This is a genomic window from Arthrobacter sp. R4-81 (genome assembly GCF_054792365.1).
Genome location: NZ_CP096445.1, coordinates 2290583 through 2520415 on the forward strand (window position 1 = coordinate 2290583; position 229833 = coordinate 2520415).

A 229833-nucleotide genomic window follows, 5' to 3' on the forward strand; every position below is an offset into this window, starting at 1 on the left:
ACAGTGGGTTGCGCGTGTCCGCCCTTTCTCTTGGCACCATGTCCTGGGCGCGTGAAACCGATGAGCAGGACGCCTCTGAGCTGCTCCGGACTTTCGTTGATGCCGGCGGGACGCTGATCGATACCGCGGCCTCCTACTCAGAGGGCCAGGCAGAGGCGGTCCTTGGCGGCTTGCTGGGAGACGTCGTCGCCCGCTCCGAAGTGGTCATCTCCACCAAAGCGGGACTTTCGACGGCGGATGACCGGCGCCGGGTGGACACCTCCCGAAGCGGAATGCTGTCGGGGCTTGACGCCAGCCTTGCACGTCTGGGCACCGACTATGTCGATGTGTGGTTTGCGCACGCCTGGGACCCCAATGTCCCGCTCCAGGAAACACTCTCGGCCATGGAGTTCGCCGTGAGCAGCGGCCGCGCAAGGTATGCGGGCGTGTCGAACTTTAACGGCTGGCAAACGGCCAAGGCGGCAGCTGTTGCGGGTTTCCCTCTGGTCGCCAACCAGTCAGAGTATTCCCTCCTGCAACGCCGGCCTGAGGACGAGCTCCTTCCCGCCATTGAGGACGCAGGCCTGGGTCTTCTGGCCTGGGCGCCCCTCGGCCGTGGCGTCCTGAGCGGGAAATACCGCGGCCACATCCCCTCAGATTCCCGTGCAGCCCAAAAAAGGCTTGCCGGCTATGTGGAACGGTATCTTGAGCCGGAGTCATCGAGGATAGTCGAAGCTGTTGCCATGGCGGCAAGGGGCCTCGGCAGGACTCCCGTCGACGTTTCCCTGAGCTGGCTGATTGCCCAGAATGGAGTGGCAAGTGCGGTGGTAGGTGCGCGCACTCCTGTCCAGCTGAAGGAGATCCTGGCATCCCAGCTGGCTCCCCTGCCGCCAGAGATCGCCCGCGCCCTGGAAGATGTTTCTCTCGCGTCCTGACAGTTAGCTGCCGGACGTTGTTAGCTGCCGATCTCCGCGCAGTTAGCTGTCGGACTCCACAATCTCAAGATCGTCGTCGTCCACGTCTTCTTCGAGGTCATCCTCATCGTCCTCGACCTCATCGATAACTTCCAGAGGCGTCACTTCTCCGTACGCTTCATACAGGGAATCGTCGTAGACTTCGAAAGCATCAGCGACAGCAAAAAAAGCAGCCTCAACCGTGGGGTCACCCTCACCCCGCCGTGCCGAGGCTGCGATCAGGTGTTCTTCCAAAGCAGTGGTCAAAGACTGAAGCGCGACACGCGGATCGATGCTCATGACTTCACGTTAGCCGGAAAAAGACGAAAATGGAGAGCAATGAAGGAACATTTTCTGCGCAGCTCCGTCGAACGCGAGCGGGACTATGTGAGGCAGTACGAGTACCTCGTACTGACGATTGGTCCTGAGGATTCGCTGCCTGAGGCCCGGCGGAGACTTGTTGAACATTCCGAGTACGGCAAGTGGGAATTAGAGCGCAGCCGCCTCTATGTGGGCGGCGGAAGACGGTTCTGGCTGCGACGCCGGGTGACCCAGGTGCAGCGAACGGTTTAGCAGGACGGGTGATCCTTTGCTGCCCGAGAGCGAATCAGAAACTCTCCAGAGGTCCCAGCCATGCGTTCGCCACTGTGTTGTGAGCCGACTCGTCGTCGGACGGATGGAACATCCCGGCCAGCACATCCCGGTAGAGCCTCTCCAGTTCGCTTCCCTTGAAATAGCTTGAGCCGCCTGAGACCCTGATGGCCACGTCCACGACTTCCCGGGCGGTTTCGGTGGCGTTCACTTTGAGGGACACGAGTTTGGGAAACCATTGGCTTCCGTAGTCCACCTTCTCATCCACGTCGTGCGCAATCAGCTGCAATTGCGGGTAGAGGCGTTCCAAGGCCATTGCCGCCGCTGACACCTTCCAGCGAATATCGGGATCCTGCGAGTAGAGACGGCCATCATTCTTCAATGATGTCCGGCGCTTAACTGCCTGCACTCCGAGTGCCAAAGCGCGTTCCCCGATGCCGGTGTAGACGGCTGCGAGTAACGTTTCGAAGCAGGCGAAGATGGCGAAAATCAGAGGGTCCGCATTGGGGCCAACCGGTAGCTTCCGGAAGATCCGTTCAGACGGTACGTAGACACCTTCCAGGATGGTGGTGCAGGACTGGCTGGCCCTCATGCCGAGCGTGTTCCAGTCATCCAGGATCCTGTATCCGGGAGTGTCACGATGGATGAAGCCGTGAACCAGTTCGCCCTCTCCATCACGGGCTCCACTGTCTTTGCCGAAGATGCCGAGCCGTGTCCAGACAGGGGACAGACTTGTGAAGATTTTTCGGCCGGTGAAGCTGTATCCTCCCGCGGGCTGCGGAAGGGCTTCGGTGATGGAGTCGAACAGGACTGCATCATTACCTGCCTCTGAATTGCCGAAAGCGTACAGCTCCCCCTCCCCCGCCTCGCGGAGAACAAAATCCAGGGAATTGTCACCTCTTGCTGCCAGGACGTAAGCCACTCCGGTCCAGACGAGATGCATGTTGATTGCCAAGGCTGTAGCAGGAGCCGCCGTTGCGAGCCTGCGCTGCAGCTGGGCTGCCGCTTCCAGCCCAAGGCCCAGGCCGCCGTCGGACACGGGCACGAAAATCTTCAGGTAGCCGGCGTCGCGCAACTCGTCCAGGTCTTCGTAGAAGAACGAATTGTCCCGGTCGTAGCCGGCGGCGCGGCTCCGGATCCGTTCGAGCAGCCTGTCCGGCAGGATCTCATCGATCATCACGGTTCTACCTTCGGTGACTGGAGCTTCAGCATGCGTAAGGGTCAGTAAGTGGTCAGCAGTCGGTCGAGGACCCTGGTACCGAACTTCAGCGAGTCGGCGGGAACACGTTCGTCCACTCCATGGAACATTCCCGTGAAATCCAGGTCAGCTGGCAGTTGGAGTGGCGCGAAGCCATAGCCGGCAATCCCCAACCTGCTGAGGGCCTTGTTGTCTGTCCCTCCGGAAAGTGTGTACGGAAGGACCTTCGCACCGGGATCTTCTGCGTGGAGGGAGTCGATCATCGAGTCCACCAGGTTTCCGGCGAACGGCACTTCCAGTGATACGTCCTGGTGAACGTAACTGACGTCCACTCCGCTGCCGGCAAGGTCACGGACGATCTCCAGGACCTGGTCTTCCTGCCCGGGAAGGGTCCGGCAGTCCACCAGGGCTTCCGCGGACTCGGGGATGACGTTGTGCTTGTAGCCGCCCTTGAGTAGCGTCGGGTTGCTTGTGTTCTGGAGGGTGGCTCCCACGAAGCGCGCCAATGTTCCCAGTTCCTTGAGGAGGCGCTCGGGGTCGTCGGCATCAAACTCGACGCCGGTGAGTTCGGTCACACCGTCGAGGAACTGCCGGGTGGTGGGGGTCAGCTCAATCGGCCACTGGTACTCGCCGATGCGCGAGACAGCGCTGGCCAGCCGCGTGATGGCGTTGTCGGTGCTGATCTGGGAGCCATGCCCTGCCCGTCCGTGCGCCACCAGGCGAAGCCAGGAGAGCCCCTTTTCGGCCGTCTGCAGCAGGTAGGTTCGCTGCCCCCCGATAGTGGCCGAAAAACCGCCTACTTCGGAAATAGCCTCCGTGGCCCCCTCAAAGAGTTCAGGGCGCTGCTCGACGGCGTAGCGGGAACCGAAGGTTCCGCCGGCCTCTTCATCAGCAAAAAACGCAAAGATGATGTCCCTTTTCGGTTTACGGCCAGTCCGGGCAAACTGCCGCATGACTGAAAGGATCATGGCGTCCATGTCCTTCATGTCTACCGCACCGCGGCCCCAAATCAGGCCATCCTTCAGCTCGCCCGCGAAAGGGTCCACGCTCCACTGGTCCTTGAGAGCCGGCACCACATCGAGATGGCCGTGGACCACCAGTGCGCTGGCGGAGGGGTCTTCTCCTGCAATACGGGTCACCACGTTGGCGCGGCCCGGGGCGGATTCGAAGATCTCGGCTTCCAGGCCGACCTCTGTTATGAGCCCGGCCGTATATTCGGCAGCCGACCGCTCTCCCGGGCCCGTACCGTCACCGAAATTGGACGTGTCGATCCGGATCAATTCCTGGCAGATCCGGACGACTTCGTCCTCGGGGCGGATGACAGTCATGGCTCTCTCCTCAAATCGGTGGGCTCGTGGTCCCAAGCCTACCCAGTGGGCCCCATTCGTCCCGATTCCAACTTTCCCCAGAGTTCGTGTTAGAGTTTTTCTCGCTGCTTCGGAGAGAAGCGAACCGCCGAAGGGCGGAAATCGTGCTCCGAATTACCACCTGCGCGGGTGGCGGAATGGCAGACGCGCTAGCTTGAGGTGCTAGTCCTCGAAAGGGGGTGGGGGTTCAAGTCCCCCTCCGCGCACAAAGGGAAAGCCCCGGAAAATCAATGATTTTCCGGGGCTTTTTTCTGTCTGTATCAGGATGACGGCATGCGGGCGACGCCGGGGTGTGAGGATATTACCTTGGTCGTGCAGCGGGAAAATCAGGTCCTGGAAGCGCGCTCCGCAATCATCCTGTCGACCTCGTCCTCCGGTGGACATTCCTGGTTGTCGATGGGGCACCGGCGCGATCCCATGACCGATCCCATGCTTTCGGCCGTCTGAATGCACATCGTGCAGATGTTGTCCGCTTCGTACATGAGTGTCGGTTCTTCCTCGATGTAGCCACAAATGGCCTGACGCCAGTCGAGGTCCCGGCAGCAGACAAGGTGGGCGAGCTCCTCCGGGTTCTCGCTCAGCTTGTACTTGGCCTCCCAAGCGGGGACATGGACCTGCTCAAGGGAGCCGCCGTCTTCAACAGTCTGTGGCTCCTCGGTTGATGTCTCTGTCATCACTCCCCCAGGCTCGCTGTTCTAGCTACGAGAATACGCGGCTCGCTGGCGCTCACAAGGAAAATTCAAGACACTCCTCGTGCTGCGCGTGCTCCTCGGGCTCGACTAGGCCAGTCGGCCGCGGACGATCTCGCTGACGGTTTTGCCATCGAAACGTCCTGCTACCCTGGCGGTGACAGGCTTCATGACGGCCCCGATTGAGCGCATGGACAACTCTTGTCCCTCGGCCTTCAAGGCTGTGATCGCCTCGTCGACGATAGCCTCCACCTCATCACGTGTCAGTGCCCTGGGCAGGTAAGCCTCGATGATTTCCGCTTCAGCAATTTCCGCAGCAGCGCGGTCCGATTCTCCGGCCTCCGAGTAGATGCGGGCCGTGTCACGGCGCTTGGCCGCTTCCTTCTGCAGCAGCGACGTCACTTGGGTGTCGTCGAGTTCAATCGGCGTTTTGCCAGACTTCTCGCGGGTTTCGATTTCGCCAAGGACGTTCCGCACTGTGGTGAGCGCTACCTTGTTGCGGTTTTTCATGTGGACGACGACGTCGCCGTGCAGCCGTTCTTTCAGTGACATGATGCTCCTCGTTTTGATCAGCACCGAAGGTGCCCGTTGCGTCTGGTCGGTATTTTGCGGATGGGGTCTAAGGAGTGTCCGGCGGCTCGGGAAAAAACTCGTTCATCTTGGCTCTAAGGACCTCCATGTCCGGATGAGAAGCGCCGCCCGAAGGACACCAATCAGCCACGGAAACGGTAGGGCAAAACCAAACCAGAAAACCGCTTCCACCGGCAAGATGGCCAACGCCAGCAGCATACCGGCCCGGGATCCGCCCCATAAGAGCCCACGCCGCCCAGGCCGCAGTCAAGGTCACGACGAGAAAGGCCATGAGGAACGCGACGAAGGCCCCGTCGTCGACGATCTCCCAACGGGCCCAGCCCTGCTTACAATAAGGGAATCATGAAGAAACTCACCACAGCCCTACTTGCTGCCGCGCTCACACTTTCAGCCTCAGCCTGCATCGCACACCCGCAACTAACCAATGCAGAAACCTGCGAGCGGATCCGTGACGTTATGTCGAACCCTCCGACCGGCAAGACCGGGGCGGTCAACCTCGCCAACCAGATTCGGACCATTGGGCCCGTTTCCTCGGATGACCTCAAGTCCACTGTGCAGGCGCTGGTGGAACTGACGGACGAATCGGCCAAGGACTCGCCCGATGTCGAGAAACAAGGTGAGCTGCAGGCCGTGGCCCAGAAGAACTTTGGGGAGTTCTGCCCCAGGAGCCAGTAAGTAAGCACGCAGTCCGGAACCGCATGCGCCGTTGCGGAACTGGCGCCCCGGCCCACCGTAGGCTGTCCCTGTGACACCTTCACCATCCATCGCCGCATCCACTGTCGTCGCTCAGCCTGCTTCAGCCCAATGGTGGGAGATAGTCGCCGCGTTGGGACCGCTTGCTATCCTCTTTGCTGCTGTCGCCGCAGCAGTCATCGGGCTCCTGACCTTGCGCCAAAAAGCCCAAGCCGATGCATTCGCCTTGGCGCAGAAGTCTGATGCTGACAGCCGGTCAGAATGGTGGCGGCGCACGCAGTGGGCAATGGACAGGGCCTTGGACAGCGACGCCGATGTAAAGGCCCTTGGTTTGTCAGCCCTTTCCGTCCTCAGCCAGAGCGAGCTGGCCCGGGACGAAGAGTTGCGGCTGCTCGACGTTGCCTGGAGGTCTGTGATTGAAAAGGACGAGGACGTCGAAATCCGCCCTGCGAGGCCGAATGCCGCCAGAAGCGCCTCGGCAGTAGCGTCTGATCAGCGCGTGCGGGCGGCGGCAGCGAAGCTGCGTGTCGCCCTGGACCGACGCCTCGGTCGCCAGACGCCAAAGTCGATGGAGGACTTGGCGGAGGAAGACGTTCCGTAGTCATCTGGTGGCACCGTCTAGAGAGGCAAGGGGCCCATAAGCAAGGCACGCTAACACGGGGCCCGCACAACAAAGGGCGGCCGGTTCACCCGACCGCCCCTTTGCGGAAAGCTCTACCTTGTTTGCAGCACGTTCCACAGAATCAGATCGTGGGCGTGCTTAGCTTTGTCGTCACCGCGAAAATCGGCTTCTTTGATGCTGCCGCCTGTATCGATCCCGATGCTTGAGGACGATGCGAAGCGGCCCAGCATGGATTTGTTGGACAGCATGGAGACCGAGCGAATGTTCTTGTAGGGCACGGAAACTACCGCGACCTTGTTTCCCACGAAGCTCTTGTCCTGCAGGATGATGCGCATGTTCGTGATGCCGACAAAGCCTGTTCCGACGCCGATACAGTCGTAGACCGCGTATACCGTCTCCCCTTGCAACAGCCCCGCGTTTATCTGCTCGAGCTGTTCTTTCCTGTCATAGATGATTTGTGTCATTGGTGCTCCCCGGCTTAACGCTGATTCGTCGGAATCACTCGCGCAGCGGGATGCCCTTGGCGTCCCGCTGGAAGTAGCTCGCACCAGCAAGAATCATGATGCCCTCCACGACGCCCCAAAGCCCTACCAGGCCCAAGGTGAAGATTCCCAGAACGACTGTCAGGACAAGCTGGATGACTCCGATAGTGGTGTACCCAAGATAGAAGCGGTGGATGCCGAGTCCGCCGAGGAAAATCCCCAAGAGCCCGGCGGCAATCTTGGACTTCGGCTGCGGATAGCCGTAGGCCGGGTTTGGCATCGGAGGCTGCTGGGACATCTGAGGGTATTGGCCCTGATACTGCTGGGGCGCGGCAGGCGGGTAAGCCTGGTACTGGGGCTGTTCAGCGGGAGGCTGCTGGTACTGCGGCGCGGCAGGCGGGTAAGCCTGGTACTGGGGTGGTGCCTGCGGCGGGTACGGTGACCCGACCGGAGCTGATTGGCCCGAAACCGGTGCTGTTGACTCGCTGTTATCCGCAGGGTTCTCAGCGGGAGGATGGGTCATGGTGGTGCCTTTCGATGAAATGGTGAGGTAGCCCAAGGACTCCGGGCTGCAGCTCCGTCGAAAGACGGCATCCCCCAAATAATCCACGTGCCCTCATTATTCTGTCGGATCATGGGCCGGTGCACCGTATTTCGTCCCGCGACCCGCCCGCGCTGCCGTTCACACGCACCAGGTTTGGTTCGGCGCCAGGGCAAAAATAGGGGGGTGCTTCCCGTTCGCTGGAAGCACCCCCGGTATCAATGTCATTCAGTCGCGCTTAAAGGCGTCCTTGATCTTTTCGCCTGCCTGCTTCAGATCCGCTTTGGTCTGGTCTGTTTCACCTTCAGCTTCGAGCCGCTCGTCGTCGGTCATCTTGCCTGTTGCTTCCTTGGCCTGACCGCTCATTTTCTCGCCGGCATTCTCCATCTTGTCGCCGAGTCCCATGCTGGTCCCTCCCCTGCGTTTAGCCGGCCGACGCCGGCTGCTGATGCCTTCAGTTTAGGACTGCGAACGGAAGGGAGGAAGAGCCCTTAGACGGGTACCTGGACCCTCTGAGGGCCCTCGGGAAACCTTGACTATTGCCTGTTGCGCAACCTGCGACGGACGAGGTCCGCCACCGCTAGAGAACCAGCAATCAACGTGGCCGCGACGGCTACATAAACCAGCATCAGCCAGGTCAGCGTGGTTAGAAGCGGTTTCGGATTGCTGAGAAAGGAAAATCCACCCAAAAGACCAACCAGCCAGAACAAGACGACGCCCCCAGCTACTGCCGCTCCTGGAACATATTCCTTCTTCATCACGAAATCCCTCACTCGCTCAACAGCGCCGCCATGCCGCTCAAGATCCAGTATGGGGCTGCCTGAAGCCCGAAAAATGCAAGGACGGGGCAAGTGTGAGGAAGTCAACAGAGGCAATTTTCCAGGCCGCCGTCAGGCCCCCTTTTGAAGCCTGTTTCTCACGACGTCAACCAATGAGCGGTAGCGCAAGTTCTCTTCCAAATCGTCAATCAGAACAGCACCGTCCGGACCTGCCAGCGGGATGCACCAATTGGGATACTGCTCATGGGTTCCGGGCTGGTTCTGCGTGCGGGTCTCCCCCACAGCGTCCACCAAGGCAATACCCAAAAGGGATGACGGTGTTAGCAAAGTGAAGGCGTACAAGGCCTCTACAATCCTTTGGATTTCATGTTGTAGCAGGGCCTGCTTCTGTTGCTCCTGCAAGTCCAAGGGATCAGGGAAGTCCTGGAGCACCCCCTGTTGGCGAAGAAGGGCCAGCACGGCCTCCTGTTCAGCTGCCGCTTCTTCCCGCTCTTCCTCCACTGGACGGCGGAGCAGGCCAAGGGATTCGCGGAGGGTTACGTGTTCCCCGGCGAGATAACCGGCAGTCGGAGGCAAATCATGGGTATTGACGCTGGTCAGGCACTGCTGCCGGTATCGGTCGGGTCCCAAGGGTCCGTGGGCGTCCTGCTCGAACCACAGAATCGAGGTTCCGAAAATCCCCCGCTCCGACAGGTAGCCCCGGACCCAAGGCTCAAAGACACCAAGGTCCTCACCAATCACCACAGCGTCCGCTCTCTGGGCTTCAAGAGCCAGGATCCCGATCAGTGCTTCGTGGTCGTAGTAGACGTATGCTCCTTGTTCGGGTCCGCTCCCCTGCGGAATCCACCAGAGCCTGAAGAGGCCCAGGATGTGGTCCACCCGCACGCCCCCTGCATGCCGGAGGATGGTTCGGAGCATGTCCCGGTAGGGTGCATACCCTGCTTCGGCAAGCCTGGCCGGATGCCATGGGGGTTGGGACCAGTCCTGCCCTTGCTGGTTGAACATGTCGGGAGGAGCGCCCACCGTCACTCCGTGCGCCAATACATCTGCGAGCATCCAGGCATCTGCGCCGTTTGTCTTTACGCCTACCGCGAGGTCGTGGATGACGCCCAGTGCCATGCCAGATTGCTTGGCTGCACGCTGTGCGGACTCCAACTGCTGGTCACAAATCCATTGCAGCCAACTGTGGAACTCCACCCTGTCTGCCAGCAGCTTACGTTGCTCGTTCGAATAGCGGGTGGATGGTGAGGCCGCCTCAGCATGCCACTCCGGCGCCGAAGGGTGAAGCCTTTCAGCAAGCGCACACCAGAGCGCGAAGTCAGCGAGTCCGTCTCCTTGATCTGCACAGAATTTTTTGAACTGACGGGATCGCGAGGCACTGCGCGCGACGTCGAAAATCAGTTCCAGTGCTGCCAGCTTGGCACCATAACTGGAATTGCGGTCCAGCAGGTCGCTTGCCTGGTTAGCAGGATAGAGCTGGGCTGCATACTTCTCGACATGAGCCCGGCTGCCCGGCTCGAGATAGGCATACTCCGGGATCTCCTCCACCCTGATGTAGAGAGGGTTGAAAAAGCGCCTGGTTGTAGGCAAATAGGGTGAGTCTTCTATGGGCGTGCGGGGCTCGGCTGCATGAAGCGGGTTGACCAGGATGAAGCCAGCCCCATCCTCGCCCGAAATTGCCGCCAGATCCGTTAGGTCACTGAAGTCTCCGATCCCCCAGGAGCGGCTGGATCTCACCGAGTACAGCTGGGCCAGCAAACCCCAACTCCGGTTCTGGGCCAGGTCGACACTTGTCTTCAAAATTTCCGGAGTGACCACCAGCGCACACTCGGCAGTTGTGCCTTCGACGTCCGCGTGCAACGTGTGCCAGCCAAGGGGCAGGTACTCGGGAATGGCGAAGGTTGCCCGAATGGTGGGAATGCCATCGATTAAGCGGGGTTCTTCCCAATCATCCTTTTGAAGGACGTCGTGGTGGAGGCCATCTTCGCTCGTTACGGAGACCCGGACGCCCTTTCCCTGGGGTACGTGTACCTCGACATGGAATTCCTGGCCCTCCCGGATCACCACCACGGGCGGCAGAATCCTCCGCCATGGTGCCAGTTCGACGTCGTGAATTGCTCTTCGAAGCCCGTCATCAGTATCGGTATTGATTCCCAGGGCACCAAGTACGCTTTTCAGTGTGGCATCAGATACCTTCCGTTCTGCACCATCCCAGCCCTGGAACACTGTTCCGACTCCATGGGCCGCTGCCAGCTCCCTGAGCAGCGCCTGCGAGTTTTCCGTCTGATCAGTTCCCGTGTGATCCGCCATGGCCCTACTCTATTGGCTCTCGGTAGGCTTGCTACACGATGATCCGTATCCTCCAGCCCAGAGAGGTTCTCCGTGAACGAACGTGACAACGCCGGGCAGCCTCCCGAGGACGCTGCTGATCCTGAAGGCCGCCCCCCAGCGGGAGCCTCGAAACCAGCCAATATCCGGGAAGAACAGCAGGCTCATGCCGGAGGAACTGTCCCTGCTGCCTACGTGGGAAGCGGAGACCCCGGCCAGGAGCACAAGCCGGAGCAGGCCGTTGAAGAATCAGGGACTTGGGGCGACGAGCCACAGCTTTAGACGCGCGGGGGTCGCCCGCGCTAGCCTAAGTCCCTATGGCTGACTCCGAATTCTTTTCCGAATGAACCTGCTGGAGATGTTGTGGGAGCGGATCGTTACTGGATTCTCCCAGGCAGCCGTTCCCGTCGTGCCCGTTACAGAACTCCTTGTGGTCATTGCGGTGGCAATTGTGCTTTCAGTGCCCAGGGCCACCTGGAGATATTTCGGACTCCTGGCCACTGTTGTCCATGAGCTGGGCCACGCCTTTGCGGCGCTGTCCAGCGGTCAGCGCCTGGGCGGCATCCGGCTCAGGTTGAATCATTCAGGAACCACGGTGTCTTTCAGCCGTGGCCGCTTCCCTGCCATCTGGTCCGGATTCTGGGGGTACCCGGTGCCGGCGATGGTGGGAGCCTCCCTGGTCTGGGCAGGTTTCAACGGTTGGGGTCCGGCTGCAATGTCCGTTGGCGTCATCATCCTGCTGGCCGCGCTTCTTTTTATCCGCAACGCAGTGGGAGTGCTGATCATGGCCGCGGGAATCCTGCTGGCCTGCTCCCTGGTTCTCTTCGTGCCGCCGGAGTTGAACAGCCACCTGGTTATCGTTCTGGGCCTGGCCTTGCTGGTTGCCGCGGTACGGGACCTCGGAAAACTTATCCACGTACACTTCAGACGCAGGGAACAGCTGGCCACCTCAGATGCCTACCTGCTGTATCGGGCGACTTCGATCCCCTCCGGAGTGTGGATCGTACTGTTTACCAGCGTGGTGGGCGCCGCCTGGTTCTTTGCCTGGCAACCCATTGCAGAAGTCTTCGCGACCGCAATTCCCTGACCTTCCCGCAGCTTGCCGCTCCCATGGGACCCGGGTTTAGTCTGTAGAGATGAGCCAGGAAACAGGTCAGAGCACGGACTCCACCACCTCGCCGGCTTTCAGCACCAAGGGTGCGTACGTTACGGGTGGTGAATTTAGACGGGACACGAATTACATTGAGGACCGCATCACCTCCGATGGTGCAGCCGGGCCGAATGGTGAACCGGGGTGGCCGGTGGAGCCGGGCCGCTACCGGCTCATCGCGGCAAGGGCTTGCCCTTGGGCAAATCGTGCGGTCATTGTGCGGCGGCTATTGGGCCTGGAAGAGGTCATCTCCCTCGGCCAACCCGGGCCAACGCACGACTCCCGGTCATGGACCTTTGACCTGGACGAGGGCGGCCGGGACCCTGTTCTTGGCATCGAGCGGCTCCAGGAGGCGTACTTCAAGCGCTTTCCCAACTATCCGCGGGGCATCACCGTTCCCGCCGTCGTAGAGATTTCCACCGGCCAAGTGGTGACCAATAATTTTCCGCAGATCACTCTCGACTTCTCCACAGAATGGTGCAAGTTCCACCGCCCCGGGGCCCCGGACCTGTATCCGGAAAAGCTTCGGCAGGAAATAGACGAGGTGAACAAAAGGGTCTTCACCGAAATCAACAACGGGGTCTACCGCTGTGGCTTTGCCGGATCCCAGGAAGCGTATGATGCCGCCTATGACCGGTTGTGGACGGCATTGGACTGGTTGGAGGACCGATTGGCGGGACAGCGGTTCCTCGTGGGTGATTCCATTACTGAGGCCGACGTCCGACTCTTCACCACTCTGGCCAGGTTTGACGCTGTCTATCATGGGCACTTCAAATGCAACCGCCAGAAACTGAGCGAGATGCCTGTTCTTTGGAGCTATGCGCGGGACCTGTTCCAAACCCCGGGCTTCGGAGACACCATCGACTTCGTACAGATCAAGCAGCACTATTACATCGTCCATGAGGACATCAATCCCACCGGCATAGTCCCCCGAGGCCCGGAACTTTCGGGGTGGCTCACCAAACACGGGCGTGAGTCCCTCGGAGGCCGGCCTTTTGGCAATGGCACTCCGCCCGGTCCGGTGAAGGCAGGAGAGGAAGTCCCTCCCCGGCACGGGGCCGGGTGAAAAAGATCCCCGTGGATCTGTGAGTATGTTGGATCCATGCAACTTTCAGATGGACTCGCGGACCCCGAATTCGTGGGCGTACTGGACCTGTTCGAATCGTTCCTCTCCGAGGACCCTCTTTATAGCGCGCAGCTTTCGGCCTACGTTCATGGGCGCAAGGTGCTGGATCTGGTGGGCGGCCCCGATTTCGCTCCCGGCGACATCACCGGAACCTACTCCTGCACCAAGGGAGTGGCTGCCTGCGTGGTTGCGCTTCTGCTGCAGGACGGGCTTTTGGACCTTGAACAAACTGTTGCCCATTACTGGCCCGAATTCGCCGCCCACGGCAAAGACCGGCTGACAGTGGCCCAAGCCCTGTCACATCAGGCTGGGCTAATGGGTCTTGAAGGCGGCTTTCGCTTGGACGAGTTCACGACGGTAGCTGCCGCTGAAAGGCTGGCTGCTGCGGAACCCCTGTGGCGACCGGGAAGTACCTTCGGATATCACGCCCTCACCATCGGGATCCTCATGGAGGAACTCTGCCGCCGGACCGCGGGCACTTCCCTTCAGGAACTGTACGATTCCCGCCTGCGCTTACCCTTTAACATCGACTTTTTCCTTGGCCTCCCTGAGGACCAGGAGCCGCGTTACCGTGACGTTCTGTACGACGTCGATGACAGCCTGCCGTGGCAGGACCCGCTGAGCCTGGAGGGCCTGAACAGCAACAGCGGAGTCAGCTCAATTATGGAGCTTCCCAACCACACGATCATCCGGGCAAACGGCATGAGCAGCGCGGGAGGTGTGGGGTCGGCCGAGGGACTGGCGCGCCTGTATGCCGCCGCCAGCACAGGGGTCGACGGCGGTGCGGCGTTCCTGACGGAAGCCACCATCAGCGCCATGACACAGGAACAAGTCTGGGGTCTGGACAGGTCATCAGGGCTGGACAACGCCTTCGCCGTCGGGTTCATGAAGTCTCACCCGAGCCGGGACTTCGGCAGCTACCGCGCTTTCGGGCACGAGGGAGCGAATGCAGCGCTTGGATTTGCCGACCCTGCGTACGGCATCGGCTTCGGATACGTTCCCAGGCGGCAGGAAGAAGGGCGGACACCGGGGCGGGCACACCGTCTCGCCCACGCAGTTCGCCAAGCGGCCGCTGCTTCTTCCAACTCTGGAGAAGCAGCTATCAGGAGCTAGCAGGTTAATCCATTTGTAACATCTAAGGGCCCACCCTAGGGTGGGGCCAGATGAGCACACAAATACCAAGAGTACGAGGCCGGGGGTTCGCGCGGATTCCTGGGTGGGGACTGGTGACTGACGGCGTGTCAGGGGTATTCGCCGTGTCCCGCCTCCAGCTTGCAGCAAAGGCGGCGTTGGCGGCGGGCCTGTCCTTCCTGATTGCCCCGTGGATGCCCGGCTCCGCTGCTGAATACCCCTATTACGCCCCCCTCGGCGCCCTCGTGGTGATGTACGAGAACGTCGCGGGTTCCATGCGGCAGGGTCTCCAAACACTCATCGGGCTTGGGCTTGGCATTGGCCTGGCGTTCATGCTGGTGAGCCTCGGCCAGCCATCCCCTCTTACAGTTGCGGTGGTCATGGGCCTTGGCATCATGCTTGCGGGCCTTCCCCGCTTGGGCGCCGGCCGGGACTGGATCCCGACTGCCGCCTTGCTGGTGCTGTTGGTGGGCGGGCACAACCCTGATGATTTTTCATTCGGTTACCTCCTGCAGATGGGTGCCGGTGTTGCCGTAGGCATTGCCGTCAACCTGCTGGTCTTCCCGCCCCTTCATTTCAACGCCATGGCCGTGAGCCTGGCAGACTTTCGGAGGGCCTTGGCTCAACAAATCTCGGATATGGGGGAGGCTGTGGAAGAAAAATGGCCTCCCGAGCATGAGGACTGGTCCCGCCGTTCGGATGAGCTTTCCCGATCGGCCCGCTCGCTGAGGGCTGCTGTGGAAAAGGCCGACGCGAGCCGCCGGGCCAACCCGCGGCGGAAATTCCACCCGAGGGACGTGAACCTGGACTACAGAAACCTCCGTGATTTGGAACGGATAACCTTCCATGTCCAGGACATGACTGAGGTCCTGGCCGACGTTATCTGGGACCAGGACACGCTCTTTGTCATTCCGCTCCCCCATAGCGAACCCTTGGGTAAGGCGCTTTCGGCGGTCGGGGCGTTACTTCTGGCAGTGGAGGAAGGGGATTCTGAGCGGCTCGAAGAACTGCGGGACGAGGCCGAAACGGCAGTGCTTACCCTGGCGCAACATCTGGCCTCGGATGAGACGGATCCGGACGCGCCCAGCGCGGCTGAATCCATTCTGCTGAGCCTGCACAGGATCCTGCGTGTGCTCAAATCAGGAGTAAAACAGATCGAAGCACAACCGGGGTCATCGGAGGGTGACTGAGCCGCTGAAATGCTTCCGTCCGGCCTTCGGACTCCATGCCACGTAATCAGACCGCTCCCATGTGCCCCCGTGGGCCTGGATGGTGCTGATATCCAGGGCCACCCGCGCGGGAAGGAAAACCGGCGCTTCAAAGGAGACGTCCCAGTTAAAGGCCTCGCCTTTGACCGCCCCCACATCAGCCAGCGCCCTGGCAGCGAGGTACATCCCGTGGGCAATGGATCTGCGCATACCCAGGGCCTTGGCGCTCAAGGCGCTGAGGTGAATGGGGTTGAAGTCACCTGAGACAGCGGCGTACGCCCTGCCTGTATCCACGCCAAGCTGCCATAGTGCAGTCGGGTTCGGAGGCCTGAAATCAGCAGGGGCCGGGTGGGCCGATGGCTTGTCTATACCTGGCAGGAAGACGCCTTTTGCCAGATAGGTGGAGACTCCCCGCCACAGGACGTGGTCGCGTTTTCCCGTGCGGACCTCCGCGACCATGTCCAGCTGCGTGCCGCTCCGGTGGCCCCGAAGGTTCATCGCTGAGGCCGTGATATCCAGAGGTTCCGTAAAACTGATGGCCCTTCTTTGCTCCACAATGTTCCGCAGATGGATCATGCCCAGCAGCGGCAATGGAAAGTCATCCCGGTTCATAACGCTCATAGCCACCGGGAAGGCAAGCGCATGAATGAATCCCGCCGGCAGCACGTCGGTGGCGGGCTCGCCAATAAGATGCTGGTAGGCGGTGAGTTTCTCGACGTCGACCTTCACCCCTCGCACCTCATGGCTGCTTTCCGGCAAAGCTGTACCCAGGTCCGTCCCGAGCAGGCGGCGCCGCGCAGCCGTGGCGGCGGCGTTGACGTAGAGTTTTGACAGGGACGGCATATCCCCCATGACAACGGGGCCCGAATCGCTCATGCCCCTACCATGTTCTGCCCGCATACCCGAAGCACTTCGCCGGAGATTCCCCCAGCCGCATCACTCGCCAGAAACGCAATGGCCTCGGCGACGTCAACGGGTTGGCCGCCCTGCCTCAGGGAGTTGATCCTTCGCCCAACTTCCCGCCGTACTAACGGAACACGCCGGGTCATCTCTGTTTCGATGAAGCCGGGGGCGACAGCATTGATAGTGCCCCCGTATGGCTCGAGCAAAGGAGCGGTTGCCCTCACCATCCCCATGACGCCGGCTTTGGAAGCGGCGTAGTTGGTCTGGCCGCGGTTTCCCGCGATTCCGCTAGTGGATGCCACCGACACGATTCTCGGGGAGTTGCGGAAGTGCTCCGATGCCAGCAATGCGTCGTTGATAGGCAGCTGTGCTGCAATGTTGACGGCCAAAACAGACGACCACTTGCTGTGGTCCATGTTCGCCAGCAGCTTGTCCCGGGTAATGCCGGCGTTATGGACCACAATGTCCAGGTGGCCGTAGCGAGACACCGCGTGATCGATGATCTTCTGCCCCGCGTCCTCCCGTGTGATGTCCAGCTGCAAGGCGGTTCCGTGGACCTCATTCGCGACCTCGGCAAGGTGGTCGCCGGCCGCCGGAACGTCCACGGCTATGACGGTGGCGCCGTCGCGGTGAAGGGTGCGGGCGATGGCAGCGCCGATGCCGCGTGCCGCCCCGGTAACGACGGCGACCTTCCCTGCCAACGGTTTCTCGACGTCGTCGGGAAGTTTGCCCGACGACGAACGAACCGTGAGGGTCTGACCGTCGATGAAGGCGGATTTTCCGGAAAGGAGGAACCGCACGGCAGCCAGCACGCTCGGGCTGGTGGTGGACACGCCGTCCGCCAGGAGGACGCCGTTCCCAGTGGTGCCGGAGCGTAGCTCCATGGCCAGGGAGCGCAGCAATCCGTCCACTCCTTGACGGGCCGCCGCTGTGGCGGCGTCGGGGGCGCTTCCAGGATGCCGGGAGACCGTGATCACCCTCCCGTTGGGAGTGAGGTCCCTGAGGGAGGTTGCGGCGGTGAGGACAGGTTTTTCCAGGTCATCAGGGTGGGTCAGCTCGTCCAGGACCAGGATGACCGCGCCGAGGCGTTCTTTTGGAACGGGGTGCCGGCGGACGTCGATGTCCCAGGACAGGAGCGTTGATGCAAGTTCATCTGCCCCCTTGGTTGAACCTTCGATGAGGACGGGGCCAGGGATCAGCGGCTGCCCGGGTTTGTGCCGTCGGAGGATCACCGGCTGCGGCAGCCCGATCTTCCGGGCAATCTTCCGGCCTGGCCCGCTGCTGACGAACTGAGTGTAGGTATCGGTCATTGCTTCCCCCTAGCGTGATTCCAGTATGGCCACAACGCCTTGGCCGCCTGCAGCACAGATCGAGACGAGTCCGCGGGCGGGCCGTCCATCCACCTGGCCCTTGGCATACAGCATCTTGGCGAGGGAGGCCACAATGCGTCCTCCCGTGGCGGCGAAGGGGTGGCCTGCGGCGAGCGATGAGCCGTTCACATTGAGTTTGGACCTGTCCACAACACCGAAGGCACTTTCCAGGCCAAGCCGGTTGCGACCAAATTCTTCGTTTTCCCAGGCAGCCAGGGTGCTCAGCACCGTTCCTGCAAATGCCTCATGGATCTCGAAGAAGTCGAAGTCATCGAGCGTAAGCCCGTTCCGGGCAAGGAGTCGCGGGACGGCAAATACGGGAGCCATCAACAGTCCGTCCTTGCCATGGACAAAGTCGACAGCAGCCGCTTCCCCGTCAACGACCGCGGCCAGTTTAGGAAGATCGTGGGCATCGGCCCATTCTTCGGAGGCCAACAGCACGGTGGAAGCCCCATCCGTCAGGGGTGTGGAGTTACCGGCAGTCATGGTCGCCTCAGAGCCAAGGCTCTTGCCGAACACAGGCTTGAGCGTAGCGAGCTTCTCAAGGGATGTGTCAGGCCTCAGGTTCGAGTCCCTGGTCAGACCACGATATGGGGTAATGAGGTCGTCGAAGAAACCAGCATCGTAGGCAGCAGCAAGGTTGCGGTGGCTGTTGTAGGCGAGCTCGTCCTGGGCTTCCCGCGTGATCTTCCATTGAGCAGTGGTAAGCGCCTGGTGCTCACCCATTGAGAGTCCTGTCCGCGGTTCGCCGGTGTTCGGCGCATCCGGCGCAAGGTCTCTGGGCCTGAGCTTGCTTAATACCTTGAGCCTCTGCGGAAGGGTCTTGGCACGGTTGAAGTCCAGGAGGACCTCACGGAGGCCTTCGCTAACTGCGATCGGGGCGTCTGAGGCAGAATCCACGCCGCCGGCGATGGCGGAGTCAATCTGCCCGAGCTTGATCTTGTTGGCGAGTCCAAGGACAGTCTCCAGCCCTGTTGCGCAAGCCTGCTGCACATCGTAAGCGGGCGTCTCTGCTGCCAAAGGGGATCCCAGAACTGCCTCACGGGTGAGGTTGAAGTCGCGCGAATGCTTCAGGACTGCACCCGCCGCCACTTCACCGATCCGCACGTCCTGCAGGCCGAAACGGGCTATCAGTCCATCCAGGGCAGCCGTCAGCATGTCCTGGTTTGAAGACTTCGTGTACGCGCCTCCGGTACGGGCAAACGGAATACGGTTGCCGCCGACCACCACGGCTTTCCGTAGCTGCCTCTGAATCCCCTGGGCTGGCTGAACGAATGGTTCCTCGCGTCCGGTCTCGGACATGTGCTCTCTCCTTCAAACGAAGCTGATTACCGATACCCAGCGTACCTGATACGCTGGGTATCGTGAACATCCTTTCAGTAGAGGGCCAGAAGACTGCCGACGCCGCCGTGGACGGCAGAGCTTCCCGCTGGCAGACCCATCGTGAGGAGCGGCGCCGTGAACTCATAAAATCCGCCCGCAAGGCGGTTCACGCGCTGGGCAGTGACGCTTCTATGGAGGAAATCGCTGCTGCAGCCGGCACCTCGAAGTCAGTTTTTTACCGATATTTCGGCGACAAGGCAGGACTCCAGCAAGCCGTTGGAGAGGTGGTCCTGAACCAGATGCAGCGCCGCATTCAGGAGGCCGCCCAGAGCGCGCAGACACCCCGGGAGGGTTTGTTCGCAATGGTTTCGGCGTACCTGCAGATGGCTGAAACAAGCCCCCGTGTCTACACGTTTGTCACGAAATACTCCGCTGCCGAGTCGGACCATACCGGGGCTGCCATTGCCACAGCGGGCGCTCTGGGCCACTTCTTTGAAGCCATCAGCGACATGATCGCCCGCCCGATGCGCGCGCATCTGGGTGGAGGCACCGGCAAGGAGGCCGTCATCGGCTACTGGCCGAATGCGGCCATTGGCTTGGTCAGGAATGCGGGTGAACAGTGGCTGGCGAGCCCTGCTTCACCCGACAAGCCCGACCAAGAGACCATGGCGCGGCAAATCACCTCCTGGTTATGCGTCGGAATAGCTCCGGAACTGGAAACCACCACCCTCGCTTTGTCCAAGCCACCATCAAAAACGTAGAAGAACCTGTCAAAACTCTTCAGGACGTTGCCAGAAAAACAGAAGGAACAAACATGACAGAAGTAGTGGACCGCGCCGGCGCCAACTCCGCAGTTGTCAGTGCACCCCGGGCGATCACGGGCCACCCGGCCGTTGATGTTGCCGCGCTGGGCGAACAGCTCCTGGGCAAGTGGGCGGACATCCGGAGGCAGGCCCGGGACCTCTCTGCCCGTCCCGAGCTACACAAAACTGAAGGCCTTACGCACACAGAGCATCGCAAACGTACTTTCCGCCAGCTCCGTTACCTCGTGGACAACGGTGCCGTCCATCGTGCCTTCCCAGCGTCGCTTGGTGGATCAGATGACCACGGCGGAAACATCGCAGGGTTCGAGGAGCTGGTGACGGCGGATCCGTCGCTGCAGATCAAGGCCGGTGTGCAGTGGGGCCTCTTCGGTTCCGCGGTGATGCACCTGGGCACTGAGGAGCACCACCGCAAATGGCTGCCCGGCATTATGAACCTGGACATTCCTGGCTGCTTTGCGATGACAGAAACCGGCCATGGCTCGGACGTCGCCAGCATCGCCACAACTGCCACCTACGAGCCTTCCACCCAGGAATTCGTGATCAACACACCGTTCAGGGCGGCTTGGAAGGACTACATCGGCAATGCGGCGATTGATGGCCTGGGTGCCGTGGTGTTCGCCCAGCTCGTGACTTTGAGCGTAAACCACGGGGTTCATGCGTTCTATGTCGACCTGCGTGATCCTGACACCAAAGAGTTCCTTCCCGGCATCGGTGGTGAGGACGACGGCGTCAAGGGCGGGCTCAACGGCATCGACAACGGCCGTCTACACTTCTCCGCCGTCCGGATCCCTCGTACAAACCTCCTGAACCGCTATGGAAACGTCGACGTCGACGGGACCTACACCTCTCCCATTGCCAGCCCCGGCCGCCGGTTCTTCACCATGCTTGGAACCCTGGTCCAGGGACGTGTGTCCCTTGATGGTGCCGCAGTGGCGGCCAGCAAGGTTGCCCTGAAGACGGCTATCCAATACGCCACAGAACGACGCCAGTTCAATGCCTCCTCGCCCACGGAGGAGGAGGTTCTGCTGGATTACCAACGGCACCAGCGCCGTCTGTTCACCCGTCTGGCAACCACGTACGCCGCGAGCTTTGCGCACGAACAGCTGCTGCAGAAATTCGACGACGTTTTCTCCGGCGCCCATGATTCCGACGCGGACCGCCAGGATCTGGAAACCCTCGCCGCTGCCCTCAAGCCCTTGAGTACATGGCACGCGCTGGACACCCTGCAGGAATGCCGCGAAGCCTGTGGTGGGGCCGGCTTCCTGATTGAAAACCGCTTTGCGTCACTGCGGGCAGATCTCGACGTCTACGTAACGTTCGAGGGCGACAACACTGTCCTGTTGCAGCTTGTTGCCAAGCGGCTTCTCGCCGACTACGCGAACGAATTCCGCAACGTGGACTTCGGCGTGTTGGCCCGGTATGTCGTGGGCCAGGCGGCCGACGTCGCGATCCACCGCACCGGCCTGCGCCAGGTGGCACAGTTCGTGGCCGACACCGGATCACCCCAGAAGGCAGCAATAGCGCTTCGGCACGAAGAGGGCCAGCGCGCATTGCTGACCGAGCGCGTCCAATCGATGGTTGCCGAGGTGGGTTCAGCGCTCAAGGGTGCCAACAAATTGCCCCAGCACCAGGCCGCGGCAGTTTTCAACCTCCACCAGGACGATCTGATCGACGCGGCACAGGCCCATGCCGAGCTGCTCCAGTGGGAGGCGTTTACGGAAGCACTGAGCCAGGTAGCTGATCCGGGCACCAAAACTGTGCTTACCTGGCTTCGTGATCTCTTCGGCCTCTCGCTGATAGAGAAGAACCTCTCCTGGTACCTGATGAACGGCCGGCTGTCCATGCAGCGCGGACGCACTGTGGGCGACTACATCAACCGGCTGCTTATCAAGATCCGGCCCCACGCGCTGGACCTGGTTAACGCCTTCGGCTACGGCCCCGACCATCTGCGTGCAGCCATTGCGACGGGCGCTGAGAAGACCCGCCAAGACGAAGCCCGCGATTATTTCCGGAGGCAGCGGGCCAGCGGCCAGGCGCCTGTTGACGAGAAAGCCATCCTCTCGCGCCAGTCGGGTGGAAAGCCAACGCAGAGCTGACTCCAACACAATTCCGGCAATTTACCCGGCAGACAACGACGGCGCCGCTCCCCTGTTGAGGGGAACGGCGCCGTCGTCGTCGTTTAGCTTTTACCCCGATCGGTCGCGCATGTTACGCGAGCCGGGCGAATAAGACGCCTGACGTCAGGACAGTACAGAGCGGTAAACCTGAAGGGTGGTTTCCGTGATGGATTCCCAGGAGAAGTGCTGCTCAGCCCTGAGCCTGCCGGCCTTGCCCATGGCGCGGGCGCGCTGCGGATCCGACACCACCTCTGTAAGGGCGGCTGCAAATTCTGTCACGAACTTCTCCGGATCCAGCGGGGTTCCAGTGCCGTCAGTGACCTGCTCCAGCTCAACAAGCAGCCCTGTTTCCCCGTGCTGGACAACCTCGGGAATCCCGCCCGTTGCGCTTGCCACAACCGCGGCACCGCAGGCCATCGCCTCGAGGTTTACGATTCCCAAGGGCTCGTAGATGGAGGGGCAGGCGAAGGCGGTTGCATGGCTGAGGACCTGGATGAGCTCATGGCGGGGAAGCATTCGCTCCACCAGCACCACTCCAGTGCGCTGCTTTTGCAGTTCCTCGATCAGCCGGGCAGTTTCCGCTGCAAGCTCGGGCGTGTCGGCCGCCCCAAGGCAGAGGACCAGCTGGACGTCGGCAGGGAGCTTGGCCGCGGCACGAAGCAGATATGGCACGCCCTTTTGGCGCGTGTTGCGTCCCACGAACACCGCACTCGGCAGCTCAGGATCAATGCCGAGAGCCCGAATGGCATCGGTGCCCTCGTCCCGGCTCCACAGGCTGACATCGATGCCGTTGTGCACCACCTTGACCTTCTCAGGATCAACGTCGGGATAGCTGCGCAGGATGTCCTGGCGCATACCTTCAGAGACGGCGATGATGGCGGCGGCTGCCTCGTAGGCAGTCTTTTCCACCCACGAAGACAATGCGTAGCCTCCGCCCAGCTGCTCGGCTTTCCAAGGGCGCAGCGGCTCGAGGCTGTGGGCGCTAAGAACGTGCGGGATACCGTGCAACAGGGATGCCAGATGGCCTGCCATGTTTGCATACCACGTGTGCGAATGGACCAGGTCCGCACCTGCAATGTCCGGCACTATACGCAGATCGACGCCCAGGGTCTGGACGGCAGCATTAGCACCCCCAAGATCGTCCGGGACGGAGTAGGAAGTCACTCCGGCACCGTGGTAGTCGGCGTCCCGCGGAGCTCCGAAGGCCCGCACCTGAAGATCCACGTGCTGGGCCAGCACACGGCTCAGTTCAGCCACATGGACTCCGGCGCCGCCATAGATCTCAGGCGGGAATTCTTTGGTCACAATGTCTATACGCACGCTACCCAAGGTAGTCGTTCCCGCTTAACTGTTCTAGTGTGAAGGAGTCCGGGCTTACCGGGCTGTTGGGGAGTGACGAAGGCGTACAGGGAGCGACCACATGCCGTTGAATAAGAAAGTTTTGGCCATTGTCCTTGCAGGCGGCGAGGGAAACCGCCTCATGCCGCTTACGGCGGACAGGGCCAAACCCGGGGTTCCTTTTGCAGGCAGCTACCGGCTCATCGACTTTGCATTGTCGAATCTGGTGAATTCCAGATACCTGCAGATCGTGGTTCTCACTCAATATAAATCCCACAGCCTTGACCGACATATCTCCGAGACGTGGAGGATGTCTACGCAACTCGGGAACTACATTGCTTCGGTTCCGGCGCAGCAGCGCGTAGGCAAGAGCTGGTTCCTTGGCAGCGCAAACGCCATCTACCAGTCCCTCAACCTGATCCACGACGCCAACCCCGACATCGTCGTCGTGGTTGGAGCGGACCACGTGTACCGGATGGACTTCGCCCAGATGGTGGAATCGCACGTTGCGAGCGGGGCCAAAGCCACCGTCGCTGCCGTCCGCCAGCCACTGAACATGGCGGACCAGTTCGGCGTCATCGAAGTTGACCAGGACGATCCCCGCAAGATTGCGGCTTTCGTGGAAAAGCCTTCCAGCACTCCTGGCCTGGCTGCTGATCCCACACAGTTCCTTGCCTCCATGGGCAACTACGTGTTCGACCGGGATGCCCTGGTGGATGCACTTCAGGTCGACGCGGAGCGTTTGGACACCAAGCACGACATGGGCGGGGACATCATCCCCTACTTCGTTGACCGTGGAGAAGCCGGAGTCTACGACTTCACCCTCAACGACATCCCGGGCTCCACTGAGCGTGACCGTACATACTGGCGGGACGTCGGAACTATCGATTCGTTCTACGACGCCCACATGGATCTCATCTCGCCCCTGCCTGTCTTCAACCTCTACAACTCGGAATGGCCCATCTATACCCGCCAGACCATCTCGCCGCCGGCAAAGTTCGTCCGCGGTGGCAACAACGCGGTCGGTACTGCCTTGGATTCAATCGTCGCGAGCGGCGTGGTGATCTCCGGCGGCATTGTCGAGGGGTCCGTGCTCTCCAACGACGTCTACGTGAGCACCGCCAGCCGCGTCCTGGATTCGGTTCTGATGGATAAGGTGCAGATCGGCGAAGGCGCCGTGGTGAAGCGCGCCATCCTCGACAAGAACGTGAAGGTACCTGCCGGCGCCACCATCGGACTGGACCCCGAACTGGACCGGGCCCGCGGCTTTAAGGTCACGGAATCCGGCATTACCGTGCTCTCCAAGGGCCAGCAGGTCCCCGAACCGGGTGACGATGAGAAGGCACTGGCCGCAGCAAACCTGCACCTTGTGCCCAATGCTGTGCAGGCCGCGACCGAGAACTATCCGGAGGTCCGGGAATCCGTCGAAAAGGCCGCTGAGGTCCAGGCCGCAGGAGCAGTTGCCCCGGCGTCCGCCAAGGAATCCGTCACTACGCGTTCGTGAAAGACGCCCATACCTGAAGCAGGGCAGGCCGGTGCTCCTCAGGCTGTAAAATCGGAACAATGAACTCCCCCGATCTGACGCCTGAGGAAATCCAGGCCTGCCTCAAGGTTCTGAACACCATTCACGCCTATGACGAAGAGCACCCGGACTATGTCTCGGTGCGCCGCGCCACCGGAAAAATGTTCAAAGCTGTCAAAAGGCACCGCCGGGTCACCAAACGGGATTTGATCTCCGAAGCAGACCGGGCCGTGATTGCGCAAACTGCAACTGCAGCCCCGGACCGGATAGATGACGAGACCCGGGGCAACAAACTGGAACCTTCTGCCACTGGCAAAGTGGCAGGGCACCTGATCAGGTCCCGTCCCTGCTACATCTGCAAGCAGCACTACACCCAGGTGGACTCTTTTTACCATCAGCTGTGTCCCGAGTGCGCCGCTTTCAACCATGGCAAACGGGACGCCAGGACCGACCTCACCGGCCGCAGGGCACTCCTGACCGGCGGCCGGGCGAAGATTGGCATGTACATTGCGCTTCGGCTCCTCAGGGACGGTGCCCACACGACCATCACCACCCGGTTCCCCAAGGATGCTGCCCGCAGGTTCGCTGCCATGGAGGACAGCGGGGACTGGCTGCACCGGCTCAGGATAGTGGGCATTGACCTGCGTGACCCGTCCCAGGTGATGGCACTGACGGATTCATTGAATGAAGCCGGTCCCCTGGACATCATCATCAACAACGCCGCACAGACCGTCCGACGGACCGGAAACGCCTACAAGCCGCTGGTGGACGCTGAGGACGAGGCCTTGCCTGTTGCGTTGGAGGCCGCCAACGGCGGCCCGGAGCTTGTCACCTTCGGCCACGCCCATGACAAACATCCGCTGGCGTTAGCAAGCAGTGTTCTGGAGCATCCGGTCCTTGCCGGCGATGCCATTACGTCCCTTGCACTCTCCACCGGTTCCGCGTCATTGGAGAGGATCGCATCAGGAACAGCGATCGACGCCGGCGGGCTGGTCCCCGATCTCGCGACCATCAACAGCTGGACCCAGGTGGTGGACGAGGTGGATCCGCTGGAAATGCTTGAGGTTCAGCTCTGCAACGTGACGGCGCCCTTCCTGCTCGTCAGCAGGCTCCGTGAGGCCATGAAGCGGTCGACTGCCCACCGTAAGTACATCGTGAACGTCTCTGCGATGGAGGGGCAGTTCTCCCGTGCGTACAAGGGCCCCGGCCACCCCCACACGAACATGGCCAAGGCTGCTCTGAACATGATGACCCGCACCAGTGCTCAGGAAATGCTGGAAACGGACGGCATTCTGATGACTGCAGTGGATACGGGCTGGATAACGGATGAGCGCCCCCACTTCACTAAAGTGCGCTTGATGGAGGAAGGGTTCCACGCACCCTTGGACCTGGTGGACGGCGCCGCCCGTGTCTACGATCCGATCGTGATGGGCGAGAACGGGGAGGACCAATACGGCGTCTTCCTCAAGGATTACCGGCCAAGTCCCTGGTGAACCGACAAGAGGCGTGGGTCCCCGGACCCCGCTCGGCAGAAACCGGTAGGGTGCAGTAGATAACGGGTGGAACATCAGGGTCACCGATGCCGTCGATCCACTTTTGAATAGCAGGACCAACGGCCCTTGTCCGCCAATCTCCGGTGACCGAGAATTGCAGAGCCTGACGGGGAACCTTATTGTTTTTTCATCGGGCGGCGACAATGAAGCCCCATCGCAGTGCCTTCCGTGAGCCCCTAAGCAGCGGAAGTCCTGTTCACTCGGAGATGGCCAACGTGGCCGGACAGAAGGATCATGCTTCCTCGTCAAGACAGCCCATCAGATGTACCAGCCCAGGCACCGGACCTGATCCGGGTTTTTATTCTCGATGATCACGAACTGGTACGACGCGGCCTCCAGGAACTGCTGGAGGACGAAGGATTTCTGGTGGTGGGCAGTTCGGGCTCCGCTGTGGAGGCGACCAGACGCATTCCGGCCCTGCGGCCTGACGTCTGTGTTCTCGATGCCAGGCTTCCCGATGGCACAGGCATTGAGGTTTGCAGGGACGTCCGCTCAATCGATCCGACGATCAATTGCCTCATCCTGACAAGTTACGACGACGAGCAGGCCTTGCGCGGGGCGATCTTGGCAGGAGCCCGGGGGTACGTCCTCAAAGAAATCGGCGGGACGGATCTCATCGGAGCGCTCAGGCGTGCCGCTGCCGGGGAGTCACTGTTCGAGCACGGCGTGGTTGCCAGTACGGTTCAGAAACTGGTCTCGTTTTCCCCGCCAGACCCTAATGTTTCCGCGCTGACCCCACAGGAACAGCGCGTTCTTGAACTTGTTGGCGGCGGCCTGACCAACCGGCAAATAGCAGCGGAAATGTTCCTCGCGGAAAAAACCGTCAAGAACTACGTTTCGTCCCTTTTGGCTAAGCTCGGATTCGAACGCCGCACACAGGCCGCCGTATACATCGCCAATAAAACCGCGAACAAAACCGCCATGGCCTCTCCCGGGACCACACCCGGCAAGTAAGAGTCCACCCTTCAAACGGGACTTCATGGGCCGGGCTGTACGGGTACTGACCACTCCAGCCTGGTGCCCGTTCCTTCTCCACTGGAGATCGTGCAGGTGCCGCCCATCAGCTGCGCCCGGTCCTCCATGTTTGTGAGGCCGTTTCGTCGCTTGAGCTCGGTAAAACCAATACCATCGTCAGCAATGGCAACCACAGCCCGTCCGTCTCCGACAGTCACCGAGACCTCGATGGATCCCGCACCGGAATGCCGGATGGCATTGCTCAGTCCCTCCGACACCACAGCGACTATATTGTCCGCAATCTCCCCTGCCAGAGAATCCACCGGTCCCCGGATAGTTAGGCCGGGTGAGAAGGGCAATGACTTGGCTGCGCTCATGGCGAGTTGACGGATTCTGCTGCTGAGGGGCTCTGATTCCCCTCCGCTTGTCCTGAGGAAATAGATGGTGTCGCGAAGGCTTCTGATGACCTCATCCAACTCTCCGGTGATGGCACGGATGCGTTCCAGCGCCCGGGCATCCCCCGTAAAGCGATTGAGGCTCTGGACGCTGAGGCCTGCGGCAAAAAGCCGCTGGATGACGAGGTCGTGCAGGTCCCTGGCAATCCTGTCCCGGTCGGTGAATACGATCAGCTGCTCCCGGAGTCTGTGGACGCGCGCCAACTCAAGGGCCAGCGCAACGTGGGATCCGAACACTGCTCCCATCTCCACATCCGTGCGGGAATACGGACCCTGGCCGCCGTCGCGCATCAGCAACAACAGCCCGTGATGCGCGCCCTGGGTACTGAGAGCGACGGCGAGGAGCGGGCCTTTCGCTGTCAGGCTGACAGGGCCAAGCACTTCGGCCGTCTTGTCGAAAACAACGGGATCCCCACCATGAAGCACGCCCTCGAGCTTCTTAACGTCGAGTTCAAGCCGCTTGCCCTGGTACTGGGCGGAGTGCTTACCCGCGGCGCCCGCCACAATATATTCGGTCCCATCCTCCGAGGGCGCAGCGATGAGAGCCAGTACTGACCCGGATTCGTGGAGGGCACGGTCGGCAATAGGATCCAGGCCTCCAGAGGAGTAGTAGTGGTCGCTGCCCAACATCAGGCCCGAGACCTCCATGCACGCCTCCAGCCACAGGGCCCGACGCCGGGCGTCGTCGTAGAGCCGGGCGTTTTCTATCGCCACCCCCGCGGCGGCGGCCAGCGCCATCGCAAGTTCCTCATCCTCGACCGTGAAATCACCGCCACCGTGCTTCTCAGTCAGGTACAGGTTGCCAAAAACGACACCACGGACCCGTACGGGAACACCCAGGAAGGTCCGCATTGACGGGTGGTGCTCAGGGAAACCGTAAGCCTCCGGATGTTGCCGGAGGTCGTGGAGGCGAAGGGGGCGCGGATCCCGGATCAGGAGGCCCAACACGCCGTGCCCTATGGGAGGCGGGCCTAGCTGGCGCTCCAGTTCGCCGTCGATCCCCACACTGACAAAGGTGCTGAGGGCCTGATTTTCGCCAATGACACCGAGGGCGCCGTAACGGGCATGGAGGAGCCGGCAGGCGGATTGAACAACCCGCTCAAGCACGGCATCCAGGCTGAGGTCTTCGGCTACCGCTACGACTGCTTCGAGGAGCCCTGCCATCCGTTCCTGAGACTGGAGAAGCTCGCCCGCCCTGGAAACAAAATCCTTCAGGAGGTCTTCGATCCGAAGGCTCCCTGAAACATATGGCTGGGCGGCGTCGTCGTCCTCATGCATCTCCGACCCCAATTCCTTGCGGCGGAACTGTGCCCCGCCTCTGGTGTCAGAATACTCCGTGCCGGGTTTCCTGCAGTCCTCCGAACAGGACGACAACGTCGAAGAGCTAAGCAGCAGTCATCGAGTCAGGCGAACCGGGTGATCTCCACGCTGACATTGAGTGCCGACCCGCCGCCACCTGACAGGATCCCCTTCAGGGGCGGTACATCACGGTAGTCCCGGCCCCGGGCAACGGTGACGTGGAAGTCGCCCGCCGGCTTATGGTTGGTCGGATCCCAACTGCGCCATTCTCCGTCCCACCACTCCAGCCACGCGTGGGACTGGCCGGCCACAGCCTCGCCGATTTCCGCCGTCGAACGAGGGTGAAGGTAACCGGAGACGTACCGGGCGGGGACACCGCAACTGCGCAGTGCACCAATCGCGAGGTGCGCCAGGTCCTGGCACACACCCTGGCGCTGGGTCCAGGCTTCCTCGGCGTTTGTGGTCACGCCAGTGGTGCCCTTCATGTACGTCATCTCGCCGCGCATCCATTCAAAGATGGCAAGGGCCGCTTCATGCGGCGAGAGGCCGGCGACGACACCGGGGATGATGCCCAGGACTTCGGTTCCCGGTCCGGTGAGCTGGGACTGCGGGATCCAGTCGCTGAACCTGTTCAGCGTTTCGGACTCGGTCAGCACTTCCCAGCCAACGAGGTCAGCTTCGGACGGAACCCGTTCCACCCGATGGATTTCTACCGTGGTGGTGGACAGGACCTCCAGATGCTCGTGCGGCATCTGCACATCGAACGCTGTGACCCGGGTACCCCAGTAGTCGCGATAGCTGCTGACGGCGGCCTGGCTTGGAGAGACCTTCATGGACGATTCCAGGACTACCTGCTGCGGATCAGTCAGTGGCGTCATCCGGGCTTCGTTGTAGGACAGCGTGACCCGCTTGTTGTACTTGTAGCCGGTCTTGTGGACGATCGTGAGACGGGTCATGAAACTTCTCCCACCCAGGCAAGTTCGTCCGCCTGATTGAAGTATTTACGGGATATGGCGTCCGATGCCTGGGAGACCGCCTTCTGGACGCGCTCCATGTGTTCGGGCAGCTCGGACATCAGGTCATCAGTGCGGTGGAACTCCAGGAATGTGCGCGCCTGGCCCACGATCCGGCGGGCGTCGTTGATGAATCCGACACGTTGGGCTGACGGATCCAGCTTGGCAAGGCATTCATCGGCATCTCGCAGCGCGTACACAATGGACCGCGGGAACAACCTGTCCAGCAGCAGGAATTCGGCGGCGTGCTGGTCGCCGAAGGCCGCCCGCCGGGTGCGGAGAAAAGATTCATAGGCACCGGCGCAGCGGAGCATGTTGACCCAGGACATGCCGGCCGACAGGACATCCCGGGTGGAAAGCATGCGGGCAGTCATATCGGCGCGTTCCAGGGATCTGCCAAGGACGAGGAACAGCCAGCTGTCGTCATGGCTCACGGTGGTGTCAGCGAGGCCGCTGACCATGGCCGTACGCTCCAGCACCCAGTTGCAGAAACGGTACGTCCCCACGACGTCTTTACGGTGCTGGTTGAGCCCGTAGTACGTGGTGTTGAGGCTCTCCCAAAGTCCTGACGAGACAGTCTCCCGGGCGCGCCGGGCGTTCTCCCGTGCAGCTCCCAGGGAGCCGGCGATGGAGGTGGCACTGTGCTTGTCATAAGCCAAGGCATGCAGAAGCTCGTTGAGCCCGAACTCTTCGCTTTGAGGCCGGGCACCCATGACGGCCAGTAGCGCCTGGGCGACGCTGTGCTGCTCCTCCATAGGCAGGTGGTTAAGCCGCTCCAAGTGGACGTCAAGGATGCGGGCTGTACCGTCTGCCCGTTCGACGTAGCGCCCGATCCAGAAAAGGGACTCGGCAATTCGGCTAAGCATTCGCGGTTACCTCCTGCGGGTCCGAAATCTGTGTTGGGGGAAGTACGTTCACGTCAACGGTCCGGCTCATTGCTGCTGCTGCTCGCTCTGGCGATCGCGCCAGTTGCTTTCCACGGGCCAGACTGATACGCGTTCGCGAACGGTAATAGTGGGACGCGGCAGGGTTTCCACGGGGACCTGTGGGGAATCCGCGAGCACCCAGGTGTCCTTGGAGCCGCCGCCCTGGCTGGAGTTGACGATCAGCGACCCTTCCTTGAGCGCCACACGGGTGAGACCGCCGGGGAGCACCCAGACGTCGTCGCCATCGTTGACAGCAAAAGGGCGGAGATCAACGTGCCGGGGACCAAACCTATCACCGCTGAGCGTAGGAACCGTGGACAGCTGAAGCACTGGTTGGGCAATCCAGCCGCGGGGGTCGGCGATGACACGTTTGCGAAGTGCCTCAAGTTCGTCTTTGGAGGCGTCCGGACCGATGACCAGGCCCTTTCCTCCCGAACCGTCTACCGGTTTGACGACCAGCTCGTGCAGCCGGTCCAGGACGTGTTCCCTGGCTTCCTTCTCCTCGAGCCTGAAGGTATCCACGTTTGCAATAACCGGTTCTTCGTTGAGGTAGTACCGGATGAGGTCCGGAACGTAGCTGTAGACAAGCTTGTCGTCGGCCACTCCATTGCCCACCGCGTTGGCGATGGTCACTCCGCCTGCCCTGGCAGCATTCACCAGGCCGGGACAGCCGAGCATGGAATCCGAGCGGAACTGCAACGGGTCCAGGAATTCGTCGTCGATACGCTTATAGATCACGTCCACGCGCTGTTCGCCGGCAGTGGTACGCATGTAGACCCTGTTGCCGCGGCAGATCAGGTCACGGCCCTCAACGAGCTCGACACCCATCAGGCCGGCCAGCAGGGTGTGCTCAAAGTAGGCGCTGTTGAAGACACCCGGTGTGAGGACAACAACTGTGGGATCGTCGACGCCGGACGGTGCGGTCTTGCGCAGGGCAGAAAGGAGACGGCGCGGGTACTCCTCCACCGGCCTGATGAGCTGCTGGCCAAAGGCTTCGGGAAGCCCCTTCGCCATCGCCCGGCGGTTTTCGAGGACATAGCTGACGCCTGAGGGGACACGTACGTTGTCCTCCAGCACCCGGAACGTCCCCTCAGCGTCGCGGACCACGTCAATGCCTGAGATATGAACGCGTACGCCACCAGCGGGCTCGAAGCCGTGTACTTGGCGGTGGAAGTGAGCGCTCGTGGTGATCAGCTGTCGTGGAATGACGCCATCCGCAACCACCGTCATTTTGTCGTAGACGTCGTTGAGGAATGCTTCGAGGGCGCGGACCCGCTGCGCCACTCCCCTTTCGAGGACGCTCCACTCATCTGCCGGGATTACCCGGGGGACGATGTCCAGGGGAAACGGCCGCTCCTCACCTGCGTAGTCGAACGTCACGCCGCGGTCCAGGAAGGTCCTTGCCATCGAATCCGCACGGGCGCTGACATCGGCGAGGGACAATTCGCTCAGCGCGTCAGCCACCTGACCGTATGATTCGCGCGCCAGCTGGCCGGGCGCGAACATCTCGTCGTAGGCGCCGCTGCGCCCTGCGGCTGCGGAGTAATCCTGGAATAGGTCAGACATGTCCAATAGCCAACCATCTTTTTGTTGCGAAATCATTACCGCGTCCCATTGTGGCGTGTTGAGGACCTGAGCCCGGTTCGTGTTTTACTGCACCCTTCCGGCATGGTAGGTGAGTGCCACCGCCCAGTTTCTCCGCATTCCCTGCCGGTCATACGAGATGGCAGCTCACGAGGCTGCTGCCAGGACTGTTGACTGGCTTGCCGGCGGTGGCTGCCGCCTTCGCCCTGCACGCCGTCATCCCCGCCCTCCCGGCCATGACACTGGCTGTTGTCCTGGGACTTCTTGCCGCGAACTTCCCCGGGTCGGGAACCTGGGTGGCTGGCCGTGCGAGGCCTGGCCTGGACTTTTCCGGCAAGCACCTGATGCGGGCGGGAATTGTGGTCCTCGGCCTCAAAGTGAGTGTGCCAGAGGTGCTCGGCCTTGGTTGGACCGCATTGCTGCTCATCGCCGCCGTAGTCCTGGCAAGCTTCGCCGGCACGTATGGCATATCGCGAATATTCAGGCTTTCGAGGGAGGCTTCGCTTTTGATCGCCACCGGTTTCTCCATCTGCGGCGCCTCGGCCATCGGAGCCATGGCTGCCGTCCGGCGTATCCGTCACGTGGACACCGTCCTGCCCGTGGCGCTCGTGACCCTGTGCGGTACTTTGGCGATCGGAGTGCTTCCGCTTTTGACCCATCCGTTGCGGCTCTCCCCCGAGGTTTTCGGAGCCTGGACGGGCGCATCAGTCCACGACGTTGGCCAGGTGGTGGCAACAGCGCAGACGGCAGGAACGTCCGCCTTGGCAATCGCCGTCGTCGTCAAACTGACAAGGGTCATCCTGCTGGCCCCAATGGTTGCCGCGGCCGGACTCCAGCAACGGTTTGCCTCCAGGAGGGCCTCCAGAAAGCTGCCGGGTGCCGCCGCCGGTGGTTTTGTATCCGGCGACGGGGCGTTCCCTCCCCTGGTGCCCCTCTTCGTACTGGGATTCCTGGCCATGATGGTCCTGAGGTCCACAGGATGGCTCTCCCCGGGATGGCTGGACGTGGGGAATGCGCTTCAGGAACTCCTGCTCGGTATGGCTCTTTTCGGACTCGGATCGACCGTGCGGATCCGGACGCTTCTCCACACCGGCTCCAGAGCGCTGCTGGCGGCTCTTGCCTCGTGGTTCCTCATTGCTGTGCTGGGGCTCGGTGCGGCCCTGCTCATGATTCTGTCGTGATGCTGTCGTGATTCAATAGCTGGGTGTCAAATGAGAATCTGCAGCGGGATGAAGCGGCAAAACGGTCAGCCCTGATCACTACCCGGAGCTACGACGTTTCGCTGGATGTCTCGCAGGCACCAAACCCCGATGTTGCCGGGTATCCGAGTCGAAGCGTCATCAGCTTCTCCGCGTCCGAACCCGGAGCATCCACCTTCCTTGATTTCATTGGCGGGGAAATCCACAGCGTTGTGCTGAATGGCAAGGACCTGCTCGTCGGGGACGTCGTGGACGGCGCGCGGATCCGGTTGGACAACCTTGAGGCGGAGAACCAGGTAACAGTCACCGGCACGGCCCTCTACAGCAGTTCCGGCGAAGGAATGCACCGCTTCTTCGACCCGGCAGACGGCCAGTGCTACCTCTACACGCAGTACGAGCCTGCCGATGCCAGGCGAGCGTTCGCCAACTTCGAACAGCCTGATCTCAAGGCGCAATTCACCTTCCACGTCCTGGCGCCGACAGGATGGCTTGTGGCGTCCAACGGCGCCGAAAGCAGCTCCGTGCCCCTTTCGGGAGACCCCGCCACGAGCCGCTGGGACTTTTCCCCGACAAAACCCATGTCCACGTACATCACCACAGTCCTCGCCGGACCCTATTTCCGTGCCGTGGACCACTGGAGTGGCGCAGCAAGCGACGGGACACACCTCGAGATCCCCCTGGCGCTGTACTGCCGAATGTCGATGGCTGCATCCTTTGACACCGCCGAACTTTTCCGCCTGACGAAGAGTGGCCTGGCATTCTTCAACGATCTCTTCGGATACCCGTACCCCTGGGGCAAATATGACCAGGCCTTCGTTCCGGAATACAACCTGGGCGCGATGGAAAACCCGGGACTGGTGACTTTCACGGAGAATTACATTTTCAGGTCCCGCGCCACCGATGCCCAGTATCAGGGCAGGGCAAATACGCTGCTCCACGAAATGGCCCATATGTGGTTCGGCGACCTCGTCACGATGAGCTGGTGGGACGATTTGTGGCTCAAGGAATCCTTCGCGGATTACATGGGAACTCTCGGTGTTGACCGCGCAACGCACTGGGACACCGCCTGGGTGAATTTCGCCAACAAACGCAAAGCCTGGGCGTATGTCCAGGACCAGCTCCCCACGACGCACCCGATCGTCGCAGACATCCCCGACCTCGAAGCGGCGAAACAGAACTTTGACGGCATCACCTATGCCAAGGGCGCTTCAGTGCTCAAACAGCTCGTGGCATACGTGGGCTTTGACGCCTTCATTGCCGGTTCCCGCCAATACTTTCGGGATCATGCTTTCGGAAATACCTCGCTGACTGACCTGCTTGCCGCCCTGAGCACAGCCTCCGGCCGTGACCTTGGCACCTGGGCGCAGCAGTGGCTCCAGACGTCCGGGATCTCCACCGTCCGGGCAGAGTTTGAGGAGCACGACGGCGTCCTCGCTTCTGTGAACCTCGTCCAGGAGGCGGAGGACCCTGTGACGGGACATGAAGAACTGCGGCCGCACCGCCTGCGGCTGGGCCTCTACGACTTTGACGGCACTGGCGCCTTGGTGCGTACGGACAGCATAGACGTTGACATAAAAGGGCACCGGACCCATGTTCCCGAGCTTGAGGGCAAGCGTCGGCCGGCACTCCTGCTGGTCAATGATGATGACCTGAGCTATGCCAAGGTCAGGCTCGATCCTGCCTCCGAGGCCACGGTTCGTGCCTCCCTCCATACCATTCCTGACCCCATGGCACGGGCCCTTTGCTGGACCGCCCTGTGGGATTCTGCGCGCGATGGCGTCGCCCCGGCAGCCGGATACGTTGACGCCGTGCTTGCCTTTGCGCCGTCAGAGACCGGCAGTGGTGTTCTGTCGACGGTGCTGAACAATGCAGGTACCGCCCTGGAGCGTTACATCCCGGCGATCGACAGGGAATCGGCGCGGAGCCGGTTTCTGGCTGCTGCCGCGGCTGAACTACAAGCGGCGGCTCCTGGCTCGGACCAGCAGCTCGAATGGGCCCGCATCGTGGCCGAGATCAGTCGCAGGGACGCCGGGCAGCTCCAACTGCTCAGGAACCTCCTCGAGGGCAGTTCCGTGCCGGAGGGACTGGCCGTTGACGCTGATCTTCGCTGGAATCTCTGGCACGCCCTGGCTGCCCAGGGGCAGGCCGGCCCGACGCAGTTGGACAGCGAACTGGCCCGGGATAAAACGGCATCAGGGCGTGCCGGGCATGCCACTGCCATGGCGGCCCGCCCTGAGCCGGCAGCAAAGGCAGTGGCCTGGGACCAGGCAGTCAACGGAAGCTCACTGTCCAACCAACTCCTCAGCGCCACCATCGCCGGTTTCAATACGGCACCGGCTGGGCTTCTGGATGACTATGTGGAGCCCTACTTCTCCTGCCTGGAGCAAGTGTGGGCCGAACGAAGCATCGAAATAGCCACGCGGATCGTCCGCGGACTCTTCCCGTTGGGGCAGGACCTTGGTGGCAATATCACTGATCCGGAAGCCCATCCTGTGATTGTCCGCGCCGACGACTGGCTCGCCCGGCGGGCAGGAGTCCCCGCAGCACTTCGCCGGATCATTATGGAGCAGCGGAGCCATTTGCATCGTGCACTCGCGGCCCAGGCCCGTGCAGCAAAAACAGCGTCGGTTGCTCCGTGACTGCCGTCTTGACCGCTGAGAACGGCAGGATTTTCTACGGAACCCGGTGCAGCCATCCGTGCGTGCCGAACTTGGCTTCCACCCGCTGGTGCGCCGCCTCGAGTTCCGCTTTAGTCAGCTCTGAAGGGGTTGCCGAGTAGCGCTCGGTGAAGACCTCGATCATCGCCTCGATGATTTCGCGGCGGGCCAGTCCGGTCTGGCGGCGGAGGGGATCCACCCGTTTCTTGGCACTGCGGGTTCCTTTGTCGGAGAGTTTCTCCTTGCCGATCCGGAGCACTTCCACCATCTTGTCTGCGTCGATGTCGTAACTCATGGTGACGTGATGGAGCATTCCGCCGTTCGCGAGCCTCTTTTGGGCTGCCCCGCCGATTTTGCCCTGGTCAGTGGCGATGTCGTTGAGGGGCACATAAAAGGCACTGATACCGAGTTTCTCCAATGCCGCCAGGACCCAGGCGTCCAGGAAGCTGTAGGAATCGGCGAAGCTCATGCCGTCCACCAGGGTTTGAGGCAGGTAGAGCGAGTAGGTGATGCAGTTCCCTGCTTCCATGAACATCGCTCCCCCGCCACTGATCCTGCGGACCACCGTTACGCCATGGCGCGCAACGCCGTCGGGCTCTATCTCGTTCCGCACCGACTGGAAGCTCCCGATCACAACGGACGGTTCTTCCCATTCCCAGAACCGCAGGGTGGGATTCCGCCGTCCCGCTCCTACTTCCTCCGTGAGGACTTCATCGAGGGCAACGTTGACGTGCGTCGGCAGGATTACGGGTGCGATGACGTTCCAATGATGGTCGGACCAGGAGGTCGCCTTCGCCAGGGCCCTTCTGACCGCTACGGCCACCGCTGCGGCCGAGAAACCGAAAAGTGCTGCATCCTCCCGAAGCGCGGCGGTGATCACCGATGCGATGTCGCCTGCACCCGCGTCCTCGGGCAGCCCGGTCAGGGCCCTGTTGATGTCCAGCAGGGCCTCGTCCGGCTCGAGGAAGAAGTCCCCGCTCACGGAAACGTTGGCAAGGCGGCCGTTGTGGACGTCGAAGTCCACCACCACGAGTTTGCCGCCGGGCACCTTGTACTCTCCATGCCGGCGGGAACCGCCGTCGCTCTGGTCGTCTGCGGGGCCGGTTTCAGGCTGGAAAGTCATACCTCCCATCCTGCCCCAGGAACGCAAAAGCCCGCACCGTTGCCGGTGCGGGCTTTTTCAGAGAATTCTGGGGAGAAGTGTTACTTCTTGCCGCCGAAGCCCTTGAAGCGAGCGTTGAAGCGCTCGACGCGGCCTGCGGAGTCCATGATGCGCTGCTTGCCCGTGTAGAACGGGTGGGACTCGGAGGAGATTTCGACGTCGATGACCGGGTAGGTGTTGCCGTCTTCCCACTCGATGGTCTTCTTGGAAGACACGGTGGACTTGGTCAGGAACTTGACGCCGGAAGCCAGGTCGTTGAAAACAACAGCTTCGTACTTCGGGTGAATATCAGACTTCATAATGGGACCTTCGTTCACGCAACTGGATTTGGCCAGCTGCCAGGTATGAATGGGATGGCAGGACACACGCCTGAAGGCGCAGAACAACCAGCTATCAATACTACCTGATAAGCGCAGGGCTGACGAACTGCCCCCGGACGTCAGGGGCCGGGTGCGCAACTCCCAGAACGCCACCGCTGATGCCGCCGCCACATTGAGGGAGTCAACGCCGGCACGCATTGGAATTTTTACTGCCAGGTCGACGGCGGCAAGTGTCTCCGGACTCATGCCGGCACCCTCGGTGCCCAGTACCAGGGCCAACCGGTCGGGGTTTTTCCGTGCCAGGGCATCGACGTCCACAGCGTCATCCGTCAGTTCCATGGCCGCAACTGTGAAGCCCTTGTCCCGGAGCGTTGCCAGGTCCCCGGGCCACGATTCAAGCCTCGCCCAGGGGCACCTGGAAGACCGTCCCCATGCTCACCCTGACGCTTCGCCGGTACAAGGGGTCGCCGCAGCGCGGGGAAATCAGGACAGCGTCTATCCCCAACGCAGCGGCGGAACGGAAGATCGCGCCGACGTTGGTAGGTGTTGCAATATGCTGCGCGGCCAGTTGCGACTTAGAGCCGGGGAATCTCCACGCATCTGCCTGCAGGAAGGCAGAGGGCTGTGCTTAGGCCTTTTGGGCCCAGCATGGACTTCCCGGCTCCCCCAGTGAAGCTCAGAACCGGGCTGGCACTGATCCTGGTTCTTGGAGCCCCGGGTATTTTCTGGTCCGGTCCGCCGAGGACAAAGTCACTGCCAACATACTCTCGCGGGTGGAGCGTTTCGCGATTCCCTCCGACTGGCAGGTGGAGGACGAGGTTGTCCGGCCGAAGCGGTTCCTATGCATCATTCGCTGAGGGCGAGCAGCAGCCACGACGGCGGCAAGGTGGCCGTCCAACTCGACCCACCAGCACCACGCACAGCGAACCGCCCGATGGACTGAGGAAGCATCTTTTGCTGCGACTGACCACGTTTCCGGTGGCCAATGGCTGTCCGTCGGGTCCTCAGCGCTCGAGTACGACCGCGAGGCCTTGGCCCACTCCGATGCAGAGCGCAGCAACGCCGATTCCACCGCCCCTGCGCTCCAGTTCCCGGGCGAGGTGAAGAAGTATTCGAGCCCCGGAAGCACCCAGCGGATGCCCTATAGCCAAAGCTCCGCCGTGGATGTTGACCTTTTCCGGATCCAGGTCCGGCCACAGGCTCAGGCACGCCAGGCTCTGCGCCGCGAAGGCCTCGTTGAGTTCGACGATGTCGACGTCATTCCAGGTCTTCCCTGCCCGTGCGAGGGCCTGGTTCGCGGCCCCAACCGGGGCGATACCAAAGATGTTCGGGTCAACGGCCGCGACTCCCCGGGAGACGATCCTGGCCAGCGGCTCTGCAGTGAGCGCTCCCTCGCGGCCTATGAACACGACGGCTGCCCCGTCATTGAGGGGTGATGAGTTCCCGGCTGTGACGGAGCCGTTGCTGCGAAAGGCTGGTTTGAGTGACGCGAGGACCTCGACGGTCGTTCCCGCACGGATTCCTTCGTCGCGGGGAAGAGGGCTTCCCGGTACTTGAACTACCTCGTCGTCGAAGATGCCGGCGTTCCAGGCTTCATCGGCAAGGCGGTGACTGCGGACTGCAAATTCGTCCTGCGCTTCCCGGGAAATACCGAAACGATCGGCCAGGATTTCCGCTGTTTCTCCATTGGAGACGGTCCAGTCCTCGGGCATCTCCGGGTTGACCATCCTCCAACCAATAGTGGAACTGTGCAGGGTTTCAGGGCCGGCCGGGTAGGCCCGTTCCGGCTTCGGGAGGATCCATGGAGCGCGGCTCATCGACTCAACGCCGCCGCTGAGCACCAGCTCAGCGTCCCCAATCTCTACGGCGCGGCTGCCCTGTATCGCGGCTTCCAAGCCCGATCCGCAAAGCCGGTTGAGCGTGGTGCCGGGCACTGATGTGGGCAATCCCGCGAGCAATGAAGCCATTCGCGCAACATTCCGGTTGTCTTCACCTGCACCGTTGCTGTCCCCGAGGATGACGTCATCGATCCGCTCCGGTTTCAGGTCAGGATGCCTGGAAACCAGTTCCTGGATAACGCCTGCCGCAAGATCGTCAGGCCGGACGCCGGCGAGGGACTTTCCAAACTTCCCAAAGGGAGTCCGGATCCCGTCATAGATGTAGCTGCTTGTTGCCATTGAAGGCCACCTTTCGTTCATCAATATCTCGTATGCGAGCGTTCGTGATATCGCTCAGACGGCAATATGGCTGCGGGTCTTGTCGCCGGGTTCATGGCCGCTATCTAGTTGGTCCTTGCACTCTCAAATTTCCGTATAGCGAATTCACACCTATCCATGCAGGCCAAGCATCCACCAAAGCCCGGCGAGCCAACGCCTCGCAGAGGTCCTCGTGCCGATCGCTATGCCTCCTGTCCATGGCTCGCTGTGGAAGCTCACTGAGAGACGGTCTTCTCCTGTATGGTCGCTGGGGTGACAGCTGCCAGGGAAGCCAGCATCCACTCGACGACAACCCCTTGGGATACTGCGACGTCCAGGACGAACACGCCATCGTTGTGTGCAGCGAGCCACTCTTCGAGCTTGCTCAGATCGGCAAGTGTCCGTGCCTTGTGGCCTGCTGCGCCCAGAGCTCGTCCTATGGCAGAGAAATCGACTTCATCGATGAGCATTGCTGCGGGGTCGAGGCCTTTGGATGCGTACTGGTGTAGTTCAGCGCCGTAGGCCGAGTCATTGATGGCGATGACGACACCCTTCCGGGTGGCCCGGAGGAAGGTCTCGAAGTCGGCCAGACCCATGAGGCCGCCGCCATCGCCGGTAATGAACACCGTGGTCCGGTCTGGCCGGGCTACCGACACTCCCGGGGCTGAGCTGAAACCGAGGCCGATCGACTGGAACGCAGTTCCCACCAAGACCATCGCCTGCGGGTCTGGGACTGAGAGGTACATCGGGGCCCATCCCATGAAGTGACCGCCATCCATGACCACCGACCGTTCCTTTGGAAGGATGTGTTCGAGGGCAGCCACTACGGCGCGGGGATTCAAACGTCCGTCCGGGCCAAACTCGACCGGATCTTCGATGGGCCCCAGTGAGCGGAAGGATTCGTCGCTGACCTCACTCGCCTTGTACCGCCACGTCATCATTTCCTCCGCAGCGGGAGTGCGGCCGAGAAGGGCTTCAAGGAAGGGACCGATGTCGGCCCGGATGTAATCGTCGACATACGGGTGGGGATTCTCTGGCTCGTTGTCTACCCGGATGACTCTGGTTTCTGGTCCGAACAGCGTCCCGTAGCGGTGCTGGAAGGAATTCAGTGAAGCGCCGGCGACGAGCACGACGTCGGCCTGGCGGGCCAGATCCAGTGTGTGGTCCCTGGCGAAACCTCCGGTGATGCCGAGGTTCCATGGGCTGTTCACTACGTTGGTCGCCATGACGGATGTCATGAACATTGCACCCAGACGGTCCCCTAGTTCCTTGAAGGGTTCAACGGCATCGCCGAGCAGGATGCCGCGGCCGGCGAGGAGGAGAGGCCGCTGCGCGGCGCGCAGAACCGCGGCGACGCGGTCCAGTTCCCCGCTTCCGGGAGCCCAAACAGTTTTGCTCGGCAGGGGTTCAAGCTCGACCTGTTCCAGCAGGGGTTCGGTGGCCAGGTCGTAGGGGATGGCAAGTACCACCGGCTGCACTGTGCGCAGGGCAAGGTCGAAGGCCCGCTGGGCCATGGCGATGGCGTCCGCAGGTTGGGCCACAAGGGTGGTGACACCTACCGCTTCGGCAGCGGCTTTCTGATCAATGTCGAATGACCGAATCCCTGTGCTTGGGGCGTCACCGACAATAAGCACCAAGGGGATACGGGCCAGCCGGGCTTCGGCCAACGCGGTGTAGGCGTTGGTGAATCCAGCGCCGTATGTGGTCGTGGCGGCTGCGATTTTTCCGCTGGCCCTGTAGAAGGCATCTGCCATCGCGACCGTTGCGGCTTCATGCCGTGCGGAGGTGAACGGAAAGCCCTGGCGGGTTAGCTGGCTAATGAGGTGGACGTTGCCGTTTCCCATGAGACCGAACAAGTGTCCGGCACGCTCGGCCAGGACGTCGGCCACCGCACTGGATACCGTTGGGTGATTGCCTGTCGTCATGCTTTGTCCTTACTAAAAAGTTGCTTGATGTCTGCCCGTGCATGCTGCCTGCGGAACCGGGAGCAGATCGTCCGGCTGGGCTGGCTGGACGGACGCGGGGACGTTCGATGGGCTATCGGAGAGCTTCGAGGAGGGCAGGGCTGGTCAGAACATCCAGCACCCGATTGTTTGCCTCGGTATCCGCCAAGGAGATCCGTACTCCATCGCTGGCATATCCCCTCACCAGAATTCCGGCGGCCTTGAAGGCGTCGACAAGCGTTTCGCGGACCTGATCGTTGCAACGCATCCAGAGAAAGTTGGTTTGCGTTTCGGGAAGGTCCCACCCGGCCGTCCCAAGCGTTTGCAGGACTCTTTCCCGCTCGCTGACCACGGCCTGGACCCTGGTACGCATCTCGCCTTCGGCGTCGAGGGAAGCGACGGCGGCCTCTTGGGCCAGTGCGCTAACAGAGAACGGAAGGCCAGTCTTCCGCAGTCCCTCGGAGAGGTGGCTGCCGGCAAGAGCATAGCCGATGCGCAGCCCTGCCAGACCGTAAGCCTTGCTGAAAGTCCGCAGCAGGCAGACGTTGGGATAGCGCCGGTAAAGGGCCAGGGTGTCCGGGGTGTCTGCGGCCGTCGCATATTCAATGTAGGCCTCGTCAACAACAACCAGGATGTCGGACCGTACGCGTACGAGGAATCCCTCAAGCTCAGAATGGGAAACGGGGACCCCTGTCGGATTGTTGGGCGTGCACACGATAATGACGCGTGTCCGTTCCGTCACCGCATCAAGCATCGCTTCAAGGTCGTGACCTTCGTTAGGCAGCAGCGGTACCGGGATGGGGGTGGCCGCGGCCAACTGAACAAGGATCGGATAGGCCTCAAAAGACCGCCAGGGAAAGACCACCTCATCCCCCGGGCTGCAGAAGGCGGAGATGATCTGGTTCAAAACCCCTAGGCTGCCGGGACCCACCGTAACCTCGTCAACAGTGGCCGCGAGTTGGCCGGCAATCCGCTCACGCAGCGCGAATGAAGAGGTGTCCGGGTACCGGTTCAAGGCGTGCGCCGCGTCAAACACTGAATTCAGTACAGAGGGCAGGGGTTCAAAGTGGCTTTCGTTACTCGCCAGAGCCGCCATCGCTGCTGCTTCGGCCCGGACGCCGGGTACATAGGCCGGGAGCGAAGACACCTCTGAACGCAGAGCAGGCTGGGCGGCGATGACCGAAACGTTGGCTTCGGTGATGTTTGTCATACCAGAAATAATCGGGACTGAGGGATTCATGCGCAAGATACCTATCTATGGCTGGGATTTTTGTAGACTATTCAGCCGTTTTACTGCCAAAATAACCGCTATGAGAAGTTTTGAGATCGATCGGCTTGATGCCCGGATTCTCCTCGCGCTGGATGAGGAGCCCGATGCCAGTGCCCTTTCCCTGTCGCGGTCGCTGGGGGTGGCAAGAAATACAGTTCACGCCCGCCTTGCCCGGCTGCAGGCAGGAGGAGTTCTTGGCCCTTTTACCAGGCGGCTTAGGGCGAGTGCTCTGGGGTACAGCCTGACAGCGCTCGTTTCGATCTCAGTGATGCAAACCCAAAGCCATTTGGTCCAGGCCGGGCTCTTCACGATTCCCGAAGTGATTGAAGTTCATGCGACCACTGGTGATGCTGATCTTGTGGCCAAAGTTCTCGCGAAGGACACGACGGATTTTCATCGGATCAATACGGAAATTCTGCGACTTGAGGGTATTCAGCGCACCAGCACGGTGATCTCAGTTCTGGAGGTCATGCCCACACGAATGGAGGGTCTTCTGAAAAAAATAGCCGGCGAGGGGAGCTGAGTGTGCTGGCTGCATCCACCCCGTCTACGTGCGCGGAACGGTCAGTCCCGGGCGTGTTCTCGAGTTTCTCCGAAGGGAACGGCGTGGCTAAGGGCCACTGTGTATCGGCGGGGACTGTGTCGGGTGACCAGGATGCCGGCGGAGCGTTCTGCCGAGGCAGCCGGGAGAAGGGCGGCTTCTGCATCTGAGAGGAGCTCATGAAGTTGCTCCTGGGTGCCGACCAGTACCTCGACGTGTGCAACTGCTTGTGTGGACATGCGGATATCTCCTAGTTAGAACGGGTATGCTGCTCGTGCGGGCGCTCTTCGTGCCGTACTGACAGGGCGTCTGCGCCGAAGATCATTTTTCTGCCCATGGCATCGTCGGACCAGACCCATACAACAGAACCGTCAGGCATGAGGTCATCGATAACCCCGGATCCTGTGCGCCTCTCTGACTCAAAGACAACGCGGTCACCCACGCTATAGTTCGGCGGCTTGGGCCGATCAGAGTCACCGTTCTTGGCTCGGCTGGTGCACCTCACGGGGGTCGAAGATTCAACTGACATAGTGGAATGCCTTTCCCTGCTTGTTTCGGGGGTATTAGAAGGTTCCTCGTGATAGCCGGATGTGTCCCTACCCATGTGGAGTTCGAGACGGGCGACACTGGCGCTTTGCTTGGCAACTTCCGGGGCTGCGCAGAGCCCGGTGAAGCCGTGCCAGTGGAAGCTGTCGTCAACTGAAACCTCTACCAGGTCGCCCGCGGGAGTAGCGGGAGGGGAACATCCGGCAACGCAAGTTCGGCAGCAACGCCCGACTCATCCCTACTCCGAAGGGACGAATCCAAGGGCCTTGTCTACGACATTCCGTAACGGTTCGCCCTTGCAGAACCGCTGAAGATTGTCGATAAAAAGTCGGTCAAGATCGTCGTGGTAGTCTTCCGTGTCACCGCTCATGTGGGGTGTGATGATGACATTCTTCATGCTCCACAGAGCATGCCCTTCAGGCAGAGGCTCCGGATGTACAACGTCCAGCGCCGCTCCGGCAATGGATCCTGACGTGAGAGCCTCAGTCAGCGCCTCGGTATCAACGAGTTCCCCGCGCCCTACGTTGATCAGATGCGCGGAAGATTTCATAGCAGCAAGGACTTGAGCGCTCACCAAGCCGCTGGTCTCCGAGGTTAGCGGCGCGGCGAGCACCACGTAGTCGTAGTCGTGAACGGCGTCCACCAGATCCCTTGAGGAATAGATCTGTTCGAAATCCGCGTCGCCTGGCCGGGCTGTCCGCCCTGCTCCACTGACCTTCATCCCAACCGCCTGGAAAACCCTCGCGATCTCACGACCGATAGAACCTGTGCCGACTACCAGCGCCGTCTGGCCCTCGATCTTTCGCGTGATCCTGTGCTGCCAGCGCTGTTGCTGCTGCAGCCTGAACGACCCGTGCATGTCCTTGGCGATGTCCAGGACGAAACCGAGCACAAACTCTGCGATCCCCCGGCTGAGCACTCCGCGGGAGTTCGTGTACACGACGTTGCTCCGGGTCAGTTCATCGAAAAGGAGTTGGCTTACTCCTGCTGCCCGGTTGTGGACCCATTTCAGGCCCGCAGCGGCATTCCAGTTCTCCTGCAGGGCAGGTGAGAAGGAGTGCCATTGGTACAAGATGTCCGCGCCGTCCATTGCTTGGGCCAGACGGTCGGCCTTGGTTAGGCGGACGTCGGCGAGCTCCTGGATTTCCGCCAGACGTGGCGGCAGGACATCTCGGTAGAGAACCGCGACTACCGGCTTGGTGCGTTCCGGGGCGGCAGTCATGACGCAAGCCCTGCGGTCGTAGCAGTGGCTGCTTGCAATGCATCGGGGAACCCAACCCGCTCTTGCCAACGCGCCTGCGGTTCGCGCAGATTGATGATTGTGCTCTTGGGTTCGGTCATCTCGTGGACGGCGTACTGTACGCCTTCCCGCCCTACACCGGATTTCTTGAATCCGCCAAAGGGCATGGAGTCGATTCGGACGTCGCTGGTCTCGTTGATGACCACTGCGCCCACGTGCAGCTTGTCGGCGATCGCCAGCGCAAGGTCCAGGGATTGAGTGAATACGCCCGCTTGGAGTCCATAGTCAGATTGGTTGGCCGCGTAGATGGCATCTGAGACCTCAATGAACGGAATAATGCTGACCACGGGACCGAATACTTCTTCCCGGATCACCCTGCACTCTGCCGGTACATCGGTCAGGATCGTCGGCTCGTAGTAGGCGTTCCTGCGCTGGCCTCCCGCGTGGATAGTCGCCCCCGCCGCCCGGGCCTCTTCCACCCATTCCGCGACCCGTTCCGCCTCCTCCTCACAAATCATCGGCCCCAGGTCGGAGCTCCGGTCCAGCTTCGGTCCGGCTTTGAGGGACTTGGTCCGGCGGACAATGTGCTTGAGGACCTGCTCGAACAGCGAGATGTCCACGTAGACACGCTGCACGGAAAGGCAGTTCTGCCCCGCAACCCCGAATGCTCCGGCAACAATGGCGTCCGCTGCCTGGATCGCGTCCGCGTCGGCGCAGACGATGGTGGCGTTGTTGCCGCCGAGCTCGGAGAGGATCTTTTTTGCGCCGGCGGCAGCGGCGATGCGTTCCGCCGTTTGGGGACCACCGGTGAAGGAAATCAGGTCCACCTGGCTATCCGTGACGAGCGCTTCGGCAACGCCCGGACCACCGGCGATAGCGGCAATCCGTCCTGACGGCACGCCAGCTTCGAGCAGCAACTGGACCAGGGCCAGCCCCGTCAGGGGGGTGCGGCCGGAGGGTTTAAGTACGACGCCGTTGCCTCCGATGAGAGCAGGCCCCAGCTTGTGCGCCACCAGGTTGAGGGGATCGTTGAACGGCGTGATGGCCGCAATGATTCCTACCGGTTTCCGGCTGTACCAGCCGATCTTGTTCCCCCCAGCCACGCTGTCCTCAAAGCCCAGTGTCCGGCCCGCCAGCTCGGTCGAAGCCGCCGCGGAAAGCCGCAGGGTTTCAGTGCAGCGGCGGACCTCATGCTCTGCTTCGGTGATGGTCTTGCTGCTCTCTGCCGCAATGATGTTTGCGAAGCGCTCAGACTGTTCAGCCAGCAATTGTGTTGCCTTTTCAAGCGCCTGTCGACGGGACCGCAACGGCCAGTCGTCTGCCTGGAGGTGGCGGTGAATGTGGTCTATGGCACGCCTCACATCCTGTGGCGTCGAGTCGCATACCCGCCCGATCAACCGGCCGTCTTCCGGATCCCTGACCTCAAGGGTCAGGCCGGCGGTCTGCCACTTGCCTTCGAAGAAGGCTCCTCCGGGAACGTCGGCATATCTGGAGCGTTTGTCCGGGCGTGCTGCCACTGGTTCAGTGTTCGCTCCGGAGACGGTGGTTGATGAAAGCATGAGGTCCTCTGTCCTGCATAACTGAACTTGGTCTTTGGATGGGCCGCCACCGCTGATGGGCAGCGGCAAGCACGGATGGTCGAAGAGCTAGTCAGCCGGCTGGGCTGGGAGGTCCTGAACAACCGCCATCTTGCGCAGGGTTTCATGAACAGTCCAGCTGCCCCGCCAGCCGGCTGGAGTGACGAACAGCGAGCCCGGTCCGATGTCGAAGCTGCCATTCTCGTCGGTGATGGTTGCCGTTCCACTGAGGATCTGGCAGATCTCGTTGTATCCCTCGCGCGTACTGGTGAATGTGCCCGGCGTGGCCTCCCACACCCCGGTGCGAAGACCATTGTCTTCCCAAAACTTGAAGGACACCTCGGTCTGTCCCGGTGTTGAACTGGTCGCTTTTGCTACATGCTCTCCGAGATTTACCGATGTCGTGTCGTTCAATACTGTCGCCTTGACCATGATCACTCCATATTCCGGGCAGCTTTGCCCGCGCAGATGTACGCCAACCTCTGTTGGCCTGAGAAAAAGTTTTGTAGCACCAGGAATCTCCTGAGCCCGCTGACGCCCTCAATGGGGGCGTGCCCGCCTCTTCCAGTCGCCCGTTCCGAATCCAACTGCAAGGTGCTACAGTGACGATCATACACGTTGTCCGACAATAATGAAGGACAATGTTTGAATGCCAGGTTCTGATCTGCGATCACAGGAGGAAGTCAAAGCATGATCACCCCACCCCTAGTCACGTTCCATGCCCGGACAGCGGAGCGAGGATGCAAGCCAACCGCCGGTTGGTGTGAAATGTCCGACAGCTCTTCACGAAAGGGGCTGTAAAGCCATGACTACCCTCGAAACGGACGTTGTCATTGTTGGAGTCGGCTCTGTAGGGAGCATGGCAAGCTGGCAGCTTGCCTCTCGCGGACTGAAGGTCATTGGCGTGGACCGCTTTTCGATACCCGGGCCCTTTTCTGCCTACGCCGGGGAATCGCGCCTCTTCCGCAAGGTGTACGCGGAAGGCGGGCATTACACACCGATTCTGCAGAGGTCGCAGGATTTGTGGCGCGACCTGGAAAAAATCGGCGGAATGCCCCTGCTCAACACCACAGGCTTCGTCACAATGCTTGATGAAGACCATCCTTTACTCGAATCGCTCATCGAGGCAGGGAAAACCAGTGGCCTAGATTATGAATCCCTCCGGGGCGATGAGGCGAGGGCAAAATATCCCGAACACGTGATCAGGGACACAGACGTGGCACTCTTTGACCCTGAGGGCGGCTACGTGTATTCCGAGAAAGCAGTGGCCACCGCGCTGGTGGAATCGGCCAGGCTCGGCGCGCAGTTCCTGGGAAACCGTAAGGCGCAGTCAGTTGAGCCGTATGGTGACCGGTACATCGTCCGGACCGATCAGGAAGAGATCGTTGCCTCCAGGGTGATTATCTCCCAGGGCACCGGAGCCGGAGCCGTATGCAAGGAACTTGGCGTTCATCTCTCAGTTCGGCCGCAGGTCCTGACATGGTTCCCCATCTCGGATCCGTCTGCAATCAGCCGGGAAGGTTTACCGGTGTTCATGCGCAGAATCCACGACGCTGGTTTCTATGGGTTCCCAAGTGCAGACGGTTGGACGGTTAAAGTCGCCGGCAGCGTCTACATGGACGAAGTCGAGTCCATGGAGAAACCCCTCTCTTGGGACCCGAAGTATTTGGATACCATACGAGCATGGGTAGCAGAGTACATTCCGAGTCTCGTTCCGGAACCGGTACGGGTTGCCCTGTGTGCTGACGGCTATACTCCCGATGGGACAGGCCTGCTGGGGAAGGTGCCGGGAATGGAAGGTGTCATAGCGGCAGTAGGCTTCTCGGGCCACGGCTTCAAGATGGCCTCCGCGCTGGGTGCCATCGCCGCGGACCTGGTGATAGACGGAACGACTGCCACTGACGTCAGCTTCATGAATCCGGCCCGATTCCTTGGACCAGATTCCCAACTAACCTCCTTGCCACTGAGCTAAAGGCCCGACATTTACTGGAACCGACATGAATAATGCACATGAGGCCTTCAGCGTAGGGGCCGTGGTTGCTGACCCAGGAACCACGGCGGCGGGCTACTGTTCAGTCGAGATCCACGGAAGGACACTTCGCCTTCCGGTAGTCATTGTGCATGGGGAACGGCCCGGCCCCGTCCTTGCTGTTACCGCAGGCATCCACGGGGGCGAGTACGTGTCCATGGTGGCCGTGCGGGAGTTCGTTTTTGGCTTAAATGCTTCCGCTATTCAAGGAACGGTAATCGCCTCGCTTCAGTCCAGTCCCCTTTCCTTTCAGGGCAGGAGTGCATTCGTCAACCCGATGGACGGCAAGAACCTCAACCGTGCTTTCCCCGGCAACCCGGACGGCGGCAGCACCGACCGTCTTGCCTTCTGGCTGTGGTCCAACGTCATTTCCCGCGCAGACTACTACGTCGACTGCCACAGCGGCGATATTCCCGAGGCTCTGGAAAGCTTTGCCGGCGTGAGCCCGGTGGGAACTGCGGATGTGGACGATCTGTCACGTGAACTGGCTGATCAGTTCGATGTGCCGCGCATTGTGCTGTTCGAAGCCGAGGGCTCGAGCATTCGGGCCGCTGCCAAAGCGGGGATCCCGTCCACACTGATTGAAGTGGGCGGAGAGGGCCGATGGTCTGCGGCAGAAGTGGCGATCCAGCACGAGGGCCTGCGTCGAACTGCGGGCTTCGCGGGATTGCTGGAACTGGGCCGAGAAGAGAGGAAGCCGCTGCCTGTTTTCGAGAATCAAGCCGTGATGTGTGAGGTCCCGGGCCTGTGGTACAGCAACGTCAAGCCGGGTTCATTCATCGACGCCGGGGCGTTACTGGGGGTCGTTGAGGATCCGTTCGGGACCGTACTTCAAGAGGCGAGGTCTCCCATTTCAGGAGTCCTCCTGTATGGGCTGTCCAGTCTCGCGGCGAACGAAGGGGATCTGATCGCATGTATTGCACGCCCTAAGGATGTGGACGCGTCAGCGACGCCGATAAGTTCCGACCAGGGCCGGGAACTCCCTTGGCCGGGAAATCCTCACGACTGCCTCAGCAACTGGGAGCAGGATGGAGAAGGGACAGCGAAACAACTGGTGTAATTGGTGATGCAGGCCGCGGTTGTACCGAGTCGTGTCCGTATCGTAAACAGACTAGGAGTGCCGACAATGACCGACGTACTGCGTGCAGGAATCGATTCCCGCACGGCTAAGCCCACCCGGGTTGAGGCGGTGGCTATCAGCCTGCGAAATGAGATCCTACTGGGGTTGAGGTATCCCCGCGAAAGGCTCGCGGAAGTCGCCCTGGCGGAAGAGCACAAGGTGTCCAGAGGCACCATCCGAGAGGCCCTGCAGCGCCTTGCCGCAATGGGATTCGTCGTTGGAGAACCTCACAGAGGATTCTCCGTACGGGAATTCACTTATGACGATGTCATAGGGCTGGGCGAGGTGTTCGCCATGCTTGAACTCCAGGCAACAAAGAGCATTCAATTCCCAGTCAGCACCGCGACTCTGGACGTCATGCGCGAAAGCGCTGAAGCGATGGAAGAGCTCGAGCTTCCTCGTGATTGGGACGCCCTCTGGGAACTCGATCGGAAGTTCCACGGCTCGCTCGTGGCTGAAAGCAAAAATCCCTGGCTTCTGGATACGTGGCAACGACTGCAGCCCTTTCTTAGTGTGATTACCGTCCCGCTCTTGCGTCCGGGCGTGCCGTACCCCGGCCAATTAGCCACCGCACGCCATCTTGAGCTCCTGGAAGCCATAGCGGGCGGTGATGTTTCGGTTGCACGGCGAGCGATCGAGGACCATTACCACCAACACGACGAGCACATGATGGTCCCGGAACAGCGGGCGGTGACAGTCCCGAAGAGAGGCTGAACGGCTGCTCAGAGTCTGCTTCACAGCGGGCCTAGTCTACAACGCCTGCAATCCTGTGGTGACCCACCGACAGCACGTCCAGAGTTCCACACCTGCCGGAGACCACCAACAGGTCCCTCCCAAAGCCCTGCAGATCATCAGTCCACCTGCCGGGTATTGCCCTGGCCTATCGCATCCGGTTGACGGGCGAAATTCCCGCCATCGGACCGACCTTCCGCCCCTGGGATGGCCTGCAACTTGAGGTCTGGCAAGCGATGGCAAGCAAGCGTAGCGTCTATCAAAGGATGCTAGTGGCTTGACCACAGGGCCAAGGCACGCTGTATGTGATGTGTGGGAGGCGCTGGAATGGCCGGATGGAATGCTGATACTGCCGCCGGTGCGATCGGGGTAGGTACTGTCACCTTGGTCGAGGGTTCGTCCTTCTGCATCTCCTTGCAGAACGGGGACATGCACTCCGAACAACCACACGGTCTTTTCGTCCAGGACACCCGTATCCTGTCCGGTTGGAGCCTGACCATCAACGGCCTGCCGCTTGAGCCGCTGACAGCCCTGACCCTGGAGCCCTATCGCGCGCTGTTTGCCGGGCGCGTTCACCGTTCCGACGGATATGCAGACAGCCCGCTGATCGTGGAGCGGCTACGTGAGGTGGGGGCCGGCGTCCAGGAGCAGATCACCCTCCGCAACCACTCCCGCGAAGAGGCTGAATGCGTGATCGCCCTGAGAATCGAAGCGGACTTCGCGGACCTCTTCGAGGTAAAGGAGGCTCGGATCCAGCGGCGCTGGAACAAAACCAGCCAAGTCGACGCCGACAATCTCACCATCCGGGCCGCCTGGCAGGACGTCCGGAAGGGCATCACCGTCCACGCACCCGGAGCAAGCCTTGCACCGAGCACCCTCACGTACCGGCTGTCCATTCCGCCGCACGGTTACTGGAGCACGGTCCTGACCGTGGTGCCCAACAACGAGGGAGCATTTTCCGCAGCGACGTTTGTCCACCCTGACGGGGACGGATTGTCCCCCCGCGATCTACGCCGACAGGAATGGGTGGCGAAGATTCCCGTGCTGCAGATGGGAAACCAGTCCATCCAACGGACACTGCGGCGCAGCTACGACGATCTGGGCTCCCTGCGAATAGAGGACCCGGACCACCCGGACCGCGTAGTGGTGGCCGCCGGAGCGCCCTGGTTCATGACCCTCTTCGGCAGGGACGCGCTGTGGGCATCCGAGATGGCGATGCCTGTCGATCCATCCCTGGCCCTGGGCACACTGCAGACGCTCGCTGACCGCCAGGGCAGCCTGGTGGATCCGGTGAGCGAGGAGGAACCGGGCAAGATCCTGCACGAGGTACGGCTCGATGTTTCCAGCGGGTTGTCCCTGGGCGGGAAGTCCGTTTACTACGGAAGCGTCGACGCCACTCCCCTGTTCGTCTGCTTGCTCGGGGACGTCAGCCGCTGGGGGTTTGCCCCGGACACCATCGCCGCTCTCCTGCCCCACGCGGACAGGGCCATGGACTGGATCCGGGACTACGGGGACAAGGACGGAGACGGGTTCGTCGAGTACGAACGCCTAAACCCCCAGGGGCTGATCAACCAGGGTTGGAAGGACTCCTGGGACGGCATCAACTTCGCCGACGGCACCTTGGCCGAGCCGCCGATCGCCCTCTGCGAGGTGCAGGCCTACGTCTACACTGCCTACATGGCGCGGTCGTGGATGGCGTACGACGCCGGCGACACAGCTAGAGGCAATGAACTCGCCGCCAGCGCGGCGGAGCTGAAAAAGCGGTTCAACGAACAGTTCTGGATGCCGGACCGCGGATACTATGCAGTGGCCCTCGACGGGAAGAAGCGGCAGGTCGACGCGTGTGCGTCCAATATGGGCCATTGCCTGTGGCACGGCATCGTGGATGAGGACAAGGCACCGCTCGTCGCCGAACGGCTTATGTCTCAGGAAATGTTCAGCGGCTGGGGCGTCCGGACGTTGGCCAGCGACATGGGCGCGTACAACCCAGCCAGCTACCACAACGGCTCGGTCTGGCCACACGACAACGCAATCATCGCAGCCGGCCTGCTGCGCTGCGGCTTTGTCAAGGAGGCACAACGGATCTCCACCGCCTTGCTTGAGGCCGCCGATTTCTCCGACGGCCGGCTGCCCGAACTGTTCTGCGGATTCAGCCGGCACCAGTTTCCCGAGCCTGTGCCCTATCCAACGGCGTGCTCACCGCAGGCTTGGGCAGCGACAACACCGATCATGCTTGTAACCAGCCTCATGCGGTATGACGCAGATGTTTCCAAAGGGGGCCTATGGATGGACCCGGTCCTCCCGGAGTCCTATGGCGACCTCCACATCGGCAACGCTCCCATGGCAGGCGGCCGCATCACCATCGGCATCACAAATTCCGTGCCAGGAGTACAGGGGCTGCCTGACGGGATGGTGTTCCATCAGGGGCACCGCCCATGGCTGACCGAACTGGTGGATCAGGCGGGCCGGAGCCCAAAGCGCTAGCAGGACTATGCGCTCAGCTTGCGCTGGGATCGAAACAAAAGAAAAAACATGTCCGACAATCTTGTCGAACCAAGTGGTCTGTGAGTACCATTACATAACGACGCTCCGCCGCCCCAGAACCTTCGGCGCATGAGCAATGCAAGCGATCAAAGCAAGGTATGGGGCCTCGGGTTTGCGCGCTTCAATCGGAGATAGGCGCACTGATGTGACAGCGACACCCACGCTGCATCCCCTTGGTCATTTGAGCTGGAACAGCAAAAAGGAATGTTATGCATACGGAATTCGACGTTGCCGTGATCGGCTTGGGGGCCATGGGGAGCATGGCGCTCTGGCAGCTCGCTGAGGACGGCTTAAATGTCGTCGGGTTTGAACAGTTTGGGATTGGCCATGATCGGGGTGCCGTTGGAGGCGAGTCACGATTGTTCCGGCGGATGCAGACCAGCGGTCCGGAGTACAACCCCGTGATAGATATGGCTCGCAGTCGCTGGGAGAACCTTCAGGAGTTCTCGGACGTCCAAATCCTAACCGAAACTGGAGGCCTCATGATTGGCCGTCCGGGTGATTCACGGATGGTTGCCGCTCAAGTAGCAGCGGAAAAGGCCGGTCTTGAGATGGAGTACCTCAGCGGGCTGGACATGGAGAATCGCTTCCCCGAGCACCTGCTTGACCAGGGCGAGATTGGAATGTTTGATTCCACCCAGGGATACATTCGTTGCGAACAAGCAGTTCTGACGGCAGTCGCTCGCGCAAGACATCTCGGAGCCCAGGTCCGGGACTATTCAAAGATCTCCATTAAGCACGCTTCGGCGGAGGGTGTGGTGATGACGGATGGGCAAAACGAGTGGACTGCCAAAAAGGCAATCGTGACCACCGGTTCTTGGTCCGGGGACAATCTCCCCTCTGAGCTTCGGGACAAAAGCCGTGCCGGCCGTATCAAGTTGACTTGGTTCAGCCCCCTGCCCGGGCATGACTTCAGCGCAGAAAACTTTCCTGTCTTTCAGCGTTTGGTTGATGACGGGACCCTTTATGGAGCGCCGAGCCTTGATGGTGGAGGTTCAGTAAAGATCGCTCCCGGCGGCGCGCCCACGCATATGGCCGGACCCGATGACTACTTCCGCGGCCAGACTGTGGATGAGATCCAAGACATGGAAAGACACGTCGCAAGGTATTTTCCGGGACTCAGCAAGAGTCCGATAAGGGCATGTGCCTGGACAGATTTCTATGTGGATGACTGGATTCCTTTCCTCGGCTTCCTGCCCCGCAGCGAAAGTGTTCTTCTGGCAAACGGCTTTGCGGGATTCGGGTTCAAGATGTGCCCGGGAATCGGACGAATCGCAGCGGACATGGTTCAGGGGAAAAAAGATAGAAAATTTCAATTCATGGAGCCCACGCGCTCGATCGGCTCCCACGCAGGTAAGGCATGATAACTATGCATAGTGTTCAAAGCAAAGAAAATAATCGCAGCCAGGAACCGGCGCATCGGAGCGAGGTTCCCGAAGACTCATTTCCCATTGTCCGTCAACGCCATGTCGGGAAAATTGTGGCTTCGATCATTGTGGCGGGGTTGGCCCTCGCAATGCTTATTTCCGTCCTGCTGAATGAGAATCTTCGCTGGGATGTAGTGGCTGAGTATTTCACCGCCCAGACTATTCTTGAGGGCATATTGCTGACTCTTTGGCTGACAGCGGTCTGCATGGTGCTGGGGACCGTGCTCGGTGGCGTCATCGGTGTTATGCGAATGTCAAAGAACAAGCTGCTCAATTCAATAGCAGGCTTTTACGTGTGGTTCTTCCGGGCCACGCCCGTTCTTGTTCAGCTGATTTTTTGGTTCAATTTGTCTGCACTCTACCCAACACTTGGCGTCGAGCTTCCGTTCGGTCTGACTTTCCTGCAGGTGGACACGAATGTGGTCATGACGCCCATTGTTGCTGCCATCCTGTGCCTGACCCTCAACGAGGCAGCCTACATGGCTGAAATTACGAGGGGCGGATTCCTGGGCGTCGATTCCGGCCAAACCGAAGCGGCGAAAGCCCTCGGCATGGGAAGGCTCAATACGCTCAGGATTCTCATACCTCAAGCCATGAGAATGATCATTCCCCCCACCGGTAACCAGGTCATTTCATTGCTCAAGGCCACCTCCCTCGTGAGTGTGGTGGGTATCGCTGATCTCCTGCACAGTGCGCAGCTGATCTACGCCTCCAACTACCAAACCATTCCGCTGTTGACCGTCGCCGGACTGTGGTACCTGATCATCACTTCGATCCTTAGCTATTTCCAGAGCCGAATCGAACAGCGTCTCGCACGAGGATTCACGCCCCGGAATGCTGTGTTGAAACGGGAAACAGCTCAGCCAATTGTGGCCCTACAAGAAAGCAACAACAACTGATGACTTACGATAAAGTTCTCGAAGTCAAGAATCTGCGCAAACACTTCGGTGACAATCCGGTATTGTCAGGAATCGACTTCTCAATGAACCGCGGAGACGTGGTCTGCCTTTTGGGACCCAGCGGCTCAGGCAAATCAACTCTTTTGCGCTGCGTGAATCTCTTGGAAAAACCTGACGGCGGAAGCATTTTCGTCAACGGTGAACGCATGGGTTACGAACTCAAAAATAACAAGTACTACGAACTGAATGAGAGCGGAATCGCCCGTCAACGGGCCCGAATCGGAATGGTGTTTCAAAAGTTCAACCTCTTCCCTCACATGACCGCTCTCGAAAATGTGTGCGTTGCCCCTGGCTGGGTTAAAAGGGAAAACAAGAGCGAGATAGTGAAACGCGCCCACGCTCTCCTGAAGCGGGTGGGCCTCGAAAACAAATCTGACTACTATCCAAGCCAGCTCTCCGGCGGGCAACAGCAAAGGGTCGCCATAGCCCGAGCCCTGGCCATGAACCCCGAAATGATGCTTTTCGACGAACCAACGTCCGCCCTTGACCCCGAACTCGTCGGTGAGGTTCTGGAGGTCATGAAGGAACTGGCCACTGGAGGAACCAGCATGGTCGTCGTTACTCACGAAATCGGCTTCGCCCGGGAAGTGGGTGATGAAATCGTATTCCTCGACGGCGGAGTCGTCGTCGAAACAGGTAACCCGGCCGAAGTGCTGCTACATCCCAAAAATAGCCGGACCAAAGAATTTCTCAGTCAAGTTCTCTAAAACGTTCGCTGGGAAGTCACCGAAGACTCCCAGCCGGCGCTCTAGCAATATTCCAATCCCCATTTTCGTTAGTTAGGTGCAAGATCACTATGAAACTTCAAACGACCAAGAATCGCCCGCTCCTGTTGAGTGCAGGGCTGGCCGCTGTTGTCCTGGCTCTGACAGCATGCGGAGGCACCGCGGCATCGACCGAGTCCGGCGCGTCAAAGAAACAAGTTGAGGTTCAAGGGGCGATGCCGGAACCAGCCGATCCCAAGTCCGTGAAGGAGTACACCAGCGTTGACGGAATCAAGGCCTACGAGCCTGCTGCCTCGCTGGTACCCAAGGACCTCCGCGAAAAAGGAGTTATCGTTTTCGGCGTAAGCCCAACGAATGCCCCCACCTCGTTTACCGGCTCAGACGGGAAGACGTTTGTCGGAATGGACGCGGACATATCACGCGCACTGGGAAAGATCCTCGACATCCAGATTGCCTACAAGAGCTCGACCTTCGATGCACTCATCCCAGGACTGCAGGCCAAACGCTTTGATGCTGTCATCGCCGACATGGGTGTGACCGTGGACCGTTTGAAAGTAATCGACATGGTCGGCTACGCCCGCGGCGGGTACGGCATTGCCACCAAGCCAGGAAACCCACTCAACATTGGTGAGAAGAGCATGTGTGGGCGCAAGATCGCGGTGACTTTGGGAAGCATCCAGCAAGTAACAAAGGGACCGGCCTACAGCGCCGACTGTGTTGCAAGAGGGGAAGCCCCCATCAACCTCATTTCCGTCCCCAATGGGCAAGAGATGTTTCTTCAGGTGCGCAGCGGCCAGGTAGATGCCGCCTACGCTGATGGACCGGGTGCGGCCTGGGCGAGCAAACAGAATCCGAATGAGATGGAACTGGGGGCCACAATACCGGGAACCATTCTTTCCATGGCGCTGCCAGGTGGTTCTGAACTGACCCCGGCCCTGGTACAGGCCATAAAGCACCTCGCCAGCTCGCCCGAGTACAAGGAGATCCTTAAGAAATGGGGCCTGGACTATGCCATCCTCGACGCCCAGTACCTCGACTCCTACAAAGCCGTCCCGACACCTCCCCCCGCAGCGCTTCCCACTAAATAATCGCATAGGACAGGAGCAATACTTTCTCCAGCCCTCATGAGTATGGACATCCGGTATGTCAGTTGACATGCCGGATGCTCATTTAAGGATCCTTCTGCTCACCACCTGGCAGGTTACGCACTTTGCGGTAAGCGACGCTCGTGGAAGAGGTGAAGCCTCACATACATGGTTTAGGACATACCCTGGAGGGCCGACGAAGAGCAGGTGATCCCCTCCTGCGCCTCCTTGAGCGCAGAGCTCGGCAGGCCCCAGACCATGAAAGCTCGGCAGGGTCTGCTGGATGCCGGCCCCGACATCAATCAGGTAGCCGTTGAGGCCCAGGCCCAGCGCTCGCCCGCTCATGCCACACCCTGCAGGTGCCGGGGGGGGGTGGCAAATAGTCCTCTGACTCGCGGTTCGCCTCAGAAACCAGAATATTCTGGCCTAGTATTTGCCTTTGACACCGCGGTCAGATGGTTGCAGTCACGCTCAGCCGCTACCTGGTCGCATAAAACGCAACAGCCGACGAGGCAGCGACGTTGAGCGAGTCGACACCGTTCATCATCGGAATTGTTACGCGCGCGTCGAGCATGTGGTCAGTCTCCGGCTTCAGCCCATCGCCTTCAGTTCCGAAGACCAGCGCCAGGTTCGGATGGTCCTGGGCGACCAGCTCATCGAGTGTAATGGCCCCTTCGCCAAGCGACATGCCGGCCACAAAGTAGCCTGCCTCCTTGAGGACCTGAAGATCGCCAGGCCACGACTCGATTCGCGTCCACGGCACCTGGAACACCGTGCCCATCGACACCCGGATGGAGCGTCGGTACAGCGGGTCGGCGCACTCGGGCGAGACCAGTACAGCGTCGACACCGATGGCTGCCGCGCTGCGGAAAATCGCTCCTACGTTCGTATGGTCGGTAAGGTTTTCAAGGACCGCGATCCTCGATCGTCCTCGAAGATGAGCGGTTTCCTGCCTTTGTACTTTGTATCCACTCACGTTGGTGTGGTCCACGATGTCTTCAAGGACCGCCACTCGGCGTGCGCCGGCGAGCAGCTCACTGAGCGGGACGGGCGCAGGACGTTCCATGGCAGCCATGGCGCCGCGGTGCAGGTGGAACCCGGTGATCGCTTCCAGCAGGGCCGCGCTTCCGATGAAGGCTGGCACGTCGGGATACTGCTCGAAGACGTCGCTGAGATCGGCAAGCCATTTCTCCGCCAGGAAAAAAGATCTGGGACGGTGACCGGCGGCCAGAGCCCTTCTCAGAACCCGCGAGGACTCCGCGATGTACATACCCTCGGCAGGCTCCCGGATCTTGCGGAGGTGGACATCCGTCAATTGGGTGTAATCGGACACCAGCGGGTCATCCGCGGATTCAAGGTAATGGAAAGTCACTGCCCGATTATTCCAGCAGATTCGCGATCATGAAGCCCAAGGCAACCAGCCCCAGGGTGAAGATAACCCCTCGAAGGACCGTAGGGGAAAGCCTGCGGCCGACGTTGGACCCGAAATAGCCGCCGATGACCGAGCTGACGGCGATGATGCCGACGGCCGTCCAGTTGATCCTGTCGAAGGCGAAGATCAGATAGGAGACTGCGGCTATCATGTTCACCCCGAGTACCAGGATGTTCTTCATGGCGTTGGCGTTCTGTATTGTGCCCGTCAGGAAAATTCCCAGAATGCCCACGAGCAGGATGCCCTGGGCTGCAACGAAGTAGCCGCCATAGACGCCGGCAAGGTAGACCAGCACCAGAAGGATGACGCCGTGGCTTTTGTCGCGGAGGGCGTGCTCCGGATTCTCTTCACGCTCCCGGACCCACCGCTGGAGCCGCGGCTGGAACACAACCATCAGCAGCGCGAGGATTATCAGCACGGGCGCGGCATAGTGGAAGACCTGCTCTGGAAGCTGCAGCAACAACCAGGCCCCGGTGATTCCTCCGAGGAGCGAGGCAGGTAAGAGCCTAAGCAGCTGCTTTCCGCGGCCTACCAGTTCCTTGCGGTAACCCCAGGCCCCGGCGGCATTTCCTGCCACAAGACCGGTGGCATTACTGATGGATGCTGTCACAGGGGCCATCCCCAGGGCGATCAGCACGGGGAACGTAACCAGCGTGCCTGAACCAACAACGCTGTTGATGGTTCCCGCCCATAAGCCGGCCAAAAAGATAAAGATACCGCTGAGAAACTCCACGCTGTGACTGTTAACCGCCGCTTAGCGGCGCGCGGTCGCGGTGTAGCGCCCGGCGTTCACACTCACATCCAGCGGCAATCCGAAGGTCTTGCTCAAGTGCTCGGCGGTGAGGACCTCCTGGATGGGGCCGGAAGCCACCACAGCTGCGTCCCGCATCAGCATGGCGTGAGTAAATCCGGGAGGTACTTCCTCGAGGTGGTGCGTGACCAGCACGATGGCTGGCGCGGCGTCGTCCTTGGCGAGTTCGCTGAGGCGGTGAACCAGGTCCTCACGTCCGCCCAGATCCAGGCCCGCTGCGGGCTCGTCCAGGAGCAGGAGTTCGGGGTCTGTCATAAGGGCGCGGGCAATCTGGACCCGTTTCCGCTCACCCTCGGACAGCGAAGCAAAGGGGCGGTTAAGCAGGGGGCCCATCCCCCATTCGTTGAGCAAGGTGAAGGCCCGGCGTTCGTCATCCTTCTCGTAGCCTTCGCGCCACCGGCCGGTGACACCGTAGGCCGCGGTCACCACCACGTTGAGGACTTTTTCGTGTTCCGGGATCTGGTTGGCCAAGGCAGCGGACGACAACCCGATCCGGGGGCGCAGTTCAAAGACGTCTACTGCACCGAGGATCTCCTCGAGGATTCCGGCCATGCCGCTCGTGGGGTGAAGCCGGGCTGCCGCGATCTGGAGCAGAGTGGTCTTGCCGGCTCCGTTTGGGCCCAGAATGACCCAGCGCTCGCCTTCCCTGACCTGCCAGTCGACTTTGTTCAGAAGCGTTTTGGCTCCACGGACAACGCTGACAGCAGCCATTTCAAGAACATCACTCATAGGAGTAGACACTAGGACAAAATGGGGGGCGACTGATAACCGGACCTTGAACGAAACGAATTCGGGCTGTGCACCGGCGCTGACTAAGATTACAGGCATGACTCCGAACGTGACTGCGGTCAGCTACGGCCTGAAATTGTCCTCCGACAGCCTTGAGCAGCTGCGTTCGGTATTGGTTGAATCGGGAGCGACTCTGGCTGCCGAATCCACCGCGGGAGATGGCCGGTACGAAGTCCATACGATCGACTTCACTATGGAGCAGGGCATGGCCTCGGACATCGCCGAACTTCGGGAAAGCATCGCCGGCTCCAGCGCGCAAACCATGGACGTTGCGATCGTTCCGGCGTCATTGCGGAACGCGACGCGGAAGTTCCTGATCATGGACGTCGACTCCACGTTGATCCAACAGGAGGTCATTGAACTCCTGGCCGCCTACGCCGGAAAACGGGAGGAAGTGGCTGCAGTGACGGAAGCGGCCATGCGGGGTGAATTGGACTTCGCGCAAAGCCTTCACGCCAGGGTGGCTGTACTCACCGGGCTGCCTGCCGCCGTCGTCGATTCCGTGCGGGCCGAAGTGAGGCTTAGCGAGGGTGCTGCCGAGCTGGTCGCCGCATTCAAAGCAGCTGGCCATGCAGTTGCTGTGGTGTCGGGCGGATTCAACCAGATCCTGCAGCCGATCGCCGAAGAGTTGGGCCTTGACCACTGGATCGCCAACGAATTGGAGATCGTGGACGGCGCGCTGACCGGGAAAGTCCTCGGCGCCGTTATCGACCGTGCAGCGAAGGAAAAGTACCTGCGTGAATGGGCTGCGGCGGATGGTGTGGCGATGGAAAATACCATCGCAGTCGGGGATGGAGCCAATGACCTGGACATGCTGGGTGCGGCAGGGATCGGCGTCGCCTTCAACGCAAAGCCCGCCGTACGGGCCGTCGCTGATTCCGCGATCAACATGCCCTACCTTGATGCAGTCCGGTACATAGCCGGAGTGTGAGAATCCTTGCGGCGAGGCTGGCACTGCAAACAGAAAACCAGCCCCGCCGTAGAGATCAGGAACTTCCTGGGATCAGCTTAGGGTCTTGCCGAAGTAGTCGGCGCCGCCGACATATTCCGTGTGACCGGATTCGACCTCGGCTGTCACCATTTTGGCAACCTCAGCAGCGAATTCCGAGACGGAGTACAGCTTGCCTGCCTCGGCGCGGCGGGCCTCAATAGCACCGGGGTTTGAGCGGTCCAGGAGGGTCGCCGTGACGGTTCCCTCAATCATGTCCCCAGATACCACTACGAGGGAGATACCCTTCTCAGCCAGGTGCGGCACCAGCTCGCGCAGTGCATCTTCGCCGGCGCGCTTGCTTCTGGCCACGGGTTCGTATTCAGGCATGGTGGCGACGGAGTCGATGAAGTGCGCCTGGTGGCTTGTAACGAAAACCACACGGGAACCCTCGGCCATGAGCGGTGCAGCTGCGTTGAGCAGGTTGACCTGTGCATCGCGGTTGAGCTTCAGCGCGTAGCCCTCCTCCATGCCTGACTCCATTCCGCCGGAGGCGTTCAGGACAAGCACGTCAAGGGAGCCAAAGTTCTCCATCGCGGCTGTAACTAGGGCCTGCACACCCTCCTGGCTGGTCAGATCCGCGCCTACAGCAACTGCCCTCCCGCCGGCAGCCTCGATTTCAGCCACCACTTTGTTCGCCCTGGGAGCCTTTTGCCGGTAGTTCACGACGACGGCGGCACCCTCTGCCGCCAAGTACTTGGCAACCTCAGCACCAATACCCCGTGATGAACCCGTCACGATGGCGGTCTTATTGTCCAGCAGTCCCATACAAGCTCCTTTTGTCACAAATGTCTGAAGTCAGTTCGTCCGCAGTCCATCATGCCAGCGGCCCGCATGAATTCGCTTGTGCGACCTCGACAAAGAAGGACGCCCGCCCTAGTTTCAGAGCCAGGCTCTCTCTCCGGCTTTCACGGGCACTGGCTGGCGGCAGGAAATGGCGCAGGCAGGCCGGACCGCCCGCCCGCGCCGTTAGTCCTGTGGCACCCGGGACCTTTTCCCTGTCCAGAGGGGGGTCAGCTGTGATCGATGCGGATCTTGCGCTTCTCCCCGCCTTCCGACGGCTCCTTGGCAGGTGCCCGCACTTCCAGCACACCATCCTTGTACTGGGCAGTGATGTCTTCCTCCCTGGCGCCGGGAGGCAGTGCGATGCTCCGGTTGAACGAGCCGTAGCGGAATTCAGAACGGTAGCTGTTTTTGGACTTGTGCTCAGACTTCTCCTGGCGCTCAGCCTTGATCTGCAGCATGCCGTCGGCAACTGACACGTCAAGGTCCTGCTCGGGATCGATGCCCGGCAGTTCAGCCCTGACCACCATGCTGTCGCCCTCCATATACTGCTCCACCCGAATGGATGAGAATGTGAGATCGCCGTCAAGGAACCGCCGGATGGGTTCCATGACGTCTGACGGCGCCCACTTGAGATCGGCCATTGTCTTCCTCCTCGGGATCCGGCCTCTGCTTTGGGGGCCGGTCGATACGCCCATTACACACCCGGAGAGACGCGGTGCTTAGAGCAGAAAGTCCCGGTAGGAAAGGCGGTCAGAAGTCCTGGTCGGAAGGGGCCCGGGCTAGTGTCCCATGCCCAAGCCGCCGTCGACCGGAATCACAGCACCGGAGATGTAAGCAGCCTCATCCCCGGCGATCCAGCGGACCACGTTGGCGACTTCCGTGGCTTCAGCAAAACGGCCGGCGGGAACCTTGGTCAGGTAGTCCTTTTGGGTCGCCTCAGGGAGTTCAGCGGTCATATCGGTGTTGATGAAACCGGGTGCGACCACGTTCGCCGTGATGCCTCGGGAGCCGAGCTCCCTGGTGAGGGAACGGGCAATGCCAACGAGCCCGGCTTTCGAAGCGGAGTAGTTGATTTGGCCTGGCGCACCATAGAGGCCGGAGACGGAGGAGATGAGCACCACACGACCCTTCCGCATTTTTATCATGCCTTTTGAAGCCCGCTTGATGACGCGGAAGGCGCCGGTGAGATTGGTATCAATGACAGAAGTGAAGTCGTCCTCGCTCATTCGCATCAGCAGGGTGTCCCTGGTGATGCCGGCGTTAGCGACCAGCACCTCAACAGGTCCGTGGGCGGCTTCGACTTCAGTGAAGGCTGCATCCACCGAGGACTCGTCCGTTACGTCCGCCTTGACCCCGAGGATCCCCGCCGGAAGGTCTGACTCGCTGCGGAAGGTCACGGCCACCCGGTCACCATTAGCCAGGAACGCTTCGGCTATGGCAAGGCCAATTCCGCGGTTTCCCCCGGTGATGAGGACGCTGCGGCCAGCGGGTACTGCTTCAGTCATGTGGGTCTCCGGTTTTCTGCGGCGCACGGCACCGCGGTGGGGGCTGGGTTTACCGCCTCCGATCTTAGCCCCCGTTTGGGTGGTCCTTCCGATGGTGAGAGAATTGAAGCAAGCCTTTGGAGTGTGATTATTCAGCCGTGACACTTGAACACCGACGGGCCTCCCGGGCATCCAGGGAGCCGGACAACGCCTCAGGTGACGCCGAGGTACACAGCATCACCGATGCCGCCACGGCACATTCTGAAGAGATGCGTCAGCGGATGATCAAGTATGCGGTGGCGATGGGTATCCGTATGGTCTGCCTTATCCTCGTCTTCGTTCTGGACGGCTGGTTGAAGATCATTGCTGTTGCCGGTGCGGTGTTCCTCCCTTGGATTGCTGTTGTCATTGCAAATGGCGGCGACAAGGCGGAAATTCATAGCGATTCACTATTGGAATCAGCTCCCTTGGCGGAATTAGACATGCCGGAACCGACGCAAAAGGCTGCGGACGGTGATGACCAGGTTGTGGTGCTGCAGGGCGAACTCCTGGAAGACAACGGGGACAACGTAGAGGGCGAGGACCGCGGAGCTTCATGAGTATTTTTGATCTTGCCGGGAGCGACACCGCTATCCCCGAGGCCAGGTGTTCACGGAAGGGTTGCCGTAAAGCAGCCTCGTGGCAGCTGCTTTGGAACAATCCAAAAATTCATACTCCGGAACGGCGTAAGATTTGGCTGGCGTGCGAGGAACACCGGACCTGGCTTGAGGAATACCTGCAGACGCGGGGACTTTGGAAGCAAACCCTGGAACTTGGTGAACTTCCTTCGGGTCCCGGAAATCTCCCGGCAGGCAGGGACCACTGAATGTACCGCTTTCTCTTTTCCAGCAAGTGGCTGGGCTACTTGGTGTTGGCGGCAGTCTTTGCATCGGCTTGTGTCTTTCTGGGCCGTTGGCAGATGGACAGGCGGGCCGAGACCCTGGCAGAGATCAACAGGGTGACGAGCAACTACTCGGCAGAACCCCTGGCCTTCTCAGAAGCCCGGGACCAGTTTGAGCACCTTGATCCGGAACGTGAGTGGGCGCAGGTTGAGCTGAAGGGCTCCTACGACAATCAGGGCCAACGGATTGTGCGCAACCGGCCTCTCAACGGGCAGCCCGGTTATGAGGTGCTCGTCCCGTTCCGGCTTGAGACGGGTGAGACGGTGGTGGTGGACCGCGGCTGGCTGCCCATCGGGAACAACAATCCGGGCAGGCCGGATGCCATACCGGCCCCTCCTGCAGGAAAGGTCACAGTGGTGGTGCGCCTCAAGGCAGGTGAACCGCAACTTCAACGTGGCGCCCCGGAAGGCCAGCTCGCCAGCATCGATCTCCCCACTTACGCAGCAGAGCTCGGTTATCCCCTGATGACGGGCGCTTACGGCCAACTCGCCAGTGAAACTCCTCCGACAGCAGACATGCCAGTCGCCTTCCCGAAACCGTCTGTGGAGGAGGGCACGCACCTCTCTTACTCCCTGCAGTGGTTTGCGTTCGGCATCCTGATGTTCGTCGGTTTCGGCTACGCGGCGAGACAGCAGGCAAGAAACGCGGCGCTTGACGCCGAAGACGATCTGGCAGGACACTCAGGGACCGAAACCGACGTCGAGCACGCCGCCGTAGCGCAGCACCGTCGTCGTCCGCTCCCCCGAAAAGCCAGGAAAGCAACCTCAGAGGAAGAGGAAGATGCCATCCTGGACGCGCAAGGCTACTGAGAGGAAGTAATTGCGATGAATCCGGACGCCGTTGCCAATGTGCAGCGAGCCCTGGTTGAAGCCGGCGTCCGGGACACGGTGAAGGTCTTTGAGACTAAGGTGCCCACGGCGTCCGCTGCAGCATCGGTGCTGGGTTGCGAACTCGGGGCCATCACCAACAGTCTGGTATTCGAACTCGACGGCGGCCCACTCCTGATCCTTGCCAGTGGAGCCGCGCGGGTGGACACGGACTACGTCGCATCACAGTTGGGCTCCGAGCGGATACGACGTGCCACAGCCCGCTTCGTCCTTGAACACACAGGGCAGGAAGTCGGCGGAGTAGCGCCGCTGGGCCACCCCCGCAAGATACGGACCCTTTTGGACTCCACACTCGAGCAGCACGAAATCCTTTGGGCCGGAGCCGGAGACCACAACTCCATGTTCTCCATCACCTACCGGGACCTGCAGCGAATCACTGACGCGGAGGTTATGGACGTCCGCTGAGACCGCTGCCAACGATGTCAGGGCTGGTTTGCGTCAAAGAACCGGTGCTCCGACGTGACCGAACCGGCACTGCTTGATTTCTCCCGAATGAAGTCCAGGTCCTCCCTGGAGAGCGGGATCTGGCCGTGCCGGTCACATTCAATCTTCCCGCTGGCGTCCCTGCGGATCCTGGCTGACATGGTTCGCGGGAGGATCACGCATCCAGGATTCTCCAGCAGCCACGTCCGTGTCTCCGAATCAAGCCTTTCCCACTCATCTTTGAGGTTCATTACACCTTCCATTTTCGTCTTTGATCGAAGGACAAATTCGCTCCGACGATGAGGCCCGTTCCGGCGATCTCGCGGACCTTTGCTATTCCGGCGGCGGCCCGTGCTTTATCTGCATACGGCACGGAGGCAGCCAGAATTTCGCGATGCTCCGAAAGGAGCACCACCCGGAACTGGCCAGTGTCGTCGGTCAGGAGTTCAAATGTTGCGCTCACGTCTGTCCGTCTGGGGGCAGCACGGCGCGACGCCTTAGTGTTATGCGCAGGATTCGGTGGGATGGGTCAACACACAGTTCACGGTCCATGTTTCTTACCCCTGTGAGGAAGAGTCATGGGCCGCTGCTTGACCTCCGCCCCAGCCTACCGGGGCAGACTTCAGCCCACAATATCCCGAACGCTGCGCTTCGGTACTAGTGCTGGTTTGAGAGCGAGGGCCTGCTAGGCCAGCGTGATCAGATCCAGATAGTCCTCGTTCCAAAGGTCCTCAACGCCATCCGGCAACAGAACCACACGCTCAGGGTTGAGGGCTTCGACTGCCCCCTCATCGTGGCTGACGAGAACGACGGCGCCACTGTAGTTGCGCAGCGCACCCAGAATTTCGGCGCGGCTGGCAGGGTCCAGGTTGTTTGTGGGCTCGTCAAGGAGCAGTACGTTCGCGCTGGAAGCCACGATGGTGGCCAGGGCGAGGCGGGTTTTCTCGCCGCCGGAGAGGACGCCTGCCGGTTTGTCGACGTCATCCCCTGAGAACAGGAACGAGCCGAGGATGCCGCGCACCTCGGCATCCTGCATGTCCGGAGCAGAAGAGCGCATGTTCTGCAGGACCGTGCGTTCGACGTCGAGCGTCTCATGCTCCTGGGCGTAGTAGCCCACCTTCAGCCCGTGCCCGGGGACAATTTCACCGGTGTCGGGCTTGTCGACGCCAGCGAGCATGCGGAGCAGTGTGGTTTTGCCCGCGCCGTTGAGGCCGAGGATGACGACCTTGGAACCGCGGTCGATGGCAAGATCGACGTCGGTGAAGATCTCAAGTGAGCCGTAGGACTTGCTGAGGCCTTCGGCGGTAAGCGGAGTCTTCCCGCACGGCGAGGGGTCGGGGAACCGGAGGGCAGCCACGCGGTCGTTTTCACGCACAGCCTCCAGGCCTTTCAGTAAGCGCTCGGCCCGCTTCGCCATGTTCTGCGCGGCGACAGCCTTAGTTGCCTTGGCCCGCATCTTGTTGGCTTGGTCAAACAGGACCTGGGCCTTCTTCTCGGCGTTGGCTCGTTCGCGCTTACGCGCGCGCTCGTCCGTCTCACGCTGGAGCAGGTAGCGCTTCCAGTCCATGTTGTAGAAGTCGATCTGCGCCCTGTTCGCATCCAGCAGGAAGACCTTGTTGACGGTGGCTTCCAGCAATTCGGTGTCGTGGCTGATCACGATCAGCCCGCCCTGGTGGTTCTTGAGGAAGTCGCGCAGCCAGGAGATGGAATCGGCGTCAAGGTGGTTTGTCGGTTCGTCAAGGAGCATGGTCTCGGCGCCTGAATACAAGATCCGGGCCAGCTCAACGCGACGGCGCTGGCCACCGGAAAGCGTTTTGAGCGGCTGATTGAGGATGCGGTCCGGCAGAGCGAGGTTTGAGGAAATCGACGCTGCCTCCGCCTCGGCTGCATAGCCGCCGCCCGCGAGGAACTCGGCCTCCAGACGGTCGTAACGGTTCATGGCCTTGCGTTGGATGGTGGCGTCATCGCTGGCCATATCCTCGTGGGCCTGCTTGAGTTTGCCCACCACGACGTCAAGGCCACGGGCGGACAGGATACGGTCGCGCGCCAGCTGTTCCATGTCCGGGGTGCGCGGGTCCTGCGGCAGGTACCCGATCTCACCGCTGCGCGTTACTTTTCCCGCAGCCGGCAAGCCCTCCCCCGCCAGGACTCGGGTCAGAGTGGTCTTTCCTGCACCGTTCCGGCCTACCAGGCCGATCTTGTCTCCCTTGTCGATCCGGAAGCTCACCTGGTCCATAAGGAGACGGGCGCCGGCGCGCAGTTCAAGATCCTGGACGGTAATCACAGCAGGTAATGCCTTTCACAACAGGGAACGCCGCAGCACAACGGATAGGATCTGTTGGGGCCGGGGCAGGTAGCCGAGAGAACGGCCTCTACCAGTCTACCGGCAGGGCCAGCGCCGCCTGAAACGCAGAGGTCACCGGAAACAATCCTCCTGGTGCCCCATGCTCGGCGGATGCTCTCACAAAGAACAATGCCGCGCCCCGGGATTAGTAGACCCCCTACAAAAAACGCGCAGTCGGCGGGACGTATCGTCAGAATCCAGACGTAGTTTTGTGCCGGCGGCTTCTGCCTGCACCCGAGAACAGGATTCACCATGACCCAAACTGACAATGCCGTCACCACTCATTCGCCCGTGCAACGCAAGCGCTGGAACGCGACGGATCTCGGTCTCATCGCTGTTTTCGCCGCGCTCGTTGCCGGCTCGGCTCTGATTGCCGCTATTCCCGTCGGCGGGCTCGGCGTACCCATTACCCTGCAGACGTTGGCGGTCATGCTCACCGGACTGGTGCTGGGCCCGGGACGTGCGTTTGCCGCAGTCGGGCTCTACGTGCTGTTGGGCCTGGCCGGGCTGCCCATCTTCAGCGGCGGGCGCAGCGGCCTGGGTATTCTGGCGGGGCCTTCGGCGGGCTACATCATTGCCTTCCCGCTGGCTGCCGCCGCGGTGGGCTGGCTCGCCGTCGTGATCATCCAGCGCACAGTGAAGTACCGGGGTGTCCTGCTGTTTGGCGCTTGCATGGTCAGCAGCATCGTGCTGGTTCACGCCCTGGGCGTGCTGGGAATGGTGGTCAACGCCAAGCTCGAACTGTCGAAGGCTGTCCTTGCCGACCTTGCCTTCTACCCCGGTGACATCATTAAGAACGTCCTCGCTGTGACCATCGCCCTCGCCCTTCACAAAGCCTTCCCCGACCTCCTCGTGCGTCCGGCCAGGAGCAAGAGCCGCCTGCCGTGAACTCGATAGTCCTGGACCAAGTGAGGGTCGAGGTCGTCGTCGATGGGGCCGAGAGGTCCAAGGTGCTGCTCAGCGGGATATCCCTGACGCTGGCTGAGCAGCGTGTGGGTGTGATCGGAGCAAACGGTTCGGGGAAGTCAACCCTGCTCCGGCTTCTGAATGGCCTGGTGGAGCCCAGCTCGGGCAAAGTGACCGTCAAGGGCAAAGACACCCTGCGAGACGTCCGCTCTGTTCGCCGGGAGGTAGGTTTTGTTTTTACCGATACGCTCTCCCAGCTCGTGATGCCGACCGGGCGGGAGGACGTGGAGCTGTCACTTAGGCGTTCCATCCGGAACGCACACGAACGCCGCCTCATCGCCGAGTCAACCCTGGAGCGCTTTGGATTGCTGCCCCTTGCTGACCAAAGCATCTATGAACTCTCCGGCGGGGAACGGCAACTTCTTGCCCTCGCAACGGTGTTGGCTGTTGCGCCGTCTGTGCTGGTACTGGATGAACCGTCCACCCTGTTGGACCTTCGCAACCGGGAACTCCTTCGGCGCACGATTGCCGGACTGGAACAGCAGGTGGTGATGTCCACCCATGACCTGGACCTGGTTCAGGACATGGACCGGGTCCTTGTGGTGGATGACGGAAGGATAGTGTTCGACGGCGCCCCAAGTGCCGCCGTCGCGCATTACCGTCAGCTGTCCGCAGCTTCCCTTCCCCCGCTTCCGCCGGCAGCACCGGTTGGGGAAGAAGCCCGGGAACCGCTCGGGGCTATCCGTGAGGGGAGTATCCGTGAGCGGTTCTAACTTCCTGCTGGTGAATTACGTGGCGGGGACCTCTCCGATCCACCGGGCACCCCTCTGGCTGAAGTTCCTGGGCGTATTTGCCTGCGGCCTGGCGTCATTCCTGATTGTGGACTGGGCGGTGTCGGCAGGCGTGCTGGCGCTCATGTGCGCCCTGTTTCTGGTCAGCGGCGCGGGCGTCCGGAGACTTTTCCGTGCCGTGCGTCCCGTCCTGCCGGTCCTGCTGGTGATCGGGTTGTTCCAGTGGTGGCAGTTGGGGGCACCGACAGCGGGGCGGATCGTTCTGAATATTCTGGTATGCATTGTGGCTGCCTCGCTGCTGACGGCAACCACACCCATTCAACGGCTCCTCGACGGTGTGGGCAGCGCGGCGCGTCCGTTCCAGCGCTTCGGGGCTGACCCTGAACGCTTCGCCCTGACCATTGCCATCATGCTCAGGAGTATCCCGTACATCGCCGGCGCCTATTCAGATGTTCGGAACTCTGCCCGGGCGCGGGGGCTTGAACGGAACCCGAGGGCACGTATTCTTCCCGTCTTCATCACCACCGTGGCCTTCGCACGCCAGACGGGTGACGCTCTTGCAGCGCGCGGCCTGGGCGAAGCCGACCACTGACGCCCGCTGCAAGCAATCAGGCCAGCGGCATTGCCCCTGCCTGTCAGCTGATAGCCCCATAGCGGAACAAAGCCGCTGTCCCCATGCCTCCGGCAATGCTGATCATGGCAAGGGCAAGCCTCTCCTGTCCTGGACTCCGGCGGGACTGGGCCAGCAGCCTGGTCACGAGGACGGCCCCGGAAGCACCATAGGCATGGCCCAGCGCGAGTGCGCCCCCGTCCCGGTTCACCTGACCCGGATCCAGGCCCAGCAGATCGAGGCAGGCCAGCGTCTGCGAGGCGAAGGCCTCATTGAATTCCACCAGGTCCAGGTCCTGGGCTGTGACGAATTGAGCCGCCAGGAGCCTGGCAGCCGCGGAAGCCGCCCCAATCCCCAATAACTCCGGATCCACGCCTGCAGTATCCGTTCCAAGCACCAGGAGTCCGTCCCGGGCCCCCAGCTCACGTGCCCGTTGGAGGGAGGTGATGACGACGGCGGCTGCTCCGTCGGCGTCGAAGCATGAGTTGCCTGCAGTTACAGTTCCCTGGGTGCTGAAGGCCGGAGGGAACCTTGCAAGCACGCCGGCGGTGAGCCTGGGGCGTGGCCCGTCATCGTCCTTGACGATGCCGGTGCCGGTCCTGCCGCCGGCGCTCTGGAGGGGTTGGATTTCGGACTCGAAGAATCCGGCCTTTGCCGCTTCCAGGGCGCGGCGGTGGCTTTCCAGCGAGAAGGCATCCTGGCGTTCCCGGCTGATGCCATAGCGCACTGCCACATTGTCGGCGGCAACGCCCATGTCCGGGTCCCCGTAGCTGTGCGGCACAAACTGTGCCCGGCTGAAAAATTCAGGCTCACCCGCAATCCCGCGGTGGGCCCGCAGCGGGGCCGTGCTGATACTCTCAACGCCGCCAGCGAGGTAGGCACCGTTGCCGCCTGCGGCCACCATGCGGGAGGCGAGCACGATCGCGTCCAGACCCGAACCGCATTGGCGGTCAACGGTGACTCCCGGCACTGACACAGGCAGTCCGGCCTCCAGCAGGGCCAGCCGGGCAACATTTCCGTTCGCTCCTACAGCGTTGCCCACCACCACGTCAGCGACAGCGTCGGCGCTCAGCCCGGATTCCGCCAGCAGGGCGGCCAGCACGGGCGCCAACAGTTCGTGAGCACGCAGGGAACTGAGTGCTCCTCCTGAGCGGCAGAGCGGTGTGCGCCGGGCCTCGATAATCACCGGCTGACGATCGTCAGGAAGAGCGGTCACACCGCGGGAATCGTCGTTTCCGGTTTCAGACAAGCCGTCGGGCCTTCCGGTCGCCCTCGCCAATCCAGTCGAGCAGAAGCTGCCGGCTGACCTTGCCGCGGTCAGTCAACGGGAGCTCGGGCAGGATGTAGTACTGAATGGGCCGCTTGTCGCGGGCCAGTACCTCTTCGAGCCCTGTTTTCACCTGTGTGGCAGTGACGCCGCCGTGGGAGGGAACAATGCCGGCCACAACACGTTGACCGCGAAGATCGTCCGGCATCCCCGCAGCTACCGCGGCTGCGACTCCCGGCACGGAAGCCAGAGCCAGTTCCACCTCATGCGGGTAGACGTTTTTGCCTGAGGTGATGATCATGTCCGAGCGGCGGCCCAGGATGTGCAGCTCCCCGTCCGCCAGGTAGCCCTGGTCGCCGACCGTGAACCAGTCGCCGAAGCGCCGAAGTGCCTGGCCGTCGTCTCCCCACAGATAGCCGTTGCTCACCATGCCGCTTCGCACGCAGATGTTGCCGTCGGCGCCGTCGGGCAGGATTCCGCCGTCGTCGTCCATGATCAGGACTTCCACCCCGGGAAACGGGCGCCCGATTCCGGACCCGCCCGGCGAAGGGGTCTGACCTGGAGCGAGGCCCAGTCCGGAGACAAAGCTCAGTTCCGAGGCACCGTAGTACTCGAAAAGGGTGGCGTTCGGCGCCCACCTCCGGGCGGCTTCAAGGGTCCGGGCGTCCAGCTTGGACCCGGCGCAAATGATGCTCCGGACTCCGGAGGCATCTACGCCTCCTAGGAGGCCGCGTTCGCTCAGGAGCCTGAGCATCGTGGGTACCAGCACCAGGCGGGTGATTCCGTCGTGGGTGATGGCGGCGTGGACATCCCCGACGTCAAAGCTTTCGAGGGTATGGAACTCGGAACCCGAGTAAAGGCATTCGGACAGAGCATAGAGGTTCAGGCTCGATGCCAGCGGTCCGGGGGCCATGGTTTTATCCGCTGCGTCGAGTCCAAAGAAGGCCATGGAGGCCTGGAAGGAACGAACCCAGGATTGCCGCGACCGCGTAAAGGCTTTGGGAACAGACGTGGTGCCGGAAGTCATGCCGATGAGGAAGCTGGAGTCTGCGGGGCCGTCGGCAAGCGCCATTCCTAACGCCGGGGCCGGTGCGCCGAGGCGCGACCGGACCTCCCTCCGCAAATGCTCCGGCCAGGACGGATCCAATACGGCGCACTGCCGCTCCCCCGCCACCGCCGCCGCGAAACGGGCCACAAATTCAACAGAATTCCCCTCCGTCAGCACAGTCACTTGTGCTGATTCCGGTACCAGGTCAGCCGCCAGCTTCTGCAGGGACTCCCAGGTCAGCCGTTGGCCGCCAACAACAATGGCGGTTTCGTCGGGACGTTCATTGGCCCAGCGCTGGAGTTGGTCGAGAAAAGGCATCAGAGCCACTTTACCGCCGCAGCAAGGTTCCCTCACCGCCCGGCCGGACTATTGTGACGTTATGAGTTTCAATGACGATGTCCCTTTGGATCCATCACAGGTGCAGGACCGTAGGGGCATGGGGCGAGGCACCAAAATCGGCGGAGGCATAGGCGGGGGAATCGTTCTTCTGCTGGCGCTTCTGTTCGGTGTTAACCCTCAACTGCTGGAGGGCCTCGGGGGAACCGTACAGGACCCCTCAGCCCAGAGCCAGGGAACCGCGCCGGCCTGCCGGAGCGGAGCGGACGCGGACCAACGTCTTGATTGCCGGATCGTCGGTACGGTGAACAGCCTGAACGCTTTCTGGCCGTCCTACCTTGCCCAGTACAACCGGCAGTACCCGCAACCTGAAACTGTCATCTTCCGGGATGCCACAGACACCGGCTGCGGGGCGGCCACGTCAGCTGTGGGGCCGTTCTATTGCCCGGCGGACACCACGGCGTACTTCGACCCGGGTTTCTTCCAGGAGCTCGTGGACCGGTTCGGTTCATCAGGCGGCCCGCTTGCCCAGGAATATGTTGTGGCCCATGAGTTCGGCCATCATGTCCAGAACGTGCTGGGTTACCTGGACCGCGCCCAGCAGGATCCGCAAGGGCCTGAATCAGGGGCTGTCCGTGTGGAGCTGCAGGCTGACTGCTATGCCGGCCTCTGGGCGCACCACGCCACTCAGCCGGACCCTGTTTCCGGCCAGCCCTTCCTGGACCCACTGACCGAACACGACCTGAAGGACGCGCTGTCCGCCGCTTCTGCCGTCGGCGATGACCGAATCCAGGAGGCCGCAACGGGAAGGGTCACCCCCGAAGCCTGGACTCATGGCTCCAGCGAACAACGCCAGCGGTGGTTCTACACGGGCTATTCCACGGGCGACATCAACCAATGCGATACCTTCTCGGGCGCAACTCTCTGAACGCTAACTAAGCGTTAAGCACGACGGCGGCCCGTCACCTTCGCGGGAAGGTGACGGGCCGCCGTCGAACTCCTCAACAGGAGCCTCCGCCGCCGAGGGTTCCCTGGCCGAGCTAAGCGAGGTCAGGGAGGAGGTGGGGATCTAGATGTTGAACCCGAGGGCGCGCATCTGGTCCTTGCCGTCATCGGTAATCCGTTCCGGACCCCATGGCGGCATCCACACCCAATTCAGGCGCCATTCGTCCACAACACCGTCCAGGGCCTTGCCGACCTGCTCTTCGAGCACGTCCGTCAGCGGGCACGCAGCGGTTGTGAGCGTCATGTCGATCAGCAGTGCGCCGTCGTCGTCGGAGTATTTCAACCCGTAGAGCAAACCGAGGTCCACAATGTTAACCCCGAGCTCCGGGTCAATGACGTCCTTGAGGGCCTCTTCGACATCCTCAAGGCTCGTCCGGGCGGTATTGATTTCGGTCATGACTGGTCCTTACTAGGCCTGTGCTGCTGCTGCCGCGGCTGCGATGCTCGCTGCCCCGGCGCCTTTAGCGTAGCGGTCGTAGCCTTCTTCTTCGAGTCGGTCGGCCAATTCCGGGCCACCCTCTTCGACTACCTGTCCGTCAACGAACACGTGGACGAAGTCCGGCTTGATGTAGCGCAGAATCCGTGTGTAGTGCGTGATGAGCAGGGTACCCATGTTGCCCTCGGCGTGAGCCCGGTTGACGCCCTCTGACACAACCTTGAGCGCGTCGACGTCGAGGCCTGAGTCGGTTTCGTCGAGGATGGCGAAGCGCGGCTTGAAGAGTTCCAGCTGGAGGATCTCGACGCGCTTCTTCTCGCCACCGGAGAAGCCCTCGTTGACGTTGCGCTGCGTGAAGTCAGCATCGATGCGGAGCTGGGCCATTGCAGCCTTGACGTCCTTGGTCCAGTGACGCAGGGACGGTGCTTCGCCGTCGATGGCGGTCTTCGCGGTGCGCAGGAAGTTGGTCATGCTGACGCCGGGGACCTCCACGGGGTACTGCATGGCGAGGAAGAGGCCTGCCCGGGCGCGCTCGTCAACGCTCATGGCCAGCACGTCCTCGCCGTCGAGGGTGATGGTGCCACCCGTGACGTTGTAGCGGGGGTGGCCGGCAATGGTGGAGGCCAGCGTGGACTTGCCCGAGCCGTTGGGCCCCATGATGGCGTGGGTCTCGCCGGTCTTGATGGTCAGGCTAACGCCCTTCAGGATCTCTTTGGTGCCCTGTTCGGTGTCAATGCTGACGTGCAGGTCCTTGATCTCAAGAGTAGACATGTGTCTTGTTCTCCTCTGCACCATGCCCTCCGGCGGCGGTGCGGTTTCTTGGCTTGAAGTTTTTGATGTGCGGTTGGCGGTTAGCTGAAGTTGGGGGCCTCAGCGCCATTGAGTACGTTGGTGAAGTCCACGTAGACGTCGTCGCCCTCGATGGTGACCGCGAAAACCGGTACCGGGTCGTAGGCAGGCAGCTGAAGGGGCTCTCCCGTGCGGAGATCGAACTGGGATCCATGGCCCCAGCACTCGATCATGCAACCCTCGACTTCACCTTCCGAAAGAGAGACGTCCGCGTGCGAGCAGGTGTCACCAATTGCATGGATGTCACCCATCGAGTCCTTCACGATGGCGACGGGGTAGTCGTCGATCAGGATCCGCAGTGCCTGCTTGAGTTTGATCTCACTGGCGCTGCAGACGAGCTCACCCTTCGGCTGTTCAATCATGTGGTGGTTTCCGTACCCGTTCAGTTATTGGTAGCGGCGAGTTCGCGCTCAACCGCGGCAGTGAGGCGCTCCTCGAGCGCCGGCACCTTGATCTTCTGGATGATTTCGTTCAGGAAGCCCCGAACCACCAGCCGGCGGGCAACCTCTTCGGAGATTCCGCGTGCCATCAGGTAGAACAGGTGCTCGTCGTCGAAACGTCCGGTGGCGCTTGCGTGCCCCGCACCCTCGATCAGGCCGGTTTCAATCTCCAGGTTCGGGACAGAGTCGGCGCGGGCGCCGTCCGTCAAAACCAGGTTGCGGTTGGCCTCGTAGGTGTCCGTGCCTTCTGCTTCCTTACGGATCAGGACGTCGCCTACCCAGACGGTGTGGGCGTTCTTGCCCTGCAGCGCACCCTTGTAAAGAACATTGGACTTGCAGTTGGCCACGGAGTGGTCAACGAACAGCCGCTGCTCAAGGTGCTGGCCGGCGTCGGCGAAGTACAGGCCCAGGAGCTCAACTTCGGCGCCGGTGGCGGTGAAGCGTGCTGACGGGGTCATGCGCACCAGGTCGCCACCAAGGCTCACCACGATGTGCTTGAACTTCGCGTCGCGGCCAAGCTTTGCCTGCTGTGAGGACGCGTGCACGGAATCGTCATGCCATTCCTGGAGGGAAATGACAGTGAGGTCAGCGCCGTCCCCTACCAGGATCTCGACGTTCTGCGAGACGACGGCGGTGCCCTGGTGGTCAAGGACCACCACAGCCTTGGAGAACTTCTTCGCCTCGATGACGATGTGCTGTGCAGAAGCCTCGGTACCTTGGCCGGTGATCAGGACACTGATTTCATCCGTTACCTGGGCTTCAGCAGGCACGGTGATGACAGTAGCCTCAGTGAAGTTCTCCCAGGCATTGGCCGAAACCCTGTCTTCAGGAATCGCAGCGGAACCGATGCGGTTGTCGTTGCGGTCAACCGTTTCCACCAGGACTCCCAAGGGTGCTGTGACAAGCACCTCAGGGGCAGTTCCGGTCAAGGCGTCCGTGTGGAGCCCGCGAAGGCGCTTCAGTGGCGTGAAGCGCCAGTCTTCCTCCATGCCGGTAAGCGGCTTGAAGTCGGCGAGGTTGTAGGACGTCAGGCGCCCGGCCCGTGAGCTGTCGGGAATCCCGACGCCGCCGCCATGGGAGTGGCTCTTGGCGGAAGCTCCAGCCAGCGGCGCCTTCGATTCAGTGGAATTGATGGGCGAAAGGCTCTCGCCCTCCTCGGTGAAACCGTTGATGAACGGCTGGGCTGAGGGCGCGCCGATTCGCGCTTTTTCGGTGGTGATTTCAGTCATCGTTATCCGACGGACCCTTCCATCTGGAGTTCAATCAGGCGGTTCAGCTCGAGTGCGTACTCCATCGGGAGTTCGCGGGCAATTGGTTCGATGAAGCCGCGGACGATCATCGCCATGGCCTCGTCTTCGCGCATACCGCGGGACATGAGGTAGAAGAGCTGTTCTTCGCTGACCCGGGACACCGTTGCTTCGTGTCCCATAACAACATCGTCTTCGCGGATGTCGATGTACGGGTACGTGTCAGAGCGGCTGATGGTGTCCACCAGCAGCGCGTCACAGCGGACCGTGTTAGCGGAGTGCTTAGCACCTTCGCGCACCTGGACCAGGCCGCGGTAGGCCGCGCGGCCTCCACCACGGGCCACAGATTTGGACACAATCGAGCTCTTGGTGTTCGGCGCGATGTGGACCATCTTGGAGCCGGTGTCCTGGTGCTGGCCTTCGCCGGCGAACGCGATGGACAGGGTTTCACCCTTGGCGTGCTCTCCCACGAGGTAGACGGCAGGGTACTTCATGGTCACCTTGGAACCGATGTTGCCATCGATCCACTCCATGGTGGCGCCCTCTTCACAGATGGCGCGCTTGGTGACCAGGTTGTACACGTTGTTGGACCAGTTCTGGATGGTCGTGTAGCGGACGCGGGCGCCCTTCTTCACGATGATCTCCACAACGGCTGAGTGCAGCGAGTCGGAGGTGTAAATCGGCGCGGTGCAGCCCTCGATGTAGTGAACGTAGGAGTCTTCGTCCGCGATAATGAGGGTGCGTTCGAACTGGCCCATGTTTTCCGTGTTGATGCGGAAGTATGCCTGCAGGGGGATGTCTACGTGGACGCCCTTGGGCACGTATACGAAGGAACCGCCGGACCAGACAGCCGTGTTCAGCGATGCGAACTTGTTGTCACCCACAGGGATGATGGTGCCGAAGTACTCCTGGAAGATCTCAGGGTGCTCCCGCAGCGCAGTATCAGTATCAAGGAAGATAACGCCCTGCTTTTCAAGGTCTTCACGCAGCTGGTGGTAGACGACCTCGGACTCGTACTGGGCGGCGACGCCGGAGACCAGCCGCTGCTTTTCGGCCTCGGGGATGCCGAGCTTGTCATACGTGTTCTTGATGTCGTCCGGCAGGTCCTCCCAGCTGGTGGCCTGCTTCTCGGTGGACCGCACGAAGTACTTGATGTTGTCGAAGTCGATGCCAGACAGGTCCGCACCCCAGGTGGGCATGGGCTTGCGGTCGAAGTACTTCAGGCCCTTGAGGCGGAGGTCCAGCATCCACTGGGGCTCGCTCTTTTTCTCCGAAATGTCCCGGACAACGTCCTCATTGATCCCACGGCGGGCGTTGGCGCCGACGTCGTTCTTGTCGGACCAGCCGTACTCGTAGGTGCCGATTCCGTGGAGCTCGGGATTCTTTTCCAGAATCTCCGAAATCACAGTAGAGTCAGCAACCTTTTTCTCTGATAGTTGGTCCGTCATCACGGCCTTTCTTGCAGATGGTTGGATACTTCGTCCGGGTTTTCCGGCAATACTTCTGAGGTTCGGGGTGTTGCGGGTGTTTCCCGCCCCTGAACCGCCGGTCGACCCGTAGGTATATGGGTAGTACAGACATGCCCCCCGCGGGCCAACGTGGAGAGGCGGCGCACGTCAACGCCTACCAGCCGGGAAAAAACTTCGGTTTCCACGTCGCAGAACACCGGGAACTGGGCAGCGAGCTGTTGAATCGGGCAGTGGCCCTGGCAGAGCTGGACGCTGGAGAGCGCGGCGGGAAGGGGCGCCTTGGCTTCAACGGAAGCTGCGGATGAAACGTAACCGTCCCTGGAGAGGGCCGCGGACAGGGCCCGCGCCCTTGCAGTGATATCAGCCCCGGCTGCTTCAACTTCCGGCGCATAGCGGCGTTCCATATCCGAGAAACGCTCGACGGCGAACTCGCGGACCGCTTCGGAGCCGGCCATGTTCTCAAGCTGCTTGAGTGCAGAGCTTGCAATGTTCAAGTAGTCGTCGCCGAGGCTTGATTGGCCCTGTGAGCTCAGAACATAACGGCGGGCGGGACGGCCTGCACCGGCGCCGGCCCTGGCCACGCGCTTTACTTCGATCACTCCCCTGCGGGCGAGGTGATCAAGGTGGCGGCGGACCGCAGCCGGGGTGAAGCCCAGGAGATCACCAAGCTCAGCGGCGCTCACCGGTCCATGCTCCAGAACGGCGTTCAGAACGCGGTCGCGGGTACGGTCCTCAGCCTCGGCGATTGCCGAAGCCGGAACAGCTTGGAGCACCGCCGGCACGCCTGCTGGCGCGCTGCGGCTGATCAAGCGCGCAGAAGTGGATGAGCTCATGGAATACACAACATAATAATGTCGTAATTTAGTCCCGGCATCCAGTAAGGCTAGGCTGGCCTGCTCGCCGCCTCAGTGTGACCTCGGACACCCCGGAACCTGAACTGAGTGCACTGCTACTACATCACGTAGAATGCTTTGGTGCAATCCCCCCAATCCACTGTTCTGTCCATAGACGGGTTAGTCAAGGACGTTGGTCCGCTCCCGGCCCTGGATGGCAAGATGCTCCGGGTAGTGGGTGGCCTGTCCCTCGTGGCCGAGCGCGGCAAGGTCACTGCCCTCCTGGGCGCCAACGGCGCAGGCAAAACCACCACAATTGAATGCGCACAGGGCCTTCAAAAACGCACTGGTGGAACTATCACCCTGTTGGGGCAGGACCCCGATACGGCTGATGCCGGCCTTCGCTCCCGGGTCGGTGTGATGCTGCAGGACGGTGGACTGCCGCCGTCGGCCCGTCCCATCCCGTTACTCCGCCATATAGCGGGAATGTACCGGAACCCCTGGCCTCTGGACGAGCTGATTCAGCGGCTGGGAATCGATACCTTCAGCAGAACCAGCGTACGCCGGCTCTCCGGGGGGCAGAAGCAGCGCCTCGCCCTCGCGGCCGCGCTGGTGGGTCGGCCCGAGGTGCTTTTCCTTGACGAGCCAAGCGCCGGCCTGGATCCGCAGTCCCGCAACATTGTCTTTGAACTCATCACCGAACTGCGTTCGGCCGGGATGGGAATCATCCTGACAACCCACCTTATGGACGACGCACAGCGTCTCGCCGATTACGTCTACATCATTGACGCCGGCAGGAACGTCGCGCAGGGAACGGTGGCGCAACTGCTGCAGCGGAACGTTTCACCCGACCCGGCCCAGCCCCACATCCGAACCCTCCTCTTCGAGGCGCGGCCAGGCCTGGACTTCACTGGTGTTTTTCCTGCAGGAATCGACGTCAGGGAGAGCAGGGCCGGGAGCTACTCCGCCACTGGTGCGCTCACCCCCGAGGACCTTGCCGCCCTCACCGCCTGGTGGGCAGCACGCGGCATCATGCCCGGCTCCCTGAACCTGGAAGCCCGCAGCCTCGAGGATGTATTCCTGGACATTTCCGGAAGGGATATCCGATGAGCGAGACGCTCGGAGGCGCCCCCGCGCCTCTGTTCAAACGGATCGCGCTTCAAGGCGGCTATGAGGCCCTGACCATGATCCGCAACGGCGAACAACTGATACTTGCCATCGTGCTGCCGCTCTTGGCCTTGGTGGGCCTGACCGTCACACCACTGCTGGACGGGCTCGGCGGGAGCCGGGTCGACGTCGCAGTGCCGGGCATCCTCGCCCTCTGCGCCATGTCCACAGGCTTCACGGGTCAAGGCATTTCCACAGGATTCGACCGCCGTTACGGCGTACTGCGGTTCCTGTCCACCACGCCGCTCGGCCGGACCGGGCTCATCGCTGGAAAGATCCTGGCGGTGCTGGCAGTCCTCGCCCTGCAGGTGCTGGTGATCGGTTCAGTAGCCGCGATCCTGGGCTGGCAGCCCAACCCGGCAGGCCTGCTCCCGGGCCTTGTCCTGCTGGTGGTGGGCGGAGCAGCTTTCACTGCCCTTGGCCTTCTAGTAGCCGGCACTGTCCGTCCTGAAGCCACCCTGGCTATCACCAATCTGCTGTGGATTCTGCTCGGGGCACTCGGCGGCATCGTCATCCCGGCGGAACGGCTGCCCGGCCCGGCCCAGCACCTAGTGCACTTCCTGCCGTCCGGCGCCCTCGGTGAGGCCTTGCGGGACGCATTGCTGCATGGGCGCGTCAACACCGCGGCCGTTCTTGTCCTGCTGCTGTGGACGGCCGTCGCCGGCGCAGCAGCGGCCCGTTGGTTCAAGTGGAATTGAGAAACCTGTGAGTACGGCATCGCGCCTCCCCGGGATCGTGTCCCGGTTTACTTCCAAGCTCCCCGTGTCGGTGGACAGGACGGTGCTCCGCCTTGCGGTCCTGTCCCTCATCGGCCAGACGATTCTGGTGGTGACCGGAGGTGCCGTACGGCTCACATCCTCGGGCCTGGGCTGCCCCACCTGGCCGCGTTGCACCGAGGATTCCCTGGTCAACACCCCCGAGATGGGGCTCCACGGCTTCATCGAGTTCGGCAACCGGCTCCTCACGTTCGCTCTGGCGGCCGTTGCGGCCCTGATGCTGGTGTACTTGTGGAACCTGCGCAAGGAGCGTCGCGATCTGTTCCTCCTGGCTCTCGGACTGTTGGCAAGCATCCCGGCGCAGGCCATCATCGGCGGAATCACCGTCCTCACCCAGCTCAACCCGTGGGTTGTGGGCCTGCATTTCCTCGTCTCCATGGGGTTGGTGGTGCTGGCAACATTGCTGGTTAACCGGGCCTATGGCAGGACGGGCAGGTTCCGCTCAATACAGCTGGCCCCTCTGCCTGGCGTGGCGCGCCCGCTGATGGCCGCCGTCGCCCTTTTCTCTGCTGTTGCTGTGTGCCTGGGAGTTGTGGTGACGGGGGCCGGGCCACACGCCGGCGATGCCGATGCCCCCCGCAACAACCTCGACTGGGATTTGTTCTCGCACATCCATGCAGTGCCGGCGTACCTGATTACGGCGGGGTCCCTGTTGGCCCTGTATCTCGTCTTGCAGGGAAAGATCAACGGCCCGTTCCGCTCCGCCGTTTTCCTGTTGCTCTCGGTAACTGTGCTGCAGGCTGTCATTGGCTTCAGCCAGTACTACAACGGGATCCCAGCGCTGCTGGTTGGCATGCACATGCTCGGCGCGGCACTGCTGATGATCGCAGCAACCAACGCCGCGGACCTCGCTCGCTCAAGCCCAGTTAAATAACCCGACGCTCCTTCAGATCCTGCGCCTAAATGCCGGACGCTCCTTCAGATTCTGTGCCTGAGTGCCGGGCGCTCGCTCAGATTCTGTGCCTGAGTGCCGGACGCTCGCTCAGATCGTGTGAGGGAGCGTTTGGGGTTAGGCCGCGGGACGTGAGGGAGCGTTTGGGGTTAAGCCGCGAAAGGTGAGGGAGCGTTTGGGGTTAAGCCGCGAAAGGTGAGGGAGCGTTTGGGGTTAGGCCGCGAGACGTGAGGGAGCGTTTGGGGTTAGGCCGCGAGACGTGAGGGAGCGTTTGGGGTTAAGCCGCGAGACGTGAGGGAGCGTCTGGGAGGGCTAGCCGGACATCAATGCCGTGCCAACGAACGGATCAATGGCGAGGGCGATAAAGAGTAGGGTGAGGTAGCTGATGGAGCCGTGGAAAACCTTCATGGCACCCTTGTTCGAAACGTCTCCGGCCTGCGCCCTGTTGTAGAGGGCGTGGGACTCAGAGAGGAACCATGCACCTGCGAGCACGGCGGTTGCTGTGTAAACCCAACCCGCGCCGCCGGCGGGGACCATCAGCAGTGAACACACCACCATGGCCCACGCATAAAGGACCACCTGGACAGAAACCACCCTGGCGCCGGCGATGGCACCAAGCATGGGCACATTGGCGTTCCGGTAGTCTTCGCCATACCGCATGGAAAGCGGCCAGTAGTGCGGCGGCGTCCACAGGAAAATCACCATGAAGAGAACGACGGCGGGCCACTCGACGGTGTTTGTCACGGCAGCCCAGGCGATCAGGACGGGAAAGCACCCCGCGGCACCGCCCCACACAATGTTCTGGGCAGTGCGCCGCTTCAGGATCATGGTGTAAATGACCACGTAGAAAAGGATGGCGCCGAGGCCCAGCCAGGCGGACAGCGGGTTTGCTCCGAACCAGAGGATGGCAATCGCCGCGGCGCCAAGGAGAGACGCGAAAACCAGCGCTTCACGGGGGGTAACCTCGCCCGTGACGAGAGGCCTCTTCTCGGTGCGGTGCATCAGTTTGTCGATGTCGCGGTCGATGTAGCAGTTGAAAGCGCCCGCACTGCCCGCGGCGAAGGCTCCGCCAACCAGTGTCGCGAGGATGAGCCCAACCGAGGGGAAGCCGCGCTCTGCGTAGATCATGGTGGGAAGGGTGCTGACGAGGAGAAGTTCAATGACCCTTGGTTTGGTGAGGGCCACGTACGCCTTCGCTTTGCGGGCGATGCCTGCCTTCCCCGGAAGCCGGGCAGCGTTGAGAGGCGTATCGGTTGTACTCACGGTGCAGTCACTCTGTTCTGTCTGGCGGTTTATTTCCGGTGGACCTCAATGGCGGGACCCGCAAAACGGGCCTGCGCACCCCTTCGGCGGCCTTCGATTATCATACCGTGGAGCTACCGCCGGCATTGTTCACTTGCCATTCCGTCGGCGTCGTTTGTTTTGCCTGTGGCTTCGCCGGAGGGTTTTTCCTGCGACTTTGCCAATGATTCAGGGAGGTTAACTGATTCTCACAACCTCCCTGCTATACGGTGATTCATATAAGGAAAATTCAGTCCACTTAGTGAGATTCACGCTGACCAGGGTGTGGATTAGGGCTAAGCTGTCACCAGATCAGCACGCAAGGGGTAGCGCTGGAAAGCGTATTCCCCCCTCTGCCATGCGACTGAAGATAGATCAACGTTTCAATGGTGAACGGCTGGTACACACTGCAGCAGGCGCCATCATGTGCCCTGTTCCGGCCTGGCCGTACCAATTGCCGTCAGCACAGAGAGGGGCCCGGTTTTCGTGCCACATTTGGAAGAGCAAGAACTGTCATGGACCAGCTTGGACCAACGCGCCGTGGATACCGTGAGGGTATTGGCCGCGGATGCCGTGGAGAAGGTGGGCAACGGCCACCCCGGGACGGCCATGAGTCTGGCGCCTGCCGCATACCTTCTCTTCCAGAAGCTGATGCGCCACGATCCCCGGAATCCTGATTGGCTGGGACGCGACCGTTTCATCCTGTCCCCGGGCCACACATCACTGACCCTGTACATCCAGCTGTTCCTTTCCGGCTACGGCCTGGAGCTGAAGGACCTGGAGGCGCTGCGCACTTGGGGTTCACTGACCCCCGGGCACCCGGAGTACAAGCACACCGCCGGCGTGGAGATCACCACCGGCCCGCTGGGCCAGGGCCTGGCATCCTCTGTTGGGTTCGCTTACTCGCAGCGCCGTATGCGCGGCATGTTCGACGCCGATGCTGCCGCCGGCACCAGCCCGTTTGACCACACCATCTGGGTTATCGCATCCGACGGCGACCTCCAGGAAGGCGTGACCTCTGAGGCTTCCTCGCTGGCGGGTCACCAGGAACTGGGCAATCTTGTTGTTATCTACGATGAGAACCACATCTCCATCGAGGACGACACCGACATCTCCTTCACGGAGGACGTGCTGAAGCGCTACGAGTCTTACGGCTGGCACACCCAGCGCGTGGACTGGACCAAGACCGGCGAATACAAGGAAGACGTGCAGGAGCTGTACTCGGCACTGCTCACCGCCAAGGCCGAAACGTCGAAGCCTTCCATCATTTCGCTGCGTACCATCATTGGTTACCCCGCCCCGAAGAAGCAGAACACGGGCAAGATCCACGGTTCCGCCCTGGGCGCGGAAGAAGTAGCAGGGCTAAAGAAGGTTCTGGGCTTCGACCCGGCCAAGTCCTTCGACGTTGACCAGGAAGTCCTGGCCCACGCCCGCTCTGTAGTGGACCGCGGCGCGGAGGCCCGCAAGGAATGGGAAGAATCCTTCAACGCCTGGCAGGCAGCCAACCCGGAAAACGCCGCGCTCCTGGAGCGTGTGGAAGCCCGCGAACTGCCCGAGGGCCTGGACGCCGCACTTCCCGTTTTCCCGGCCGGCAAGGACGTTTCCACACGCGCAGCCTCCGGCAAGGTGCTCAACGCGCTTGGCCCGGTCATGCCGGAACTGTGGGGCGGCTCCGCAGACCTTGCTGAATCCAACAACACCACCATCGAGGGCTCGCCGTCGTTCATCCCCGCGTCCAAGCAGACTGACGCCTGGTCCGGGAACCCGTACGGCCGCGTGCTCCACTTCGGTATCCGCGAGCATGCCGCGGCGTCAATCGTGAACGGCATTGCCCTGCACGGCAAGACCCGTGCGTTCTCCGGTACGTTCCTGATCTTCAGCGATTACCAGCGTCCGGCCATCCGCCTCGGTGCCCTCATGGGCGTTCCGTCGCTGTACGTCTGGACGCATGACTCCATCGGCCTGGGTGAAGACGGTCCCACCCACCAGCCTGTAGAACAGCTCGCCTCACTGCGCGCCATCGTTGGTTTGGACGTTGTCCGTCCCGGTGACGCCAACGAGGTGGCTGCGGCATGGAAGACCATGCTGGAGAACCACGAGAACCCGGCCGGCATCGTGCTGACCCGCCAGAACATTCCCACGTACGCCCGCGGCGAAGGCACCGCTGACGGCGACACCTTCGGTTCGACGGCGGGAGTCGCCAAGGGCGGTTACGTCCTGGCCGAGGCCTCGAAGGACGGCGCAACGGTCCCGGCCGACGTCATCCTCATCGGTACCGGCTCCGAGGTCCAGTTGGCCGTCCAGGCCCGCGAAGCCCTTCAGGCCGAAGGCATCGCAGCCCGCGTTGTCTCCATGCCTTGTGTCGAGTGGTTCAACAAGCAGGACGCGGCCTACCGTGAATCCGTGCTGCCCGACGCCGTCAAGGCCCGGGTATCCGTTGAAGCCGGGCTCGCCCTGGGCTGGAGGGAGTTCGTCGGCGACGCCGGCCGCTCCGTATCACTCGAGCACTACGGCGCTTCCGCTGACTACAAGCGCCTTTTCCAGGAGTTCGGCATCACCGCGGAGGCTGTTGCCGCCGCCGCCAAGGACTCCCTCGCTGGCCTGCAGGCCTGAACACGAATTCCAGGAGATAAAAAAATGACTACCCCCACACAGCAGCTGTCCGAGGCCGGCGTTTCCATCTGGCTTGATGACCTTTCCCGCGGACGTCTGGAAACAGGCACGCTGCAGAAGCTCATCGACGAGAAGAACGTCGTCGGCGTCACCACGAACCCGTCCATCTTCCACGCCGCGATCACCACCGGCACGGACTACGACGCCACGATCGCCGCGCAGGCAGCGGCCGGCGCGTCAATCGAAGAGACCATCTTCGAAATCACCACCACCGACGTCGCCGACGCCTGCGACCTCTTCGCCCCTGTCGCGGCAGCCAGCAACGGTGTTGACGGCCGCGTCTCCATCGAGGTGGATCCCCGCCTCGCCTGGGACACCGCCGGTACCGTGGCCGAGGCCCAGCACCTGTACAAGAAGGTCAACAAGGACAACGTCCACATCAAGATCCCGGCGACCCTTGAGGGCCTCGAAGCGATCACCACCACTTTGGCCGCGGGCATCAGCGTGAACGTGACCCTGATCTTCTCCCTCGAGCGCTACCGCGCCGTGATCAACGCGTTCCAGTCAGGTCTGGAGCAGGCCAAGGACAACGGCCACGACCTCTCCAGGATCCACTCCGTGGCATCGTTCTTCGTCTCCCGCGTCGACTCCGAAATCGACAAGCGCCTCGACGCGATCGGCACCGACGAGGCCAAGGCGCTCAAGGGCAAGGCCGGCGTCGCGAACGCCCGTCTGGCCTACCAGGTCTACGAAGAACTCTTCTCCACCGAGCGCTGGGCCCTGCTCGCCGATGCCGGTGCCCTCCCCCAGCGCCCGCTGTGGGCCTCCACTGGCGTGAAGGACCCGGCCTACCCGGACACCCTCTACGTCACCGAACTCGTCGCTCCCGGCGTTGTTAACACCATGCCCGAGAAGACCCTCGACGCCACGTTCGACCACGGAGTGATCACCGGTGACACCATCACCGGCCGCTACGAGGAAGCCAACGCCACCCTTGACGCCCTGGATGCCTTGGGCATCTCCTACAACGAGGTCGTCGCGCTCCTCGAGTCCGAAGGACTGGACAAGTTCGTCGCCAGCTGGAAGGAACTGCTGGCCGACGTCGAGGGCGCCCTCGCCGCTGCACGGAAGGCTTCCTAGTCCATCATGAGCACACTCAGCTACGACGCCACCGGCGCAGCACGCCAGGCCCTTGAACAGCACGTCCCCACCCTCGTTGAGGATCGGATAGCGAGCCGCATTTTTGCAAAGGACCACACCCTGTGGGGTCCTGATGCGGAAGCCGAATCTGCTGTCCGCTTGGGTTGGGTCGAGGCCGCCACCGTTTCACAAGCACTGGTCGCCCCGATCCTGGAACTCCGGGACGCACTTCGTGCAGAGGGCATCACCCGGATCGTTCTTTGTGGGATGGGCGGCTCCTCGCTGGCTCCGGAGGTCATGGCAGGAACTGCAGGCGTCGAGCTGAGTGTGCTCGACAGCACCGACCCTGAACAGGTCAGTGCTGTCCTCGCCGACAGGCTCACCGAAACCGCAATTGTGGTGTCTTCCAAATCAGGTTCAACGCTTGAGACAGATTCCCAGCGACGCATTTTCGAACAGGCCTTCACCGAGGCGGGGCTAGATGCGAAGAGCCGGATCATTATCGTCACCGATCCGGGTTCCCCTCTTGATAAGGCTTCCCGCGAAGCAGGCTACCGGCAGGTGTTCAACGCGGATCCCAACGTGGGTGGGCGTTACTCTGCCCTGACTGCGTTCGGGCTCGTGCCCTGCGGACTTGCCGGCGTCGATATCCAGGCGTTCCTCGACGAAGCTGAGGAAGCCGCGGAAATCCTCAATGACGACGCGCCTGAAAACATCGGCCTTGCACTCGGCGCTGCCCTTGGTGGCACCACACCTCTGCGGAACAAAATCGTCATCGCTGAGGACGGCTCAGGAATAGTCGGTTTCGCAGACTGGGCAGAGCAGTTGATCGCCGAGTCGACGGGCAAGCTCGGGACGGGCGTCCTTCCCGTGGTTGCTGGACCGCAATCACCTGAGGTCACCGGCGGTGCCGAAGACGTTCTGGTGGTGCGGCTCGTGGCCGCGGACGCCGACGTCGAACTTGGGGAAAACGAAGTTGCCATCGCCGGCGGTCTCCCCACCCAGATGATGGTGTGGGAGTTCGCAACGGCAGTTGCCGGCCGGCTCCTGGGGATCAATCCCTTCGACCAGCCCGACGTTGAAGCTGCCAAGGTTGCTGCCCGCGGTCTCTTGGACGCCCAGCCCGAACCCACTCCGGCCAGTTTTGTGGACGGGGTTATCGAGGTTCGCGGCGGGGAGTGGCTTGGCGATTCTGCCACGGCCGCCGATGCTGTAACGTCCCTGCTTTCCCAGCTGGGTGAAGACGGCTACCTTAGCGTGCAGGCATATTTTGACCGCCTGGCCTTCGCGTCCCTCGAGGCTGTCCGGGACCAGTTGGCAGCCGTCAGCGGCCGTCCCGTCACGTTCGGTTGGGGACCCCGGTTCCTGCACTCCACGGGCCAGTTCCACAAGGGCGGGCCGGCGATCGGTGTCTTCCTGCAGGTTACGGCTGCGGCGGCAAAGGATCTCCCCATTCCGGAGCGTCCCTTCACGTTCGGCGAACTCATTGCCGCGCAGGCTGCCGGTGACGCACAGGTCCTGAGCGAGCATGGCCGCCCGGTCCTTCGCCTCCACCTCACTGATCGTGCAGCCGGTGTGCAGCAGCTGCAGGAGATCATTGCTGCGCTGGCCGGCCAGGCCGCGTCCCGACTCGAAAGCTAAGGCACCGAGCTACCATGCCAGAAACTGAAAACGGCGGCAGAAGGCCGGCTCCATTCTCGCGTGGGGCCCTGCGGAATCCTCTGCGGGACCCGCGTGATCGTCGTCTGAACCGCATTGCCGGGCCCTCCTCCTTGGTGCTTTTCGGAGTTACCGGAGACCTCGCCCGCAAAAAGCTGATGCCGGCCGTCTACGACCTCGCCAACCGCGGGCTGCTCCCGCCAAGCTTCGCCTTGGTGGGGTTTGCCCGCCGTCAGTGGGAGAACGAGGACTTTGCGGCGGAAGTAAAGGAGTCAGTCAAGGCCTACTCCCGCACTCCATTCGATGAAGCGGTCTGGAACCAGCTGTCTGAAGGCATCCGCTTCGTACAGGGTGAATTCGACGATGACGCGGCCTTTGAGCGGCTCGGTGACGTCATTGACGAGCTCGATGCACAACGCGGAACCCGCGGCAATCATGCGTTCTACCTCTCGATCCCGCCGAAAGCCTTCGAACAGGTGTGCCGGCAGCTGTCCAAGCACGGACTGGCCCAGGCCGGCGGGGACAACTGGCGTCGCGTGGTCATTGAGAAGCCGTTCGGGCACGATCTCGAATCCGCGCGTCAGCTCAATGACATCGTGGAGTCCGTGTTTCCGCAGGACGCCGTTTTCAGGATCGACCACTACCTCGGCAAGGAGACGGTGCAGAACATCCTGGCGTTGCGTTTCGCGAACCAGCTGTTCGAGCCGTTGTGGAATGCGAACTACGTGGATCACGTCCAGATCACCATGGCAGAGGACATCGGTACCGGCGGCCGGGCTGGATATTATGACGGCGTCGGGGCAGCCCGGGACGTCATCCAGAACCACCTGCTGCAGCTCCTTGCTCTGACGGCCATGGAAGAGCCCATTTCCTTCAACGCCGATGATCTGCGTGCCGAAAAGGAAAAGGTCCTCGCCGCCGTCAAACTGCCGGACGATCTCTCCACGCACTCCGCGCGTGGTCAGTTCGCCGGTGGCTGGCAGGGCGGGGAACAGGTCCTCGGGTACCTCGAGGAAGACGGCATCCCTGCAGACTCCACCACTGAGACCTACGCGGCCATCCGCGTGGACATCAACACCCGGCGTTGGAACGGCGTTCCCTTCTATCTTCGTGCCGGCAAACGCCTGGGCCGGCGCGTGACCGAGATCGCCGTCGTCTTCAAACGCGCGCCGAACCTGCTGTTCCGCGACCATGCCGAGGACGATTTCGGTCAGAACGCCGTAGTCATCCGCGTCCAGCCGGACGAGGGCGCCACTATCCGGTTCGGCTCCAAGGTCCCGGGCACGCAGATGGAAGTCCGGGATGTCACTATGGACTTCGGCTACGGCCATGCCTTCACGGAGTCCAGCCCGGAAGCCTACGAGCGCCTGATCCTGGACGTGCTGCTGGGCGAGCCGCCGCTCTTCCCGCGGCATCAGGAAGTGGAACTGTCCTGGAAGATCCTGGACCCCTTCGAAGAGTACTGGGAGGGCCTGAACGAACAGCCTGAGCCGTACGCCCCCGGGAGTTGGGGACCTGCTTCGGCAGATGAACTGCTTGCCCGCGACGGACGAACCTGGAGAAGGCCATGATCGTAGATCTTCCCGACACAACCACCTCGAAAATCTCCAAAAAGATCATGTCCCTGCGCGAGCAGGGGGGCGTCATCGCCTTGGGCCGGGTGCTGACGCTCGTCGTCGTCACCAAATCCGGGCTCGAGGAAGAAGCCATCGAGGCGGCCAACGAAGCCAGCCGGGAACACCCCTGCAGGATCATCGTGCTTGCCGACGCAGGAGCCTCCGCCCCGACCAGGCTGGACGCCCAGATCCGTGTCGGCGGGGATGCCGGAGCCTCCGAGGTTATTGTGCTGCGGGGCTTTGGAGAACTGGCTGAGGAAAGCGAATCCCTCGTGGCGGCCCTGCTGCTGCCGGACGCCCCCATCGTCGCGTGGTGGCCGCACGGTGCCCCCAAGAGCGCCTGCGACACCTCCATCGGCAGAATTGCCCACCGCAGGATTACTGACTCCGCCAACGAGCCCGATCCTGCTACGGCCCTGGAGAACATCCGCAGAACCTATAAGGCAGGCGACACGGACCTCGCGTGGACCCGCCTCACCAACTGGCGGATCCAACTCGCGGCAGTCCTGGACCAGGTGGACTCCTCTCCGGTTACGGCCATCGCCGTCGAGGGAGCCTCCGACTCCCCCAGCACGCTGCTCCTCGCCGCGTGGCTTACGCTGGCGCTGGACGCACCCGTCACCATAGTTGCCGATCCCGCGGGCACGGGCATCCGACGCGTACGCCTCAGCAGGGCAAGCGGGGACGTACAGCTGTTCAGGCCGGGACTTTCCGTTGCGGAACTCACCCAGCCAGGGCAGCCCGCACAACGGATCTCCCTCCCCCGCCGGAGCCTGAAGGACTGCCTCGCCGAGGAACTCCGCCGCCTGGATCCAGACGATGTGTTCGGTGAAGTGATTACTATTGGACTTCCACTTACTAATCCAAGGAGTGTCCATCCAAGTGAGGCCTGAGCCCAGAGTAAGTATTCATCCTGACTCCTCCGTATTGATGGCGGCGATCGCTGCGCGCCTGATCACCAAGCTTGTGGACGTTCAGGACCGATACGGCGAGGCGACTGTCGTCCTCACCGGAGGCACAGTGGGAATCGGTACCCTCAAGGCCGTTGCCGATTCCGCCGCTGCCCCGGCAGTCAACTGGTCCAAGGTCAACTTCTGGTGGGGCGATGAGCGCTTTGTGGCCGCCGACGACGACGACCGGAACACCCGCCAAGCGCACGCTGCCCTGTTATCGCACATAGGCGTGGATCCTGCCAGGGTTCACGAGCCGGGGTCCACTGGGCAGTTTGCGACGCCGGAGGAAGCGGCTGAAGATTATGCCAGAAGGCTGGCAGAAGCCGCTGCAGCTGAGCATGCGGCAGATGCCTCGGATGACCGTCCGGAGACGCCAGGGAAGCTTCCGAGGTTCGATATCCTCCTTCTGGGGGTAGGACCGGACGCGCACGTTGCGTCGTTGTTCCCCGAACAGGCAGGAATCAGGGAGAAGGAACTCACCGTGGTGGGTGTCCGGAATTCACCCAAGCCGCCGCCGCAGCGGATTTCCTTGACTTTGCCTGCCATTAACACAGCAGCGGAAGTCTGGATGGTGGTTGCAGGCGAGGACAAAGCCGGAGCCGTGGGCCTGGCCTTGGCCGGCGCTAATCCGGTGCAGGTCCCGGCAGCTGGTCCTGCCGGCCGCTCCCGGACTCTCTGGCTCATCGACGAGAACGCCGCCTCGCGGGTCCCGGAGCAGCTAATCCGGAAGAGTCCCGCCAGCGCGTAGTCTTTCAAGCGCTCCAGCCAGGACGTCTTCGGCGTCCTGGCTGGAGCGTCTTTCTTTAACGTACTCCAGGTGGCTTTTGTAGCCGTCCTCAGGCTCTTCCAATGGGGCTTCCTGCTGCGACTGTCCCCGACTCGCCGTTCCGCCGCATCGGCGGCAGTCCCAGACCACAGGGATCTGATCCTCCGGGAGCTTAACAAAAACAGGCCGCGTTTCGTGTCCTTTAGAGCACCAATAGGAGACACGAATACGCGGCAAACTCTCGCCGACGGCAGTTCCGGGCTGATTCTTGGGAACGAAGCCCTCTGCGGCACCGGCACGGGTGCCCCTGAAGCCTGAAGCAGCATGCACCATCGGGAACTCCTGGTTACTCGGCTGGGCGACTCATAAAAACGTCAACAGCCATAGTTTAGGCGGAGTTCCCGATGGTGTCAGCGCCGGCGGGTGGTGAAGATGCGGAAAGAGGCGCGGGCCTGGCTATGCCTAGGAGTCGCCACCCGCGGTGAACCGCATGAGCAGGCCCAAAGCGATGATGACGATTCCCCAGGTGACGCCAAGGATGACGGTGAACCGGTTCAGGTTACGTTCCGCCACCCCAGAGGAGCTGAGTCCGGAGCTCATACCGCCACCGAACATGTCCGACAGACCACCGCCCCGTCCTTTATGGAGGAGGATGAGCAACGTCAGCAGGAGGCTGGTGATGCCCAGGAGGATCTGCAGAATGACATGAAGAACGTCCACGACGGCCTTTCAGAAGATGGAAATTGCGGGAGCCTGACCTGTGTCCGGACTAATCCGTCAGCAGGTGACTCTCGAACCTGACAATATTAGCAAACTCGGCAGGATCAAGGCTTGCGCCGCCCACCAACACGCCGTCGACGTCGGGTTCGTTCAGGATGGCTGCAACATTGTTGGCCTTGACCGAGCCGCCATAGAGGAGCCGGATCTTGGCGGCGATCTCGTCCCCGAAGATGGTGGCAAGTTCGGCACGGATGGCCGCACACATTTCCTGTGCGTCCTCCGGCCCGGCAACCTCGCCTGTTCCGATGGCCCAGACGGGTTCGTAAGCGACAACCAGTTCGGCGGCCTGCTCCGGCGAGAGGCCCTCCACGTTCGCACGCAGCTGCTGAAGCGTGTGGCTTACGTGGGTGCCCGCTTGGCGGATTTCAAGTCCTTCACCCACGCACAGGATCGGAACAAGGCCATGCTGGTAAGCAGCCTTGACCTTGGCGTTCAGGACGTCGTCGGTTTCGTTGTGGACGGTCCGTCGTTCACTGTGGCCCACAAGGACATACTTGCAGCCGAGCTTCTTCAGGAACTGGCCGGAGATATCGCCGGTATAGGCACCCGATTCAAACTGGGACAAATCCTGGCCACCGTACACGACGTCCAGCTCGTCGCCCTGGACGAGGGTCTGGACGCCACGAAGGTCGGTGAATGGAGGGAACACTGCCACCTCGACACGGTTGTAGTCGTGCTTGGCATCGGAAAGAGTCCACGCCAGCTTCTGCAGCAAGGTGATGCCCTGGACGTGGTCCATGTTCATCTTCCAGTTGCCAGCAATCAGGGGCGTACGGTCGAAGGTGCCGTTCATTGACGTTGTCACGTTTTCTCCAAAAGTCATGGTCATGTAAACGGCCGGCAGGGCACCCACAGGTGCCCTGCCGGCCGGAGCAAAATCAGCGGTCCAGAACGCTCAGGCCGGGGAGTTCCTTGCCCTCAAGGTATTCCAGGCTGGCGCCGCCGCCAGTGGAAATGTGACCGAACTGGCTGTCCTCGAAACCGAGGGTACGCACGGCGGCTGCGGAGTCCCCGCCACCGACAACTGTAAAAGCGTCCGTGATGGTCAGGGCCTCGGCGATCGCCCGGGTACCCGCGGCAAACGCCTCGAACTCAAAGACGCCCATAGGTCCGTTCCAGAAAACGGTCTTGGCGGCCTTGATGCGATCGGCGAATGCAGCTGCAGAGTCAGGGCCAATGTCCAGGCCAATACCCTGGGCCCCGAAATTGCTGCTTTCGATGGCATCAGCAGGCACGGTCTGGTGCTCGGCGTCAGCGGAGAATTTGCTTGCCACGACAACGTCGCTCGGCACCACAAATTCGGTTCCCGCGTCTGCCGCCCGCCGCAGGTACTCCTGGACAACCGGGATCTGGTCTTCTTCCAGAAGGCTGCCGGCGACCTTGTGCCCTTCCGCGGCCAGGAAGGTGAACAGCATTCCGCCACCCACCAGGATGGTGTCGGCCTTGCCGATGAGGTTGTCGATCACCGCAAGCTTGTCGGAAACCTTCGAGCCGCCCAGAACCACAACGTAGGGCCGCTGCGTGTCAGTGGTGAGCTTCCGGAGGACTTCCACTTCGGTGTGGACGAGGTCGCCCTGATACGACGGGAGCCGGGTGGCGACGTCGTAAACGCTCGCGTGCTTACGGTGCACGGCACCGAAGGCGTCATCGACGAACGCGCCGTTGGTTCCCGTAAGCGCCACGAGCTCGTCCGCGAAGGCTCCGCGCTCGGCATCGTCCTTACTGGTCTCGCGGGCATCAAACCGGACGTTCTCCAGGACGAGGACTTCGCCGTCCTGCAAGGAGCCAGCCAGCTCCTTGGCGGACTGCCCGACAGTGTCTTCTGCAAGGGTGACGTTGAAGGAAGCAAGCTCGGCAAGCCGCGCTACGGCTGGCTTAAGCGAGTACTTCTCTTCGGGAGCGCCCTTGGGGCGGCCAAGGTGGGCTGTTACCAGCACGCGGGCACCGGCGTCCGTGAGCTTTGCCAGGACCGGAAGGGAGGCCTTGATACGGCCATCGTCAGTCACTGTAGAGCCGTCGAGCGGCACATTCAGGTCACTTCTGACAAGAATGTACCGCCCGCGGACACCTTCAGCGATCAGTTCGTTGAGGGTGTGAAATGTCATGTAGCTAACCCTAGCCCAGCTTCGCTGCCACGAGCTCCGTCAGGTCCACGAGGCGGTTGGAGTAGCCCCATTCGTTGTCATACCAGGAAACAACCTTGACCTGGTTGCCAATGACCTTCGTCAGGCCGGAGTCGAAAATGGAGGAAGCGGGGTCGCCAACGATGTCCGAGGAAACGATCGGTTCGTCGGTGTAGGTCAGGATTCCCTGCAGCTCATCGGACTCAGCTGCCTTCTTCAGAGCCGCGTTTACTTCCTCGACCGTGGTCTCGCGGGAAACCGTGACGGTGAGGTCGGTGGCCGAACCTGTGGGGACCGGAACGCGGATGGCGTAGCCGTCGAGCTTGCCCTTGAGTTCCGGCAGGACAAGGCCGATCGCCTTTGCGGCACCGGTGGAGGTCGGAACCATGTTGACGGCGGCGGCGCGGGCGCGGCGGAGGTCGTTGTGGGGGCCGTCCTGCAGGTTCTGGTCAGCGGTGTAGGCATGGATGGTGGTCATCAGGCCGCGTTCGATGCCGAAGGCGTCGTTGATGACCTTGGCCAGCGGGCCAAGGCAGTTGGTGGTGCAGGAAGCGTTGGAGATGATGTTGTGGTTTGCCGAGTCGTAGAGCCCGTCGTTGACACCCATCACGATGGTGATGTCCTCATCAGAGGCCGGTGCAGAGATGAGTACCTTCTTGGCACCGGCATCAATGTGCTTCTGTGCGGCGGCGGCTTTCGTGAAGAAGCCGGTGGATTCGATAACGATGTCGACGCCGAGTTCGCCCCAGGGCAGGTTGGCGGGATCGCGCTCGGCCAGCACCTTGATGGCGTTGCCGTTGACGATGATGTTGCCGTCCTTGACCTCAACGGTTTCCTTGAGCCGGCCGCCGACGGAATCGTACTTGAGCAGGTGGGCCAGTGCTTCAGGGCTGGTGAGGTCGTTGACTGCAACAATCTCGAGGTCAGCGCCCTGCGCGAGGGCTGCGCGGAAGTAGTTGCGGCCAATGCGGCCAAAGCCATTAATACCAATACGGGTCGTCACTTGTAGTCTCCTTGGTGCTCTTGCAAGCACACCTAGTTGAGTCGGGCGTTCAAAGCCAACTAACAGATCCCGCACGCCATTGGGCAGAGATGATTACCAGATCGGAGGGCGACCAGCCACATTGCTGAAGGCTAACCGCCTTCCGTGATCCATCTTACGTTTAAGAAGGTCGGCCCCCGCAAGTGCGGGGGCCGACCTTCCACGATTCGGTCAGAATCAACCTAAATGTGAAGTTTGTTACAAGCGCGTGTAGTCCTGATCACACGCCGAGGGTGATGAGGCCGGTTGCGTTGGCGCGGGCGCCCTCGAACCGCTTAGCCACATCGGCCCAGTTGACGATGTTCCAGAATGCCTTGACGTAGTCAGCCTTGACGTTGACGTAGTCCAGGTAGAAGGCGTGCTCCCACATGTCCAGCATCAGCAGCGGGGTGGTGCCAAGCGCAACGTTGCCCTGCTGATCGTAAAGCTGCTCAATGACAAGGTTGCCGCCAACGGGTTCGTAGGCCAGGAAACCCCAACCTGAGCCCTGGAGGCCCAGGGCTGCGGCGGAGAACTGGGCGCGGAAGGCGTCAAAGGACCCAAAGGCGTCGTCGATTGCTGCTGCCAGCTCGCCCTCAGGCTTGTCGCCGCCGTCCGGGGAGAGGTTGTTCCAGAACACGGAGTGGTTGACGTGCCCGCCGGTGTGGAAGGCCAGATCCTTGGAGAGCCTGTTGATGTTGGCGAAGTCACCCTTGTCCCGGGCGTCGGCAAGCTGTGCCAGGGCGTTGTTGGCGCCAGCCACGTAGGCGGCGTGGTGCTTGCTGTGGTGCAGCTCCATGATTCGGGCGGAGATATGGGGCTCCAGCGCTGCATAGTCGTAGCTGAGTTCGGGCAGTACGTACTCGGTCACAAAATCCTCCAATGTCGTGGACGGGTTGTCCGGTTCGGTAACTCTCGGATTGTGCATCCGGATGGCTGAGCACCCGGAAAACTGCGGTGGCTGAACCCTGACGTTCCGGTGGCCTCCCGAGGGGCATAACCTCCGGTTGGTTCAGGGTATTTCCATCGTCCGTTCTAGATTCTAGGGGCGGGCCTACTCGTCCAGCATTTCAGGCGTCACATTGGCTTCCGTCCCGGGAATACCCAGGTCAAGCGCTTTTTTGTCCGCCATAGCCAGCAACCGGCGGATTCTTCCGGCGATGGCGTCCTTCGTCATAGGCGGATCGGCAAGCCGGCCAAGCTCGTCCAGGCTGGCCTGTTTGTGAGCGACCCGGAGTTCGCCTGCGTACTTCAAATGGTCCGGAACATCGTCCCCGAGGATCTCCAGAGCGCGGTCTACCCTTGCCCCCGCGGCGACGGCTGCCTGGGCGGAACGGCGCAGATTTGCGTCGTCGAAGTTGGCGAGCCGGTTGGCAGTGGCCCTGACTTCCTTCCGCATCCGCCGTTCTTCCCACACCATCAGGGCGTCGTGTGCGCCCATGCGGGTGAGCAACGCTGCGATCGTATCGCCGTCGCGGATCACCACCCGGTCCACTCCCCTGACTTCGCGGGCCTTGGCCTGGATGTTGAGGCGCCGCGCTGCACCAACAAGCGCCAATGCTGATTCCGGTCCAGGACACGTCACCTCCATGGATGAGGACCGGCCCGGTTCCGTGAGCGAGCCGTGGGCCAGGAAGGCACCCCGCCACACCGCTTCCGCGTCTGCGGCCGAGCCGTTGACCACGGCTGAAGGCAATCCCCGTACGGGACGGCCCCGGGCGTCCAGGAGGCCGGTCTGACGTGCGAGGGCTTCGCCATCGCGCACCACGCGGACGACGTAGCGGTTCCCGCGGCGGAGGCCGCCGCCGGACACGACGATGATTTCACTCTGGTGGCCGTAGACCTCCGCGATAGCCGCGCGCAGTCGCCGCGCAGTGGATGCGAGATCCACCTCCGCCTCGATCACAATGCGGCCGGAGATAATGTGGAGTCCCCCGGCGAAGCGCAGCATTGCTGACACTTCGGCCTTGCGTACCGAGGACTTCTTGATGTCCAAACGGGACAGTTCTTCTTTGACCGATGCTGTCAGTGCCATGAGGCCTTCCTAACTGTTCCCGAAAATATCGTTATACGCCGTTGCCAATCGCAGGGGATCATGGATCGGACGGCGGCTCGACGCCCCTACTTTACCCAAGACCACCTCGGCTCCCAGCATCCCGGCCGCTTGCTCAAATTCCTTGACATCGGGCACTGAAGCGGGGTCGGCGAGCACAACATCAACGGTGAACTCAGGAGCGTAGGCACGCACGACCTTTAAATGGTCAGCAGCGGACATTCCCGATGTTTCCTTCGTGTCCGTTGCCAGGTTCATGGTCAGGCACCGCTTGGCTGGAGTATCACACAGTGCCTGGCGCATTTCGGGCAACAAGAGATGGGGAAGGACAGAGGTGTACCAGGACCCGGGCCCGAGGACCACCCAATCAGCGAGTTCAATGGCCATCAGTGCCTCCGTGCAGGCGGGGGCGCCTGCGGGCAGCAAACGGACCCGGTCCAGTGAACCGGCGACGGCACATTTGGCCTGGCCGTGAACGGTGTGCAGGACCGTGCTGCCATCCGGAGCCTGAACCCGGACATCACCTTCGATAGTCAGGGGCACGCTTGACATGGGAAGAACCTGCCCCCGGGCACCAAGCAAGGCACCCGCCCACTTCAGCCCGGCCACGGTGTCCCCGAGGAGTTCCCACAGGGTCACGATGAGCAGATTTCCCATTGCATGGCTGTCCAGCGAACCGCCGGTGCCGTTGACGGGGCTGAAGCGGTGCTGCATGACGTCGCGCCAGGTCCGGCCCCAATCTGTATCGTCGCACAGGGCTGAGAGGGCCATACGCAGGTCTCCGGGGGGAAGCACGCCGTATTCCTCTCGGAGCCGCCCGGAGGATCCGCCGTCGTCCGCGACGGTAACGACGGCCGTGAGCTCCGAGGTCAGAAGCCGGAGTGCGGATAGCGAGGCGGACAGCCCGTGGCCGCCGCCCAGTGCGACCACCGTGGGGCCTTTCTGCTGGCCTCCCGTGCCGCCGGTTGGCGGCACCAAAGGCAAGGGACCGGTAAGAAGACCCATTATTCGCGACCCAGGTCCCGGTGCGTCGTGGTCACGGTAACCCTGGGATACTGGGCAAGTTTTTTGGAAAGTTCGACGGCGACCGCTACTGAACGGTGTTTCCCTCCTGTGCAGCCCACGGCGATGGTGGCATAGTGCTTGTTCTCCCTCCGGTAGCCGTCCAGGACGGGCTCCAGGGCCAGAACATAGCGATCAACAAAGTTTTTCACGCCATCCGCCTCCAGGACGTAGTCGCTCACGTCTTCGTCGAGCCCGGTGTGGGGCCGCAGATTAGGAACCCAATGGGGGTTGGGAATGAAACGGGCATCGGCCACGAAATTGGCGTCCACCGGGAGGCCGTACTTGAATCCGAAGCTCATGACGTTGAGGCGGAGGGCCACCGGACCCGTTTCGCTGAACAATTCTGTGATGGCCGTCGCGAGCCCATGGACGTTGAACTCCGAGGTGTCCAGAACGACGTCGGCGGAGTCCCGCAGTTCCTGCAGAACCTCCCGCTCGGCGGCGATGCCGTCAAGGATCCTGCCTCCGCCCTGGAGGGGGTGGGGCCGCCGTCCCTGCTCAAAACGCCTGACGAGCACGTTGTCATTCGCATCGAGGAACAGCACGCGAAAGGTGACGCCGCTCGCCTCCAGCGCACCAAGGGCACTGCGGATGTTCGCGAAAAGGGCCTTGCTGCGTACGTCCATGACTACAGCGAGCTTAGGGATGGACTGGGGTGCATGCGAGACGAGCTCAGCAAGGGTTCCGAGCATCTGCGGAGGCAGGTTCTCCACCACATACCAGCCGTGGTCCTCCAATGCGTCAGCTGCGGTGCTCCTCCCCGCCCCTGACATTCCGGTGACTACAAGCAACTCCGCTTCCACAGGCTTGACCGGCGAGGATCCGTCCTGATCAGCTTCAGATCCTGTCGTCGACTCTGCCATCAGTTCAGCCCCATTTCTGCCGCGCCGTTCAAGCGCAGCTGCACGTATCTTTGTCCCGTTCCTTACCCTAGCCAAGATTCCTTGGCCGGGCTAAGTTTCCAGGATCTCCCCGGTGGTCATGTTCACTGCGGGCGCAACGGCGTCGGCGGACCCGTCATCCCCGGTGAAGTGCGTGACTATCGCTTCAGCCAAGGACGGACCGATCCCCTTGGCGGCTGTCAGTTCCATAGCCGTGGCCGCCTTGATTTTCTTGACGGAGCCAAACTCGGCCAGGAGCGCCTTGCGTTTGGACTCCCCCAGGCCCGGAACACTGTCCAGAGCGGAAACTGTCATGGCCTTGCCGCGCTTCTGCCGATGGAAGGAAATTGCGAAGCGGTGCGCCTCGTCACGGATCCGCTGCAGCAGGTACAGGCCTTCTGAGGTGCGGGGAAGAATGACCGGAAAATCGCTGTCCGGAAGCCAGACTTCTTCGAGCCTCTTCGCCAGCCCGACGACGTAGACGTCATCGATGCCAAGATCGGCCAAGGCGCGTGCGGCAGCATTGACCTGGGGCTTTCCGCCGTCGACCACCACCAGGTTGGGCGGGTACGCGAATTTCGCCCGCGGCACGGGCGTGGTGGTATCCAGGACTGCAGCATCAGCCATCGCGTTGACGGCGGCCTGGTGCCCGGGAAGCTCAGCAGCTTCCACCTGGGCGGTCTTGTCCTGGAGGTAATGCCGGAACCTGCGGGTCAGGACGTCATGCATTGCTGCGGTGTCGTCAGCAGCTGCAGGCCCGGTCACAGCGAACTTGCGGTAGTCGGACTTTTTCGGCAGACCGTCTTCCACCACCACCATTGAGGCCACAACATTAGTCCCCTGAACATGGGAAACGTCAAAGCACTCGATGCGCAGAAGGGCAACCGGCAGATCCAGGGCTTCCTGCAGTTCCTGCAATGCCAGGGAACGGTTAGTCAGGTCCCCGGCACGGCGGGTCTTATGCAGCTTGAGCGCCTGCTCTGCGTTCTCTCTGACGGTCGACATCAGCGCAGCCTTGTCGCCGCGCTGGGGAACGCGGATATCGACTCTGGCTCCGCGAAGACCGCCCAGCCACAACGCCAGCTCCTCGCTGTTGCTTGGCGCTTCGGGTACCAGCACTTCGCGGGGGATCCGCCCTTCGCTTTCGCCGTCTTCGCCGTAGACCTGCTGGAGGAGATGCTCCACCAGGTCAGGAGTTGTGGAATCCTCGACCTTGTCCACCACCCAGCCCCGCTGGCCACGAACACGCCCTCCGCGGATGTGGAACACCTGGACAGCGGCCTCCAGTTCGTCTTCATGGAGGGCAAAAATGTCGGCATTGGTGTCCTCCGCAAGGACAACGGCGTTCCGCTCGAAAACTTTCCTCAGGGCGATGATGTCATCCCGCAGCCGGGCCGCGCGCTCGTAATCCAGCTCTGCGACCGCCGCGGCCATGTCCTTTTCAAGCCGGGAAATAAACTTCTTCGCTTCGCCGCCCATGAAGGCGCAGAAGTCCTCCGCCAGCGCCCGGTGTTCCTCGGGAGTGACGCGGCCGACGCAGGGCGCAGCACATTTATCGATGTAACCAAGCAGACAAGGACGCCCGCTGGCTTGGGCACGTTTGAAGACACCTGCGCTACAGCTGCGCACCGGAAAGACGCGCAGCAGCGTGTCCATCGTTTCGCGGATTGCCCCGGCGGTATAAGGCCCGAAATAGCGGGTCCCCTTACGCCTCTCGCCCCGCAGGACCTGAACGCGCGGGTACTTTTCTCCCATGGTGACAGCGAGGTAGGGATACGTTTTGTCGTCCCGGAAGACCACGTTGAACCGGGGCTTGAACTCCTTGATCCAGGTGTATTCAAGCTGCAGGGATTCAAGTTCGCTGGCCACCACGGTCCACTCGACGCTGCTCGCCGCGTAGACCATGGCATGGGTCTTTGGAAGCAGGCCACCGGGATTCGCGAAGTACGAATTCAACCGTGAACGCAGATTCTTGGCCTTGCCGACGTAGATGATCCGCCCATTGGGGTCCCGGAACCGGTAAACGCCGGGATTCGTCGGAATTTCGCCCGTTTGGGGACGGTAACTTGATGGATCTGCCACTGAACCAGTCTACTGAGGCGCCGCGACAACTAAGTCAAACGCACGTTCGCGAGAGGCTGCTACGCCAAGGGCTTAAGGATGGAGCCGGTAGGGCCTGCCAGCTCAGTCGGTGATCTTGCTCTGGTTATACCCGGAAGCCCGTTCCTGGCCGCTCAGTGCGGCGATGGCGTCCATGATGGTATCGGTGACTTGCCTCCGTGCCGGAAGGGAGTGGTCCGGGCCCGTCTTTTCGAAGTACAGAGGTTCCCCCACCTTCATGGTGAAATGCTGGGGCTTGACCGCGTTGAGGCCGGCAGGTTGAAGGTGTTGGGTTCCGATCAGCCCCACCGGAATAACGGGAGCGCCGGTGGTCAAAGCCAACCAGCCCACTCCTGTACGTCCCCGGTACAAAATGCCGTCCCGGGAGCGTGTTCCCTCCGGGTAGATGCCGATTCCTTTTCCGGATTCGAGGATGTCCAGCAGGGTCTTCAGCGCCTGGACACTCGCGGCCTGTTCGCCACGCTCGACCGGGATGGAGCCAACGGCTTCGAAGAATGACTTCATGACGCGGCCCTTAACGCCGCCGGTTGTAAAGTATTCTGCCTTCGCAAAAAAGGCCACCGGACGGGGCATCAACGCCTGGACAATTACGCTGTCCAGGAAGGACAAGTGATTGGGTGCCACAATAAAGGGGCCGTCAGCAGGAACGTTTTCCAGCCCGATGACAGTGGGACGGCACGATCCTGAAATGAGGCCTCGAGTAGTCCATCGGATTGCATCAAACAATGCCATCGTTGTGCACCTCATTCAGAATGGCTGTCCGGACTTCATCCAGTCTGTTGATGGTCGCGGCAAGGGCAGCCGAGTCATCGACGATTACCATGGCGCCGGCGTCCTGCAGTTCGCCGTCCAAGGCGAACCCCCATCCAACGCCGATGCAGTCCAGTCCGTTGGCCAGGGCGCCTGCCACGTCCTGGGCGCGATCGCCGACCATTACTGCTGACTGGGTACCCAGATCCGCCAGCGCGGCTGCGACAATTGCATTCTTGCCCCGTGGACCCGACTGTTCAAGCGTTTCGTCTGCTGCGGAACCCCTGGTGGCCTTGAAGAATTCAGCGATCCCGTGATGCTCCAGCACAATCCGCGCCAGGCCCTCCGGTTTTTGGGTGGCAACAGCGATGGGCCTGCCGGCCGATGCATAAGCTTCGACCAAATCGCCGATGCCCGGATACAGCCGGCCTTGGGCAATGCCGCGCTCCAGATAGTACGCGCGATACAGCCTGATGGCTTCCGGGAGCAGCCCTTCGGGGACGCCTGCGACGTTCAACAGAGAATCACTCAGCTTCGGACCGATCATCGCTTTGAGCTCTTCCGGTTCCGGAACCTCAAGGTTGAGCTCAGTCAAAGCGGCGGCGATGCCGTCGGTGATACCACCGGCAGGGTCGACAAGAGTGCCGTCCAGGTCGAAGATTACAGGCACTGTTGAATGAGTCACCGGCTTAGTTTCTCACGACTGCGCACGAGCCTGAAACTCGCATTCCAAGTACGGAATATATCGCGGCCCCACCCGATGCCGAACGGTCTCTGGCTGAGCGTGCGGGGCGTTACCCGAGGATCTCGGCCAGGAAGGTGGCGGTGTAGCTGTCCTTCGACCTTGCGACCTGCTCCGGGGTGCCGGTGGCAATGACCTGCCCGCCGCCGGAACCGCCGTCGGGACCGAGGTCCACAATCCAGTCGGCACTCTTGATGACATCGAGGTTGTGCTCGATGGTAATCACCGTATTGCCTTTGTCCACCAGGCCTTGGAGCACCAGGAGGAGTTTACGGATGTCCTCGAAGTGGAGTCCCGTGGTGGGCTCATCAAGGACATAGACACTGCGCCCGTTGGACCGCTTTTGAAGCTCGGCCGCCAGCTTGACCCGCTGCGCCTCGCCCCCGGAGAGTGTGGTTGCTGGCTGCCCCAGGCGTACGTACCCGAGGCCGACGTCGACCAGGGTGTTCAGGTGCCGGGCAATAGGCGAGAAGGCTGCAAAGAACTCAGCGCCTTCTTCGATGGACATGTTCAGCACGTCTGCGATGGTCTTGCCCTTGTAGTGCACCTCCAACGTTTCCCGGTTGTAGCGGGCGCCATGGCAGACCTCGCAAGGCACGTAGACGTCCGGGAGGAAGTTCATCTCGATCTTGAGCGTTCCATCGCCTGAGCACGCCTCGCAGCGTCCGCCTTTGACGTTGAAGGAGAACCGGCCAGGCATGTAACCCCGGACCTTGGCCTCAGTGGTGTCGGCGAACAGCTTGCGGATGTTGTCGAACACTCCGGTGTACGTCGCGGGGTTGGAGCGCGGTGTCCGGCCGATGGGACTTTGGTCCACGTGCACCACTTTGTCGAGGTGCTCAAGGCCCTGGACGCTCTTGTGCCTGCCGGCAACCTGCTTGGCCCCGTTGAGTTTATTGGCGAGCACCTTGTAAAGGATCTCGTTCACCAAGGTGGACTTTCCTGAACCGCTCACCCCTGTTACTGCAGTCATCAGTCCAAGGGGAAACGCTGCATCCACGTTCACCAGGTTGTTTTCCTTGGCGCCGATGACCTTCAGTTCGCGCTTCTTGTCGTATTTCCGGCGTTTCTTCGGAACGTCGATGGATTTGCGTCCGGAAAGGTAGTCACCGGTCAGCGACTTCCTGTTTTCGAGCAAGGCACTGTATGAACCGGAGTGAACAACCTGGCCGCCGTGTTCACCGGCGCCTGGTCCAATGTCCACGATCCAGTCGGCCTCCTGAATGGTGTCCTCGTCATGCTCAACGACAATCAGGGTGTTCCCGAGGTCCCGGAGCCTGGTGAGAGTCTCGATCAGCCTGCGGTTGTCCCGCTGGTGGAGCCCGATGGAGGGCTCATCCAGGACGTAGAGCACCCCCACCAGGCCCGAGCCGATCTGGGTCGCCAGGCGGATACGCTGCGCCTCGCCTCCAGACAGCGTGGCAGAAGGCCGTTCAAGATTGAGGTATTCCAGGCCGACGTCGAGAAGGAAGGTCAGCCGTGCCTGGATTTCCTTGAGCACCTGGTGGGCGATTTGGGCTTCACGGCCGGTCAGGACCAGGTTGTTGAGGAAGTGAGCACATTCGCGCATGGGCAGGGCGGCGACGTCGGCAATGGACTTGCCGTTGATGAGCACGGACAGTGAGGCAGGGTTGAGGCGGGCACCGTTACACACAGGGCACGGGATCTGCCGCATGTATTCCTCGTAGCGGTCACGGGCCCAGTCTGAGTCCGTCTCGCCATGCTTGCGGTGCACATACTGGATGGCACCTTCAAAACCTGTGCTGTACTTCCGCTCGCGGCCGAAGCGGTTACGGTACTGCACCACGACGTTGTGGTCCTTGCCGTGCAGGACGGTCTGCCGTACGTCGGGGGCCAGGTCTTCCCAGGCCGTATCCATGGAGAAGCCAAGTTCATGGGACAGGCCCTCCAGCAGCCGGTTCCAGTACTCCGTGGTGGCTGTGCCGAGCGACCAGGGTGCGATGGCGCCCTGGGAAAGTGACAGCTCAGTGTTCGGGACGATGAGGTCCTCATCCACCTCAAGCTTGGTCCCGATGCCGCTGCACGCCGAACAGGCACCAAAGGGGTTGTTGAAGGAGAACGAGCGCGGTTCGATTTCGTCGATGGCCAAAGGGTGTTCGTTAGGGCAGGCGAGGTGCTCGGAAAACGCTCGAAGCCGGCCGTCATCCGTAGGATCCAGGTCCACGAATTCGGCCAGTACCCTGCCTTCAGCGAGACCCAGGGCCGTTTCGATGGAATCGGTGAGCCGCTGGCTGATGCCTTCCTTGACCACGAGCCGGTCAACAACGACTTCAATGGTGTGCTTGAACTGCTTCCCAAGCTTGGGGGGATCACTCAGTTGCACGAGTTCGCCATCAACGCGGGCGCGTGAATACCCTTTGGCTGTGAGTTCTTTGAAGAGTTCAACAAACTCGCCTTTACGGCCGCGGACCACCGGCGCCAATACCTGGAACCGCGTGCCCTCCCCCAGCTCGAGCAACTGGTCCACGATCTGCTGGGGGGTCTGCTTGGTGACCGGCTCGCCGCAGGTGGGGCAATAAGGACGGCCTACCCTGGCCCAGAGCAAACGCATGTAGTCGTAGATTTCGGTAATGGTGCCCACCGTTGACCGGGGGTTTTTGCTCGTGGACTTCTGGTCGATGGAGACGGCGGGAGAGAGGCCTTCAATGAAGTCAACATCCGGCTTGTCCACTTGACCCAGGAACTGGCGGGCGTACGCGGAGAGCGACTCGACGTATCTGCGCTGCCCTTCGGCGAAGATGGTGTCAAAGGCCAGGGAGGATTTTCCCGAGCCCGAGAGGCCGGTGAAAACGATCATGGCGTCCCTGGGCAGGTCCAGGTCCACGTTCTGCAGATTGTGCTCCCGGGCACCCTTGACTATGAGGCGCGACAGGTCGGGGCGGAGCGGCGTGGCACGGGTGAGCGGCGCTACGGCAGAGTGGACATCAACGGCTGGATCTTCAGCTACGGCTTTAGGCACCCACTAATGCTAATCGAAAACTTCTTCGAATTTCCATGACCTGCCATTATTCCGCATCGTAGGCCGCAGCCAGCAACTGCACGGCAGCGGCAAAGCTGGCCCCCTGTGCTTTTGCCCTCGACGCGTACTCGGCGGCAGCCTCCGAAAGCGAGCTCCAGGCATCATCGCGGGCACACACCACCGTGCCGTTCCTGCCGCGAGTGGCCACCACACCTGCGGCCTCAAGTTCCTTATAGGCCCTCGCGACTGTATGGGGAGCCACGCCCAACTCAGCAGCAAGGCTCCGTACCGCTGGCAATCTCGTGCCAGGCGCAAGCCTGCCGGCGTCGGCCTGCTCAATAACGTTCAGCCGCAGTTGCTCGAAGAGCGGCACCGAGCTGCTGTGGTTGGGTTTCCACGTTCCGGGGAACGCTTCAGCGGCACTCACAGTGTTATCTCCATGATGAGAATTAGATCAGCGTACTTCTGCCTGAACAAGCCGCTGTCCTGCCCTTGAAGAGAATCGTCCGGGCCTCCACAGGGAAACTCAGGCAGGCTTGTGGGCAACCGCGAAGGTCCTTCGGAACGGGAATACGGTGCCATGGCCGGTGGCAGGGTACGCCTGGTCAAGCAAGGCAGAGTATTCGGACTCAAACTCAACTGCTTCGTCGGGCGGCAGCGCCGCCAATATGGGCCTGAGCCCGGCACCCCGGACCCACTCGAGAACGGCATTTTCCCCCTGAAGCACCTGATAATAAGTGGTTTCCCAAGCGTCAGCCTCATAGCCGGCGTCGAGCATCACCTCCAGGTATTCATCAGGTTCTCCCGCTGCGTCGCTGTGGCGGAGAATTCCAGACAGCCTGTCCGCCCAGGACGCCGATTCAGCAAGTTCACGCATCAGGGCATGGGAGGGTGCATTGAAATTGCCGGGCACCTGCAGGGCAAACCACGCCCCGGGTTCAAGGGCGTCCAGCCATTTCTTCAACAGTTCCATGTGACCGGGCACCCACTGGAGGGCTGCGTTGGTGACCACAACGTTGGTCGCGCCAGACGGCACCCATTCCGGAATCTGGCCGAGGCTGAAAGTGAGGTTGGGCAGCACGGTCTCGGCAGCGGCATGACGCAGCATTTCTTCAGAGGAATCCAGCCCGATCACTTCCGCCTTAGGCCAGCGCTGAGCGAGGGTCGCCGTGAGGTTACCCGGGCCGCATCCAAGATCCACCACCACTCGGGGTTTCTCGGCCCGGATGCGCCCCACCAGATCAAAGAACGGCCTGTTGCGGTAGTCGCCGAACTGCACGTACCTCGCCGGATCCCACTTCATAAGTGCCTCGCTCCCCATCGTCTCCGTAACAGCGAGCGTAGCAGCGGGCACTAAGCTGGAAGGCAATGAAACTCGTTGATCAGCTCCCCGTTCCCTCCGCACTTTCTTCCACAGGAGCAGGTCCGGATGCAGACGTGCTGTACAGCCGGTTCGTGGAATGGACGGAGAGCCGCGGACTGGCGCTGTATGAGGCCCAGGATGAAGCCATCATGGAGCTTGCGGCCGGCGCCAATGTCATCCTGGCCACGCCCACCGGATCCGGAAAATCCCTGGTTGCGATCGCGGCGCATTTCCAGGCCATGGCGCGGGGTGAACGGAGCTACTACACAGCGCCCATCAAGGCCCTGGTTTCAGAAAAGTTCTTTGCCCTTTGCGAGATTTTCGGCGCAGATAATGTTGGCATGATCACCGGGGACTCCGGCGTGAACCAGGACGCCCCCATCATCTGCTGCACAGCGGAAATCCTCGCCAACATCGCGTTGCGTGAGGGCGCGGAAGCCGACCTGGGCGCCGTCATCATGGACGAGTTCCACTTCTACTCCGACCCTCAGCGCGGGTGGGCGTGGCAGGTCCCGCTCCTGGAACTTCCCCAGGCCCGGTTCCTGCTGATGTCTGCAACTCTGGGTGATGTCAGCCGTTTTGAGGACAACCTGACGGAACTGACAGGACGCCCGACGACGACCGTCAGTTCCGCTGAACGCCCCATTCCGCTGCACTACTACTATCAGCAGACCCCCGTTCACGAGACCCTGGAGGAGCTGCTCTCCACCAAGCAGGTGCCGGTATACGTCGTGCATTTCAGCCAGCTGGAAGCGATCGACCGCGCCCAGAACCTCATGAGCATCAACGTCTGCACGAGGGATGAAAAGGACAAGATCGCGGAGCTGATCGCGAATTTCCGCTTCGCTGCGGGTTTCGGAAAAACCCTCAACCGCCTGGTGCGCCACGGCATCGGCGTGCACCATGCCGGCATGCTGCCGAAGTACCGGCGCCTCGTGGAGCAACTGGCGCAGGCCGGATTGCTAAAAGTCATCTGCGGCACCGACACCTTGGGAGTGGGGATCAATGTCCCCATCCGCACAGTGCTCCTGACCGCGCTCAGCAAGTACGACGGCGTCCGCACCCGGCTGCTCAATTCCCGGGAGTTCCACCAGATAGCGGGCCGGGCAGGCAGGGCAGGCTACGACACAGCAGGCACCGTGGTGGTCCAGGCACCCGAACACGTCACCGAGAACATCAAAGCCATGGCCAAGGCAACAGCTAAATTCGGAGATGACCAGAAGAAGCTGCGGCAGGTGGTCAAGCGGAAACCGCCGGAAGGATTCGTCTCCTGGGGCGAACCCACGTACAAGCGCCTCGTTGAGTCTGTTCCCGATCCCCTGACATCGAGTTTCGCCGTGACCCACGCCATGCTGATGAACCTGATGGAACGGCCCGGTGATCCTTTCACCGCCACCCGGCGCCTCCTGACCGAAAATCACGAGCCGAGGTCCTCGCAACTGCAGCTCATGAAGAAGGCCCTTGGTATTTACCGGGAGCTGCTGGCCGCGGGCGTAGTGGAACGCATCCCTGAACACGAACAGGGTCCGGACGGCAGAAGTGTCCGGCTCACAGTGCACCTGCAGGCCAACTTTGCCCTGAACCAGCCGCTGTCCCCCTTCGCCCTCGCGGCCCTTGAACTGCTTGATCCGGAGTCGCCGTCGTACGCCCTTGACGTGGTCTCCGTCATCGAAGCCACACTCGAAAAGCCCCGCCAGATCCTCTCCGCCCAGCAAAAGAAGGCGCGCGGCGAAGCGGTGGCCGCGATGAAGGCTGACGGCATTGACTACGACCAGCGCATGGCCATGCTGGAGGAAGTCAGCTATCCGCAGCCGCTTGCGGAGATCCTGGGCGAGGCCTTCGACGTTTACCGCAAGGCAGCACCATGGGTCGGCGATTTCGAGTTGGCACCGAAGTCCGTGGTGCGGGACATGTACGAACGCGCCATGAACTTCGGTGAATTCGTTCAGTTCTACGGGCTGGCCCGTTCTGAAGGCATTGTGCTCCGCTACCTCGCAGACGGATACAAGGCCCTGCGCCAGACGGTGCCGCAGGATGCGTTGAGGGAGGACCTGGAAGATCTCATCGCCTGGCTCGGTGAGCTGGTCCGCCAGGTGGACTCCAGCCTGTTGGACGAATGGGAGGAGCTCACCTCCGGCGCCGCGCCCACTCCGCACGACGCTCCCCCGCCGCCACCTCCCTCATTGACCTCGAACATCCGGGCCTTCCGGGTTATGGTGCGGAACGAGATGTTCCGCCGGGTGGAACTTTTCGCCGATGAAGCCGCCAGTGCCCTCGGGGAGCTCGACGCCGGCACCGGCTGGGACGCCGACCGCTGGGAAGATGTCCTGGACGACTACTTCGACGAGCACGACGACATCGGTACGGGGCCGGATGCCCGCGGCCCGGGACTCCTGATCATCACCGAGGAACCGGGGGTCTGGAAGGTCAGGCAGATCTTTGACGATCCCGCCGGGAACCACGACTGGGGTATTTCGGCCGAAGTGGACCTCGCCGCTTCCGACGAAACAGGGACGGCTGTTGTCCGGGTGACGGACGTCAACAGGCTCTGACTGCCCTAGTATGCTCGGATCATGAGTGTAATCAGGCCCGCCACGGCAAGCGACGTTCCCGCCATCCTGCAAATGATCCACGACCTGGCCATCTACGAAAAAGAACCCGACGCCGTCCGGAACACCCCGGAGATGCTCACGGCGGCGCTCTTCTGCGAGCAGCCAAGCGTATTCGCCACCATGGCTGAAAACGAGGCCGGCGATGTGCAGGGGTTCGCTGTCTGGTTCCTGAACTACTCCACCTGGGAGGGTGTCCACGGCATCTACCTTGAGGATCTCTACGTCACTCCGGATTCCCGGGGCGAAGGCCACGGCAAGGCGCTGCTGCAGTACCTGGCCGACACCGCCGTCGAACGCGGCTATGCGCGCGTGGAGTGGAGCGTGCTCGACTGGAACGAGCCCTCCATCAACTTCTATCGGAAACTCGGGGCCGTGCCTATGGACGGGTGGTCCACGTTCCGCCTCACGGGTAATGCCTTGGAAGCCTTTGCCCGGCAGGAAGCCAGGATCGGTGGCTAAGCTCGCGGCCACTGTCCCGCACCTGGTCAAGGCGAGGCACGAATTCCGTGGCATGCGGACCACCGAGCACTTCTTTGAGCTTCCGCTCGACCACTTTCGCAGCGGCAATAACGGTGAAACGATCACCGTTTTCGCCAGGGAATATGTCTCGTCAGACCACAGTCCGGAAGCCGCCGAAGAATTGCCTTGGCTGATCTACTTTCAGGGCGGGCCCGGCGGCAGGGGCAACCGCTTCACCTCCCTGGGCGGCTGGAGCAAGGCAGCGGCCAAGGATTTCCGCATCCTGATGCTGGATCAGCGGGGAACGGGACTCTCCTCCCCCATTGACCGGAACACCCTGCCTCTCCGCGGGAATCCCCAGGACCAGGCTGAGTACCTGACCCATTTCAGGGCAGATTCCATCGTGGCGGACGCCGAAGCAATCCGGCTTGCCCTCGGTTCGGGTCCCTGGACAGTTTACGGGCAGAGTTACGGCGGTTTCTGTGCCCTGAGCTACCTCTCCCAGGCACCTGCCGGTCTGCGGGAAGTCCTCATCACCGGAGGGCTTCCTCCCTTGTCCGGACCGGCTGAACGTGTCTACCGTGCAACATTCCCCCGGGTCGCAGCCCGGAATGCCGAGTACTTCACCCGGTATCCCGAGGACCGTCCGGTACTGCAACGTATTGCCCGGCATCTTGCCCGCGAGGACGAGCGGCTTCCCAGCGGGGAACGCCTGAGCGTGGAACGTCTCCAGATGGTGGGGTCTTTCCTTGGCGGCAATACCCGGATGGATGCGCTCCACCATTTCTTGGAAGACGCTTTTTCGTCCACACCCGACGGCGACCGCTTGTCCGACACGTTCCTGGAGCAGGTATATTCCCTGGTTTCAAGGGCGTCCGGTCCGCTTTATGCCCTGATGCATGAATCGATCTATGGGCAGGGCGGGCCAACTGACTGGGCTGCTTGGCGGGTCCTTAGGGAGTTTCCTGAATTCCTTCCTGATGCTGACCCTGTCCTGCTTACTGGCGAAATGGTGTACCCGTGGTATTTCGAGCAGGACCAGTCGTTAGTACCCCTGCGGGCTGTGGCGGAGCTCCTGGCCCGAAAAAGCGACTGGAAGCAGCTGTATGACCCTGTCCGCCTGGCCGCCAACACCACGCCTGTGGCCGCTGCCGTGTACGCGGAGGATATCTACGTGGACAGGGAGCTTTCATTAGAGACGGCGGCCGCCGTGCGCGGACTCCAGGTGTGGGAGACAGCCGACTTCCACCACGATGGCATTGCCGACGACGGCGAGGCCATCTTCCGGCGGCTCCTGGGCATGGTCCGGTCGGTCCGGCCCGCCGCCCTGTCAGCCATCCGCAGCTGATTTCAGCCGGCTTATCCCGGCTTGTCTGTGCCGACGCTGCGTTCGGGCCCCGCCCTAACCAGAGGCTATCTTGCTGCCCTGCTGGGTCTTGGTCCTTTCGGCGAGGATCCTGGCAACGGCGGCGGCAAGCACGGCCGCAGCCACCAGCCCGCCAGCCATGTTGAGTCCCTGATAGCCCACCCAGCTCAGGACAAGGCCTGAGAATGCCCCGCCCACAGCGCCCGCCATACCCATGAGCATGTCCGATGTTCCTTGAACGACGATCCGCTCCCCCGGGCTGACACTCTCAGCCAGCAGGGTTGATCCTGCGATGCTTGCCGCCGACCAGCCTAGCCCCAGGAGAACCAGTCCGATGGCCACTGATGTGGTGGAGGCGTGGCCGAGACCGGAAACCATGACGGCCGCTACAAGTGTCAGATATCCCAAGGCGATGGTTTGGATCCGCCCGGCCTTATCCGTCAGCCAGCCCATCACAGGGGACAGGGCAAACATCCCCGCGATGTGCAGGGAAACCGTGATTCCGATAATCACCAGGACATCCCCGCCGGCAGAATGATCGGAATGGGACACCCCGGGCCCCGCCACCAGGTCCTGCAGGTGCAGGGGTGTCATGGACATGACGCCGACCATCACTGCGTGGGCACCCACCACAGCGGCAAGGGCAAGGATTGCCGCAGGTGAGCTCCGCACGGCACGCAGCCCCCGAGCCAGCGAACCGCGCCTGGCAGTCCCCGGTGTCTGCTGGCCCGCGGAAGGCGGACCCGCCTGCTGGGCAGCATCGGCGGCTTGGGCGGTGTCGGCTGCTGCCAATCGCCGCGCAAGCAGCAGCGGGTCAGGACGGAGTCCCACCAGCAGCAGGGCTGCGGCCAGAAGGAGTCCGGCCGCTGAAATAACAAATGGCCCTGCGATGGGCGGCAAACCCAGCGCCTGGCCGACGACGGCCCCTGGCTGGATCAGGTTGGGCCCGGCAACGGCGCCGACGGTTATGGCCCACACCACCGCCGACAGGGCGCGGCCGCGGTGTTCTGAGTCGGCAAGGTCGACGGCGGCAAACCTGGCCTGAAGGTTCGAGGCTGCGCCCACTCCAACCCCGGCAGCACCCAGGATGAGCAGCACGAAAATTCCGGTGACAACTGAGAGCACCATCAGCAGCGTGCCCGCGAGGGCGGTGGCAAGCCCTGAGACGAGGCCGATCCGTCGTCCCCGGCGATCGGCGAGTGAGGCCAGCGGCAAGGCCGCCAGCGCAGCCGCAAGGGTCATCACGGTTGCCACAGACCCTGCCCAGGCGTTGGAACCGGAGAGGTCCACTGCTAGCAGGGAGCCGATGGAAACGGTGGCTCCTGTGACGATTGCGCTAAGAAGCTGTGCCGATCCGAGGATTAGGACTGTGCGGCGCTGTACCTGTATGACAGTGGGTTCGGCCTTGGAGGAGGTAGCCATTCTCAGAGCATAGACCGCAAGGGCACAACCTGACAGGCCGCTCGGCGTGCCGGCTGCATGCCCCTGAAAAAGAACAACCCCGGCCATGGGAGTGGCCGGGGTTGCAGATGAATCTCAATGCTGTGGGGCGTGACCCTTAGTCGACGTCGCTCAGGCTTTTCCGTGAGTCTTCCTCGAGGCGTGCGTCCAGCTTTGCCTTGGTGGCCTTGGAGCTGACAAGGCTGGCGATGACCGCAACCACGATAGTGCCTACGATTACTGCCAGGGAGACGTACGTGGGGATCTCGGGTGCCCATTCGATGTGGTGGCCGCCGTTGATGAACGGAAGCTCATTGACGTGCATGGCGTGGAGAATAAGCTTGACGCCAATGAATGCCAGGATGACCGAGAGTGCGTGCTTGAGGTAGATGAGCCTGTTCATCAGCCCGCCGAGCAGGAAGTAGAGCTGACGGAGTCCCATCAGGGCGAAGATGTTGGCCGTGAAGACGATGAAGGCGCTCTGGGTCAGGCCGAAGATTGCCGGGATGGAGTCCACAGCGAAGAGCAGGTCCGTCATGCCGATCGTCACAAAGACGATGAGCATCGGCGTGAAGACCTTCTTGCCGTCAACCACGGTACGCAGCTTGCCGCCGTCGAACTTCTCGGACATGGGAAGCACCTTGCGGATCCGGGCGATCAGCGGGTTCTCGGTTTCTTCCTCATCCTCGCCCTCGTCCGTGGCCTGCTTCCAGGCAGTCCACAGCAGGAAGGCACCGAAGATGTAGAACACCCAGCTGAACTGTTCGATCACGATGGCGCCGAGCAGAATGAAGATGCCTCGCAGGATGAGGGCGATGATGATGCCCACCATGAGGACTTCCTGCTGGTACTTCCGGGGCACCGAGAAGCGGGCCATGATGATGATGAAGACGAAGAGGTTATCGATGCTGAGGCTGTATTCCGTTACCCAGCCTGCTACGAACTGGCCGCCGTATTCCGGACCGGCAAACGCGAACATGCATCCGGCGAAAACGAGCGCCAATGCGACGTAGAAGGTGACCCACAGGCCGGCTTCCTTCATCGAGGGTTCATGCGGCCGCTTAACCACCAGCAGCAGGTCGAAAAGCAGGATGACACCGAGGACGATGAAGGAACCGATCTCAAACCAGACGGGAAGTGTGGGCACGGGTGCTACCTTTCGCAGGGTACAAAAAAATGGTGTAAGTCTCTCCGGCTGACCGCGCACTTTGTGCTGAATGGCCGCCCGCTACACCCGGCAAGGCGTCTGTGCCTTGCGTGTTGACGTTCGTAGCGCTTGGGATACTCCCCTACGTCAGAACAACTTTACCTTACCGTCCCGCGTGCCCGTCACCCGGACGTGACCTTTGGGCAGCGCACGTGACCTAAACGTGACCTAAGCGATATCGAGAAGCGCCCGCTAGGCGTGCCCGGCGGCCTGCATCTGGCGGAGTTCCTTCTTCAGGTCCCCGACTTCGTCGCGGATGCGTGCAGCCAGTTCAAACTGCAGTTCGGCTGCGGCAGCATGCATCTGCTCGGTCAGCTGTTCGATCAGACCAACGAGATCCTCTGCCGGAGCAGCAGCCAGGCCGTCCGCCCTGACAGTGGCCGGACCCTTTCCGGCAGGCTTTCCACGCTTGGCGCCCTTTGCCAGGCGGTTGTTGTTCAAGAGCTCCTGGGTGTCGGCGTCTTCCTTGGCAAGCTGGTCAGTAATGTCCGCGATCTTCTTCCGCAATGGCTGCGGGTCGATGCCTTTTTCGGTGTTGTAGGCCACCTGGATCTCCCGGCGCCGGTTTGTTTCGTCGATTGCCTTCGCCATGGAGTCGGTAATGCGGTCCGCGTACATATGGACCTGACCGGAGACGTTACGGGCGGCGCGCCCAATTGTCTGGATGAGTGACGTGGCGGAGCGAAGGAAGCCTTCCTTGTCTGCATCCAGGATGCTCACGAGGGAAACCTCGGGCAGGTCCAGGCCTTCGCGAAGGAGGTTGATGCCCACCAGGACGTCGAAGCTGCCCATGCGCAACTCCCGCAACAGTTCCACACGCCGGAGCGTGTCGACATCCGAGTGAAGGTACTGGACCTTGACGCCATGACCGAGCAGATAGTCAGTGAGGTCCTCGGCCATACGTTTGGTCAGCGTGGTGACCAGCACACGTTCGTTCTTCTCCACGCGGGTCTTGATTTCGCCCAGGAGATCGTCGATCTGGCCCTTGGTGGGCTTGACGATAACTTCCGGATCGATCAAACCGGTGGGACGGATGATCTGCTGCACATAGCCGTCGGCTTTGCCGAGTTCGTACTTGCCGGGAGTGGCGGACAGATAGACGGTCTGGCCGACTCGTTCGAGGAACTCGTCCCATTTCAGCGGCCGGTTGTCCATTGCTGACGGCAACCGGAAGCCGAAGTCCACGAGGTTCCGCTTTCGCGACATGTCGCCCTCATACATCGCGCCGATCTGGGGCACGGTGACGTGGGATTCATCGATAACAAGCAGGAAGTCATCAGGGAAGTAGTCAAGGAGGCAGTGGGGGGCGGTCCCGCGGGCGCGGCCGTCAATGTGAGCGGAGTAGTTCTCGATGCCGTTGCAGAAGCCCATCTGCTGCATCATTTCCAGATCATAAGTGGTCCGCATGCGAAGCCGTTGGGCCTCCACGAGCTTGTTCTGGCTTTCCAGTAATTGCAGGCGTTCCGCGAGTTCGTCTTCGATTCGCTTGATCGCCCGAGCCATCCGCTCAGGTCCCGCCACGTAGTGCGAGGCCGGGAAGACATACATTTCCTCTTCGTCCCGGATCACCTCTCCGGTCAGCGGATGCAGGGTGTGGATGGCCTCGATCTCATCGCCGAAAAATTCTATCCGGATGGCCAGTTCCTCGTACATCGGGATGATTTCCACCGTGTCGCCGCGGACCCGGAAAGTGCCGCGATGGAAGTCCATATCGTTGCGCGCGTACTGCATGGAGACGAACTTCCGGAGCAGATCGTCGCGGTTCATTTCGGCTCCCTTGCGGAGCGTCACCATTCCCGCGATGTATTCCTCGGGGGTGCCAAGGCCATAAATGCAGGAAACCGTTGCCACAACGATCACGTCCCGGCGGGTCAGCAGGGCGTTGGTAGCTGAGTGACGGAGCCGTTCAACTTCCTCATTGATGGAAGAGTCCTTCTCGATGAAGGTGTCCGTCTGCGCCACATAGGCCTCGGGCTGGTAGTAGTCGTAGTAGGAGACGAAATACTCCACCGCATTGTTTGGCAGCAGTTCCCGGAATTCGTTGGCGAGCTGGGCCGCAAGGGTCTTGTTCTGCACCATCACCAAGGTGGGCCGCTGGATCTGTTCTATCAGCCACGCCGTGGTGGCACTCTTGCCGGTACCCGTCGCGCCCAGCAGCACAACGTCCTTCTCGCCGTTCCTGATGCGCTCCGTCAGTTCCGCAATGGCTGCCGGCTGATCACCGGCAGGCTTGAACTCACTGATGACCTCGAACGGGGCCACGACACGGTTAATTTCCTGCGCAAGACTCATGGTTCTAATCTACCGCCGGCCAGGGACATGGAAAGCGCGCCTCAGGACAGGCACTGTCCGCAATCTATGTATTCACCCTTGAGGCGTACGACGGCGGCCTCCAGCCGCTGCGCTTCACCCACCGCTCCATCCCCGGGTCGGCGACCTCCGTGAACCAGGCTTCCTTGTCCACTGCATAGCCAACCGTGGACGTGTCGTTCGCATGGAGGGCGGCCACCCTGCGCTTCTCGGCGCGGTACGCCTCCAGCGCTGAGGCATCTGCTCTGAGCCAGTCGCGGAAGCACAGCGCATAGCGCCATCCCGGGGAGCCGACCGCCCGAATGTGGAGGTTCACATCCTGGCCCGGATCAGCGTTGCCGTGCAGTCTTTTCCGCCACTCGGAGGGATGCGGGGAGGACGGCCTGGGGTGGTCGGCCAAGACATCAGGAAAAGGTGGAAAACCAGCGCCCGCGAGCAGCGGCGAAATACGGTCGGCGGTTTCCAGGTCCTCCACCGCGAGCTGAAGATCAATGACATCCTTGGCTTCCAAGCCCGGGATGGCAGTGGAGCCGACATGGTCAATGGCCACCACATCATCCGGTGCCGCTGCCTTGATGCGGGCCATCAGCAGGGCAGCCTGCCTGCTCCAGTCCGGATTGGGTGCCACGAGGACGGGTCCTCCCGTCCGGGGAGCCCGGAGTCCATGCTCCAGGTTCTCCGCGAAGGGAACCAGCCTGTCCCGCCATAAGCGGTCTACTTGCTGCAGGAGCGCCTCTGGGGGGCCGGAATTGTCCAGGACGACGTCCGCTGCGGCGAGGCGGACTTCCCGGGACGCCTGAGCCGCCATCCGGGCAGCTGCTTCCGGCTCGCTCATTTGGCGGTACTTCATCATGCGGCGGACACGCACGTCGTCGGGAGCATCGACCACAACCACCAGATGGAAAGCCGCCCCCTGGCCGCTCTCGACGAGGAGCGGGATGTCCTGGACCACAACTGCGCCCTGGGGCGCTGCAGTGGCCATAGCCGCCGCCTGTTCCCTGACAAGGGGATGGACAATGCCATTCAAGACCGCCAACTGTTGCGGGTTGCCGAAGACGACGGCGGCCAGCTTTGCCCTGTCGAGCCGGCCCTCCTCCCCCAGCATCCCGGGCCCGAACGCATCCACCACCCGGGCCAGGCCCTGGGTTCCGGGTTCGACCACTTCACGGGCCAGCGCATCGGCATCGATGACAACTGCTCCGAGCTCACGCAAGCGCGTTGCCACCACTGACTTCCCCGAGGCGATTCCGCCCGTCAATCCAATCTTCAGCACTCCACCAGACTAAACTGATGCGGTGCTGAACGACGCTGATCCGGTGGAAGGCAGGGCAACGTCCTATGCAACGCTGCCGGAAGGACGTGATTTCCGCTCCGAGCTTGAAATCCGCCGCTCCCGGTTCATCACTGTTCTTCGCAGTACGGACACTGAGGACGCCGCCCGCTCCCTCATCAAAGAACTCCGCAAGGAGTTCCACGATGCACGGCACCACTGCTCAGCCTTCGTGCTGGGCGCCGATCGCACCGTCCAGCGCTCCAATGACGACGGCGAGCCCTCCGGATCCGCCGGCATCCCCATGCTCGAGGCATTGCTGAAACGGGAGACCGCACCAGGAGGTACAGGCCTAAGCGACGTAACCGCCGTCGTCGTCCGTTATTTCGGCGGTATCCTCCTGGGGACGGGCGGATTGGTCCGCGCCTATTCGGACTCGGTCGCCACGGCCTTGGACAAGGCTCCGCTCGTGCAACGCCGAAGGCTGAGGCTCTGCAGCGTTGCCGTGGCTCATGCCCAGGCCGGCCGATTGGAAAATGAACTCCGCAACAGCGGCTATCTCCTGGCACAGACCCGCTATGAGGCCTCCGCGGCTGTTCTGACACTGGCCCTGGAGGATGATCCCCAGGCGCTGTCTGAAGCAGCAGACCGCATCGCCACCCTCACGTCCGGCGCAGCCACCCTGGTTCGCGGCGGCACAGAGTGGGTCGATGGATAACCACAGATACTCGCTCCCTGAAGGAAAGCATTCGGGCCAGATCGCCTGATCCGTAACTCCAAGCGTTTAACGAAAGGTGGCCGCCCCCTAACGGGGACGGCCACCTTTCGTTTGCTGGATCAGCTCACTCTCGTGTGCCGGTCAGCGGGCAGACTAGTTGCCGGTGAGCTTTTCGCGCAGTGCTGCGAGAGCCTCATCCGAAGCAAGGGTGCCGGCGTTGTTGTTGTTCTCGGCGGCAGCCGGCTCGGAGGAGTAGCTCGTGGTGCCTGAGTCACTGTCACCGGACGTTGCAGCTGCAGCGTCGTCAGCAGCGTGCTGGGCAACCTGCTTCTTGTGGGCTTCCCAGCGGGTCTGGGCGTCAGCGTACTGCTGCTCCCAGGCTGCGCGCTGGTTCTCGTAGCCTTCAAGCCACTCGTTGGACTCCGGGTCGAAGCCCTCCGGGTACTTGTAGTTGCCCTCTTCGTCGTACTCAGCGGCCATGCCGTAGAGAGCCGGGTCGAATTCGGTGCTCTCGGCGTCAACGCCCTCGTTAGCCTGCTTGAGGGAGAGGGAGATGCGGCGGCGCTCGAGGTCGATGTCGATGACCTTGACGAACAGCTCGTCACCAACGGAGACAACCTGCTCAGCCAGTTCAACGTGGCGGACTGCGAGCTCGGAGATGTGGACCAGGCCTTCGATGCCGTCTTCGACGCGAACGAACGCACCGAACGGAACCAGCTTGGTGACCTTACCCGGCACAACCTGCCCAAGGGCGTGCGTGCGGGCGAAGGTCTGCCACGGGTCTTCCTGCGTAGCCTTGAGTGACAGGGAAACACGCTCACGGTCCAGGTCGACCTCGAGAACCTCGACGGTGACTTCCTGGCCAACTTCGACAACCTCGGACGGGTGGTCGATGTGCTTCCAGGACAGCTCGGAAACGTGAACGAGGCCGTCTACGCCACCAAGGTCCACGAATGCACCGAAGTTGACGATGGAGGAAACGACGCCGGGACGGACCTGGCCCTTTTCCAGCTTGTTGAGGAACGTGGAGCGGACCTCGGACTGGGTCTGCTCGAGCCATGCACGGCGGGAAAGCACAACGTTGTTGCGGTTCTTGTCCAGCTCGATGATCTTGGCTTCGATTTGCTGACCGATGTACGGAGCAAGGTCGCGCACACGGCGCATCTCGACGAGGGACGCCGGCAGGAAGCCGCGCAGACCGATGTCGAGGATAAGACCACCCTTGACAACCTCGATGACGGTACCGGTGACGACACCGTCTTCTTCCTTGACCTTCTCGATGTCGCCCCAGGCGCGCTCGTACTGAGCACGCTTCTTGGAGAGGATCAGGCGGCCTTCTTTGTCTTCCTTGGTGAGCACCAGGGCTTCGACCTGATCGCCAACGGAGACGACGTCTCCGGGATCAACATCGTGCTTGATGGACAGCTCGCGGGAGGGGATGACACCTTCGGTCTTGTAACCGATGTCGAGCAGAACTTCGTCGCGGTCGACCTTGACGACGGTACCTTCGACGAGGTCTCCGTCATTGAAGTACTTGATGGTGGCGTCGACTGCTGCGAGGAAGTCCTCAGCGGTACCGATGTCGTTAATCGCGACTACGGGGGTACCGGGCTTCTCGGTGGAGGTGATGGTCATGTAGTAGGGGCTCCGTTGTGGATAGTTAGTCGGTCAGGCAAACCGCCAGGCACACGTTATGGAACGCACGACTGGAAAACGGCAGAACACGCGGAACTGCCGGGTCATCCTGATTTTGTGGATTCTAGATACGTGCACGTAGTACACGCCCGTTTATTCTAGTCGTACCCGCCAAGCGGGGTCAAAAGGGGCAGCTATCAGGACTTGCGCTCCGGCGCTTGCTCGCGAAGGGCTCTGACGCCTTCCCCTTCCAATGCCCAGAAACTGCAACGCCGAAGACCAACGACCAGAAATAGGGCCCCAGGCCGAACATGGACAGATCAGAGACGGCCACCGCAAACGCGATCAGCGGCCCCAGCGTCAAAGGACCCGTGGTGATCCGCTTCAGGGCCATGCCCAAAACCCCAATTACTGCCAACCCGGCGATTCCTACCAGCAGTTCCAACGGCAGGACCACCCTGGCGGCGGCTGCGAAGCCTGCAAGAGGTGTCATCGCCAGGAAGATGACATACGTCAGGATGACGGCTCTGTAGCGGTATCGGTGAGGACCGGCATCGGGCCCGGCGACAATTGCTGTGGCCGGAAGCGAAAGAGAAAGTCCTGAAGGGCCCAGGAAGGATGCCGATATAGTTCCGATCCCGCTGACGTAGTCCATTGTTCGAACGGGAGGACTGTAGAGCTGGTTCTGCAGGAAGACCAGGGAGGGAACGTTGGACTGAAGGACAATGAGAACCACCATGACCGGAGTGGCCGTCAAGACTGCGTCCCAGGTAAAAACCGGCAGCGTTAGGGCCGGTAGGGGCTGGAAAGTGTCTCCTCCGGCGTGCGCGAATCGGCCCAACGCCACAGCAGCGGTAATCCCCACCACCATTGCAAGAAAAACTGACGGAACCCGGCTGTCAAGATACTTTCTGCCCAGGAGGTAAGCAAGGAATGCCAGGCCAATCACCACGGGTTCGGATCCCATGACAGTGAAAACGTCGGCAACAAATGGGAGGGTGGAACCGGCCAGGAGACCGACCACGATTGGCTCGGGGATGAGGCGTGCCAGCTTGTCTGCGAGCCCCAGGGCCGTGATAGCCACCACTGCAACTCCCGCAACCATTGAAGCCCCGGCGAGTTCCGCGAACGGAAGCCGGCCTTGAAGGGAGACGATGAAAATGAGGACGAAGATGTTCCCCGTCAGGAGGAGCGGCTGTCTGAACCGCAGACACAGAACCAGGCCGACTAAGCATGGCAACGTATAGATGGTCATGACCCAAGCAGTCAGCTGCCCGCGTGACAGGTCCAGTTGTTGAGCGCCGGACAACGGAATGGCAACGAGCGAAGTAGCCAGGGTGACCATGGCCAGACTCGTGCCCAAGGAGGGAGACCACTCCCGGAACCAGTGCGATCCGCCGTCGGAACTCTGACGCATGCCTCCCCATACGCCCCTGCTGCGATCCAACGGAATCGCTGCGGGGCGCACGGTGGTACCGGATTTAGAAGTGCGTCATGCAGTGCGCCGAGCGTTCAACAGCAAACATCTGCCGCGCCTTGAGCGCTGCCCCTGGGGTGTTCTCCCCGATTCTTCCTGCCGCGGTAAGGGTCACCGGGCAAACGGCTCCCAGATAGATGGAACCCAGCTCGGCGACGTCCAGGGTGAGGTCCGGTGCCTGGTCTGCCGAGGCGTTGGTGAGGCCGGCTTCCCCATCACGAACCTCCAGGCGGTAGGTGCCCGAGGTGAAACCCAAGGTGTCCGAGATCTTGAGAGTGAGCGTGCCGTCAGCCGAGTAGCGGCGGGCCGTGAGCGCGCCCGCGACGTCGAGGATGCGAAGCCAGAGCATATCCCGGTGGTCTGAAGACTCAATGCACCGCGGATCCTCAAGTGCCCAGCCCAGGGGGTCGTCCACCGGCGCCTCCTCCCAGCTGATGCGCTGGATGAGGTCGATGGTGCCCAGGAATTTCCACAAATCCAGGTAGGCGGCGTCGGAAGCTGCCACCAGGTCCACAATGTTCACGGTGTAGGGCTTTGTCTCCCACCCGGAAAACTTGTACGAGACGTAGCCGTCGATCTCGCCGTCGGAGTTGTAATGGAGAGCGCACCTGATCCCCGGGTCTTCGGCACCATCATGCCCGTAAGCTCCGGAAACCCGCTGGCGGTAACCTTCCTGGCGCACGATCGAGCCAGGCGTAAGATGATGGGCGTCCGCGAACACCCGTGGCGCAACATCGAGCAGCACCTTTCGATCCGCGATCTCCACGGTTCCTGCTGGCACGTGCCGCAATTGGAACCTGGGGCCGGTATCCACCTTGATGCTCCGTTCGAACGTAGCCACGCCGTATCCAAAGCGCCCATAGATCGACCCCTCAGAGGCAGTCAGGGCCGCCATGGCCAGCCCTTCCGACTTCGCAGCAGTCAGGTCCTCCGTCATCATCCGGCGCAAGAGCCCGCGACGGCGGTGAGTGCCCCGAACCGTAACCGCGGTCACCAGGCGCGTGGCCAACTGCCTGCCGTAGCCGGTGTTCAGCGTCTTCAAGAGCGTCCCGAACGTCGCCACCGGGATGTCAGCTGCCAGGGAATGGACCGGAACGGAACCTGTTTGGTAAACACCAGTCAGCTCGCGGTCGTCCGTCCGGTACATGGAAATGATCTTGTCCACGAACTCCGCGCTGCGCCGGTTATCGTGGAATCCGTCCTCAACTGCGCGCATCCAGTCAGTGCTTTTTGAATAGTCAGGAGAGTCCTTTTCGGCTGCCCGGAATCGCCTTACTTCATAGTTCTCTACCACGTGATTCTCCCCAAGTTCGGTTACCGGCCGGCGCACGATCGACGCGCGCCGGCCCTCTAAAATGCCTGCTGTTGGTTTTTGACTCAGTGCCCGGCTTCGTACCAGCTGGAACCCACGCCAATCTGTACGTCCAAGGGAACAGTCAGCTGGGCCGCTGCACCCATCTGCTCTGTCACGAGCTTCTCCACCGCAGCCCGTTCGCCGTTTGCTACCTCCAGGACGAGCTCATCATGGACCTGCAACAGCATCCGTGACTTCAGCCCCTGGGCCTCGAGTTCGTACTGCACTCCGAGCATTGCCCGCTTGATGATGTCCGCGGCCGATCCCTGGATGGGCGAGTTCAGTGCGATGCGCTCCGCATTCTCGCGAAGCTGGCGGTCTGTGCTGGTCAGGTCCGGGAGGTAGCGGCGCCGTCCTTCGATGGTAGCTGTATAGCCGTCGACCCTGGCCTGGTCCACCACTCCGCGAAGGTAGTCGCGCACGGCGCCGAAGCGGTCGAAATAATCCTTCATAAGCGTCCGCGCCTCATCGACGGAAATCTCCAGCTGTTTCGAGAGCCCGAAGGACGTCAGCCCGTAGGCCAGTCCGTAAGACATGGCCTTGACCTTTGAACGCATGGCACTGGTGACTTCTTCGGTAGGGACATGGAAAATGTTGGAGCCGACAAACCGGTGCAGGTCTTCCCCTTCCTTGTATGCCTGAATGAGGCCAGCGTCCCCGGAGAGGTGCGCCATGATTCGCATCTCGATCTGCGAGTAATCGGCGGAGAGCAGGCAGTCATAGCCGTCGCTGACCACGAAGATGCCCCGGACCCGTCGGCCTTCCTCGCTGCGGATGGGGATGTTCTGCAGGTTGGGGTTGTTCGACGAGATCCGGCCCGTAGCTGCAACGTTCTGCGCGTAGGTGGTATGGATCCGGCCGTCGTCCGTGACGGATTTCTTGAGAGATTCCAGCATCTGGCGCAGTTTCGAGGACTCGCGGTGGGCCATGAGCTGAACCAGGAACTCGTGCCCCGTCTTCTCCAGCAGGTTCTTGAGCGACGCCGCATCGGTGGTGTAACCGGACTTGATCTTCTTGGTCTTCGGCAGCTGGAGTTCCTCGAACAGGACAGTCTGGAGCTGCTTCGGCGATCCAAGGTTCACCTCATGCCCGATCGCTGCGAAGGCCAGCTCCTGGGCGTTGTCAATCACTTTGGAGAGATCGGCCAGCTGCTCGTCAAGGCGCGGCATGTCGATGGCAATTCCAGCCAGTTCCATATCGGCAAGGACCCGGCTGACGGGCAGCTCCAGGGTGGTGAGCAGGTCCTCGGCCTTGCGTTCCTTGAGTTCGGATTCAAAGTGCCGGCTCAGCGCCTGCACCACAGCGGCTGCCTGGACCAGTGCACCGGAAGCGGCGGCGTCGTCGCCGTCGAACGACAGCTCAAGCTGGCCCGCCTTGGCGGTCTCGGGCGAGATGCTGATGTTGAGGTGGTGCTGGGCCAGTTCGGAGAGCTCATAGGTGCGGCGGTCCGGCTGGATGAGGTAGCCGGAAATTGATGTGTCATCCACCACCCCTTCCAGGCCCAGGCCACGGCTGGACAATGCCTTCAACGCCGCCTTGTAGCCATGCATGACCTTCGGTGCTTGCTCGTCCCGCAGCCAATCCGCCAAGACGTTTTCGGCTGCAGCATCCTGGGCGGCGAGGTCGATATAGACGGCGGCGTCGTTACGGACGATGGCCAGCGCGGCGGCGTCCTCGCCGATCCTGCCGGGCACCAGGTCGACGGCGACGGCGGACCGCTTGCCTGCGCCTGCAGCCAGGAACGCACTCAGCTCCGTTGCACTGGAGGGGGTGATGAAGTCAGGCGTGTCGATGTTCTCGCGCTCGGCGGATTCCAATTCGTCGCTGCTGTAGAGGGCAAAGAGCCGGGTGCGGATGGTCTTGAATTCAAGGTCGTCGAACAGTTGCTCAAGTGCGGCCTCGTTCGGGCGCGGTTCCGCGAGATCGTCCAATGTGAGCGGGAGATCAAGGTCTGTGTGGAGCCTGTTCAGCCGCCGGTTGCGTTTGACGGCCTCCACGTTTTCGCGGAGCGCGTCCCCTACCTTGCCGCCGATGGCGTCGACGTTTTCGAGGACCCCCTCGAGTCCGCCGTAGAGGTTAATCCATTTGGCTGCCGTCTTGGGGCCAACTCCCGGGATGCCTGGGAGGTTGTCCGCGGACTCCCCCACTAATGCGGCCAGGTCCGAGTACTGCGGGGGCGTCACAAAGTACTTCTCCTGAATTGCGGCAGTGTCCAGCCGGGGAATGTCGCTGACGCCCTTCCTGGGGTAAAGCACAAAAACGTTGTCGGTGATGAGCTGAAATGCGTCACGGTCACCTGTCACCAGGAGCACCTCGTAACCGGCCTTTTCGCCCATCGCGGCGAGTGTTGCCAAAATGTCGTCAGCTTCATAACCCGGCATTTTGATGGTCTTGATGCCCCACGCCTGCATGACCTTGTCGATGAGGTCGATCTGGCCGCTCATCTCGCTGGGAGTTTCATTGCGGCCGCCCTTGTACTCGCTGTACTCGGCCTTACGGTGGGTGGTGTCATCCGATACGTCGAAGGCCACGGCGACGTGGGTGGGCTTCTGTTCCTTGATCAGGTTGATAAGCATGGACGTGAATCCATGAATGGCATTGGTGTGCTGCCCGTTTGCCGTGGAGAACTTGTCCGCCGGCAAGGCGAAGAAAGCCCGGAAGGCCATCGAGTGCCCGTCCAGGACCAGGAGGCGCGGTTGATCGGTAATAGGAATCACAGGGGCTTCCGTGGCCGAAACAGAACGATCACCGGGCGGCGGGACCTTCACGTCCTGCAAGGCAGCGTCAGTGGGCAGGGCTGCGTCAGCAGGGGCGTTGGCCTTCAGGGCAGCATCGTCCTGAAGGTCAGCGGTTTCGAACGGGAAGGGGGCCGGTTTGGTAGTTTCACTCACAGGTGCCAGCCTAGTTGGCATGATGGACAATTTCACGCCCCACCGGTTTGCGGACGAACTGACCTCAGCCGGAATCCCCGAGGAACTGCATGATTGGCTCGGCGGCTACGGAATCGGTGCCTTGGTGGTCAAGATGGGCATCCGCTTTCTCGAGATGAGTCCGGCACGCACCGTGGCCACGATGCCCGTGGAAGGCAACACACAAGTGGCGGGTATCCTGCACGGCGGGGCCCACGTTGTCCTCGCCGAGACCCTGGGATCCTTTGCAGCAGGAATGCATGCAGGTCCCGGGAGGCAGGCGCTTGGAATCGAGGTCGGCGCTACCCATCACCGGTCCACCTCCGCGGGTACGGTGACGGGAACCTGTACCGCCATTCACCTGGGCCGCACGCTCACCACCCACGAGATCGTCATGACTGACGAGCAGGGCCGGAGGTTGTCGACTGCGCGAATCACCAACCTCATACGTGATATCGACGGCTGATCAGGAATTTAGCCGGTACCGCAACTCCACTACGCCGCGCCCCAGTGCCGCTGAGGAAACCAGTTCCAAGGGTGGCGTAGGCTTCCGCAGCGGCAGGAGCGGCTTGCCATCGCCAAGAATTAAGGGGATGACCGAAACAATCAGTTCATCCAACAGGCCGGCATCGGCAAATTGCGCTGCGAGGTTACCTCCGCCCACCACCCACACGTTCTTGCCATCGGCATCTGCCTTCAGATCGCCGACAAATGTCCTGACGTCGCCGTGGGCAAAGGTAATATCAGCGTCTTTGGGCACCGTGCCCTCATGATGGGTGAAAATCCAACAAGGTGTGGTGGGATAAGGCCAGTTGCCGGGCTCGTGCTCCAGCAGCCACCGGTAGGTCTCCCCTCCCATGACGATGCAGCCGACGCCCTCCATGAAGGAGTCATAGCTCTCCTTCCCGCCTTCGAAACCGTCGAATTGCAGGAGCCAGGAAAGGTCGTCGTCGGGAGTTGCGATAAAGCCGTCAAGGGAGGCGCCGACGTAATACTGGAGACTCGACATGGCCCCAGCCTAATCACTTCAGGTCCGGGTTCAAATACTGCCTTCGAACCTCTTGGCGCCGGACCGGCAGGTTAAAGCTACTTGCTGAAATACGGAATGATCAGGTACAGCCCAAAGAGGACTGCCAGGCCGCAGAGTCCGAAACAGATGTAGGCCAGAGGCTGAACCCACCGGGGGGCCTCGGGAGTAACATCTCCGGCTATGGCTGTCAGCCGGACTCCAAGGGAGTACAGTCCCACAATTGTCACTGCCGCAACCAGGGTGGCTCCGCCCACCATCAAAAGCTCCAACCACTTCATTTCTGGCCGCCATTCTTCTTGTTCGCCCGTGCTGCCGCTGCCGCCTTCGTCTTTTGGAACCTGACGGCGTGTCCGGCTTCCTCAACCTCGACGGCGTTGTGGTGGCCGACGTGGGATTTGCGGGATTCGAAGTACATCAGCAGCACTGAGGCAAATCCTGCGGCTCCAGCGATGACGACGCCGACCATGCCGGTGCTGACCAGCCAGGCCGTCAGAGCACCCATGATGCCGGCAGCCGGGAGGGTGAACAGCCAGCCGATGGCGATCCGCCCCGCCGTCGCCCACCTCACCGAGGTTCCCTTGCGGCCAAGCCCTGAACCGATGACTGAACCCGAAGCCACCTGCGTGGTGGACAGGGCGAACCCCAGATGGGATGACGCAAGAATGGCTGAGGCCGTGCTGGTTTCAGCGGCGAACCCCTGCGCGGGCTTAACATCAGTCAGCCCAGAACCCATTGTCCTGATGATCCGCCAGCCGCCGGCGTAGGTGCCGATTGCAATAGCGAAGGCACAGGCAGCAATCACCCAGAACTGCGGCCCGGAACCCGTGGGCTGGGTTCCTGCGGCGATCAGCACCAAGGTGATGATGCCCATAGTCTTCTGCGCATCGTTGGTTCCGTGGGCGAGTGCCACCAGGCTGGAAGTGAAGATCTGCCCTGTGCGGAAGCCGCCGCGCTTCTGCGTCAGTTTGTCCCCTGTTTCGGGATCGTGCCTGGAGGTCAGCGCATAGGCCAGGCGGGTACAGACGTAAGCCACAGCGCCCGCAATGACCGGGGCAAAAATCGCCGGAAGGATCACTTTTTGCATCAGGGATTCAAAGTTGATCGAGTGCAACCCGATGCCGGCAATCGCGGCGCCGATGAGGCCGCCGAAGAGGGCGTGTGAGGAACTGGACGGCAGGCCTTTGAGCCAGGTGATCATGTTCCAGAGAATGGCTCCCATGAGCCCGGCAAAGATGATCTCCGGAGTGATCTGGATGCCTTCGGAGCCTTCCCGGATAATTCCTCCCGAAACAGTCTTGGCCACTTCCGTGGAGAGGAACGCGCCCACGAGGTTCAAAACGGCTGCCAGTGCCACTGCCGTTTTGGGTTTGATGGCCCCTGTGGCGATCGGCGTAGCCATGGCATTGGCTGTGTCGTGAAAGCCGTTGGTGAAGTCGAAAAATAGTGCCAGCGCTATAACCAGCGCCACCATGAAGGTGATATCCACCTGTTGCCCAATCTGCAGAGTCGACGGTCAGCAGTTCCACTCCCCGTTGCCCAAAGCCGAACAGCACAGTTCACGGGGAGTTCACCGGGGTATGTACGGTTCAGCAAGCAGGCTTGAAACCCTATAGATCGTACGCGTCAACAGCATCACGACAAAACATAGGCGGTGAAGCCATTGTGCGCTGCTTCCCAGCGGGCGTACCGTGACGTTGCTGGGGCTAATCGAAGGAGAAACGATCATGCTAAACGCTCACTCGACCAGGTTCCGTGCCATGGCCGTTTTGGCTGCCGTAACTGCCCTTGCCGCTGCCAACGTTGGCGCTGCAACAGCGGCGCCTTTTGGTGATGGAGCCGCCATTCCACTGAATGTTGGACAAGAGACCCCCGCTCCGAACTCCCGTGCCCATGGATTCTTCAGTTATGAGATCGTCAATGGGGAATTTTGCTACCGGTTGCGTGTTCAGAACCTGTCGGCCGATGTGTCCGCAGCACACATTCACATCGCACCGCGCAATATGGCCGGTCCCGTGGTCATTCCGCTCGAAGTGGGCAAGGGGACGTCCTGGAACCAGAACGATTGCACTCTTGTGGATTCAACGCTCTTGGCCGCAATCGAGGCCAACCCGCGGGACTACTACGTGAACGTCCATACAATAGCCGTCCCAAGCGGGGAGATCCGCGGACAGCTGAAGTAGTTCCGGACGCCCACAACCACACCGCGCTTGCCCCGGCACAAATTCCCGGGGAACCACCACTGCCGGACAGTCCGACGCCGATACGATCTGGAGTGCCCGGTCAGTTAGCGGACCGCCGTCGGGCCACTGTCGCGTATGGGAAGCTTAAGGGCAGCATTCGGCCTCCAAGCGGTTAGAAGCCGCTGGGCTCAGTTTCGAATTCAGGCCCGACGGGTGGACCCTCATGGTGGAGCGGGCGCAGTGCCCCCGTACGTTCCAGCCAAATAAGAGCGTCATACCGGCCGCCCATCACGGTCGGAACATAATTGGCCTGCTCGCTTTCCGGACTGTAGACGACGCCTATGGCCCGGTGGCCAAGGCTCCGGGACAACCATGGTCCGGGACGGTTCCTGCCGAATTCCAGGATGGCAGGCACACCCAGGCAATGGTGAAGCAGATATTCATGACTTCCTGTCCGTGCCTCGGGCACTCTGACAACCTGTTCGCGGGACCCCCAGTCATCGGCGGCAACCACGGTACCGCCGTAGCCGGCGAACCCGACCAGCAGCACCCGGTCCGCCCCGTACCGCTCCCGGATCAACTGGCCAACGTTCACCAGTCCGTTACGCGCCATATCGGTGGCCCTGGCATCCCCGATGTGAGAGTTATGCTCCCAAATGATCCCCTTCGACGGCGGACCCAAGTGCTGACGGACGCGCTCAATGGTGTCTGCCATGTGGCGGTCGCGGATGTTCCACGAGTCGCGGCTGCCGTTGACCATGGTGCGGTAGTAGTGCTCGGCGTTTGCCGCCACTTCGGCGTTCTGCAAGGCGTCAAAAGCGTCGTCGTGGTCCATGGCGGCGAGCGCACGCTTCCGTACTTCCTCCAGTAGCGCGACAACGTCGGTTTCGCAGGTTTCCGGAACCAGCCGTGTCTTCCACGCATATTCATGCGGATCCTCATGATGCGGCTGAAAACAATGCCAGGCGCGTTTGGCTGCGGGCACAGCTTCCGGAGCATGAAGTTCCAACCAGCCGATGGTCTCACGCAGCGAGTCCCACAGTGAATAGACATCGAGACCGTAGAAACCGACACGTTCAGGCAGCGGACGTTCCATGTTCCAGCCGCGAAGCCAGTCCAGGAACCCGGCCACTTCCTCATTGGCCCACATCCACGTAGGCCACCTTTCAAAGCGTGCCAGCAAGGCGTGCACTCCGACGTCGAGCCCGCTTTGCCCCTTGACCCACCGGTTGATCCGCCAGCAGTCCGGCCAGTCACCTTCGACGCCTATCCAGTTGTAGCCCTGCTCCTCGATCAGCCGGATGCTCAGGCGTGACCGCCATGTGTAGTACTCATGTGTTCCATGTGACGCTTCACCAATGGCCACGAGCTCACACCCTGCAGAGCGCCGGACCAGGCCGTCGAGGTCGCGCAGCCCAGCGAGAGGGCGGGCAAGCGCAAGGATCTCCGCCGTAACTGCTGGGTTGACAGTGACGTCGGTCATCTTGGATCCCCTGTTTTGGCTGTCTTCCATGACGTTCTCCGCTTGCCCTTCTCACTCCAGCTTCCCGCCACTGCGGCCCTCCGTAAAGGGCCCAAGGTCATCGGAGTTGAGGTTCATTGGTTCTCTTTCCCGCTCATCGGGCGAGCAGTACTCTGGAGGAACCATCCGGAAGCCCACTGACATGACCGAAGTTACGGACCTGATTTCCAGCGCGCGAGCCGCCTTTGTCCGCAAGGACTGGGATACCGCCCGCCGCGATCTGCTCGCTGCCCGAAGCAGTTCCGAACTGGAGACTCCGGAGCTGGAAGTCCTCGCCGAATCCGGCTGGTGGCTGGGAATAGTGCCGGAGTCGCTTGCCCACTGGGAGCATGTCTACCGACGCCTGAGTGGAACCGGAGATCACTCTGCTGCTGCGATGAAAGCCATTGAATTGTCCCTGCAGTGGGCAACCCGGGGAGACATCGTTGTGGCTTCCGGGTGGATGAACCGTGCCAGGCGCTTGGTGCAGCAAAATCAGGAAACAGCGGAGTATGGATACCTTCTGTATTTGGAATGCTCCCAGTCCATAGACCTGGAGGAAGATCCCGGCCCGGCCTGGGAGGCAGCCGAGGTGCTGGACCACCTCGCCGAGTTGCTGGACAACCCCACTCTGGCCTCCTTCGCCCGTGTGCTGAACGGGCTCGCCCTCGTTCGCGGAGGACAGACGGAGTCGGGCTTCAAGGAGCTGGACGAGGCCATGCTTTCTGTTCTGGCGGGCGACATGTCCCCCATCTGGGCAGGAGACATCTACTGCACGGTTGTGCATCTGTGCCATATTCTTGGCGACCTTTCCCGAATGCGCGCTTGGAACAGCGCTTTGGACCGCTGGACCGCCGGACTGTCTGCCACGTTTATCTATGCCGGAGTCACCAGGATTCACCACCTTCAGTTGATCAGTGCGGAAGGCGACTGGGACACCGTGGAACGGGAGATAGGTCCCCGCAGTGACCAACTCGTGGATGCGCACGGCTGGATGGCAGGCGCTGGCTATTACGAACTGGGCGAAGTCAGGCGCCTCAGGGGAAATGTCCAGGGCGCGCTCGCTGCCTATGCCGATGCAAGAAATGTAGGCGTCGACCCGCAACCCGGAGAGGCACTGCTTCATGACTCCGCCGGCGAACACGACCTCGCGCTCAATCAGCTGAGGGCAGCGATCGGTGAAAGCGGCCCGCTGGAACGGGCACGCCTGCTGCTGCCGGCCGTGGAACTCGCGCTTGCCCAGGACCGCCGGGCGCTGGCGGATACTTGGTCTGACGACCTCCAACGCGTCGCAGCCAAGTACGCTTCGCCGGGAATCCAGGCCTCGGCCCGGCATGCCCGCGGCGCGGTGCTTCTCGCCACAGGCCGGGCAGCTGAGGCGGTTCCCCACTTGGATTCGGCTGCCCGGACTTACCGGGAACAGCGTTTCCGCTACAGCACCGCAAAGATCCACGAACTGTTGGCGGAATGCCGGCGGCAGTTGGACCAACCTGATGCTGCCGACGCTGAACTTGCTACTGCTTTGGCGATCTACCGGCAGCTTGGGGCCATCCAAGACGTCGACCGCGTCGAAGGTGGACCCGCACCGGGCGGACTGACGGCACGTGAAAGCGAAGTCCTCTCGCTGGTCTGCGGCGGGGCCAGCAACCGGCAAGTCGCCCACACGCTGGTCATCAGCGAGAAAACGGTGGGGCGGCACCTGGCCAATATTTTCACCAAGATCGGTGTGGAAAGCCGGACCGCGGCGGCCGCTTGGGCAAGTGAACACAGCCTCCCGCGTCGGATGCCGCGCTGATCAAATCCTGATGACCTGGTCAAGCTTCACATTGCCGGCTGGTAAGGACCGCTGTTCTGCATGATTTGACCCATGCCCGACAGGAAAAGATGAGGCGGATGCCCGACGAAGGGGCAGGGTCCAGGCACGTACTTTCGAGGTATCGGATTCATTAGTCCGTCCAACAGCCGAGAAAGGACCATCATGACCACGCTCGAAGAGCCAACAATCCAGGGTTCTGCCATAACCGCTGAATCCGGCGTCACTGCTGAGGCAACAGAGGCCGCCGCCGAGAGGTTGGTGGACATCCTTAACGACGGGGCCGCGGCGGTGCTCGCAAGTATTGGCCACCAAACAGGCCTTTTTGACACCCTCGCGACGCTGCCGGCTGCCACCAGTGAGCAGATTGCCGATGCAGCAGGATTGCAGGAGCGCTATGTGCGGGAATGGCTCGGCGGCATGGTTACCGCCGGGATCGTGCAGTATGAACCCGCTTCCCGCACGTATCTGCTGGATCCTGCCGTCACACCCTCGGTCAGCGGACCGGGGGTGGAGAACCTTGCCCGGACCCTGCAGTACGTCGCGCTGATGGGTGCCGTTTCCGGAAAGATTGCGGAAAGATTCAAAATCGGTGGCGGCCTTGGCTATGAGGACTACCCCGGCTTTGTCCAGTTGCAGGCGGCCGACAGCGGCTCGGTCCATGACGCTTCCCTGATCGACACCATCCTTCCATTGTCAGGCTGTATAGACCGCCTTAGTAGCGGGATCGACGTCGCCGATATTGCCTGCGGTGCCGGACACGCCGTCAACCTCATGGCCCAGGCGTTTCCCGCCAGCAACTTCACAGGATACGACTTCTTCGAAGAAGGGCTGATTGCAGGACGCGCCGAAGCTTCCCGGCTGGGACTGGACAATGTCCGGTTCGAAACCCGTGACGTCGCCTTACTCGATATCCGTGACGGGTTTGACCTGGTCACAGTCTTCGACGCCATACACGATCAGGCACATCCCGCCGCCGTCCTCAGAAATATCCACGAAGCACTCCGCCCGGGTGGGACGTTCCTGATGGTGGACATCAAGGCCTCGAGCAGGCTTGAGAATAACATCGGGCTCCCCTGGGCAACCTTCCTTTACGCCGTCTCCACGACCCACTGCACATCGGTTTCCTTGTCGCAGGGCGGCGATGGCCTCGGAACGGTCTGGGGTGTCGAACTGGCCGAGTCCATGGTTCGCGACGCCGGCTTCGAGCATATAGAGGTCAAGGATCTGGAGGAGGACCCCTTCAATGCTTACTTTGTGGCAACAAAGGCGGCGTCTGTGGTAGCCGGACGATAACTGCTAGGCGGACGGCGCCCCGGCGGCATTGACCAACCAGGAAACACCAAACTTGTCGGTGCACATGCCGAAGGTGTCACCCCACGGAGCCGGCTCGAACGGGACTGTGACCATACCGTCCGAAGAAAGCCGGTCCCAGTAACCCCGTAGTTCAGCTTCGTCCTCACCGCTGAGGGAGACAGAGAAGTTGTCACCCGGGTTGTAGTTCATGCCATTAGGTGTGTCCGCCCCCATCAGCACCATTCCCGAATCTGTGGTGAGCATGGCGTGCATGATCTTGTCCTGCTCACCAGGATCTTCGCTGGCCTGAAACTCGCCGAAAGTACTCATGGTGAGTTCCCCGCCGAAGACTGACTGATAGTAAGCCATAGCTTCGCGGGCGTTGTCGCGGAAGCCAAGGTAGGGGTTGAGGCGGGTTGGCATTTGGGATCTCCTTGGAGTCTGGCGGAGGCCCGGGCGGCGACAAAGCAGCGCGGCGGGCTGGGAACACTTCATATGGTGCCCCAATTCATGTGCCGTTCCTAGACCCTCACAGACACTTTCCGTGCCTGTCCAGCGGGTTGTCAGCCGGCAGCTTTTTTCGCCCGGCTGGGCTGGACCCGGGGCGGTTCACCGGGCATTTTCGGATAATCCGGAGGGAACGGGAGTTCACCCAGACCGGCGTCGATATCGCGCTGCCACCAGCCCAGGAGGGTGTCGATGTTCCCCGGCTTGGAGTGCATATCCGCCCAGGGGTCACCGGTTGTCTTCAACCGCTCGGGAACTGTCAGGATGGTGAATTGCCTGGGATCCACGCTTTCCAGTTCATCCCATTCAATCGGGCAGGAGACCGGCGCATGGGCAAGGGGCCGAGGACTGTAAGCCCCGGCCATGGTGCGGTCACGGTTGGCCTGGTTGAAGTCCACGAAAACCTTCACGCCTCGCTCTTCCTTCCACCAGGCCGTAGTGACCTTGTCCGGCATGCGGCGCTCAAGTTCGCGAGCCGCTGCAATGACCGCGTGCCTGACGTCCAGGAATTCCCGGGTGGCCTCGATGGGGGCGAACACATGCAGGCCGCGGTTCCCGGATGTTTTGATGAACGCAGTAAGCCCGGCTTCTGCCAGCACAGTTCTCAGCTCGATCGCGGCCGGGACGGCGTCGTCGAAGTCCGTTCCGGGCTGAGGATCCAGATCGATCCGCAGCTGGTCCGGGTTGTCCGAGTTATCCGCGCGGGACGGCCAGGGGTGGAAAACGATGGTGTTCATCTGCACCGCCCAGACAGCCGCCGCGGGTTCGTCGATGACCACCTGGGGATGGGTCCGCGCGCTCGGATAGACCACCTTGACGGACCGAATGAAGTCCGGTGCCCCCTTGGGAGGATTCTTTGAGAAGAACTGTTCGCCGTCGATATTCTCCGAGAAGCGCTGGAGCGTAATGGGGCGGCCGCCATTTGCCCTGACGAAGGCTTCCCCCACGTCCACCATGAAGTTGGCCAGATCCAGTTTGGTGATGCCAGGCTCCGGCCAGAGAACGCGGCTGGGACTCGATATCCGCATCTCCCGGGGACCGTTCGGACCGTCGACGGTGAGGGTGGTTGCTTCGCTCGCCATGGGAACAACCTACCCCGCAGAAGTAGCCACGTCAGCAGATCTGCCGTGTGGATGGCAGACACTCTTTTGAGTTGGGTACGGCCGGGCAGCGGGTTCAGGCATTATTGAGGCATGCCCGTCCCCCAAATCCCCCTCACCATCTCCGTTGGTGACAGTCCAGTTTCCGCGGCTTACGGACGTCCTGACAGTTCCTTCGCGACACTCGTGGTTGCCCACGGCGCCGGCGCCGGCATGGATCATCCGTTTATGGTCGGCTTCACGGCCGCCCTGGGTGATCAGGGTGTTGCCACCCTCCGCTTCAATTTCCCGTACCGCGAGGCCGGTAAGAAGTTCCCGGACAGGCCGCCGACGGCGATCGCGGCTTGGCGGGCGGCCATGGACGTCGCTTCGAAACACTCGGAAGGTGAGCCCTTGTGGGCGGCCGGCAAGTCCTTTGGTGGGCGGATGGCGTCAATGGCGGTTGCCGAAGGTATGCCGGCTGCCGGATTGATTTACCTCGGCTACCCCCTGCATCCTCCAGGAAAGCCCGAGAAGATCCGGGACGAGCACCTCTACGGCCTCACGCTGCCCATGCTCTTCCTCCAGGGAACGGGTGACCCCTTCGTGACGCCTGCCTTGCTTGAGTCTGTAGTCGCACGGATCGGTGACGCGGCGACGCTGAACTGGGTGGAGGGCGGAGACCATTCCTTCGCTATCAAGGGCTTCAAGCGCAGCCCTGAAGAAGTGGGGGCATCGCTCGCGAAGCCTGTGGCAGATTTTCTCCGCGGGCATTCCTGAGCAGCACTATGAGGCGAGCCAGGCCCGCCCATAATCACTCTTTGCTGGCCTTGGCACGTACATGCATCCTCTCCCCTTGTCCTCCGAATACACTCAGAACTTCTGCCGGCTGGTCTCCTGTGCTGCCGAACCAGTGAGGTACGCGGGTATCGAATTCTGCTACTTCACCTGCCCGGAGGACGAGGTCATGGCTGCCCAGAAGCAGTCGCATACGGCCGGAAAGAACGTACAGCCATTCGTATCCTTCGTGAGCCTTGAGGTCCGGGTCGGCTTTGGAGATGGGAATGATTATTTTCCAGGCCTGCATCCCGCCCGGCTGTCGGGTCAACGGTACGACTGTCCGGCCGTTCGCCTTATGGGGTTTGAGACGGATCCGGGGGTCCCCGATTTCGGGTGCCCCCACCAGCTCTTCCAATGGCACGCGGTAGGCCTGGGCCAGCGGGAGGAGCAGCTCCAAGCTTGGACGGCGCTGCCCTGTCTCCAGACGCGACAGGGTGCTCTTGGAGATACCGGTAACTGCGGAGAGACCGGTCAGCGTGACGCCACGCTGCATTCGTAGTCGTTTGAGGCGCACTCCAACCTGATCGAGCGCCGCAGCAATCAATTTCGTCGTGTCATTCACAGAACCATCCAACCTTCGTTTCCCGGAAACAGCAACGTTTGTTGTCGGAACAGGAACCCGGGGCCCAGCCTTGGAGACATGAACGATTTTGATGTAGTCATAGTGGGCGGCGGCGCTGCAGGACTGTCAGCCGCATTGGTGTTGTCCCGAGCCCGACGCAAGGTTCTGGTGGTGGATTCAGGGGCGCAACGCAACTCCCCTGCCTCCCATATGCACGGGTTCCTTTCGCGCGATGGCCTGCCTCCCGCCGAGCTTCTGGTGATTGCCCGCCAGGAGGTGACGGGCTACGGTGCCCACGTCTTGAACGGTGAGGTAACAGATCTCGTTGCTTGCGGAAAGTCTCGATTCCAAGCGCTGCTTTCCGGCGGGAGGCGGATTGCGACGCGGCGTCTTCTGGTAGCCACCGGGCTGCAGGACGAGCTGCCCGGCATTCCGGGCCTGACCAACAGGTGGGCGCGGGACGTTCTGCATTGCCCTTACTGCCACGGCTATGAAGTCCGTGACCTGCAGCTAGGTGTTCTGGGCGGCGCACCGGATGCGGTCCGTTACGCCCAGATCGTCCGCCAGTGGGCCAAGGATGTCGTGTTGTTCGTGCCCGCTGAATCGCTGACCAACGTTCACCGCTCGGAGCTGGTTGCCCGGTCGATAGGCATCGTCGAAGGCGATGTCAGACGGGTCGTCGTTGAGGACGATCTTCTCTCCGGCGTCGAAATGGAAGACGGGGCCATCATCCGACGGGACGCACTGTTCGTGCCGCCGCGCTTCATCCCGAACAACAGCCTCCTCATCGGTCTCGGCTGCGAACTGGATGAGGCAGGCTGGGCCGTCCGGGACAGTAGCGGCCGCACCACTGTTCCCGGCGTCTGGATAGCCGGGAATGTTGCCAACCCTCGAGCTCAGGTGATCACGGCCGCCGGGGAAGGATCCGCCGCAGCCATGGCCATCAACGCGGACCTCGTCGAGGAGGACATCCGAAACGCCGTCCGCGATTTCAACAGGGGATTTTGACAGGCAGCAACTTGCCCTTCCCCACTTCGTCCCGCCCACTGCCTGCAAGACTCCGAGGAGAACCTATGTCCATCCAGTCAACGTCAACCCGTCCCGCACCGCCCAACAAACATCAGCTCGCGCTGATGATCTGGCTGGCTGTGTTCCCCACCCTGACCCTCATCAACCTGGCTTTCGGAGAGTGGCTCGGGATCCTGCATCCTGTACTGCGGACCTTCGTGCTGGCCACAGTTGCGGTTCCCATCGTCATTTACGGGATCATGCCGCACCTTCACCGCCTGCGCGCACTGCTGCTGAGCCGAGCCGCACGCCGCTGATCTCCGTTTGGGGGGGGAAGCGTCAGGCTTTCACAGATGCCGGAATCGCATTCGACGGGACCGGATCATGGCGGACGTACCGGCGGCTAAAGCGTCCAGTGCCTGCGGTCAGGGCGCGCAACTCCACGGCGTACTTCAGCAACTCCTGGTCCGGAACCTCGGCGCTGATCTCGGTCATGTCTCCGACGGACGTTGTTCCAGTTAGTCTCCCCCGCCGCGATGACAGATCACTCATAACGGCACCGACGTAGTCATCTGACACGGTAATAGTCACGGCTGAAACCGGCTCAAGCAGCTGAATGCGGGTGGCCGAAGCCGCCTCCCGCAGGGCAAGCGCGCCCGCGGCCTGGAAGGCGGCGTCGGAGGAGTCAACGCTGTGGGTTTTGCCGCCCACGAGCGTGACGCGGATATCCACCACAGGGAAGCCGGCTGCTACCCCTTTTTGCATCTGCGTCCGGACTCCCTTCTCCACAGACGTTATGTACGGTCCCGGGATCACGCCGCCAACGGTCTTGTCCACAAACTCAAAGCCGGATCCGCGGTCCAGCGGCTCCACCTCGACGTCGCAAACGGCGTATTGCCCATGGCCGCCGGACTGTTTGACATGCCGGCCGTGGCCAGCCGAGGGAGCCGCAAAGGTCTCGCGCAGCGGAGTCACCACCTCCACTGTCTGCAGCTTTACACCCTGCTCCCTCAACCGGTCCAGCACAACCTCCGCGTGCGCCTCGCCCATGCACCACAGGATCAGCTGATGGGTTTCGGAGTTGCGTTCCACCCTAAGGGTCGGATCCCCGGCGGCAACCTTGCCGAGGCTTTTCGCAAGGGCATCCTCGTCGCCATGGGAAGCCGCCTCGATGGCCACAGGCATCATGGGTTCGGGCATATCCCAGGCCTCCACCAGCAACGGCCGCTCACGCGAGGAAATGGTGTCACCGGTTTCGGCATTCCCGAGTTTTGCCAGCGCGCAAATGTCACCGGCAACACAGAAAGGCACAGGCCGCAGGGATGCGCCGATGGGCGCGTACAAGTGGGTGATGCGCTCGTCGCTGTCGTGATCGAGGTGTCCGCGATCCGCCAGTCCCCGCCCGCCTACGTGAATTGCCGAGTCCTCCCGCAGCGTGCCCGAGAAAATGCGCACGAGGCACACACGTCCCAGGAACGGATCGATGGTGGTCCGCACCACTTCCCCCACCAGTGGCCCCTTGGGATCGCAAGTCAGCTCCACTGTGGAGGTACCGTCGACCTGCCTGACCACCGGAAGCTCCCGCTCCGCCCCGGACGGAAATCCGCCGCGCAGGACCTCAAGCACTTCCAGCATTCCGACACCGGATTCAGCGGCGGTGGCCAGCACTGGGAAGAAGGAACCACGGGCGACGGCGGTCTCCAGATCGGCGACGAGGACCTCAAGGGGGACCTCTTCACCGGCCAGATACCGCTCCATCAGCGTTTCGTCCTCGCTTTCGGCGATGATTCCTTCGATGAGCGTTCCGCGAGCCGCATCCGCCTCGGCCAGTTCGCCGTCGTCGGCTTCCCGTACCTGGCGTTCGGCGCTGCCGTCTGTGTAGGTCGAAACGGTCCTCGACAACAGGCCGAGCAGACTGATCGAGCCGGCGCCAGAGGGCAGCGGCAGGTACAGCGGCAGTACGGAATCGCCGAACGCCTGCTGGCAGGCCGCCAGGGCTGCGTCAAAATCGGCGCGCGGATGATCGAGGCGGCTGATCACCACCGCACGCGGCATCCCGGCGGCTTCGCATTCCCCCCAGAGTGCGATCGTGGCGGTGTCGATCTCGTCAACGGCTGACACAACGAAAAGCACTGCGTCCGCCGCCCGGAGCCCTGCACGTAACTCACCAGTGAAGTCCGGGTAGCCGGGAGTGTCCAGCAGATTCACTTTGATGTCGTCAAAAACCACGGGCACGACGGCGAGAGCCACTGAGCGCTGTTGGTGGATCTCTGAGGGATCGGCATCGCTCACGGTGGTGCCGTCGGCTATGGAACCCATCCTGGTGATGGCACCGGTCGCGGCCAGCAGGCCCTCCACCAGCATCGTTTTCCCCGCGCCCGAGTGCCCCACCAAGGCAACATTGCGGATTTGCTCCGGGCGCTCTGCCGGCGACCAGGTGGAGGCGTCCGAGCGGCGCGGGTCCCCATTGCCCCGGCCCGAACTTCTCGCCGGGCTCTTTGCTCCTTTTCCCGACATGTGCATCTCCTGCGTGTCCGTGCGCCTTTTGTCTTTGTTAAGGATTGGACACCCTGAGGCACCTGAACAGCAAGAGGGGCCCCGAAGGCTTAACCAAGGTGGGTCTTTGCTTTGGCATCGATTCCAGCAAGCCGGGCTTGCACTGGGTGTTCTGGTGTTCTGCTGTGATCATTTCAGTTCGAAAGTGTGCTTTTTGTTGTTTTGGGGGAAACCGCAGGATTAGCTGTGGGCGGGACAAACGGGTGCGACGACGCACCCGGCAAACAAGACCGCACGCACCTGGAGAACCAATCATGATCAGACCCAGAGTCAGGGCCGCCCTGGCCGTAGTCGTGATGGTGGCCACCGGCCATCTTGGCATTGCAACGGTGCATGCCACCGAGCTTCCCACTCCCCCGCCGCAGAGCTCCTTCCTGCTCGCCTTCGGTTCCAACGCTGCCGGCCAGACGACCATCCCTGAAAGCCTCGCCAGGCAACCCCTGAAGGCCCTCGCAGCGGGAAACCGCCACACCATTGCTCTTACCAGCGCTGGCCGGCTCTCAGCATGGGGCAGCAACGTGCAGGGGCAGTCGACGGTACCCCTTAACGATGAGCGGAAGTTTATGGCGATTGCCGCCGGCGCCAGCCACTCCCTCGCCCTCAGCACGGACGGGAAAGTAGTCTCGTGGGGCGGAAATGCGTCCGGTCAGGCAACTGTTCCCGAAGCGGCCCGCACCGGAGTTGCTGCCATCTCATCGGGCGGAAGCAACTCTCTGGCACTCAAAACGGACGGAACCCTGGTGGGCTGGGGTGACAACGCCTTTGCCCAGAACCAGATTCCCGCATCCCTGGCAGGACAAACCATAAAGCAAATAGCCACGGGCGCCGGGTTCAACGTGGCGTTGACCGCCGAGGGCAAGATGACTGCCTGGGGCAGGAGCGATTACGGACAGATCGAGCTTCCCGCAGCTATAGGCACAGCGAACATCAAGGCCATTTCCGCCGGAGTGACACACTCGCTGGCTCTCACTGATACAGGGGCAGTGCTGGCGTGGGGCTCGAACACCTACGGGCAGCTCAACGTGCCGGCTGAGCTTGGTTCCGAAAAGGTGACGGCAATCGCGGCTGGCGGCTACCACAGCCTCGTCTCCACCGAGTCAGGAAAAATTTACGCCTGGGGAGACAACAACGCGGCGCAAAGCACAGTTCCGGCGGGGTACGGACCCAGGATCGTGGCGATGGCCGCCGGGGAAGCGCACAGCGTGGTCTTTACCCGACCGGATGACGATAGCGCCCCTGCCGCCGTCGTTCTTCCTGGTTCGCCAGCAAGCGGTGCGCCCCTGGATCCGGCGAATGGAATGACCGGCTTTATAACTGCAGCCGTGACGTATGGAGCTGTGCCGTATCTTGCGGGTGCAGCCCTGCTGCTGTCCGGAGCCTGCATGGTGGCATTCCACTCCCGGCGGCCACATCACTGGAGGCGGATTGTGGGCGCGGCGCTGACAGCCGCTGTCGGAGCCGCATTGCTGGTGCCGGCGTCACCCGCATTGGCCGAGGAGTCAGTCCCGCTGGCGAAACCCAGCCTCGAACAACTGGTGGCGGCCGACGGCGCACTCTACTTCGCGAACAGCGGAGCCACTGTGACAGACAAAGTTGCTCCCGGCGACACCATGGGAATCTATCAATCCCGCTCGGACCAGGCCTTCGGGCCCGACGCCAAGACCGGCGGCAGCTGGGGCTTCGTTTCCGACGCCTTCTCCAATCCGAAACGCAACACCAACAGCACGCTCGGAAAATACGACTCAATCCTGTACGACGCACCGCCCGCAGGCTCTGTACTTTCGAGCCGGGCAGTGAAGTACGACTTCGCGCTTCCCAACGGGAACTACGACGTCACGTTCGGCTTCAAGTTGCCCGGCGGGTGGGCCGGACGAACGCTGGACCTGATGGCGGAAGGCCAGATTCTCGGAACTGCAGCCACGAGCAGCGCAGGGCTGGAGAAGACCTTCAACAGCGTGGCCGTCACCGACGGCATGCTCAGCCTGCAGGCCCACAGCCAGGCCGGCCGCACCAACACGTTCCACGATCCGGCCCTGAACTTCATCGTGATCAGGCAGCCCCTGGACTACACACCGGAACTGCTTGCAGAGAAAATCCGCCAGGCGACGCTTACTCCCGAACAAGCGTCCCTGTATGCGGCGGACTCAGTGGCTGCCCTCAGGGAGAAGCTGGCCGCGGCACAGTCCCTGGTGGATACTGGCTCGGCCGACGCGGCCGCCAACAAGGCAGCCTACGAGGCCATTGGGGCGGCAACCGCCGGGCTGAGGAAGCTTGTCACCTACGATTCCTTCAACCCCGGCCAGCCTTGGCTCGATAACAATGGCCGCGCCATTCAGGGCCACGGAGGCCAGGTGATCCCGTCCAAAGACGCGCAGGGGCGGACCATCTACTACTGGTACGGCGAAGACCGTACTCAGGGCTACCAGCCCATGGCTGGCCTTCACGGCTACTCCTCGTACGACCTCTACAACTGGAAGGATGAAGGACTGGTCCTGAAGACCGCAGAAACCCGCGCCCAGCTGGACACAGATCCGTACTTCACCGCTCTCTACGCTGACTACACAAGGCACGAAAAAGATGCCGTGTTCAGGGACCTGGACAGCAAGGGTGCGGGCAACGCCGTGGGCCGCGCCATCGTCCTTGAGCGGCCGAAGGTGATGTTCAACCAGTCAACCGGCAAGTGGGTTCTTTGGGTCCACACGGATGGTCCGTCAACAACCTCGAATGCGCAGTACGCCAAGGCAACCGCTGGTGTCGCCGTCTCGGACTCCCCGTTCGGCCCGTTCCGTTACGTGGACAGCTACCGCCTCGACAGGATTTCCGCGGACAACCCGAACAACCAGTACCCGTCGCAACTGGGAATGGCCCGCGACATGAACCTCTTCAAGGACGATGACGGCACCGGCTACATCATCTATTCCAGTGAAGAGAACCGGACCATGTATGTGTCCCGGCTGAACTCCAGCTACATGTACCTGAACGTCCCGTGGCACCGCTCGGTGCAGGGGGTGGACTTCAGCCGTAACTTCCAGGGCGTGGCCCGTGAGGCTCCCGCCATGTTCAAGTACGACGGCACGTACTACCTGATCACCTCGGGCGCTACCGGCTGGGATCCCAACCCTGCACGGTACGCGACGTCCCCCACGCCCATCGGGCCGTGGACGCAGCACGGCAGCCCCGCCGTTGGGCCCGGCTCGGAAACAACCTTCCGCACCCAAAGCACCTCAGTGATCCCGATTGACCCCGCGGCAGGAAAATTCATCTACATGGGCGACCGGTGGATACCTTCGGACCTCGGAAACTCACCCATGGTTTGGCTCCCGCTCACTTTCGGGGCTAACGGTGACCTGAGCTTCCGCTGGACGGACCGCTGGACCCTGGCAGACCTGGAGAACCGGGGCAAGTTCACTGTGGATATGGCTATGCCAGCCAGCGTTCCGCTGGGATCGGGGCCGTCCGCGCTGCCGGCTACCGCCGTTGTCACGCAGAACGGAAGTTCGACGACGTCGGCAGTCACCTGGACCGGCGCAGACTTCTCAGTACCGGGCTCGGCGACGGTGACTGCCACTTTCGCCTCCAACGGCCGCACCGCCAGCTACACCGTCCTGGTGGTGCCTTCCGGGCTGGTCTACTTCGCAGATCCGGGGTCGACTGACACCGCTGATTACGCCGCGATCCGGGGTGCGGCATCGGCAGCAGGCGCGCTCTCAAATTCGACTAAGGATCAGCCATTGGGAGCTGATCCCGGAACCGGCAAGACATGGGGCTATGACAATCCAGGCACAGCCACCGTGGGCGGCGACAACATGTTCGGCACCCTGCGGTATGTGACCAAGGAGTCCGCGCGGAAGGACGTCAGCTATGTGTTCGGCAACCTTGAGGCCGGCGCCTACACCGTTTACGTGGGGCTTTACGATCCCTGGGCACAGTATGCGCCGAACCGGGCCGCCAAAATCAGCATCAACGGCACCGTGGTTGATGCCAGCAGGCGGATCAGCGGAACCAACACCACGATGAAATACGCCGGGCACTCCCCTGATGGCGAAGGGAAACTGAAGGTGAATCTGGCACCCACCAGCCCCGACGACGTCCAGGTCAGCTGGATCATGGTGGTCAAGGGTTAGGAGCCCGGATAGCCGGCAGCACCTCCTGCCGGCTATCCCGCTTCACCCCGACCCTCGCTCACCTTTCGCCCCCAAAACGCCGACCCTCCTTCACCTCTCGCAAGGAAATCGCAATCTACCTCAGTGGGGGTTCCTTCAACTCGGGGAAGATTGTCGCGAAACGTGAAGGAGCGTCCCCGTTTCAACCCCGAAACGTGAAGGAGCGTCCGCATTTCAACCGCGAAACGTGAAGGAGCGTTGCCGGACTGGCCCACGCTGGCCTCACATCCTGGACTTGACCTTCGCGGTGGCGGGAGCTGCCCACGGATCCTCCGGCCAGGGATGCTTCGGATAGCGCCCCCGCATTTCGGAGCGGACCTGTGTATAAGGACCGGACCAGAAGGAAGCAAGGTCATCCGTCACAGCCAACGGCCGCCTGGCTGGCGAAAGCAGGTGGAACAGGACAGCCACCTTGCCTCCCGCTAAACGTGGTGTTTCAGCCCAGCCGAAGCACTCCTGCAGCTTGACCGCAACCACCGGCCGGCCGTCGTCGTCTCCCACGGCCGGGTAGTCGATCCGAACCCGGGAACCGCTGGGCACTTCGAGCCACTCCGGCGCCAGCTCGCCCAGCCGCCCAGCTTCGGGCCAGGGCAGCAGTCGCCGCAACGGCTCCGTCAGGTCCATTCTGTTGGTCGGCGTTCCGCCTGCCAGTGCTTCCAGTTCGGGGGCCAGCCACTCTTGCAGCCGCGCCAGCAGAGCCGGTTCGGATACGTCAGGCCAGGGACTGCCGACTTCCCGGTGCAGCAAGGCGAGGCGGCGACGCAATCCCTCTGCCGCCGTCGACCATCCGATGGTTCCCAGTCCATCCTTCTGCAATGCCTGCGCCACAGCCGTGCGCCCCTCTTCCGCTGAGGGGCGCACCGGCGTCGACGTCAACGTGATGGTTCCCAGCCTGCTTTCCTTCCGCGCCGTGACGCGGCCCTGGCTGAACTGCGCCTCTACCGTTTCGCTCAGAAGATGCCGGCCGGCGGCCTCCGCCAGTTCCTGGGACAGCGGCGCGGCGGAACGGATGACGGCGCCGGTACCGGCTGCGTCGCGGCCCTGGGCGCGCGACACCTCGGCTACTGCCAGCCATTCGTGTCCGGCCAGGGCACTGCCGGCAGGTAGACCGGCCCTGGTGCCGGATGAGAGCAGGTACCGGTCCGGACCTGGGCCGGGGACACGGCGCGCCAGACGATCCGGGAATGCGAGGGCGACGACGAAGCCCACCATTTCTGCCGCGCTCGCCGATGCGGCGATCTCCGCCGCAAGTGGTTCAGGCACGACGTCGGATGCTCCCTCACGCACAATCGCCTCCATCCGCCGGACGTCCTCGGCCCAGCGTCGGGCAGCCGGGTCCTGGCCGCTCCGCAGGATGGTGAGAAGGCGGGTAAGATCCGCTCCGGGAGGGCGCTGGTCGCCGGAAACGACCGCCACGGTTTCTGAAGCAACCCGGCGTCCCACGGCAGCCGCTCCATCCAGCAGCGCACGCCCGAGGCGCGGGTCAGCAGGTATCCGGACCAGAGCCTTGCCAAGATCGGTGGCCTGACCATCGGTTCCAACGGCACCGAGTTCCTGGAGGACTTCCATGGCGTCGTCCATGGCGGCTGGGGGTGGCGTATCGGGAAGTGCCAGCCCCCGGCCGCCGGGCGAACCCCAACAGGCAAGGACCAGAGCGGCACCCGTCAGATCAGCGACGGCGATCTCCGGGGTCTGGTGGGCAGGTGCGGCGCCGAAGGTCTTTTGGTCGTAACACCTGACTACCTGGCCGGGTCCTTGGCGGGCCGCACGTCCGGCGCGCTGATCGGCGGAGGCGCGGGAGCAGGACACGGTGACCAGTCCCGTCATACCGCGGTTTGCGTCCCTTCGCGGTTCACGGGAGAGCCCGGCATCGATCACGAGGCGGACCCCGGGCACGGTCAGGGACGATTCCGCGAGCGCCGTCGAAACGATGATGCGCGGGGGGCCGCCGGGTTTCCGTCCCGTGACCGCCCGGTCCTGCTCGGCCGGGCTAACCTGCCCGTGAAGCTCCAGGACTTCCGCACTCACCTTGGCCCGCAGTCGGGAGGCGACGTAGGAGACTTCCCACGCCCCCGGGAGAAACACCAGTGCGTCGGTGCCCCCGTCTTTGGCCAGTGCCCGGGCCTGCGAGGCCGCGGCGGTGTCCGCCACGTGGTCCAGGAAAGCGCGCGTGACTCCCCTGTCGTCCAGCCGCGGCAAAGCCGCCGGCACCCACTCTACTTCCAGCGGGTACAGTGCGGACGGACAGTCGACCACCGGGGCCGGCCCGCCGTCGTCGTGGTTCCCGTCCTGGGCAGTTCCAAGCAGGGCGGCGAACCGGGGCGCGTCCAGGGTTGCGGACATGGCAACCAGCGTGAGGTCGCCCCGGAGTTGTCGGACCTCGGCGAGCATGCCGAGCAGCAGATCTGTTTCCAACCCCCGCTCGTGGACCTCATCCAGGACTACTGCGTCGGCCGACTCGAGCCCTGGGTCCGCAAGCAGACGGCGCAGCAGGATCCCCGGCGTGACAAACTCGATCAGCGTTCCGGGACCGGACTGGCGTTCCCCGCGGACGGTGTATCCGACGCGGTCGCCCACACGGCTGCCATCCAATGAGGCAAGGCGGCGGGCTGCCGAGCGGGCAGCCACCCGCCGCGGTTGGGTGACCACAACACGCGGATGGCGGCCCCCGGCCCGCATTTGGCCTGGAGCCTGACTGGACGCGAGGTTGGCGAGCAGCGGCGGAACGAGCGTGGTTTTGCCCGTGCCCGGAGGAGCCTGGACCACGGCCGTCCCGGCCGGACCTCCCGCCCGCAGCGCCCCGGTGAGCTCCCCCAGCGACTCGGCAAAAACCAGGCCTGCGCCGATGACAGCTAGATCGAAGGTCATCCGTCCATTGTGCCCGCAATCTTGATCCCCGATCTCAGCACGACTGCCACATGGGCGAGAATGGAGGTCATCCAACATGAAAGCGGGAAGACCATTGATCAATCTCCAGCAGGACTCCGAAGGCTTTATCCGGATGAACAGGCACTTCCCCGCCAGCGCCGCCATATCCATCACATTCACCGACGGGAGCGAGGAAGCAGTCACCGGCGCGCGGCTGAATGAGGCCTACGACGAAGCCTTGGCTGTGTATCGTGCCGAGAATCACCTGGACGCCAAGGGATACTCCCGCGGCCCAAAGAAGAAGGTGCAAGCCGGTATAGATTTCGTTCCGGTCCACCCTGGAATGTCGAACTAGCTCGAAGCAGGGGGCGGGATTCCTGTGCAGGTCCTTCCGCGCATCACAGTAGAGGTTCCGGTCCTGAGCATCGGCCGGGGATCCTCAGACTATGAGCACTTGGGCCGCTACGTCGACGCCTTGCGCCGGCCGCAGGGCCTGCACATGACACTCCTGCACCTTGGCGTCCTTGAAGACTTCAGCGAGGACGTTGCCGACTGGACCAAAGGGCTCACCAGTACAGAGGCTGCTGCGCATAAGACTGTGGCCTGGTTGCAGTCGCTGCCAGTGCTGGGAAGCTTTTCCGGATGGGCCGAGAGACTGATCGTGCTGGGCGGCGGGAATGTGAGCGGCCTCGAGGTGGACGTGCCCGCTCATGTGCATGACTTCCAGGTCTCCCTCGTGAAGGCGCTTCACGAATTACTGGAGGATCTGCTCGTGGATAATGTCGACGACTTCATCCTTAGCTCCCGGGCACTTGGCTTCCGGTACCCGCGTTGGACTCCGCATGTTGCCGTCGGCCGCCCAAAGACGAGGGGCGGCGGATCGTGGGTGATTGAACCCCTAGCCCTCGAGTTCGGCGAGTCCCGCATTAGGAACCGGCGCTTCCTTCCCGCGTTCGACGACGAGCAGGGCGCCTGACTGCCGACGCTCCTTCACGTCTCGCGGGTATTGTGCCGACGCTCCTTCACGATGCCGTTCCCGATATGGCCCACGGAAAATGGCGCCGACTTGTCGGGCGTAGCTGGTATCAGTGAAATGGATGAGCCTCTTGGCAAGGGAAGCGTAAAGGCCTGGCACGCAGATCAGGGGTGGGGGTCGATAGAGATTGAGGGCGTAGCCGCAGAGTGCTTCGCCCATTTCTCCTGCATCGTCCAGAGAGAACGAAGATCCTGAGCTTATGCCAGGCGAACTGGTGATGCTCACTTGGCACGAGGCGCAGCAGGATGAACTCTGGATCGTCGCAGACCGGATTGAAAGTTCCTGACGGAGTGCCATCCTGAATGCGGGAGGGGCTCTGCTCACGGGCCTTCTAGGTCACCGGCATCGGACCTGTTCCGCGAAACGTGAGAGAGCGCCCCCAAAAAACCCGCGAAACGTGAGAGAGCGTCCCCAAAAAACCCGCGAAACGTGAGCGAGCGTCCCCAAAAAACCCGCGAAACGTGAGCGAGCGTTCGGTAAAAACCCGCGAAACGTGAGCGAGCGTCCCCAAAAACCCGCGAAACGTGAGCGAGGGTCGGGGTTTGGGCGCACCCAAAGTCCCGGCTGCAGGCTTGTAGAAACCCGACAAAATCCCGGCAGTGCAGGGGAACTAGCGTCGGCTGTGAGGGAAATCAGCAGCCAGCGCAAAGGACCATCAATGACGATTCAGCCAAACCTCCCGACGAGCTACGAAATCCTGGCGGTCGCCCGCAAGCAAGTCCTGGAGGAGGGCCGGGGCCTGACGCAGGAGCAGCTCGTGGACGTCCTGAGCCTGCCTGACGAAACCCTCCCCGCTGCTCTGCAACTCGCCCACGAAGTGCGGCTCAGGCACTGCGGCGAGGACGTGGAGGTGGAAGGCATCATCTCGATTAAGACCGGAGGCTGCCCCGAAGACTGCCACTTCTGCAGTCAGTCAGGCCTGTTCGACTCTCCTGTGCGGGGTGTCTGGCTGGACATCCCGGAACTCGTCAAAGCCGCCAAGGAAACTGCCGCCACCGGCGCCACCGAGTTCTGCATCGTCGCCGCAGTCCGTGGCCCGGACATCAAACTCATGAACCAGATCAAGTTCGCGATTGACCGGATCAATGAAGCCGTGGACATCAACATCGCCTGCTCGCTGGGTATGCTGACCCAGCGGCAGGTTGACCAGCTGGCGGAGTGGGGGGTGCACCGCTACAACCACAACCTGGAAACGGCGCGCAGCTACTTCCCAGAAGTGGTGACGACCCACAGCTACGAGGAGCGGCTGGAAACCTGCAACATGGTCAAGGCCGCCGGCATGGAACTGTGCTGCGGAGCCTTGATCGGCATGGGCGAATCCCTGGAGCAACGCGCCGAACTTGCCGTCCAGCTCGCCGCACTTGAACCACACGAAGTCCCTTTGAACTTCCTCAATCCGAGGCCCGGGACCCCTTTGGAAAACCAAGGCATCATGGACGGCAAGGATGCCCTCCGCGCCATCGCCGCGTTCCGCCTTGCCATGCCCAGAACGGTACTGCGCTACGCGGGGGGCCGCGAACTGACCCTCGGCAACCTAGGCACCCGCGAAGGACTGCTGGGCGGCATCAACGCCGTCATCGTCGGCAACTACCTCACCACCCTGGGCCGTCCTGCAACAGCGGACCTCAGCCTGTTGGTCGAGTTGAATATGCCCATCAAGGAACTCCAGAAGTCACTGTGAGCGCCGGCGTACCGGCCCACTCGGACCACCTGGATCCGGCCGCCGGCAGCTTCTGCGGGCAGTGCGGGGAGCCCGACGACGGCGTCGCCGGCCCGGCATGGGATCCTCACCTTCGCTGCCGGGAACAGCTGGAACTTGAACCTCCGCGCTACTGCGGTCGCTGCCGCCGTCGGATGAAGGTTCAGGTGACGCCGCTTGGCTGGGCCGCTCAATGCGCCCGCCACGGAGTGTTATCCCGGTGAAAGGGAGTCAGTCTCCTTACCGGACCGGGCCCGGACCAGCCCTGCCAGCAGGCCCGGACCCTCAGTCAGCACCAACTCCCGGAACAGCCTCACTTGATCGGGTTCTGCATCGAAGCCGCCCCGCCGTTCCCGCCACGCCAGTCCGATTTCGCGGTACGCAAGCCCGGACTCCAAGGGAACATCGACCCACCCCAGGTTTCCCGTGTGGGGCGAAACATCCCGGGCTGGCTCCAACCCGTCGGGCGGCAGGATACTGACGCCCAGGTTCGCAGACACCAGTCCTCTGACCGTATGGGAATCCTGGCTTTCAAAGGCGATTCGGGGGCGGAAGCCCGCTTCCCTGAACAGGGCGTCAGTGAGTGAGCGCAAGCCATAGTCAGGGCCGAGAGCGACAAAAGGGTCCTGTCTGATGTCAGCAAGGCGCGCTCGACGGCGGCCCGCGAGAGGGTGTTGGTGGTGAACCACCAGGCGCAACGGTTCGCGATACAGGGCAGCGGAACCGATGGTGCGCGTGGCTGGTGCCACCGGGGCGGTGAGGGCAAGGTCGGCGGTACCGGCAGCAAGCTCAGCAAGGCAGCCATCCCTGGACCCCTGGCTAAGGTCAAACGCTGTCTGCGGATACCGGCTCCGGAATGCGCTGATGAGCAGCGGCAGGGTCGCCTCCCCAAAGGTGTGCTGGAAGGATACCGAGATCCTGCCCCGCACCACCTCCGATTGATGGCGGACCACGTCCAGTCCCGTCTGGAATTCATTGATGGCAGCCTCAACGTAGGGCAGAAGCGCCCGGGCTGCGGGCGTCAGCCGCACTCCACGGCCCTCGCGGATCAGCAGTTCCGTGCCCACAACGGCGCTCGCTCTGGCTAACGCGCGGCTGACAGTGGATTGAGGAATGCCGAGCAGTTCGGCCGTTTCGGTGACGTGCTGGGTCCGCCCCAATTCCGCAAGCACCGGCAGGAGCGGCAGAAGCTGCACCAGTTGTTTGTGTTCAATAGTCACGGCTACCGTCCCGCTCTGGAATCAATCCACTTGTGCGATTGATTCTATGAGAATCATGCATTGGAGGCATCCTTTTGCAAAACCTAGGCTGGATTCATGCCACACGTTCCGACGCACGCCGCCGTCCCCTCAAATCCCGTCCCCTCTTGGGACGGGCACTCCTGGGACGTACACTCCTGGGACGGGCACGCCAAGGGCTCGGTTGGGTACCGCAAAGCCCTGGCCGGGCTGGCCTTCGCGGGCGTGGCTACGTTCGCCCAGCTTTACTCCACCCAGGCAGTGCTGCCCATCATCGCGTCGGAACTCCGCATCACGGCAGCGGAGGCGGCGTTGACGATTTCCGTGGCCACCGTCGGACTGGCAGTCACAGTCATCCCATGGTCCTTCCTGGCCGACAGGATCGGGAGGGTACGGGCCATGTCCATAGGCATCTGCGCAGCCACCGTCCTGGGCCTGTTGGTCCCGCTGGTGTCCACCTTCCCCATGTTGCTGGGCCTGCGACTGCTCGAAGGGATGGCTTTGGGTGGCATTCCTGCCATCGCCATCGCCTACCTGAACGAGGAGGTCCACCGGGCACACGCAGCCCTCGCCGCGGGAAGCTACGTGGCAGGTACAACGCTGGGAGGACTTGCCGGCCGGCTGGTGGCAGGGCCGGTGGGTGAGCTCTGGGGATGGCGGGCGGCAGCCTTGGCTGTGTCTGTCCTGGCAACAGTGGCGGCCGTGCTGTTCCTGGTGCTGGTACCCAGGGCACGTGGGTTTGCGGCGGAACCGGCGGCCGGATTTCGGGCAGCATTCAAGACTCTTGCCGGTCACAGCCGGAACCCCCGCCTGCTGGTGCTCTATGTTCAGGCTTTCCTCCTGATGGGCGGCTTTGTGGCCGTCTACAACTATCTGGGATTCCGCTTGTCAGGGGAGCCTTTCAGCCTGCCCGCCACCGTCATCAGCCTGATTTTCCTCGCTTACCTCTCAGGGACAGTCTCCTCGCGCTGGGCCGCAGGCCTGACCCTGAGGTTCGGCCGGCGGAACGTTCTCTTGGCAGGAATTGTCCTGATGGTCCTAGGGCTGGCGTTGACGCTGACCCAAGTACTGGTACTTATCCTGATTGGACTTCTCGTTTTTACCGGCGGCTTTTTTGCGGCCCACAGCATCGGAGCAGGCTGGACGGGCGTGATCGCATTGTCCGGCAGGGCACAGGCGGCATCGCTCTACAACCTCGCTTATTACCTCGGCTCCAGTCTCCTCGGCTGGGCAGGCGGACTCGTTTTCCAGTCGCTTGGCTGGAATGCCCTCGCCCTGACCGTTATGGGACTAGCGTGTACGACGGCGGCAATCACCGCCGTCGTACACACCCGTTCATATCGTGGCGGGATTGAGCAGCGGTCTTGACCCTCCACGCGTGGCGGCGTAGACCTGTGTTCAACGGAAGACCGGCCATCAATGGGGCCGGTCCTGAGCAGAATCGCAGCGCCATGACCGAGCAGCTACCCCGTTCCCAGTCCACGAATTCGGCAACCCCCGTCCCGCCGCCCCAACCGATGCCGCACGCGTCGCCCCCCACCCTGGGCCCGCTGACAACCGAGGAACTGCAGCTGTCAGCCAGGAACCACTCGATGCCGCTGGAGGCGCTGCAGAGGGACATCACTCCCCCGGGCCTGCATTACGTGCTCACCCACTTCGACATTCCCTTCATCGACATCAACTCCTGGCACCTGCGGATCGGCGGAGCGGTGGAGCGTTCCGTGGAGCTGAGTATGGCTGCACTGCGCAGGGACCCGATGATCAGCATCCCCGTGACCCTGGAGTGCGCCGGCAACGGGCGATCCCTGCTCACTCCCCGGCCCCTCAGCCAGCCCTGGGTGCTCGAGGGGGTGGGAACAGCGGAATGGTCAGGAGTTCCGCTTGCCTATTTGCTGGCCCAGGCAGGGGTGGACTCCGACGCCGTCGAGGTACTGTTCACCGGAATGGACTCTGGCGTCCAGGGAGGCGTTCCCCAGCGCTATGCACGGAGCCTGCCCATGGCGGAGGCGATGCGTCCCGACGTCGTGCTTGCCTACGCCATGAACGGCAGCGAACTCCCGCCCCAGCACGGCTACCCGCTCAGGCTCGTGGTGCCGGGCTGGTACGGCATGACCAGCGTCAAATGGCTCGAATCCATCCAGGTCCTGAGGCAGCCGTTTGAGGGATTCCAGCAGTCGGTCGCGTACCGCTACCAGGAGGACGCGGACGACGCCGGCACGCCGGTTTCGAGGATCCAGGTGCGTTCCCTGATGGTCCCTCCGGGTATTCCGGACTTCTTCACGCGCCGGCGGATCCTTCCGCATGGACCAGTGTTGCTGCAGGGCCGGGCGTGGTCCGGGGAGGGTGCCGTGAAGCGGGTGGAAGTAGGGATCGATGGCAAGTGGAGCGACGCCCAGCTGAAACCGCCGGCCGCACCTTTTGCCTGGTGCTCCTGGTCCTTGCCCTGGGTGGCGGATCCTGGCGAACACGAGCTTTCGTGCCGGGCCACGGATTCAACGGGGGCAGTGCAGCCACTTGAGCAAAATTGGAACTATCAGGGGCTGGCGAACAATCAGGTGCAGCGCATCGCAGTGACTGTTGATTAGCCCCGTTCGTCGGGAGCGCAAGTGACGGTCCGCAGCGCAGGCCTCCTGCTGTACCGGTGGAGCAAATCATCCGAGCTGGAAATATGGATTGCCCACATGGGCGGACCCTTCTGGGCCCGTAGGAAGGATCATTCGTGGTCCATTCCCAAAGGCGAGTACCTCGACGACGAAAACCCCCTGGCAGCTGCGCTGCGCGAGTTTGCTGAGGAAATGGGCAGCCCCGCGCCGCCCGCTGATTACGTCGAACTTGGCATCTTCCGGCAACCCTCGGGAAAGCTCATCACGGCCTTCTCAGCGGAATCCGACTTCAATCCAGGGCGCGTTGTGAGTAACACCTTCTCATTGGAATGGCCTAAAGGATCCGGCACAGTCCGGGAGTTTCCCGAGATCGACGACGCGCGTTGGATAGGAGAGCATGAAGCACGGCTAAAGCTGGTGAAGGGCCAACTGCCCATCCTCGACGCGCTCATTCAGCGTGTCACGACGAGGAACCCGTGAATGTCTGGATACTCTCTGGCCGTTGGCATATCGTTGGGGAACCGATCGCAGTCCGACCGGCGGAGCTCCGTAGCGGAGGTACATGATGGGCATTATTTCGTCCGGCTTTCATGGGAGACGCCAGACCGGCAATCCGGCGCTACCACCGGGACAACACGAGACTGCCGACTTTCCTGTACTGACGGCGGGCCCTGCACCTGAGATCCTTACGCAGGACTGGGAATTCTTCATTGCCACCGAGCAGGGACGGCGGCACGTCTGGTCTTGGGATGCTTTTATGGCCCTTCCGCAAGTCGAGATCCGGACCGACATCCACTGCGTGACAAGCTGGTCCAAGCTTGGGACGACGTGGCGCGGGGTATCGCTGGACACCTTGTTCGAAGAGGTGGAAACAACCTCGGAGTTCACCACCGCACACTCCTACGGTGGATATACGGCCAACGTTCCACTGCAGGACCTTCTGGAGGGCCGCGGGTGGGTGGCCTGGGAATTCGATGGACACCCCCTTGAACGCGCCCACGGAGGACCTGCCCGCCTCCTGGTGCCTCACTTGTACTTTTGGAAGAGCGCCAAGTGGATCAATGGCATCGAGCTGACACAGGACGATATTCCAGGGTTCTGGGAATCCAACGGCTACCACATGTACGGCGACCCCTGGCGGGAAGAACGCTACTCATGAGGCAGAACGCATGAGCACCTTGTGGCGCGTCGCGGACGTTGTCAGCGGGACTTTGGAAACTGAAACAGCCAGGACCATCGGGCTGCGGGTGGACGGCCTGATGGGCAACCTCGCCGGCCAGCATATCGATATCCGGCTTACGGCGGATGACGGCTACACAGCTGTCCGGTCCTACTCGGTGGCGACGGCTGGCATGGACGAGCTCCTCGAAATCACCGTGGACGAACTGGCTAACGGGGAGGTCTCACCCTACCTGGTCAGGCACCTGGCGGTCGGAGACCAGCTGGAAATCCGTGGACCCGTAGGAGGCTGGTTCGTCTGGCGGCCGACCAACACCAACCCGGTTCAGCTGATAGCAGGAGGTTCCGGCGTCGTGCCCCTCATGTCGATGATCCGGGCTCATGAGGCATCTCCGAATCCGTCACAATTCCAGCTGCTCTACTCACTCAAATCACCGGCATCCGCATTTTATCGGGAGGAGCTGCTCACCCTGAGTCGGGAATCCCCCAAACTCAGTGTCGACTACGTCTACACGCGCGAAGCCCCCCCGGGCTGGCCAACTGCTGCAAAAAGGCTTACGGCAGAAACACTGTTGGCGAAGATGCTTCCTGCTGACGATATGCCGGACTTCTTCATCTGTGGTCAAACAGTCTTTGTTGAGACGGTCGCAGAGTGGCTCGTGCAGGCAGGCTATCCGGCGGCGTCCATCAAGACTGAACGCTTCGGCGGAACGGGAGGGACGCCGTGACTGTCAACAACAACTCAAGTGCACCCGGCTCCGATGACGGGCGCGCTGAAGATCTGCGCATCGAGGACCAGGACATTGCCGGGACCGCACACAACCCAATCCCTCATCTCGACGGAAATGCGGCAGCAGGCGCACTCTGGGAACTCTTCCGCATTGACATCATTGCGGCGATCGGACGCTGCAATCACTGCGGCGCCATCCGGGCGTTCGGAGAGGCGTCGGTCTATGCCGACGGCCCGGGAATCGTTGTGCGCTGCAAATCCTGCGAGGGTGTCCTCCTGCGCCTGGTGGAGACTCCCACCCAGTTCTGGCTCGACCTGAGTGGCCTTAGCTACTTGCAGATCGATCGCGAGGACTAGGCGGGAGCTCTCCCTTGCAGGTCTGGCCCGGCGCTTACGGTGACGGTTTGACCACCATGGCCGAACCGCCCCCGCGCCTCACGGGCTCAGCCGCGGCAACCGTGCGTCCGTCGGGCAGGAACTCAATAGCTGTCGCTGCGCCGATCTGTGCTGCCGAGGTGAACGCGTCACCCGACGGCGTGAACAGGTGCCGGTAGGGCGTCAGCTGGCTTCCGTATGCCGCAATGAACTCAGGTTCTGCCGTGACCTTTTCGGTGTTCCGTTGCGATGCCCGCGGTGCCGCAAGAGCTTCCGGGGTGCTCATCCCCAGATCCACACGGTTCAGAATTGTCTGCAGAACCGTGGTGATGATCGTCGATCCCCCGGGCGAGCCGAGTGCAAGGAACGGCTTGCCGTCCTGGAGGATGATGGTGGGCGACATTGATGAGCGCGGGCGCTTCCCTGGCTCGATCCGGTTCGGATCCGTGGGACTGTACACGGTAGTGAAGTCCGTGAGCTCGTTGTTGAGGATGAATCCGCGCCCCGGTACAACGATGCCGGACCCGCCGGTCTGCTCGATCGTGAGGGTGTACTCAACCACGTTTCCCCACTTGTCAGAGACAGTCAGGTTGGTGGTGGAGATGTTCTCAGTGTCGCTGTCATCGGCAAGCGCCGCGGCTGGAGCGGGGCACACGCCGTCGTATCCGGTGACGTCGCCGGGTGCGACGGGCTTCGTGGCAGCCTGCAGCGGATTGAGCTGGCACGCGCGCTCCTTGCCGAAGACGGCATCGGTGAGCTCTGCCGTCGGGACGTCCACAAACGCCGGGTCGCCCACATACTTGCCGCGGTCCGCGAATGCCAGGGCGCTCGCTTCGAGGTAGTGATGGTAGGCAGCAGGTATGTCCTTGGACGAGAGGTCAAACTGGGCCAGGATGTTCAAGGACTCTCCCACAGTGGTGCCGCCGCTGCTGGAGGGCGCCATGCCGTAGACGTCATAGCCGCGGTAGTTGACATGGGTGGGCGCCTGGTCCAGCACCCGGTAGCCGGCAAGGTCCGCCGCCGTCATGTGCCCCACAGGGACGGGCAGCGAGGTTGTGGGCGACTTCGGCGGGTTCTGAACGGTTGCCGCGATCTGCTCCGCGAGCGGGCCTGTGTAGAAGGCGTTCATGCCATGGCGGGCCAGTAGACGGTAGGTCTCGGCGAGGTCGTGGTTCTGGAAAACGGTGCCGACGGCGGGGGCATCCCCACCGGGCAGGAAGAGGCCGCTCGTTGAGGTGAAGGCCTCGAAGCGGAGCTTGTTGTCGAGGGTCTGCTGCCTGAAGGTATCGTCAACCACGAAACCGCGCGTAGCTACCTTGATTGCCGGCTTGAGTGCTTCGGAGAGCTTCACTGTGCCCCACCGCTCGAGGGCCCGCTCCCAGGTGGCCGGAGTCCCCGGAACACCCACGGAGACGCCGGATGTCACGAGCTCAGGGGTGAAGCGGTAAGGGCTGCCGGTGGGGTTGGCGGGCGTGATGGTCGCCGGGTTGATAAAGGCGTCGTTGGGCATGGCGGCCGGCGCGGTTTCGCGGCCGTCAATCGTACTGACCTCCCCGGTCTTCGCATCGTAGAAAACGAAGTAGCCTCCGCCGCCGATGCCCGCACTATATGGCTCGGTGACGCCCAGGGTTGCCGCTGCGGCGACGGCCGCGTCCGCAGCGTTTCCGCCCTTACGGAGAACCTCGATTGCGGCAGCAGACGCCTCCGGGTCCACAGTGCTCACAGCGCCGCCGTACCCCGTCGCTGTTGCGGTCTTTTCAGTCTCCCGGGGATCGGCAAAAGCGGGGCTCCCGACCGCACCGCTCGTGACGCTCATAGCCAACACTGCCGTGACGGCAGCCAATCGACGTCTCACATAAGGCATGGTTTCTCCCGAGTCAGAGTGATGCGAGTTGAAGGTGTGGGCCACGTTACTACGCGGCGGTGCGACACTCAACGCCGCCAGAAACCGGCTGCTCGCGTGTCGCACCGGCCGCTAGGAACCGCCTTCGGGCTGCTCGTCAGAAAATTTCCAGGCCTTCGAAGACCCCCTTGGTGAGAAGGCGCTGGCTCCCGGAGCAGACAACAAGCCCAATGTAGTAGGGCGCGTCGCCGAAGCCCGGCAGCTCCTGCTCGGCCAGACCGGTCCAGGTGATGCCGTCCACTGAAACTGCCGCCGTGAAGACGTTCCCCCTTCGTACCAGCCGCACCCACGTCCCGCTAGCGCCGCCGGTGATGGTGGCGCGTCCAGCCACCACAGGACGACGGATGAATTCGCCTCCTCCGGCCGGGGCGAGGACTGTCGCAGCCATGAGGTCGAACGGGGAAAGCGACTTCGACATGATGACGCCTATTCGTGAACCCTGGGCTGCATCTACCCGGTCAGCAACGCGGGCAGTGATCGTTTTGTTTCCCTGCACCGTTTGGTGCGCCACGTGGGCAACCATTCCCTGGTTGTTGACGTTCAGTCCAGGTCCGGCACCTCGGACAACGAACTGTCCTTGATTCTCATGGGCGACACCTGCCACATGAAGGGCAACAACACCCACAGGGCCGAGCATGCGTTCATCCAGCACAAGGTCGCCGAAATCTGCTGAGCTCCACGGGGATGGCAGAGGCTTTCCTACCGTGATCCTGAGTGGTGCCGACGAGGATCCAGCTCCCACAGTCGACTCGAAGACGCCCGCTAACCGGGGCGTTCCCGAGATGACGCCCGTCCTGTGGTCGGCGATCGCCCCAGGCGGGAGATTCCGCCCCCAGTACCGGCCGGAAGCAGGCGTTGACGTGATCCGGTATTCAAAACCGGCTCCGAGGGTCGCAAAGGCCTCGGCGGCCTGCATGGCAGGTGCAACCGCCTCGGGCATGGTGGCTGAGACGGCTTCCGAGTCCGGCCCTTCGCCGGAAAGGTTGGTCTTGGCCAGCTTGAAAAAGTAGAGACGGCCGGGAACGCCGCTGGGGTCCGAATAGCTCAGATGCACACCAAAACCGACCGGTCCGACGTCGGCCGCTATCGTCTTATAGTCCCCGTCGGGCGATTCCGAGCGCTTAACCACATATCTTGCTGCCGGATCGGGGTCGCTCCAGGAAAGTTCAATCGCAGACACGCTGGCAGACGCTGAAAGCCCCTGCGCCATTCCTTCTGGTTTTGGCACTGACCACCGGCCCACAGAAACGTTGTCGAACGTTGAGGTTCCGGACTCCAGGTCCCCAAGACATGAACAACTGGCGAGGCCGGCATAAACGTCGCCTCGAAGATCCATCTCCAACGAACCAACTTCTGTCCATGATTTTCCATCAGGGGAAATGGAGCCTGCCACCCGTTTTCCCGTGCGGACGATCCGCACCCAGTACGGCATGCGCAGGCGGTAACCGTCGCCTGCACCTTCAACATACGGGGCTGCCAAGGGAGTAGCCGACTCCGGCAGCGACCCGTGATCCATGATGGGAAAGCCGGCCTTGGCGGTAATTGCCTGCTGCTGGGTGGGCGGCACGGGAACGCTGCCGCTTCCATTGCTGGGACCACCCGTTGCTGTTCTTGTGGTCCAGACGCCGCTCCAGGTGTGGAGCGGCAGGCCTTGCAGCAGCATTGCGGCATGCACCGACCCCGCATCGAGGGATGATCGGATCATCACCCCGACCTTGGCGTACTGGGAACTGAGGGGATGGACAATCCGGGCGATGACAGCCCCTTCGTCCCGGAGGCGGGTATAGGTAAACCGGAAGCTGTCGGCATTTCCGGCGATGTCGCTTCCGTGGTCTTCGGTGGTGAAGCGTACGCCGTCGAAGAGCGCGTCCCCTGCACCGGAGGTAGTGCCGATTGCTGCGGTTGCCCAAGCGTCAGGAAGTCCCGTTGTGCCCGCTACCGCCGCTGAATCTTCGCTGGTTCCTGCCTCGTTCGCAGCTGTGACGGCGTAGTAGTAGGTACGCCCGGAACGTGCTGTACGGTCCTCGTATTTCGTGTCCGGCACCTCGGAGGCAATCACGGTGAAGTCTCCACCAAGGTGCTCGGTACGTTTGACGCTGTAACTGCTCGCAGTTGCGCCACTGACGGGATCAACGGAACCCACCCACGAAAGCGATACGGCGCCGCCGGTCCCGGATGCGCGCAGGCCACTGGGAAGGCCGGGGGCGGATGCAGGCACTCCGATGGGCGTTGCCGGGCGGGCATAGGTCAGGGTTCCCCAGCCCGGGTCATCCTCATGCCAGCCTTCAATCACCCTGGTTCCGCCGGCCCCTCGAAAAACAACCCCGCTGGTGCCCGGGGCGGAAAGTCCCAGGCGGCTGACGTAGTGGGAGTAGGCCAGTTCATAGATGGGACGGAGCTGCCCGCGCCCTGTCGGTGAAACTGTTTGCTTGAAGTATTTGCCGGTGCGGTCCAGGTCGGCCACGAAGGGAACGTCATTGAAACCGAGGTTGTAACGGGCGTTGTATTCATAGCCCGCGAGGATCCGGTTGTCCGCCATGCCAAAAAGGTTTACGCCTTGGTTCCAGGCAACCTGCGCACAATATCCGAGCAGGCCCTGGCCAAGCTGTTCGTGGGGCTGGTCCCGCCCGCTCTCCTGCCCCTGGCCCGATTCGTTGACCACGCGGTTCAGGACTGAGCCGTTACCCGAGCCGTAGGCGGCAAAGCGGAGGCCATTCTCGAACATCACCCTGTCCTCGCTCAGAACGGCTATGGCAAGGATTGTTTGGAGTGCTGCATCATCCCAGTTCCCGTTGGCAAAGAGCGCATAGCCGGACAGGGATGGGTACCAGACACTTCGCAGGGAATCCACACAGGCCTGGAAGTCCTTCTCGGGCCAGCCGTTGTAGCCTGAATGCCTCAGCAGCTCGGCAGCGTTCGCGAACTTGAAACCTTGAAGTCCTGAGCCAAGCTGCCCATCGGCGCCGGTGATGGACTGCAGGCTGCGCGCCCAGGCATTGAGGATGTCGCGCGCTTTGTCAGCATGCCGACGGTCTCCTGTCAGAGTCCACATCAACGCGTTCTGGTAGGACGCTGCGGCATCCCCTACTGACTGGCCTGTGAAGTTTGACGGTCCCCGCCCCCAGGACTGAATCTGGCCGGTGTTCTGGACCTTGTAGGAAAACGAGGAGCGCGGGTTCGCCGCCATGGCCAGAAAGCCGTCGTAGATCGGGGACTCTTTGGCCGCCACAGCTTTCTTCATCCGCTCCAGGTCCTCGGCGCGATGCAGAATGCCGGGGTGACTGAGGGTACGCCCGGGGCCTGGCACTGTGGACGATTGGTAGCCCCCCTTCACAGACGGGGCCGCCTGCGCCGCGTCCATGAAGGCGAACTGGTAGACGCCTGCGGCTACTCCCGCGAGTCCTGCAGACTGCAGAAGACTGCGCCGGCTGAATTCGAACTTCTCTGTTTTCATTTATTGGGTCCTTGGAGTGGGTTCAGGAGGGGGACGAGTCAGGCCTTCTTGAGGTGGGCGTTGGCCTGTTTGTCCATCTCCTCCTGGAGTTTGGCGACCCCGGCGCCGTCTGCGGCTTTCTTCAGTTTGGCGAGTTGGGAATCAACGTCGACGACGCCATAGAAGAGCGGGTTGGCGAATTGGGTGATGACGTTGGTCATGGCGGCAACCTGCTGCTTAACCGGGGTGGCGTCAGGAATGAAGGACGCGAAGGGATCGACGGTGAAGTTGTCGAAGTTCTGGGCCCATTCGAAGATCTTCTCTTCGGTGGCACTGATGCTGAGCGACTTCCGCTCCAGGCTGGCCCGCCATGACAGTGCGTAGCCAGGAAAGGCATAATCGCTGAGGGGCTTGAATTTGTTGCCGTCAGCGGGTTCCCAGTCGGTGCCTTCGATGCCGTAGGAGATGAGATCGTGGTTCTCCTTGATGGAGAGCCAGTCCTGCAGTTGCATCGTCCGGTCCAGGTTGCCGCCCTTGGAATTGACTACCACCATGTTGTCGGCCTGGAACGTCTGGTTGGGTTTGGCCGACAACCCGTCCTTGAGCGGCATGATGTTCGCGAGGGCGGCAGCGGGGACAGCTTTCTGCAGCGTGCTGAGGGTGTTGCTGGATGTACCGTCCGTCATGGCCCAACCCGCAGCATATTTGCCGGCCGTCCACTGGCTCTTCAGGGTGGCGGCGTCGGTGTTCAAGGCGTCGGCGTTGATAATGCCGTCGTTGTAGTACTTGCGGATCCGGTGCAACGCCTCCACCACCCCTTCGTCGTCCCAGAACGGCGTCGGGGCGGAGGACCCGGTCTTCACGGCGTCTTTGGCCAGCATGAAGAACATGCCCTTGCCGCTGAACGCCCGGGCAATGGTGTCCGGATTTTCCCAGGACGTGGCGTTGAACATACCGGTGGGCACCGGCAGCGCATGGAGGTAGCCGCTGTTGGATGCCGCGCCGTAAGCCACGGTGCCGTCGTTTTTCTGCTTCACCGCGTAGAAGTAACGCTCCAGCTGTTCGAAGTCCGTGATGGTGGAGAAGCCGAGGGCGTCGGCGAGGTCCTGGCGGATGACGAAGTGCTGGACACGGGCTGCGCTGTTGACCTGCGGGATGCCCCACAGCTTGCCGTCCCAGCTGTTGGATTCCAGCAGCTTCGTTGGCAAGGTGGCACTGAGGTTCTTGTACTTGGGGATTTCACTGGTGAGGTCGGCAAGTGATCCGCTCTGCTGCAACTGGGCCATGTTCAGCCACAGCGCCTGCAGGGCCGAGTCGAACTTCTCACCGGCCGTGAACTTCAGCAACGACTGCTGCTGGTAGTTGGACCAGTTGATGAACTGGGCATCCAGCTCGAAACCCCGATCAGCCTTGAGCTTGCCGTTGACTTTGGCCAGGACCGCATTCCAACTGGTTGGGGCGGTGCTGGGGAGCACCGCCGTCGAAGTTCCCGTAACGGGGCCGCCCGAGGAATTGCCGGACGTGCCACAGCCGGCGAGTGCCGCTGCAACGCCGAGGCCTCCGGCTAGGCCAAGGAAACCGCGGCGGGAAACTGCTGGGTTAGCGATCATGTGGTGCACTCCTTTGTACGCTGGCACCGGCGGGCCAGGGAACTTCTCTTGGTGGGTGATGAAGACGGAACGGAGAGAAACTGATGGGTGGGGTCTGTGGCTCAGCCCTTGGTCGCGCCCAGGGTGAGTCCCTTGACGAAGTAACGCTGCGCGAAGGGATAAGCGAGCAGGATGGGGCCGATGGTCACAACTGTCAGGGCCAGGCGCAGCTGGTAGATCGGGGCCACGGAACCTGATCCGGGGAGCGTTGCTGCATTAGTCACGTTGGCAATGAGGTTCTGCAGCATCAGCTGGAGCGGGTATTTGTCCGGGTCGGAAATGAACAGCATCGCCGTGAACCACTCGTTCCAGTAGGACACGGCATAGAACAGGCCGATGACAGCCAGGATTGGTTTAGACAAAGGCAGAACGATCTCAAAGAACACCCGAAGCTCGCCGGCGCCATCCACTCTTGCGGAGTCGAGGATTTCCTCCGGAAGCTGACGGAAAAAGCTGACGGCTACGAATACCAGGAACGGGGCCATCATGTGCGGAAGGATGACGGCGAACCAGTTGTTCTGCAGGTGCAGCACCTGGGTGACGAGCAGGTACAGGGGCACCAGTCCGCCGGTAAAGAGCATCGGAAGGTACGCGAAGATCGTTAGAGGCCGGCTGATCCGAGGCATGCCCCGGGCAATCACCCAGGACAAGGAGGCCGTCGCGCTGAGTGAGAGCGCCGTGCCGATGAAGGTGATGAAGAGTGTGGCCGCGTAGCCCTCGAATACCGCCGTCCCGGAGAAGATCGCGACGTAGGCGTCCAGCGAGAAGGGTTCGGGGAAAAAGCTGTAGCCGCTGCGGGCCAGGGTGGATTCAGCGGTCAGCGATCCTGCCACGATCATCCACAGCGGGATAAGGGCGAACAACCCAAAGACGGTAACTCCGACATAGCTCACAGCCGTGAACGGTTCAATGCGCAGTCTCTTGCGGCGGCCGGGCCCGGACCTCAGCGAATCACCAGTACGCGGCGCCGGCGTCTTTGCTTTGACCAGGGTCCGTCGCGGCCGCCGGGGCACAGTCATATCAGCTTCCAGGATGTCCACCGGGATCATTTTCGGGGTTATGGATGTGCTCACAGGATGCTGCTTTCTTTCGAGTAGCGGCGCTGGATGAGTACTGCCGCCGTGACGAGGATGAACCCGACAACCGACTGGAACAGTCCAATGGCGGCCGTGGTGCCGAAGTCACCGATGGTCCTCAACGAACGGAATACATAGGTGTCGATCACGTCGGTGGTGGAGAACAAGGTGCCGTTGTCGCCGATGATTGCGAAGATGGTGCCGAAGTCGCCGTAGAAGATCCTTCCGACGCCGAGCACTATCAGGATGGCCGCTGTTGGCTTCAGCAGCGGCAGCGTGATGGACAACGCCATCCTGGCCCGGCTGGCGCCGTCGAGCATTGCGGCCTCATAAACATCTTCGGGAATGGCAGTGATGGCCGCGAGGAAGATCACCGACATGTACCCGCCCAGCTGCCAGACCTTGACAATGGTGAGGATCCAGGGCCAGGGACCGGGCTCGGTGTACCAGCTCACCTCCGGAAGACTGAAAATCCCCAGGGCGTCATTGACTGCTCCCCCATGCCCGCCAGCCCCGGCAAGAATGACCTGCAGCATGATGCTGATGACAATCGGGGAGACGAAGTACGGGAAGAAGATGGCGGACTGCATGAACTTCTTAAAGACGCGGGCGCGCAGTTCATTGAGCATGATCGCCAAGGCAAGCCCTGCCCCCAGCGTCGCCGCAAGGAACAAAACATTCAGCACCAGGGTGTTCAGGACAATCGCCGGAGCATCCCCGCTCTCGACAAAGTACTTGAAGTTATCCAGACCACTCCAGGGGCTGCCGAAAATGCCCTGACTGACATCGAAATTCTTGAAAGCCACCACCAATCCGGCCATCGGGGCGTACGCAAACACCAGGAACCACGCAATTCCCGGAGCGGCCAGCAGCAGCAACACTCCGGAGCCCCGGGACCGCTGGCTGCGCGTGCGCTTCGTCTGCGGCTTGCGGGCGGACGGGGCACTCCGAGAGGACAGGTCAGCCGCCGCTGGTCTCCCTTGTTGGGCCGTCATGCTATCTTGCATGGCACTCTCCCTTGAATGTAGATGATGTAGGTCGCGGGGATCTGGATGGAACAACAGGGAAATCGTTATCCTGCCTAACAGTCCAAACCCTTGCCGGGAAGGTAGGGGTGGGGGTCAGTGGAAGCGGAAATCGCCCAGATTTGCCTGGTGTGAGATCCGCATCACTGATATCGATATCAGGCTAGGCCATGCTTTGGGATAGCGCAATCCCAAACCTTGGGAATTAAGGTTCTATGAAGGTGGGTGGCGAGACTGCGCTGCGGCGTGCGTTTGCAGAGGCTGTCGACTCGCGCTCCAGCAGGAGCGGCACAGCTGTGGAGTCCTGAACCGCATCGGGAACCGCCAGGCTTTGCTGCAGCAAACCAAACGCTCTGCTGCCCAGGCCCTTGAAGTCCGGGGCTACTGTGGTCAGGGCGGGCCAAGTGAATTCACTGAAAGGCTGGTTGTCCCAGCCGACAATGGAAACGTCCTGGGGCACCCGGATTCCCTTCTCCAAGAGTGCCCGCATGGCAGCGACAGCCAGGCCGTCGTTGGAACAGAACAGCGCGGTGATGTCAGGGTCGGAGGCGATCCGAAGACCCTGCTGGTACCCGGAGTGCGCGGCGCGGGAGGCTTCGAGCACAGCTGGAGGGGCGATCCCGGCATCGGTGAGCGCGTCCTTCCAGCCTTGGTATCGGCCTGAGAACTGACTGAGGGGGAAGAGACCCAGATGGTGGACGGTGCGGTGCCCGAGCCCCAACAGATGCTCCGTTGCCTGGCGTCCGGCAGCATATTCGTCGATGAAAGCGTAGGGGAAGCCCGCTTGGCCGGCCTGGAATCCTGACGCGGCAACGGTGGGAACGGTTTTGGGCAGCTGTTGGAGCACTTCAGCTGCCGAGGGGTCGAAGTCCAATACGATAATGCCGGCGAGTTGCTGTTGCAGGACCAGTTCCAGGGCAGCCTGAACATCCGGAGGATCGGGAGACTTCACCGCGGAAATGACGATCGTATAGCCGGCAGCCTTGGCCGCTTCTTCAATTCCGGCAATGGTGTAGGCGTAACCAAAGGATTCCGTGCTTGCTGCGAAAATGGCAACCATTGTCCGCTTACCGCTCTTGAGGGCCCGGGCCAGTGGACTCGGGTGGTACTGGAGCTCCTTAATCGCATCCAGTACGCGCTTCCGGCGCTCTTCACTGACGGGGATGTTCCCGGTCAGCACGCGCGAAACCGTCGGCACAGATACCCCAGCCAGCCGTGCGACGTCGGCAATGACGGGCACCCGCTCGTTCTTAGCTATCCTCATTGTTCCGCCCCAGTGGTCCGGCTTCGATGTCTCAGCGAAAGGTTACCCGAATAGCGGTGATATCGATATCAAGACGGCTTAATCCGCGCGCGCCTTCCGCGTTGCAGCGTCGTTGGCCTTCTGCAGCGCTTTGACCAGCTGATCCTTGTCCATCTTCGAACGCCCCGGGACGTTCAGTTCCCGGGCCCGCTTGTAGAGGTGCTCCTTCGAGGCATTCGCATCCACGCCTCCGGCGGTGGGTACGGAGGAATCGATACCTTCCTCCGCGCGCTTGTCGGACGGGCCACGTTTCCTCTTCGGCTCCCAGTGGTCCCCCACTTTCTCGTAGCTGTGCTTGAGCGATGCGTAGGCAGCGCGGGCTGCCCGGCTCTCGTCATTGTCATAGCTTTCGAGGGCAGCATCGTATGTTTTGGCGAAGGTGTCCTGGGCTTTCTGCTCAGAGCGTTGCAGGGTGGAGGGAAGCTCTTCCTTGCGGGCGTGATCATTCTTTCCGGTTTTTGGCACTGCACCCACACTCCTTTCATCAGCAAGCTGATTATCCGGATGTAACCAGCTTAACCACCGTTGGCTTTGCCCGGACCACCGGCGCTTGCTTTGCCCGCTGTTCCGGGCCCGCCTCAGCAGCCCCGGTGTCCCGGCGACCGTCCCCTCGCCAAACTGAGTGAATCGTGCTGGGATGTTGCTAGGTCCGGTTCCTTGGAGCGGACCATTCAGACCGTCGTCGCCCTCAGGGCGAGCATCGCCTGACCGAGGAGACAACAATGCCATCCATGGACGGACGGGTGGCGCTCGTGACGGGAGCCACGGGTGGCATCGGCAAGGCAATCGCGACGGCGTTGGCAGGCGAAGGCGCTACGGTGGCGGTTGTAGGGCGCTCAACCGCCCGAGCAGAAGAGGCGATGCAGGACATTAGGATGGCTGTTCCCACAGCGAAGCTAGAGCCGCTTGCCTGCGACCTTTCAAGCCAGGCATCCATCCGCTCCGCGGTAAGCGAGTTCCTTTCCCGGCACGACAAACTCGACGTACTGGTGAATGCTGCGGGGGTGTTCCGCAAGGAGCGGCAGGTAACCCCCGAAGGGCTCGAGATGACGTTTGCCACCAACGTCATGGCCTACTTCCTCCTCACAAACCTGCTTTTGGACGCACTCAAAAGGGCTGCGGCCACCGGAGACGGCGCCGACGCCTCAGGGTTCGGCCCTACCGACGGCAATGTGAACACGTCGCGGGTGGTGAATATCGCATCGCGGTACTCGAATACGAAGATCGACTTCGACGACCTCCAGACCGCGAAAGGCAAGTACTCGTACCTGCGCTCGACACCTCCTACGATGCTCGGACGCGTGCTTCTGACCCAGGAGTTCGCGGAACGGCTACAAGGAACGGGCGTCGTTGTAAATGCAGTCCACCCCGGCCTGGTCAAGGACACAGCCCTGCTTCAGGACGTCGGCGGGCCGTTCCGCTGGATAACCAACAAATTCGGCAAGCCGGCAGACAAGGCCGTTGACACCGCCGTTTGGCTAGCGACGGCCCCGGAGGCGGCTGCGGTCTCGGGCAGGGTCTGGTCCAAGGGCAAGGAAATGCCTACTCCGGGCATGGGTTCGGACCCGGAAGCCCGAAAGCGATTCTGGGATGCGTGTACCCGCCTGGCCAATCCCGGCTGAGCAGGGCAATCCCGCCGTTGTGTCAGGCAGTGGACACATCCACGACTGCATCCCTGATGTGGCGGAGGGATTCTGCTGAGTTACCGGTGGACGGCGTGTATTCGAGGCCGATGCCTCCCTGGTATCCCAGCTCTCTGAGAGTGCGGACCTGTTTTTTCCAGTCCACAAGCCCGGATCCCGGTTCGTGGCGGCCGGGGTGATCGGCCACTTGGACGTGGCCTATGAGCTCAATAGAGCCGGCGAGAACATCTGCGGGGTCCTCATCCATCATCACAGAGTGGTAGAGGTCGTAGAGCATTTTGACGTTGGCCGACTCCACGTCGCGAAGGATCTCAAGCGCCAGCGGGGTTGAACTGAGGTAGGTGCCAACGTGGTCAATCCGGCTGTTCAGGTTCTCGAGGACCAGGGTGATTCCAGCTTCCTCCGCGTAGGGTGCAGCGGCCCGCAGAGCATCGGTCAAAGCCTTCCTCTGCCCGACATCGGTGGCAACTTCCCGGGTCTCCCCCGCCACCAGAACAAGATTGGGAATCCCAAGCCGCTGCGCGATTGGGAGCGACTCCGTCACAGCCGTGACGAACTCGTCCAGCCGCGCGGGGTCAACAGCACGGCTCTGGGGCTCACTGACCATGGTGACGGTCGAGAGTCCTGTTTCTCCCAAAGCCCGTTCCATCGCGTCTACGTCCTTGTTGCGCCAGAACCAGAACTCCACCGCGTCGATGCCGGACTCTTTGACAGCCCTCAGCTGCGGGAGCGACATCGGCTCGCCGAACTCGCGGAAGAGCATCTCGGTGCAGACCGATAGTTCGTAAGTCATTCGCTGGCCTTTCTCCGTGTTCTCGTGGAAACAACCGCTAGGGAGATTATGCCCAACAACCCCTGCAGAGTCCGCATGGGAGTCCCCGCTCTCGCTCCGGAGAGGCATCGGCCACTTAGCATGGAAGAGGGCCGACGGGATGGAAGGGGTTTGAGCGGTGAAGAGCTACAGGTACGACGTCGAGATCATCCACCTGCTCGTGTCTCCGGAACACGCCTACTTCGGTCGGGCGAAGGACGGCGCCGCGGACGTCCCAACTTCAGACGCCGAAAGGGTGGAACTGGTGGCCGGAAAAGGGATTGTCGGTGATCGGTTCTTCGGCAAAGCCGCCCACATGGATGCGGCAGTGACGCTGTTCGCCGTCGAGGCTCTCGAATCCATTGCCTTGGACCTGGGAGTTGGGCCGCTGGATCCACTCCTGACGCGGCGCAATATCGTGCTCAGAGGCGCTCATCTCGCCCCGCTTATCGGCGAGGAGTTCGGGTTGGAATCGCACGGAGCTTTGGTGCGGCTACGGGGTGGACGGCCTGCCCACCCTTGCGCCTGGATGGACAAAGTTTTCGCACCGGGAGCACACGCGGCGATGCGGGGGCGCGGGGGCTTGCGCTGCCAGCCGCTTTCGGGTGGCATCTTGCACCGGGGTCAAGCCACACTGCTCAGCCCTGTGCGCCTCGAACCTGCACTGGCCGGCAGGGCCACCCTGCTGAAACCGTCACGGTTGCCGTAAATCCAGGGAGCGTACGAAACCTGACCGCCGATCTGTGTCAGGATCAGTTATGCCTGACCGCCTGATGCTGCTCGACACTGCGTCGCTGTACTTCCGCGCCTTTTACGGCCTGCCCGATACGATCCGCCGCGCTGATGGCACGCCGGTGAACGCCGTTCGCGGTCTCCTGGACATGATTGCCCGGCTGACCACCGACTATGACGCCACGCATCTCGTTGCGTGCTGGGACGACGATTGGCGTCCGCAGTGGCGGGTAGACCTCCTCCCCACCTACAAGTCGCACCGGGTCGCCGAGGTAGTGGCAGGAGCTGCCGATGTTGAGGTGGTGCCCGATGCCCTTGAGGTGCAGCTTCCGCTCATCCGCCGGGTACTGGAGCTCGCCGGCATCGCAGTCGTGGGCGCTCCCGAGCATGAGGCCGACGACGTTATCGGCACTTACGCCAGCCACGCCGACCTCCCGGTCGATGTGGTGACAGGCGATCGTGACCTCTTCCAGGTGGTCGACGACGCCCGTCAGGTGCGCGTCATCTACACCGCGCGGGGTATGAAAAACCTGGAAGTCATCACGGAGATCGTCATCGTGGGCAAGTACCGTGTGCTGCCCCAGCAGTACGCCGACTACGCCACCCTCCGCGGCGATGCTTCCGACGGGCTGCCCGGCGTTGCCGGCATCGGCGAGAAGACAGCAGCCTCGCTGCTTAAGGAGTACGGCACGCTGGAAGGGCTGCTGGAGGCGGCGCTGATTCCGGGAAGCGGGCTGTCCGCGCCGGTTCGCTCGAAGCTCGCCGCGGCTGCTGACTATCTCGTGGTGGCGCCAACCGTCGTAAACGTCGTGCGTGACCTGAAGCTGCCGACGCTCGAGGAGGCGGGCGCGCAATTGCATCCCGTTCTCGGCGATTCGCGCGCCGAACTTGAACGTCTGGCCACCGAATGGAACCTCGGCGGCTCCGTCAGAAGGCTCCTGGAAGCCCTCGACCGGCGTCGCTAAGGCTTTCGGCGTCCGTATGGCCATTTCGGGAGAAGATCCCGGCCAACAGCCGGTCGGATTCTGACTGGCCACTGACGTCGAAAGCCCCTCCCGTGACCAGCAGTTCATCGGCTCCGGCGCTCTCCACCAGGCTCTCAAGCTGGCTCCGCACCTCGGAGGGGGTGCCATAAATCGACGTCGAGAGGCTGCTCTCGACGGCAGTCTGCTCCCGGGAAGTCAGCCGGCTCTCCTCACCGTCGTCCACCGGCGCGAGGGCTTCGAATTCGCCGGTGGTCCGGGACCGCGCGAGCGAGATCGCTTCAGGCAGCAGCAAGTTCCGGGCATCATCCCGGCTCGAGCCCACAGCAGTGTTGACAGCAACCATAACGAAGGGCCTGTCGAACCAGCGTGACGGACGGAACCGGGCCCGGTATCTCTCCAATGCCGGTATCTTTCCGCTCTGATCGGCTCGGAACGGCGCTGGTCCTCCCAAGACGACCGCCAGGCCGGCCCGGGCCGCAATGTCGATCCCTGATCCGGTGGCCAACACGAAAACCGGAGGGAGCGAAGCGTTTCGGGGGCGTACAGTGACGGGTGCTGAACCGGACAGGTAACGGAGGAGTTCGGTCAGATCATCTTCAAACCGCTCCGCGTCCTGCTTCCCGTTCTTCAGGGCATTCCGGACGGCCTGTGTGAAACCAACGGAGCGGCCTAAACCAAGGTCGATCCGTCCGGGATGAAGGGCCTCGAGGGTTGCCGCCTGCTCTGCCACCACCAGCGGCTGATGGTTGGGAAGCATAATGCCGCCTGAACCGACTCGAATGGAACGGGTCCGGCCGGCAATGGCTGCCATCAGCACGGATGGGACTGATCCGGCGATGCCAGGCACTGCGTGGTGTTCGGCTACCCAGAATCGGTGGTAGCCGAGTTCCTCGGCAAGCCGTGCGCGGTCCAGCACCCTATGCAGGGTTTCGGAGGCGGAAAACCCAACCCTGGTGTTGGCGCGGTCGAGAATGGATATCCGTGCGGGTAGGGGCATATTGGGTTGAACCACGGTGGTCCGGGAGGAATTCCTCCTCTACCGGGATCTGACTCCATATTCGAGCTCCATCAGCCCTTTGTCGTACGGCTTTGCGCTCAGCAGGTTCAGCAGGATGGGGTCCTGGTCCGCAGGGAACACGCCCCGCCCTGCCCCAATGGCGACGGGCATCACAACGAGCCGCACGCCGTCAACTTCCCCGGCGGTGAAGAACGCCTCGCTCAACGTCAGGCTGCCCCAGAGAACTATGGTGCCCGCGATCTCGCGCTTAATCCGGCGGATCGCCTCGACGGCATCACCGGACTCGATGGTTGCCTCCTGATAATCTCCCCAGGGTGCCTTTTCGAGCTGCCGGGAGAACACAAAGCGGCGGAGCCCGTTCAAAGCCGGCGCAATAACTTCCCCCTCTGATGCAGGAGTGGGCCAGTACTCCACGAACATCCGGTAGGTGGCTGCCCCAAGCACCATGGCGTCGACAGTGTCGAGCCAGGTGAGCTGGTTTTGGTCGAACTCGGCCGTGCCGCCGTCGAGCAACTCGTAGGCGTTGAACTCGTTGTTGGCGTTTGCTGCAAATCCGTCTGCGGTGACGAATTGCTGAACAACCAGTTGTCCCATCATCGGTTCCTCTCTTGGGTAGTTCGAGGGACTTTACGCCGCGCCCGGATGGCCTTCAACCCTTCGCCAAGAGCCACCGGCTTTGGAGGAACTCTGCTGCCTCAAGGCAGCTGAGCGACGGCCGCCAGGTTCCCCTTGGCCTGATAGCAGCGCCGAGCATCCGCAAGTGCGGCCTCAGCACTGGTTATGTCCCCTTTGGCGAAGTAGACGTCGGCCAGGGTCCGGTGCATGTCGCCGCGGAGGTTTGGCATCTCTGCCGGCGCCCATCGAAGTGCTTCAAGGGCAAGATCAAGTCCCTTACCCGGGTCTCCTGAGGCCGCGACTCCGGCGACAGCCGCTACAGAGAGAGCGTGTGCCTCCACGCCCTCCGCCGGTGTGGTCGCGGTTGCCAGCGCGGCCAGTTCGGCAGCCTCGGACGGGCGCCCCGTTTTGTTCAGCAGCATTGACAGACGGGCGGCAGCCACTGGCAATTTTTCGCGCTCGCCGGTGCGTCGAGCACTGTCGAGCCAGGTTCGCAGGGCGGTTTCGGTCGCGTCGAGGTCGCCGGCGAGAAGTTCGGCCGCTGCCCGCGCCGCAGCCACGAACATGAGCAGCCGCGGAGCGTGCAGGGCCTCCTGCACAGCCCGCTGGGCGCGATCCAGGAGTTCCCGGCCCTCGTCAAAGCGGCGATCCATCGCGTACAGGACGCCCGCATGGATCAGCAGTCCGGGGTGCTCCATCCCTGGGAGAGCGAGGGAGTCGATCTCGGCAAGGCACTGGCGCACCGGCACCGGGCCCAGTGTCAGCGCCTCTGCCAGCACCCAGCGGTTGGCCATCCGCTCCCGCATGCTGTCGGCCCGGTCGGCGAGCTCGATATTTGCGCGGAAAGCCCGCTCCGCCTCGATGAGGCGCCCCTGCCTGAGACGAACACAGGCCCGGAGAAAAATTGCACGGCAGAGGCCTCCCTTGTCGTTGCGTACGGAGAAAAACGATTCCGCCTGGGTGGCTTCCCGCTCGATTGACGACAACGGCACCGGATCCGGACCGATGATGAACTGGATGCGGGCGTGCTCGAGCCGGGCCGCCTGTGCGGCAACACTGTCCCCCGCGGCGGCGGCATCCTGAGCCATCTCGAGCAGGAGTTGCTGGGCCTCTGCGAACCGGCCGAGTACAAGGTCCACTTCGGCCAGGCTCTGGGTAAGCGCCGCCCGCTCCGGGTCCGCGCTGGCCATCATGGCTCGGGCCCGGGACAGCAGGTTCTGGGCAGCGGTCTCATCGACTCTGGCGACGGCGCGTTTCCCCGCGCGGGAAAGGTGCGCAACTGCCTGGGCTGTCAGCGACTCGTCGATGGCGCCGATCGCCCGGAGGCTTAGCACCGCCTGCTCCAGGTGGTAGCCCACCACTTCGTCGAGCTCGGGTGGCTGCTGCGGGGCGTCGTCCAGGAGCCACTCAGCATAGCCTCGGTGCAGCGTGGCCCGGTCGGGGTGGGTCATTGAGCGGTAGGCTGCAAGCCGGATCAGTACATGCCCGAAGCGGACCACGCCGTCGTTGCCGCTTGTCAGCAGCCTCCTCCGCTCGAGGGTGGAGAGATGCCGCTCGACGTACACAGTGGCCTCCTCTGGCAACAGTGCCGCCAGGGCATCACGGCTGCAGTCATCACCAATTACCGCCGCTACCCTCAGAAGGTCTCTTTCGCCCGGTCCAAGCCGGTCCAGCCGGGCCGCGAGAAGGCCCCGGAGCGACGCCGGGAGCGCGTCGAGGTCCGCCTCCCCTTGCGCCGCCAGGAGCTGTTCCGCGAACAGCGGATTGCCCCTGGCACGGTCGATGATCGTGGTGACAGCGTCGTCGTCGATCCCGGGCGCCCGGCCCCGCACCAACATCGCCACATCATCGGCGGGGAGCGGCTCGAGGACAAGTGCGTCGTCGTTCCACTCTGGGCGCTGGTCCAGCAGCTCGGGGCGGCCTAGACACAGCACGAGCAGCCTGCCGTTCCCGGATCCGACAACGTCGTCGACAAGGTCGAGCAGCGTTGGCTCGGCCCAGTGCAGGTCGTCGAACACCAGTACAAGAGGCTGCGCGACGGAGAGTGCATCCAGCAACCGCACGGCCGCATTCAACACGGCGGGAACAGTAACCGTGCGATGGTCAAGACCCAGCCCGGTGGCCACCACCGCAGACTCCTCGGGTGCGAGCTCCGCCAAGACCGGCCAGCCTCCCTCCCCGGCGGCGTCGAGGAGGGCCTCCCGGAGCGGCAGGAACGTGATTCCCTCGCCATATGACGCACAGCGGCCCCACGCGACCAGAGCATCGCAGTCCACACTCTGCGCGAAGTCGGCGGCGAGCCGTGTCTTGCCGATCCCGGCCTCGCCCACCACGATGCATCGCTTCGGCCGCTCGGACCGCACGGCCGAGCGGAAGGCAGCACGCATCCTGGCCAGCTCCTCGGCACGTCCCACCACCCTGGAGTCAAAGCGGAGCCGGCCGTGGGAGTCATCCATCATCCCGATGACCCGCCACGCCGCGCCCGCACCTGGTATGGGGACCACAACGGCCGCACCACGCACCAGCTGCAGCGACCGAGGGCCGATGGCGACGTCGCCGTCCCGCACGACGCGCTGGAGCCGGAAGACAGAGGTCACCGCCGGACCAGACACCATGTCCGCGAGCGACCCGCCCGACCCCCTAACGACGATGTCGCCGCTCTCGACGACGACGCGCGCGGCATGGCGAACGACCGGTTCGTCCGCCGTCGCGATCCGGTCACGGACCTCGACGGCGGCACGGACCGCCCGCACGGCGTCGTCCTCGTGCGCGACCGGGAAACCGAAGAAGGCCACCATCAGGCCACCCACGACAGGCTCGACACGCGCCCCATGGGTGTGCAAAACATCGGCAGCGACCGCGTTGACGCGTGCGCTCGCTGTCGCCAGTGCCTCGGCATCCACGTCCTCGGAATCCTCCGAGGCCGGCACCATCTCGATGCCGATGACCGTAACCATGCGGCGTTCGTCGGGCAGCCAGCCACCTCCCAAGGGGCGTGCCGGGGGCCGCCGCCCGAGCGAGGGGTCCTGGCGGAGCACCGCGTCATGAATCGCACGCAGGTCGGGACCAGGTTCGACACCGAGCTCGTCCACCAGCAGATCCCGGGCGGCGCGGTACGCTGCGAGCGCGTCCGCCTGCCGAGCCGCCCGGTATAGGGCGAGCATCTGCAGGCCACGCAGCCGCTCCCGGAACGGATGCTCGGCGACGAGCGCGTCAAGCTCGGCGATCAAGCCCTGCTCCCGTCCCATCTCGAGGTCGGCCTCGATCCGCGCCTCGAGCGCCGCCAGGCGCAGTTCAGACAAGGCGGCAATGGCGCTCTGGGCAAACGGATGATAGGTGAAGTCAGCGAGCGCCGGGCCCTGCCACAGAGCCAGTGCGTCCCTGAGGAGTTTTGAGCGGAGCTCCGCAGGCTGACTGGCGGCCTGATCGATGAGCTGCTTGAATCGACCGGCATCAACGTCCTCCGGCTCGATGGCGAGGCGGTAGCCACTTCCCTGAGTGACCAGCAGTGCGGGCCGTCCCAGCTCTTCGCGGTCAGGCTCAAGCAGCTTGCGCAGCTTTAGCACATGCAACTGAATGACGGTGCTCGCGGTCGGAGGCGGCTGCTCGCCCCACAGCTCGTCGATCAGACGCTCGGCTGGTACGGCATTGCCCGCATGAAGGACCAGTATCGCCAAGAGAGCACGGGCTCGTCCGCCCGGTACGTCGAGGCGCCGGGTTCCATCGCGAACCTCCATCGGTCCGAGGATCCGGAATTCCACCACCAGCCTCCCCGCCAGTTCCTTCCGCACACCAATCTAGCACCGCGCAACTCCGCTTTACCGAGGCCCTACCCAGGCCCTTCCCAACCTTTAGCGAGGCTTTAGCAGCGGGGCAGAACCTAGAGGAAAGCGGTCCACAGAAAGTATAAAAAAGAAGGAGAGACACCATGAACACAACATTCGTTTACGTCGGCAGCTTTACCATCAAGGACGGAAAGGTTGAGGACGCACGGAAGTACCTGGCGGAGCAGGCCGAGTTCTATGAGATCAATGAGCCGCGGCTCATCTCGTTCAATTTCTACATCGATGAGGCCACTCGCAGGGTTACCTGCGTTCAGATCCACCCGGACGCCGACTCCATGTTGAATCACATGGAGTTGATCAGCAACCACCTCCGTGCCGGGCTGGACTGGATGGACAAGATCGAGCTCGAGCAGTACTACGGCAAGAAGTCGCAGCGGCTGGCCGAGGTCCTGGAGCCATGGTCGGCCCCGCACGTTCCGGAGCGGTACTTTCCGGAGCACCTTGCCGGCTTCAACCGCAGCACGGTCCGCTAAGGAGGGGTGATGATCAGCATCGAGAGCACCGAGTTGATCCACCGGCCGGTGAATCAGGTGTTCGCCTTTGTATCGGACATACGCAACGACCCGCAGTGGCATACGGACATCCTCGACGCGGAATACGACGCCACAGGACCGGCCGGACCCGGTGCCGGCGCCACGTTCCGGACCCGGTTCAAGCCGTTCATGGGAGAGTCCGAGGGGACAGGTACCGTCACTGTGTACGAACCCCCTCGCCAGGTGGTGCTCACCTCGCAGATGGGGAATATGAAGCCCGTCCTGACACTCACTGTCGTGCCCGAGGACGGCGGTTCACGGATCACCCGCCGCCTGGACATGGAGCCCAAGGGGATGCTCCGGATCGTGGCGCCCTTCACCGGCGGAATGATGCGCAAGCGCAACGCCGGCTTCCTCACCAATCTCAAGCGGGTCCTCGAGGCCGACAACCCCGAATTTCGCTGACACCGAACGGCCCAGGCGACATTGCCCTGCCTCTTGGGCCGTCAACACAGCCATCCTTCCCTTGCAGTGCCCCACGCATCGGGCACAATGAGCATCATGGTGCGTTGGAGCGAGGAGAGGGTGATCGGCGCTGCCCCGGATCAATCTTCTCTGGCGGCTGCCCGCAAGCTGGCTCATCCGGGCCCTTGGTCCGATACCGGCAGCAATGATGTTTTGGTGTGGGGCAAATGTCAGGGCAGCGGAAAGACCCCTTACCAGGTGAGCGTGGACACTGCTACGCCTGCCTATCGTTGCTCGTGCCCGAGCCGGAAATTCCCGTGCAAGCACGCGCTGGCATTGCTTATCCTCTGGGCCAGGGGCGAGGCGGCCGACGCCGGCGAGGAGACCGCTGACTTCGCCCAGGAATGGGCAAAGCAGCGGGAGGACCGGGCCGCAGACCGGGAACGTCGCCAGTCCGGGCAGCAGCCGGACCCAGTAGCCCAGGCCAAGAGGCTGGCTGACCGATTGGCGCTGATGGATGCCGGGATCGCGGACTTTGCCCGTTGGTTGACCGATCTGGTGCGGACGGGGCTGGCTGGCGCCCGCAACCAGCCGTACTCCTGGTGGGATGCTGTAGCTGCCCGCCTGGTCGACGCACAGCTCCCCGGTCTGGCCGATCAAGTACGCACCATGGGATCTGAGGTGCACGCCCGCACGGATTGGGCCGATTATCTGCTGTTTCACGCAGGTCGCTGGTGGGCTCTCACCAAAGCCTGGGGCATGAGGGACCAGCTGACCCCTGACGAGTTTGCGGACCTCCGGGTGGCCGTGGGATGGGCCACTGCCACCGCCGAAGTTCAGGGTACCGGGGCGTTGCCTGGTCCATGGCTGGTTCTCGGCGCACACCGGAGCGATGACGGGCGCCTCCAGCAACAACGCACCTGGATTCGCGGACCCGGCGGGAAGGTCGCCGTCGTCCTCGATTTTGCTGCCCAGGGTCAAGCACTCGCGACGCCTCAACTGGCCGGGGCGGAGTTGGACGTCACCGTCGCTTTGTACCCTGGCTCGGCACCGCAGCGGGCCATGTTTACCACCCCTGTTGCACCCCGCGGGTTGGCCCGCAGCCTGGGTGAGGGCTGCAGCATTGCCCAGGCTCTGGAACAGGAATCGGTGGCCGTCGCTCTGTCGCCATGGCGCGGGCGTTATCCGGTGCTGTTAAGTGGGGTCCGGGTCTCCGCTGGTGACGCCGGCTGGCTGCGTGATGGATCTGGTGACGCCCTGCCAATTGTCGATGCGTCCCTGGACTCCTTGCTGGCACTTACCGGCGGTTATCCTGTCGACCTGTTCGGCGAACTGGAGGAGGGCCGCGTGCGGCCGCTGACCGTCGTCGTCGGCGAAGCTGTGATGACCCCATGAGCTGGCTGGCTGAGCTCCGGACATCTGCGCTTCTCGGCACGGGAAGGCACTCACCGCCGTCGCCGCCCGAAGATTTGGGTTTCCGCCCGCCGGATGGCCTGTCGCGGGAGGAGTCTTTGCTCGACCAGGCAGCTTTGGCCGACGTCATCACCCGTGCAGTTCGCCGCCCCAGCAGTTTCGATAGAGCGATCGACACCGCGTACCGGCACCATGATGCAGCGCCGCCTGACGATGCCCCCGAAGTTTCCGGTGAAGCCGCCCGGTTGCTGGAACTGCTGCTCACCCAGCCACCGGTCGGCCTGGAACTCCGGGCGCAACTGGTGACGGACTGGCTGCAGCTCGCCAAGGAGTCCCGACGGCGAGTACCGCACCGGCTGCTCCCGGCTCTGCTCACCCTCGCTGACACCAAGCCAGGTGTTGAAGAGCATTTGCAGCCTGCGATCGGAACCCGGGGCCGCTGGCTTCAGGACATCACCCGGCCCAAGGAGGCAGTCCCGTCTTCTGCGAATTCTCCTGGCAGCGCGACTGATTGGGCAGAGCTTGGGACTGCCGATGCCGCCGTAGAAATCGAACGGCTCCGGCGAACCGACCCCGGGGCCGCCCGCGACCTGCTGAGCACGCAATGGGACACTCTCAGCGCGAGGGAACGCGCCACCCACCTGGGCACCTTCGCTACAAACATCCAGGCGGAAGACGAAGACCTGCTTGAAATGGCCCTGGACGACAAGGCGAAGAGTGTGCGGGAGGTGGCTGCGACCCTGCTGGACAGGCTCCCCGCCAGCGCCCGCGCCCGCAGGATGGAGGCCCGGTTGCGTCCGCTGCTGCGCGTGAAAGGCTTGCTGCGCAAGCAGTTCGAGATCGATCTTCCTCCTGAGCCGGATGCCGCGGCCCTGCGCGACGGGATTGCTCCGGATCCCCGCACCGGTGAACCGGACCGGCTCGGCCGGCTGGAAACGATCATCAGAGGTGCGCCCCTCGACGTGTGGACGACGGCGGCCGGCCGCAGTCCAGCGGCAACCATTGCACTGCTGGAGGGCGAAACCCGGGTCATCAACGCGATTCTCGACACAGCGGTGCTTCGGGCTGACCTCGACTGGGTCCGCGCGCTGTTCAGCGTCCGCAAGGACGTGCGACTGCTGAACTGCCTGCCCGACCGCGAGCGCGAGCTCTCACTCGTGCGTTACATCCGCGACGGCGGCACGAACCCAATATCACTGGTCCCACTGCTGCGGGACGTGCCAAGGCCATGGGCCCGGCCGTTGGCTGACGAAGTACTCAAACTGGTCACCGCCAAGAACGGCGGCCAGCTGGCCGCGATGCTGGCCGGGTTCCTGCCCCTGGCGGTTCCGCTCGACCTGGCCGATCAGTGCCGCGGGCTGCTCGAGCGCTCAGACGAGGACGCCGCGCGGCGCCGGGTGCTGCGTGATGTCGTACAGTACCAATCATTCCGACAATCATTGACGGAGGCCTTCCGATGACCGATGCCTACTCCCCTACTGACGTTCTTCGCGCCCACGCCGAGGACGCCTATGCCGAGGAACTCAGGGAGTTGGCCGCTGCGGACGACCGGCCCCGGCCCCCCAGCTGGCGCCTCTCGCCATGGGCAGTGGCCACCTACATCCTCGGCGGCACTCTGCCCAACGGCGTCGAGATCACTCCGAAATATCTGGGCTCGGCGCGCCTCGTGGAAATCGCCGTGGCATCACTTGCCACCGACCGGGCGCTGCTGCTGCTAGGGGTACCCGGCACTGCGAAGACGTGGCTGAGTGAGCATCTGGCCGCGGCCATTTCGGGTACGTCCACCCTCATAGTTCAGGGCACCGCGGGCACCCCGGAAGAGGCACTGCGGTACGGCTGGAACTATGCGCGGTTGCTGGCCGACGGGCCGTCCCGCGCAGCAATGGTCGCCGGGCCGGTGATGCGCGCTATGGAGACCGGAAGCCTGGTGCGGGTGGAGGAGCTCACCCGCATCCCCTCGGACGTGCAGGACTCCCTCATCACGATCCTCAGCGAGAAGATCCTGCCCATCCCTGAGCTGAATGCCGAAGTCCAGGCGCGCAAGGGATTCAACGTCATCGCCACGGCAAATAACCGGGACAAGGGAGTCAACGACCTCTCATCGGCACTGCGTCGGCGCTTCAATACCGTGGTGTTGCCGCTTCCTGACACCCTTGACCAGGAAGTGGAGATCGTCAGCACCCGGGTCCGCAGCCTCGGCACGGCCCTGGAGCTTCCGGCCGATCTGGCGGCACTCTCCGAGATCCGCCGGGTGGTCACCATCATGCGGGAACTGCGTTCCGGGGTAACACAGGACCAGCGGACAACGCTCAAATCGCCGTCAGCCACCTTGTCCACCGCGGAGGCTATCTCTGTGATGACGAACGGACTGTCGCTGGCCGCGCACTTCGGTGACGGAACCGTCAGGGCACCGGATGTCGCCGCAAGTTTGGTGGGCGCTGTGGTGAAGGATCCCGTGCAGGACAGGGTGATCTGGCAGGAGTATCTGGAGACAATCGTGCGCAACCGTCCGGACTGGAAAGACCTCTACCGTGCCTGCCGTGACCTTGAGACCCCGAATTGACCGCCGTCGAAGCGGCCGCCGTCGAACCGCTCCCATGACACGAACCGATCCGTGACAGACGTCCACGTCCTGGGGATCCGGCACCACGGTCCCGGTTCCGCGCACTCGGTCGCCGAAGCCCTGGCAACCCTCCGCCCGGATCTGGTGCTGGTTGAGGGTCCGCCGGAACTTGACCAGGTTCTGCCGCTGCTCTCGGATCCGGAGATGACGGCGCCCGTGGCAGGGCTGATCTACGTGGATGACCAGCCGCGGCTGGCCTCGTTCTACCCGCTGGCGAGCTTCTCCCCGGAGTGGGTGGCCATCCGCTGGGCCCTGTCGACCGGAACAGAGGTGCGCGCAATTGACCTGCCCGCGGCGCACACCTTCGCGCTGCACCTGGCTGCTGTGCCCGCCGAACCGCAGTTATCAGAGAACGACGGCGGCACTTCCGTTGAAGACGCAGGTCCTGTTGTGGACGTGCAACAGCCATACCGTCCCGACGCCATTGCGATGCTGGCGGAGGCTGCAGGTTACGCCGACGCCGAGCGCTGGTGGGAGGACGCAATCGAGCACCGGAACACAGGTCCCGTGGACCGGTTTGCTGCCATCACCGACGCCATTGCGGAAATCCGGGCGGTTGACAACAGGCCCGGTGACCACCCGGATGTGAAGGAGAACAACCTGCGGGAGGCTGCCATGCGCCGGCTCCTGCGCGCTGCCATCCGTGAAGGGCACGGAACCATTGCTGTGGTGTGCGGTGCCTACCACGCCCCGGCGCTGCTCCCCGCCGGCTTTCCCCCGGTTTCCGCCGACAACAAGCTGCTGGCAGGCCTGCCCAAAGCAAAAGTTTCCGTCACGTGGGTGCCGTGGACCTCGGATCGACTCAGTCTGCGCAGCGGATACGGTGCGGGCGTCACCGCGCCCGGTTGGTATCAGCATCTGTTCGCCCACTGGACTGGGAAAGATTCCACCGGAGATGTGGCCACCACCTGGCTGGTCCGCGTTGCCCGTACTCTGCGCAGGGAAAACCTCGACGCGTCCACAGCGTCCGTCGTGGAAGCAACCCGGATGGCAAATGCCTTGGCTGCGGTACGTGGACGGCCTAGCCCCGGACTCACTGAATTGGACGATGCCGCGCAGGCCGTACTCTGTGACGGCTCACCGCTGCCGCTGGCCCTGGTGCACCGCGAAATCACGGTCGGACTTGAGCTGGGGAACGTGCCGGAGTCAGCGCCCACCGTTCCGCTGGCCGCTGATCTCGCTGCCACTCAGCGCACGCTGCGGTTGAAACCCGGTGCAATGGAAGAAGTCCTGACGATCGACCTGCGCAAGCCGAATCAGCTGGCCCGCTCGGTACTGCTGCACAGGCTGGCGCTGCTCGGAGTGGACTGGGGTATCCCCAGTGAAACCGGCCGGACCACAGGCACGTTCAAGGAGGCGTGGACACTGCGCTGGGAGCCCGAGTTGTCTGTCGCCGTGGTGGAAGCCAGCCGCTATGGCACCACCGTTGCCTCAGCAGCCGCAACATATGTTTCCGAACGCGCCCAGGCTGCCACTGGCCTCACCGAACTCAGCGACCTGCTCGCAAGCTGTCTCCTCGCCGATCTTCCTGACGGGATCAGCGCCGTAGTGTCGGTCCTCGCAGAGCGCGCCGCTTTGCAGCAGGATGTTCCGCCGCTGCTGGAGACCATTGCCCCTCTGGCCCGGACCTGCCGATACGGCAACGTACGCGAAGTGGACGTTACGGAAGTGCGGAAAATTCTTGACACGACTGTGGTGCGGGCCTGTGTTGGCCTGCCGGTAGCTTGCGCCGGCCTGGACGATGAAGCCGCTGCAGTAATGAGACGGGCCATTGACGCAGCACAGCATGGTTTGTCACTGTTGCCGGAGCTGCCGCTGGACGACTGGCACCGGGCGCTGGCCGCTGTTTCAGGTTCGGATCGGATCCACGGAGCTGTCGCCGGGCGCGCCACGAGGCTGTTGCTGGACGCTGGCTTGGTGGACAGGGACCAGGTTGCGGCCAGGCTCAGCCGTCGGCTTTCCATCGCCACTCCCGCCCCGGAAGCCGCCGCCTGGCTCGATGGCATGCTGTCCGGCGACGCCGTGCTGCTGATTCACGACCGGCGCGTGCTGCAGATCGTCGATGAATGGATCACCGGGGTACAGGACGAAGTCTTTGCCGACGTGTTACCCCTGCTGCGAAGAACCTTTTCATTGTTCGGCCCGCCAGAACGGCGCGAGATCGGCGAGCAGCTAAGCCGGGTTGATGATCTCAGGCAGACTGCAAACACGATGGCGCTTGACCTGGCAGACGCGGGGCCGGCAATCCGCACGATGGCGAGGTACCTGGGATGGAAGACGAAATCGTGACTGACACGAACTCTGATGGCCGCGACAGGCTCAGCCGCTGGCGCCTGGTGCTCGGCGGACATGGAGCTGACGGCGTCACAACAGCCGAAGGCCAAAGCGTAGCCCTCTCGGCAGCCGACCAGCTCCGTGACCGTGCCCTGGATGAACTGTACGGGCCTCCGAAAAAGGGCCCGGGAAGCCTGGGCGCGTCCAGTCCCCGGGTGTCCCGCTGGCTCGGCGATATCCGGGGATATTTCCCTTCCTCCGTAGTTCAGGTGATGCAGGCGGACGCCATGGAGAGGCTCGGCCTGCGGCAGCTGCTCCTGGAACCGGAGATGCTGCGCACCGTGCAGCCGGACATCGGACTGGTGAGCACGCTCATCGGGCTCGGCCGGGTTATCCCCGAGCACTCCCGCGAGACCGCCAGGATGGTGGTCCGCCAAGTGACCAGCCAGCTCGAGGAGCGGCTGCGCTCCAAAACAGTTCAAGCCGTTTCCGGAGCATTGAACAGAGCGGCACGGACCAGACGCCCCCGCCATCGGGACATCGACTGGAACCGCACCATCGCGGCCAACCTCAAGCACTACCAGCCTGAACATCGCACCATCGTGCCCGAGCGGCTGGTCGGGTTTGCACGGCGCAGCACGGAAGTACAACGCGAGATCATCCTGTGCATCGACCAGTCCGGGTCCATGGCCGAGTCGGTGGTGTACTCCAGCGTGTTCGGGGCTGTGCTGAGCTCGCTTCGGTCAGTGCGCACCCGCTTGGTGGTCTTCGACACGGAAGTAGTTGACCTGTCAGAGGACCTCGAGGATCCGGTGGACGTGCTCTTCGGCGTGCAACTCGGCGGCGGAACGGACATAAACCGGGCGCTCGCCTACTGCCAGAACCAGATCACCCAGCCCACCGAGACGATCCTGGTGCTCATCAGTGATCTCTACGAGGGCGGCATAGCCGAGGAGATGCTGAGAAGGGCCGCCGCCATCGTGGGATCAGGAGCCACCATGATAGCCCTGCTGGCGTTGAGCGACAGCGGCCACCCGACCTTTGACGCAAACCATGCCGCCGCCTTAGCGGGCATCGGAGTCCCTTCCTTCGCCTGCACGCCAGATCTGTTTCCGGAGATGATGGCAGCGGCCATTGAACGCAGGGATGTGGGCGAATGGGCAGCTGCGCACGACATCGTGACAAATCACGAGACGCAGCAATGAGGATTGTTACTTGTGGACGCCGGGTCACGGGCCGAGGATGATGAAGCAGTGACTGCTGATGAGTCTGCAAGCGCTAGGATCCCCCGGCGGGCCACTACAGCCGATGCCGCAACCGTTGCCCGACTGCTACATGATTTCAATACCGAGTTCGACACCCCCACCCCCGGCCCCGACGCCTTGAAAAGGCGCCTGACGTACCTGCTGCCCGGGGACGATCTGGTCGCATTGCTCATCGGCGAGCCGGCAACCGGACTCGCTGTGCTCAGCTTCCGGCCCAACGTCTGGTCCGACGGCCCCGTTGCGATCCTGGACGAGCTCTACGTCCGTCCCGGCTTACGAGGCCGACGTTTGGGCAGTGCGCTCCTCACCGAAGCCTGCGACCTGGTCCGCCGTCGGGGCGGCGAACTGCTGGAAATCAACGTTGACGGCGACGATACCGAGGCACGCCGGTTCTACGAAGCCCGGGGGTTCAGAAACACCGAACCGAATCGGACTGACCCGCTGCTTTACTACTTTCGAGAGCTATGAGCCGCTGTCTGGGTGCGACCTTTGAGCGTTGGAGTTTCGGCCCGACCCGCCTGCTGCGAGCTGCATGAGTGTGGAGTCGAAGTCGAGGTCCTGGGTGGTCTGCGCAGCCCTCGTGGCCCGGCTGGCGAACTCGTGCTGGTAGCCATTCCAGGCAGCGTCCGCGATAGCGCGGCCGACGCCCGTACCGATGACCTGGGCGAGTTCCTGAGCGGCGCGTCCGATCCGTTCGCCAAATGCCGGCGAGCCCCAATCCTCGGGCGCTGCGAACACTGATGTGGGCAGGGTCAAGGCGCGGAAATAGGCAAAGAGTGAGCGCAAATGGTCGTCGACGACGAGCGCGTGACGTGCCGTTCCTGCCGTGGCGGCGATCATCACGGGCTTACCGATGAGGAGGTCGTTGTCGATCAAATCCACAAAGGATTTCAGGAGACCGCTGATACTGGCCTTATAGACGGGAGTCGACACGATGACTGCGTCGGCCTCCGAGAGTGTTTTCATGGCCTCTTCGATGGTGCTGCCGGGGAAACCTGCGGTGGTGGCGCGGGCAATATCAATGGCGAGGGGAGCCAGCTCAATGACGCGAACCCGCGCGGAGCCGCCCCGTTCAGCCAGCAGGGCGGTGGTTTTCCCGGCCAGGCGGTCTGCCAGCATACGGGTCGACGACGCTTCACTGACCCCCGCCGTGACGACGACGAGAGAAACTGCAGCCCGGGTTGGGCCTGGATCAGCGCTCATGGTTGTGGGGTCCGTTCTTTGGGGCTGTTGAGGGGTGTGGTGTTGCTGCGAGTTCCCGGCACAGATCCCGCAGCAAGGCGAGCTTGCCGGCGTCGAGCGTTCGGGTCATCGCGTCGGCGACCTGCATGGCGTGCCGGGCTCCAACCCTGCGCTGGAGAGCGGCACCGGCAGGCGTGAGCCGCATCCGGGATACGCGCTTATCGTCAGGATCGTTGAACCGCTGGACCAGCCCGCTCTTCTCAAGGCGGACGAACAGCCTCGACAATCCGGGCTGGGTGAGGAGCACGTCCTCACCCAGTTCGGTGATGCGTTTGCCTTCCGGTGCGGTCGAGAGGGCATACAGGACGCCGTAGTCGCGAGGCGGAAGATCGGCCCAGATATCGCTTTGTTCGAGCTCCCTCACGATCGCTGTCTGCGCCCGGAAGAGCGCTTCCCAGGCCTCGTTGGCCAGGCGGGCGTCGCGTGTCATCGTCAGACCACCGTCGGGAAGCGGGCGATCAGATCCGGATCGCTGTCCTGGTAAGGCGAACTGCCGGTCAGGTTGTCACCGCGGTTGGCGCGGGGTTTTGGCTGACGGGGAGCACCGGCGCCGTACTTGGCCTGCACCAGGCTGGCATGAGTGGGGGCATCGGGAACGCCCGGTGCGCGCCGCGCGTCCATTTCCTTACGCAGGACCGGGACCACTTCAGTTCCGAGCATCTCGATCTGTTCAAGTACCTGCTCGATCGGGAGGCCGAACGCGTCAACCACCCACAATTGGCGTTGGTAGTCGCCGAAACCCTCCTGGAAGGACAGGGTCTTATCAATCACCTGATGAGGGCTCCCGACGCTCATCGGGGTGCTTTCCATATAGTCCTCGAGGCCGTAACTGTGGCCGTAGATCGGGGAGCCTTCGAAGTACGGACGGAAGGTGTTGACGGCGTCCTGGGAATTCCTGGCGATGAACGAATGGCCGCCCAGCCCCACAATCGCCTGCGCCGCAGTGCCGTGCCCGTAGTGCTCAAAGCGTTGCCGATACAGGTCCACTAGCGGCTTGAAGTGGAAGTTTGGAGCGAGCAGGTTGTTCGCAAAGAAGCCGTTGCCGTAGTAGGCGGCCTGCTCGGCGATCTCAGGGGTCCGGATGGAACCGTGCCAGACGAACGGCGGAACGTCGTCGAGCGGGCGCGGAGTCGAGGTGAAGCCCTGGAGGGCAGTGCGGAACTCACCCTCCCAGTCGACCACGTCCTCACGCCACAACCGGTGCAGGAGGTTGTAATTCTCGAGCGCGAGCGGAAGCCCCTTGCGGATGTCCTTGCCGAACCACGGGTACACGGGAACTGTGTTGCCGCGGCCGACCATCAGGTCCAGCCGTCCCTTGGCGATGTGCTGGAGCATGGCGTAATCCTCGGCCAGCTTGACGGGATCGTTCGTCGTCATCAACGTGACTGATGTGCTGAGGATGATCCGCTTCGTCAACGCAGCAACCGCCGCGAGGAGGGTCGTGGGGGACGACGATACAAACGGAGGGTTGTGGTGCTCCCCTATCGCAAAGACGTCAAGTCCAACCTCATCTGCCTTCTGCCCTATCCGCAGAAGCGCCTGGATGCGCTCTGCCTCGCTGGGGGTCTCCCCTGTAACAGGGTTCTTTGTAACGTCGCTTACCGAAAATATACCGAACTGCATGATGTCCGCCTTTCATTGTCCTGAGGTACAACAACATGCGCAGTCATGTATTCCCGGTGGACTTTCTTCGTTCGCAGGACAAGGGCCCCGGGGTTTGCGACACTACGTGTATGGGAAAACAGAACGGTCCCGACAGTCGGGTATTCCCCGCGAAACGGGCTATGAGTACGTGACAACGGAACTAGACGTCCTGCGATGAGTGACGACAGACCCGTCCTGGTGGTGGGCGGCACCGGTATGCTGGGAGGTCAGGTTGTGACCGAGCTGCTGGCGCGAGGAAAGCAGGTCCGAGCCCTCGTGCGTGTCGGCTCGGATGCGGCCCGCCTGAAAGCCGCCGGGGCCACCATTGCCCGTGGGGACATGATGATCCCGGGCTCGCTGCGGCGGGCGATGGACGGCGTCGACTGCGTTATCACCACGGCGGCGGGCTATACGCGGCATCGGAAGGGTGACACACCCGAAACCGACATCGTCGGCAACGCCAACCTCGTCGAGGCCGCAAGTGTCGCCAAGGTCCGCAGATTCGTCCTGACGAGCATCCTTACCTGCGACCAGACTCCCGGCGTCCCGCACTTCTGGCACAAGAAGCTGGCCGAGGACCGGCTTGAGGCCTTGGGCATACCGTTCGTGGCGCTTCGGCCCGGCGCGTTCTTCGACCAGGTCACCCGTTTTGGTGGCGACCCGGTCACCAATGGACGCTTCCGGTGGCTCGGCGACCCGCGAATTCCGGTCACGTTCGTGCTGACGCCTGACGTTGCCGGCTGTCTTGCAGCGGCAGTGGATGCTCCCGGCGTGGAAGGCCAGCGGATCGATATCGGCTGGGACCGGCCGGTAAGCATGCAGCAGGTGGCCGAGATCTCCGGACGGCTCCTCGGCAAGAGGATGAAGGTGCAGGCGATCCCCGCCAGATACGTCCGCACAATGAGCACCGTCCTTGGGCCTGTGAACCCCATGTTGAAGGACCTCGGTTCGATGATCGACTGGTTCCAGACCGGCCGGTACGTCGCCGACACTACCCGACAACGGGAGGTCTTCGGCGCCCTTCCCACTCCTGAGGATTCAATAGCGCGGCTGATCACCAGCCTCGGCCATGCAATCGAACGCCAAGCGCTGTAACTCAGTGCAACTTCCCCTGACTCCGAAACACCGCCCATGGGAGGATGGGCGCATGGAACTGCATATCACCGGTGATTCAGCCGCCGACCAGCTACTCAGCAATGACGCCTTCGCACTCCTGGTCGGCATGCTGCTCGACCAACAGGTGACCATGGAATCCGCATTTGCCGGACCCGAAAAGATCCGGACACGCATAGGATCAATGGCCCCGGCCGCAATCGCCGAATACGACCCCGCGGGCTTCGTTGAGGTTTTCAAAGAGCGTCCTGCGATCCACCGCTTCCCCGGCTCCATGGCCGGCCGGGTCCAGGCGCTCGCCGAGACTATTCAGCGTGACTGGGATGGGGATGCGGCTGCCATCTGGACCCGGGACGAACCCGATGGACAGGAAGTGCTCCGCCGGTTGAAGGAATTGCCGGGGTTCGGAGAGCAAAAGGCGAAGATCTTCCTGGCGCTGCTCGGCAAACAGCGGGGGCTTCAGGCAGCAGGCTGGCGTGAGGCTGCTGGTACTTATGGCCAGGAGAACGCATTTCTTTCTGTCGCCGACATCGTTGACCAGGAATCGCTGAGAAAAGTGCGCGCCAGCAAACAGGCTGCAAAGGCCGCAGCCAAAGCCGCGAAGACGTGATATGAAAGCTCACGCACTGTAACCATACGGCGTAGAACGCGCCTCTCTTTGGGCGCATGCACCCCTGTCGGGGCAGAATGAACGCGTGACTCTAACGACTTTCGCCCTCGTCCGCCATGGTCAAACAGATTGGAACGCGCAGCGCCGGCTGCAGGGAGCCACCGATATCCCACTGAACGACGTCGGCCGTGGCCAGGCATGTGACGCCGTCGCTGTCCTGTCCGGCTACGAATGGGACGTGATCGTATCCTCACCGCTGAGCCGTGCCGCTGAAACAGCCGACCTGATTGCCGCGGGGCTGGGGCTCCACGTGACCCGGCGGGTGCCTGGTCTCGCCGAACGGAGCTTCGGACCCGCCGAAGGCCTGTGCGCCGGCCCCGAATTGGACGCATTGCGCATCCCCGGTGGCTACCTCGGGGCCGAAACGGAGGATGATGTTGCCCGCCGCGGGCTGGGCGCCCTGGAAGCACTGGCCGAGGAATTTCCAGGCGGCCGTGTCCTTGTCATCGCCCACGGCACGCTCCTCCGTGTAAGCCTCAGCCGCGCCATTGGCCGCACACTCCACAGCATCGACAACGCCACTCTGAACCTCGCCCACCACCACGCTGTTGATGGCTGGCAGCTCGAATATTTCAACGGCGAACAGGTAACTGTAGGCGTCCCAGGCTGACGGAAAGGTTCGCCAAGGCTTAGCGGAACTCTTGTCGGCGGTGCCATCCGCACGTAACCTTTGAGCGAAACGGGTCGGCAGGAGGTCCAATCATGACATCAACAGAGTCAAACAAAGAGACCGTGGCACGTCTTTTCGACGCCTTTCGAGCCGGTGACACGGAAGCTTTCGGTGAGCTGATTGTGGACAACTACAAGCAACACAATCCGATGCTCGGCGATGGTTTGCAGGCTGTAAAAAGTTTTTTCGCTCAGTTCGGTCCCGTCGACGTCGAAGTTCACCGTGTCATCGCCGAAGGTGATCTCATCGCAGTCCATTCGCACTACAAAACGTTCAATTCTGCCGGCGTTGACATATTCCGCTTCAGCGACGACGGCAAAATCATCGAGCACTGGGATGTTCTCCAGGAAGTCCCTGCCACGACGGCCAGCGGGAACGACATGTTCTCGCAACTCACCTGAGCTCAAGGCATAACCGGCATGGCACCCATCCAACGAATCCGGCCGGAGGGACTCGTTTCAAGCCCGGCCTTCAGTCACGTGGCCATCGTGCCCCCTGACGCGACCACCATCTACGTCGGCGGACAGAACGCTGTCGACGCCGACGGCTCGCTCGTCGGTGCAGGCGACGTGGCCATGCAGTCTGCCCGCGCCCTCGAAAACGTCAGAAAGGCCCTCGCAGCGGCGGGCGCGACTCTCGGCGATGTCGTGCAATGGACAGTGCTCTTTGTGGACGGAGTCGACCTCGCAGCAGCCTACGGGGCAATCGCCTCAGAGCTCGCGTCCGATGAACCCGCCTTGGTGACCGGGGCACGCGTAGCCGGACTGGGCGTACCCGGTGCGCTTGTGGAGATCAGCGCGGTTGCGGCCGTGCTCCCGTGAAAATGCTCTCCTGAACGTGCGGCTATTCCACACGCGGAGTTCAGGATGAGCTCGTCGGCAAGAGAACACGGACCTGCTCGCTGATCTCAGTGAGGATTTCGTCGACAGAGCTGGAAATGTTGATGGTGGCCGCCATGCTGACAAACATGATGGCCGAGACGATGTGCGCGAGCTTTGCAGCATCGCCGGGCCCGACGCGCGGGTCACGCCCCAACACACCGGCAATGGCTTCCTCGGTCTGAACGGTCAGAGTGAGGGCATCGCGGTGGTGTGGTTCCTGGGGGTCGCCAAACACCAGCTCCCGGAGATACGTCCGGCCATTGTCGATCTGTTTCCGGTTGCACTCCACCACCGGGCGGACGATCGCCATGACCGCCTCAAGTACGTCGGGGATCCCCTCGGCGGCCGCTCTGCCCGTGACCAGCGCATCGGCGTAGGTGGAGTTTTGTACCAACAGGAGCAGTTCCGCTTTGGTCTTGGCATAGAGGAACAGGGTGCCCGTGCCGATGTCGGCTTTGTCTGCAATCTGCTGGGTTGTGACCTCATCCACACCATACTCGGAGAAGAGCTCCAGGGCGGCTGCCGTGATGCGGTCGAGCTTGTGCTGCTTGTTGCGCTCACGCCGTCCAACCTGCTGAGGGGTGACTGACATTACGTTTCCTCCGGAAAAGTATTCTGATTTTGCTGGTTACGGAGCTTAGTCAGAACTGTTTAGCTCGAATCTGCCTTCGTTCATTCTTTCACGCAGCCATCCTGGTACCGAGGAAGACCGCCGGCGTCTACGCCTCGTAGTGCGGGAGTATGCGCCCGTCCTTCACGAAGGTCAGCGCGTCGGAGAGGTCGTAGGCGTGCACGGCGGAGGCGAATGCCGACAGCGGCCCTGACGGCTTCTTGACGTCATCGCTGTCGAAGAACGCCGCCCGAGCGGATGCGTCGGCGAAGCCGAGGGTCAGCGAGGCGTGGAGCCGCTGGTCGGTGGGATTGTCGTGCGCGACATCCGGCGAGTCCCAGAGCTTCTGGTTCCAGGGCATGAACACCTGAGTTCGCAGCTCGCTCAGTATGCTCGTTTTCGCGAGCGCTGGCACGAGCTCGTCGGCGATGTACTTCCGGAACTGTCGGGTGCCGACTCCGTCTCGTCTCCTGAGATAGACCAGGGCTCGAGCCCCGGTCTGCTCGCCGGGCCGGGCGACGTGGTACCAGCGGGTCGAGTTCGGCGGCCCGGCATAGAGGATGGTGCGCCGGAACACGTTGATCTCGTCCTTGTAGGCGAGGCGGGTCTGCTTCCTGCCGAACAGCGGCGACAGAGCGGACTGGAACGTGACTTCGGCGACGCCGTCGATCCTGCGGTCCGCGGGAATCGTGGTCTCGACGCCGGGGGTTGCGGGCCAGAGCCCGGGGTTGGAGGCGGCGAGATGATTCTGCCGGTACTCATCGAACCCCGGGCTATCCGAGAGGAGCTTCGCGTGCGGGCCCTTCCAGTGGTTCATGCCGGCCTGCCGGGGCTGGTCGGTGCGCATCCAGAGCAGGATCGATGATGCGAACGGCTTCTTCGTGTACGGAGTTGTGGTGGTCATGGCTTTTCCTTCGGGTGACTTCGGATGCCGGCTCAGCGGGCGAGGAACTCAACCGCGACGGGCGCGAACCGGTCGTGGAACTGGAAGATGCCGCCGTGGCCGGAGTCGGGGTAGATGATCAGCTCGGATCCGCTGATGCGGCGGTGCAGGTCGTTGGAGAGTACCGAGGGCACCATCCGGTCGTTGTCGCCGTTGGCGATCAGGGTGGGCTGGGTGAGCTTCGACAGGTCGGCGGGCGCCGAGCGGCCCCACTTCTTGATCGCCTTCAGCTGCGTCTGGAGCACCTGCACCGTGGCCGGGGCGTCACGGTCGACGGTGCGCTCCTGGAGCCGCTTCACGAACGCCTTGCCGGCCGGCTTGCCGGTTGCGTCGCGGTTGAAGAAGAGGAACTCCTTCGGGTCGGACCGGGTCAGCCTCGCGCGCAGGATGTCCAAGTACGTGATTCCGGCGACCTTGTCGATGTCCTTGCCGCCGGCGGGCCCGGTGCCGGTGAGCACGAGCTTGCGAACGAGCTCGGGGTGCTTGACCACGAGGGCCTGGGCGACCACGCCGCCGAGGGAGAACGAGAAGATGTCGATCTTGTCGAATCCGAGTGCTCGGATGAAGGTGTAGGCGTCGTCGGCCATCGCCTCGACGCTGTCGGGCACCTGGCCGGTGGACGCGCCGACGCCGCGGTTGTCGAAGGTGATGACGTGGCGGTTCTTCGCGATCGGGTCGACGATGCGTGGGTCCCAGTTGTCGAGGGTCGCGGCGAGGTGCACGAAGAAGACGACGGGGATGCCGCCCTTCGGGCCGAGCTCACGGTAGGCGTAGCTGACGCCTCCCGCGCTGACTGTGCGGGCCGGTGCATTGGCGTAAGAGCTTACGACGGGTTCATTCAAGGTATTCATGATGGTGTTCCTATGGGAAAAGTTGTTGATTGTGCTGTGCGAGGGGCGTGCTCGCCTGGTTCCAGGCAGGGCTAGCTGTTGCTGATGACTGCTTTGCCGCGAATGCCGCCCTTTTCAAGGCCCTGAAGGGCCTGGGCAGTCTGGTCGAAGGGGAAAACCCTTCCGACGATAGGGCGCAGTGCACCGCTGTCGATGAGGGCGGTGATCTGGCGCAACTGGTCACCGCTGGCGCGCATGAACAGGAACTCGTAGCTGACGCCCAGCTTCCTGGCCTGACGGCGGATGCCAGCGCTGAGGCCTGTGATGGCGAGGCGCAGCAGCGGATTCAGGCCTGCTTCACGGGCAAATGCCGGGTCCGGAGGTCCGGAAATCCCGATTGCCATACCGCCGGGCCGCAGCACCCGCAGCGATTTTTGAAGGGTCTCGCCGCCGAGGCTGTCCAGCACAAGGTCGTAGCCGCTCAGAAGCTGTTCGAAGTCCTGGCCACGGTAGTCGATGGCGATGTCTGCGCCGAGTCCGCGCACGAAGTCCAGGTTCCCGGCCCTTGCGGTGGTGGCGACGGTTGCACCCAGATGCTTCGCGAGCTGGATCGCGATCGAACCGACTCCCCCGGCGCCGGCGTGGATGAGGACCTTCTGTCCCGGCTGGACATTGGCGCGCTCAACGAGGGCCTGCCATGCGGTTAATGCCACCAAGGGCAAGGATCCGGCCTCCTCCATACTGATCGATTCCGGCTTGAGAGCCAGATCAGCCTCGTCGACGGCGATCCGCTCGGCGAATGTGCCGATACGGTCCTGATCCGGCCGGGCGTAAACCTCGTCCCCCGGCTTGAATGCGAGTACGGCGGCGCCTACCCGGATTACGGTTCCGGCCACATCATTGCCAGGAATCAAAGGCAGCCTGTAGGGCAGGATCTGCTTGAACTGGCCCGCACGGATCTTCTCATCGAGCACGTTCAGGCCTGCAGCCTGCACCCGCACGAGAACATCACGCTCCCCCACCGTTGGCTCGGGAACATCCGATTCCTCGAGTGGACCCTTGTACTCCTTGATGACGAACGCTCTCATGCTGCCTGCTCCTGGTTGGTGGAAGTTGAGTGAATGGGCATGCGGCCCAATCAAATAGACGAGCTCACTCAATTATGAGGTCAGTCATTATTCTGTCAAGGGGGGCAGCCGGCATCGGCCTCAAAGAGAGGAAGCCTCTACCAATCGGCAGAGGCTTCCTCTATTGATTCAGGAATAAAAGGTCACTCAATGCTCCCCCGGTCCACGATGAGGCCGGGGAGTTTATGGACTCCCGCAACGAGTGCGCCGGGCGTGATGAGTGCTTGGACGGCCGCACTCCCGAGCCCGTCCAGGTTCAAATCGACGCTGGAGAACGGTCGTCGCACATCCGCGCACAGCACTGACCAGTTATCGAATCCAACCAATGCAACGTCTCCGGGTACGCTCAGCCCCCGCACTTCCAGCGCGTCCATTGCTCCACGGGCAATTTGATCGTTACCGCAGACCAGCGCGTCGAATTCTTTGGCTGCATCGAGGAGCCGATGCACCGAGGACCAGCCCCAGGTTTCGTGCCAATCCCCCATCGCAGGTTCGCCCCCAACGAGTTCCAGTCCCGCTGCAGCTGCAGCCAGACGCGTGCCTTCGGCACGGTCAATTGCAGCCAACGACTGCACTGGACCTCCCAGGTGCACAATCTTTTTACGTCCGGCGCTGATGAGCCTTTCAGTGGCCAACCTTGCGGAAGCAGCGTTGTCGCAGACGAAGGATGTGTCGGCGGGATCCAATGACGGAGCGTAGACGTAGATGACGGGTACGGCTGTCTTAAGGCGCAGCGGCGGCCTGGGCTCGGGAGCATCGCCGACGAGGAGCAGGCCATCGACGCGGCGGCTCAATAGCGCTTTGGCGTGGTGTAGTTCCAGCTCCTGATTTCCCCGCGAATTGGATAGCAGTACCGTGGACCTGTCTGCGGCCATGGCGCCTTCAGCTCCCATCATGATCGGGAGTGAAAACCGGCCTTCAAGATCGCTCGTGATGATTCCAACAGACTGGGTTCGGCCACCGAGCAGGCCGCGGGCCAGGAGGTTCGGTGAAAACGAAAGCTCCTCGGCAGCCTTGAGGACGCGCGCTTTCGTTGCCTCGGCGACGTCGTAACGATTGCTCAGCGCTTTTGAAGCGGTCGCTATTGAAACTCCGGCGGCACCTGCCACATCTGCCAGCGTTGGGCTTTTGTGGGGTGCCGTGGCGGATGGTTGAACTCCCATGAACGCTTCCCTTTCCCTTGACAGCTGCAGATCCACGCTACTACGTTTGAGCTTCGAAAAGCCTTTCGAAAAGCTTTTCGAAAGGCTTTTTCATATTTCGAAGGATCAAAACCATGGCATCCCCAGCCTTTGCCCGGACCGGGCGCCCCCTGTCTCCGCTGCCCCTTGCGGCTGTAGTTATCGATGACCGCTTCTGGTCGCCCAAACGTGAAGTGGTGCGCAGCCGGACCTTGCCCCAGCAGGAAGAGCAGATGCGCAAAGGCGGTCAGTTTGAAGCACTGAAGCTGGCCTGGAAGACCGGGGAGCCTGAGCCACACATCTTCTGGGAAAGCGACGTAGCCAAATGGATCGAAGCCGCAAGCTACTGCCTGGCCACTTCCGCGGATCCGGAACTTGAAGCTGCCGTGGACGAGGCGATCGAGCTTCTGGACGGCGCCCAGCAGGAGGACGGTTATCTAAACGTCTACTTCACTGTGGTTCGCCCGGGTGATCGGTTCACCGACCTGAGGGACGGCCACGAACTGTACTGTGCCGGGCATCTTATTGAAGCCGGCGTTGCCCACTACCAGGCCACGGGCAAAACCAGTCTCCTGGGGGTAGTCCGACGCTATGCGGACCTCATTGCCACCACATTCGGCCCCGGAGGGCAGTGTGAAGGCGGCTACGACGGGCATCAGGAAATCGAGCTTGCCCTGGTCAAGCTCTACCGTGCCACCGGGGAGCGCCGGTATCTCGAACTGAGCCATCAGCTGATCACAAGCCGCGGGCAGCAGCCGTTCTACTTCGACCTTGAAAAGGAGCGCCGTGGCAACGAGGGCTACTTCGCCGGAATGTTCCCCCAGCGGCCCGGGCAAGTCCAGCGTTTCCGTGAATACAACCAGAGCCATCAACCTGTCGCTCTTCAGGAGGAGGCAGTCGGGCATTCGGTGCGGGCTGTCTACATGTATTCCGCTCTGACTGACCTTGCAGCCGAATACGGCGATACTGAACTCGCCAAAACCTGCGAGGTGCTCTGGGAGAACCTGACCAGCAAAAAGCTCTACATCACTGGCGGCATCGGCTCGGACCACTCCATCGAGGGATTCGGCCCCGACTACGACCTCCCGAACGAACATGCTTACGCTGAGACTTGCGCCGCCATCGGCCTGGTCCAGTGGGCCCAACGGATGGCCAACACACGTCACGACGGAGGGTATGTAGATGTCCTGGAACGTGCCCTCTACAACGGAGTCTTGAGTGGCGCCTCTGCGGAGGGAACGCACTACTTTTATGGGAATCCCCTTGCCAGCAAGGGCGGTGTGCACCGTCAGGAATGGTTCGGCGTGGCCTGCTGCCCGCCAAACCTGGCCAGGCTCCTGAGCGAGCTCGGACGGTACGCCTACTCCCAAGGGAGCAGCGAAGCTTTGATCAATCTGTTCATCGCCGGCACAGCACAATTCTCCTTGGACGGTGGCGACATCACCCTCCGGCAGATAACCGAGTACCCACGACACGGCAAAACGGAGATCATCGTGGGCACACCAGAAGCAGTGGCCTTCACCCTTTCAGTGCGCATCCCGTCTTGGAGCAGGCCAGTGGCCACGCTCAACGGCCTGCCCTTGGACACAACGGATGTTCGTGACGGTTATTTATCCCTGGCCCGAACCTGGGATGACGGCGACACATTGATCATGGACCTGAATCTTGCTCCCCGGCGGACCTGGGCAAACGCCAATGTCGCCTCGGCGATCGGCAAAGTGTCTCTGGCCTGGGGACCGCTTGTCTACTGCCTTGAAGGCGTGGACCACACCGTGCCGGTAAGCACTATTACCCTGCCCCGGTCCAGCGAGTTGGCGGCAGTTACCGACGACCGAACCGGAGCCGTCACTCTGCATGCCGCAGCAACTGCCGTCAGTTCATCCGATGACGGGGACCTCTATCCGACGTCGCCAACTGACCCTGCACCGCTGGCGCTGACGGCTGTACCTTACTTTTCCTGGGCGAACCGTGGCCAGGCAGACATGACCGTGTGGATCCATGAAGCCACCTGATGTGTCAGAGGCTAAGCCGCCTAAGGTATCGCCCGGTCTCGCTCCTGACGTTGGCGCCAACCTGCCCGGGGGTGCCGGTGGCGACGATGGTTCCACCGGCGCTGCCGCCACCGGGGCCCATGTCGATGACGTGGTCCGCGTTGGCAATCATGTCCAGATCGTGTTCGATGACGATGACCGTGGCCCCCTTGTCCAGCAGTCGCTGTAGCACGGTCAGCAGAGTACGGACATCCAGCGGGTGCAGGCCTACGCTCGGCTCGTCAAGAACGAAGAGGGTTCCTGCTTGGTTTCGATGAAGTTCAGAAGCAAGCTTCAACCTCTGCGCTTCACCGCCTGAGAGTGTCGGAGTGCTTTCACCAAGGGTCAGGTAGCCCAGTCCCAGGTCCAGGAGAGTCTGCAGTTTGGTGCGCACCTTCGGGATATCACCCAGGTGAACGATCAGGTCCTTTACTGTCATTGCCAGCAGCTCCGGCAGGGAGAACTCCCTGGTGGGCTGGCCGCTGTCAGTGGAGGATGAGCGCCGTATGAGCTCTGCTTGCGGTGCATAGCGGGTGCCGTTGCAGTCCGGGCAGGCGATGTCCATGTCCGGGAGGAACTGCACGTCGAGGATGATCTGGCCGGTCCCTTCACAGCGTGGGCATCGCAGCGAACCGGTGTTGTAGGAGAAGTCTGCAGCCTTTAGCCCGGAACGTTTTGCTGCGTCCAGGGAGGCGAACAGGCGGCGGAGGTCATCCATAACTCCGCTGTATGTGGCCAGAGTCGAACGGACGTTTATACCTATCGGAGTGGCATCTACGGTGGACACCCGGGTGATGCCGGGAGCGTCGATGCTCCTTACGTGGGAGGGAACCGCTGAACCCTCGCTTATTGCATGGACTGCCGGAACCAGGCTGTCAAGGATGAGGGTGGTCTTTCCGGAGCCCGAGACGCCGGTCACTGCCGTGAGTCTTCCCAGGGGAATGTCTGCCGTCAGGGCGTGAACAGTGTGTAGCGGCGACGTGCTCAAGCGGATGCGGCCACGATTGTAGATTTCCTCGACGACGGTGCGCTTGCGGATGACAGCTGCCTCACGTCCAGTGAGGAATCCGCCCACCAGGGACTCGGGGTTCTGGCCCAGATCTTTGACTGTGCCGGTGGCCAGGATCGTTCCGCCTTCGCCTCCGGAGCCGGGGCCGATCTCGATCAGCCAGTCTGCTTCCCGGAGCACCTGGACATCGTGGTCGACCAACACCACAGAATTGCCGTCACGCAGCAGGTCCCTCATCACGCCCAGCAGTCCGTCAACGTTGGCTGGGTGCAGGCCGATGGAGGGTTCGTCCAGCACGTAGAGGACCCCTGTCGTTTCGTTGCGGACCGCCCGTGCCAGTTGCACGCGTTGCCTCTCCCCTGTGGACAAAGTGGAACCCGGCCGGTCGAGGCTGAGATATCCCAAGCCTAGTTCGAGCAGGCGCTCACCCATCTCCAGCAGCTTCGTAACGAGGTTCCGGGCCATGGGACGCATCTCTGCCGGCAAGGCTTCCTCCACGGTGGGCGCCCACGCGGTGATCTCGTCAAGCGTCATCGCTGTCACCTCCGCCAGGTTCCTTCCTGTGACCTGGCTTCTGCGGGCCTGCTCGCTCAGGCGTGAGCCGTGGCAGCTCGGACAGACCTGGGCGCTGATGAATCTGTTCACCCGGGACAGGCCCTGCTCGGTCGTCGCCTTATTCATCGCCTCTTGGACGGCCAGACGCGCATTCCTATAGGTGAAGTTCAGTTCAAACAGCTTGCCGTTCTTGGACGGCACCGAAATATGCTTCTTCTCCTCGGGCCCGTGCATGACCACCTCCCGCTCCCAGGGAGTGAGCTCGCAGTACGGCACGTATGTGCGCACACCAAACTCAGCGACCACCTGCGGCATCACGGTCAGCCCGAACATCGACCAAGGAGCCACCGCGCCGTCCTCAATGGACTTGGTCTCGTCAGGCACCAGCGCGGCGTCATTTACGTCGCGGACAATGCCGGTCCCCGAGCAACCGGGACACGCGCCGTCGGAGTTGAACGCAAGCACTTCAGCGCCCGGCGGATAAAACTCAACCCCACACGTGTGGCACACCAGGTCCTTGTTCGCGGCCACGTCAATGGTCGGCTGCAGGCGGTGCCCGTTCGGGCAGACGTGGGACCCTAGACGCGAAAACATCAGCCGCAGAACATTGAGCAACTCCGTGGACGTTCCAAACGTGCTCCGCACTCCGGGAACGGCTGGCCGCTGGCGTAGGGCAAGAGCGGCCGGGACATGCCTGACACTGTCTACCGCCGCCCTGGGCGCGTGCGACATCCGTCGGCGTGTATACGTGGACAGTGCTTCCACATAGCGGCGCGATCCCTCTGCGTACAGGACACCCATGGCCAGTGATGACTTGCCCGAACCGGACACCCCCGCGATGGCGACCAACTGCCGAAGCGGCACAGTCACGTCCACATCCTTTAGGTTGTGAACCTTCGCTCCCCGCACTTCGATTGCCAGCGGAGGCATCCATTGATGGCCATCGGCGGGCAACTCCTGAGCTGTCTTCATGGTTCCTCCGGCATCTTCGAACTTCCCGATTTATATTCCTCGGCAACTATATCTGATACGTTGGTGATCAGTCCCGACCCTCCGGTGGTGGTCACTTCAAGTGGTGCCCGACGGTCAGGACGGGAAAGTCGATCAAGCCCCCCGGGGCAGTCAGGAGAGAGCTACGAATGGTCCCGCGCTGAATTCGGTGGCGGGGTTCGGGCCCGGTCGGTGGAATCTTCGATCACGCTGGCCGCTTGCCCGATTACGCTGTGTTTTACGTGCTCGTGGCAAGCATTCCCGACACTATTGAGCGGGCCAAGGAACTCGGAGGCGAGGTGCTCATGGAACCGGTTACGGATGCCGCCGGCGCCGGCTTCGCACGACTGCAGGGCAACAGCGGGCACCATTTCGGTATCCTCTCAATGCCCGCCCCCGGCGGCCTAAGCGGAGCTAGGCCGCCCGCCCGGTCTCCGAAAAGGCGCTGGCGCGCAGGAGCCGAAGGCTCAGTTCCATGCGTTCGAGTTCCGCCGATCCCAGGACCGGGCGGAACCGCCGATCCAGTTCATCCTCAAATACCGGCAGGGCCTGTGAGAGCTTGATCCTGCCTTCCTCGGTAAGTTCCAGGAGGGCCGAGCGGCGGTCATCCGGATTGGGAATACGCCTGCAGTATCCCGCGGCCTCGATGCGATCCACTACCTTGCTGGTGCCACCCACACTGATGGCGAAATCGCCCGCCAGGTCCTGGATTCTCTTACCTGAAGCCTTCCCCAAACGCTGCATTATCTCGAACCAGGTCAATTGGAGATCACACTCACTGCGCAACCGGGCATCGACGACCGCCCACAACTCAGTCTCAAACCGCACTAGATCGTGGTACAGCCCCTTCAGATCGGGCATCTCACACCTATCCATCCCACCCATGCCGACCAGCCGTTACCTGACGGTAAGGGCTGGCGGCGCATTTCTGTTCCAAGGAATACTTTCCGTGGAATGATTTTACCCCGCGAGGAGCATCACATGACAACGACACACAGTGCCGAATTGGACGTCCCGATCCGAGTGCTCAGTGGCCCTACAGTGGTCATCGACTATGCCGGCCTGCGCCTACTGACGGATCCGACCTTTGACGAACCGGGCGAGTATCCCACTCCAGTCCCCGGGTTCTCCCTGGTGAAGACCGAACGCTCCCCCGCAAGCCCGGAGAACCTTGGCAAGGTTGACGCAGTCCTTCTGTCCCATGACGAGCATGACGATAACCTCGACCGGTCGGGGCGGGAATTCCTGGCTCAGGTGCCCGTAACCCTAACGACAGCCAGCGGGGCGCGGAGGCTCGGCGGCTCCGCGCAGGGCCTTGAGTTTTGGGAAAAGACCACGCTTGAGGCGCCCGATGGAATGCTTGTAACTGTCACCGCCATGCCCGCCCTGCACGGCCCTGAGGGGAGCGAGGATGTTGCCGGCGACGTCATCGGTTTCCTGCTCACCGCTCCCGGGCACGCCAGTGTGTATGTCAGCGGTGACAACGCTTCCTTGCCCCTAACAGATTGCCGAGCGGGTTGGGCCGATTGATGTTGCAGTGCTGTTTATTGGCGGGGTGAGGCATAAGCCAGTGCTTGATGGTGCACTCGTCACCATGGACAACGCCCTGGCGGCCCAAGCCGCAAAGTTGCTTGGCGTGCGCCGGGTCGTCCCTGCCCATTTCGAAGGCTGGGCGCATTTCCGTGGAGGGCGTGAGGAACTCGTCGAGGCGTTCACTGAAGCCGGGATCGCGGACCGGCTGACGTTGGAGGCCGGGGCCTGGAGTTCCGACTCCGTTTAGATGGAATCAGTCGTAACGGGGTCGAATGCGCTGTCGGGGATGGTGAGCGCCCAGTCGTTCATTGCCTCGAGCACTCGGCGGAGTTCCTGCCCGGTTGGAGTGAGCTCGTAGACAACTCGAGGCGGGATTTCGGCGTAGGCGGTGCGGGTGACCAGCCCGTGCCGTTCGAACTTGCGGAGCCGGCTGGTGAGGGTGTGGGCGCTGATGCCGGGCAGGGCGCCAAAGAGCTCGCTGAATCGATGCGGGCCTTTGAGGAGCTCACGCACGATCAACGTGGCCCAAGGTCCGTCGAGAAGACTCAGGAAGCGCGCCACGCCGCATTCATCCAGCGAACAGTGATCAAATCTCATGAAAAACGATGTTAGACGCAATACTGCAGTTGATGTAACCGATGCACCATATGCAGTAATGGGGTCATGGTTTACATCGTGCATGGCGCCACCGGCGCCCAAGGGTCCCCCGTCCTCTCCGCTCTGACCGCTGCCGGATGCCTGGCCAAGGCCGCTGTCCGTGACACCTCCAAGATGCCGAACGCTGCGGCCGTGGCGGTCGACTTCCGCTCCGCCGACTCCCTGGCAGCAGCCTATGAGGGTGCTGAGGGAGTGTTCATTCATCTCCCGATCGGGCGCCGCGAAGATCAGATTGCCTACGCACAGGCGATCGGCGAGGCGATCCGCCTGGCAAAGCCGGGACGCGTGGTGTTCTCCACCAGCGGGTACAGGGTGGAGATGACCGGCGACGGCGCCAGCCCCGCGGATGTGATGGTGCGGGAGCTCGCTAAAGGCGATGTGTCCCATGCCATCGTCGAGCCGCGGCTGTACCTGGAGAACCTGCTGCTGCCGGTCACTTTCCGACCAGCGCGTGAGGAAGGCCTGTTGCACTACCCGCTCCGGGAGGACTACATCACGTCCTGGAGCTCACATCTGGACGTCGCTGACGTCGTCGTTCGCTTGCTTGTGGACCATTCGGTAACAGGCATTGTCTCTGTCGGCGCTCTGCCCGGTCTGGTTGGCGCAGACCTCGCCATGGGCTTCTCCCGATACCTTGGGGCACCCGTCCGGTTCAAGAGCATCGCCCCCGACCAGTACGGTCAGCTCATCACTCCGCTGTTCGGCTCAGACGCAGCCATACCCGTGGTGGAGTCCTACAAGCACCGGCAGACACAGCTCGGCGAACCGATCCCCGAGGACCGATCCGCCCAGAAGCTGCTGGGACTTACTCCGCGCACCATCGAACAATGGCTGCGCGACGTGATGAACTGACCCGTCGGCGTCGGTCGGACCGGCTGGCCCGCTCAGAGAGTGACTTAGCGGCAATACTATTCGGCACCTCGAACTCACTATCTACCCAAAGGGATAGGTGAGAATCCGCGGAGCCCATTGATGATCCCAGGTTCAGCGCAGGCCATGGCTGTGGGCCAGCGCGATGGCCTCGGTGCGTGAGCCGACGTCGAGCTTTTTGAAAAGGTTCCATACGTGGAACTTCACCGTGTTCTCGCTGATGTTCAGAGCGGAGGCGATGGTGCGGTTGCGCTCACCTGCTGCCAGATGCTGAAGGACCTCCAGCTCGCGGGCAGCGAGATTCCAAGCGGCCACATCACCTGCCGGCTTTGCCGGTGGATCCAGCGGCAGGGTGACGCTGACGTCGGCGCCCCAGCCGGTCATGACATCGATCTGCATGCGGCCGGACAGTGCTTGGACCCGCCGGTCGAGCCGGCCAATTCCGGGGTCCTCCGCCGAGAGGGCGCCCAGTCCGTCGTCGCGCACGTTTATTAGGAGGTTCTCTCCATCGCAGTCCCACTGCGCCCGCACCCTCCGGACCTCAGGCTGTTCCATCATTGCCAGCAGCAATCCCCTGACAATCGCCCTCGCCGCATGGGCGACCTCTCCGGGCAGGGCCCTCCCGCCCAGAGGCGGTTCGATGAACTGGACGCTGATGCCGCTGAACCGGGTCAGTGGCCTAAGATCCTCCCGCAGCCGCTCAAAAGCTGTTGCCACCGGCTCCTCCACGAGATCGGCGGTCCGGTCGCTCAGCGTGCGCAGCCCTACCAGTGCCTTGGCGGTCAGTGACGTGACCGTTGAGCGAGCCGCGGCATCGTTCAGTGAAGTTGACCGAAGGGCCGCCAGGAGTGTTTCCAGGGTGGTGGAGTGCTGGTCCACCAGTTCCCCCGTTACGCGTATGCGCTCGGCGGATGCCGCCCGGGATTCCAGCAAGTACGACGGCGGAGCGTCCTTGACCTTCTCCTGAATCCTTTGCGCGGCCAGCTGCCAGAAGTACTGAATCAGCTCCAACGACGGGTCGGCCGCAACCCTTTCCAAACGGCAGGGATCGGTGATGACGAGCAGGGCGTTGCTGGGCGCATGTCTCATGGCGAGAACCGGCCGGTGCCGCACTGCTATCTCAGCGTCCCCGTACCAAGGCTGATCGTCAGTCAGGGATGCCCGCAAACTCTGAAGTTCAGGGATGGAAACCCGGGAAATTATCCCTTCCTCCCCCGCCTTTTTCTGCGGACGCCCGGTGCAGTCTTCAGTGAAAATGACCAGCGAGCTGCCCCCCGAATATGGCAATAAAGCCTCGAACAGCCGCTCGGCGATGGTATTGAGGGGAGCTTGTGCCACAGCCATTACCGTGCGAAGAACCGGCCACATCCCATCAACGGGGAATGGTGGTGGCGCTGATACGAGTGACTGCCCCGATGTGCTCATCCCGACAGACTATCCGGAAACCGCGGACCACCTGAAAGTGTAGCCAGAGCCATCACGAATCCCCGCTACACCCATTTCCCTCGGGGCATTGCGGCTGGTGCGGGCCTCCTGGGAAGAACCCGCACCAACCCTTTTGTTCCTAACGCATAGTCCACTGCTGGTTCGTCTGGCTGCCGCAAGTCCAGATCACCACTCGGGAGCCATTTGTGGTGCCTCCCTCTTTGACGTCGAGGCACTTGCCGGACTGCTGCCCGATGAGCTGTCTGGTCACCGGGTTGTGCGTCCACTTCTGGTTGGAGGCGCCGGTGCAGGTCCACTGCTGCACCAAGGCGTCATTTGAGATTGAGTGGCCGCTCACATCCAGACACTTGCCCGAATGTGCGTTGACCAGCTGCCCGGAGGAGTCGAGCGTCCAGTCCTGGTTGGCGCCGCCATTGCAGGTGTAGATATCAACCACAGCGCCATCACTTGTCGCGAAGGACTTCAGATCGAGACATTTACCTGATTGCGCCCCCACCAGGGTCTTAGCCAGCGGCCGCGGCTCTGCCACAAGCTGCCACTCCTGGGAACCGTCGGTAGCCGAATTCTGCAGCGTCAACGGGGACCCGGAAGCACCGCCGGTCAAATACAGATTCGTGTTCTTCACGGCCTGGAGGCGGGAGTAACCATTGCCGTTGTCAATGACGTTCCAGCTGCCCGCGGCCTTATTGTCCACCCACTGTCCGATGCGCTGGCCCACTGTCGCGTTTGCTGTCCAGATAGACGCTTCACGGCCGCCCGATTTATTCAGCAGTGTCTTATTGCCGTCTGCTTTCGTGACCACATGCCAGTACTGGGTATCCGGGTTCTGCACCGCGTCGGCCGTTTCAAGGACGACGTCCGGGACATTGGCGTTGCCGATGTTGGCGTCGTTGGTGTTGTTCCCGGTGCCCATGACCTGGCCGGTCTTCCGGTTCACCAGCCGGTAGTAGGTTCCGTCGGAGTTTCCCAGGTCCACCTCACCAAAGCGAATCACGGCCGGGCTGCCGGGGCCGCCCCAGCTCGCCTGCAGGATAACCACCCGCCCGGTGCCGTTCACGTATTGAAGGTTGCGCGTGTAGCCGGCTCCGACGGGGGTCTGGTATTCCGTCCATGCGCCATCGCTGCGTCCGCTTTCGTTGACCCACACGTTTCCGCTGCTGGCAGCGTTGTAGACGATCCGTCCGTCCGGGAGAGTGATCAGGACCGGACTGCCACCCTGTGCCAGGGAACGGGAACCGGCGTCGACGGGCAACCCGGTGATCTCATTGCCATCGAAATCACTGGCGGCATGGAACTTCAGCGGGTCATCGGCGATTTTGAATTTGACGTTGGTTCCGCCGCCCCAGTACTCATACGTCAGGAGCCACTTGCCGTCGGTCGTCTGCGCGATTGTGGTCATGCCGGGGCGTCCCCCGCCTATCTGGGTCTTACCGTTGCCCATGTTCTGAGTGGATCCTGCGACATCAACGACAGGCGCGCTCCAGGATGCGCTGCTGCCGTCCCAGGTCTTGTGCGCCAGGATCTGGCCCTCGGAATCGGGAGCCGTGCCGTTGTTCGGATCGAGGATCGGCACGCCGGTGGCCGGATCGAAGCCGAGGTAGTCGTTCTCGTCGGAGTAGTAGGCAACGAGCTTGTCGGCATGCACCATCAGATATGGCTCCCAGATGGGATCAACCTGCCTGTTCGTGTTTGCGGCGGCGATGTTCACCCCGGTCGCACCTGCGCTGCCACCCTGCCAGCCAGCGGTCGCAATGACGTTGACGAGGTTCCACGTCACCCCGCTATCGGTGCTGGAGAAGAGAGCGAGGGCCATGTCGGAGCGGTCGCCGTCATTAGTCGGCACCCAGTTCGGATCGGCCGCCTTGTGCTCCTTGTAGTAAGCGTCCTCACCCGTAACGGTGCTCGCGAGGAGCAATGTGCCCGACTTCAGGTCCCCGACGTCCTGCGGCAGCGTGTATAGGTAGGGGCTCCCCCAGTTGCTGGTGTACTTTGCGAACTGCGGGTCGCTCGAGAGATAGGCAGGCGCCTTGACCTCTGAGAGCGGCTGCCAGGACGTGCCCTGGTCGTCGCTCTTATAGACCGGGAGGGTCTGTCCGGCAGCTCCCTGGGACTCGGCTACAACGGTCGACTTCTCGAACGTCGCCACGAGCCGCCCGCTCGGCAATTGCGCCGACTTCACGTAGATAGCGCAGTTGCCACGTCCCTTCAGGCACGGCTGTTCGCTGGGGACCTGATAGACAACCCCGCCCTCCGGCGCGTAAGCCTGGGCACTGATCACCGGCAGCGTCAACAATGACGCCGCCGCAACAAAGACTCCTAGAGCCTTCATTAGTCTTCTTCTTTCCTTCATAGCCCCTCCTTTGGGGATCTGGTCTGGTGACTCTGCGGCAGGCCGCAGAATCCTTTTATTCCTTGACTCCCCCGGTCGCCAAACCGGTTTCCCAGTAGCGCTGGAGGAACAGGAAAGCGATGATCAGTGGCACCACACTGATGAGTGAGCCCGTGATGACAGTGGAGAACAGCGCCTGGGCGCCTCCACCAGCGGCGCTTGCGGACTGTTGTTGTGCCAGTCCGACTGTCAGCGGATAGAGCGATGACGTGTTCAGCATGATCAGCGGCAGGAAGTAGTTGTTCCAGGTGGCTACCAACGCAAAGAGGAAGACAGTGACAACTCCTGGGCCGAGGAGACGGAAGGAGACCTGCCAGAAGATCCTGAATTCCCCTGCTCCGTCCACACGGGCGGCTTCGATCATTGAGTCCGGGACCGCGTCGGCGGCATACACACGCATCAGGAAAACCCCGAACGGGCTGACAAGTGAGGGAAGGATGATGGCCCAGGGGGTGTTGGTGAGGCTGGCCGCGTTGAACAGCAAATAAGTGGGCAATGCCAAAGCGGTGAGCGGAATCATGATGGCCCCGAGGGTAATGCTGAACAGGGCCCGTGATCCGGGAAAGGAGTACTTCGCGAATCCGTAGCCGGCCATGGTGGCGATCAAGGAGGCTCCGACCGCGCTCACGCCGGCGTAGAGAACGGTGTTCAACGTCCACCGGAGGTAGAGGCCATCGCGGACCGTGAACACAGACACCAGGTTGTCCCACAAGGAGAACCTCTGCCCGAACCAAAGCCCGAAGGTGCTGAAGAGATCCGAGTTGTCCTTGGTGCTGGCAATCAGCAGCCAGAACAACGGGAGAAGGAAGTAGAGCGCGCACAGCCACAACATGATGGTCAGCGGCATGCTGCGTTCTTGCCCGCGACGTACTTTCCCACCACGAGATGGAGCGGGAGCCGGGGTTTTTCCTGTGGCGGGAGCGAGTTGGGTGTTGGTCATCGTGCGGCCTTTCGCTGCTTGCGTTCACTGCGCTGCGTGCCCAGTTGGACGACGTAGGAGACGACGGCGATGATCGCCCCGAGGAGGAATGCCACCGCTGCGGCGTAGTTGACGTCCTGGTTGACGAACGCGAGGTTGTACGCGTAAAAGTTCGGGGTGAACCCGTTGGTGATGGCGCTGGGGGCGATGGCGTCGAGCAGACTCGGCTCGTTGAACAGCTGGAAAGTTCCGATGATCGAGAAAATGACGGTCAGCATGATCGCCGGGCGGATCGCGGGGATCTTGATGCTCCACGCAATTCTGTACTGGCTGGCGCCGTCGATGGCCGCAGCCTCGTACAGTTCAGCAGGAATTGACCGGAGGGCCGCGTACAGGATGATCATGTTGTAGCCCACGAACTCCCACGTGACGATATTCATCATCGATCCGAGGATGTTCTGGGAGTTGAGCAGATTCGGGGATTCCAGGCCGACTGCGCGGAACAGCTGCGAGATGGGGCCGAAATCTGGGCCGTAGAGGTATCCCCACATCAGCGTCGCCACTACACCGGGGACGGCGTAGGGCATGAAATACAGGAGGCGCAGCGCCTTGGCACCATGTGCCCGTCCGCTGTCGAGTCCGAGGGCCAGGAACAGTGCCACGCCGAGCATGATAGGCACCTGAACGAGCAGGAAAATCAGCATCCGGCCAATCCCGCCCAGGAAGTCCGGGTCTGAGAAAGCCTGGATGTAGTTGTCCAGGCCGATGAATGAGAGTCCGCCGACGAGCTGGTTCTTGAACACACTGAGGTAGCCCGCATATCCGAGCGGGATGACAAGCATCGTAGCGAAGACCACGAAGAACGGCAGCACAAAGAGGTAGGCGGCGGTCGTTTGCCTGCGCTTGCTGACGGATGAACGTCTGGCGCTGCGTGCGCCCGCCGTCTTCCCCGCGGGAATGGACCTTATGGCCACGGCTGATCCTTTACTTAGAGAGATGGGAAGGGTGGGAGGCGCCGCCACTGCTGGCAGCGACGCCTCCGGGCCGTCTTATTTGACGGTGAACCCCTGGGCCTTCGCGTACTTGACGAGTACGTCCTGCCACTGGTCAAGGGCTGCGCTGAGGTCCTTCTTCTCACCTATGGCTGTGCCGACAATCTCGTTGAACTGGGAGTAGGCGTACTCGGTGAACGGAAGCCACGCGAACTCGGTGTCGACGGTTCCGGAGATGTCGGCGAAGAGCTCGTTCACCTTCTGACCGCCGAAGAACTCCACGGCTTTCCCGCTGAATTCGGGGCTTTCGAGAACCTTCTTGGACGCGGGGAAGAGGAACTGCTCGTTCGCGAACATGGTGGTTGACTCTTCATCATGGTTGATGAATTTTGCCAGTTCCTGCGCAGCGATCGGGTTCTTAGTGGTTGACAGCACCGCGTCGGAGGAGCCGCCCCAGTTCCCTGACACCTCCTTGGACGTATCCCACTGCGGCAGCGGGGCAGCGCTCCACTTTCCTGAGGTATCAGCGGCCGTGCCCTGCAGGAAGATCGGGCCCCAGGCAGCGGTGAGCCATCCAGCGTACTTGCCGCCGGCGAGGCCCTGGTAGAACTGGTCGTTGAAGTCAGCGTCAGTGGAAACGAGATCCTTTTGAACCAGGTCCTGCCAGTAGCTGAGAACCTTTTTCGATTCAGCGCTGTTGACGTTGATGCTGACCGTCTTGTCGCCGTCGTAGCCGAAAGGCTTAACCCCGGCCTGCCACAACAGTCCGACAACCTGCGCGGGGTCGTTGGTGGCAAGGTTGGAGATGTACGACCCCGTTGAGTCTTTTACTTTTTGGGCCGCTGCCGCGTACTCCTCATAGGTCTTTGGGGCCTCGGTGACGCCTGCCTGGTTGAGAATATCGCTTCGGTACAGGTTGCCCATGGGTCCGATGTCCTGCGGGATAGCCCAGACGGCGTCGTCGGTGGAGACCTGGTTCCAGACCCAGTCCACGTAGTCGCCCGAGATGTCCTTTGCCCCGTAGGGAGCTAGATCCAGCAGCGAATCCGTCAGGGTGAAGGACGGAATGTACTGATATTCAAGCTGTACAACGTCCGGAGCGCCTTCCTTGGACTGCAGCGCCGTCCGGACCTTTTGGTAGTGCTCGAGTCCTTGCCCCACGTTCTCAACCGTGACGTCAATGGCGGGATACTTCTTTTCGAAGAGTGCCACCTCTTTTTCAATGTCCGGTACCCAGGTCCAGAACGTCAGTTTGGTGGGGGTGGTGAGCGCCTTGTCGATCTCGTCCTGCGAGACGGTCTCCGTGGTGGGGGTTCCAGCGGGTGAGCTGCTGCAGCCGGTAAGGAGCAGTGCGGCCATTGCGGCGCTGCTCACCAGCGTCATTGCTGTTTTTGGTGCCTTTTTCATCGTTACTCTTTCTGTGATTTTTGGTCTTGCTGATGTTTCGGAGCGGCATCCGGCTGACCCGGACCAGCTCACTGGCTGATGAAAGTACGTGTTGACCATGCAGCGAGCGAAAGCTCTGTTCCCGCCTCATGAACGGCATCGACGGCGATGTCGCTGACCCTCTGGGCGAGCGTCACATTCCGGCTTTCCCACCCCCAGTTGAAGACGAACCACACCCGGCGGCCGTCGGGCAGCGAGCCCGAGGAAACTGTGAGCGGACGCTCCACCTCCCCCGCTAGGGACGAGGACGCGTCCGGGACGGCCCAGCGGACAATGGATTTGGCGAGGGCAGGAGACGGCACGCACCCGACAACAGTCACGCGGCCGGAACCATGGATCTGCGTTGTTACCGCTGGGAAGTCACCGAAGCGGGGATGCTCATAAGAGGCCAGCGACTGGGCGCCCTGCAGGATGAGCCCGTCCACCCACAGCCGGGCGTACGACGCACCGTCAATCTCCAGTTCAGCGCCGGCACCGTTTACTGTCACATCCCGTTCCAGGTTGGAGAATTCCTCGTATCGCACGCCGGCAGCCTCATGAAGGCGGTCAGGTGCGACGGCGACCCGGGCACGCGCCTCTTCGTCCCCATACCCGGTGCGCACGCCGAGGATGAGGTGGCCGCCCAGCTCGGCATACTCCCGAAGCAGCTCAAGTTCATCGTCCGAGGCGATATAGACGCCCGCCGCCACCAGTACCGGGAACTGCTTGACCAGCTGCGCTGCCCCGAGGGCCGCCGCCTGCGGGAGATGCAGCACCCGCGACTGCCGGCCGGAGTCGATAATCCCACGGTGGAACGCGTCAATGATGTGCTCGTAGGATTCCCCGTCAGGCTGACCGTCAGCAGCAAAGGGAGGCATGAACTGCATGGCAAACCGGCTGGGGTTCGACCACAGAATGGCGACGTCGGCGTCCGGCTCATACCCGTCCAGCAGCGTTCCGATCTTCCCGAGTTCGGATCCCAGTTCAGCGAGTTCCGTATAGACCCGTCCCGGCACCAGGCTGTGGGGCAGAACCCCTCCCCAGTACGTTTCGGCTCCATACGGCAGGGTGTGCCAGTGCCAGTACTCGATCATGGCGGCACCGCGGGAGATGAAAGCGTAAGCGGACTGCTTCAGTTGACCCGGGTAAGGTGGCAGGTTCGTTTCGGCGGCGCCGATGGTCTGGGCGTTGGTCTCCGTGACGAGGTACCTTCCCTGCTTGGACCCGTAGAGCCGGTCAGCCTGCCGGAAGAGGCCTGCCACTCCCGTGGTGGTCCAGTAGTTGGGCTGGTCAAGCTCCTGGAGCCCGTCAAGGTGGTCCTGCATGCCGTAGTAGGGGTTGCCTGCTGCGATGTCGAGCCTGGCGAAAAGCTGTTCGTCGTCCAGGCCGCGGCGAGGGTACTGCAAACACGTGGTGATGAACTGGTCGCTTCGCCGATACTCCGCCACGAGGTCCGCTTGCCAGTCAATGAATTCGGTGGTGAGATCGGCCTGGTAACGGCGCCAGGCGAGATCGTACTGGGGGAAAGTGTTGCCGTCCGGGCGCCAGAGTTCGGACCAGTCTGTTATCCGGTGGGACCAGTAGGTGAGGCCCCATTCGCGGTTCAGGGTCTCGACGTCGCCGTACTGCTTTTTGAGCCGCCGCACGAAGCGTGTGAAGGCACCGTGGTTGTGGATGAGTTCCAGCCCGGGCTCGTTATCCACTTGGAAGCCGATGACTGCAGGATGCGTGGCGTGGTGCTCAAGGACTTTGCGGATGACGCGTTCTGCATGGAACAGGAACGCGGGGTGGGAGTAATCGATCTCCTGCCGTGCGCCCCAGGGTATTTTGATACCCGTGCTGCGTTCGGCCGCGATTTCCGGGTAAGCCGCCTGCAGCCACGGGGGAACTGCATAAGTCGGGGTGCCCAGGATGACTTTGATGCCCCGCTCATGGGCGCCGTCCAAAACAGGTGTCAGCCATTCGACGTCGAACTCTCCGTCCTGGGGTTCCCAGGACGACCAGACTGACTCGCCCACACGGATGACGTTGAATCCGGCTTCCTTCATCAGGTCAAGATCTATTTTGAGCCGGTCTGCCATGTGGTATTCGGCATAGTAGGCCGCTCCAAAGAGGATGCCGCTGGGCATAGGGGCGGGGACTGACGGTTGCATTCAGAAACACTCCGTTGGGTTTGGTGCGGGAAGGTTCATTGCATGTTAGCGCTAAATGTTACCGGAAACATAGACCTTCGGAGAGAAATGTTTCCGGTAAACTCCATTAGAGTGGCAGGAGCCGCCACAGGAACGCTGATTGGGGACCGTATGAACGACGAGGGGGCCGCGAAGGTGGTGGAAGCAGGGCAGGCCACTGTGCAGGCGTCGCCGGCGACGAGACAGGCCACCATTTACGACGTCGCCGCGGCAGCAGGAGTCTCCCATCAGACGGTCAGCCGCTTCCTGCGCGGCTTTGAGGGTATCCGGCCTCAAACAAAACAGCGGGTTGTCGATGCACTCGAGAAGCTCAACTACCGGCCCAACCTGTCGGCCCGCTCACTGACCACCGGTGAATCGCATCGGATAGGCGCCCTCACCCATGAAATAGCGCATTTCGGTCCGAGTAAGGTCCTGCAAGGCGCAAGTGCCGCGGCCAAGGAGGCCGGATACTTGCTCGACATCGTCACTCTGGATGTAAGTGACCGCGCTTCGATCGAGGAAGCACTGGCCCTCGTGATGCAGCACGATCTTGCCGGTGTCCTTGGCCTGGCCTCGACCGACCAGATGAGGGAGGCTTTCGAGAGGACCGAATTCCGCGTTCCCTCGTACATCGGGGCCGAAGAGGATGACGCCCTGAGTGGCCGGCCCTCACAATTGACCACCGTTGGCTTTCCAGCTCTCATTGAGCACCTGGCATCCCTCGGTCACCGCAGGTTCCTTCACATCGCAGGGCCTACCACGTTTCCGGCGGCCCGAAACCGCGCGCGGGCCTTCGAGTCGGTCATAGCAGAACAAGGCCTCCAATCCGAAGGAATCGTCTTCGGTGACTGGTCCGCCAGGTCCGGGTACGAGGCTATCTCGCTGGTGTCCCGGGATCTCCAGGCCACAGCCATTGTGGCGGCAAATGACCAGATGGCGCTTGGTGCCATACTCGCACTCTCCGAAAGCGGCTTCAGGGTTCCTGACGACATAAGCGTGACGGGCGTCGATGACATCCCGGAAGCCGCCTTTTTCATGCCGCCCCTCACCACTGTCCGTGTCGACTTCGCCGCGCAAGGGCGCGCCGCAGTCCACGAGCTGCTTGGGCAGATCAACGGCATCCCCCATCTGCCGGGTGAGGTCCTGGCTTCAGAGCTCATTTCGCGGCGGTCCACTGGCCCTGCTGCCGGAACGCTCGGCTAGCGCGCCCCCATGCGGGTGCGTCCATTGCCGCCAATGTTGTGCGACGCTGGATGCATGGATCTTGAGGTGTTGCCCGCGCTCACGGTTCCCACCTCGGAACTGAACTGGCGGTTCTCCCGTTCGTCCGGGCCCGGCGGCCAACACGTGAACACTTCTGACAGCCGCGTTGAGCTTTCGTGGGACGTTGTAAACTCTGCAGCTCTTTCAGATTCTCAAAGGCTGATGCTGCTCACGCGGCTCGAGCGACGCCTCGTCGACGGCGTGGTCACGGTGACAGCTTCCGAGCGGCGCTCCCAATTGCGCAATCGCGAGATCGCACTGGCCAAGCTTTCCGACCTCGTGGCGGAGGCTCTTGCTCCCGAGGCCGCTCCGCGCCGGGCAACCAAACCCACGCGGGCATCGAACCGCCGTCGCCTGGCCGCAAAAGAACAGCGGGCCGCGACCAAACAGCAGCGGAAGCGACCGTCGGCGGAGTAGAACCGATCAGTACAACCCGTCGGGAATTTAAACTGATTGCACTCGCTTATGAGTATAGTCATCGTCGTGGGAGCGGACCGCCTTGTTCCGCCCGGGGAAAACCGGCCAACGGTGGCAGACCTATCTCCGCAGCTGTAGTTGCGGAGACAACTCATAACCAGAAAGTTCGTGATATGCCTTCACTTAATGGAGCAGTCGTCCTGGTCACCGGAGCAAACGGCGGCATCGGAACCCATTTCGTCCATGATGCCCTCGCCCGCGGCGCAAGCAAGGTCTACGCCACCGCCCGTACCCCCCGAACCTGGGACGACAAGCGCATTGTCCCGCTCACCCTGGACGTCACAGATCCCGCTTCCATCCAGGCAGCTGTCGAGGCAGCGGGGGACATCACAGTGTTGATCAACAACGCCGGTGCGTCCGTGGTCAGCTTCGGCATCCTTACTCACACCGATGAGGAAATCCGGAACAACGTGGAGACAAACTTCCTCGGCCCGCTGTTCCTCGCGCGGGCCTTCGCACCGATCCTTTCAGCGAGGGACGAAGCCGTCATAATCGACATCCACTCGGCAATGAGTTGGTACGCCGTCGGTGGCATTTACAGCGCCACCAAGGCAGCCCTCTGGTCGGCCACCAACTCACTGCGCCTGGAACTCGCCCCCGAAGGAGTGCACGTCGTGGGCGTCCACGTCGGCTGGGTGGACACCGCCATGGCAACGCACAGCACCGATCCCAAGACCGATCCGGCTGATCTGGTGAGCACCGTACTGGATGCAGTCGAAGCAGGCGAGTACGAGGTTCTCGCGGACGAGACATCCGTGCAGCTCAAGGCCGGGCTCAGCGCCCCCATCGAGGCTCTGTACCCGCAACTGGCCCAAGCTTAGGAATAGGGAAGGGCCGTGGTCATGACTCAAGTCCTGACCACGGCCCTACCACTCCCGCGTGGACCAAGCCGACAAGGTTGGCCGGCGTCGCTATCGGTTTGTATGGTTTTCAGGCGCCCCATCCGGCTTGGTGGCCGCCGACGCGGTCCTCGTTGATTTTCTTCTGGTAGCCGCTGGCCTTGAACGCGGCCAGCGGGTCCGCGGGCAGCCCGCGGGATTCACGCCACTGGGCCAATAGAGGCCGGACGTCGGTGTAAAACGCATCGTTGAAGATGCCGTTCGCGGCCAGGACGTCCCCGGCCCGCTGCGCCTCGGCGAGGGCTTCACGGTCCACCAGCAGCGCCCGGGCAGTCATTTCCTGCACGTTCAGCACCGAGCGGATCTGCCCGGGGATCTTCTCCTCGAGGTTGTGGCACTGGTCCAGCATCAGAGCCACACCGGAGTCCTTGCCGTATCCTCCGCCGCGGATGACCTCGACCATGATCCGGAACAGCTGGAACGGATCAGCCGCGCCCACGATCAGGTCATCATCGGCATAGAAACGGGAATTGAAGTCAAAGGACCCCAGCTTCCCCAGCCGCAGCAGCTGCATCACAATGAACTCGATGTTGGTTCCCGGCGCGTGATGCCCGGTATCCAGGCACACCAACGCTTTCTCCCCCAACGCCAGCACCTGCGCGTAGGAAGTCCCCCAGTCCGGGACATCGGTGTGATAAAACGCCGGTTCAAAGAACTTGTATTCCAGTACCAGCCTGTGGTTTTCACCCAGCCGCGCGTAGATTTCCTGCAGGGACTCCGCCAACCGGTCCTGCCGGCCCCGCAGATCATCCTGGCCCGGATAGTTGGTCCCGTCAGCGAGCCAGATCTTCAGGTCCCGCGAACCCGTAGCGTGCATGATGTCGATGCAGTCAAAATGATGCTCAATGGCCCGCCGCCGCACCGCCTCATCCGAGGACGTCAGCGAACCATACCTGTACTCATCATCCTGGAACGTGTTCGAATTAATCGTCCCCAGGCCCATCCCCAGGCCGGCCGCATACTCCTTCAACGCCGCGTAATCATCAACCCTGTCCCACGGAATATGCAACGCCACCGTCGGCGCCAGACCCGTCACCTCATGGACCATGGCCGCATCAGCGATCTTCTCCTGAATCGTCCTCGGAGTCCCCGGCGTCCCAAACACCCGGAAACGGGTCCCCGAATTCCCATACGCCCAAGAGGGAACCTCGATAGCAAGCTCCTCGAGCCTGCCCAGCGCCGTCGTCGTGTTGTTCATGAGTGGATCTATCCGTTCTGCGTGCGCGGTACGTCTGGATGAAGGATGGACAGGGCTGGGGGCTCAGATCGGGGCCACTGCGGGCAGGGGCCCCGATCCGGGTTTGCAGCCACCGGCAGCTCGAAGCGGCCGGCTGTTGTCTTAGAAGTTGAACTTGTCCACGTTGTCTGCGGTGAACACCGTGGGATCTCCGAGCAGGACGGTCTTGTTGGCTCCGATGGTGAATTCGCCCATGGTGCCGGCCTTGAACTTCTCTCCCTCTGCGCCTGTAATCTGGCCGGATGCGAGAGCGGCGCCTGTGTAGGCAGCGAGGTAGCCGAGCTTTTCAACGTCCCAGAGGGCGAAGGACTTCATGGTGCCGTCCTTGACGAATTCCTTGAGGTGGCTGGGGAATCCAAGACCGGTGAGCTGGACTTTGCCCTTGTACTCCGAGCCGGACAGGTATTGTGCGGCTGCCGCGATGCCAACCGTGGTGGGCGAGATGATTCCCTTGAGGTTCGGGTGCTGTTGCAGCAGCGCCTGGACTTCCTGCTGGGACTTCTGGGCGTTGTCGTCCCCGTAGACAGTTGAGACCAGCTTCAGTTTGGAGTATTCAGGCTTCTGGAGCTCTTTCTTCATAAGTTCGATCCAGGCGTTCTGGTTCGTGGCGTTGGCTGTGGCGGAGAGGATGGCGATCTCGCCGCCTTCGGCTCCGATGGCCTCGGAAATGAGCTTGATCTGGGTTGACGCAATACCTTCGGACGTTGCCTGGTTTACGTATACGTCGCGGCATTCGGGATCTGTGTCTGAGTCGAAGGTTACAACCTTCGCGCCGGCGTTACGGGCTTCATCGAGTGCCGAACAAATGGCCTTCGGGTCGTTGGCTGAGGTGACGATCACTTCGGTGCCCTGCTGGGTGAGGGTGTTGATGTAGCTCACCTGGCTCGAAGCGCTGCCTTCGGACGGACCGACCTCGGAGAAGTCACCCTTGAACTCCTCTACCGCCGTCTTGCCGCCGCGGTCGGTGACGGTGAAGTAGGAGTTGTTCAGCTGCTTGGGCAGGAACGCCACTTTGAGCCCCTCCTTCAGCGGAGCGTTCGGATCAGCGCTGGCCGTTGACGTGCCGCCTCCGGCATCTGCGGTGGATCCTGAGTTGACTGTGGTCCCCCCGCAGGCTGTCAGGGCCAGGGTAAGGCCGGTGACGACGGCGAGATAGGCCGGTGCGACGCGGCTGGTTCCTCTTTTACTGAATTTCATGGTGGTGCCTTTCGGGTTGAACATCTTTGTTGCAAGTGGGTGGTAAGGACTAAGTGGTGAGAGGCCTCTTTCGGGCCGAACGGGCCCAGGTGATTGCATTTGGAGCGACCACCGCAGCGATCAGCAGTCCTCCGGTCAACATTGAGAGCGTGTCCTCCGGGACGCTTGCCAGCTGGAGGGCGTTGCGGAGGATGGCCAGCAATGCCACACCCGCGATAACCCCGGGCAGGTTGCCCTTCCCGCCGAAGATGGACACGCCTCCCAGAAGTACGGCCGCGATGACTGACAGCTCCAGGCCGGTGGCGTTGTCCCCTCGTGCGCTTCCGTAGCGCAGGGTCCACCAGATGCCGACCAGGGCTGCGATGGCGCCGGAGACCACGAAGAGCCAGAACTTTGTCCGTGCCACGGTGATCCCGGAAAAGCGCGACGCGTCTTCGCTGTATCCGATGGCGAACAGTGACCGGCCGAAGGCGGTGAAGTGCAGGATCACTCCGAAGACAACAGCCAGGAGCAGTACGGGGATGATCCAGACCGGAATGCCCGTTGTTCCAATCTTGGCTTGCAGGCCGGCGGTGATGACGCGGGGAAAGCTCGTCACTGCCTGGTCGCCCAGGACCACAAAGGCCAGTCCCCGGTAGAGAGCCAAGGTGCCGATAGTCACCGCGAGTGACGGCAACCCCAGAACCGAGACAAGGAATCCGTTCACGGCTCCGGAGACGGCGCCGAGCACGAGGCACAGGGGGATGATGGTTTCCAGCGGGAGCCCGCCGCTCCAGAGAGCGCCAAACACGCAGCTGATGAAACCCGCGATGCTGGCAACCGAAAGGTCAATCTCCCCCGTGAGGATGATCAGCGTCATCGGGAGTGCCAGCAACAGGATGGGGATCATGTCTATCAGAAGAAATCCTGCATTGCGGGGTGAGGCAAAGCCGTCCACCGTCACTGAAGCGACAAGGATGCTGAGGAGGACCGCGGCGATGATGGCCGTGTCCCAGCCCTGGAGGAAGCCCCAGCGGGAAGCGGCGGGCCGGGTTGCCGTAGGTTGTGGTGCGGTTTCAGCCAACATGGGTGTCGTGTCCTCTCAGCCGTCGCTCAGTGCGCAGGGCCAGGTAACGGTCAAGTGCAATCGATGCCAGAATCAGGGCACCGATCATCGCCCGCTGCCAGAACGGGGATACTCCCAGGACCGGCAGGGCAGAGGTGATGGTGGTCAGAAGAACGGCACCTATTGCCGCCCCGTACACCGTTCCAACGCCGCCTGCGATCGCTACTCCGCCTACGACGGCCGCTGCCACAACGTTAAGTTCCAGGCCTTGACCAGCCGTGGCGTCCAGGTTTCCGTACTTTGCGGCGTAAATGACACCCGCCAGTCCGGCCAGAGCGCCGGAGACCGCAAAGGCAATGAAAACCCTCCTGCCCACCCCGATGCCGTAAAGCCGCGCAGCGAGATCATCTGACCCGACTGCATAGAATTCGCGGCCGGACCGCATGTTCTTCAGGTAAAGCCCCAAGAAAAGAACGACGGCCAACGCAATGAGCGCGAGATAGGGGAGCCCGAAAAGTGATCCGCTCCCGAGATCCAGGAAGGCCTGGGGAAGGTTGGACGGGCTGATCTGCTGGCCCTGCGCCCAGGCGAAATCAACACCGCGGAAGATGTACAGAGTGCCAAGAGTGACAACCAGGGATGGAACCTTGGCAATGGCAATCAGCGCCCCGTTCAGCGCCCCCAGCAGCATTCCCAGTCCAATGCCGATCACCAACATCGCCAGGACGGGAAGCTCGGGCAGTGCGATGAAAATCTTTCCCGTCGCGAAGGCCGTAAGGCCAAGCACTGCCCCCACCGACAAGTCGACGTTCTTGGTGATGATGACCACTGCTTGACCAACAGCGAGAATCACCAGGATGGAGGAATTCAGGAGCAGGTCCTTGGTGCTCTGGGCGCTGAGAAATCGCGGGTTTGCCGCCACTGTTGCTCCGATGAGAATTGCAAGGGCGAGGAAGACGCCGAATTCCCGGGAGCGGGTCAGGGTCCCCAGCCAAGCCAGCGAGGGCTGGCGTTGAAGGGCTAGTGTGGTCACGCTTGTGGCTCCTTGTTTGGGGAATCGACGCCGGTGGCTGCAGTCATAACGGTCTCCTCGGTGGCCTCGCCGCGGCTCAATTCCGCGGTGATGCGGCCTTCGTGCATGACCAGGACCCGGTCAGACATCCCGAGGATTTCCGGAAGTTCTGAGGAGATCATCAGGACAGCCAGACCGTTTCCCGCCAATTCGGAAATAAGCCGGTGCACCTCGGATTTTGTGCCTACATCAATTCCCCTGGTGGGTTCATCGATAATGAGGATCTTCGGCCCGGTGGCCAGCCATTTGCCGAGAACGACTTTTTGCTGGTTTCCTCCGGAGAGCGTCGAAATAGGTGAATTCGGCGAGCCTGCCTTGATCTGAAGCTTTTTTGCCCAATCCCTGGTGGTTGCGGCCTCGGAGCGGTTGGTCAGCACCCCAAAGCGACTCAGCTTATGCCTCAGGGTGAGCGTCAGGTTGCGGCTCACAGGCAGTTCCATAACGAGGCCCTGTTTGCGCCTGTCTTCGGGCACCAGACCTATACCTGCTGCCATGGCTGCACTCGGAGAGAGTGGCTTCAGCGGCTTGTCGCGTATCAGGACTTCGCCGGCATCGTATTTGTCCACGCCGAAAATAGCCCGCGCAACTTCTGAACGCCCTGCTCCCACCAGGCCGCTCAGTCCCACGATCTCGCCGGCATTGACGGTGAAAGATATGTCGTGAAAAACGCCTTTTCGGCTTAGCTTCCTGACTTCCAGGGCAACGTCGCCTATCTCGGCGTCCTGCTTGGGAAACAGGGACGCGACGTCGCGTCCAACCATTTGGCGGATGACCTGGTCAACGGTGAGCTCAGCGGCGGGTGCTGTGACGACGTGCGCCCCGTCGCGCATGACCGTTATCCAGTCGGCGAGAGCGAAGACCTCCTCGAAGCGGTGCGAAATGAACAGCACTGCCGCTCCCCTGTCCTGCAACGTCCGGGTCACTGCAAAGAGCCGCTCGACTTCTACGCCGCTCAATGCCGCCGTCGGCTCATCCATGATCAGGACACGCGCATCCAGGGAGATCGCTTTGGCAATTTCGACCACCTGCTGATCGGCAATGGAAAGACCCTGTGCAATGCGGTCAGGATCAATCCGCACCCCAAGCTGGGTGAAAAGCTCCACGGCCATGCGCCGCATCTGCTTTCTGTCGATCCGCCGGAAACGCCCGAGGGGCTGGCGGCCCATGAAAATATTCTCGGCCACAGTGAGGTCCGGAAACATTGTTGGTTCCTGGTAGATGACGGCGATTCCTGCTTCGCGGGCCTGAAGCGGATCCCGAAAGGAAACCTCCTCGCCATCCAGGAGGACGCGGCCCTGGTCCTGCTGATGAAGGCCGGCCAGAGTCTTGACCAGGGTTGACTTCCCGGCCCCGTTTTCGCCCACGAGGGCGGTAACCTGCCCCCGGAGGAGGCTGAGGTTGGCGCCCCGGAGGGCCTTGACTGCTCCGAAAGCCTTATGGATACCGCGAAGCTCCAGAATCGGGACAGGATCATCGGCGGCAGCCGGACTGCTGCGCAGGTCGACGCCATGCGTGTACGTGTCGTCCATGCCGGTTACTCCTTTGTAATGAATCGATTCATTGTGAACGTGATCACAACCTAGGGCATGCTTTGGGAGCGTGTCAACAAGCCCTGGAATTTCGCGCCAAGGAAGGCCTTGTCTCCAAAATGTGAGCTGTGCTGCCAGATTGAAACTTCTATTGATTCGATTCATTAAGAAAGCGTTTTATGGAGGGATCCATTCGAAGTAAAGCGCATTCCAAGGGCTTTATAGTACTTTTGGCAAGGCCCTGAATCCTTTGGGACAGTTCCCCTGATGCAGGCGAAAGGTTGCGGACATCATTCGATGGCACCGCTGGTCCTGGATCGATTCACACAACTCTTAGAGAAGCGACGAAGTGCGCCGGCATGGCGAACCAATCCCCCAAAAAGGTCGAAGGCAGTGCTCTTGCCGACTGACTCACACCGATGGGCCGCCCGGCGGACCGGCGAGGACTGTGGGGATGTACTCACGCAGTTGGAGCCGGCCGTCGAAAGTCCTGCTGTCCACCATTTCAAGCGCAACGTCGGGATAGCCGTCATAGATCGGATCCCGCCCGCTGCGTCCCGTGATCACAGGCGGAGTTCGGCCAGGTCGGTGGCGCCTGCAGGGTCCTGCTCGAGCCATGCCAGGTATTCGGGCCCCTCCAGGCCCCACCAACCGGGCCATCCCTCCGCCGATGCATACCCATCCAGGGAGATGACCAGATCGACCATGGGCTCCGCTGATGATGTGCCTGCCGTTGTCTCGCTCATAGCCATCTCCTTGATCTGGTGGACGCGCGCCCTTACGCGTGTGTCATGCCGTAAGCGTCAGATTGCTTACCCGGAGGACGGAGAGTCCGCGTTCGCGGTTTCCTTCGCCTCTACGGCCGCCTTCATGTACGACGCCGAAACCCGGCGGTACACCGGGGTCAGGAAGGCCAGCAAGGCGGCTACCACCATGATGATCCCCGCGATCAGGAACACCAGGGCGATGCCGCGGGAGACGCCCTCGCCCAGCAGTGGGGCCAACTGCGCAGCGCCCTCCTCGGACCGGGCATACGGGATGATCCAGAACTGGGCGATCGGCGCAATAAGGAACGCGGTGATGGGTGCTGCAGCGGATTCGAATGCCATGGCGAATCCGAACACCCGGCCCTGACGCTGCAGCGGCACCACCTGTTGGATGACCGTCTGCTCCGCAGCCTCCACGACAGGGATGAGAACCAGGTATAGCCAGATTCCTGCGATGTACAGCCAGGCCCACTCCCGCACTGTGAAGACAGCACCGAGGACCCCCATGACCACCACCGCGCAAAGCATGGTTCGCAGCGGGTTGGCCCCAAGTCCGAACTTGCCCACCAGCGCTCCTCCTATGATGAAGCCCGTGGATCCCAGCGCGAAGACGGCTCCCCAGATTTCAACCGGGAACATCTCCAGGCCATAGGGATCCATCAGTGCCATGTACACGCCGCCGATGAAGTTGTTGAACGTGGAGAACAGGATGAGGGCGAAGAGTCCGGTGATGGCCAGCACGGCGGCAATGGAACCGCGCAGGTCGAACGCACCGTGCGCGTCCGTGGAGGCCACCCGAACTTCCTCCGGCATGCGGAGAGTGAGCAGGTGCGCGAAGGCCAGCACGGTCAGCACCACGGCGACGACGACAGTCCAGCCCATGCCCAGGAGCCCGATGGACAATCCGGAGAGCACCGAGGTGACGATAAACGCCAGTCCCTGCACCATGCCCACCATTCCGTTGGCGTTGGCCCGCCGGTCCGGCTCGATGAGGATTGTGACAATGGTGGAAAGAGCCACGTTGCGCATGTTCTCCACAACTGCGCCAACGAGGATGATCAGGGTGAACAGCCAGAACCACGGCTGTGTAAGGTCCAGCAACTGCGGGGTGGGCGTCAGCAGGAACATGACTCCGGACAACACAAACATCACCAGCGTGAAGCCCGCTGCAAAGCGCATCACAGCAAGTTTGCGGTAGCGGTCCACGAAAGTGCCGAAGCTGATGCTGGAAAGGGCGATCAACAGCATGTACGCACCGCCGACTACCCCGGTGGCGATCACGTTGCGCGTTTCCAGATACACCCAGAATGTCAGTGCGAACCACAGGTAGCTGGTGGTGATGTTGGCCAGAGCCGTGTTGACCAGGATCCCGGCGAATGTGCGGAAACGCTGGGCCGGACTTCGCAAGGATGTGTCGACGGCGTCCGGATCAGTTAAGTGCGGAGCGTCACCGTCCTCGACCTGCGTGGAGCTTAAGGCCGTCTCCTCAAGACGGATCCCATCGCTTTCTGGAGCTTCAGCGGCCCTGCGGCGGACCGGTTCCTGCTCAGTCATGCGTCCCAGTGTAGTGAGAACCTCGCACCGCGGACAGGGTCCGGACCTGACGAAAATTTTCTGGAATAGAGGTGCAATGTGGACACCGTTTCCTATTTCGTCAGCGACCCAGCAAGCTATATAGGGGCTCAGTAACAAGGTGCGATTGTGACGCACCGCCGCAAAGAAAGGCCCACAAGCCGTGCCACGACCAGAACGGCCACGCAATCCGTTGGTCCGCAAGTACCTCAAGGCCAGCCAAAAAAACCTTGCAGGTGCCAGAGGCCTTGGCGAATTAAAGTCTGTGGAGCCCGCCGCTCGACAGGACGGGATGCCAATCCTCGGCGAGGATCAGGTTTACGTAATAAAGTACGGAATGGAGTACCACGGGGCGTGGTGCCGGGTTGTGGCCCATGCATGGGACCAGGCACCCAGGGGCCTGCACGTGACCCTCTTGGCTGATGTCGGAGAACGAAACGGGTGCATGGAATGCGATGTGGTCCTGAAGAAGGCGTCATCTGCGCTGGACCAGCAGGTGCAACCCCAACTCTCCCCGGAACTTCCGCCGTCTGACGCATTGATCCCGTTGAGGGTCATCGGGGTTGCCCATGGAATCCTCTTCCTAGCAGCGGGGCAGGAACATCAGGAACGTCTCAACGAGACCGCGGTGGAGCCCGCGACCCCGCTGTCTGTGGACGGGCGGCGTGACGGCATGGTGGTGCGGCTGGATGCCACCCGCACTGAACCACTCCTGGTTGTGCAGTTGGATCCGCGTGCCACCGTAGCGGACGGGCCGTACCAGATGCACCTGCGTCGCCCACTCCAGCGATCGGCGATCAAACCTTATGCTGTTGAGTGCGTCGAACTGGCACCGTCGGCGTAGGGCGTATCCGGCCACCCGCGTTGCCGCTACCCCTGGCTGATATCGACGCCGGTGATTGGTGCCCCCGCCCGCTCGTAGACCAGAGAGACCGCGCCCTTGGGGAACGCCTGGGGCGGCTGAGCGAACCGGAACGCAGCCGGCACCCCGGTGCCATCGGCGAAGAGCCGCTTGCCTGATCCGAAGGTGAGCGGGTAAAGGAAGAGGTTCAACCGGTCGACGAGGTCGGCCTCGAGCAACGATCGTGCGAGATGCCCGCTGCCGATGACGTGGATGTCGTCGAACCGGTCCTTCACCCCCGCCACCTCCGCGACGTCCGACAATGGCGTCGTTCCCTCCCATTCCGGATCCTTCAGGGAGCGCGACACAACGAACTTCGGCAGGGCGTTGAACGTCACCGCAATCGGGTCATCGCCGCCCCTGGTCGGCCAGAATCCGGCGAAGATGTCGTAGGTCTTGCGCCCGAGCAGGAGCGCGTCCATGCGGTCAATTCCGGCGCCAATCGCCTGCCCGGTCTCGTCGTCAAAATACGCGCCCTGCCAGCCGCCGAACTCGAAGCCGCCCTCGCGATCCTCGTCCGGGCCGCCCGGCGCCTGGTACACGCCGTCGAGGGTGATGAACAGGTCAACGGAGAGGATTCCCATGGTGTGCTCCTTCGCATGAACGGCGACCGGGTGCCGCCTCTGCCTGCGCGTCGATCGTGATGGCCGGGAATCGACGCCGCTGGGTGCCAGACTAGCGAGCAACGCACCACAGGTCGAGAGCTGGACGGGCGCAGCCTGGTTACGGTGCGGGGTGCTCCGCCGGACGGACTGTCGCTGGTTGCCTGTTCTGCAGGAGAGGCGTGAAGAACGCACCCAGCTCCGCCGTTGCCGTGAGTGGCAGGACGTTCGCCACGTACTGGTCCGGGCGCACCACCACGACAACGCCGCCCCGGTCAAGGCCGCGCAGTTCGAAGATGTCTGCCGTGGGATCCGTCGCGTAGACCTTCTCGTAATCGGTGAGTTTGAACGGTCCGACCTGGGGTTTGAAAACAGCGGGAACTGCGCCGATATCGATGCCGGCATGCTCCTGCTGGTAGATCACCTTCACATCGAACCATGCGTCAGGATCCGCGCCCTCCGGGGTGGCTGCGAGCGGCGATTCCGGCGAGTTCGCTATCCACTCGGCGAACTGTTCAGTAGGCGAAGCGGTTCCTTGCTGGTCGCTTTCCTGCTTACCGGACGGGGTGGCAGGATCGGCGAAGACATAGATGCGCCAGCGGCCGTCCGCCGTTGCGTGGTGGCCGAGGTGCATGGGGTTTGTGTCCCCAACCCTCACCACGGGAGCTGACTTGAAGCGCTTCCCGACCGTGAAGCCGGTGGCCAGGTCCTGGTGTTCAGAGCCACCGACAAGTACGGACGGTGCGTACTCGGTCATAAAGCCGGCGGGGAACTCGGCGGTGCGGACATAGAAGTCCTCGAGGTCCGAGGGGTGTTCAAACTCCTCGGGCTTTTTGGCCATCATGGTGGACCACTCTTTGTCGAAGTCGATGAGGTTCTTCGCCACCACCTGCCGCTCGGCCGAGTACGTGGACAGCAGGCTCTCCGGACTCCGGCCTTCAAGCACGTGGCCGAGCTTCCAGGCGAGGTTGAAGCCGTCCTGCATGGAGACGTTCATGCCCTGGCCGGCCTTCGCGCTGTGAGTGTGGCAGGCGTCGCCGGTGATGAATACGCGTGGCGTGCGGGTGCCGCGTTCGTCCGGGAGAACGTCGTCGAACCTGTCAGTCAGGCGGTGGCCCACCTCGTAAACGCTGTGCCAGGCGACGTTGCGCACATCGAGCGTGTAGGGGTAGAGGATGTCATTGGCCTTGCCGATGATCTGCTCGATGGTGGTGCCGCGCACTGCGCCCTTGTTCTTCGGGTCCACCTCACCGAGGTCAACGTACATACGGAAAAGGTGCCCGCCTTCCCGGGGAATCAGCAGGATGCTGCCGCCTGCGCCTGACTGGATGGCGCACTTAGTCCGGATATCAGGGAAGTCCGTGACGGCGAGGGCATCCATAACACCCCAGGCATGATTGGCCTGGTCCCCCGTGAGGGTACAGCCGATCGATGCCCGCACCTTGCTGCGGGCACCGTCGGCGCCGACGACGTACTTCGCCCGGACGATGCGCTCCTGCCCCTCATTGGGTCCTGCCGTTTGGAGAAGTGTCACCGCGACCGGGTACTCCCCATCATTGGTGACCTCGAGGCTGAGGAACTCGAAGCCGAAGTCCGGAGACATGCGGGCCGGTGAGTTCGCCATGAACTCGGCGAAGTAATCCAGCACACGGGCCTGGTTGACGATCAGGTGCGGGAACTCGCTGACGCCGGCCGCGTCGTCGACAGCACGGGCTGTCCGGACGATCCGGGCCGGGTCAGCGGGGTCGGGCTTCCAGAAGGCCATTTCAGTGATGCGATATGCCTCGGCGATGATCCGCTCAGCAAAGCCAAAGGCCTGAAAGGTCTCCACGCTCCGGGCCTGGATGCCATCGGCCTGCCCAATTGCGAGCCTCCCGGGACGACGCTCGATGATTCGCGTCGTCACACCGGGAAACTGCGACAGCTGGCCAGCTGTGAGCATGCCGGCAGGTCCCGTGCCGACGATCAGCACGTCGATCTCGTCCGGAAGATCTGCCGGCCGGTTTATGCCGACGCCGGCAGCCGGCTGGACGCGCGGGTCTCCGGATACATAACCGTGGTGGTGGAACTGCACTGGCTTTCCTCACTTCACTGTGTGGCTGTTTGAATCAACGGAGCCTGTTCTATAATAGAATTCATGTTTCTATAGTTGAAACGGCTCTGATCCAATACTGTACGGCACATGTGACGAGAACAACAAGGGATGCAGATTCCTGCATCCCTTGTCCCCACCGTGCGTTCTTAGTGTGCTGACAACTCCAATTCAGGCACTGTCACCGGCGATTGCGCCCCGAACGCGATGGTGCGGGTGGTGACGGCGGCGGCAAGGGCGTCGTCGTGCGTTACCAGCACCAGTGCACAATCCAGCTTGTCCACCTGTTCCATCAGGCACATCATCGTTTCTTCCTGGGTGATGAGGTCCAGGCGGGAGGTGGGCTCATCAGCGAACATGAGGACGGGCTCAAGCAGCATGGACCTGATGATGGCGATCCTCTGCAATTCCCCGCCCGATATCTGCCCTGGTCTGCGGTGAAGCAGCTCGGGGGCAAGCCGCAGTGAGCCCATCAGTTCCTCAAGGCGTGCGCGGTCCAGTCCGTGGCGACGCACCACGTCACCCAGCGAGTCCGCCAGCGATACACGTGCGGGAAAGGCCAAGGCCGGGTCCTGGTAAAGCTTTTGGAGCCGGCCCCGCTGGAGGAGATCTGAGTGCTGAACAGTTCCGGCGTCGGGCGGGAGGAGCCGGAGCAGTACATTGCCAAGGGTTGTCTTTCCACTGCCGCTGGGGCCGCTTAATGCGACGCGCTCCCCCGCTCTGACTTCCAGGGACAGATCAGTGAAGAGCTCTTGACCGCCGAATGATTTTCCGAGGCCAGCACCGGACACCAGCACGGCACCCGAACTTTCGATGGGCCCTCCAACCGCACCGTCGGCGCGTTCGGTCCCGTCCGTGTTCCTCATCCACTGATGCCGCCAACGTGAGGGTTCGGCGGCCAGAAGACGGCGGGTGTAGGGGTGCGCCGGATTGGCGAGGACTTCACCCGCCGCCCCCTTCTCCA

205 protein-coding genes, 1 tRNA gene and 3 pseudogenes (2 of these 209 only partly in view) are annotated in these 229833 nt (G+C 62.2%); 90 read left to right on the plus strand and 119 right to left on the minus strand.

Annotation, left to right across the window (positions count from 1 at the left end; all coding sequences use genetic code 11):
• On the plus strand, positions 1 to 914 hold the 3' portion of the coding sequence (locus M1E05_RS10780) for an aldo/keto reductase (RefSeq protein WP_458113974.1). 22 nt of this gene lie to the left of the window's left edge; the window shows 914 of its 936 coding nt (coding positions 23-936); its start codon lies beyond the left edge, outside the window; the stop codon is at positions 912 to 914.
• 42 nt (positions 915 to 956) lie between these two features.
• On the opposite strand, the gene M1E05_RS10785 is transcribed toward M1E05_RS10780, so the two are convergent.
• Positions 957 to 1232 (minus strand): hypothetical protein, encoded by a 276-nt coding sequence (locus tag M1E05_RS10785; RefSeq protein ID WP_309106782.1) that lies wholly within the window; start codon positions 1230 to 1232, stop codon positions 957 to 959.
• A gap of 39 nt (positions 1233 to 1271) precedes the next feature.
• On the opposite strand from M1E05_RS10785, the gene M1E05_RS10790 reads away from it, so the two are divergent.
• Positions 1272 to 1505 (plus strand): DUF5703 family protein, encoded by a 234-nt coding sequence (locus M1E05_RS10790; protein WP_309106783.1) that lies wholly within the window; start codon positions 1272 to 1274, stop codon positions 1503 to 1505.
• 34 nt (positions 1506 to 1539) lie between these two features.
• Here the strand turns inward: M1E05_RS10790 and M1E05_RS10795 are convergent, their stop codons facing one another.
• Both M1E05_RS10795 and M1E05_RS10800 read right to left on the minus strand, forming a co-directional pair.
• Positions 1540 to 2700, minus strand: coding sequence for an acyl-CoA dehydrogenase family protein (locus M1E05_RS10795; protein WP_461165229.1), 1161 nt, complete (start codon positions 2698 to 2700; stop codon positions 1540 to 1542).
• A gap of 44 nt (positions 2701 to 2744) precedes the next feature.
• Entirely contained in the window at positions 2745 to 4049 is a 1305-nt protein-coding gene (locus tag M1E05_RS10800; protein WP_461162910.1) for a M20/M25/M40 family metallo-hydrolase, read from the minus strand.
• Between the two features lie 162 nt (positions 4050 to 4211).
• Between M1E05_RS10800 and M1E05_RS10805 the strand changes: the two genes are divergently transcribed.
• Positions 4212 to 4294: transfer RNA gene (locus tag M1E05_RS10805), tRNA-Leu, on the plus strand.
• A gap of 120 nt (positions 4295 to 4414) precedes the next feature.
• Here the strand turns inward: M1E05_RS10805 and M1E05_RS10810 are convergent.
• Together M1E05_RS10810 and M1E05_RS10815 are read right to left on the minus strand one after the other, a co-directional pair.
• A complete protein-coding gene (locus M1E05_RS10810) occupies positions 4415 to 4762 on the minus strand; it encodes a hypothetical protein (RefSeq protein WP_461162911.1) in 348 nt (115 codons plus the stop codon).
• A 105-nt stretch (positions 4763 to 4867) separates the two neighbouring features.
• Positions 4868 to 5329, minus strand: coding sequence for a GatB/YqeY domain-containing protein (locus M1E05_RS10815; protein ID WP_458113977.1), 462 nt, complete (start codon positions 5327 to 5329; stop codon positions 4868 to 4870).
• A 381-nt stretch (positions 5330 to 5710) separates the two neighbouring features.
• Between M1E05_RS10815 and M1E05_RS10820 the strand changes: the two genes are divergently transcribed.
• Together M1E05_RS10820 and M1E05_RS10825 are read left to right on the plus strand one after the other, a co-directional pair.
• Positions 5711 to 6043 carry a hypothetical protein gene (locus M1E05_RS10820; RefSeq protein ID WP_461162912.1) on the plus strand — a complete coding sequence of 111 codons (333 nt, stop codon included), beginning with the start codon at positions 5711 to 5713 and terminating at the stop codon, positions 6041 to 6043.
• Between the two features lie 70 nt (positions 6044 to 6113).
• Entirely contained in the window at positions 6114 to 6662 is a 549-nt protein-coding gene (locus M1E05_RS10825; RefSeq protein WP_461162913.1) for a hypothetical protein, read from the plus strand.
• Between the two features lie 113 nt (positions 6663 to 6775).
• Here the strand turns inward: M1E05_RS10825 and M1E05_RS10830 are convergent, their stop codons facing one another.
• From M1E05_RS10830 to malQ, 5 genes are all read right to left on the minus strand, one after another.
• Positions 6776 to 7147, minus strand: a complete 372-nt coding sequence (locus M1E05_RS10830) for a PH domain-containing protein (protein WP_461162914.1) — start codon at positions 7145 to 7147, stop codon at positions 6776 to 6778.
• Between the two features lie 34 nt (positions 7148 to 7181).
• On the minus strand, positions 7182 to 7688 hold the full coding sequence (locus M1E05_RS10835; RefSeq protein WP_458113980.1) for a TM2 domain-containing protein: 507 nt from the start codon (positions 7686 to 7688) through the stop codon (positions 7182 to 7184).
• A gap of 246 nt (positions 7689 to 7934) precedes the next feature.
• A complete protein-coding gene (locus M1E05_RS10840; protein ID WP_458113981.1) occupies positions 7935 to 8111 on the minus strand; it encodes a CsbD family protein in 177 nt (58 codons plus the stop codon).
• Between the two features lie 131 nt (positions 8112 to 8242).
• Complete coding sequence (locus M1E05_RS10845; RefSeq protein ID WP_458113982.1) at positions 8243 to 8464, minus strand: hypothetical protein; 222 nt, start codon at positions 8462 to 8464, stop codon at positions 8243 to 8245.
• Between the two features lie 132 nt (positions 8465 to 8596).
• Positions 8597 to 10795, minus strand: coding sequence for a 4-alpha-glucanotransferase (gene malQ, locus M1E05_RS10850; RefSeq protein WP_461162915.1), 2199 nt, complete (start codon positions 10793 to 10795; stop codon positions 8597 to 8599).
• A 72-nt stretch (positions 10796 to 10867) separates the two neighbouring features.
• On the opposite strand from malQ, the gene M1E05_RS10855 reads away from it, so the two are divergent.
• The 5 genes from M1E05_RS10855 to M1E05_RS10875 all read left to right on the plus strand — a co-directional run bounded on the left by M1E05_RS10855 (position 10868) and on the right by M1E05_RS10875 (position 15410).
• Positions 10868 to 11095 (plus strand): hypothetical protein, encoded by a 228-nt coding sequence (locus tag M1E05_RS10855; RefSeq protein WP_461162916.1) that lies wholly within the window; start codon positions 10868 to 10870, stop codon positions 11093 to 11095.
• A gap of 61 nt (positions 11096 to 11156) precedes the next feature.
• Positions 11157 to 11900, plus strand: coding sequence for a M50 family metallopeptidase (locus M1E05_RS10860; RefSeq protein WP_461162917.1), 744 nt, complete (start codon positions 11157 to 11159; stop codon positions 11898 to 11900).
• A 49-nt stretch (positions 11901 to 11949) separates the two neighbouring features.
• A complete protein-coding gene (locus M1E05_RS10865) occupies positions 11950 to 13029 on the plus strand; it encodes a glutathione S-transferase family protein (protein ID WP_461162918.1) in 1080 nt (359 codons plus the stop codon).
• A 36-nt stretch (positions 13030 to 13065) separates the two neighbouring features.
• Positions 13066 to 14202: a serine hydrolase domain-containing protein gene (locus M1E05_RS10870; protein ID WP_461162919.1), complete on the plus strand. Its 1137-nt coding sequence runs from the start codon at positions 13066 to 13068 to the stop codon at positions 14200 to 14202.
• Between the two features lie 113 nt (positions 14203 to 14315).
• Positions 14316 to 15410 (plus strand): FUSC family protein, encoded by a 1095-nt coding sequence (locus tag M1E05_RS10875; protein WP_461162920.1) that lies wholly within the window; start codon positions 14316 to 14318, stop codon positions 15408 to 15410.
• Here M1E05_RS10875 and M1E05_RS10880 read toward each other — a convergent pair.
• The 3 genes from M1E05_RS10880 to M1E05_RS10890 are packed head-to-tail and all read right to left on the minus strand — an operon-like array spanning position 15393 to position 19003.
• Positions 15393 to 16304, minus strand: a complete 912-nt coding sequence (locus M1E05_RS10880; RefSeq protein ID WP_461162921.1) for a MaoC/PaaZ C-terminal domain-containing protein — start codon at positions 16302 to 16304, stop codon at positions 15393 to 15395. The two genes, M1E05_RS10875 and M1E05_RS10880, sit on opposite strands and share 18 nt — an antisense overlap.
• Positions 16301 to 17641, minus strand: coding sequence for a 3-oxoacyl-ACP reductase (locus M1E05_RS10885; RefSeq protein WP_461162922.1), 1341 nt, complete (start codon positions 17639 to 17641; stop codon positions 16301 to 16303). The genes M1E05_RS10880 and M1E05_RS10885 overlap by 4 nt, the downstream gene beginning before the upstream one ends.
• Before the next feature lie 9 nt (positions 17642 to 17650).
• Positions 17651 to 19003: an acetyl-CoA C-acetyltransferase gene (locus M1E05_RS10890; protein ID WP_461162923.1), complete on the minus strand. Its 1353-nt coding sequence runs from the start codon at positions 19001 to 19003 to the stop codon at positions 17651 to 17653.
• A 62-nt stretch (positions 19004 to 19065) separates the two neighbouring features.
• Here M1E05_RS10890 and M1E05_RS10895 point away from each other — a divergent pair, with 62 nt between their 5' ends.
• On the plus strand, positions 19066 to 19785 hold the full coding sequence (locus tag M1E05_RS10895) for a TetR/AcrR family transcriptional regulator (RefSeq protein WP_458113992.1): 720 nt from the start codon (positions 19066 to 19068) through the stop codon (positions 19783 to 19785).
• A gap of 53 nt (positions 19786 to 19838) precedes the next feature.
• Positions 19839 to 21944 carry an acyl-CoA dehydrogenase family protein gene (locus M1E05_RS10900; RefSeq protein WP_461162924.1) on the plus strand — a complete coding sequence of 702 codons (2106 nt, stop codon included), beginning with the start codon at positions 19839 to 19841 and terminating at the stop codon, positions 21942 to 21944.
• 144 nt (positions 21945 to 22088) lie between these two features.
• Here the strand turns inward: M1E05_RS10900 and glgA are convergent, their stop codons facing one another.
• Positions 22089 to 23285: a glycogen synthase gene (gene glgA / locus M1E05_RS10905; RefSeq protein WP_461162925.1), complete on the minus strand. Its 1197-nt coding sequence runs from the start codon at positions 23283 to 23285 to the stop codon at positions 22089 to 22091.
• Between the two features lie 100 nt (positions 23286 to 23385).
• Between glgA and glgC the strand changes: the two genes are divergently transcribed.
• The 3 genes from glgC (at position 23386) to M1E05_RS10920 (ending at position 27332) form a co-directional block, all read left to right on the plus strand.
• Positions 23386 to 24807 carry a glucose-1-phosphate adenylyltransferase gene (gene glgC, locus M1E05_RS10910; RefSeq protein ID WP_458113995.1) on the plus strand — a complete coding sequence of 474 codons (1422 nt, stop codon included), beginning with the start codon at positions 23386 to 23388 and terminating at the stop codon, positions 24805 to 24807.
• A 59-nt stretch (positions 24808 to 24866) separates the two neighbouring features.
• Positions 24867 to 26318 carry an SDR family NAD(P)-dependent oxidoreductase gene (locus M1E05_RS10915; protein WP_458113996.1) on the plus strand — a complete coding sequence of 484 codons (1452 nt, stop codon included), beginning with the start codon at positions 24867 to 24869 and terminating at the stop codon, positions 26316 to 26318.
• 294 nt (positions 26319 to 26612) lie between these two features.
• On the plus strand, positions 26613 to 27332 hold the full coding sequence (locus M1E05_RS10920) for a response regulator (RefSeq protein WP_461162926.1): 720 nt from the start codon (positions 26613 to 26615) through the stop codon (positions 27330 to 27332).
• Between the two features lie 23 nt (positions 27333 to 27355).
• Here the strand turns inward: M1E05_RS10920 and M1E05_RS10925 are convergent, their stop codons facing one another.
• The 4 genes from M1E05_RS10925 to M1E05_RS10940 form a co-directional block, all read right to left on the minus strand.
• A complete protein-coding gene (locus M1E05_RS10925) occupies positions 27356 to 29065 on the minus strand; it encodes a GAF domain-containing sensor histidine kinase (RefSeq protein ID WP_458113998.1) in 1710 nt (569 codons plus the stop codon).
• 125 nt (positions 29066 to 29190) lie between these two features.
• Positions 29191 to 30042, minus strand: a complete 852-nt coding sequence (locus M1E05_RS10930; RefSeq protein WP_461162927.1) for a transglutaminase family protein — start codon at positions 30040 to 30042, stop codon at positions 29191 to 29193.
• Complete coding sequence (locus M1E05_RS10935) at positions 30039 to 30965, minus strand: alpha-E domain-containing protein (RefSeq protein WP_461162928.1); 927 nt, start codon at positions 30963 to 30965, stop codon at positions 30039 to 30041. The genes M1E05_RS10930 and M1E05_RS10935 overlap by 4 nt, the downstream gene beginning before the upstream one ends.
• A 66-nt stretch (positions 30966 to 31031) precedes the next feature.
• Positions 31032 to 32591, minus strand: coding sequence for a circularly permuted type 2 ATP-grasp protein (locus M1E05_RS10940; protein WP_458114000.1), 1560 nt, complete (start codon positions 32589 to 32591; stop codon positions 31032 to 31034).
• A 188-nt stretch (positions 32592 to 32779) separates the two neighbouring features.
• On the opposite strand from M1E05_RS10940, the gene M1E05_RS10945 reads away from it, so the two are divergent.
• The gene (locus tag M1E05_RS10945) at positions 32780 to 33790 is read left to right on the plus strand and encodes a YeiH family protein (RefSeq protein WP_461162929.1); all 1011 of its coding nucleotides are present in this window, start codon (positions 32780 to 32782) and stop codon (positions 33788 to 33790) included.
• A gap of 23 nt (positions 33791 to 33813) precedes the next feature.
• Positions 33814 to 36447: an aminopeptidase N gene (pepN, locus tag M1E05_RS10950; RefSeq protein WP_461162930.1), complete on the plus strand. Its 2634-nt coding sequence runs from the start codon at positions 33814 to 33816 to the stop codon at positions 36445 to 36447.
• Positions 36448 to 36481: 34 nt separating this feature from the next.
• Here pepN and M1E05_RS10955 read toward each other — a convergent pair whose 3' ends face one another.
• From M1E05_RS10955 to hisC, 6 genes and pseudogenes are all read right to left on the minus strand, one after another.
• Positions 36482 to 37588 (minus strand): lipoate--protein ligase family protein, encoded by a 1107-nt coding sequence (locus M1E05_RS10955; RefSeq protein WP_458114003.1) that lies wholly within the window; start codon positions 37586 to 37588, stop codon positions 36482 to 36484.
• Positions 37589 to 37668: 80 nt separating this feature from the next.
• Entirely contained in the window at positions 37669 to 37926 is a 258-nt protein-coding gene (locus M1E05_RS10960) for a type B 50S ribosomal protein L31 (RefSeq protein WP_028267311.1), read from the minus strand.
• Between the two features lie 147 nt (positions 37927 to 38073).
• Positions 38074 to 38494: pseudogene (locus M1E05_RS10965) on the minus strand (TrmH family RNA methyltransferase); the annotation flags it as partial.
• A gap of 457 nt (positions 38495 to 38951) precedes the next feature.
• On the minus strand, positions 38952 to 40124 hold the full coding sequence (locus M1E05_RS10970; protein ID WP_458114004.1) for a thiolase family protein: 1173 nt from the start codon (positions 40122 to 40124) through the stop codon (positions 38952 to 38954).
• 254 nt (positions 40125 to 40378) lie between these two features.
• Entirely contained in the window at positions 40379 to 42067 is a 1689-nt protein-coding gene (locus M1E05_RS10975) for a thiamine pyrophosphate-binding protein (RefSeq protein ID WP_458114005.1), read from the minus strand.
• 112 nt (positions 42068 to 42179) lie between these two features.
• Positions 42180 to 43295, minus strand: a complete 1116-nt coding sequence (gene hisC, locus M1E05_RS10980; RefSeq protein WP_461162931.1) for a histidinol-phosphate transaminase — start codon at positions 43293 to 43295, stop codon at positions 42180 to 42182.
• Between the two features lie 91 nt (positions 43296 to 43386).
• Here hisC and M1E05_RS10985 point away from each other — a divergent pair, with 91 nt between their 5' ends.
• Positions 43387 to 43878: an Lrp/AsnC family transcriptional regulator gene (locus M1E05_RS10985; protein WP_461165230.1), complete on the plus strand. Its 492-nt coding sequence runs from the start codon at positions 43387 to 43389 to the stop codon at positions 43876 to 43878.
• A gap of 41 nt (positions 43879 to 43919) precedes the next feature.
• On the opposite strand, the gene M1E05_RS10990 is transcribed toward M1E05_RS10985, so the two are convergent.
• The 5 genes from M1E05_RS10990 to M1E05_RS11010 all read right to left on the minus strand — a co-directional run bounded on the left by M1E05_RS10990 (position 43920) and on the right by M1E05_RS11010 (position 47673).
• A complete protein-coding gene (locus tag M1E05_RS10990; RefSeq protein ID WP_458114008.1) occupies positions 43920 to 44135 on the minus strand; it encodes a hypothetical protein in 216 nt (71 codons plus the stop codon).
• Between the two features lie 11 nt (positions 44136 to 44146).
• Entirely contained in the window at positions 44147 to 44425 is a 279-nt protein-coding gene (locus tag M1E05_RS10995; protein ID WP_458114009.1) for a hypothetical protein, read from the minus strand.
• A 255-nt stretch (positions 44426 to 44680) separates the two neighbouring features.
• Positions 44681 to 45664 carry a D-2-hydroxyacid dehydrogenase gene (locus tag M1E05_RS11000; RefSeq protein ID WP_458114010.1) on the minus strand — a complete coding sequence of 328 codons (984 nt, stop codon included), beginning with the start codon at positions 45662 to 45664 and terminating at the stop codon, positions 44681 to 44683.
• Complete coding sequence (locus M1E05_RS11005; protein WP_461162932.1) at positions 45661 to 47241, minus strand: aldehyde dehydrogenase family protein; 1581 nt, start codon at positions 47239 to 47241, stop codon at positions 45661 to 45663. Before M1E05_RS11005 ends, M1E05_RS11000 begins: the two co-directional genes overlap by 4 nt.
• Before the next feature lie 87 nt (positions 47242 to 47328).
• Positions 47329 to 47673, minus strand: coding sequence for a cupin domain-containing protein (locus tag M1E05_RS11010; protein WP_461162933.1), 345 nt, complete (start codon positions 47671 to 47673; stop codon positions 47329 to 47331).
• Positions 47674 to 48064: 391 nt separating this feature from the next.
• On the opposite strand from M1E05_RS11010, the gene solA reads away from it, so the two are divergent.
• The 8 genes from solA to M1E05_RS11050 all read left to right on the plus strand — a co-directional run bounded on the left by solA (position 48065) and on the right by M1E05_RS11050 (position 57883).
• Positions 48065 to 49231: an N-methyl-L-tryptophan oxidase gene (gene solA, locus M1E05_RS11015; RefSeq protein ID WP_458114012.1), complete on the plus strand. Its 1167-nt coding sequence runs from the start codon at positions 48065 to 48067 to the stop codon at positions 49229 to 49231.
• Positions 49232 to 49256: 25 nt separating this feature from the next.
• Positions 49257 to 50348 carry a succinylglutamate desuccinylase/aspartoacylase family protein gene (locus tag M1E05_RS11020; RefSeq protein WP_461162934.1) on the plus strand — a complete coding sequence of 364 codons (1092 nt, stop codon included), beginning with the start codon at positions 49257 to 49259 and terminating at the stop codon, positions 50346 to 50348.
• Between the two features lie 66 nt (positions 50349 to 50414).
• Positions 50415 to 51122: a GntR family transcriptional regulator gene (locus M1E05_RS11025; RefSeq protein ID WP_458114014.1), complete on the plus strand. Its 708-nt coding sequence runs from the start codon at positions 50415 to 50417 to the stop codon at positions 51120 to 51122.
• 345 nt (positions 51123 to 51467) lie between these two features.
• Positions 51468 to 53624: an amylo-alpha-1,6-glucosidase gene (locus M1E05_RS11030; RefSeq protein ID WP_458114015.1), complete on the plus strand. Its 2157-nt coding sequence runs from the start codon at positions 51468 to 51470 to the stop codon at positions 53622 to 53624.
• 269 nt (positions 53625 to 53893) lie between these two features.
• Positions 53894 to 55048, plus strand: coding sequence for an FAD-dependent oxidoreductase (locus M1E05_RS11035; RefSeq protein ID WP_461162935.1), 1155 nt, complete (start codon positions 53894 to 53896; stop codon positions 55046 to 55048).
• A gap of 116 nt (positions 55049 to 55164) precedes the next feature.
• Positions 55165 to 56010, plus strand: coding sequence for an amino acid ABC transporter permease (locus M1E05_RS11040; protein WP_458114017.1), 846 nt, complete (start codon positions 55165 to 55167; stop codon positions 56008 to 56010).
• Entirely contained in the window at positions 56010 to 56777 is a 768-nt protein-coding gene (locus tag M1E05_RS11045; protein WP_457967218.1) for an amino acid ABC transporter ATP-binding protein, read from the plus strand. Before M1E05_RS11040 ends, M1E05_RS11045 begins: the two co-directional genes overlap by 1 nt.
• A gap of 89 nt (positions 56778 to 56866) precedes the next feature.
• Positions 56867 to 57883 (plus strand): transporter substrate-binding domain-containing protein, encoded by a 1017-nt coding sequence (locus M1E05_RS11050; protein ID WP_461162936.1) that lies wholly within the window; start codon positions 56867 to 56869, stop codon positions 57881 to 57883.
• 475 nt (positions 57884 to 58358) lie between these two features.
• Here M1E05_RS11050 and M1E05_RS11055 read toward each other — a convergent pair whose 3' ends face one another.
• From M1E05_RS11055 to M1E05_RS11065, 3 genes are read right to left on the minus strand one after another with little or no spacing between them, the layout of a single operon-like run.
• Positions 58359 to 59252 (minus strand): TrmH family RNA methyltransferase, encoded by an 894-nt coding sequence (locus M1E05_RS11055; RefSeq protein ID WP_461162937.1) that lies wholly within the window; start codon positions 59250 to 59252, stop codon positions 58359 to 58361.
• A gap of 7 nt (positions 59253 to 59259) precedes the next feature.
• The gene (locus tag M1E05_RS11060; RefSeq protein WP_461162938.1) at positions 59260 to 60045 is read right to left on the minus strand and encodes a sulfite exporter TauE/SafE family protein; all 786 of its coding nucleotides are present in this window, start codon (positions 60043 to 60045) and stop codon (positions 59260 to 59262) included.
• A 21-nt stretch (positions 60046 to 60066) separates the two neighbouring features.
• Complete coding sequence (locus M1E05_RS11065; protein ID WP_458114021.1) at positions 60067 to 60852, minus strand: ABC transporter ATP-binding protein; 786 nt, start codon at positions 60850 to 60852, stop codon at positions 60067 to 60069.
• Positions 60853 to 60949: 97 nt separating this feature from the next.
• Here M1E05_RS11065 and serB point away from each other — a divergent pair, with 97 nt between their 5' ends.
• On the plus strand, positions 60950 to 61843 hold the full coding sequence (serB, locus tag M1E05_RS11070; protein ID WP_461162939.1) for a phosphoserine phosphatase SerB: 894 nt from the start codon (positions 60950 to 60952) through the stop codon (positions 61841 to 61843).
• 72 nt (positions 61844 to 61915) lie between these two features.
• Here serB and M1E05_RS11075 read toward each other — a convergent pair whose 3' ends face one another.
• From M1E05_RS11075 to fabG, 3 genes are all read right to left on the minus strand, one after another.
• Positions 61916 to 62668: an SDR family oxidoreductase gene (locus M1E05_RS11075; protein WP_458114023.1), complete on the minus strand. Its 753-nt coding sequence runs from the start codon at positions 62666 to 62668 to the stop codon at positions 61916 to 61918.
• Positions 62669 to 62913: 245 nt separating this feature from the next.
• Positions 62914 to 63327 (minus strand): Hsp20/alpha crystallin family protein, encoded by a 414-nt coding sequence (locus tag M1E05_RS11080; RefSeq protein WP_458114024.1) that lies wholly within the window; start codon positions 63325 to 63327, stop codon positions 62914 to 62916.
• Positions 63328 to 63465: 138 nt separating this feature from the next.
• The gene (gene fabG, locus M1E05_RS11085) at positions 63466 to 64191 is read right to left on the minus strand and encodes a 3-oxoacyl-ACP reductase FabG (RefSeq protein ID WP_247040559.1); all 726 of its coding nucleotides are present in this window, start codon (positions 64189 to 64191) and stop codon (positions 63466 to 63468) included.
• 137 nt (positions 64192 to 64328) lie between these two features.
• Between fabG and M1E05_RS11090 the strand changes: the two genes are divergently transcribed.
• The 4 genes from M1E05_RS11090 to M1E05_RS11105 are packed head-to-tail and all read left to right on the plus strand — an operon-like array spanning position 64329 to position 66403.
• On the plus strand, positions 64329 to 64769 hold the full coding sequence (locus tag M1E05_RS11090) for a DUF3099 domain-containing protein (protein ID WP_458114026.1): 441 nt from the start codon (positions 64329 to 64331) through the stop codon (positions 64767 to 64769).
• Positions 64766 to 65035: a hypothetical protein gene (locus M1E05_RS11095; RefSeq protein WP_461162940.1), complete on the plus strand. Its 270-nt coding sequence runs from the start codon at positions 64766 to 64768 to the stop codon at positions 65033 to 65035. The genes M1E05_RS11090 and M1E05_RS11095 overlap by 4 nt, the downstream gene beginning before the upstream one ends.
• Positions 65036 to 65920, plus strand: a complete 885-nt coding sequence (locus tag M1E05_RS11100; RefSeq protein WP_461162941.1) for an SURF1 family cytochrome oxidase biogenesis protein — start codon at positions 65036 to 65038, stop codon at positions 65918 to 65920.
• Positions 65921 to 65935: 15 nt separating this feature from the next.
• The gene (locus tag M1E05_RS11105; RefSeq protein ID WP_461162942.1) at positions 65936 to 66403 is read left to right on the plus strand and encodes a YbaK/EbsC family protein; all 468 of its coding nucleotides are present in this window, start codon (positions 65936 to 65938) and stop codon (positions 66401 to 66403) included.
• A gap of 17 nt (positions 66404 to 66420) precedes the next feature.
• Here M1E05_RS11105 and M1E05_RS11110 read toward each other — a convergent pair whose 3' ends face one another.
• The 3 genes from M1E05_RS11110 to M1E05_RS11120 form a co-directional block, all read right to left on the minus strand.
• On the minus strand, positions 66421 to 66672 hold the full coding sequence (locus M1E05_RS11110) for a hypothetical protein (protein WP_461162943.1): 252 nt from the start codon (positions 66670 to 66672) through the stop codon (positions 66421 to 66423).
• Positions 66672 to 66884 (minus strand): YegP family protein, encoded by a 213-nt coding sequence (locus M1E05_RS11115; protein ID WP_461162944.1) that lies wholly within the window; start codon positions 66882 to 66884, stop codon positions 66672 to 66674. The genes M1E05_RS11110 and M1E05_RS11115 overlap by 1 nt, the downstream gene beginning before the upstream one ends.
• Before the next feature lie 222 nt (positions 66885 to 67106).
• Complete coding sequence (locus M1E05_RS11120) at positions 67107 to 68705, minus strand: ABC-F family ATP-binding cassette domain-containing protein (RefSeq protein ID WP_458114032.1); 1599 nt, start codon at positions 68703 to 68705, stop codon at positions 67107 to 67109.
• Positions 68706 to 69017: 312 nt separating this feature from the next.
• Between M1E05_RS11120 and M1E05_RS11125 the strand changes: the two genes are divergently transcribed.
• From M1E05_RS11125 to M1E05_RS11135, 3 genes and pseudogenes are all read left to right on the plus strand, one after another.
• Entirely contained in the window at positions 69018 to 69653 is a 636-nt protein-coding gene (locus M1E05_RS11125; protein WP_458114033.1) for a biotin transporter BioY, read from the plus strand.
• A 98-nt stretch (positions 69654 to 69751) separates the two neighbouring features.
• Positions 69752 to 70444 (plus strand): annotated as a pseudogene (locus M1E05_RS11130) (energy-coupling factor ABC transporter ATP-binding protein); the annotation flags it as partial.
• Entirely contained in the window at positions 70431 to 71054 is a 624-nt protein-coding gene (locus M1E05_RS11135) for an energy-coupling factor transporter transmembrane component T family protein (protein WP_461162945.1), read from the plus strand. The pseudogene M1E05_RS11130 and the gene M1E05_RS11135, both read left to right, overlap by 14 nt.
• A gap of 43 nt (positions 71055 to 71097) precedes the next feature.
• Here the strand turns inward: M1E05_RS11135 and M1E05_RS11140 are convergent, their stop codons facing one another.
• Positions 71098 to 72321, minus strand: a complete 1224-nt coding sequence (locus M1E05_RS11140) for a thiolase family protein (protein WP_461162946.1) — start codon at positions 72319 to 72321, stop codon at positions 71098 to 71100.
• Positions 72314 to 73705, minus strand: a complete 1392-nt coding sequence (locus tag M1E05_RS11145; RefSeq protein ID WP_461162947.1) for a class I adenylate-forming enzyme family protein — start codon at positions 73703 to 73705, stop codon at positions 72314 to 72316. Before M1E05_RS11145 ends, M1E05_RS11140 begins: the two co-directional genes overlap by 8 nt.
• 61 nt (positions 73706 to 73766) lie before the next feature.
• On the opposite strand from M1E05_RS11145, the gene ypfJ reads away from it, so the two are divergent.
• The gene (gene ypfJ, locus M1E05_RS11150; protein WP_461162948.1) at positions 73767 to 74651 is read left to right on the plus strand and encodes a KPN_02809 family neutral zinc metallopeptidase; all 885 of its coding nucleotides are present in this window, start codon (positions 73767 to 73769) and stop codon (positions 74649 to 74651) included.
• 141 nt (positions 74652 to 74792) lie between these two features.
• Here ypfJ and M1E05_RS11155 read toward each other — a convergent pair whose 3' ends face one another.
• The 6 genes from M1E05_RS11155 to M1E05_RS11180 form a co-directional block, all read right to left on the minus strand.
• Entirely contained in the window at positions 74793 to 75125 is a 333-nt protein-coding gene (locus tag M1E05_RS11155; RefSeq protein WP_104997920.1) for a metal-sulfur cluster assembly factor, read from the minus strand.
• 12 nt (positions 75126 to 75137) lie between these two features.
• Entirely contained in the window at positions 75138 to 75935 is a 798-nt protein-coding gene (gene sufC / locus M1E05_RS11160; RefSeq protein ID WP_247045239.1) for a Fe-S cluster assembly ATPase SufC, read from the minus strand.
• An 80-nt stretch (positions 75936 to 76015) separates the two neighbouring features.
• Positions 76016 to 76375, minus strand: a complete 360-nt coding sequence (locus tag M1E05_RS11165) for a non-heme iron oxygenase ferredoxin subunit (RefSeq protein WP_458114038.1) — start codon at positions 76373 to 76375, stop codon at positions 76016 to 76018.
• Positions 76376 to 76395: 20 nt separating this feature from the next.
• The gene (gene sufD, locus M1E05_RS11170) at positions 76396 to 77682 is read right to left on the minus strand and encodes a Fe-S cluster assembly protein SufD (RefSeq protein ID WP_458114039.1); all 1287 of its coding nucleotides are present in this window, start codon (positions 77680 to 77682) and stop codon (positions 76396 to 76398) included.
• Between the two features lie 2 nt (positions 77683 to 77684).
• A complete protein-coding gene (gene sufB, locus M1E05_RS11175) occupies positions 77685 to 79148 on the minus strand; it encodes a Fe-S cluster assembly protein SufB (protein ID WP_309106837.1) in 1464 nt (487 codons plus the stop codon).
• Positions 79148 to 80002, minus strand: a complete 855-nt coding sequence (locus tag M1E05_RS11180) for a helix-turn-helix transcriptional regulator (RefSeq protein WP_461162949.1) — start codon at positions 80000 to 80002, stop codon at positions 79148 to 79150. The genes sufB and M1E05_RS11180 overlap by 1 nt, the downstream gene beginning before the upstream one ends.
• 141 nt (positions 80003 to 80143) lie before the next feature.
• Here M1E05_RS11180 and M1E05_RS11185 point away from each other — a divergent pair, with 141 nt between their 5' ends.
• From M1E05_RS11185 to M1E05_RS11195, 3 genes are read left to right on the plus strand one after another with little or no spacing between them, the layout of a single operon-like run.
• Positions 80144 to 81112 carry an ABC transporter ATP-binding protein gene (locus M1E05_RS11185; protein ID WP_461162950.1) on the plus strand — a complete coding sequence of 323 codons (969 nt, stop codon included), beginning with the start codon at positions 80144 to 80146 and terminating at the stop codon, positions 81110 to 81112.
• Positions 81109 to 81867, plus strand: a complete 759-nt coding sequence (locus M1E05_RS11190; RefSeq protein WP_461162951.1) for an ABC transporter permease — start codon at positions 81109 to 81111, stop codon at positions 81865 to 81867. The genes M1E05_RS11185 and M1E05_RS11190 overlap by 4 nt, the downstream gene beginning before the upstream one ends.
• Before the next feature lie 7 nt (positions 81868 to 81874).
• Positions 81875 to 82819, plus strand: coding sequence for a COX15/CtaA family protein (locus M1E05_RS11195; RefSeq protein WP_458114043.1), 945 nt, complete (start codon positions 81875 to 81877; stop codon positions 82817 to 82819).
• A gap of 330 nt (positions 82820 to 83149) precedes the next feature.
• Here M1E05_RS11195 and M1E05_RS11200 read toward each other — a convergent pair whose 3' ends face one another.
• Positions 83150 to 84100 (minus strand): heme o synthase, encoded by a 951-nt coding sequence (locus M1E05_RS11200; protein WP_461162952.1) that lies wholly within the window; start codon positions 84098 to 84100, stop codon positions 83150 to 83152.
• A gap of 513 nt (positions 84101 to 84613) precedes the next feature.
• On the opposite strand from M1E05_RS11200, the gene tkt reads away from it, so the two are divergent.
• From tkt to pgl, 6 genes are read left to right on the plus strand one after another with little or no spacing between them, the layout of a single operon-like run.
• Complete coding sequence (tkt, locus tag M1E05_RS11205; RefSeq protein WP_461165231.1) at positions 84614 to 86731, plus strand: transketolase; 2118 nt, start codon at positions 84614 to 84616, stop codon at positions 86729 to 86731.
• A 24-nt stretch (positions 86732 to 86755) separates the two neighbouring features.
• The gene (gene tal, locus M1E05_RS11210; protein WP_461162953.1) at positions 86756 to 87871 is read left to right on the plus strand and encodes a transaldolase; all 1116 of its coding nucleotides are present in this window, start codon (positions 86756 to 86758) and stop codon (positions 87869 to 87871) included.
• A 6-nt stretch (positions 87872 to 87877) separates the two neighbouring features.
• Positions 87878 to 89512 (plus strand): glucose-6-phosphate isomerase, encoded by a 1635-nt coding sequence (locus tag M1E05_RS11215; RefSeq protein ID WP_461162954.1) that lies wholly within the window; start codon positions 87878 to 87880, stop codon positions 89510 to 89512.
• 14 nt (positions 89513 to 89526) lie between these two features.
• A complete protein-coding gene (gene zwf / locus M1E05_RS11220) occupies positions 89527 to 91101 on the plus strand; it encodes a glucose-6-phosphate dehydrogenase (protein ID WP_458114047.1) in 1575 nt (524 codons plus the stop codon).
• Positions 91098 to 92039: a glucose-6-phosphate dehydrogenase assembly protein OpcA gene (locus M1E05_RS11225; RefSeq protein ID WP_458114048.1), complete on the plus strand. Its 942-nt coding sequence runs from the start codon at positions 91098 to 91100 to the stop codon at positions 92037 to 92039. Before zwf ends, M1E05_RS11225 begins: the two co-directional genes overlap by 4 nt.
• Positions 92040 to 92076: 37 nt before the next feature.
• Positions 92077 to 92847: a 6-phosphogluconolactonase gene (gene pgl / locus M1E05_RS11230; protein WP_458114049.1), complete on the plus strand. Its 771-nt coding sequence runs from the start codon at positions 92077 to 92079 to the stop codon at positions 92845 to 92847.
• Here the strand turns inward: pgl and M1E05_RS11235 are convergent.
• The 15 genes from M1E05_RS11235 to M1E05_RS11305 form a co-directional block, all read right to left on the minus strand.
• Positions 92818 to 93198, minus strand: coding sequence for an RNA polymerase-binding protein RbpA (locus tag M1E05_RS11235; RefSeq protein WP_458114050.1), 381 nt, complete (start codon positions 93196 to 93198; stop codon positions 92818 to 92820). The genes pgl and M1E05_RS11235 overlap by 30 nt on opposite strands.
• 129 nt (positions 93199 to 93327) lie before the next feature.
• Positions 93328 to 93585: a preprotein translocase subunit SecG gene (secG, locus tag M1E05_RS11240; RefSeq protein ID WP_458114051.1), complete on the minus strand. Its 258-nt coding sequence runs from the start codon at positions 93583 to 93585 to the stop codon at positions 93328 to 93330.
• Positions 93586 to 93634: 49 nt separating this feature from the next.
• A complete protein-coding gene (gene tpiA, locus M1E05_RS11245) occupies positions 93635 to 94450 on the minus strand; it encodes a triose-phosphate isomerase (protein WP_458114052.1) in 816 nt (271 codons plus the stop codon).
• Positions 94451 to 94523: 73 nt separating this feature from the next.
• Positions 94524 to 95750 carry a phosphoglycerate kinase gene (locus M1E05_RS11250; RefSeq protein ID WP_458114053.1) on the minus strand — a complete coding sequence of 409 codons (1227 nt, stop codon included), beginning with the start codon at positions 95748 to 95750 and terminating at the stop codon, positions 94524 to 94526.
• A 10-nt stretch (positions 95751 to 95760) separates the two neighbouring features.
• Entirely contained in the window at positions 95761 to 96771 is a 1011-nt protein-coding gene (gene gap / locus M1E05_RS11255) for a type I glyceraldehyde-3-phosphate dehydrogenase (RefSeq protein ID WP_309106852.1), read from the minus strand.
• A 259-nt stretch (positions 96772 to 97030) separates the two neighbouring features.
• Positions 97031 to 97660, minus strand: coding sequence for a superoxide dismutase (locus M1E05_RS11260; protein ID WP_309106853.1), 630 nt, complete (start codon positions 97658 to 97660; stop codon positions 97031 to 97033).
• 183 nt (positions 97661 to 97843) lie between these two features.
• Positions 97844 to 98824 (minus strand): DNA-binding protein WhiA, encoded by a 981-nt coding sequence (gene whiA / locus M1E05_RS11265; RefSeq protein ID WP_247045268.1) that lies wholly within the window; start codon positions 98822 to 98824, stop codon positions 97844 to 97846.
• Positions 98825 to 98833: 9 nt separating this feature from the next.
• Entirely contained in the window at positions 98834 to 99847 is a 1014-nt protein-coding gene (locus tag M1E05_RS11270) for a gluconeogenesis factor YvcK family protein (RefSeq protein WP_461162955.1), read from the minus strand.
• Positions 99847 to 100770, minus strand: a complete 924-nt coding sequence (gene rapZ, locus M1E05_RS11275) for an RNase adapter RapZ (protein WP_461162956.1) — start codon at positions 100768 to 100770, stop codon at positions 99847 to 99849. The genes M1E05_RS11270 and rapZ overlap by 1 nt, the downstream gene beginning before the upstream one ends.
• Positions 100771 to 100860: 90 nt before the next feature.
• Positions 100861 to 102870 (minus strand): excinuclease ABC subunit UvrC, encoded by a 2010-nt coding sequence (gene uvrC / locus M1E05_RS11280; protein WP_461162957.1) that lies wholly within the window; start codon positions 102868 to 102870, stop codon positions 100861 to 100863.
• A gap of 102 nt (positions 102871 to 102972) precedes the next feature.
• On the minus strand, positions 102973 to 103641 hold the full coding sequence (locus M1E05_RS11285; protein ID WP_461162958.1) for a lysophospholipid acyltransferase family protein: 669 nt from the start codon (positions 103639 to 103641) through the stop codon (positions 102973 to 102975).
• The gene (locus tag M1E05_RS11290) at positions 103628 to 104344 is read right to left on the minus strand and encodes an HAD hydrolase-like protein (protein WP_458114057.1); all 717 of its coding nucleotides are present in this window, start codon (positions 104342 to 104344) and stop codon (positions 103628 to 103630) included. Before M1E05_RS11290 ends, M1E05_RS11285 begins: the two co-directional genes overlap by 14 nt.
• Positions 104345 to 104453: 109 nt before the next feature.
• On the minus strand, positions 104454 to 107381 hold the full coding sequence (uvrA, locus tag M1E05_RS11295; protein ID WP_458114058.1) for an excinuclease ABC subunit UvrA: 2928 nt from the start codon (positions 107379 to 107381) through the stop codon (positions 104454 to 104456).
• 46 nt (positions 107382 to 107427) lie between these two features.
• A complete protein-coding gene (locus M1E05_RS11300; protein WP_458114059.1) occupies positions 107428 to 107808 on the minus strand; it encodes a GntR family transcriptional regulator in 381 nt (126 codons plus the stop codon).
• A gap of 99 nt (positions 107809 to 107907) precedes the next feature.
• A complete protein-coding gene (locus M1E05_RS11305) occupies positions 107908 to 108684 on the minus strand; it encodes a trans-aconitate 2-methyltransferase (protein ID WP_458114060.1) in 777 nt (258 codons plus the stop codon).
• Between the two features lie 65 nt (positions 108685 to 108749).
• Here M1E05_RS11305 and M1E05_RS11310 point away from each other — a divergent pair, with 65 nt between their 5' ends.
• Genes M1E05_RS11310 through M1E05_RS11320 form a run of 3 tightly spaced genes read left to right on the plus strand, consistent with a single transcriptional unit; the run spans position 108750 to position 113163 of the window.
• Positions 108750 to 111296 carry a DEAD/DEAH box helicase gene (locus tag M1E05_RS11310; protein ID WP_458114061.1) on the plus strand — a complete coding sequence of 849 codons (2547 nt, stop codon included), beginning with the start codon at positions 108750 to 108752 and terminating at the stop codon, positions 111294 to 111296.
• Between the two features lie 21 nt (positions 111297 to 111317).
• Positions 111318 to 111815 carry a GNAT family N-acetyltransferase gene (locus M1E05_RS11315; protein ID WP_461162959.1) on the plus strand — a complete coding sequence of 166 codons (498 nt, stop codon included), beginning with the start codon at positions 111318 to 111320 and terminating at the stop codon, positions 111813 to 111815.
• A gap of 52 nt (positions 111816 to 111867) precedes the next feature.
• Complete coding sequence (locus tag M1E05_RS11320; RefSeq protein ID WP_461165232.1) at positions 111868 to 113163, plus strand: alpha/beta fold hydrolase; 1296 nt, start codon at positions 111868 to 111870, stop codon at positions 113161 to 113163.
• 54 nt (positions 113164 to 113217) lie between these two features.
• Here the strand turns inward: M1E05_RS11320 and M1E05_RS11325 are convergent, their stop codons facing one another.
• From M1E05_RS11325 to coaE, 4 genes are all read right to left on the minus strand, one after another.
• The gene (locus tag M1E05_RS11325; RefSeq protein ID WP_461162960.1) at positions 113218 to 114603 is read right to left on the minus strand and encodes an MFS transporter; all 1386 of its coding nucleotides are present in this window, start codon (positions 114601 to 114603) and stop codon (positions 113218 to 113220) included.
• 136 nt (positions 114604 to 114739) lie between these two features.
• On the minus strand, positions 114740 to 115768 hold the full coding sequence (locus M1E05_RS11330) for a TerC family protein (RefSeq protein WP_309106866.1): 1029 nt from the start codon (positions 115766 to 115768) through the stop codon (positions 114740 to 114742).
• A 252-nt stretch (positions 115769 to 116020) separates the two neighbouring features.
• Complete coding sequence (gene uvrB / locus M1E05_RS11335) at positions 116021 to 118120, minus strand: excinuclease ABC subunit UvrB (protein ID WP_458114064.1); 2100 nt, start codon at positions 118118 to 118120, stop codon at positions 116021 to 116023.
• A gap of 64 nt (positions 118121 to 118184) precedes the next feature.
• The gene (gene coaE / locus M1E05_RS11340; protein ID WP_461162961.1) at positions 118185 to 119411 is read right to left on the minus strand and encodes a dephospho-CoA kinase; all 1227 of its coding nucleotides are present in this window, start codon (positions 119409 to 119411) and stop codon (positions 118185 to 118187) included.
• A gap of 22 nt (positions 119412 to 119433) precedes the next feature.
• Here coaE and M1E05_RS11345 point away from each other — a divergent pair, with 22 nt between their 5' ends.
• Complete coding sequence (locus tag M1E05_RS11345) at positions 119434 to 120126, plus strand: YigZ family protein (protein ID WP_461162962.1); 693 nt, start codon at positions 119434 to 119436, stop codon at positions 120124 to 120126.
• Between the two features lie 153 nt (positions 120127 to 120279).
• Here the strand turns inward: M1E05_RS11345 and rpsA are convergent, their stop codons facing one another.
• The 4 genes from rpsA to polA all read right to left on the minus strand — a co-directional run bounded on the left by rpsA (position 120280) and on the right by polA (position 127258).
• Positions 120280 to 121761, minus strand: coding sequence for a 30S ribosomal protein S1 (gene rpsA / locus M1E05_RS11350; protein WP_309106871.1), 1482 nt, complete (start codon positions 121759 to 121761; stop codon positions 120280 to 120282).
• Positions 121762 to 121942: 181 nt separating this feature from the next.
• Positions 121943 to 123178, minus strand: coding sequence for a benzoate/H(+) symporter BenE family transporter (locus M1E05_RS11355; RefSeq protein ID WP_461162963.1), 1236 nt, complete (start codon positions 123176 to 123178; stop codon positions 121943 to 121945).
• A 64-nt stretch (positions 123179 to 123242) separates the two neighbouring features.
• Complete coding sequence (locus M1E05_RS11360) at positions 123243 to 124532, minus strand: GNAT family N-acetyltransferase (protein WP_461162964.1); 1290 nt, start codon at positions 124530 to 124532, stop codon at positions 123243 to 123245.
• Between the two features lie 83 nt (positions 124533 to 124615).
• Complete coding sequence (polA, locus tag M1E05_RS11365) at positions 124616 to 127258, minus strand: DNA polymerase I (protein WP_461165233.1); 2643 nt, start codon at positions 127256 to 127258, stop codon at positions 124616 to 124618.
• A 244-nt stretch (positions 127259 to 127502) separates the two neighbouring features.
• Between polA and M1E05_RS11370 the strand changes: the two genes are divergently transcribed.
• Positions 127503 to 127967, plus strand: coding sequence for a hotdog fold thioesterase (locus M1E05_RS11370; protein ID WP_458114070.1), 465 nt, complete (start codon positions 127503 to 127505; stop codon positions 127965 to 127967).
• Here M1E05_RS11370 and M1E05_RS11375 read toward each other — a convergent pair whose 3' ends face one another.
• The 3 genes from M1E05_RS11375 to M1E05_RS11385 form a co-directional block, all read right to left on the minus strand.
• The gene (locus M1E05_RS11375) at positions 127968 to 128510 is read right to left on the minus strand and encodes a dihydrofolate reductase family protein (protein ID WP_461162965.1); all 543 of its coding nucleotides are present in this window, start codon (positions 128508 to 128510) and stop codon (positions 127968 to 127970) included.
• 77 nt (positions 128511 to 128587) lie between these two features.
• The gene (locus tag M1E05_RS11380; RefSeq protein ID WP_458114072.1) at positions 128588 to 128809 is read right to left on the minus strand and encodes a hypothetical protein; all 222 of its coding nucleotides are present in this window, start codon (positions 128807 to 128809) and stop codon (positions 128588 to 128590) included.
• Entirely contained in the window at positions 128806 to 130017 is a 1212-nt protein-coding gene (locus M1E05_RS11385; protein WP_458114073.1) for an inorganic phosphate transporter, read from the minus strand. The genes M1E05_RS11380 and M1E05_RS11385 overlap by 4 nt, the downstream gene beginning before the upstream one ends.
• A 238-nt stretch (positions 130018 to 130255) precedes the next feature.
• Here M1E05_RS11385 and M1E05_RS11390 point away from each other — a divergent pair, with 238 nt between their 5' ends.
• The gene (locus M1E05_RS11390) at positions 130256 to 130711 is read left to right on the plus strand and encodes a CHRD domain-containing protein (RefSeq protein ID WP_461162966.1); all 456 of its coding nucleotides are present in this window, start codon (positions 130256 to 130258) and stop codon (positions 130709 to 130711) included.
• A gap of 172 nt (positions 130712 to 130883) precedes the next feature.
• Here the strand turns inward: M1E05_RS11390 and M1E05_RS11395 are convergent, their stop codons facing one another.
• Positions 130884 to 132224 (minus strand): erythromycin esterase family protein, encoded by a 1341-nt coding sequence (locus M1E05_RS11395; protein WP_458114075.1) that lies wholly within the window; start codon positions 132222 to 132224, stop codon positions 130884 to 130886.
• Between the two features lie 151 nt (positions 132225 to 132375).
• Between M1E05_RS11395 and M1E05_RS11400 the strand changes: the two genes are divergently transcribed.
• Both M1E05_RS11400 and M1E05_RS11405 read left to right on the plus strand, forming a co-directional pair.
• The gene (locus M1E05_RS11400) at positions 132376 to 134007 is read left to right on the plus strand and encodes a helix-turn-helix transcriptional regulator (protein WP_461162967.1); all 1632 of its coding nucleotides are present in this window, start codon (positions 132376 to 132378) and stop codon (positions 134005 to 134007) included.
• Positions 134008 to 134190: 183 nt separating this feature from the next.
• Positions 134191 to 135321 carry a class I SAM-dependent methyltransferase gene (locus tag M1E05_RS11405; RefSeq protein ID WP_461162968.1) on the plus strand — a complete coding sequence of 377 codons (1131 nt, stop codon included), beginning with the start codon at positions 134191 to 134193 and terminating at the stop codon, positions 135319 to 135321.
• Between the two features lie 3 nt (positions 135322 to 135324).
• Here the strand turns inward: M1E05_RS11405 and M1E05_RS11410 are convergent, their stop codons facing one another.
• Together M1E05_RS11410 and ligD are read right to left on the minus strand one after the other, a co-directional pair.
• Positions 135325 to 135744 carry a VOC family protein gene (locus M1E05_RS11410; RefSeq protein ID WP_461162969.1) on the minus strand — a complete coding sequence of 140 codons (420 nt, stop codon included), beginning with the start codon at positions 135742 to 135744 and terminating at the stop codon, positions 135325 to 135327.
• Positions 135745 to 135884: 140 nt separating this feature from the next.
• Entirely contained in the window at positions 135885 to 136910 is a 1026-nt protein-coding gene (gene ligD / locus M1E05_RS11415) for a non-homologous end-joining DNA ligase (RefSeq protein ID WP_461162970.1), read from the minus strand.
• Positions 136911 to 137021: 111 nt separating this feature from the next.
• On the opposite strand from ligD, the gene M1E05_RS11420 reads away from it, so the two are divergent.
• Positions 137022 to 137687, plus strand: a complete 666-nt coding sequence (locus tag M1E05_RS11420; protein WP_461162971.1) for an alpha/beta hydrolase family protein — start codon at positions 137022 to 137024, stop codon at positions 137685 to 137687.
• Positions 137688 to 137721: 34 nt separating this feature from the next.
• On the opposite strand, the gene M1E05_RS11425 is transcribed toward M1E05_RS11420, so the two are convergent.
• Positions 137722 to 138309: a helix-turn-helix domain-containing protein gene (locus M1E05_RS11425; protein WP_458114081.1), complete on the minus strand. Its 588-nt coding sequence runs from the start codon at positions 138307 to 138309 to the stop codon at positions 137722 to 137724.
• Positions 138310 to 138387: 78 nt separating this feature from the next.
• Between M1E05_RS11425 and M1E05_RS11430 the strand changes: the two genes are divergently transcribed.
• Both M1E05_RS11430 and M1E05_RS11435 read left to right on the plus strand, forming a co-directional pair.
• Positions 138388 to 139317, plus strand: coding sequence for an NAD(P)/FAD-dependent oxidoreductase (locus M1E05_RS11430; RefSeq protein ID WP_461162972.1), 930 nt, complete (start codon positions 138388 to 138390; stop codon positions 139315 to 139317).
• A 65-nt stretch (positions 139318 to 139382) separates the two neighbouring features.
• Positions 139383 to 139634, plus strand: a complete 252-nt coding sequence (locus M1E05_RS11435; protein WP_461162973.1) for a hypothetical protein — start codon at positions 139383 to 139385, stop codon at positions 139632 to 139634.
• Between the two features lie 22 nt (positions 139635 to 139656).
• Here M1E05_RS11435 and M1E05_RS11440 read toward each other — a convergent pair whose 3' ends face one another.
• Complete coding sequence (locus M1E05_RS11440) at positions 139657 to 141834, minus strand: elongation factor G-like protein EF-G2 (protein WP_461162974.1); 2178 nt, start codon at positions 141832 to 141834, stop codon at positions 139657 to 139659.
• 293 nt (positions 141835 to 142127) lie between these two features.
• Here M1E05_RS11440 and M1E05_RS11445 point away from each other — a divergent pair, with 293 nt between their 5' ends.
• Positions 142128 to 145997: a family 43 glycosylhydrolase gene (locus tag M1E05_RS11445; protein WP_461162975.1), complete on the plus strand. Its 3870-nt coding sequence runs from the start codon at positions 142128 to 142130 to the stop codon at positions 145995 to 145997.
• Between the two features lie 261 nt (positions 145998 to 146258).
• Here the strand turns inward: M1E05_RS11445 and hrpB are convergent, their stop codons facing one another.
• On the minus strand, positions 146259 to 148904 hold the full coding sequence (hrpB, locus tag M1E05_RS11450; protein WP_461162976.1) for an ATP-dependent helicase HrpB: 2646 nt from the start codon (positions 148902 to 148904) through the stop codon (positions 146259 to 146261).
• 94 nt (positions 148905 to 148998) lie between these two features.
• Here hrpB and M1E05_RS11455 point away from each other — a divergent pair, with 94 nt between their 5' ends.
• The 4 genes from M1E05_RS11455 (at position 148999) to bsaP (ending at position 151863) form a co-directional block, all read left to right on the plus strand.
• The gene (locus M1E05_RS11455; protein WP_458114087.1) at positions 148999 to 149259 is read left to right on the plus strand and encodes a hypothetical protein; all 261 of its coding nucleotides are present in this window, start codon (positions 148999 to 149001) and stop codon (positions 149257 to 149259) included.
• A gap of 24 nt (positions 149260 to 149283) precedes the next feature.
• Complete coding sequence (locus M1E05_RS11460; protein WP_461162977.1) at positions 149284 to 149880, plus strand: 2'-5' RNA ligase family protein; 597 nt, start codon at positions 149284 to 149286, stop codon at positions 149878 to 149880.
• Between the two features lie 718 nt (positions 149881 to 150598).
• Complete coding sequence (gene bioB / locus M1E05_RS11465) at positions 150599 to 151621, plus strand: biotin synthase BioB (RefSeq protein ID WP_461162978.1); 1023 nt, start codon at positions 150599 to 150601, stop codon at positions 151619 to 151621.
• Complete coding sequence (gene bsaP, locus M1E05_RS11470) at positions 151618 to 151863, plus strand: biotin synthase auxiliary protein BsaP (RefSeq protein WP_458114090.1); 246 nt, start codon at positions 151618 to 151620, stop codon at positions 151861 to 151863. The genes bioB and bsaP overlap by 4 nt, the downstream gene beginning before the upstream one ends.
• Here the strand turns inward: bsaP and M1E05_RS11475 are convergent.
• Entirely contained in the window at positions 151852 to 152859 is a 1008-nt protein-coding gene (locus M1E05_RS11475; protein WP_461162979.1) for a LysR family transcriptional regulator, read from the minus strand. The two genes, bsaP and M1E05_RS11475, sit on opposite strands and share 12 nt — an antisense overlap.
• Before the next feature lie 96 nt (positions 152860 to 152955).
• Between M1E05_RS11475 and M1E05_RS11480 the strand changes: the two genes are divergently transcribed.
• The 6 genes from M1E05_RS11480 to M1E05_RS11505 all read left to right on the plus strand — a co-directional run bounded on the left by M1E05_RS11480 (position 152956) and on the right by M1E05_RS11505 (position 157746).
• A complete protein-coding gene (locus M1E05_RS11480) occupies positions 152956 to 154245 on the plus strand; it encodes an MFS transporter (RefSeq protein WP_461162980.1) in 1290 nt (429 codons plus the stop codon).
• 149 nt (positions 154246 to 154394) lie between these two features.
• Positions 154395 to 155462, plus strand: coding sequence for a sulfite oxidase (locus M1E05_RS11485; protein WP_458114475.1), 1068 nt, complete (start codon positions 154395 to 154397; stop codon positions 155460 to 155462).
• 21 nt (positions 155463 to 155483) lie between these two features.
• On the plus strand, positions 155484 to 155960 hold the full coding sequence (locus tag M1E05_RS11490) for an NUDIX domain-containing protein (protein ID WP_461162981.1): 477 nt from the start codon (positions 155484 to 155486) through the stop codon (positions 155958 to 155960).
• Positions 155961 to 156045: 85 nt separating this feature from the next.
• Entirely contained in the window at positions 156046 to 156639 is a 594-nt protein-coding gene (locus tag M1E05_RS11495) for a sulfite oxidase-like oxidoreductase (RefSeq protein ID WP_461165234.1), read from the plus strand.
• Between the two features lie 10 nt (positions 156640 to 156649).
• Positions 156650 to 157387, plus strand: coding sequence for an FAD-binding oxidoreductase (locus tag M1E05_RS11500; protein ID WP_461162982.1), 738 nt, complete (start codon positions 156650 to 156652; stop codon positions 157385 to 157387).
• Positions 157384 to 157746, plus strand: a complete 363-nt coding sequence (locus M1E05_RS11505) for a DUF6510 family protein (RefSeq protein WP_461162983.1) — start codon at positions 157384 to 157386, stop codon at positions 157744 to 157746. Before M1E05_RS11500 ends, M1E05_RS11505 begins: the two co-directional genes overlap by 4 nt.
• 34 nt (positions 157747 to 157780) lie before the next feature.
• Here the strand turns inward: M1E05_RS11505 and ggt are convergent, their stop codons facing one another.
• From ggt to M1E05_RS11540, 7 genes are all read right to left on the minus strand, one after another.
• Positions 157781 to 159628: a gamma-glutamyltransferase gene (ggt, locus tag M1E05_RS11510; protein WP_461162984.1), complete on the minus strand. Its 1848-nt coding sequence runs from the start codon at positions 159626 to 159628 to the stop codon at positions 157781 to 157783.
• Positions 159629 to 159764: 136 nt separating this feature from the next.
• Entirely contained in the window at positions 159765 to 163121 is a 3357-nt protein-coding gene (locus M1E05_RS11515; protein WP_461162985.1) for an alginate lyase family protein, read from the minus strand.
• Between the two features lie 38 nt (positions 163122 to 163159).
• Positions 163160 to 164710: an ABC transporter substrate-binding protein gene (locus tag M1E05_RS11520; RefSeq protein WP_461162986.1), complete on the minus strand. Its 1551-nt coding sequence runs from the start codon at positions 164708 to 164710 to the stop codon at positions 163160 to 163162.
• Between the two features lie 101 nt (positions 164711 to 164811).
• Entirely contained in the window at positions 164812 to 165822 is a 1011-nt protein-coding gene (locus tag M1E05_RS11525) for a carbohydrate ABC transporter permease (RefSeq protein WP_461162987.1), read from the minus strand.
• A complete protein-coding gene (locus tag M1E05_RS11530; RefSeq protein ID WP_461162988.1) occupies positions 165819 to 166832 on the minus strand; it encodes an ABC transporter permease in 1014 nt (337 codons plus the stop codon). Before M1E05_RS11530 ends, M1E05_RS11525 begins: the two co-directional genes overlap by 4 nt.
• Positions 166833 to 167055: 223 nt before the next feature.
• Positions 167056 to 168114 (minus strand): LacI family DNA-binding transcriptional regulator, encoded by a 1059-nt coding sequence (locus M1E05_RS11535; protein WP_461162989.1) that lies wholly within the window; start codon positions 168112 to 168114, stop codon positions 167056 to 167058.
• Between the two features lie 78 nt (positions 168115 to 168192).
• Positions 168193 to 168618, minus strand: coding sequence for a ChaB family protein (locus tag M1E05_RS11540; RefSeq protein WP_461162990.1), 426 nt, complete (start codon positions 168616 to 168618; stop codon positions 168193 to 168195).
• A gap of 266 nt (positions 168619 to 168884) precedes the next feature.
• Between M1E05_RS11540 and M1E05_RS11545 the strand changes: the two genes are divergently transcribed.
• Positions 168885 to 169775, plus strand: coding sequence for an SDR family NAD(P)-dependent oxidoreductase (locus tag M1E05_RS11545; RefSeq protein WP_461165235.1), 891 nt, complete (start codon positions 168885 to 168887; stop codon positions 169773 to 169775).
• A gap of 22 nt (positions 169776 to 169797) precedes the next feature.
• Here M1E05_RS11545 and M1E05_RS11550 read toward each other — a convergent pair whose 3' ends face one another.
• The gene (locus M1E05_RS11550; RefSeq protein WP_461162991.1) at positions 169798 to 170589 is read right to left on the minus strand and encodes a TIM barrel protein; all 792 of its coding nucleotides are present in this window, start codon (positions 170587 to 170589) and stop codon (positions 169798 to 169800) included.
• A 157-nt stretch (positions 170590 to 170746) separates the two neighbouring features.
• On the opposite strand from M1E05_RS11550, the gene M1E05_RS11555 reads away from it, so the two are divergent.
• Together M1E05_RS11555 and M1E05_RS11560 are read left to right on the plus strand one after the other, a co-directional pair.
• The gene (locus M1E05_RS11555) at positions 170747 to 171316 is read left to right on the plus strand and encodes an MOSC domain-containing protein (protein WP_461162992.1); all 570 of its coding nucleotides are present in this window, start codon (positions 170747 to 170749) and stop codon (positions 171314 to 171316) included.
• Positions 171317 to 171365: 49 nt separating this feature from the next.
• Positions 171366 to 172304 (plus strand): 5'-3' exonuclease, encoded by a 939-nt coding sequence (locus tag M1E05_RS11560; protein ID WP_461165236.1) that lies wholly within the window; start codon positions 171366 to 171368, stop codon positions 172302 to 172304.
• Here the strand turns inward: M1E05_RS11560 and M1E05_RS11565 are convergent.
• From M1E05_RS11565 to M1E05_RS11575, 3 genes are all read right to left on the minus strand, one after another.
• The gene (locus M1E05_RS11565; protein WP_461162993.1) at positions 172267 to 173322 is read right to left on the minus strand and encodes an LLM class flavin-dependent oxidoreductase; all 1056 of its coding nucleotides are present in this window, start codon (positions 173320 to 173322) and stop codon (positions 172267 to 172269) included. The genes M1E05_RS11560 and M1E05_RS11565 overlap by 38 nt on opposite strands.
• 39 nt (positions 173323 to 173361) lie before the next feature.
• Positions 173362 to 173940: a dihydrofolate reductase family protein gene (locus tag M1E05_RS11570; protein WP_461162994.1), complete on the minus strand. Its 579-nt coding sequence runs from the start codon at positions 173938 to 173940 to the stop codon at positions 173362 to 173364.
• Positions 173941 to 174038: 98 nt separating this feature from the next.
• Positions 174039 to 177749: a BTAD domain-containing putative transcriptional regulator gene (locus M1E05_RS11575; protein ID WP_461162995.1), complete on the minus strand. Its 3711-nt coding sequence runs from the start codon at positions 177747 to 177749 to the stop codon at positions 174039 to 174041.
• Between the two features lie 137 nt (positions 177750 to 177886).
• Here M1E05_RS11575 and M1E05_RS11580 point away from each other — a divergent pair, with 137 nt between their 5' ends.
• The 8 genes from M1E05_RS11580 to M1E05_RS11615 all read left to right on the plus strand — a co-directional run bounded on the left by M1E05_RS11580 (position 177887) and on the right by M1E05_RS11615 (position 186784).
• Positions 177887 to 178276 (plus strand): hypothetical protein, encoded by a 390-nt coding sequence (locus tag M1E05_RS11580; RefSeq protein ID WP_461162996.1) that lies wholly within the window; start codon positions 177887 to 177889, stop codon positions 178274 to 178276.
• A 9-nt stretch (positions 178277 to 178285) separates the two neighbouring features.
• Complete coding sequence (locus M1E05_RS11585; protein WP_461162997.1) at positions 178286 to 178741, plus strand: SRPBCC family protein; 456 nt, start codon at positions 178286 to 178288, stop codon at positions 178739 to 178741.
• Between the two features lie 96 nt (positions 178742 to 178837).
• Complete coding sequence (locus tag M1E05_RS11590) at positions 178838 to 180136, plus strand: SWIM zinc finger family protein (protein ID WP_461162998.1); 1299 nt, start codon at positions 178838 to 178840, stop codon at positions 180134 to 180136.
• Complete coding sequence (locus M1E05_RS11595; protein WP_461162999.1) at positions 180133 to 181614, plus strand: DUF5691 domain-containing protein; 1482 nt, start codon at positions 180133 to 180135, stop codon at positions 181612 to 181614. The genes M1E05_RS11590 and M1E05_RS11595 overlap by 4 nt, the downstream gene beginning before the upstream one ends.
• Positions 181611 to 182717 (plus strand): ATP-binding protein, encoded by a 1107-nt coding sequence (locus M1E05_RS11600; RefSeq protein WP_461163000.1) that lies wholly within the window; start codon positions 181611 to 181613, stop codon positions 182715 to 182717. The genes M1E05_RS11595 and M1E05_RS11600 overlap by 4 nt, the downstream gene beginning before the upstream one ends.
• Before the next feature lie 51 nt (positions 182718 to 182768).
• Positions 182769 to 185066: a DUF5682 family protein gene (locus M1E05_RS11605; RefSeq protein ID WP_461163001.1), complete on the plus strand. Its 2298-nt coding sequence runs from the start codon at positions 182769 to 182771 to the stop codon at positions 185064 to 185066.
• Positions 185063 to 186256 (plus strand): VWA domain-containing protein, encoded by a 1194-nt coding sequence (locus tag M1E05_RS11610; RefSeq protein WP_461163002.1) that lies wholly within the window; start codon positions 185063 to 185065, stop codon positions 186254 to 186256. Before M1E05_RS11605 ends, M1E05_RS11610 begins: the two co-directional genes overlap by 4 nt.
• Before the next feature lie 12 nt (positions 186257 to 186268).
• Positions 186269 to 186784, plus strand: a complete 516-nt coding sequence (locus tag M1E05_RS11615) for a GNAT family N-acetyltransferase (RefSeq protein WP_461163003.1) — start codon at positions 186269 to 186271, stop codon at positions 186782 to 186784.
• Here the strand turns inward: M1E05_RS11615 and M1E05_RS11620 are convergent.
• From M1E05_RS11620 to M1E05_RS11630, 3 genes are read right to left on the minus strand one after another with little or no spacing between them, the layout of a single operon-like run.
• The gene (locus M1E05_RS11620; RefSeq protein ID WP_461163004.1) at positions 186779 to 187519 is read right to left on the minus strand and encodes a CE1759 family FMN reductase; all 741 of its coding nucleotides are present in this window, start codon (positions 187517 to 187519) and stop codon (positions 186779 to 186781) included. The two genes, M1E05_RS11615 and M1E05_RS11620, sit on opposite strands and share 6 nt — an antisense overlap.
• Positions 187509 to 187988 (minus strand): MarR family winged helix-turn-helix transcriptional regulator, encoded by a 480-nt coding sequence (locus M1E05_RS11625; protein WP_458114118.1) that lies wholly within the window; start codon positions 187986 to 187988, stop codon positions 187509 to 187511. The genes M1E05_RS11620 and M1E05_RS11625 overlap by 11 nt, the downstream gene beginning before the upstream one ends.
• A gap of 2 nt (positions 187989 to 187990) precedes the next feature.
• Complete coding sequence (locus M1E05_RS11630) at positions 187991 to 189181, minus strand: LLM class flavin-dependent oxidoreductase (RefSeq protein ID WP_461163005.1); 1191 nt, start codon at positions 189179 to 189181, stop codon at positions 187991 to 187993.
• Positions 189182 to 189376: 195 nt separating this feature from the next.
• Between M1E05_RS11630 and M1E05_RS11635 the strand changes: the two genes are divergently transcribed.
• From M1E05_RS11635 to M1E05_RS11655, 5 genes are all read left to right on the plus strand, one after another.
• The gene (locus tag M1E05_RS11635) at positions 189377 to 190297 is read left to right on the plus strand and encodes an SDR family oxidoreductase (protein ID WP_458114120.1); all 921 of its coding nucleotides are present in this window, start codon (positions 189377 to 189379) and stop codon (positions 190295 to 190297) included.
• Between the two features lie 52 nt (positions 190298 to 190349).
• Positions 190350 to 190925, plus strand: coding sequence for an HhH-GPD-type base excision DNA repair protein (locus M1E05_RS11640; protein WP_458114121.1), 576 nt, complete (start codon positions 190350 to 190352; stop codon positions 190923 to 190925).
• 85 nt (positions 190926 to 191010) lie between these two features.
• On the plus strand, positions 191011 to 191595 hold the full coding sequence (locus tag M1E05_RS11645; protein ID WP_461163006.1) for a histidine phosphatase family protein: 585 nt from the start codon (positions 191011 to 191013) through the stop codon (positions 191593 to 191595).
• A 92-nt stretch (positions 191596 to 191687) separates the two neighbouring features.
• Complete coding sequence (locus tag M1E05_RS11650) at positions 191688 to 192056, plus strand: nuclear transport factor 2 family protein (RefSeq protein WP_458114123.1); 369 nt, start codon at positions 191688 to 191690, stop codon at positions 192054 to 192056.
• Between the two features lie 18 nt (positions 192057 to 192074).
• On the plus strand, positions 192075 to 192476 hold the full coding sequence (locus M1E05_RS11655) for a RidA family protein (protein ID WP_461163007.1): 402 nt from the start codon (positions 192075 to 192077) through the stop codon (positions 192474 to 192476).
• A 40-nt stretch (positions 192477 to 192516) separates the two neighbouring features.
• Here M1E05_RS11655 and M1E05_RS11660 read toward each other — a convergent pair whose 3' ends face one another.
• From M1E05_RS11660 to M1E05_RS11680, 5 genes are all read right to left on the minus strand, one after another.
• Positions 192517 to 193128 (minus strand): TetR/AcrR family transcriptional regulator, encoded by a 612-nt coding sequence (locus tag M1E05_RS11660; RefSeq protein WP_461163008.1) that lies wholly within the window; start codon positions 193126 to 193128, stop codon positions 192517 to 192519.
• Positions 193129 to 193255: 127 nt separating this feature from the next.
• Complete coding sequence (locus tag M1E05_RS11665; RefSeq protein ID WP_461163009.1) at positions 193256 to 194050, minus strand: strictosidine synthase; 795 nt, start codon at positions 194048 to 194050, stop codon at positions 193256 to 193258.
• 32 nt (positions 194051 to 194082) lie between these two features.
• Positions 194083 to 194940: an alpha/beta fold hydrolase gene (locus M1E05_RS11670; protein WP_461163010.1), complete on the minus strand. Its 858-nt coding sequence runs from the start codon at positions 194938 to 194940 to the stop codon at positions 194083 to 194085.
• Positions 194941 to 195011: 71 nt separating this feature from the next.
• Complete coding sequence (locus tag M1E05_RS11675; RefSeq protein ID WP_461163011.1) at positions 195012 to 196007, minus strand: NADP-dependent oxidoreductase; 996 nt, start codon at positions 196005 to 196007, stop codon at positions 195012 to 195014.
• A gap of 182 nt (positions 196008 to 196189) precedes the next feature.
• Positions 196190 to 197209: a LacI family DNA-binding transcriptional regulator gene (locus tag M1E05_RS11680; protein WP_461163012.1), complete on the minus strand. Its 1020-nt coding sequence runs from the start codon at positions 197207 to 197209 to the stop codon at positions 196190 to 196192.
• A gap of 113 nt (positions 197210 to 197322) precedes the next feature.
• Between M1E05_RS11680 and M1E05_RS11685 the strand changes: the two genes are divergently transcribed.
• A complete protein-coding gene (locus M1E05_RS11685) occupies positions 197323 to 199239 on the plus strand; it encodes a glycoside hydrolase family 127 protein (protein ID WP_461163013.1) in 1917 nt (638 codons plus the stop codon).
• A 4-nt stretch (positions 199240 to 199243) separates the two neighbouring features.
• Here the strand turns inward: M1E05_RS11685 and M1E05_RS11690 are convergent, their stop codons facing one another.
• The 3 genes from M1E05_RS11690 to M1E05_RS11700 form a co-directional block, all read right to left on the minus strand.
• Positions 199244 to 201793 carry an excinuclease ABC subunit UvrA gene (locus M1E05_RS11690; protein WP_461163014.1) on the minus strand — a complete coding sequence of 850 codons (2550 nt, stop codon included), beginning with the start codon at positions 201791 to 201793 and terminating at the stop codon, positions 199244 to 199246.
• A 161-nt stretch (positions 201794 to 201954) separates the two neighbouring features.
• On the minus strand, positions 201955 to 202182 hold the full coding sequence (locus tag M1E05_RS11695; protein ID WP_461163015.1) for a hypothetical protein: 228 nt from the start codon (positions 202180 to 202182) through the stop codon (positions 201955 to 201957).
• A 43-nt stretch (positions 202183 to 202225) separates the two neighbouring features.
• Positions 202226 to 202672 carry a MarR family winged helix-turn-helix transcriptional regulator gene (locus M1E05_RS11700; protein ID WP_461163016.1) on the minus strand — a complete coding sequence of 149 codons (447 nt, stop codon included), beginning with the start codon at positions 202670 to 202672 and terminating at the stop codon, positions 202226 to 202228.
• A gap of 120 nt (positions 202673 to 202792) precedes the next feature.
• On the opposite strand from M1E05_RS11700, the gene M1E05_RS11705 reads away from it, so the two are divergent.
• Both M1E05_RS11705 and M1E05_RS11710 read left to right on the plus strand, forming a co-directional pair.
• The gene (locus M1E05_RS11705; RefSeq protein ID WP_461163017.1) at positions 202793 to 203341 is read left to right on the plus strand and encodes an MBL fold metallo-hydrolase; all 549 of its coding nucleotides are present in this window, start codon (positions 202793 to 202795) and stop codon (positions 203339 to 203341) included.
• Positions 203342 to 203366: 25 nt separating this feature from the next.
• Entirely contained in the window at positions 203367 to 203591 is a 225-nt protein-coding gene (locus M1E05_RS11710; protein WP_461163018.1) for a hypothetical protein, read from the plus strand.
• Here M1E05_RS11710 and M1E05_RS11715 read toward each other — a convergent pair.
• Entirely contained in the window at positions 203588 to 203941 is a 354-nt protein-coding gene (locus tag M1E05_RS11715) for a winged helix-turn-helix transcriptional regulator (protein ID WP_461163019.1), read from the minus strand. The genes M1E05_RS11710 and M1E05_RS11715 overlap by 4 nt on opposite strands.
• A gap of 66 nt (positions 203942 to 204007) precedes the next feature.
• Here M1E05_RS11715 and M1E05_RS11720 point away from each other — a divergent pair, with 66 nt between their 5' ends.
• Positions 204008 to 204853 (plus strand): SDR family oxidoreductase, encoded by an 846-nt coding sequence (locus M1E05_RS11720; RefSeq protein ID WP_461163020.1) that lies wholly within the window; start codon positions 204008 to 204010, stop codon positions 204851 to 204853.
• Positions 204854 to 204985: 132 nt separating this feature from the next.
• Here the strand turns inward: M1E05_RS11720 and M1E05_RS11725 are convergent, their stop codons facing one another.
• The 6 genes from M1E05_RS11725 to M1E05_RS11750 form a co-directional block, all read right to left on the minus strand.
• Complete coding sequence (locus M1E05_RS11725; protein ID WP_461163021.1) at positions 204986 to 206296, minus strand: helix-turn-helix transcriptional regulator; 1311 nt, start codon at positions 206294 to 206296, stop codon at positions 204986 to 204988.
• 139 nt (positions 206297 to 206435) lie between these two features.
• Positions 206436 to 208646: an RICIN domain-containing protein gene (locus M1E05_RS11730; RefSeq protein WP_461163022.1), complete on the minus strand. Its 2211-nt coding sequence runs from the start codon at positions 208644 to 208646 to the stop codon at positions 206436 to 206438.
• Between the two features lie 76 nt (positions 208647 to 208722).
• Positions 208723 to 209646, minus strand: a complete 924-nt coding sequence (locus M1E05_RS11735; RefSeq protein ID WP_461163023.1) for a carbohydrate ABC transporter permease — start codon at positions 209644 to 209646, stop codon at positions 208723 to 208725.
• On the minus strand, positions 209643 to 210599 hold the full coding sequence (locus M1E05_RS11740) for a carbohydrate ABC transporter permease (protein WP_458114133.1): 957 nt from the start codon (positions 210597 to 210599) through the stop codon (positions 209643 to 209645). The genes M1E05_RS11735 and M1E05_RS11740 overlap by 4 nt, the downstream gene beginning before the upstream one ends.
• 75 nt (positions 210600 to 210674) lie before the next feature.
• The gene (locus tag M1E05_RS11745; protein WP_458114134.1) at positions 210675 to 212024 is read right to left on the minus strand and encodes an ABC transporter substrate-binding protein; all 1350 of its coding nucleotides are present in this window, start codon (positions 212022 to 212024) and stop codon (positions 210675 to 210677) included.
• A gap of 68 nt (positions 212025 to 212092) precedes the next feature.
• Positions 212093 to 214195 (minus strand): beta-galactosidase, encoded by a 2103-nt coding sequence (locus M1E05_RS11750; protein WP_461163024.1) that lies wholly within the window; start codon positions 214193 to 214195, stop codon positions 212093 to 212095.
• Positions 214196 to 214306: 111 nt separating this feature from the next.
• Here M1E05_RS11750 and M1E05_RS11755 point away from each other — a divergent pair, with 111 nt between their 5' ends.
• The 3 genes from M1E05_RS11755 (at position 214307) to M1E05_RS11765 (ending at position 216777) form a co-directional block, all read left to right on the plus strand.
• On the plus strand, positions 214307 to 215419 hold the full coding sequence (locus M1E05_RS11755; RefSeq protein ID WP_461163025.1) for a LacI family DNA-binding transcriptional regulator: 1113 nt from the start codon (positions 214307 to 214309) through the stop codon (positions 215417 to 215419).
• 54 nt (positions 215420 to 215473) lie between these two features.
• On the plus strand, positions 215474 to 215896 hold the full coding sequence (arfB, locus tag M1E05_RS11760; RefSeq protein ID WP_461163026.1) for an alternative ribosome rescue aminoacyl-tRNA hydrolase ArfB: 423 nt from the start codon (positions 215474 to 215476) through the stop codon (positions 215894 to 215896).
• A gap of 173 nt (positions 215897 to 216069) precedes the next feature.
• Positions 216070 to 216777: an SDR family oxidoreductase gene (locus M1E05_RS11765; protein ID WP_461163027.1), complete on the plus strand. Its 708-nt coding sequence runs from the start codon at positions 216070 to 216072 to the stop codon at positions 216775 to 216777.
• Between the two features lie 109 nt (positions 216778 to 216886).
• On the opposite strand, the gene rhaI is transcribed toward M1E05_RS11765, so the two are convergent.
• The 7 genes and pseudogenes from rhaI to M1E05_RS11800 form a co-directional block, all read right to left on the minus strand.
• Positions 216887 to 218053: an L-rhamnose isomerase gene (gene rhaI, locus M1E05_RS11770; protein ID WP_461163028.1), complete on the minus strand. Its 1167-nt coding sequence runs from the start codon at positions 218051 to 218053 to the stop codon at positions 216887 to 216889.
• A 141-nt stretch (positions 218054 to 218194) separates the two neighbouring features.
• A complete protein-coding gene (rhaS, locus tag M1E05_RS11775) occupies positions 218195 to 219289 on the minus strand; it encodes a rhamnose ABC transporter substrate-binding protein (protein ID WP_461163029.1) in 1095 nt (364 codons plus the stop codon).
• 49 nt (positions 219290 to 219338) lie between these two features.
• On the minus strand, positions 219339 to 220355 hold the full coding sequence (locus M1E05_RS11780) for an ABC transporter permease (protein ID WP_461163030.1): 1017 nt from the start codon (positions 220353 to 220355) through the stop codon (positions 219339 to 219341).
• The gene (locus M1E05_RS11785) at positions 220345 to 221367 is read right to left on the minus strand and encodes an ABC transporter permease (protein WP_461163031.1); all 1023 of its coding nucleotides are present in this window, start codon (positions 221365 to 221367) and stop codon (positions 220345 to 220347) included. The genes M1E05_RS11780 and M1E05_RS11785 overlap by 11 nt, the downstream gene beginning before the upstream one ends.
• The gene (locus M1E05_RS11790; RefSeq protein WP_461163032.1) at positions 221364 to 222935 is read right to left on the minus strand and encodes a sugar ABC transporter ATP-binding protein; all 1572 of its coding nucleotides are present in this window, start codon (positions 222933 to 222935) and stop codon (positions 221364 to 221366) included. The genes M1E05_RS11785 and M1E05_RS11790 overlap by 4 nt, the downstream gene beginning before the upstream one ends.
• Before the next feature lie 411 nt (positions 222936 to 223346).
• Positions 223347 to 223681 (minus strand): annotated as a pseudogene (locus tag M1E05_RS11795) (hypothetical protein).
• Between the two features lie 66 nt (positions 223682 to 223747).
• Positions 223748 to 225256: an MFS transporter gene (locus M1E05_RS11800; RefSeq protein WP_461163033.1), complete on the minus strand. Its 1509-nt coding sequence runs from the start codon at positions 225254 to 225256 to the stop codon at positions 223748 to 223750.
• A gap of 355 nt (positions 225257 to 225611) precedes the next feature.
• Between M1E05_RS11800 and M1E05_RS11805 the strand changes: the two genes are divergently transcribed.
• Positions 225612 to 226118 carry a hypothetical protein gene (locus M1E05_RS11805; RefSeq protein ID WP_461163034.1) on the plus strand — a complete coding sequence of 169 codons (507 nt, stop codon included), beginning with the start codon at positions 225612 to 225614 and terminating at the stop codon, positions 226116 to 226118.
• 26 nt (positions 226119 to 226144) lie between these two features.
• Here M1E05_RS11805 and M1E05_RS11810 read toward each other — a convergent pair whose 3' ends face one another.
• The 3 genes from M1E05_RS11810 to M1E05_RS11820 form a co-directional block, all read right to left on the minus strand.
• Entirely contained in the window at positions 226145 to 226759 is a 615-nt protein-coding gene (locus M1E05_RS11810) for a dihydrofolate reductase family protein (RefSeq protein ID WP_461163035.1), read from the minus strand.
• Positions 226760 to 226898: 139 nt separating this feature from the next.
• Positions 226899 to 228851 (minus strand): FAD-binding monooxygenase, encoded by a 1953-nt coding sequence (locus M1E05_RS11815; protein WP_461163036.1) that lies wholly within the window; start codon positions 228849 to 228851, stop codon positions 226899 to 226901.
• Positions 228852 to 229018: 167 nt separating this feature from the next.
• Positions 229019 to 229833: the 3' portion of an ABC transporter ATP-binding protein gene (locus M1E05_RS11820; protein ID WP_461163037.1), read on the minus strand. Its footprint extends 664 nt past the window's final position; 815 of the gene's 1479 nt are visible here — the last part of the coding sequence; its start codon lies off the right edge, out of view; the stop codon is at positions 229019 to 229021.

What these genes read in the sequence shown, in the direction of transcription:
- M1E05_RS10785 (WP_309106782.1), bottom strand. Translation starts at nt 1,232, where the DNA reads ATGAGCATCGATCCGCGTGTCGCGCTTCAGTCTTTGACCACTGCTTTG.
- M1E05_RS10790 (WP_309106783.1), top strand. Translation starts at nt 1,272, where the DNA reads ATGAAGGAACATTTTCTGCGCAGCTCCGTCGAACGCGAGCGGGACTAT.
- M1E05_RS10795 (WP_461165229.1), bottom strand. Translation starts at nt 2,700, where the DNA reads ATGATCGATGAGATCCTGCCGGACAGGCTGCTCGAACGGATCCGGAGC.
- M1E05_RS10800 (WP_461162910.1), bottom strand. Translation starts at nt 4,049, where the DNA reads ATGACTGTCATCCGCCCCGAGGACGAAGTCGTCCGGATCTGCCAGGAA.
- M1E05_RS10810 (WP_461162911.1), bottom strand. Translation starts at nt 4,762, where the DNA reads ATGACAGAGACATCAACCGAGGAGCCACAGACTGTTGAAGACGGCGGC.
- M1E05_RS10815 (WP_458113977.1), bottom strand. Translation starts at nt 5,329, where the DNA reads ATGTCACTGAAAGAACGGCTGCACGGCGACGTCGTCGTCCACATGAAA.
- M1E05_RS10820 (WP_461162912.1), top strand. Translation starts at nt 5,711, where the DNA reads ATGAAGAAACTCACCACAGCCCTACTTGCTGCCGCGCTCACACTTTCA.
- M1E05_RS10830 (WP_461162914.1), bottom strand. Translation starts at nt 7,147, where the DNA reads ATGACACAAATCATCTATGACAGGAAAGAACAGCTCGAGCAGATAAAC.
- M1E05_RS10835 (WP_458113980.1), bottom strand. Translation starts at nt 7,688, where the DNA reads ATGACCCATCCTCCCGCTGAGAACCCTGCGGATAACAGCGAGTCAACA.
- M1E05_RS10840 (WP_458113981.1), bottom strand. Translation starts at nt 8,111, where the DNA reads ATGGGACTCGGCGACAAGATGGAGAATGCCGGCGAGAAAATGAGCGGT.
- M1E05_RS10845 (WP_458113982.1), bottom strand. Translation starts at nt 8,464, where the DNA reads ATGAAGAAGGAATATGTTCCAGGAGCGGCAGTAGCTGGGGGCGTCGTC.
- malQ (WP_461162915.1), bottom strand. Translation starts at nt 10,795, where the DNA reads ATGGCGGATCACACGGGAACTGATCAGACGGAAAACTCGCAGGCGCTG.
- M1E05_RS10860 (WP_461162917.1), top strand. Translation starts at nt 11,157, where the DNA reads ATGAACCTGCTGGAGATGTTGTGGGAGCGGATCGTTACTGGATTCTCC.
- M1E05_RS10865 (WP_461162918.1), top strand. Translation starts at nt 11,950, where the DNA reads ATGAGCCAGGAAACAGGTCAGAGCACGGACTCCACCACCTCGCCGGCT.
- M1E05_RS10870 (WP_461162919.1), top strand. Translation starts at nt 13,066, where the DNA reads ATGCAACTTTCAGATGGACTCGCGGACCCCGAATTCGTGGGCGTACTG.
- M1E05_RS10880 (WP_461162921.1), bottom strand. Translation starts at nt 16,304, where the DNA reads ATGAGCGATTCGGGCCCCGTTGTCATGGGGGATATGCCGTCCCTGTCA.
- M1E05_RS10885 (WP_461162922.1), bottom strand. Translation starts at nt 17,641, where the DNA reads ATGACCGATACCTACACTCAGTTCGTCAGCAGCGGGCCAGGCCGGAAG.
- M1E05_RS10890 (WP_461162923.1), bottom strand. Translation starts at nt 19,003, where the DNA reads ATGTCCGAGACCGGACGCGAGGAACCATTCGTTCAGCCAGCCCAGGGG.
- M1E05_RS10900 (WP_461162924.1), top strand. Translation starts at nt 19,839, where the DNA reads ATGACAGAAGTAGTGGACCGCGCCGGCGCCAACTCCGCAGTTGTCAGT.
- glgC (WP_458113995.1), top strand. Translation starts at nt 23,386, where the DNA reads ATGCCGTTGAATAAGAAAGTTTTGGCCATTGTCCTTGCAGGCGGCGAG.
- M1E05_RS10915 (WP_458113996.1), top strand. Translation starts at nt 24,867, where the DNA reads ATGAACTCCCCCGATCTGACGCCTGAGGAAATCCAGGCCTGCCTCAAG.
- M1E05_RS10920 (WP_461162926.1), top strand. Translation starts at nt 26,613, where the DNA reads ATGCTTCCTCGTCAAGACAGCCCATCAGATGTACCAGCCCAGGCACCG.
- M1E05_RS10925 (WP_458113998.1), bottom strand. Translation starts at nt 29,065, where the DNA reads ATGCATGAGGACGACGACGCCGCCCAGCCATATGTTTCAGGGAGCCTT.
- M1E05_RS10930 (WP_461162927.1), bottom strand. Translation starts at nt 30,042, where the DNA reads ATGACCCGTCTCACGATCGTCCACAAGACCGGCTACAAGTACAACAAG.
- M1E05_RS10935 (WP_461162928.1), bottom strand. Translation starts at nt 30,965, where the DNA reads ATGCTTAGCCGAATTGCCGAGTCCCTTTTCTGGATCGGGCGCTACGTC.
- M1E05_RS10940 (WP_458114000.1), bottom strand. Translation starts at nt 32,591, where the DNA reads ATGTCTGACCTATTCCAGGATTACTCCGCAGCCGCAGGGCGCAGCGGC.
- M1E05_RS10955 (WP_458114003.1), bottom strand. Translation starts at nt 37,588, where the DNA reads ATGACTTTCCAGCCTGAAACCGGCCCCGCAGACGACCAGAGCGACGGC.
- M1E05_RS10960 (WP_028267311.1), bottom strand. Translation starts at nt 37,926, where the DNA reads ATGAAGTCTGATATTCACCCGAAGTACGAAGCTGTTGTTTTCAACGAC.
- M1E05_RS10970 (WP_458114004.1), bottom strand. Translation starts at nt 40,124, where the DNA reads ATGGCAACAAGCAGCTACATCTATGACGGGATCCGGACTCCCTTTGGG.
- M1E05_RS10975 (WP_458114005.1), bottom strand. Translation starts at nt 42,067, where the DNA reads ATGACGACAGGCAATCACCCAACGGTATCCAGTGCGGTGGCCGACGTC.
- hisC (WP_461162931.1), bottom strand. Translation starts at nt 43,295, where the DNA reads ATGACAAACATCACCGAAGCCAACGTTTCGGTCATCGCCGCCCAGCCT.
- M1E05_RS10990 (WP_458114008.1), bottom strand. Translation starts at nt 44,135, where the DNA reads ATGTCCACACAAGCAGTTGCACACGTCGAGGTACTGGTCGGCACCCAG.
- M1E05_RS10995 (WP_458114009.1), bottom strand. Translation starts at nt 44,425, where the DNA reads ATGTCAGTTGAATCTTCGACCCCCGTGAGGTGCACCAGCCGAGCCAAG.
- M1E05_RS11000 (WP_458114010.1), bottom strand. Translation starts at nt 45,664, where the DNA reads ATGACTGCCGCCCCGGAACGCACCAAGCCGGTAGTCGCGGTTCTCTAC.
- M1E05_RS11005 (WP_461162932.1), bottom strand. Translation starts at nt 47,241, where the DNA reads ATGCTTTCATCAACCACCGTCTCCGGAGCGAACACTGAACCAGTGGCA.
- solA (WP_458114012.1), top strand. Translation starts at nt 48,065, where the DNA reads ATGACTACCCTCGAAACGGACGTTGTCATTGTTGGAGTCGGCTCTGTA.
- M1E05_RS11020 (WP_461162934.1), top strand. Translation starts at nt 49,257, where the DNA reads ATGAATAATGCACATGAGGCCTTCAGCGTAGGGGCCGTGGTTGCTGAC.
- M1E05_RS11025 (WP_458114014.1), top strand. Translation starts at nt 50,415, where the DNA reads ATGACCGACGTACTGCGTGCAGGAATCGATTCCCGCACGGCTAAGCCC.
- M1E05_RS11030 (WP_458114015.1), top strand. Translation starts at nt 51,468, where the DNA reads ATGGCCGGATGGAATGCTGATACTGCCGCCGGTGCGATCGGGGTAGGT.
- M1E05_RS11035 (WP_461162935.1), top strand. Translation starts at nt 53,894, where the DNA reads ATGCATACGGAATTCGACGTTGCCGTGATCGGCTTGGGGGCCATGGGG.
- M1E05_RS11045 (WP_457967218.1), top strand. Translation starts at nt 56,010, where the DNA reads ATGACTTACGATAAAGTTCTCGAAGTCAAGAATCTGCGCAAACACTTC.
- M1E05_RS11050 (WP_461162936.1), top strand. Translation starts at nt 56,867, where the DNA reads ATGAAACTTCAAACGACCAAGAATCGCCCGCTCCTGTTGAGTGCAGGG.
- M1E05_RS11065 (WP_458114021.1), bottom strand. Translation starts at nt 60,852, where the DNA reads ATGAGTGATGTTCTTGAAATGGCTGCTGTCAGCGTTGTCCGTGGAGCC.
- serB (WP_461162939.1), top strand. Translation starts at nt 60,950, where the DNA reads ATGACTCCGAACGTGACTGCGGTCAGCTACGGCCTGAAATTGTCCTCC.
- M1E05_RS11075 (WP_458114023.1), bottom strand. Translation starts at nt 62,668, where the DNA reads ATGGGACTGCTGGACAATAAGACCGCCATCGTGACGGGTTCATCACGG.
- M1E05_RS11080 (WP_458114024.1), bottom strand. Translation starts at nt 63,327, where the DNA reads ATGGCCGATCTCAAGTGGGCGCCGTCAGACGTCATGGAACCCATCCGG.
- fabG (WP_247040559.1), bottom strand. Translation starts at nt 64,191, where the DNA reads ATGACTGAAGCAGTACCCGCTGGCCGCAGCGTCCTCATCACCGGGGGA.
- M1E05_RS11095 (WP_461162940.1), top strand. Translation starts at nt 64,766, where the DNA reads ATGAGTATTTTTGATCTTGCCGGGAGCGACACCGCTATCCCCGAGGCC.
- M1E05_RS11100 (WP_461162941.1), top strand. Translation starts at nt 65,036, where the DNA reads ATGTACCGCTTTCTCTTTTCCAGCAAGTGGCTGGGCTACTTGGTGTTG.
- M1E05_RS11105 (WP_461162942.1), top strand. Translation starts at nt 65,936, where the DNA reads ATGAATCCGGACGCCGTTGCCAATGTGCAGCGAGCCCTGGTTGAAGCC.
- M1E05_RS11110 (WP_461162943.1), bottom strand. Translation starts at nt 66,672, where the DNA reads ATGAACCTCAAAGATGAGTGGGAAAGGCTTGATTCGGAGACACGGACG.
- M1E05_RS11125 (WP_458114033.1), top strand. Translation starts at nt 69,018, where the DNA reads ATGACCCAAACTGACAATGCCGTCACCACTCATTCGCCCGTGCAACGC.
- M1E05_RS11145 (WP_461162947.1), bottom strand. Translation starts at nt 73,705, where the DNA reads ATGCCTTTTCTCGACCAACTCCAGCGCTGGGCCAATGAACGTCCCGAC.
- ypfJ (WP_461162948.1), top strand. Translation starts at nt 73,767, where the DNA reads ATGAGTTTCAATGACGATGTCCCTTTGGATCCATCACAGGTGCAGGAC.
- M1E05_RS11155 (WP_104997920.1), bottom strand. Translation starts at nt 75,125, where the DNA reads ATGACCGAAATCAATACCGCCCGGACGAGCCTTGAGGATGTCGAAGAG.
- sufC (WP_247045239.1), bottom strand. Translation starts at nt 75,935, where the DNA reads ATGTCTACTCTTGAGATCAAGGACCTGCACGTCAGCATTGACACCGAA.
- M1E05_RS11165 (WP_458114038.1), bottom strand. Translation starts at nt 76,375, where the DNA reads ATGATTGAACAGCCGAAGGGTGAGCTCGTCTGCAGCGCCAGTGAGATC.
- sufD (WP_458114039.1), bottom strand. Translation starts at nt 77,682, where the DNA reads ATGACTGAAATCACCACCGAAAAAGCGCGAATCGGCGCGCCCTCAGCC.
- sufB (WP_309106837.1), bottom strand. Translation starts at nt 79,148, where the DNA reads ATGACGGACCAACTATCAGAGAAAAAGGTTGCTGACTCTACTGTGATT.
- M1E05_RS11180 (WP_461162949.1), bottom strand. Translation starts at nt 80,002, where the DNA reads ATGAGCTCATCCACTTCTGCGCGCTTGATCAGCCGCAGCGCGCCAGCA.
- M1E05_RS11190 (WP_461162951.1), top strand. Translation starts at nt 81,109, where the DNA reads ATGAGCGAGACGCTCGGAGGCGCCCCCGCGCCTCTGTTCAAACGGATC.
- tal (WP_461162953.1), top strand. Translation starts at nt 86,756, where the DNA reads ATGACTACCCCCACACAGCAGCTGTCCGAGGCCGGCGTTTCCATCTGG.
- M1E05_RS11215 (WP_461162954.1), top strand. Translation starts at nt 87,878, where the DNA reads ATGAGCACACTCAGCTACGACGCCACCGGCGCAGCACGCCAGGCCCTT.
- zwf (WP_458114047.1), top strand. Translation starts at nt 89,527, where the DNA reads ATGCCAGAAACTGAAAACGGCGGCAGAAGGCCGGCTCCATTCTCGCGT.
- M1E05_RS11225 (WP_458114048.1), top strand. Translation starts at nt 91,098, where the DNA reads ATGATCGTAGATCTTCCCGACACAACCACCTCGAAAATCTCCAAAAAG.
- pgl (WP_458114049.1), top strand. Translation starts at nt 92,077, where the DNA reads ATGGCGGCGATCGCTGCGCGCCTGATCACCAAGCTTGTGGACGTTCAG.
- M1E05_RS11235 (WP_458114050.1), bottom strand. Translation starts at nt 93,198, where the DNA reads ATGGTGCATGCTGCTTCAGGCTTCAGGGGCACCCGTGCCGGTGCCGCA.
- M1E05_RS11250 (WP_458114053.1), bottom strand. Translation starts at nt 95,750, where the DNA reads ATGACATTTCACACCCTCAACGAACTGATCGCTGAAGGTGTCCGCGGG.
- whiA (WP_247045268.1), bottom strand. Translation starts at nt 98,824, where the DNA reads ATGGCACTGACAGCATCGGTCAAAGAAGAACTGTCCCGTTTGGACATC.
- M1E05_RS11270 (WP_461162955.1), bottom strand. Translation starts at nt 99,847, where the DNA reads ATGGGTCTTCTTACCGGTCCCTTGCCTTTGGTGCCGCCAACCGGCGGC.
- rapZ (WP_461162956.1), bottom strand. Translation starts at nt 100,770, where the DNA reads ATGGCAGAGTCGACGACAGGATCTGAAGCTGATCAGGACGGATCCTCG.
- M1E05_RS11285 (WP_461162958.1), bottom strand. Translation starts at nt 103,641, where the DNA reads ATGGCATTGTTTGATGCAATCCGATGGACTACTCGAGGCCTCATTTCA.
- M1E05_RS11305 (WP_458114060.1), bottom strand. Translation starts at nt 108,684, where the DNA reads ATGAAGTGGGATCCGGCGAGGTACGTGCAGTTCGGCGACTACCGCAAC.
- M1E05_RS11310 (WP_458114061.1), top strand. Translation starts at nt 108,750, where the DNA reads ATGAAACTCGTTGATCAGCTCCCCGTTCCCTCCGCACTTTCTTCCACA.
- M1E05_RS11315 (WP_461162959.1), top strand. Translation starts at nt 111,318, where the DNA reads ATGAGTGTAATCAGGCCCGCCACGGCAAGCGACGTTCCCGCCATCCTG.
- M1E05_RS11320 (WP_461165232.1), top strand. Translation starts at nt 111,868, where the DNA reads ATGCGGACCACCGAGCACTTCTTTGAGCTTCCGCTCGACCACTTTCGC.
- M1E05_RS11325 (WP_461162960.1), bottom strand. Translation starts at nt 114,603, where the DNA reads ATGGCTACCTCCTCCAAGGCCGAACCCACTGTCATACAGGTACAGCGC.
- uvrB (WP_458114064.1), bottom strand. Translation starts at nt 118,120, where the DNA reads ATGAGTCTTGCGCAGGAAATTAACCGTGTCGTGGCCCCGTTCGAGGTC.
- rpsA (WP_309106871.1), bottom strand. Translation starts at nt 121,761, where the DNA reads ATGACCATCACCTCCACCGAGAAGCCCGGTACCCCCGTAGTCGCGATT.
- M1E05_RS11355 (WP_461162963.1), bottom strand. Translation starts at nt 123,178, where the DNA reads ATGCGTCAGAGTTCCGACGGCGGATCGCACTGGTTCCGGGAGTGGTCT.
- polA (WP_461165233.1), bottom strand. Translation starts at nt 127,258, where the DNA reads ATGGCCTTCCGGGCTTTCTTCGCCTTGCCGGCGGACAAGTTCTCCACG.
- M1E05_RS11370 (WP_458114070.1), top strand. Translation starts at nt 127,503, where the DNA reads ATGATGGACAATTTCACGCCCCACCGGTTTGCGGACGAACTGACCTCA.
- M1E05_RS11375 (WP_461162965.1), bottom strand. Translation starts at nt 128,510, where the DNA reads ATGTCGAGTCTCCAGTATTACGTCGGCGCCTCCCTTGACGGCTTTATC.
- M1E05_RS11380 (WP_458114072.1), bottom strand. Translation starts at nt 128,809, where the DNA reads ATGAAGTGGTTGGAGCTTTTGATGGTGGGCGGAGCCACCCTGGTTGCG.
- M1E05_RS11390 (WP_461162966.1), top strand. Translation starts at nt 130,256, where the DNA reads ATGCTAAACGCTCACTCGACCAGGTTCCGTGCCATGGCCGTTTTGGCT.
- M1E05_RS11395 (WP_458114075.1), bottom strand. Translation starts at nt 132,224, where the DNA reads ATGGAAGACAGCCAAAACAGGGGATCCAAGATGACCGACGTCACTGTC.
- M1E05_RS11400 (WP_461162967.1), top strand. Translation starts at nt 132,376, where the DNA reads ATGACCGAAGTTACGGACCTGATTTCCAGCGCGCGAGCCGCCTTTGTC.
- M1E05_RS11405 (WP_461162968.1), top strand. Translation starts at nt 134,191, where the DNA reads ATGACCACGCTCGAAGAGCCAACAATCCAGGGTTCTGCCATAACCGCT.
- M1E05_RS11410 (WP_461162969.1), bottom strand. Translation starts at nt 135,744, where the DNA reads ATGCCAACCCGCCTCAACCCCTACCTTGGCTTCCGCGACAACGCCCGC.
- ligD (WP_461162970.1), bottom strand. Translation starts at nt 136,910, where the DNA reads ATGGCGAGCGAAGCAACCACCCTCACCGTCGACGGTCCGAACGGTCCC.
- M1E05_RS11420 (WP_461162971.1), top strand. Translation starts at nt 137,022, where the DNA reads ATGCCCGTCCCCCAAATCCCCCTCACCATCTCCGTTGGTGACAGTCCA.
- M1E05_RS11430 (WP_461162972.1), top strand. Translation starts at nt 138,388, where the DNA reads ATGAACGATTTTGATGTAGTCATAGTGGGCGGCGGCGCTGCAGGACTG.
- M1E05_RS11435 (WP_461162973.1), top strand. Translation starts at nt 139,383, where the DNA reads ATGTCCATCCAGTCAACGTCAACCCGTCCCGCACCGCCCAACAAACAT.
- M1E05_RS11440 (WP_461162974.1), bottom strand. Translation starts at nt 141,834, where the DNA reads ATGTCGGGAAAAGGAGCAAAGAGCCCGGCGAGAAGTTCGGGCCGGGGC.
- M1E05_RS11445 (WP_461162975.1), top strand. Translation starts at nt 142,128, where the DNA reads ATGATCAGACCCAGAGTCAGGGCCGCCCTGGCCGTAGTCGTGATGGTG.
- hrpB (WP_461162976.1), bottom strand. Translation starts at nt 148,904, where the DNA reads ATGACCTTCGATCTAGCTGTCATCGGCGCAGGCCTGGTTTTTGCCGAG.
- bioB (WP_461162978.1), top strand. Translation starts at nt 150,599, where the DNA reads ATGACGATTCAGCCAAACCTCCCGACGAGCTACGAAATCCTGGCGGTC.
- M1E05_RS11480 (WP_461162980.1), top strand. Translation starts at nt 152,956, where the DNA reads ATGCCACACGTTCCGACGCACGCCGCCGTCCCCTCAAATCCCGTCCCC.
- M1E05_RS11485 (WP_458114475.1), top strand. Translation starts at nt 154,395, where the DNA reads ATGCCGCACGCGTCGCCCCCCACCCTGGGCCCGCTGACAACCGAGGAA.
- M1E05_RS11495 (WP_461165234.1), top strand. Translation starts at nt 156,046, where the DNA reads ATGGGCATTATTTCGTCCGGCTTTCATGGGAGACGCCAGACCGGCAAT.
- M1E05_RS11500 (WP_461162982.1), top strand. Translation starts at nt 156,650, where the DNA reads ATGAGCACCTTGTGGCGCGTCGCGGACGTTGTCAGCGGGACTTTGGAA.
- ggt (WP_461162984.1), bottom strand. Translation starts at nt 159,628, where the DNA reads ATGCCTTATGTGAGACGTCGATTGGCTGCCGTCACGGCAGTGTTGGCT.
- M1E05_RS11515 (WP_461162985.1), bottom strand. Translation starts at nt 163,121, where the DNA reads ATGAAAACAGAGAAGTTCGAATTCAGCCGGCGCAGTCTTCTGCAGTCT.
- M1E05_RS11520 (WP_461162986.1), bottom strand. Translation starts at nt 164,710, where the DNA reads ATGATCGCTAACCCAGCAGTTTCCCGCCGCGGTTTCCTTGGCCTAGCC.
- M1E05_RS11530 (WP_461162988.1), bottom strand. Translation starts at nt 166,832, where the DNA reads ATGCAAGATAGCATGACGGCCCAACAAGGGAGACCAGCGGCGGCTGAC.
- M1E05_RS11535 (WP_461162989.1), bottom strand. Translation starts at nt 168,114, where the DNA reads ATGAGGATAGCTAAGAACGAGCGGGTGCCCGTCATTGCCGACGTCGCA.
- M1E05_RS11545 (WP_461165235.1), top strand. Translation starts at nt 168,885, where the DNA reads ATGGACGGACGGGTGGCGCTCGTGACGGGAGCCACGGGTGGCATCGGC.
- M1E05_RS11550 (WP_461162991.1), bottom strand. Translation starts at nt 170,589, where the DNA reads ATGACTTACGAACTATCGGTCTGCACCGAGATGCTCTTCCGCGAGTTC.
- M1E05_RS11560 (WP_461165236.1), top strand. Translation starts at nt 171,366, where the DNA reads ATGCCTGACCGCCTGATGCTGCTCGACACTGCGTCGCTGTACTTCCGC.
- M1E05_RS11565 (WP_461162993.1), bottom strand. Translation starts at nt 173,322, where the DNA reads ATGCCCCTACCCGCACGGATATCCATTCTCGACCGCGCCAACACCAGG.
- M1E05_RS11570 (WP_461162994.1), bottom strand. Translation starts at nt 173,940, where the DNA reads ATGATGGGACAACTGGTTGTTCAGCAATTCGTCACCGCAGACGGATTT.
- M1E05_RS11580 (WP_461162996.1), top strand. Translation starts at nt 177,887, where the DNA reads ATGAACACAACATTCGTTTACGTCGGCAGCTTTACCATCAAGGACGGA.
- M1E05_RS11585 (WP_461162997.1), top strand. Translation starts at nt 178,286, where the DNA reads ATGATCAGCATCGAGAGCACCGAGTTGATCCACCGGCCGGTGAATCAG.
- M1E05_RS11590 (WP_461162998.1), top strand. Translation starts at nt 178,838, where the DNA reads ATGGTGCGTTGGAGCGAGGAGAGGGTGATCGGCGCTGCCCCGGATCAA.
- M1E05_RS11595 (WP_461162999.1), top strand. Translation starts at nt 180,133, where the DNA reads ATGAGCTGGCTGGCTGAGCTCCGGACATCTGCGCTTCTCGGCACGGGA.
- M1E05_RS11600 (WP_461163000.1), top strand. Translation starts at nt 181,611, where the DNA reads ATGACCGATGCCTACTCCCCTACTGACGTTCTTCGCGCCCACGCCGAG.
- M1E05_RS11620 (WP_461163004.1), bottom strand. Translation starts at nt 187,519, where the DNA reads ATGAGCGCTGATCCAGGCCCAACCCGGGCTGCAGTTTCTCTCGTCGTC.
- M1E05_RS11625 (WP_458114118.1), bottom strand. Translation starts at nt 187,988, where the DNA reads ATGACACGCGACGCCCGCCTGGCCAACGAGGCCTGGGAAGCGCTCTTC.
- M1E05_RS11630 (WP_461163005.1), bottom strand. Translation starts at nt 189,181, where the DNA reads ATGCAGTTCGGTATATTTTCGGTAAGCGACGTTACAAAGAACCCTGTT.
- M1E05_RS11635 (WP_458114120.1), top strand. Translation starts at nt 189,377, where the DNA reads ATGAGTGACGACAGACCCGTCCTGGTGGTGGGCGGCACCGGTATGCTG.
- M1E05_RS11640 (WP_458114121.1), top strand. Translation starts at nt 190,350, where the DNA reads ATGGAACTGCATATCACCGGTGATTCAGCCGCCGACCAGCTACTCAGC.
- M1E05_RS11650 (WP_458114123.1), top strand. Translation starts at nt 191,688, where the DNA reads ATGACATCAACAGAGTCAAACAAAGAGACCGTGGCACGTCTTTTCGAC.
- M1E05_RS11655 (WP_461163007.1), top strand. Translation starts at nt 192,075, where the DNA reads ATGGCACCCATCCAACGAATCCGGCCGGAGGGACTCGTTTCAAGCCCG.
- M1E05_RS11660 (WP_461163008.1), bottom strand. Translation starts at nt 193,128, where the DNA reads ATGTCAGTCACCCCTCAGCAGGTTGGACGGCGTGAGCGCAACAAGCAG.
- M1E05_RS11665 (WP_461163009.1), bottom strand. Translation starts at nt 194,050, where the DNA reads ATGACCACCACAACTCCGTACACGAAGAAGCCGTTCGCATCATCGATC.
- M1E05_RS11670 (WP_461163010.1), bottom strand. Translation starts at nt 194,940, where the DNA reads ATGAATACCTTGAATGAACCCGTCGTAAGCTCTTACGCCAATGCACCG.
- M1E05_RS11675 (WP_461163011.1), bottom strand. Translation starts at nt 196,007, where the DNA reads ATGAGAGCGTTCGTCATCAAGGAGTACAAGGGTCCACTCGAGGAATCG.
- M1E05_RS11680 (WP_461163012.1), bottom strand. Translation starts at nt 197,209, where the DNA reads ATGGGAGTTCAACCATCCGCCACGGCACCCCACAAAAGCCCAACGCTG.
- M1E05_RS11685 (WP_461163013.1), top strand. Translation starts at nt 197,323, where the DNA reads ATGGCATCCCCAGCCTTTGCCCGGACCGGGCGCCCCCTGTCTCCGCTG.
- M1E05_RS11690 (WP_461163014.1), bottom strand. Translation starts at nt 201,793, where the DNA reads ATGAAGACAGCTCAGGAGTTGCCCGCCGATGGCCATCAATGGATGCCT.
- M1E05_RS11695 (WP_461163015.1), bottom strand. Translation starts at nt 202,182, where the DNA reads ATGGTGCCCGCTGTTGCCCTGCAGTCGTGCGAAGCCGGCGCCGGCGGC.
- M1E05_RS11700 (WP_461163016.1), bottom strand. Translation starts at nt 202,672, where the DNA reads ATGCCCGATCTGAAGGGGCTGTACCACGATCTAGTGCGGTTTGAGACT.
- M1E05_RS11705 (WP_461163017.1), top strand. Translation starts at nt 202,793, where the DNA reads ATGACAACGACACACAGTGCCGAATTGGACGTCCCGATCCGAGTGCTC.
- M1E05_RS11715 (WP_461163019.1), bottom strand. Translation starts at nt 203,941, where the DNA reads ATGAGATTTGATCACTGTTCGCTGGATGAATGCGGCGTGGCGCGCTTC.
- M1E05_RS11720 (WP_461163020.1), top strand. Translation starts at nt 204,008, where the DNA reads ATGGTTTACATCGTGCATGGCGCCACCGGCGCCCAAGGGTCCCCCGTC.
- M1E05_RS11725 (WP_461163021.1), bottom strand. Translation starts at nt 206,296, where the DNA reads ATGAGCACATCGGGGCAGTCACTCGTATCAGCGCCACCACCATTCCCC.
- M1E05_RS11730 (WP_461163022.1), bottom strand. Translation starts at nt 208,646, where the DNA reads ATGAAGGCTCTAGGAGTCTTTGTTGCGGCGGCGTCATTGTTGACGCTG.
- M1E05_RS11735 (WP_461163023.1), bottom strand. Translation starts at nt 209,646, where the DNA reads ATGACCAACACCCAACTCGCTCCCGCCACAGGAAAAACCCCGGCTCCC.
- M1E05_RS11745 (WP_458114134.1), bottom strand. Translation starts at nt 212,024, where the DNA reads ATGAAAAAGGCACCAAAAACAGCAATGACGCTGGTGAGCAGCGCCGCA.
- M1E05_RS11750 (WP_461163024.1), bottom strand. Translation starts at nt 214,195, where the DNA reads ATGCAACCGTCAGTCCCCGCCCCTATGCCCAGCGGCATCCTCTTTGGA.
- arfB (WP_461163026.1), top strand. Translation starts at nt 215,474, where the DNA reads ATGGATCTTGAGGTGTTGCCCGCGCTCACGGTTCCCACCTCGGAACTG.
- M1E05_RS11765 (WP_461163027.1), top strand. Translation starts at nt 216,070, where the DNA reads ATGCCTTCACTTAATGGAGCAGTCGTCCTGGTCACCGGAGCAAACGGC.
- rhaI (WP_461163028.1), bottom strand. Translation starts at nt 218,053, where the DNA reads ATGAACAACACGACGACGGCGCTGGGCAGGCTCGAGGAGCTTGCTATC.
- rhaS (WP_461163029.1), bottom strand. Translation starts at nt 219,289, where the DNA reads ATGAAATTCAGTAAAAGAGGAACCAGCCGCGTCGCACCGGCCTATCTC.
- M1E05_RS11780 (WP_461163030.1), bottom strand. Translation starts at nt 220,355, where the DNA reads ATGTTGGCTGAAACCGCACCACAACCTACGGCAACCCGGCCCGCCGCT.
- M1E05_RS11790 (WP_461163032.1), bottom strand. Translation starts at nt 222,935, where the DNA reads ATGGACGACACGTACACGCATGGCGTCGACCTGCGCAGCAGTCCGGCT.
- M1E05_RS11800 (WP_461163033.1), bottom strand. Translation starts at nt 225,256, where the DNA reads ATGACTGAGCAGGAACCGGTCCGCCGCAGGGCCGCTGAAGCTCCAGAA.
- M1E05_RS11805 (WP_461163034.1), top strand. Translation starts at nt 225,612, where the DNA reads ATGGAGTACCACGGGGCGTGGTGCCGGGTTGTGGCCCATGCATGGGAC.
- M1E05_RS11810 (WP_461163035.1), bottom strand. Translation starts at nt 226,759, where the DNA reads ATGGGAATCCTCTCCGTTGACCTGTTCATCACCCTCGACGGCGTGTAC.